We start from the raw sequence: 230,686 nt of genomic DNA on the forward strand, positions 1-230,686 counted from the left end.
CGGTGCCGGTTTTGCGATTTTGTCTGGATCAAAAGCCGAACCTGGCAAAGTTCAACTTGGGAAACCGCGTTTGGGGTCCAGCAAAGAGCCAACCTAATGCTTGTGGGCTTTGCGACCGTCAGGTTTGGTCACTCGCGTGAAAATATCACGCAAAATTTTCTGTTCCAGTGAAGTGTCCCGGCCCAGGGAAATCCATCCCAGCGTTTGGGGGCTGTCGTCGTAGCCGTTGTCCGTTCTCAGCATCGTGCCGTCGTGACGTCGTGACGCCGTCGTCTCGGTCGCGTACTGAGTCCGGTCCGTGTCTTCGATGTCTTTCTGCACGATGACTTCGACCGTATAGGCAGCACCGTTGGGACGCACGATCACGGTTGCCTTGCGACGAATCGATTGCAGTGTGCTTTGAATGCGTTCAAATCCCGCCGTGCTATCTTTGCGCCACGGCTCCATCACCGATGCACCGGTTCGGTATGCCGTCTCGACACGTCCATCGAGCAGCATGCCGTTGGAATTTTGCACCGGCTGTTCGCGAGAGATGCGAAAGTAGTCGTCGACCGTGTCGATGACTTGATGCCAAACGAATTGATCGCTGGCCGGTGGCAGTTCGATCGGATTGGGGACGAACTCATCGACTGGTCGATGGTCGAATCGATACAGCAACTGGCCGCATCCGATCGACAAACCGCACAGCAACATCAGGCACACCAAACACAACGACATGCGTTGGGTGGGAGCCAAGCGAGATGGATCGGCCGCAGCAACCGTGCGATTCATCGCAACAGACCTCGCAACAGTCCCTTGGATGCGGCGCGAGGGATTTCATCGGGGTTGACCGAATTGTCAGCGGTACTGGGCAGCGGTTGATCGCCCATCATGCTTTCGGGCAACGGCATCGAGCCGGGCATGTCGTCGGGAAAGCGTGTCCAGATCGGAACACGTTTTTCCATTTCGCGGATCATTTTTTGTTCCGCCTTGGCGATCTTTTGCTTCTTCAGCGTCTCGCGAATCTTGTCTTGAACGTCACCCAGCGGCGTCACGCCGGCCGGCTTGCGTTCCAAGACACGGACGATGTGCAGGCCGTCGTCGTCACGGATGACTTCGCTCATTTCGTTCAGTGGAATCGAAAAGACTTGATCTTCGATGGCTTGTGAGGCCAAGGCGCCACGATTGGTCCAGCCGTGCAGTCCGCCGTCGCTGGCAAAGGGCTCTTCGCTCTTTTGTTTCGCCACCGGCGCAAATGTTGGGCTGCCTCCATAAAACGCTTCACGCCCCATCTCAGTGATCGCTCCTTGCGTTTCATCCATTGACGGGTGTTTGGCAAACAGTGCCGACAACTGTTCCCACCGAGCTTGCGCGGCGTGCGAGAACTCTTCTTGGTGCGACAAGTAGTACTGATTGATCTCCGCAAGCGTGACTTCGGGGTCTTGGTCGATTTTGCTGCGCATGTACATGTGGCCCAGCATGGCGTCGGTAAAGTTTCGCTGCCGGGCGGCGATCGAAGAACCTTGTTTGCGGAGGATCGCATCGATTTTGGCAAGGTCCTCCGTTTCGTGGACCTCTTGCAACTTCTTCAGTTCCCCTTCGCGAAACATTTCGCGGGCGCGTTGATCCATCATCTTGGAGATCTCGCGTCGCTTTTCCGCCGTCTGCGTGGCGACTTGTTCCAGCAGGAAAAGCTCTCGCATGGTTTTCGATCGTATCAATTGCACGAGTTCTTGTCGCACCAAGCCGAGTCGGATTTCGCGCAACTGTTCTTCGGGGACCGTTGTGTTGGCTTGCTTGAGTCCCTCCTTGATCCTCGCGTCGACTTTCTCGATCACGTCGCCCAGCAGGATCCGAGACTGACCGACGACAGCGAGCACGGCTGCCGGGTCTTGGGGCAATTCTGTCGCGTTGTTTCCTTGATCGCCATTTCCTTGATCGCGGGTCGGCAGTTGGGCAATGCCTTGAGCCGAGCACGTGGACGAGTATTCGGACGTGGCCGGTGCGACAACGGTCACCGCGAACACCATGCTCAACAGCGCCACTGCGCTGGCAAAGCTTCGTCGCAAAGACGTTGAGTTACAGCTTGGGTTACAACTACTGAAGGGCATTTCGTTGCCTGTGCGTCGACATATCGGATCAGATGAAGCGTCAGAAGGCACGTGGGAGGAGCGGTTGCTCGAATGCTTGCTCGAATCTGCTTGCTCGGAGACCTTCGTATTGCGTACATAGCGGTCTGTTGCCGAGCGGGACAAGAGCAGAGCGGCGGTCGCAGGAAAATCTGGCGGTAATTTCTTTGCGAGAGAAAATCAGCGTTGACAGCCGTTTGGCTGGGTTGTTAATCCCGGCACCATCAAACACTCCTGGAGCTTTATCGATGGTAAACGTTTTGCGGGAATCGTTTACTGGCCAATGAGATTGGCCGGAGCATTCTCGGTTCGTGGCGACGGTTTCTGGGTCAATCGTCTCGACGAGCCGCTCCACGGTGAAGTCTCCACAGCGCATCGGGGTGTCGCTCACGCGGCACCCCGATGCTCGATACACTGGTGCAATGGGTCCTGCAGCACGCATCTCAAGGCTGCCGGCGCAGCTGGCCGCCCCAGTGAGCCTCAGGCGCTAGCCGTGGGCCTGAGGCGGATTGTGGTGCCGGCCCACGGCTAGCGCCTGAGGCTCACTTTGATTGCGATGCATGGAACGAAAACATGGACTGAAAAAACAATGCCAACCCCAAATTTTGAGACGTGATTGTCTCACCCTGTCAGGGTGAAATAGAGACTACAACCATTCACCCCAGGGCGTCGCTTCGCTTTGCCCTGGGCTTTCATGTTCAGGCCCTTTCAGGGCGTAGCACGATCCGCGCCTTGTCATTTTCCCCAGCTACGTTGAGGGAGGTGACAGAAACCGGCGGAGTGAGCTCCTGTCGCAAACCCCAATTCTTGGCAACCCAAGTCCAGGCTCATCAAGAACGCCTCCCAGACGTCTATGATTGACTTGTCTAGGCTAGCGTCCGCCGAGAAAGGCTGACGTACAGGTGTTCTTTTGTTACAGTAGTCTCATGTCTCGCCCCGCCACACATTCGTCTCGCTATTTGCTGTATCTGTTCATCGGAGTCGGCTTGGGCGCCGCCATTGGCATGCTGCGGATCTGGAGTAGCCCCAATGAATCGGGTACTGACAACACTCCGTCGGCCGACGTCCGCACGGAGAGCGAGCCGGTGGAGGTCACTTGGCAGGCGGTCTTGAATCGCGTTGCCGACGAGTCCGCGGAAACGTTGCAGGTGTCAAACTTTGCGATCGACGACACGTCGGTCCAGTCGCTGCGTGATGGGTTTGGGTTTGTCGAGACAGTGATCATCGACGAAGGCGTCATTACCGATGACGGTGTCGATGCGATCGCGGACCTGCCGGCTTTGCGGCATCTGCGGTTGAGAAAATCGCCGATCTCCGATGTGGGATTCAAGCGGCTTGCCGAGTGTTCTTCCCTGATGATCCTGAACTTGCCCGATGCGGTGTGCACGCCGGAGGGAGTCGCGACGCTTGCGGCATTGCCCGATTTGCGGCAACTGCGACTCGGTTCGGACGCTTTGACGCGAGAAACGGCCGCTGCGGTCGCGTCGATTGGATCACTTCGCAGCGTGCATTTGATCGGCGTGCCGATCGACGACGAGGGGCTCAAACAGATCGCAGCGTTGCCGAAGCTGCAGTCGCTGTATTTGGACGACAGCGATGTGACGCCAGACGGCTGGGAGTGGTTGTTTCAGAATCATGCCGACTTGCACGTCCACGTCGACCAACATCATCATGATCGTGATCCATCGCCTCATCCCCATTAACGCTTTTTGAAAGCCAGTTTGTGACTGAACGAATCAATCGCCTGCGTGACCGTTTTCAGGATTTGAAGATCGATGCGATGTTGGTTTCCAATGAAATCAACGTGGGCTACTTGAGCGGCTTTACCGGCGATAGCTCATGGTTGTTGATCACGGAGGGCTCCGCCACGATTTTCAGTGACGGTCGCTATCGCACTCAGATTGCCAGCGAGTGCCCCACGTTGAAATGCGTGATCCGCACGCCCAGCCAGCAAATGGTTGAGATGGTGCGAGAGGGTGTTGGCGAGTTGCCCGACGCTCGGATCGGAATCGAATCTCAGCACATCAGTGTTGCGATGATGTCTTCGCTGACAGAGAAATGCCCTGAAACGAATTGGCAGCCTGTCGAGTCGGCGGTCGAAGGCTTGCGGATGATCAAGGACGCGAGGGAGATCGAGACCTTGCGGCGGGCGGTGGACATCAACCAGCGTGCCTACCAGTCCGTGGTGGCAAAATTTCGACCGGAGTGGACCGAGCGCGAGATCGCGTTTGAGTTGGAAGCGACCATGCGGTTCTTGGGAGGGCAGGGAGTTAGCTTTCAGCCGATCGTGGGCGCAGGTCCCAACGGAGCCCTCCCTCACTACCGTCCCGGAAACGTGGCCATCGGCGATTACCCGACCCTGCTGGTCGACTGGGGGACTTTTTATGGCGGGTACGCCAGCGACATGACTCGGACGCTGCATCGCCCTGACGCGTCGGAAAAATTTCGGTCGGCCTATTTGGCGGTTCTGGACGCTCAACTGGCGGCGATCGACAAAATCAGGCCCGGTGTCGCTGCACAAGACGTCGACACGGCGGCCCGCGATGTGCTGAAGAACGCGGGCTTGGGCGACTATTTTGTCCACGGGCTTGGGCACGGAGTGGGGCTGCAAATCCACGAGGCGCCCCGCATGTCGGCCGTCAGCACGGAGAATTTGGCGGTCGGGATGGTCATCACGGTTGAGCCCGGTGTTTACTTTGAAGGCGATTTTGGGATTCGCATCGAAGACGACGTGCTGGTGACCGAAACAGGGCACGAGGTTTTGAGCACCTTGCCAAAGGGCCTCGATGATTGTCAGCTAATTCTGTAAAACCTCCACATTCTGAATCCGCACCGTAGGCTTGCAGCAGAACAAACCGCCCATCCGGGTGGCGTCTCGGCAAGGGTCACGATTCCGAATAACCTGAGACATTCACCACCAATTTGCGTCAACACGGACGCGACGGCGGTTTGGGCGACCATTGCTGGATGATCGCGGTGGCCAACGCACGACCGTCAGACACAAAATATTTTCGATGAGCAGTCAAGCATGAGCAAAGGCAAGCACGCGGGCGAAAGCGTATTCGACATTGAACGCATTCGTGAAATCGTACGGCTGATGGAACAGCACGAGTTGGTGGAAGTCGACCTGCAGCAGGGTGACGATCGAATCAAGCTCAATCGCGGCGGCGTGGCCCCGGTCTATGCCGCAGCACCGGCCGCGGCGCAACCAGCCTTCGCCCCCGCAGCGGCACCCGCGGCCGCGCCGGCTGTTCCCGACAACACGATCACGATCAACGCGCCGATGATCGGAACGTTTTATTCTCGAGCCAATCCCGATGCCGAGCCGTTCGTGCAAGTCGGCCAGACGGTGACGCCGGACACGATCGTCTGCATCGTCGAGGCGATGAAGGTGTTCAATGAGATTCCCGCCGAGTGCAGCGGCAAAGTCGTCGAAGTCTTGATCCAGGACCAGCAGGCCGTTGACTTTGGCAAGCCCATGTTCCGCATTGCACCCAACGCGTGAACCCACTCGACCCGATTGACGAAGCGAATCTGTGTTCCAAAAAATCTTGATCGCCAATCGTGGCGAAATCGCACTGCGGATCATCCGCGCCGCCCGAGAGATGGGCATCGGCACCGTCGCGGTGTACAGCACCGCCGACGCGGGCTCGATGCACGTCCAATTGGCCGACGAAGCCTACTGTGTGGGCGGCCCCAAGAGTTCGGAGAGTTACCTGAAGATCGATCAGATCATCGCGGCTGCGGAAGTCGGCGATGTCGACGCGATCCACCCCGGCTACGGCTTCTTGGCCGAGAACGCTCATTTCAACGAAGTCTGTCGGTCCAGTGGCTTTGAGTTCATCGGTCCCAGCCCCACGGCGATGGAACAGTTGGGCGACAAGAATACGGCCCGATCGATGGCGATCGCCAACAACGTTCCAGTCGTGCCCGGCAGCGATGGCTTGATCGAAGACGACGCGACGGCGTTGGCAACGGCTCGTCAGATCGGTTATCCGGTTTTGATCAAAGCGACCGCGGGTGGCGGTGGCAAAGGCATGCGGGTGGCTGAAGACGAGGAGTCGCTGCTTACTTCGGTGCAGCAAGCACGCACGGAGGCCGAAGCCGCATTTGGCAATGGCGGGGTGTACTTGGAACGTTACGTCACCTCACCGCGGCATATCGAAGTCCAAGTGATCGCGGACACACACGGCAATGTTTGCCATTTGTTCGAACGCGATTGCAGCGTTCAACGTCGGCATCAGAAACTGATCGAAGAAGCCCCCAGTCCGAACTTGCCCGAAGAACGTCGGCAGGCGATCTGCGATGCGGCGGTCAGGATGATCCGCGGCGCGAATTACTCCAACGCCGGTACGGTCGAGTTCATCGTTGATGCAAACAATGATTTCTTTTTCATCGAAGTCAACGCGCGGATTCAGGTGGAACACCCGGTCACCGAAATGATCACCGGTGTGGACTTGATCAAAGAACAGATTCGGGTCGCCTCGGGGCTGCCCTTGTCGTTCAGCCAGTCGGACTTGCAATGCACCGGCCACGCGATTGAGTGCCGGATCAACGCCGAGAACCCGGATCGAAATTTCATGCCGTGCCCGGGCAAGATCCAAGAGTTCTACGCTCCAGGCGGATTCGGCGTCCGGTTCGATTCGCACGTTTATGGCGGCTACACGGTGCCACCGTACTACGACTCGATGATCGGCAAGCTAATCGTTCACTGCAAAACGCGGGACGAGGCGATCGCGACGATGCGACGGGCGTTGAAAGAGATCCGCAGCACCGGCGTCACCACCACGGCGTCGTTTCATGACCAAGTCCTGCAGCATCCGGAGTTTGTCGCCGGCACGCACGACACCAAATTCGTCGAACGCGAATTCACTCGTTGAACCAATTTGACGCTCGTGGCGTAATCGGACTGGCTTTTCTACGCTCTACGAGGAATGGGATCTTTTGAATCCGTCGTTTATCGGATGGTTGATTGCGGTGACCGTGTTGCCGCCGATGCTGATCAGTTGGATCAGCCTGTATCCGGTACGACGGTTCGCGTTTCGGCTGGGACTGGTGGCCAACGAAGGCGGCCATAGCACACACTCCGGCAGCACTCCCGTCGGCGGAGGCATCGGAATTTGGCTGGGGATCATCGGGACCTTCGCCGCTGGAACCATCGCATTGATGGTGGTCAGGCAGTCGCCAGACCTGCAGTCTCATATGCCGGAAACGATCACGCCTTATCTGGATGGCATTTGGCAGCGATGTGGCACGCTGTGGGGGCTGATGGGCGCGGCCACTGTGTTGTTCGCGTTGGGGATTTGGGACGACAGACGCGGCGCCCCCGTGATGATTCGCTTGGTGGTCGAGTTTGCGGTGGCAGCGTTCGTGGTCTTGGTCCTCGGTTTTAGCCTGACCGCATACATCGGGTTGCCGTGGTTGACACACGTGATGTCCGTGTTGTGGATCGTTGCGGTGATCAATTCGTTCAACATGCTGGATAACATGGACGGGCTGAGCGGCGGTGTGGCCGCAATCATCGCCACATCGATGGCGGCCGTGATGTTGACGACACCGAGTCCGGGCACCGCGCAGCCACAGTTCTTGGTCGCGTCACTGTTGTTGGTGGTGTGTGGCGCGTTGCTGGGATTTCTTTGGCACAATCGACCACCGGCCAAGATCTTCATGGGGGATGGTGGCAGCTATCTGGTTGGCTTTTTGATCGCCGTTGCGATGTTGATGGCAACCTTTGCCAGTACACCCAGGCCGCATGCTGTTCTGGCACCGGTCTGTGCGATGGCCATTCCGCTGTACGATATGACCACCGTGTTGTGGATCCGGATCCGCGAAGGACGCAGTATCTTTGTGGGTGACCGCAGCCACTTTTCGCATCGCTTGGTCGACCTGGGGCTCAGTCGCGCCCAAGCCGTGATGACGATCCATCTGGTGACCGGCACGTGTGGTTTGGCAGCCGTCTTGCTCGCGCATGTGTCGGTGTTGCAAGCGGTCGCGGTCCTGGGGATTGTCGCTTGCATGTTGATGCTGGTCGTCATTTTGGAGTCGACCGGATGGCGAAAAAACGAAAACTGAAACCACGAGCCGATCGAGCCGCAAGCGTTCAACATGAACCCGTTTCCAACGAAGCGTCCGCCGTGTCAGATTCGCCGCGATCACTGTTGAGTTTGCCAAACGTCGCGATCGCTTTGCTCGCCGGGATCGTGGTCTATGGTTGGTACTCACCCAGCGACAGCACCGAAGTCGAAACGGGGGCGGCGTTGTGGTTCGGCGTTTTGTCGCTGGCCCTATTGACGCTGACTTGGGGCATTCGCGGTTGGAATGGTGAACTCGTTGATCCAAGCAATCGCAGATCAACGCATTGGATTGATGGAGCGACTTGGGCGTTAGCGATCTGGATGGCCGTTGCGGCTTGGGCGACTTGTCCCCCGGGGAACCTGAGGGCGGCAACCAACGAAGCGTGGCTTTGGGTTTCCGCGGCTGCCGTTTTTACATCGGCTCGCTACTGGCTGGCCGATATCGGCATCCGTCGCGCAGCGTGGAGCCTGATGATTTCGATCGCTGTCGCGACAGCGATCTTGGCTTTGTATCAGCAGGTGATCAGTTTGCCGCAAAGCCGAGCAGATTACCTCGCGGATCCCGATGGCACGCTCAGGATGCTGGGCTTGTCAGCACCGCTGGGTTCCGCCGAACGAATGATCTTTGAAAATCGATTGTTCGATGGCGGGCCGACCGCGACCTACGCGTTGGCCAATTCGATGGCGTGCGTCGTGCTGATCGGTTGCGTGCTGTCGTTGGGTTGGATGGTCAATCGGTGGCGACACAATTGTGTTTTGCAGAAAAGTTTCTCAGTCGCAGTTTTCGCATCGTGCTTTTTGGGGCTGCTGCTCTCCAGCAGTCGATCCGCATTTCTTGCGTTTGCAGTGGGCGCGGTTGCAGTGCTGCTGCTGTGCCGCGATCCATCACGGCAGGAATCCACCGAGCGAACAGCGAGACGATCGTTGCGACGATCATTTGCACTTGCGGGAGTTGGGGCTGGCGTGATGAGTCTGATCACCGTCGCGGTACTGTTATTCGGGCGCAAGGAATGGGTCGAACAAGCACCAGCGTCGCTCGCCTTTCGGCTGCAATACTGGCGAGCAACCTTGGCGATGGCGTGGCAACATCCGGTCTTCGGCGCGGGACCGGGTGGATTTCAGTCTCTGTATCAGCGGTATCGGACGCCGGGATTCAGTGAGCAGCCTGCCGATCCGCACAACTTTGTTTTCGAAACACTGGCATCGGGCGGTTTCGTTGCGGTCGGAATCTTGATCGTCTTGTCGGTTAGCATTGCTGTTGCCGTAGTCAAACGCCCCCCCAGTCCCCGTGGTGGACGAGGTCACGAGTCCCATCCACCCGCGATCGCCCCCCCGTACGTGAAAACCGACGCGTTTTGGTTGGGCGCAGGATTGTCACTCTCCATGATCTGGATCTTGGGAGCGTTGATCAATCGAATGCCTGATGGTGCGTCTCACATGATCGCTGTTCCCATCGCCATCGCAGTCGCGTGGGCATTGAATCGACGAGCAAGCGAGATGAATGACGCGACGTTGGACATTCTCAACGCCGTTGCCGGGCTCTGCGCTTTGATTCATCTGTCGGCCGCCGGTGGATGGACCGTGCCCGGCGTCGCCATGTTCGTGTGGTTGTTGGCGGCATCCGTGACGGCTGATTCACAGACAATCGCCGAAGTTGGAACCGATGATGAGTTGCCGCCGGATTCGCGGTCGCGGATGACCAGGGCGGCGATCGGCGTGGCCTCCGGACTGGCATTGCTGGTACTGATGCGGTTCATTTCACTCGGACCTGTGATGGACGCGGAGTTGGCGATGATGAAAGCCGAGCGGGTCGTCGAGTCCTCGCGTTCGGATTCCTCGGAGTCCGCAGTCCTGGACGCGATCCAGGATGCCATCGACGCGGACCCGTGGGCTGTTCGGGCACCGATGTGGCTGGCCAGCCAAACGAGCTGGCAAGTGATCCAGAGTGACACTGCGTCAAACCGCCAACAGTGGCTAGCCGCTATACGAAGTGTTCGTGATCGCGCGGGGCGGGACATCTCCGTCTATCGGACTTTGGGTGGCCAAACGTTGCACGTGTATCAGCGTTGGGGGCGGAACGAGGATCTGGAGCTTGCCCAGCAATTCTTTGAGCAGGCAATCGAGCATTCACCGTCCGACCAGGGACTACTGGCCCAATTGGCGGCCATCGAGGCGGCGACGGGAAACCTGGATCGGTCTCGTGAATTGGCCCGTCGGGCCCAAGAATTAGCGGATTTGTCGGGTGACGTGGTGCGTGACCTGCAGCGCCAATTCATTTTTGTCGTGCAGCACTTGGGGGGCCCTGCCGGTCAGGAGGCAGTTCGACGGCCAGCAAGCGAAGTCTTGGCGAACCAACTGTCGGGAATGGCCGTAAAGTAGGGATCGGAACCGGTCCCCGCGATTCCGTTGCCGCTCTGAAGGGGCCAACCGTCCATTCATCCTTTCCACTCGTTTGCTCTAATTCGGTGTCGATAGTGAAGTTTTACTGGTTACTAATCGGACTGGCGGTGGTCACGGGCTCCGTTTCCGCCTGGGCGTACAACTACAACCGCTACGGTTCCCGCGAAGGGCGTCTCGGTGCCATCACGATGGACGGAACCATCAACGGCAAGAATGTGATGGCGGAAGTGGCCAAGGGCTACTCCACGTCGCTCGCCAAAGTCGAAATGCTTAATGACCCGACATTTGATTTCGGTGCGATGGCTCCGGGTACCAAGGGAAATCACACCTTCACGGTCAAGAATGTCGGCGGAGAGCCGCTGACACTGGAGCTGGGAGCGACGACCTGCAAATGCACGCTGGGAAAACTTGCCAACAGTTCTCTGGCCCCCGGCGAGACGACCGACATCGAGCTGGAATGGAACGTCAGTGCAGGGAAAACGACGTTTGAGCAGTCCGCTCAGGTGCGGACCAACGACCCGATGCGGCCCGCGATCGACTTCAAAATCAGTGGCCTTGTCCTGCGTGAAATGGAAATCGAACCTCGCGAACTGACCTTTGGTTCGGTGGCCTCGGGCGATCCGTTTGAGTTTGATTTCAAGATTTACAGCTACATGGATGAGAAAATCGTCCCGGATTCGCAGGCGTTTGCCAGCGAAGAGCTAACGAAATTGACGCAGTTCGAAGTCACGGAGTTTGAACCCAGCGAAGCCGACGGGGTCCACAAGTCGGCGAAACAAGGTTTTGCCATCAAAGCAAAGGTGGGATCGGGCATGCGGCAGGGTGCCGTCAGCACCAATTTCTTGTTCGGATTCCAGAAGCTTGACGAAAACGGCGACGTCATCTCAACCGAGGAATCGACCAAGGAAAAAGGTGACAAGTACTACTTTACCGCGTCCGCTGCCGGACGGGTCATTGGCTCCCTCAGTATGCTGGAAGGCCAGAAGGTCAAGTCCGTCAGCGGTGGCGGTTATGTCTTCGACTTCGGCAAGCTCGGCCCAGAAGACTCCACGATTGGCAAATCGTTTGTGGTGTTAAAGGGTAGCGAGAAGGACGCCACTAACCTTACCATTGGGGAAAGTTATCCCGATGACGTGATCCAGGCAAAATTGGGCGATCCGATCGGCAGGGGGTCTATGAAGATGTACCCGCTGACGCTGGAAGTTATCGTGGGTGAAAAGCCGATTGAGCTTTCAGGGAAAAACAAGGACGAGTACGGTTGGGTCTGGATCGAGTCCGATAATCCCAAAGTTAGCCGAATGAAGCTGGCGGTAAAGGTTGCCGCCCAGCCGAGGCCATAGCCTAGCCACCCGCGAGCTGACCAGCGTGCGGTGGCACTCAACGGATCGCGGTGTGATTTTGAACCAGTTCGTCCACAACACTGAACCACGAGCGCCTGGAGCGCCTGAATTTTCGATGTCGGCTCTGCAAAACGCTTGCGTGTTGTGTGGACGTGTTGTCATCGCATGGGCGGGACTATTGCTGACCCTGACAGGTTGCACATCGCAGTCGGACCAACCAAGCGATTCCGATGTGACGGCCGCGCGTTTGCTATCGCCCCACGTCGTGGCGAGGCCAAGTCTCTCCAGTCCGCTGCCCGATGGATTTGTCGCTCCGAGCGATTTCGGCAGCACACACGATGCTGCAGGTTCATTTTCGGCAAAGGTCGATCCGTCGCAGATCACCGCTCCGACCGTGGTCAAACGCATCGGGTTGGACAATTCGTTTGATCGTCACAGGGCTTGGAGCCTGGAGCGACTCCACGCCGAGTTCGCATCGGACCGCTCCGACCAACTCGTTCAGGCGATTGAGTTGATCCAAAAAAACGGCCTGCCGCCATTGCCCGAGGGCGCGGACGAAGATGAAGCGGCAGAGGATGCGGGGGTCGGTGGACCTGCCGCTGCAGAGGACGCAGGCGTTGGGCCATCGTCGTCCGATCTGGGTCCCGTTGAGATCATCCCCACGCCACGTGCGCAGCCGGAGGTCAAAGCGGAAGTGATCCCGACGCCTCTGGGGATCCCAGAACGCAAGATGAATGGGCCGATCACTCGCATCGCCTCCGAGCCCGAGCCCGCCAAGGGCGCGCCGTCTCAACCAGCCAACACGCCGCCCAACCCAAAGATGACTCCGGGGACAGTCCCTGTGGATGATGTCGACAATGAATTCGGCATCGCAGGGCTCGCCGGCGTCAAGAAGGAACCAGACGACTACCAGACTTGGGAAAAACCCGATGTGGCCTTGTTCGTCACCGGCAACCAACACGGGTACATCGAGCCGTGCGGCTGCACCGGATTGGACAAACAAAAGGGTGGCGTTGCCAGACGCCATACCTTCATGACCCAGTTGAGAACCAAAGAATGGGATCTCGTGCCCATTGATGCCGGCAATCAGATCCGCCGAATCGGACAACAGGCTGCGATCAAGTTCTCGTGGTCAAGCAAAGCCTTGCAGGTGATGAAGTACGAAGCGGTCGGCTTTGGTCCAGACGACATGCGAATCAACCCGGGTGATTTGATCGCCAGCGCCCTTGATTCCCCTGAACCGATCTATGTTGCTGGTAATTTGGTCCTGCTGGATCCCTCGCTGATCCCCAGTCACAAGGTTGTCGAGAAAGGCAAGTGGAAAATCGGCATCACGACGATCCTGGATGCGGACGAATTGACCGCGCCACTGAGTCCTGAGGTCGTGCTCAATGACGCAGAGAAATCGGCCAAGGAAGTCTTGGGCAAGCTGCAGAGTGAGGGCGCGAATTTCAAAGTCATGACGTTCTTTGGCTCTGAAGAAAAGGCAAAGAAGCTGGCGCAGCAGGTTCCCGGTTATGACCTGATCATCGTTTCGGGCGGCTACGGCGAACCGACGTATCAGCCACAGCCGATCGAGAACTCAACGACGCAAATCATCCTGACGGGCAATAAAGGCATGTACGTCGGGCTGGTTTCTTTGCGAGAAAACAAACCGTTTCAGTACGCTCGCGTTGCCTTGACCAGCGAGTTCGAAGATTCTCCCGAGATGCGTGGCATCATGAAAGACTATCAGCGTCAATTGCAAGACGTTGGTTTTGCCGATCTCGGCTTGAAACCCATCCCGCATCCTTCGGGTGAGAAGTTTGTCGGCTCGGAGGCGTGTGGGAAGTGTCACACGGAAGCCATGGCGGTATGGAGTGGCTCGGCGCACTTCGACGCCACGGCGCACATCGTCAAGCCACCGGAAGGACGCGGCGATGTCCCGCGTCACTTTGACCCCGAATGCGTCAGTTGCCACGTCACAGGCTGGAATCCGGAAAACTACTACCCCTACGAAACCGGATACTTGAGCCTCGAGAATTCCAAGCATCTGTTGGGGAACGGCTGCGAGAATTGCCATGGCCCAGGCGGCAGCCACTCGGCAGCCGAAGCCGAGGGCTCGGACGTTTCTTTGGAACGCAAGAAAGAATTGAGGATGGCGATGCAGTTGCCCTTGGACAAGGCGAAGGAGCACTGCATGAAATGCCACGATCTGGACAACAGCCCTGACTTTCACGACGAAGGTGCATTCGAAGACGAGTACTGGCCCGAAGTCGAACACTACGGCGTGAAGTAAATTTTTCAAGTGACGCCCCCCTGTTTGACCCGCAGCCGAAGGCGCAGGAGACGCTATCAACCGGCTTGCCCCGCAGAGTCAAACGCCGCTTCCGCCTGCGCCTGCGGCTACGGGTCAAACGAAGGTGTGCGAAACCCGTTTCCGCCGTAGCCAACCGCAATTCCTTCAGAATTCGTAGGTCATCCTTGTCGCTACCGGTTGAATCTGCACCTTGGTATTGACAATGCTATCTGGCGATTCCCACCTCTGCCCTGTTCTCCATCGCACTCTCGGCCACCCATGCATAATGAACTCGACATCTTGGTGGTAGAAGACGACATGGACGAGCGGATGAACATGGTGGACATCCTGGAGTTAGATGGGCATCGAGTCATGGCGGTGGGCACGGCCGAGGAAGCTTGCGAGCTGGCACGGTCCCAGAAGGTTGGCGTGATCATTTTGGATCGCAACCTGCCCGACGGTACGGCAGACGAGGTCTTGCCGCGGCTCAAGAGCTTACTGCCCAGTTCACATGTGGTGGTGGTTACCGGCTACGCGGACCTCGACAGTACGATCGCGGCGTTTCGACATGGAGCGGCCGACTACATCTTAAAGCCGATCAACCCGGACGCATTGCGTCACAGTCTGGAACGGATCGCTCAAGTCGCCCGAGTGGAGTACGAGTTGAGTCAGGAGCAACAGTTCGCAGATCAGATCTTGAGCACCGCCGAAGCCGTCGTGTTGGTATTGGACTTGCAGGGAAAGATCATCCGATTCAACCCCTACTACGAACGCATCGCCGACTGGAGCTTGGACGAGTTACAGGGTAAAGATTGGTTTGACGCATGCATTCCCGTGCGCGATCACGATCGGATTCGCGAAGTGTTTTTGCTGACAGCGGATGGCTTGGAGCGAAGCGGGATCATCAATCCCATCATCACCCGCTCGGGTCAGGAACGTCAGATTCGATGGTCCAACACGACGCTCAAGGACAAGCTGGGTGTCACCATTGCGGTCTTGGCGGTCGGTGTCGATGTGACGGATTTCCTGGAAGCACAAGAGCGGGCGTCCCGTTCCGAGCGACTGGCTGCGATCGGGCAAACGATGGCCGCGCTTGCGCACGAAAGCCGCAATGCGTTGCAAAGGATCCATGCCGGGCTGGACCTGTTGCAGCTCGAGCTGCCGGGCGAATCGGAAGCACAAGGGGACCTGGACACCGTGCGTCGTGCGGCAACGGACTTGAATTCTTTGTTGGAAGAAGTCCGTTCGTATGCGGCCCCGATCCGTTTGCATCTGGAACCCTGCGACGTTCGCCAGTTGGCCATGCGTGCGTGGCGGCACCTGGAGTCGGCCTGGTCGCAGCGGCAGGTCGAGTTACACATTGATGAGACTTTCGAAGACGTGGTTTGCCGTGCCGATCCCACACGCATTGAACAGGTGTATCGAAACCTTTTCGAGAATGCCTTGGCTGCGTGCTCCGACCCGGTCCAAATTTCGGTTTGTTGCGAACGATTGCCGCACGATTTGATCCAGATTTCGGTTACCGACAATGGGCCAGGGCTGAACGATGAACAGTGCGAAAAGATCTTTGAGCCGTTCTTTACGACCAAGAGCACTGGCACGGGACTTGGAATGTCGATCGTGCATCGCATCATCGACGCTCACCAAGGTTGCATCAGCCTTGCCGGATCCGCCACCAACGAAGATCATGCCGGAGCCTGCTTCATCATCCGATTACCCCTCGATCCGCAATGCGACGAAGCGGACAGCGTTTGATGCCGCCACCATCGCCGCCGCCGTCATCACAGGGATCTAGAGCCGAGAGCAGTGACATGAAGCATGCAGGTGAAGCCGTGCTGACGGCAATTCTTGAGACCGCAGTGGACGCGATCATTCTGATCGACCAGCAAGGGATCATCCGATCCGTGAATCCGGCGACCGTGACGATGTTCGGATTTAGCAAGGAAGAAATGGTCGGAAACAACGTAAAAATGTTGATGCCGTCTCCTGACCGCGAGAGACACGACCAGTACTTGCAGAACTACTGCCAAACGGGGGTCGCCAAGATCATTGGCATTGGACGCGAGGTAGCCGGGCAACGAAAAGACGGGACGGCCTTTCCGATGCATCTCGCTGTCAGTGAGATTCCCGTCCAGGATGGCCGGTTGTTCGCAGGGATCATACGCGACATCACCGCCCTGAAAGCGGCTCAAGATGAACTCACGATGCTCAACGAGGACCTGGAACGCATGGTGCGGCAACGGACCGATGAGCTGCGGGCGGCTCAGGCAGAGTTGCTGCAGCAAGAACGGTTGGCGACACTTGGCCAGGTTTCAGGCGGCATCGCGCATGAAATCCGAAATCCACTCAACGCGGTGAAAACTTCCGCGTACTACTTGCTCAATGCAAACTCACCGGCCCCAGAAAAGGTCCGAGAGCACCTGGAGCGAATCGATCGACAGGTGACCTTGATCGATAACGTGATCACCGCGCTGACGGACGTGGCCAGGATGCCCGAGCCTACCGTGGGGCGATGCGATGTGCATGCGTTGGTGGCATCGATCGCAGCTACCATTTCGATGGATGTGAACATCAAACTGATCGACAGAATTCCCAGCAATCTGCCTACGGTTCACGTCGACGCCAACCAGCTTTCGATCGTGTTTCGAAACCTCATCCGAAACGCCAGGGACGCGATGCCAAAGGGCGGTACGATCTTTCTGGATGCGACCAGCGACGAGCGAACGGTCTCGATGCGGGTCTCGGACACGGGGCCGGGGATACCGCCGGAGCTGTTGAGTCGGGTGATGGAGCCGCTTTTCACCACCAAAGCTCGCGGAATGGGGCTCGGATTGGCGATTTCCAAAGCCATCTTGCAGCGAAATGGCGGTACAATCAGCGCCGACAATCAATCCGGTAGCGGTGCCGTTTTCACCGTAACGTTACCCATTGGAGTGATAGGCGATGGTGTTGCAGGATAAAGGGCGGGTTTTGGTCGTCGATGATGACCGTGACATCTGTGCGAACATCAAAGACATCTTGGATGATCTGGGATACCTCACGGACACCGCCCACGACGGGCCCTCTGCATTGAATCTGATTCAGCAGGGGGCATACGATGTCGCGCTGCTGGATTTTAAGATGCCCGGCATGAACGGCGTTGAGCTGTATCGCGAAATCAAGAAACTGAGACCGGACGTGCCAGCGATCATGATCACCGCTCATGCGGAGAGCGCAGGTTTGCAGCAGGCGATCGATGCGGGCACGAGGCACATTCTGAGAAAACCCGTCGACTTTGCCTGCCTGCTGCCGATGATCGATCGCTGTGCGACGCCGGGTATTTAGTGGTCTGGGACAACTTATCTTTAGGGTAGTGGATCTTGTTAAAGATCCTGGACTGCTCAAAGTTTGGTGTTGTGTCTTTTTGGGTTTGCGCAAGTTTATGTCCCTACTGCCGGCGCAGTGGTGGCCTCAGTGAGCCTCAGGCGCTAGCCGTGGGCCTGTGGCGGATTGTGGTGCCCGGCCCACGGCTAGCGCCTGAGGCTCACTTTGATTGCGATGCATGGAACGAAAACATGGACTGCCGGCGCAGCTGGTGGCCCCAGTGAGCCTCAGGCGCTAGCCGTGGGCCTGTGGCGGATTGTGGTGCCCGGCCCACGGCTAGCGCCTGAGGCTCACTTTGATTGCGATGCATGGAACGAAAACATGGACTGCCGGCGCAGCTGGTGGCCCCAGTGAGCCTCAGGCGCTAGCCGTGGGCCTGTGGCGGATTGTGGTGCCGGCCCACGGCTAGCGCCTGAGGCTCACTTTGATTGCGATGCATGGAACGAAAACATGGACTGCCGGCGCAGCTGGTGGCCTCAGTGAGCCTCAGGCGCTAGCCGTGGGCCTGTGGCGGATTGTGGTGCCCGGCCCACGGCTAGCGCCTGAGGCTCACTTTGATTGCGATGCATGGAACGAAAACATGGACTGAAAAAACAATGTCAACGCCAAATTTTGATCAGCCCACCACTAGCCTGGACTGTTCATCAGCCGTCTGCCTTGGCACTAGATACCCATCTGAGCGAGCATGTCGGCGAGTCGGCCGACCGTTTGTGTCAGCACGGGATGCGACTCCTGAAATGCATCGGCCTGTTGCTGCAAACGCTCCGCCAAGGTGGCTGAATTGACTTCGTGGTGATCCAAAGTCGAGGAGATGCCCTCCAGCGATTGCCGCAGCTCCTCGGCTTCGGCTGCATCCATGTCATCGGCGGCTGCCAACTGCTGGCGAAGCAGTTCGATGGTTTCGTCTAGTTCTTCTCGCACCGATGGGGCTCCAAGGAAATGGGGTGGGGGTGACGACTGCGGTTGCAATTTCAATCGTCCAAGGTTCAGTGTCTGTGATCGGACAGGAACGCTCAAGTGACGTCTCAGCCGGAATCACCAAGGATACAACCGCAGTTGCCCCATCAAGAACCCGTCATGGACCTGACATGAACCCGTCCTCCTGAATCCAAGCGTCAGCTTGAACGTTCATGTCACACTCGCCGTTTCAACCGCTGCCATCGAGTGTTAGGATAACACGCCTGAGACACTGTGGCCCACGCTCAAATGCTCATCAGTGCGTTATCGCACGGAGGAGAGTTTGTCACGTGCGGCAAAGCGTCACGTCAACGGCGAACATCGTCATAATTAGCGCACAATCGGTAGCTGACAAGACGAATTTGGAGGTGTCGTTGCGTTTGGCACTGCATTTGTTCTCAGGCACCAGGAATCGAGCCCGAATCGAGCCAAACGGGTGCAGTACGCAACCAGATGTAAAGCGCAGACGGCCCACCGGGTGGCCGACAGGCGATCAGCGTCTTGTCAATTCGATCGTTTTTCTTTCTCAACTTGAATCGTAAACAGAAAACAAGCCATGGAAACGCATGCCGCGAATGATCCGTCGCAGCCAAGGGACATATCGGAACCGTCCCAATCCTCGTTGGAGCTTGAGAGATTTAGCTATGACGATGGAATCGTCCGCCTGTTTGCCACCGCAACAATCATCTGGGGTTTGGTCGCGACGCTCGTGGGTTTGATCGTTGCGGTGATCTTGGTGATGCCCGAGCTGACCAACGGACTGCCTTGGATTTCGTTCGGTCGCCTGCGTCCGCTACACACCAATGCTGCGATCTTTGCTTTCGCGGGCAACGGGATCTTTGCGGCGATCTATTACAGCACCCAGCGGTTGTGCAAAGCCCGGATGTGGAGTGACGTGCTCAGCCGGGCACACTTCTGGGGCTGGCAATTGATCATCGTCCTGGCCGCGATCACTTTGCCCTTGGGGTATTCTCAAGGACGTGAGTACGCCGAACTGGAGTGGCCGATCGATATCTTGATCGCCGTCGTGTGGCTGGTGATCTTCGGTGGCAATTTCTTGATGACATTGATCAACCGACGAGAGCGGCACATGTACGTCGCTTTGTGGTTTTACATCGCAACGATCGTGACGGTCGCTGTGCTGCACGTCTTCAATAACTTGGTAATCCCCGCAGGACTGCTCAAGGGATACAGCGTCTACGCGGGTGTGCAAGACGCGTTCATGCAATGGTGGTACGGTCACAACGCGGTCGCGTTCTTTTTGACGACGCCGTTCCTCGGGTTGATGTACTACTTTTTGCCCAAGGCCGCTGACCGGCCGGTGTTCAGTTACAAACTCAGCATCATTCACTTTTGGTCGCTGGTCTTTATCTACATTTGGGCTGGCCCTCACCACTTGCACTACACCGCGCTGCCCGAGTGGGCCAGCACGCTGGGCATGTTGTTCAGTTTGATGTTATGGATGCCCAGTTGGGGCGGAATGATCAACGGTCTATTGACGCTGCGTGGTGCATGGCACAAGGTCGCGGCGGACCCGGTCCTGAAGTTCTTCGTCGTCGGCGTGACGTTCTACGGGATGTCGACTTTTGAAGGGCCGATGCTGTCGATCAAATCGGTTAACGCATTGAGCCACTACACGGACTGGACGATCGCACACGTTCACTCCGGTGCGTTGGGTTGGAACGGGTTCATGACCTTTGGCATGCTGTACTGGCTGCTGCCGCGAATCTTTCAGACCAAGATGTGGAACGACAAGCTTGTCAGTTGGCACTTTTGGGTCGGAACGATCGGCATCCTGGCATACATCATTCCGATCTACGCAGCAGGTCTGATGCAAGGCCTGATGTGGCGTGCCATGGACGACACGGGCAACCTCAAATACCCCGAATTCATCGAGATCACGCAATCGATCGTGCCGTTGTGGTGGTTCCGGGTATTGGGCGGTTTGCTGTACGTCGCCGGAGTGGTCATGATGTGCGTCAACGCGCTGATGACTTGGATGGGTCGACCGGCGAAGTACGAAGTGCCGGTCCACACCGCGCCTCGATTGTCCAAGACATACAAAGACGAGCCCGCTCCCAAAAGCGATCTGGACGATGTCCCCGTGCTGGACTTGGCCAAAAAAGTCAGTGTGTTTGCCAAGATGGGCTGGCACCGTCGTTGGGAACGCTTGCCCGTGACATTCACTGTCCTGACGACGTTGGCCGTGATCGTCGCGACGCTGTTCGAAGTCATTCCGACGTTCCTGATTCGCTCGAACATCCCAACGATCGCGACGGTCAAGCCCTACACGCCGCTGGAACTGGCAGGGCGACACATTTTCGTCTCCGAAGGATGCTTCAATTGCCACTCGCAAATGATCCGGCCGATGGTGGCCGAGACCAAGCGTTACGGCGAATACAGCAAGCCGGGGGAGTTCATTTACGACCGACCGTTCCAGTGGGGCAGCCGTCGTATCGGTCCCGACTTGGCACGCGAAGGTGGGCGTCAGAGCAGCTACTGGCACTGGCAACACTTTGAGTACCCCGATGTCGTCTCGCCGGGGTCGGTGATGCCCAGCTATCGCCACCTCCTGGAAGACGATCTGGTGTTCGAAAAAATATTCCCGCACGTGGAGGCCGCCCATTTCTTGGGTGCCCCTTACACGGAAGAAGAACTGACCCAGACCAAGGAGGTCGCGTTCCGTCAAGCAGAACAAATTGCCGCCGAGATCGTCGGTCAAGGCGGGCCGCCCAACACCTTCAACAAACAGGCGATCGCCCTGATCGCTTACTTGCAGCGAGTCGGCGTCGACCTCAATCGCACCGAAACACCGGCAGCAGAAACACCGGCGACGGATGCTCCTGCTGGTGATAGCCCGCCTGCGGAAACGTCCACTGACGAGCAACCCACCCCCGAAACACCAGACGCTGAAACACAAGAGGCCGGAGCATGATTCGCGACATCGTCAGTTTCCTGGACTACTCGATCTGCGCCGAAGTGGCGTTGGCCTTGTTCGTCGGAACGTTCTTTTTGATTTTCTACGGTGCCTTGCGACTGAGCCGCAACGCAACCGACAAATTTGCCGCGATTCCCCTGAGTGATGAGGTGGAGGAACCACGATGAGCGATACACCGAAAACAGATCATGCATACGATGGCATCGAAGAATTCGACAATCCGTTGCCGGGTTGGTGGAAGTGGTTGTTTGTCGCAAGCATTGTCTTCAGCCCGTTCTATTGGATGTTCTATCACGGCGGTGCCAGTGGACGATCGGTCGAAGATCTCTACAACGTCGCCTTGGCCGAGAACACGCGAAAGCAGTTTGAGGAAATCGGGGAATTAAAACCCGACGAAGCGACCTTGGCCAGTTACATGAACAAAGGCAGTTGGGTCAAAGTCGGCCAAGCCGTCTTTCGCGCCAATTGCGTGTCGTGCCACGGTCGCGAAGGTGAAGGCAAGGTGGGGCCGAACCTGACGGATGAAGCGTACAAGAACGTGGCCAACCTGGAAGACATCGCCAAGGTGCTGATCAATGGTGCTGGCAACGGTGCGATGCCCAAGTGGTCAAACCGATTGCATCCCAACGAGATCGTCCTCGTGTCGGCCTACGTCGCAACTTTGCGTGGCACCAATGTTGATGGCGGGCGACCTCCAGAGGGTCGAACCATCGCTCCTTGGCCTGCGGCTCCCGCAGAATCCGATGCAGATGCAGAGTCGGACGCAGATCCGGCTGGTGATAACACCGATGATGGCAAGTGACCATCTCCGAATGAGTCCTTGAGGGACATGATGAGTATCTTTGAATCGTTGCCGCTGCTTGCCGCCTCAGGCGGCTGCCGAAACGCGGGCAAGTGCCAGTTGGCCGGAGCCTGTGAGGGTGCCGGCGGCGTGTCGCCAGCGGGTGCAATTCCTGCTGGCCGAGAACCAGCGGCTGTCGGTATGGGGACGTTGGTCTTTGCGACCGCCAGCAATCAAGAGACGGAGGAGCCAGAATCCGGCACCACGGGTGGAAAACATTCCGCTTTGTTGGAATCACCGGAACACGTGTTGAGCACCTTGGAAAGCGACGGCAGCCGACGTTGGTTGCGTCCCAAGCTTTCGCCAGGCAAATGGTGGCAGCGCCGACGGATCGTCGCCTACCTGCTGATGATCGTGTTTGTGGTGATCCCGCACTTGCGACTGGCTGGCAAGCCGTTGATTTTGCTGGATATCGCCGAACGTGAGTTTACGATCTTGGGCAGGACGTTCTTGCCGACGGACACACTGTTGCTGGCTCTGTTGATGCTGTCGGTTTTTGTCTCGATCGTGTTGATCACCGCAGTGGCAGGACGGGCGTGGTGCGGTTGGGCGTGCCCGCAAACGGTCTACATGGAGTTTCTGTTCCGTCCAGTTGATCGATTGTTTGACAACACGGTCGGCAAAGGGGGCAAGCCACGGCGGGACAAAGGTGCCTTGTTGCACATCGCTCGATTTGTCGTGTACGCATTGTTGTGCATGTTTCTGGCGCACACCTTCCTGGCTTACTTCGTCGGCACGGAAAAGCTCGCGATGTGGGTCCGCAGCACACCTGCGGCGCATCCAGTAGCGTTCCTGGTGATGTCTGCAACGCTCGGCTTGATGCTCTTTGACTTCATGTTCTTTCGAGAACAGTTGTGCCTGATCGCTTGCCCCTATGGTCGGTTTCAATCGGTCATGTTGGACCAGCAGTCGACCATCGTGGCCTACGACTATGTTCGTGGCGAACCCCGGAAAAAGGGCAAGCGGGAGCCGTTGCCTGTGGTCTCGGCGGATGGGCGGGCAAGCGTCACCGAAAATCGCAGCGTCGGCGATTGCGTGGATTGCAATCAGTGTGTCGTCGTCTGCCCCACCGGAATCGACATTCGCGACGGATTGCAGATGGAATGCATCAACTGCACTCAGTGCATCGACGCGTGTGATGAGGTGATGGACCGAGTGGGTCTGCCCAAAGGATTGATCCGGTATGGTTCACAGGATTCCATTGCCGGCAAGGCAAAGCGGTTGCTGAGAGCACGTACGATGATCTATCCGGTCATCTTGCTCGCACTCTTTGGCGCTTTGTTGACGGCGTTGGTGATCAAGTCCGGTTTCGATGCTCGTGTGATCCGTGGCAAGGGAGCGCCGTACACGATTTACCCGGATCGCACCGCGTCCAACGAATTCCAGCTTCGTTTGGTCAATCGCACCGATGAACCGCAGCACTATGAGATCATTCCCCCGGCAGATGAATCGATCAAAATCGAAGTCCTCGATCAGGGCAAAATGACGCTTGAGGGTGGCGGGACCGAACTGGTACCGCTGCATGTGACCTTCCCGAGCAACTTGACGCGGGGCATCGGGCGATCCAATCTGAAGATGACGATTCGCGACGGCGAGCAGCGGACTCGCGAGGTTCAGTTCTTTCTCTTGGGACCCAGGTAATCGATCATGGCGATGAAAAGTGTGTCATACGACCAGTCGGATCGCAGCTTGAGCGAGCGAGATTCGGATGAACGCAGTGCCAAGCGTTTTTGGATCTCGCTGGTACTGGTGCTGTTTGTCATTCAGTCGACCGTGATGGGAATCGCGATCAATCTGGCCATCTCGGATCCATCCGCGGTCGTGACGCCCGACTATCATGCCGCGGCGTTGAATTGGGATGAAACACGACGATCGCGAAGTGCCCCTCAGAGAATGGGTTGGACGGTCAAGTTGTACGTGTCCGACGTGGCCGATCAACGTGGCCAGCGTGCCGTCGAGTGGACGGCAGCGGATCGCGAAGGAAATCCGCTAGACGGATTGACGATCGACGCGCGGGTGTACCATCACGCGCGAGCGGGCGACGTCCAAGAACTGCAACTCAAATCCGCCGGCGACGGTCGCTACATTGCTTTGGCCGACATGCCACGCAATGGATTGTGGCAGATCGATCTGTCGGTGGCCGGAGCAGAGGAGCCCGTCGAACAAACTGAGACGGTGGAGGTGCATTCGTCATGACCGCCAACGTACTGATTTTGCTATCCGCCGTCGTGACGTCCAGCCTGATGGGCAGCCTGCACTGCGTCGGCATGTGTGGGCCGCTGGCGTTGTGGGCCAGCGGTGCCGGCGACAAAGAGAACTCGCGATCATTGATGATGCCGACGTCGCTGTACCATGTCGGTCGCTTGATCACGTACACGATCGTCGGTTTGATCGCGGGGCTGATCGGAGCGGCCGTCGATTTCGGCGGCGGAGTTTTGGGGCTGCAGGTGGCTGCCGCTCGCGTCGTCGGCGGCCTGATGGTGGCGATCGGGCTGATCAAGTTGTGGAGCATGTTGGGCAAGCGTTCAGCGTCGAAAGAGCTCAAGCCGTCTCGAATCGGCGGACTGTTGGCCAAAGTCCGGCCGTATGTCTTTCGTCTGCCAATTTCCGCTCGCGCACTGGCCACGGGCATGCTGACCACGTTGCTGCCCTGTGGTTGGTTGTACCTGTTTGCTCTGATCGCCGCCGGCACGGGCAGTCCGTGGACCGGTGCCTTGCTGATGATCGCGTTTTGGGTCGGCACCGTTCCGGCTTTGGTCGCCTTGGTCGCGGGGACTCGTGTGTTGTCCCGCAAATTCACTCGCGCGATTCCCGCGGTCGCAGCGGTGCTGCTGATCTGCGCAGGATGCTTTACCGCATCGGGGCGTGGCTTGGCGGGAATGAGTTCCTTTGGTCAGTCAATGATTCCCGAAGGCGATTCGCTGGAGCAAGTACAAAACGTCGATCAGGAAACGCTTCCCTGTTGCAGGACGCATTGAGTTGTCAGCCTCGGCATCTCGCATCGATGCTCGGCAAACCGTTGCCGACCAGAACGTCGCATGCTCGCACTGCGGCTTGCCGACCAATCACTACGGCACGCCAATCAGCCGTGATCGTCAGGACGCACCGCCACTGTCCTTCTGTTGCAGCGGATGCCGTCAAGCCTATGAGCTGATCCACGACTGGGGACTCGATGACTTTTATGCTTTGCGTGACCAAAGCAAATGGGACAGCGACGGCGTGTCGGCCGGTGGAGCTCGCTACAGTGATTTCGACGACGATGAGTTTTTGGGTTGTTCGAAACCGCAACAGATGTCCGACGGCCGACTTTCCACGTCGCTGTCCATCAGCGGCATCCACTGCGCCGCGTGCGCGTGGTTGATCGAAAACGCAGCGGCACGAATCCCCGGCTGGACGATCGCGCGTGTCAAAATGAGCGATCGCACGCTGCAGGTGATCTACTCTCCTGAAAAAATACAACTCAGTGAAATCGCGTCCGTGGTCGGTCGGCTCGGGTATCGACTCGCACCGCTGACCTCTGATCACGAACAACGTTTTGCGTTGGAAAGTCGTCAACTGTTGATGCAGATCGCGGTAGCTGGATTCCTGGCCGCCAATGCGATGTGGATTGCGATCGCGCTGTATGCCGGTGATGCTTCTGGCGTGGAAGCACAGCATCGTACGTTTCTGCGTTGGGCAGGCACTTTCTTGGGCGTCGGCTCCGTGCTGATCCCTGGACGAATATTTTTTGTCAGCGCGTGGGCTGCGATCAAATATCGCACTCCGCACATGGACCTGCCCGTCGCACTCGGCTTGTCCGTCGGGACGGTGGTAGGCGTATTCAATGCGATCATGGGATCGGGGCACGTCTATTTTGATTCGCTGGCGATGCTGGTGTTTCTGTTGTTGATCGGTCGTTGGATTCAGTTTCGTCAACAGCACCGCGCGGCGCAAGCCCTGGACTTGATGATGCGGATCACGCCGCAGCATGCGACACGAATCGACGAGGATGGCTCGGAACGTCGAGTGCCCGTCGATTCGTTGAGAACCGGTGAACGGATTCGCGTGCACGCTGGTGAGAGCGTGCCCGCAGATGGAAACGTGATCGCCGGAGAATCGTTGCTCAACACGTCTTTGCTGACGGGTGAAAGCCGCCCGGTTCACGTCCGTGTCGGCGACGAAGTGACTGCGGGAACCGTGAATCTGACAGCGCCGGTCACATTGAGTGTTTCCGCGACGGGAGCGGCCAGTCGAATCGGTCAGGTCATGGCGAGTGTCGAGAACGCCGCAAGCAAACGAATCCCGATCGTTCAAATGGCTGATCGGATCGGAGGCGTGTTTGTGGTCGCGGTCACGATTCTGGCGATCGGTACGTTTCTGTTTTGGATGCCGCGTGGCATTGATCTTGCGGTCTCCAACGCGACTTCGTTGTTGATCGTTGCCTGCCCATGCGCGTTGGCCTTGGCCACTCCGCTGGCCATCGCGGTCTCGATCGGCCGCGCCGCGACTCGTAAAATCTTGATTCGTGACGGCAGCGTGTTTCAGCGGCTGTCCAAACGCGGCGTCATCTGGTTTGACAAAACGGGGACTTTGACCGAGGGACAGCCACATGCGACGCTGGTCTACGGTGACAACGAAGTGTTCGGCACCGCTGCGGCGTTGGAACGACACTGCTGCCATCCGATTGCGGATGCGATCGTGCGTGCCGCGGATTCCCTGCGTCTGGAGATTGCCCACGATGCCACCAATATCGAAATCGGTGTCGGCGGAATCTCTGGACAATGGTGTGGCCAACAGATCCTGGTGGGGAACCGCGAGTTTCTAGCTCGAAACCGCGTTCGACTGAGCGATTCAGTTCAGCTCGCCGGGGACACCTGCTCGCGGCAACAATCCACACCGATTTACATCGCCCAAGACGGTGTCGTTACGGGCGTGTTGTCGATCAATGATCCAATCAAATCCGATGCGAAACACTCAATCGAGAGGCTTCATCGCGCGGGCTGGAAACTTGGGATCCTGTCCGGCGATCATCCCGATGTGGTTCACTCTGTCGCCAAGCAATTGGGAATCCGCGAAGCCCGCGGCGGGCTGTCGCCTGAGCAGAAACTCGCCAGAATGACGGATGATCCCGGTCAAACCGTTGTCATGATCGGTGATGGAGCCAACGACGCGGCCGCGTTGGCTGCTGCCGGTGTGGGGATCGCTGTTCGAGGGGGAGCGGAAGCCAGCATGCGAGCGGCCCCGGTATTCATCGCGACCGGGCAACTGGAGAGCGTCGCCGATTTGGTGGATGCGTCACGTCGCACGACGAGACTGATTCATGCAACGTTTGCCGTCTCGTTAACCTACAATCTCGTAGCCGTTGTGCTGGCCCTGACCGGACACATCAGTCCGCTGTTGGCAGCTATTCTGATGCCCATCAGCAGCGTCAGCGTTTTGACTCTCACCCTGCTGTGGCCGACCTTTAAGACGCAATCATGAGTGTCCTGTACATTGCTCTACCGATCGCTCTGCTGTTGGGCTCCGCCGGTCTAATGGCATGTCTCTACTGCATCCGCGATGGTCAGTATGACGATATGGACACGCCGTCGATCCGCATGCTGATCGACGACCGCGACGAGATCGATGATGCCGGCGACTCCGCTAGTGCCGACATCGCGAATTGACCTTTTAGTGCAAACGGATTCTTGACAATGAGTTGTGACATCGTTGGGAAATGCAGATTGTTTTTCATAACCCGACGCGTAAGCGAGGGATTTACCGAGTATCCCTCGCTTACGCGTCGGGTTATGAATCATCCGGGCTAGTGCATCGTCCAGTCTTAGAACGTGGGTTCGGTAGATGAGCCGTTTTGGCGTTAGCCACGGTTTTCGTGACACAACCGTGGCTATCGCCAAAACGGCTAACCTCAAAATCAAGACCGGACGATGCACTAGCACTCAAGCTCAAATCGCAGTTTTGGCACTAGTGGACCATCGGTTTGATCCGTTGATTCCAGGTACCCATCATCCATGAATAGCGTAGTGGATTTCGCGACACTTATTTTCCGCACGGCCCTAGTAATCCTTTGTGAAAGCGTGCGTCTACGGACGGGGGAGTGCGATTCTGCTACACTCTAAACAGCGTGTTCCCCTGTGAGATTTCGTCGACGCGTGATTTGTCGATTTGAACCGGCTTCATTTGATCCACTCGCATGTACTCCGTGCAGAAAGCGTCGTGTTTTTTGGTCGCGATGTGCAAAGGCGGATGGATCCACAATCTCATTGGTATGAAATCTGCCTGTGATGGGCGTGATTGACACACCATTCCGCTAGTCCAATTGGAGATGCACCACAATGAAGGTATTACTGGCGACCGACGGTTCGGAGACAGCAAAGCATGCGGCGGAGTTTCTGGCCAAGATGGAGTTGGCCGCTGAGTTGGACGTGACGCTGGCGACGGTTTCGCATGACCCTGCTGATTTCGCCAACGCCTACGTTCCAGTGGCGGAAGACTGGAAAACGCAAGAGCGTGAACGAGTTGCCACGCACCAAGCGGAACTGGAATCGATTTTGTCTGGGGTCACCCGTAGCGTGACGCTACACCAACAGTTTGGCACTGTCGCACATGACATCGTTGAGTTGTCGCAGAGGATGCAAGCCGATTTGGTTGTCCTGGGGGCCGTCGGTCACTCGATGATTCGACGGATGCTGCTGGGCAGCGTGTCGGACTACGTTGCCAATCACGCATCGTGCTCGGTCTTGATTGTCCGACCGACGGCCGAGCTCAATCACGGACAGGTCAACGTCTTGATCGCGTACGATGGCTCTTTAGCGTCCAAACAAGCTGCGGAGGAACTAGTTGGCCTGCCGTGGAAAGCCGAGCCCGCCATTTCAGTGCTCAGTGTCGTTCAAGAATACGACGTTTTGCTCGGTGATGGCATCTCTGCGGTTGCATTGAGCGACCAGACGGAGTGGTTCGAACGCATGCGTGGCGAGAACCAGTCGATGACGGACCAAATTGCTCATCAGATGAAGGGTGCAGAAGCCCACGTGACCAAGGGATATCACGTCGGAGATGCGATCGTCGACTATGCGGAAAAGCACAAGTCGGACTTGATCGTTGTTGGTGATTCAGGGCATAGCGTGATCGAAGACTTGCTGCTGGGCAGCACGTCGAAGTTCATCATGCGACATGCGCCGTGCAGCGTTTGGATCTCACGACACCACCGCAACACCAACAACACGACGAGCGAACTCGCGGACAATCTTTCGACTTGATCGCCAAAGATGTCATCACCAACACCCAACCGTCACGTTGTACTGGGGCTCTGGCCGATCGCAGGCATCACGACGCTCGGAGTGACCGAGTCCGACGCGTTGCAGACGATCCGGTGCGCCATCGATGCCGGGATCACCCGATTCGATACCGCATTCGCCTATGGGTATGACGGACGAAGCGATCGCATGCTGGGGGATGCGATCGCAAGCCGACGCGATGAGTTTGACGTGATCGGTAAAGTCGGTCAGCGTTGGACGTCAGACCACCAGCGTGTGCTCGACGGCCGACCGGAAACTCTGATCGCGGACGCCGAAACATCCCTCCGACGTATTGGAATCGAGCAATTTGACACACTGATGTTGCATGCTCCAGACCCAAAGGTACCAATCCAAATCTCTGCGAATGCAATCGCGGAGTTGACGCGCCGTGGATTGTCTCGACGCATCGGTGTTTGCAATGTCGACGTAGAGCATTACCAGCGGTTTCGCGATGCAGTTGGCTGTGATGCCGTGCAGTGCCCATTGAACATGTTGCAGTCGGATGCCTCAGCAAGTTTGATCCGACAGTGCGAGCAGGACCGATGCGATGTGTTTACGTTTTGGACGTTGATGAAAGGATTGTTGGCGGGCAAGATCTCGCGCGAACATACGTTTGCCGACGGAGATTCTCGTCCGGGTTACGCGGTATTCCAAGGACAGCAGCGGGAGAATGCGCACAAGGTCTTGGACGAGTTGGCACCGCTGGCATGCAAGCGGGGACGAACAATCGCCCAATTGGCGATCGGTTGGGTGTTGTCGCAACCGGGTGTTACCGCCGCACTGGTGGGTGCACACAAACCCGAGCAGATCGCCGAGACCGCTGCGGCAACGCCGCTCGATGAGGACTTATTGAGCGAAGTCGATTCGATTGTTTATAGAAACACGTAAAAAATGTGATTTACCCGAATTGTTGGTCGAACTCGCTGAAGTCGTCTCCGACGGGTTGGACCTCGCCTTCGGGGAAACCGGAATCGACCATCATCGGCTGCTCCTCAGCCATCCCTGCTTCGTCGTAACTTTCCTCCGACTCGTAGGATGGGGGCAATGGCCGATTTTTCTTTTCCTTCATAGCGGCAACCGCCAATCCAACCAGGGCGAGCACAATCAGGGCAACCCAGGGAGCGAAAAAAAACAGCATTGACATTTCGGAGGCTCGTGGGGAGCGAGTGAGATAAAGCTGGTGAGGGTGGATAAGCCTTTAGTTTACTTGCAATCCGCCGGAAGGCCAAATCGACGTCCCAATCGCTGTCAGCCGTGACGCGCGCTGTCACCTCCCCCAAGGAACTTGGGGGAGGTCGAGCAGAGCCCTTTAGGCGAATGCGAGGGAGGGGGTGGCTGTCCGAGCGAGTCAACGTTTGGGGACTGGCAAGACGTTTCGCGGGGCACGCTATCGACTTGGAAAGTCGAGCGACTCTCTCTCAAGTAGCCGGATCGGCGAGAGAAACCGAATCCACCACAGGACGGTCTTCTTCTGGAACCACGCGTCGGAACCATTCGATGACGGGGCTGTTGCTCGATTCCAGTTCCTGGTACATCGCGACGAACTCGCGTTTGACTGCTGCGAGCCGCATCGGATCGGAGAGTTTCCCCAGGACGCCGACGTGTTTTGCAAGTGCAACCAAACGGTACCTGCGATCGACTTGGGCATCTGAATGGATCCGTTGCAGAATCCGATCGGCCGCCGCAAAGTCCTCTTGGGTTGCGTAAAGAGCAGCCAACTGCAAGCTCGCTTTGGTGGCGTATTCGCGATGGACGGGGTTCTCGTCAGGGGGAAAGTACTCGCTCACAGCCAACCAGCCTGCTTCGTCATCACGCTCGACCGCGATCACAAACTGCCGCTCAACGGTCTCGCCCCGAGTGACCTTGGCCGGTCGCAGCATGTTGGCAACCTTGTCGCCGCCTTGCGGCCATGAGATCGCGATGCCAGCGATCAGAGCTAACAAAGGAGCCAGCACCGCAGTTGCACGTCGAGCCAGCTTGCGTCGCTCCCGTTTTCTTGCCTCCTCGGCAGCTCGTTGCAGGTGAACAGTCGCGCTGGAAGTGCCGACGTTGTAACTCACCGACTGGGTGTCCCCACGCAAGGTGTTGAGCAACTCGGTGGGCGACTGAAAACGTTTGTTCGGATCTTTGAGTATCAATCTCGCGACGATCGCGACCAGCCATTCCGGCACGTCATCGTTGCCGCGGGCGCGGTCCAGCGGTTTGGGGGTTTCGTTCAAATGCGCGTAGGCGAGTGCCATCGGGTCGTCTGAATCGAACGGGGGCCGTCCGGCCAGCAAGTGATACATCGTCACACCGAGCGAATACAAATCGCTGCGAGAATCGACTGGCATTCCTTGCACTTGCTCCGGGCTCATGTACCGTGGCGTTCCCAACGCAAAACCGGCTTGTGTCAGTCCCGCGTTGCTGGTGTCGGAGTCCATGTTCAAACGGGCCAAGCCAAAATCGGCGACCTTGATGGCACCACGTTGGCTGATCATCACGTTCTCGGGTTTGATGTCACGGTGCGTGATTCCGACTTCCGTGGCAACCTCCAATGCCGACGCGACGGCGAGCAAGATCTCAACGGCTTGCGCCGGATCGATCTGCCCGACAGATTGCAAGTGTTCGCGGAGGTTGCGTCCTTCGATCAACTCTTGGGCGATGTAATGCGTCTTGTCGACGTTACCGACTTCATAGACCTGGACGATATTGGAATGGTTCAAGCGTGCGGCGGCGCGGGCTTCGCGGCGAAATCGCTCGATGTAGCTCTTGTCGTTCGCCAAGTCGCTCCGCAAGACTTTCAACGCCACATCGCGATCCAGCGTCAGATCGCGGGCCGCGTAGACTTCCGACATACCACCGCTGCCAAGTTGCCTGAGCACTTGGTAGCCACCCAATCGCGTTCCCACCAACGATCCACCGGGCCTAGCTCCGCTGATCGGTATCGGGGTTGTCGGTTCCGGTTCATTTGCTGAAGTCAATCCGCCGCTCCCGAAATCGATACCAATGGCAAATTCATGCTGCCGCTGTGCAGTCCACACAGGTCGATCGTCACGTACAGAAATCCAAGCTCTCTGAAGCAGACATCGATTTGGCGCCGCACGCCTGATTGTAGCAGCTTTTGCATTTCCTCCACGGGGACTTCGATGCGTGCTAAATCATTCTCGTGCAGTCGAACCCGCAGGTCAGAGAACCCCAAGTCACGCAAAATGGACTCCGCTTTTTCGACCATTCCTAGTCGCTCCGGAGTGACCGACACGCCATAGGCAATCCGGCTGGCCAAACACGGAGAGGCAGGCAATTCCGCATTGCTCAATCCGAAATACTTTGCCAACTGACGCACCTCGGCTTTGCCAAGCCCCAGGTCTGCCAGCGGAGTGAGCACGTCGGCCTGACGCCCCGCTTGGATGCCCGGCCGATAGTCCCCCAAGTCATCGGCGTTGGTCCCAGAGACGAGTGCGACCGTATCTTCGGCAGTGGGGGAACCGTGCTGTGCCGCGATCGTCGTCAGCGTCGCATACAAGGTTTGTTTGCAATAAAAGCATCGCTGGGAATCATTGGTCACATACTCCGGTCGCAATGTTTCCTGGGTGTCCACGATACGATGCTCCACCCCGATCTCTTTGGCAACCCGGATGGCCAAGTCCAACTGCCAACGAGGAACGCTGGGCGACCGTGCGGTGACCGCGATCACGCTTTGCAAACGCGTCCCAGACGCATGACAACGGGCCGCAGCGGCGACAACCACGCTACTGTCAACGCCACCGGAGAACGCCACGACGAGTCGGCGATGGCCAGCCAGTGCGTCCATCAGTCGGTTTGCGTTTTGTGCGGGATCGTTCATGTGATATCAACCAATCATTCACTGACGCGGCCGTTCACACGAACGTAAAACCCTGCGTCAAGTTTGCGGCCGACGGTATCCGTCAATTCTGACCGTCCAGATTGTAGACGCAATTGCAGTCCCCCTCGCCGAAATTGCTTTTCCTCAAAAAACGCGGTGATCTGCTCTTGATCCACACCCGTTGAGTGCCCGGTGACCAAAATTCGAAAATCGGGTTTCGTCTTGATTCGCCAGACATCATCCAGCAATGGCCAGAGGTCGCGTTCCAGTCGCCAGGTTTTACCCTTGGGCGAATGTCCAAAAGCGGGCGGATCCAAGACGATGGTGTGGTATCGGTTGCCACGGCGAACCTCTCGTGCGCAAAACTTTGCAGCATCGTCCACGAGGTAGCGTACCGGTGCGTCTTGCCAACCATTGGCTTCGGCCGCACGCCGCGCGGCCATCACATTGGCCTTGGCCGCATCGACATGCGCGACGGCAAAGCCTGCTGAGAGCAGTGCCATCGAGCTGGCACCGGTGTACGCAAACAGATTCAACGCCTTGGCCGGTTCGGAATCGCTCGACGCTGGAACCCCGTCGGAGCGCAACCAACGCCAATTCTCTGCTTGCTCTGGAAACAGTCCGATATGCCCGAACGGCGTCGGCTGCACGGGCATGACAAATCCATCACAGTCCACCCGCAAATCGTCCGGCCACGGTGACCGATGCGCCCAAGCCTTGTGACTTGCATCAAAAATGCTCGCCGCGTCACGCCAAACCGCCGGAGTCGTGGGGATGTCGTCGTTTGCGGCGGGCGACGGTCGAGAGACAAGGTGCCCGCCCAACGATTCCAGCTTGCGCCCACGGCCGAAGTCGATCAGTTGATAGCGGCGGTCAGACAAGTGATCAGTCGGGGTTGGAGAGGCGGGCAGCAGGAAACGATACGCCGCCGGGCATTTGTATTCTAGCGGGCTCGGTGAGGAATTCCGCGATCGACACTGAATCGCGTCATAAGACCGCCTTTCTGATGTAACGTCTCGACTCCCTGCTCGCTTGGACTGTCAGTCAACAAGCCCATCAGGCCCGGTTATACAAGGGTCGCCCCACAACCCATCCAACGCACAGGGATTGAATCATGAATCGCCGCACTCCGCTCTTGGCCATCGCCGTCCTGACAAGCCTTTTTTACATCATCGGCCCTGGGACGGCCAAAGCAGACAACGGGCTGTCACGGTATTTGAAAGTTTATGTGGTCGAAGTCCAGTATGAGCACGTCACCAGTGGATCAACGTTCTGGGCAACGGAGTTCGAATCAACGAAATTCGAAGACGCGATGCTCGTCCTGGATCTGATCGAAACGGCATTCGAGACCGGCAACGCGAGAGTAATCCTGGGGTTGGACAGCCATAGTTTGTTGGTGCCCTTGCAGGCTCAATGGCGTATTCGCTACGAGTATGTTCGTGTCGAAGCGGCCCCCACGAAGCCTAAAGTTGGCTCCAGCGTCATTCAACGCCGGTAGCCTCGGATTGTTCACGCGACGTACTACTGCTGGGACAACTTATTTTTAGGGTAGTGGATCTTGTTAAAGATCCTGTAGCTTTTTTTAGGGTAGTGGATCTTGTTAAAGATCCTGTAGCGGTGGGATCTTTGGCAAGATCCACTACGGCAAACCCTAACTTCTAGCTGTCCCAGACCACTACTGTCTTCGCAACACGTTTGGTCGAAACGGCTTGCACGGCTTGGAAGGAAAACAGGCCGCGCAGATCAGCCGCCACGCGATAGCGTCCGGTCCTTACCCCTATACTCGGGAACCGGACGCGATAGAGAGCGTCCCGCTTAGAACGCATGGATTCACGTTGAATTTCAAGCAAAATACCAGCACGACGCGCAAGCGAGTGAATAGAAGCACAAAAAGACGATTTACTCGCTTGCGCTTCGTGCTAGTAAAGACGAGAAAAATGGCTGGTGCGATCAACTTTCTAAGCGGGACGCTCTCTATCGCGCTGCGGCTGATGAATATTCCGGGCTACCGTTTCCCTAGACCTATTGGACCATCGCTACTCGGCGAGAGCGCTCTTGGCTCCCTCAGCACCGGGGGCCCGTTCGACATCCGATTCACTTTGTCCCACGCCTCGCAGAACGCGTTTTCCTCTGTCGTCGCCAAGGGGATAATGCTGTACGTCGCGTGGAGAAACGACCGGATCGTAAGGAGCGACCTTGGTGACCCCCGGTCGATCCGCAGCGTTCCTAGCGTCCATCGCAGTGGAGATCCTGGATGCCGAGACCCTCGCACCGATCTCCTCTGTCTCGAAGATTGGCGCCGACTCTGAACTCAAAAGCGTATCCGCTGCAGCAAGTGACTTGATGCCGCTGTTCGCAATCTCAATGGATCGGATCGATGACGCGATCTGATTCGCAACCGCTCGGCTGGCCGTTGTATGGTACACGTCTCTTGTTTCGACAAGAAACTTTGCCAACCGCGTCAAACGATCTACCCGAGCACCACTTTCTTCAGACAATTTTTCTGTCGCCTTCGTGACGTTCTTTTCTAGCTTGGGTAGCTGTGATTCCAATTGTGCGATCTGCAGAACGGTCGCCGTCAACTGGTCAGAGAGGAGAATGATCTTTGCCGTTGCCTCATTCTGGTCTGATTTCACCTTCTTTCGCTGTGCCTTGAGTTGTAGCAGGATTGCGTATTCGTCAGCCAATTGTTTTTCGATCACAGGCGTTTGTGGCTTCACCATTTCCAACGCTTTGATCTTATCGACTTGCTCATTAATATTGATATCGAGTCGTTTTTCCGTCCCGACGAAAATCGTGAGCATTGCCTGCAGCTCGTCTCTTTGACGAGTCGCTGCCTCCTTGCTTTCGTTCAGATCTTTGATCACCCCCTTGGCGGCCTTCAATTCATCCTTAGCCGCCTTAAGTTTTCCGTCAAGCGATTCCGCATTCGATTCGAGCTTCTCTACCATCTTTTGGATCGAAGACAGAACGACCAACTGCAGCAAGTCATCGGAGGTGCTGGGATGCCGAAGTGTTGTCGTCAACGAATCCAGCAGCAAGTCGATGTCACTACTCTTCTCAAGGTGTCTTTCGATTTCTTGGATCGCGGTCACCCGCTTGCTTGACGTGAGAGCACTCGCCAGCAGTATCTTTTCAGTTTTTTGTATCAGCGGCGCGAGTGCCGACGCCCTGTCCAAGCGAAACCCACTGGACAGAGTTTCTGCGCCAGGATTCTCCAACGACAGCAATGAAAGCTTGGTCATTGCACTGTTCGCGGAGTTGAAATCATCGCTGTACAGGTCTTTCTCAAGGCCCGATACGATGGAGTGGATCAGCAATGTCTTTTGCGAAACCGTCGGTTCCGTGATATTCCACGGTTCCCCAAACGCTTCGCCGACGACGGTCGCGCCGGACCACATTTTCTCGTCGCTGGACACTTGTGACTCTGCATTGGTGCCGGTTCCGTAGACACGTCCGTCAATGACCATCACCAAGTTGGCGATGATGCCGGCCGGTCCACCTCGATTGATCGCTTGGATCAGTATCTCGTTGGGGCGATCAGAAAACAGCAGTGTTGCGACTTGTGACGGGTAAACCGTGATCGGTTTCCAGCCATGCCCAGAACCCATAGCCTGTCCATTGATAAAGACGTTGAAATCATCATCGGCGGCAATCTCCAGTTTGGCATCTTGCACATGCCCGGGAACCGCAAACCGTTGGCGAATCCAAAGGTGCTCCTCTGTCGCATCACCCCAAACCCAAGATGGCGTATGGTTCTGCGTTGCCGTCTGAATCGGAGTCGGTTTGGCGACGTCAATCTTCGCTGAGACATCAGGAACACGCCCATCGGGAAAGATCGACGGTGACTTGAGGGCGACCGGCGGGGGTAACGTTTTCTGTGCGGACGCTGTCAATGCGGACACCGATAGCGAGAACGCGACAAGACCCGCGCAAACAGAGAACGCAGCAAGTTTCGAGATCATTGTTTTCATGACGGAACCTTATCGTTCAATAAGACCATTTACTTGTTGCACAAGCGGACGGGTGTAGTAGCTGACGTTCGCCTTTGCTTTTTGCCAATAGCGACCGCCCGTTGGTGTGTTTGCAACTGCCTGCGCCCGCTCCAAACGCCGACGGTTGGCTTGCTGCAATCGTGCTGCTGCAGGCAAGAGAATCCGGTCGCGAACGATCGGTGCTCGTGAAGCGAATGTAAAGAACAGCGAATCACCTGGACGCAACAGACCGAGATCCTTGCTGAGGTCATCCTCGGGACTTCCCACGCCCGGCAGCGGCAGATAAAAATTCTCCGTCCGTTGCGTGCCTGACGAGGTCCGGCTGAGGATCGCGATGTTCTCTAGTGACGCGACGAGTTTTTCGTTGGCGATCGCCCTTCGATGGGTCTCCAGAGCTTTCTCGATCTGCGGATTCTCTTTCGGGTTGATCGCGTTGAATTTCTTTGACATTCCCACGGCGGGAATCTTTGTCTCATGCTGAAATTGCAGCATGGACGTGATCGATGTTTCTCTGGCAAGCACCGCGAAAACAAAATCACCATCTTGCAATTCGATATCGCCGATTGATGTGGAATGGATCAGGTCCGGATGGAAATAGACGATCCCGGCGTGGTCGGAACTGTTCTCCAGACCAATCAGGATGGGCTCAGGACTGGTCACCGTCTGGACCATCGTCGGCTGAGTGTTCACGACTGGCTGATCGGAAACAGTCTCAGCATCGTCGAAATTCGCTTTCAATTCCTGGAAAACCACAATCGCGTTGTCTGCGAAGTCTTCGTTGTTTTCTCGATACGCTTGGAAGACCTGTTCGATGGTCGAGAGTAAGACCGTGATGTCGGAACTTTCAAGTGTTTTCTCATCCGTCTCAACCAGATTCAGTTGATTGAACTTGTTCAAGGTGACCAGCAAATCGATCGCAGATCGCAGATAGGCTAAGAGGTTAGAGCCTGCTGGGCGATCGTAGCGAAGGAAACTGCCATTGCCAAAAAGCTTCAGGATTTCTGCTTCGTCGGAAAACATAGCGTCCAATGAGGCAATCGCCTCGGTCTCTCGATCTGATAGTTCAGAGGAGCCCGAAGCCTGAACTGCAGACGGTGATGTGTCCACCGAAGAGACAGGCACAGCAGGCCGTGACACCTGCATGATTTGACTGGTGCCAGCGACGAGATCCCGATTCACACCGCCGGATTGCAGAATCGCATGCCGCAGTGTCATTCGCTGCTGTCCCGACAAAGTGATCGTGGTGGGTGATCGCAGCAACCCTCCGGTGCGAATCCATGCGCAGTCGAACTCGCTTTGGCAACCATGCAAGTGGCTCGCCAAGTCACATGACTGCAACGTCGCTTTGCAATCACCGCGTTGGCAGGATCCAGGTGCTGCAACATCCGCGGTGGTCTTGCAGGCATGATTGCCGGTCAGGGAGCATCCCACGGATGCAGCAAGACAGATCGACATCAAAGCTGTTGTTATTGCTCGCATGAATTCGTCCTTGAATTGTATTTATCCGTCGTTCCCTCGGAATGCCCCATTGGGTTAAACGCGTATGGGCATGGATGCAAGAATATTGACCATGCGTGTGACAACGACTCGATCATTTTCGTTGTCATCGTTGTCGTCGAGCACGGCACGGACCAAGCCCAAGATGCGACCGTCACCCGTAAACACGACAGCCCCGCTATCACCCCGCTTTGCAAATCCTTTTCCCGGAGCCGCAGGCGTCCCAGATGAATCCGATGATCGCACGATAAAGTGATCGATCGCGCTGAAGGGTTGGCCATCAATGGGGATCGGGCTTGGGTTCACGGAGTCGATGAAGCCGACCGTTAATCGCGGACTGTTGGCCCCGATCTTGTACACCAATCGATTGAGATCATCGTCGCGAACGTCATCCACCCGATCCGGCGGATCAACGCCTGGAGGCATGTTGGATCGAAAATCGCCCAGCTCACTATCTGGAATGGAATTCTCTGGCGACAAAATCGCGGCATCGATGAAACCATCCATGCGAAAGAAACGCTGCGTGTCCGTGGCGGCCAACGCAACGGCACGCCCGCCCGGTGCACGCACAATGTAATTGTCATCCGGCGGAGACGCAGTGTTGCTGATCACGTGCGCACAGGTCAAGAAAAACGGAATGTTGCTCAAGCGTGCCTTCACGCCCATCCCGAGCGTGCCGAAATCATTTGGTGGCGGTCCGTCCGACTCGATCCGTGATCCCGCATCGGTATCGCTTGCGTAACAAAAATTGGAAACAATGACATCCGTCGGAACCATGCCTGCATAGACCATGGGCTCGACAGATTTTGCTCCATCAACCTTCTTTTTGACGTGGATACGCAGAGCCAAGTCATCGGTGCGCCGCTGGTTCGTGAACTTGTAGCCGACATCAGCGAAGAGAAACTCTGGCTGCTTGGTCAACTCTTGCTGCATCTGCAGGAAAGCCATGCGTGCGCGTGCGTAACTCACTTCAATCGGCTCGGGCAAGAATCGGACGTGCGCCGATTCCAGTTCCGACGGAAACTCGCCGAACTGAGGCTTCTTAGCTGCCTTCTTCTTGACCGCCTTCTTTTTAGCGGCCTTTTTCTTTGTAGCCTTCTTGGATGCTGTCGTCTTCTTGGATGCTGTCGTCCTTGATGCCTTGGACACACGCGCAGACCGCGACCTCGAGGACTTCTTTGCTCTCGATGACGATTTCGATGATTTCGACGATTTCGCCTTCTTCTTAGCCACAATTCTCACCTGGTTGGGGGGACAGCAATATTCATACTGTAGTTCGCACCAAGCGGGATTACGGATTGAGGGTACTAAAATCGACGTAGGGCTCGATCGTGCCGACATCCGACGAATCAGCTTGAATCACCTGATCGGTCGGGCATCCCGTTGGGGCGCAATGTGGTCCGCGGCAGTTGAGGTGACGTTCGACAAACTCACTCACGTTGACTTCGAAATTGGGGTCGTCGATTTCGAACACATTCGCCGCCAGAACGCTTTTGACTTCTTTGAGTGTCTCAGCACCGTTATCTCCACCGGCCAATGCGGCGCCGCCTGGTGCGGCGAACAACGCAGGGATCTTGCTCACCAGGTTTCCGATTTCCTTGAGCGTTTCATCCGTGATGTCTTGCTGAACACGCTCGATATACTGATCTTCCGTATAGTTCACATCCAAATTGAAAGCGCCGGCTGCCGGGCGAATGAAATCGGTGGTGAAGATCTTGTCGTTGTAGAGGGTCTCAGAGCCGAAGTCGTAGATCGGGGGCATGTCGACTTTTTGCCAACGCTTGATGCCCGCGACATCGATTTGTTCCATGTAATGCGTTTGATACACGTAAACACGGAGGTGCGTGGGAACTCGCAGCGTGATGGGCGTTCCGTGCAGATGGCCGATCTTGTTCCAACCGGTGTTACATTCGTTACGAGCCAGCATCGTGGACCGACTGGACGAGCATCCCGCGTGCATCACAACGGAGAATGCGACGATACCAACTTTAATGGAAGTTCTCATTGACACATCCCTTTTGCATTTTTCGAAGGCGAATACTTTCCATTCGCTCAAGATCAGCGAGCCGGGTTCGGCCGCGTCCTTACCGATGTCATCGGTGGTGTCAGCAAACCCTCTTCATCGAAAGGGGGGTGTGGAATGTGCGTTTCTGTACCAATGTTGGGGTGGTGCGGTCTGGTATGAGTGTGAGCGGAGCGCGGACTTTGCGGGTTGTAACGCGGGCTGTCAGGCCGTTTGACTCGCAGCCGAAGGCGCCGGAGATACTACCAAACGGATTACATCTCAGATGTCAATCGCCGCTGCCGCCTGCGCCTTCGGCTACGGGTCAAACAAGACGGAGGTGAACAGCTCGTGCTAAGGGGTTTTGTCCCGGTAGGCGGCTCGCTCGGTGGCGTAGGTTTCGGGGTTGGGCAACGATTCCGTCTCTGGTTGTTCCGACTCCCAAAGTCGACGCAAGAAGGGGCGGCACCATCCGCAACCGGTGCCCGCTCCAAAACATTCCGAAAGTTGCGATGCGGATTTCGGTCGTTGCGTCTTGAGGAACTGGATGACTTTGCGGCGCGAGACGTGAAAGCACAAGCAGAGTTCGTCGTCGTCTTTCATGAGTGCATTCTCACTCGGTGATCAAATGCGTTGCGACTTGGCATGCACCGTAGAAGTCCGGTAGTTCCAAACGCTCATCCGCCGTGTGAATGTTCTTTTGGCCGCAACCCATCGTGACCGCCGCAATGCCGTGTCGGAACAACCAGTTGGCATCCAATCCGCCGTTGGCGATTGCACGATACGGCGAGCGTCCGATTCTCAGCAGTGCTTTCTCGGCCGCCTGAATGGACGGGTGATCCTCTGGCAACGCGAATGCTTCGTAGTCGACTTGGGATTGAAACTCGCACGTGCCAGAATGGCCTGCAGCGTTCGTGACTTCCGCTGCCGCGGTTTCGAACGCGGAGCGGATCTCGCCAACGATCCGAGTGCGCATTTCGCTGTCGTGGCTGCGTGCTTCTGCTCTCAACGAGACCTCGGGAGTCACCACATTGGTGGCATCACCACCGTGGATCACACCGACGTTGGCCGTGCCGACACCGAACTCGTTTTCGACTTTGCCCAACCAGCCGCGTCGATCCAGCGACTCGATCGCGCGGGCCGCCATCACGATCGCGCTGGCACCGTTCTCGGGGGCGACTCCTGCGTGCGCCGGAATTCCGCTCAGACGAATGTCCATCCGCTCTCCGCCGATCGCACCCGTGGTAACTTTGTCGAGCGATCCTCCGTCAAAGTTGAACGCGCGGTCGACGGTGCCGACCATTTCGGTCGACAGGTGACGTGCACCGTGAAGTCCGATTTCCTCTTGGATGATGAAGACGATGACGGCGGGAGCAAACTGTTCTTCACCGACTGCTAAACGTTCCAGGGCCGCGGTCAAGATCGCAGCGCAACCGCTGCGGTCGTCCGCCCCCAGTCCCGTCGGCGCACTGCTGTGAACTTCATCGCCTCGAACCTCCGGTTGGCTGCCCAGGCAGATAGGCACGGTGTCCATGTGCGCGGACAACATCGTGATGGGACCGCTGCCGCGACCGGGGAGCTTGACGATCAAATTACCCGTATTGCCCTTGAGCTTGGTGCGTGTGTTTGCGTCGTCGGTTTGGATCCACGACGGATCGCAGTCGCCTGCGATCAATAACCCCGCGATCGCTTCCGCAACAGCTTTTTCGTCTCCGCTGCCGCCCCGAATGGCGGTCAAACTCAAAAAACGCTCCAACGCAGCCGTTTTGTTGACTTCGATCTCAGACATGGACTCGCTACACTCCTGGATAGGATTGGGCGGCAGAAGGTGCGAACCGTTCTTCCGCTCATTACTTTGTTTTCAGTTCCGACCACCATTTTTGATCGACTGCATTCCCCTTGAGTCTACCTGTTCTGGGCAACAACGACGATTCGCCTGACGGCCATTTGCCTGACCGCCAATCGAAAACACTCCCACCCTCTCACGATCTTCGTCCCGACAACATCAAACGGCACCTGCTGGATTTGTCGTTGGATGATTTGCGCCAATGGCTTGCGGACCGAGGACACAAGGCTTTTCGAGCCAAGCAGATCTTTCACTGGGTGTTCCAACGTCGCGCGGATCACTTTGACCTTATGAGCGATTTGCCGAAATCGCTCCGGGAGCAGTTGTCGCGGGAATTCGACATCTTCCGCGCCAGCGAGTCGGCAAGACAGCAGTCGGTTGACGGTACCGAGAAACTTCTGATCCGGTTGGCCGATGGTGGTGAAGTCGAATGTGTGCTGTTGCGTGACGGTGTCCGACGCAGCATCTGCGTCAGCAGCCAAGTCGGTTGCGCGATGGGCTGCGTGTTTTGCGCCAGCGGCCTGGACGGCGTGGATCGTAATCTGACTCGCGGCGAGATCCTGGAGCAGATGCTGCGATTGCAATCTCGATTGCCGCAGCAGGAACGACTGAGTCATATCGTGATGATGGGAATGGGCGAACCGCTTGCCAACCTGGACAACGTGCTCGCGTCATTGGACGTAGCCAAAGATCCAGAGGGATTGGGGATCAGTCCACGACGGATCACGATCAGCACGGTGGGTCTGCCACCGGCGATCGATCGGCTGGCCAAGAAAGGCATCCCATACAACTTGGCCGTCAGTCTGCATGCCCCCAACGAAGAACTGCGCAGCCAACTGGTGCCGGTCAATCGCAAGATCGGTATCGATGCCGTGCTGGAATCCGCGCGGCGATATTTTGAGTCGAGCGGTCGTCGATTGACGTTTGAGTACGTGTTGCTGGGCGGAATCAATGATGCGCCTGAGCACGCCAGGCAATTGGCGAGCATATTGCGTGGTCCTGCGGTGATGTTGAATGTGATTCCCTACAATCCCGTTGCCGGTTTGCCCTACGAAACGCCCAGCAGTCGCGCGATCGCGGATTTCCGACAAGTACTGGAATCGGCCGGCATCAACGTCAAGTTCCGCCAGCGCAAAGGCGGCGAGATCGATGCGGCGTGTGGCCAATTGCGTCGCAACCGTGGTGGTAAGGTCGGCGCGTAGCGGACGAATCGTGCCGCAAGCGATCGGCTTGCGGGACGTGAAAAGGATTGGTGATGAACGTGGCGATCACTTCTTGGTGGCGCGAACTTGCATCCAGATCGCGTATTCGTCCAAAGTGATCTTGCCGTCGCGATTCGTGTCTGCATCGGCGGGGCTCATCAACATCGGCTTCCACTCACTGGCGGTCAGCTCACCATTCTTGTTGGTGTCGTAACGCGAGATCAGTCGTTCCGCGTACTTCTTGTACTTTTCATCAATGGGGCCAGATGGAGCAGCAGCAGATGATGAAGAGGATCGTTCAGAGTCTGATGAGCGGGAAGCGTCTGAGCTGGATGTCATGGACGAGCCAGAGTCGGCAGGTTGGTCCAATGCCAAGATCACTTCCGATGCCGTGATGATGCCATCAGAGTTCAAGTCGGACTTGGAGAACTCCGCGACGAGTTCCGCATTCCACTCGGTTGCAAATTCAGCCATTTCTATTTGGCCATCTTTGTTGACATCTTTGTCGATAAAGAAACCAGGCAGGCCTTCGATTTCTTTTTCGGCGCTCATCACGCGATAACTCTGCCTGCCGTTGTACACATCGGGCATTTCTGTTTCGACCGAGTCACCTCGATCTCGGGTCCGTCTGCGATCATCTTGCCTTGCTGTTTCGGCAGTTTCGCGACGACGAGCGTACCGGATCGCCAGTTCATTGACCGACAGTCGTCCGTCTTTGTTGCGGTCAAAGTCCATTGGATTTCCAGCCAAGCGGCTCGACAATTCGTCTTTGCTCAAGAATCCGTCGCGATTCCGATCGTAACGTGCCATTCGCTCGCTGGCTTCTTTGCGATCCTCGTCCGTGATCTCCACAGCCATCATCTCTGCGGCAGGGCCGAAACCCATCAGCGGAGTCGTTTCCGTGGGCACGCCAAATCCGGGTACCAGCAGTTCCACTTCGAGGCCTTCATCGCCATTGCTCGATGGGGACGATGGGCCTCCGCGGTCACCACGCATCTTTTCGAATGACTCGGTCATCTTTTTCAGCGAGATCGGCTTTCCGGGCACGATCGAAGGATCGCTTTGCTGCATCCGGGTGATCATGAACTGTGCCGGCCCCTGTTGTTCGTCGGGGTCCAAGATGCCGTTGCCGTTGGTGTCCAAGCGACTGAGAAATCCGCTGGGGTCGAATCCGCCGCCGCCCCGACTGCCTCGGTCACCGCCTGGAGGGCCGCCGCGGCTGCCACGATCGCCACCTCCGCCGAACTGGGGGGGGCCTCCGCCAAAAGGTGATCCTCCACGGCCACCACGGTCTCCTCCGCCACCGAACGAAGGCCCGCCGCCGCCAAAAGGCGGTCCGCCACGACTCCCCCGATCACCGCCAGGGGGGCCACCAAACTGTGCGTCGGCTGGCACGCACAGACAGGCGAGCAGGATGCTCAGGATGGAGAATCGCAGGGAGTGTTGTGATTTGGTCATATTGATTGAACCACGCAGGGAGATGAAGGTTCCGCAGCGCAGCTATTGAATCATACGGTCTAGTGTTGCGGGAGATGAAAAACGTGGCTTGGCACGAAAGCAGTCTGTGCATATCAGCCGCCACGCGATAGCGTCCGGTTCTTCCGCCCGTAATCGGGAACCGGACGCTATCGCGTGCCGGCTGATGAATAATCCGCGCCTAGCGGGTTTTGGGTGGACTTACTCCGCTGGCGATTTTTTCCAGGGCGAGGACTGCAACGATCGCGCCAATGCAAAGGGCGACCGGGGTGATCAGACTGCCGTTCCAATCGCCCGGAGCCACATATTGCATGACTCGGTATTTTAGGTCCAGATCGGCGGTTTCTGGCGTGGGAACTTGCAACGGCCAAAGTTTGGCGATGCTGCCGAGCATCAATCCGACCAGTGCGGCCATGGTGACGTCTTGGTGGTGGCTGAGCAGGTGTCGCAGAACTCGCGAGAATGCCAGCAGTCCAAACAAGCAGCCGACGGAAAATACGCCCATCTGGACCAACTCGGTCGGCCCGACATTTCCCTTCGCTGCGTCCTTGATCATGCCCGTGATCGGCCCATACACCCCGAGCAACAGCAAGACAAACGCCCCGCTGATTCCTGGCAAAATCATCGCGCAGATGGCGATCGAGCCGGACAGAAACAGGTAGACCAACGAGGTGCTGCCGGCGGCGGGGGCCAGGAAGCTGATTCCGGCCGCGGCGGCAATGCCAAGTGTACATGCGACGATGCGAGAAGTCGTCCATTGGTGCACATGTCGCATGACGATCCAGGCGCTGGCCAGGACCAAACCAAAGAAGACTGCGAATGTTTCGGGCAATCGGTTGTCCAGCAGCCAGTGCATCGCGCCGGCCAAGCAGACGATCCCTGTCCCAATGCCCGCTCCCAGCGCAAACAGGAATCGTCCATCGATGTGGTTCCAGGCGTCCCGCCAACGGCGGTTCCGCAGCATCGCGATCGCATCCCCGTCGACGTGGCTGATCGCATTGATCAAGCGACGGTAGTGCCCCAGAATCAGCGCGACCGTTCCGCCGCTGACTCCGGGGACCGTATCGGCGGCTCCCATGCAAAAACCACGAGCGACGTTCAGCAGATCGCCGCGAATTCCGGCACTTCGGTCGGAGGCAATGGCAGCGTCATTCTGCGGCGTATCCGACGCATCCGGAATAACCGGAACGGAACTCGGGTGAGCAGGGGAGTCGTGTTCAGTTGTCTGCATCAGGGCTTCCTAGGAACCTTTTCGCGTCGAATACTCATTGGAGCTGATCATGTCGTTCTTCACATCCACCGGATAAATCTCGCGTGTTGCATCCTATCCTTATCGTTTTGATTCTCGCCGTCATCCAAGGAATTGCCGAGTTCCTGCCCATCAGCTCATCGGGGCACTTGGTGATCTTTGGCAGATTCCTGGGCAAGGCGACTGAGTCTCCCACGATGGAGATCATCCTACACGCCGGAACGCTGGGGTCCATCTTGGTTGTTTTCTGGCGTCGCATTTTGAACTTGCTGACAAGCGATCGCCGCGTGATCCCACTTTTGATCGTGGGCACGATCCCTGCGGCGGTGGTGGGACTGACATTGAAATCTCAATGTGAATGGTTGCTCAAGAATCCCTTGTTGGCGGGCTGTATGCTGCTGGTCACCGGTGGAATCTTGATCGTACTGGGCAGGTTGAAACCTCGTGAAGGCGAATATCAATCGATGTCGTGGTGGTCGGCCATTGCGGTCGGTGCATTCCAAGCCGTCGCGGTCTTGCCGGGTGTCAGCCGAAGTGGTTCAACGATTCTCGGCGGTCGGATGCTAGGCTTGAAAAATGACGACTCGGTCACGTTTTCCTTCTTGCTGGCGATTCCCGCCATCGGTGGAGCAACCGTGTTGGCGCTCAAGGACGTGGTGGAAACCATTCAAGCCGGGGAGGCTCTCGACTACTCGCTCACCGAGATGGCGTTGGGCGCGGTCGTCTCGTTCATCGTCGGCATCGTTGCGTTGAAATGGTTGATCGGCTGGAGCAAACAAGATCGCTTGCACTGGTTTGCTTGGTGGTGCATCCCGTTCGGCATCGTCGTGATCGTGCTCGCGTTGACGCACGTGATCTGAGTGCCCCTTTGGAGACTGATGATTTTGTGAGCCGCAATGCGCTCGCCTGGGCTGATGATTTAGTCGAAAATGGGAACGAAAGTGTGAGCCGTGGGCCGTAAGGCACCGCCCTGTTCAAGATCTGGGGTTGTGGCGCTGCGGCGCTCCGCAAGTTTCTGTCACGTCCCTACGGGGCGTATGGTTTGAGTTTGGGCGGTTAGTAGCGTTCGTTCTCGACTTGGAAAGTCGAACGACAATCGTCGCTCACAATACGCGTTTGAGATCGAACCTCATGTCTAACTGCAACCTCTCCCTCAACTTGTTGGGGGAGAGGTCGGACGAGGCGTTGAGCCTTCGTCCGGGTGAGGGGGCGATACACGCCGGAAATGTGCGCAGACGGGGTCCTCACCCGAGCATCGCCTGGACGGCTAAGCTTGGACTGCTCAAAGTTTGGTGTTGTGTCTTTCTGGGTTTGCGCAAGAAAGTTTATGTCCCTACTGCCGGCCCCAGTGAGCCTCAGGCGCTAGCCGTGGGCCTGAGGCGGATTGTGGTGCCGGCCCACGGCTAGCGCCTGAGGCTTACTTTGATTGCGATGCATGGAACGAAAACATGGACTGCCGGCGCAGCTGGTGGCCCCAGTGAGCCTCAGGCGCTAGCCGTGGGCCTGTGGCGGATTGTGGTGCCGGCCCACGGCTAGCGCCTGAGACTTACTTTGATTGCGATGCATGGAACGAAAACATGGACTGAAAAAAATGCCAACCCCAAACTTTGAGCAGTCCAGTGCCGTGCGCGTCACCATTGCGTCTAGTCTTCGGTCCCGACGTTATCTGCGTTGTCCGCCTCGGCGTCGTTGACGTCTCTTCTCTTATCGCTCTCATTCTCAGCCGCATTGACTTCCTCTGAGAGATCAATGGTGCTGGGGCTGGGCATGTCGCTTACCGGCAACGAAGAGATCACCATCGCTTGATCCAGCGGATCCAACCCGAGTGCGACTTGCATCTGAACGAGTGCATCGAAATAGTCTCGCTGAGCTTCCACCAACTTGATTTCCGTCTCGTTGACCTTTGTTTCCAAGAGGTTCAGATAGATCAAATCGATCTTGCCTTGACGAAACGCAAAGCGATAGCGTTGCAAGACATCCAGGGACGCCTTCAAACTGGCTTCGGTTTGTTCCACGATCAACGCAGACTGTTCCAACGCGTTTCGAGCGGTCTGCAGCTCAATCGAGATCTTGTCTCGTGCGAGTCGGAGCTTCTCGGAAAGTTCGTTGATTTTGCCGGACGTCGACCGTACCTTGCCGCGTGCCTTGCTCCGTTGAATCGGCACTTCGCTGGTGAACCCGAGCAGCAACTCAAACTCGCCCTTGTCATCCGATTTGGTTGCCGGTTCGCCCATGTCCTGGGACGCTTCCATGACAAAATCGAGTCGCGGCAACATTTCGTTACAAGCCAACTGCTGGTCCAATTGCGTTTGTCGGATTTGCAATCGAATCAATTGCGGTTCGGGACGACGAGCCAGCGAGGAAAGCAAGGCCTCCTGGAGATCCTGCAATTCCAGCGGAGTGATCAACGGGAAACTTGTCGGCAACCACTGATCGTCGGGAACCAGACTTTGCCCAATTTCATTTCGGAGGTAGAGACTCAGCTTAAAACCCGTGGCGCGAAATTTCTGTTCGGTCTCGAATAGTTTTGCGCGGCGTTCGGCAATCAATTGTTCATTGAAGATCAAGTTGACTTCGGGAAACTTGTCTGCCTTGACGCCGATCTCGAACTGCTTGGCTCGTTTCTCCGCCAAATCCAGCAACTCACGTTGCGCGCGTAAAATGGCTCCAGCAGCGACCCATTGCCAATAGGCCGAGGCTGCTTCACGAGACGCATCGAGAATCGATTGCTGGATGGTGGGGATCGCCATCTGTTGGGAGAGCGATGCACGAAAAACGGCCACACGTTCGGCGTCGATCGCACGACCCTGCAGCAGCGGTTGAGTCAACTTGACTTTGAACTCGCCCGCGTCATCCGTTTGGCGTTCCTTGTACCAAGGCTGATAGAAACCACGTCCGATGCGATATCCTGCGGCGACGTAACCGCCCCACCAAGTTTGCCGGGCAAGCCCCAGTCCGTTTCGATAGTTGCGATAAAAACCGGTCGGCTCGGAAAGCGAAAAGGCGTCGAATTTGGTGTCGTAGGCTCCGCGAGCGCTCAACAGTTCACCGCTCGCGATGCGAGGTTGCTGACGCGCAGCAGCGATCTCCGGATAGCCTCGATAGGTGCTGGCGATCACGTCTGCCAAAGTCAACCCTTCGCGGATTTCCTCGGCCACGGCGTCGCCATCGATCAAATCGCTCAGCGGATCGTTGGCCAGCAGATCGGGCAGCATGGTCCGAGAGTCGAGTGCCTGCTGATCCGATCGGTCTCCAGAAGTTCTCTCGGAACCATCGACTCCGTTGAGCTCGACATCGCTATCGTCGTCAGCGCCGTCCAGACCGTCATCGCTCCAAGCAGCCAGAAACTGCTTAAAGGTTTTCTCTTGTTCCTTGCCTCTGAACGGCCCCGTATCGGTGGGTGACTGAGCTTGGCAGATGGCAGCCGCCGTCCACGCGACCCCGAACGCTATCAACGAGGCTACGGTTTTGGCAGCTTGACCTTGACGCCTTTGTCCTTGTCTTTGTCTTTGCCGGTTGCCGGCTCGTCGTCGGCAACAATGGCCGGGAAACCATTGAGCTGTCGCCATATTTCGTATCCGAGTGGAACTTGTTTTAGTAGCACCCAACCGTTGGCGCGAACTCCTTGTCGTAAATATCGGCCATCAGGCCATCCGTCCTCGCGAGGAAAATGATTATCGGGTGTGACGACCACTCGAAAGTTGCCTTTGCCATCATCGGTTGGGAAGACTCGGTTGACTTTACCGCCAAAAGTCCCGACGGCGACCGAGGGCCAGCCGACGAACTGCACCGCCGGCCAGCCTTCGAATTGCAAGCGAACCCGGTCACCTTCTTTGATCAGAGGCATATCGTTCCCGCTGACTTTCATCTCCACCGCCAGCTCATCGGTATCGGGCACGATCACAAACAGTTGGTCGCCTTCCTTGACCGTGTCGCTGCCTGCGACGCCGAACCATTGTTGGATGTAGCCGGAACGCGGCGCGCGAACTTCCAACCGATCCATTTCGTTGCGTTTGGTCCGTAAGTCGACGATCTCTTTTTCGACCGTATTGAGCTTTTGGAGTGCTTCGAGAACCTTTTGGTTGGCCATCTGATTCTTCAAATCGATCTCATGCAGTTTGGATTGGATTTCTTCTTCTTTGGACAACAGTGTCGCCCACAATTCCTCCACCGCATTCTCGGCCTTGCTGACTTTGGCGAACTGGGATTCCACCGCCTGTTGTTTGGAAAACAACTCTTCCCGGGAGATCAGTCCCTGGCTGACCACGCGTTCAGCAATCCGCAACTGATTTCGTTTGTCTTGCAACTCGGCTTGCGCAGCGGCGACCTCGTCCTTTGCTTGGTCCCATTTACGCTTGGCGGCTTCGTAATCTTGCTTGAGCGACAGCGCCATTGCTGCGCCGCTGTTTTCCTGCAAGGTAACGCCCTGCTCGGCAACTTCCAAACTGGACTTGGCCGCAGCTTCCTTGGACTCCATCGCAACGATTTGCGTATCGATTTGCGAGACACCTTCCGAGGCGAACGGCGTCAACCGCAGCAACAAGTCGTTTTCTTCCACATAGCTGCCTTCGCGAAGTCCCGGCTTGACGTAACTGACCACGCCTTTGGAGGGACTCATCACAGGTTGCGGGCGTTTTTGAGGGTCCAAGGCGACCACTGCTCCGATTCCCGGAGCTGTTTGTCGCCAAGGCACGAACACCAGCCCGATGATCGCGAAGAACAATGTGATGAATGTCAGCCGAGCGCACTTGCGGATCAGTCCGCCGGTGCGAACCAATTGCATCGCAGGAAAGTCGGTCGGATTGGATCGGGTGAACATGATGCGTAATTGTGGAGTTGTTTGGTGATGGATCGAGGATCGCGTTTGGCTGCGTCCCCTCACGATGTGAAATGTCGCTTGATCTTCCAGATCGATAGCGGCTGATGAATAATCCGGGCTAATGCTGGGCTGATCAAAGTTTGGGGTTGACATTGTTTTTTCAGTCCATGTTTTCGTTCCATGCATCGCAATCAAAGTGAGCCTCAGGCGCTAGCCGTGGGCCGGCACCACAATCCGCCTCAGGCGCTAGCCGTGGGCCGGCACCACAATCCGCCTCAGGCGCTAGCCGTGGGCCGGCACCACAATCCGCCTCAGGCGCACGGCTAGCGCCTGAGGCTCACTGGGACCACCAGCTGCGCCGGCAGTAGGGACATAAACTTGCGCAAACCCAAAATGCCACAACCCCAAACTTTGAGCAGTCCGGGCTAATGCCCGAACGACGTCAGTCGGCAACTCCTTCTAGCTAGTCAGTCTCAAGTAAATCTTTTGGTCACACCACGCGGCAACGTCTGCGCATTGTGTGTTGACGATCAGCGTCCAAGGACAATCTTTGGCGGTCAGATTCTGCATGATCTCACTGCGTTTTTCTTCAGCCAAATAGTCCAACACTCCGTCGACGATCAACACCTTGGGCAACGTCACGACGGCCCGTGCCAGGGTCAATTGGCGTGCTTGGATGTGCGTCAACGGATATCCGTCTGTTTGCAATTGCGTTTGTAATCCGTCTCGCAATCGGACCACGTCATCGGAGAGTCCCGCTGTCTTGAGAGCTTGTTGAATCCGGGCCCGCGCCGACCCACTGCGTCCCAGGTCAATGTTTTCTTGCAGCGTGCCATGGAACACATCTCCGCGTCCCGAATAAGCGATCAACTCGCCATGGCTGTTGGCGGCGGCCACCGAAGCGTCGATTCCGGCGATCTGTATCAGACCGCTGGTGGGTGAACAAAGTCCGGCCAACGCGCGCGTCAGCAACGCCCTGGCATTGGTGTCGTCACCCAACAGTGCCACATGGCTGCCGGCCTGGATGGATTGTTTCTCGATGTTCACTTTGGGAGTCACGAATCCGAACGACAATTGGCTCCACTTGACTTCCGCAGGTCGATTATCCACGACACCAAAATCTTGACGCGGATCGACTGGCAGATCGATCAAGTGACCGACTTTGTCGATGCCCGCCATCAAGTCATAGAATTTCTCCAGCGACTTGCCTCCCTTGGCGAACGCACCCACGACGGTGGTCACCACCAGTTCGCTGGCGACCAACTGCCCCAGCGTCAATTGACCGATGATGACCAGCCAGCCGCCCAGTCCGAGCAACGCGGTCGACGCGATGGTTTGCAGACCGATGGCGAAGATCACTTGGCGAATGACGACACGGAACTGACTCTTGCGAGCTTGCAAGTAATCGGCGGTCAATTGGTTGGCTTTGGTGATCGCCAAGGATTCCCCGCCGCCGACTTTGAATACCGATGGCATCGCTAGAACATCTTGCAACCAATGGGCAACACGGTACTTGGTGATCGATTCGTCGATCGCGGTTCGGATCCCGCCGAACCCCAGCATCCAAGTGATAAACACCATCGAGATGAGCAAGATGATGTCGAACCCGAGCAGGAACGGGTGATAGAACGCCAACAAGATCATGCCGATCATGGTCGTCAAGACGATCGAAACACCGTCCAGCAACAACACCGCGATCGCTTTTTGGATCGTCATGATGTCGAACACACGATTGGCCAACTCGCGTGGATACTCGCCTTCCAGGGCATGCTGATTGACGCGAGGAAACCGGTGTGCCAAGTCACCTACGATCCGCACGAACTGACGACGTTGCATGATTTCGACGACGATCGTCTGCAGAACCTTCAGCACCCCCGACAGTCCCAGGCATACCAGCAGGATCAAACCGAGCACGATCAGAGGCTGAATGAAAATGCCCCAACTGACGACGTTGACCAGCGACTCGATCGCCAGCGGCGTTGCCAAACCAAGGATGCCTGCCACAAACGCAAACAAGACGACCGTCCATACGTCTCGGCGGTCCAATGCGATCAGCATCAGAAACCGCTTGAGCGGTTTCATGTGTTCGTGATGATCGTGATGATCATGCGAATGACCGCCAGAGGTGATGCTGTCGCAGGAGAGCTCTCGTCGGCAGAGAATCGCTGCGATTGTGTTCTTGGGACGTATCAGGCGATGGACCTGTCGCGCGGTCAGTTTCCGGATCCGAGTCTGTTCGCCGATCGTGCATGCTTCAAAGCGTCTGCCGCTTCCCTCGGTCAGCACGGTCCACTGTTCATTGGGAGACAGCAGCACCACGGGAAATCCGTTTCTCAGGAACTCTGTGATATCTTGGGTGTCGTCTTCGGTCAGGACCGTGGTGGCAATTCCGGCATTGCTCGCACTGAGATTCAGACCCGCAATCGCTTGTGCCCCTGGCCTGGAGAGATCCGTTTCGGCTGCGTCGTCGCGGCCACGAACGTCCGCCCTGTCGACCGAGACATGGAGCGCCAGCCCGACTTGAGTCAAAACCTTGAATAAAACGTCTTCGTCGCCCTGACGGCGTTCAGAGATCGGAACCGATGCCTCAGCATCCGATTTGCTTTGATTGCTATCCATGGGAGAGTCAGACATCGGTTTCCAAGAGATTCATTCAAACGGAGTATTAAGCAAGTGGCAGGCAGATCTCACCATGTGTCACGTCACACCTATTTTCATCGGCAAGACAAGTCTCGGCATCGAGCAAAGTCGTCTTCTGGGGCTGAATCACTATCGAGGCTGGCTAGGCAAATTACTCGCCTGGATCTTTTCGTTCGCGTAATTGTCCACTTCGTGAACGTTCAGATCGTCGCTGTACTGATCCGTCCGAACGATGATGATTTCCCCGTGAGAGTCCTGTTCAATGGCGGCCCCGTGGTGTCGAGAAAGCTCCAGAGTCGCAAGAAACCAACCAATCAGTGCCGATTTGTGGATTCCGCCCTCGATCAAATCCAGCAAAGGTACGGAATTCCGATCGGCCAATCGTTTGTGAATCCGCTGCATGTAAACGTGGATCGGCGTGTCGTCGTAGATGACTTCGGTTTGCGGCGGCCCTTTGGATTCCCGCATGATCCGGCCAAAAGCGCTGACGAGGTCCCAAATCTCCAAATCCGCGATCGGCTGATCGCCTGGATCGATGCGGCGAGACGGCAAATCGTCGCTCATCCGCTCGTATCGCTGTTGCCATCGGCCAGCCATCTCGTCCAGCACAGCCGCCGCGTCTCGAATCTCCTTGTATTGCAGCAAACGCTCGACCAATTCGGACTGCGGGTCCTCGATTTCCTCCACCGCCTCCTCTTCGTCTGCCGGTCTGGGCAGCACCGCTTGGCTTTTCAGCTCCACCAGGGTGCTGGCCAAGTCGACGAAATCACCCACGTCGGTCAAATCGAGTTCTTGCAGGATTTCCAGGTATTCACCGTACTGGTCGATCACTTTGGCCAACGAAACCTCCATCAAGCTGACTTCCTGGCGACGGGCCAAGTAGAGCAGCAAGTCCATGGGACCTCGGTAAATCGGCAATTCGACGCGAAATGTCATGAATGGGTGTACGGCGAACGGTGGTAAATTGTGCGGCTGAATCGAGACCAAGGTACACCAACCCAGGCCGCAGGGACGAGGTCGCCAGGCGGCAAAAACTTGGTAAAGTCGGCAAAAGGGGCTGACTTTCTCGGGATTTTCTCACAAGGCTGTGACCGGGACACACAAGTTGGCCCTTGTTGGTTGGGGCCACCAAAATTATCATTTTCGATTCGTTTCCAGTCCCTGGTCCCAATCTTACAGTCCCTATCACACACGGTCCCATTCTCTGATGTCCAACCCCATCCAGCGACACGTTCTCTCCGCACTGGTGCAGAACGTTCCCGGGGTGCTCGCCCATATTTCTGGGATGCTTGCCTCACGCGGATTCAACATCGACTCCCTCGCGGTCGGTGAAACCGAAGACACCCGTTTGTCCCGAATGACGTTCGTCGTCGTCGGTGACGATCGAGTCCTGGAACAAGTACGCAAGCAGTTGGAGAAAATCGTCACGGTCGTACGAGTGATCGATGTCAGTGCCCAAGACCACGTCGAACGCGACCTGTTACTGGTCCGTGTGAAATGCAGCCAAGGCGGAACCCGCGCCGAACTCCGTGAACTGGCTGATATTTTCCGCGGAAAAATCGTCGATGTCGGTCCAGAAGAATTGATGATCGAAATGAGCGGTCGTGAAAACAAAGTCCAGGCGTTCATCGAACGTATTCGACCCTACGGGATCACGGAACTGGTTCGCACCGGTCGGATCGCGATGGTGCGAAGCGACTGTTTGTCGGCCGAAAAATCCGATTCCAAGGCACAGCCCAGTAGGGCAACCGTCTGAGCCCGATCATCGCTTTCTTGCTGAATACGCGCGGAGCTTTCGTTCACTTCAGGTCTGAGCGTTCCGCTGATCACCTCATCCGGCGCACATCCAGGCCTGCCTTGGCAATCCGGGTAAGCGTTAAGGGAAAAGCCCAAAAAGCGAACATCGAATTCAACCGGTTTCGCTTTCCAACCTTTCAATACATTCATTGCTTCCTCTCTCGAAAAGACACTCTCCATGGCTGCCACCATCTACTACGAAAACGACGCTGACCTCTCGCACCTCAAGGGCAAGACCATCGCGATTCTCGGCTACGGTTCACAAGGACACGCGCAAGCCCAGAACCTTCGCGATAGCGGTTGCAACGTTGTGATCGGACAACGCCCCGGTTCCAAGAACTACGACCTCGCTGTCTCCCACGATTTCAAGCCGATGTCGATCGCCGAAGCCACCAAGGCGGCCGATGTCGTCAACGTGTTGTTGCCCGACGAAGTGCAAGCGGACATCTTCAAGTCGGAGATACGTGACAACCTGTCCAAGGGCAACATCCTGATGTGCTCACACGGATTCAACATCCACTTTGAACAAATCACGCCTCCCGAAGGTATCGATACCCTGCTGGTTGCCCCCAAAGGCCCCGGGCACTTGGTACGTAGCGAGTACGAAAAAGGTGGCGGGGTTCCCTGCTTGATCGCCCTGGGCGAAGGAGCAGCCGAGTCGACCAAGAACATCGGTTTGGCGTACGCGAAAGGCATCGGGGGAACCCGCGGTGGTGTGATTCAAACGTCGTTCGCCGAAGAAACCGAGACGGACCTGTTCGGCGAACAAGTCGTTTTGTGCGGCGGCGTGAGCGAGTTGGTCAAAGCCGGTTTTGAAACGCTGGTGGAAGCCGGCTATCAGCCCGAAATGGCGTACTTTGAGTGCATGCACGAACTGAAGCTCATCGTCGACTTGCTCTATCAAGGCGGCTTGAGCTACATGCGTTACAGCATCAGCAACACCGCCGAGTACGGTGACTACGTCAGCGGTCCGCGAATCATCACGCCCGAAACCAAGCTTGAGATGAAGCGGATCCTGACCGAGATCCAAAACGGAACCTTCGCCCGCAATTGGATCCTCGAAAACCGTGGCGGCGCCGCGTTCTTCAAAGCCACCCGTCGTCGCGAGCGTGACCACGGCGTCGAGCAAATCGGCCGCGGCCTCCGCAAGATGATGACTTGGATCGAAGAAAAAGAAGTTTGATCCAAGGGTGTTAGCCATATGTACGTCAGCCTTATGTACGTCAGCCTTTCTAGGCTGACATACCCCCAGCATGTCAGCCTGGAAAGGCTGACGTACCCCCGCATGTCAGCCTGGAAAGGCTGACGTACACCAAGAGTCACTGTTCGGTGACGACCTCATGGTCGTTGCGATGGGTCAACCGCCCCAAGACATCCGTTGAGATGTTCACGTCAAACGTGCGCACACTGCCGTCTGCGAAAACAAAGTTCACACCGCCCACGTGGTAGCTGCCAAAGTTGTTTTGGAACTGATCGTTGGGAAACCGCGCCAGCGGATAACCCGGTCCGCCACATCGCGAAAAATTCGCCGGGTGGTCCCCGTTGTAAATCGCACCATCCTCGGGCGAGATTCCTTGACGCAGCGGCCGGACATGTTTCTCGCCGACCAGAATGGTGTTGCTGGCTCCGTCTTCTAAGCTTGCGTAGTTGGTTCGGCTGCTCCAACTGACCAACTCGGCGTTGGGCGGCGCGTAATAGCCTTCCGGCACTGTCGGCGGCTCAGTCGCTCCGCGGCCCATGATCATCGCACCGTTGGACGTGATCCAGTTCCAAACGCCTGCCGGCCCGTGCCCGGCGCTGCACGCGTAATCTGAAACCGTCCCGGGCACATGTCCGCTGATCTCAAAGGGCGACAGAATGTCATCGCCCGCGACGCTGATCACCTTCGCGTCCCGGCGACTGGGGCAATAGTACATCGGTATCTGTGTCAAACGTGCTTCGTCACTCTGATAGTAATACTTCAGCCGATCGTTCCACTCTGCTCTCAACGCCGACTGCTCCATGAACGGCAAGATCAAGAATGCCCAGCTTGTGTAATGGTCGTAGTTTCGGCTGGGCGGCAATTCCTTTCGTTGACTTTCAAAATTCTGAACCGCCAGTCCGACCTGTTTCAGATTGTTCTGGCAACTGGTCATCCGAGCCGCTTCTCGAGACGCCTGCACGGCGGGCAACAACAACCCGACCAAGATGGAGATGATGGCAATGGAAACCAACAACTCGATCAGCGTAAACCCTCGTTGGCGCCGTCTCCGTAATGGTGTGCTAGGCATCGGCAATACTCCGTTGACCATTGGCAACATATCGTTGAATGATGAATTTGATTCCCGGGGACGAGACCCATACGTTATAAAGGATCTCAGTCGCCGGTTCCTCAATGTCGTTCGCGATTTTTTGAAATGTCCGTGTTCTTTATCGTTGCTGACCACAAGGTCCTCGGTCCCTTTACGGGTATCGAGCTTCGGGAAGCCGCACTGGCGGGCGTGCTGTCATCAGATTGCATGATCGGCGGAACACCCCGCGGACCTTGGCATTCGGCCGGCACGGTTGGACTTTTTAATGACCAAAAGGTTCCCCAGCCGCATCCCCCAGGTGTGGTCGTGCCGTTGTTTGACGTTCAGGGTTTGCCGGGTGCCTTTCAAGGTCCTTTTAAGTTGCGTGAGTTGATCGGATTCGCGTCACGTGGCTTGCTGCCATTGGACAGCCAGTATCGAGCAGTGGGCACCGAATCCTGGGGTTTGGTTAGCAATCTGCGGATCATCGCCGTGTGTGTTTCGGGTGATCTGGTGCTGGTGGATCCCGATGGCAGGATCTGCTTGCGCACCCGCGGCGTTGCTGCGGGTGCCGATGCGAACCGCTGGAGTGTCGAGCATCGACCACCTGGTGCGCTTGCCAAGCCCGTTGAACGTTCGGGAGCGACTCCCGTCAGGGAACGCAATGAAATTGCGCAGTACGGTGACGTCGGCGAGAGCGAGCAAGCCGTTTCCGAAAACAACGAGGTAGAAACGGAGCTGACACGATCGCTTCGGCAATCCTTGGTGCTTGATCCGAAAGTTCGCAAGCAATCGCAGGATCGACCGGCCAATTGTGCGTTTCCCTACGGGGTCAGCATGAGACGTGCGGCGATCGTCACCGGCGTCGTCACAAGCCTGCTGCTCTTGGCGTTCGTCGTTCCCACGCTGTTGCGTCAATGGAACGATCGCACCATGGATCACGATGCGTTAATCGGACAATGGATCCACGCGACGGACCCGGATCAGCCACGCTTCGGCATTTCTTTCGATGCCGGCGGGCATTGCGTCATTTTCAATGCCAACGGTGCATCCTGGACGGGCAGCTTTGATTGGCCCCAGCGTGGCGGTCAATGGATGAGCGGAGCGGGCATCCCGGGGCTGAAAACAAAGATCGATGAATCGGAACCTGAACATCAGCTCGCATTGATCCAGCCGTCGGACGGTTACATCAAGTTGTCCGGGTTTGTCAAAGATCCTCCGATGATCGATGGGCATCATGTACGTGACCTCTTTGTGCGACGGATCGGTGATCAGTTGATGCTCGGCTACTTGACCTCCGTTGAAATCACGGACTCCGAAAAACGCATGACGGCGGCATGGGTTTCGACCCGTCGTTTTGCAACGGCTCAGCCGACTGATATTTTGGCTCAGTTGAAATCCATTCCGGAACGTTCAACCGCGTCGAATTCTCCCGAACCTTACCGCTCAGCACCCGTATTGGCGGATGCGATCGCAGCGGTTTCAAACCAGTCTGCAAGCCTATCTGAAAATGACGCCGACGGCAGTCCCGCTTATTCGGCAACGGTCAACGGATCGTTCTTGTTGAAACTGTTGGGCGTGCCCGATGAAGCCCGCCGGTTGTATCCGTTCGAAGCCCCCAAGGTACCGCTCGGCGAATCATTCGAAGGATCGCAGTTGGTGCGATACCGAGACGTCACGCTCATGCTCAGCCCCAGCGGTGAAATCCAATACGTCCGCGTCGGCGGTCTGCCGGCGAACAAGAACGTATCAGGGTAAGAACCGTGGCCTGAGCTGCGACGCGTCAGTGGCCGGGTCGTTGTAACATCGAGCATTGGTTCCACTGTGCAATACCCGTGGCCTAGACGGCCAGCGGCTCAGGGCGTTTGACATTACCAAACGCTGTGCGACGCGACGCTTTCTATCGCAATCCGGATGACTCGTAGGCAGTGTCGATGATTTGCGTGGTCGTCATTCCTTCCACGCCCGAGATCTTGGGCTCTCTGCCTTCCTGGATCGCAGTTGTGAAATCTGCGATCAAGGGTGCGTGCAAATTGTAATGTGGTGGATGCTGTTCGATTTGTGATCCTGCTGCTGTGATCACTTGCAAGTTACCGTCGTTGAGTGATTCGGTCAGCACTCGGCCTTCGGTACCGATGAGTTCTAAACGATCAGACACGTTGGCGGCGCCAAAATAGCACTGCAGCACACCGGTGGTTCCACCAGCGAAACGCATCAGCAACGTCGCCGCTTGCTCGGCTTCATAGTCCTCCGATGCCGTCACAGCGGCTTGCACTTCCAAGGGTGCTCCCAGCAGCATGTTGAAGACATCAAGCCGGTGGCTACCAATGTCCATCAGCGGACCGCCGCCACCTTGCGACAGAACCACACGCCAGTTGTCTCGGTCGAATCTTGTTTCGAGTCCCGTGGTGGCAAGGATCGATAGCGGTCGGCCGAGTGCTCCCGTGGTCAGAAGCTCCGCGATGCGTGACACGACGGGATAGAACCGTCGGTAGTAGGCTACGCCAAGAGTCACTCCATAGCTGCGGCAGACATCGATCATCTGCTGGCATTCATTGGCCGACATCGCCATCGGTTTTTCAACCAAAACGTGCTTGCCAGCGTTTGCCGATGCAATGGTGTGCGGGCAGTGCAAGTAAACGGGCGTTGCCACGTAGATCGCATCGATGTCTCCGTCGGCGATCAGCTCGTCGGCAGTGGAGTACAAACGCGAGACACCGAAGTGGTTACCGAATTGGGCCAGTCCCGCGGAATCCCTTCGGCAAGCGGCAACCAGCTCGCTCTGTGTATCACGCAAAATAGCGTCGGCGACTCGCTTGGTCGCAATGTCGCCGCATCCCAAGATTCCCCAACGAACAGGTCGGTTCACTTCACCGGATCCTGACGCAGGAATCCGATCGGGGTGGCCGGAGTCTTTTCTTCTTCCGCTGGTTTCATGAACGAGCTGAAGAAACCACCTTCCTTTTTCTCGGCCGGCGCGGGTGTGCTATCCCCGCGGAAACCCGCCGGAATGATCCGCATCGGATTGAGTGTTTCTTTGGTCCGTTTCCAGCTACGTTTGGCGGTGTTGGAGACTTCGGTGACCAAAGAATCCTTCTGCTTCACCACGCGTTCTTTTTCGTCTTTGCTGGGCAGCAATTTGCCAAAACTAGGCATTTTCCAGTTCATCGGGTTCAGCCCGCTGGCCAATTGGGACAGGGGGCCGGGACCTGTGTCCTCGGTCTGCATCGTGTCGCTCGTATCCGCAGAGTCCCCGCCAAATCCGAACGGATTGGGGAGTTGTGCTTGAGCGTTGGAGGCGGAAAACACGAACAGGAAAGCGAGTCCGGCGGCCAAGAGTGGCGTGCCGACCCGCAACGTTGGGGCAGGTTTCATGGTGGGATCGCTCCTGGACTGGATTCGTATGGATCTCATTCCGATCGGGCGGTGCCCGATCCATTGAAATGGGTTTCTCTGCGTCGTATCCCATTTCAGACGAAACCGACACAAGAGCAATTTCGTGCACGGGGGAGTGTTCGGCGAGCGGCGAATGCTTGCCAGATCCCACTGCTAAAAGCACGTGAATTGGGATATCATTCCCGGCGAGCGTCGAAGGCCGCCTGTGACGCGGGGGGCCGGACGACATTACGAAAATGACCAAACGCTGAAAAAAACACGATGAAGACCGACGAGCTGAGAGAAAAGTACCTCGAGTTCTTTGAGAGCAAGGGCTGCGTGCGACGCCCCAGTGACGTGCTCGTACCGACTTGGGACCCCTCCGTTCTGTTCACCCCCGCTGGGATGAACCAGTTCAAGGATCACTTTCTGGGCAAAGTCAAACTGGACTTCACCCGCGCGACGACTTGCCAAAAATGCTTGCGAACCGGGGACATCGACAACGTCGGCCGTACAGCGTATCACCACACGTTCTTTGAAATGCTCGGCAATTTCAGCTTCGGCGACTATTTCAAACATGATGCGATCGCCTGGGCTTGGGAATTCCTGACCTCCAAAAAGTGGCTTGCCATCCCAGCGGACAAGCTCACCGTCACGGTCTACAAGGACGACGACGAAGCGTACGGGATATGGAAAGAATCGATCGGGTTGCCCGATGCGGCGATTTCGCGAATGGACGAAGACGAAAACTTTTGGCCAGCGTCCGCGCCCAGCCAAGGTCCCGACGGCGTCTGCGGTCCTTGCAGTGAAATCTACTACCACTTGCCCGATGGCAGCGATGTCGAAATCTGGAACCTCGTGTTCACCCAGTTCAACCGCGTCGGAGAACCACCGAACAACCTGCAGCCGCTGCCGAGCAAAAACATTGACACGGGGATGGGACTGGAACGAACCGCCAGCGTCTTGCAGGGCGTCCCGACGAACTTCCACATCGATTCACTGTTCCCGATCGTTCAAGCCGCCGCGGAGGTGGTCAGCCGCAAGTACGCGTTGGACAGCGACGACGGGCGACGTTTGCGACGCATCACCGACCACGCACGCGCCTGCACATTCGCGATTCACGAGAACGTGTACCCCGGTCGCGACAAAGCCAAGTACGTGGTGCGACGGCTGATTCGCCGCGCGGTGTTGGACGGTTACCAAATGGACTTGCGGGAGCCTTTCCTGCACAAGCTGGTGCCGGCGGTCGCAGAAGCGAGCAAGTCGGTGTATCCCGAGCTGAGCGAAACCATCCAACGTGTCACGGAAGTCATCCAAGCGGAGGAGAACGCGTTCTTTGGGACGATCGACGGCGGTATGACTCGCATCGGACGACTGTTCGAACAAATGCGTGACGAAGCCACGGTGATGGTTCCCGGTGACGAAGCCGCTGATTTGAACAAGACCTATGGCGTGCCACCGGAGTTGCTGCAAACGATCGCTGCCGAACAGAACTTTACGTTCGACTGGGACGGGTACCGCGAAGCAATGGACCAGCACGCGATCGATAGCGGTGCCGGCCAAAAAGAATTGTTCCAAACCGGACCCCTGGAAACGCTGAAAGAATCCCTCCGCGAAACGCCCTTCGTCGGTTACGACGCGACCGAGGCCGAGTGCGTGGTCAAAGGAATCATCACCGGGGACGGTAAAAGCACTCCGGATGATGACGGGCAATTGCTCAGTCACGTCGATCGCCCTGGCGACAACCCAATGCGAATCGTGCTGAATCATTCGCCGTTTTACGGTGAATCGGGCGGCCAAATAGGCGATGTGGGCACGATCAAGGGCAAGTCGTTCGTATTCGAAGTCACCGATACGCAGAAACACGGCGGATTGATCGTCCATCACGGAGTGCTCAAAAGTGGTGAACTGCATGAAGGCGTGGAGTGCACCGCCACTGTCGACACGACGCGACGTGACGCGTTGGCTCGCGCCCACTCCGCGACTCACATCCTCCACTATGCGTTGCACCAAAATGTCGGCGATCACGCCCAGCAACAGGGCAGCAAGGTGGAGGCCGACCGGCTGCGGTTTGACTTCACGAACCAAAAACCGATCGACGACGACGTGCTGCAGAAGATCGAACGTGAGGTCTGTGAACGTATCGCAACGCCGGCCGAGGTGACTTGGAAAACCGTACCACTGACTGAAGCACGCGCCGCGGGCGCGATGATGCTGTTCGGCGAAAAGTACCCCGATCCAGTGCGCATGGTTTCCATCGGCGACTACAGCAAAGAACTCTGCGCGGGAACCCACGTGACGAACACCCAACAAGTCGAGACGTTTGAGTTGCTCGTCGAAGAAAGCGTTTCAGCAGGCACACGACGCATCCAAGCCTTGACCGGCCCGCGTGCTCAATCGCACCGACAGCAGACTCGCCAACTGTTGACAACGATCGCCAAACTGCTCTGCACCACGGATGCGTTGGCCGCCAGTGGCGCCGCGCAGTTGATCGCGGATGTTCGTCAGATCAAGAAAGATCTCAGCGCGGGCAAGTCCTCCGATCACGCCGATTCGTTCTCGGTGGCCAAGGATGCAGTGTCGACGGATGTCGATGATTACATGGCGGTTCGCAACAGTGTTCGCGAAATCACCCGAATGCTGAACGTCTCCCAGGACGACGTTGCAGGCCGCATCGAGAGCCTACTGGCGGATCGTGAGAGTCTGATCGGGCAACTCAAACAAGCCAGTGCGGGTGGCAAGATCACCGCCGAAGACTTGATCGCGCAAGGCGAAACCGTCGGCGACGTCGCATTGGTGGTGGCCGAAGTTCCAGGGGCCAACCCGAACGTCATGCGAGGTTGGATCGATCAAATCCGCAAGAAGAGCGAGGGCGGTTCGGCAGTACTGCTGGCAACCGTCACGGGCGACAAAGTGCTGCTGGTCGGCGGCTTGAGCCACTCGTTGGTCTCAGCCGGTTTGAAAGCCGGCGAGTGGGTGGGAGCTGCAGCATCGATGGTCGGCGGCGGCGGCGGCGGACGTCCAGACTTGGCGCAAGCCGGCGGAAAGGACCCCGCAAAACTGCCCGAAGCACTCGCAGCGGCCAAAGCATCGATGCGAGAGCAACTGGAAAGCCTCTAACGCTCCAAGAGCTGCCGGCCCCAGTGAGCCTCAGGCGCTAGCCGTGGGCCTGAGGCGGATTATGGTGCCGGCCCACGGCTAGCGCCTGAGGCTCACTTTGATTGCGATGTATGGAACGAAAACATGGACTGAAAAACAATGCCAACACCACGTTTTGAACAGCACAGTTTGTGTCCCAACTGCCGGCCCCAGTGAGCCTCAGGCGCTAGCCGTGGGCCTGAGGCGGATTATGGTGCCGGCCCGTGGCTAGCGCCATCGGCTCACAGTGATAACGCAACACGACTCAATCTGCTGTCTCGGATTTGGGGGGAGGTCGAGCTTAGCCGTTCAGGCGAATACGAGGGAGGCGACCTGTCTGCGCAAGTCAATGATTGGGAATGGCAAAACGTTTGGCGGGGCACGCTATCGACTTGGAAAGTCGAGCGACGATTGTCGTTCGACTTTCCAAGTCGAAAACGAACACGACCATCCGCCCAAGCGCAAACCATCCGCCTTGCACCGTATGCCCAATGGCTGCGTCCCCTGCTGCGGAAGCACGCAATAAACCAGCACGAATCGCAAGCGAGTGAGTTGCGAAATTCACTCGCTTGCGCTTCGTGCTCGTATTTTGGACTGCCGGAATGCTTCCCAGCGATGTCTTGCAGAGGGAATTCTGGCGAATCCCATTACGAAGAGTGGCTTACTTTTTGAGCAACTGCTGCACCGATGACTGCAGTTGCAGCCCTGAGAAATCCAATGCCGCCACGCGGCCTTCCTGGTCCAGGATCACCACAAACGGAAACGACACGGCACCGAATTGAACGGCCACCGGGTTGGCCACACGTTGCTGTGCCGAGGAGATGCTACGGAAATTCCGGAAACCGAGTTCCGACTTCTGTGCAAATTCTTCCACCGGAGCCTCTTGGGGATCCAAGTTGATTCCCACGATCGCGATGTTGTCCGGGTCGGCATCACGCATCAGTTTTAGTTGTGGGATCACTTGCAAGGATTCCTCCAGTGTGACCGCCCACAACGGCATCAAGACGACTTTGCCGCGGTAGTCGGCCAGAGATAGTGGTGCCCCATCGACGGCGGGCAAGCTCGGTTGATAAAGCGTCCCGAGCACGTCCTCTCGACGCTTCTGTGCATCCATCGCGATGTTGACTTCTGTCCGCGTTTCCGAATCAGCGTCGGGAAATCGATCCGTCAGGACGCGAAAGGTCTCGTCGACCAACTCGCTCAACCCCAACGCTTCGAATTGCAACGCGGCGCCGGCGAGCTGTTGAACGCTGCTCAAGTCAGGTGCGGCGTCGATCAAGCGATTCGCGGCAGCCGACCATTGGCCCACCGGTACGTCACCTCCTTGGATCGTCGTATTGATCATCCGTGTCGTCTCATCGAACCGAGCGTTCCCGGCCAATTGAGCAGCCATGTTGGCGATCATCGGATCCGACGAATCGCCAAACACGTTGGAGATGGTTTCACCGACACTCTGGGCTTCTGTCGCGTGTCCGTACATCGCCAGCGTATTGCGAGCTTGGCCCATCACCATCAGGGCTGCCACGTCCACGTTCTTGGATTTGGCAAGTTGATTGATCAGTTCAACCATTTGGGTTTCCGCGTTGGCTTTGCCGTTGCGTAGCGATTCGATGGCAAATCCGACCAAAACGATTTGACTGTCCGAGGCGATCCGTTGGTCGCTCGAGTTGACTTGTTCTTTTGCGAGTGTTTCCAGTTTCTGGGCGGCTTGGACATCACCGCCGCCGGCCATGTGTGACAGCGCTTGCATTTGGCCGCGGATGCCGGTGACCTTGTCCTCGGGTGTCGCCTGGGGATGCTCCGCAAGTTGCCTCGCGGCTTCCAACTTTTGCTCGACGATTTGCATCATGGTCGTCATCGCTTTGCTTTGATCCGAGATGCCTGCGCGTCCCGTTGCGATCAGTTCCATATCGCGATCGGTAGCCGATAAGTAGCCTGTCAGTTCTTGGGGAGTCAGATCATCACGCAAGGGGCGAGCGTTTGTGCTGCCATCGTCTGTGGAGCTGGACGGATCAGCCAGCGTCAGACCGCCTTCTGGGATCAAGGATGCCGGATTGTTTGGCGGATCTCCCGGTTTCATTCCGGTCAGATCGGCACCGGCGGGTTGTGACCGCGACACATCATCGGCGCGTTCGGAGGCATTCGCATAGGTGTGACCAAACGTATCATCGCCGACGTCTGGCGAAACACCTCTTGCAGCGAGTTCGGCCGCGCTCTGAACACCGCCATCAGCCGATGGGACGCCGGCGGCAGATGCGTTACTGGAATCACTGTCGGTTGACTTGGAGCAACCGAAGCAGAGCAGGCTGAGCAAGCAGAGCGAAGCGGAAAGACGAAGAGAGAGGGTCATTGTTCGTGCATCACAAAGTCGGTTGAATTTCGTGCGTCAGGCACTAGTACGTCAGGCTTTCCAGCCTGACATCAGTGCTCATGTCAGCCTAGAAAGGCTGACGTACATAAGGCCAATCACCAAATGCGGACGCGGTCTTCGGGGGCCAAATACAGTTTATCTTCCGGTTTGATTCCGAACGCTTCGTACCATGCGTCCATGTTGCGAACGATGCCGTTGACGCGATATTCGCTGGGGCTGTGGGGGTCGACGATCAACCGTCGCAGCAACTCGGGCTTGCGATACAAGCGTCGCCAAATCTGGGACCAACCTAGGAAAAAGCGTTGATCTCCGGTCAAGCCATCGATCACAGGTGCTTCTTTGCCGTCGAGTGACAACCGATAAGCTTCGTAGGCAACACTCAGGCCACCGAGATCGCCGATATTTTCTCCCAAGGTCAACTCGCCGTTGACGAAGTTTCCTTTCTCCGGCTCGAACTTGTTGAACTGACCGACCAGTCCTTCAGCTCGACGCTCAAACTCCTTGCGGTCGTCTTCCGTCCACCACATTCGCAGGTTTCCATTACCGTCGTACTCACTGCCTTTGTCGTCAAATCCGTGGCTGATCTCGTGACCGATCACCGCGCCGATTCCGCCGTAGTTGACGGCGTCATCGGCAGCCATATTGAAAAAGGGAGGCTGCAGGATCGCCGCCGGAAACACGATCTCGTTCATCGTCGGGCTGTAGTATGCGTTGATCGTTTGTGGCGTCATGTGCCATTCATTGCGATCCACGGGTTCACCCAATCGATCGACGTCGCGTTGGTATTCAAACTCGGCGGATGCGATCAAGTGATCGGCCAGAGTGCCATCGTCGATCTGCAGCTTGCTGTAATCCTTCCACTCATCCGGATAGCCGATCTTGGTATTGAACTTGGAGAGTTTCTCCAGGGCTTGCATCTTCGTCCCATCGCCCATCCAGTCACGGGTGCGAATGCGATCAGCAAATGCACGTTTCAGGTTGTCCACCAGCTCCGTCATTCGCTGCTTGGCTTCGGGCTTGAAATGTTTTTCGACGTAGAGTTGCCCCACCAGTTCACCCAAAACTTCGCCGGTGACATCGACGCCACGTTTCCACATCGGCTGCTGTTCTGCGATACCACTGATTGCGGTCTCGTGAAAATCAAAGTGTCGTTTCTCGATGGTTTCTGTCAGCCCCGAGGCGTAGTCGTCCAAGACATGAAACGTCAGATAGTCCTTCCACGTTTGCAGCGGTGTTTCCTCAAAGATCTTCGCCATGTCGGTGAAGAACGACGGTTGGCGGACCACGTACTTGTCACGCCCACCGACGTTTGATTGTTCCGCCAGTCGCAGCCAGTTGAGTGAGCCGAGCATCTGGTCGACTTCGGCGGCCGTGTGTGGATTGTAGGTCGCTTTGGGGTCTCGATTCTGAGTCTTGGTCCACTGGATCTGCGCGATCTGTGTTTCAAGCTCCAAGATCGCCTTGGCAGCCTTGGCAGGGGCGGGGTGATCTGCGAACGCCAACATGTCGGTGGCGTATTGGACCATTTGATCGCGCAACACCTTGTAGCGATCTTCGTCGACGATGTAGTAATCTCGATCGGGCATCGTCAATCCGGACTGAGTGACGTAGACCGTGTACGAATCACTGTCCTTGGCATCGACGGAAATGTACGGGACGACCGGGCCACCGATTCCACGTGTCCGGAGTTGCCCCATCGTTGATGACAAATCCTCCTTCGACTCGATCTTGGAAACCGCCTCGAGCATCGGTCGAATCGGTTCGATCCCTGCTTGATTTCTTGCTTCGACGTTCAGAACGCTTTCGTACAGATCACCGACTTTCTGAGCGGCGCTGCCTTGTTCCGCATCGGATGCGGCGGCAGACTCGATCAACTCACGAACTTGCTGGCGAGTCTCGTCGTCCAGGACGGTGAAGATCCCGTAGTTGGATTTGTCGCCGGGGATCTTGGTTTCCTCCAACCACTTTTCATTGCCGTAGAGGTAGAAATTCTCTCCCGGGGAAATGGCTTGACTGAACAAGGCTCGGTCAATCCCCGAAACCTTGTTCGTCGCCGATTCCTGGGCGTTGGCACTGATGACGGTGATACCTGAGACTGCGATGAAGAAAGCGGCCAATGCGAAAGGGATTCTCATGGTCAACTGGGATCGTCCGTGGGTAGAAATGGAGTGCGTTTGGAAACGGAAACGGGATTGCGCCGGCTCGGTGCAACCCCGTTCAATCTAACGCGTTTCAACCTCATCGCCCATGGCAATTGCCGATGCTCCTGGCATCAGGGTTTCTTTTTCACGCCCTTCTTTTTGGCCGTTTTCTTCTTGGTCGCCTTCTTTTTGGCGGTTTTCTTTTTCGTGGTTGCTTTTTTGGCAGCCTTCTTTTTGGTCGCCTTTTTCTTCTTTTTCGTTCCGACTTTGGCCAAGCGTTCGGCCAGCAAGTCCAACGCGGAGTTGAACGACAGGTCTTTGGGGTCCACTCCCTTGGGCAGCGATGCGTTGACGTCACCGTCGGTCACGTAAGGACCGAAGCGACCGTCCAAGATCTTCACTTCGCCTTCGTTCACCGGCGACTTTTCTTCGTACACTCGCAACGGCTCTTTCGGAGTCGCTCGGCCGCGAGTCTTGGGTTGACGCAGCAACGTGATCGCTTCGTCCAAGGTCACCTCCAACGGTGAAACACCGGCTGGCAACGAACGCGTGTCTTTCTCACATTTGATGTACGGTCCATAGCGACCATCGAACGCTTGGATCGGTTGATCGTTGTCCGGAAAATTGCCCAAGGTCCGCGGCAATTCCAGCAGCTTGCACGCCATCTCCAACGTCAAGTCTTCGATCGCCATTCCCTTGAGCAGCGACTGATTACGTTTCTCATCGTCGTCGGGTGCACCGAGTTGAATGTACGGACCAAACCGGCCGACCTTCACATAAATCGGTTTGCCTGTTTCGGGATGGGTTCCGATCGGCTCCTCTTCGACTTGCGCGCTTGCCAATAGCTCCATCGCCTTGACCAAATCCATCTCGTCGGGCGGCAAGCCGTCGGGAATCGGAGCCTTGCGTTCGCCTTGCTCAAGGAACGGACCGAACTTGCCCACACGAACAAAGACTTCTTCGCGAAACTCGGGATCGTCTTCGGGTGTCCCCAAGGAAAACTTTGCGGTCACGCGTGGATCGATCTCGTCGAGCTTCTTTTCCAAACGCGGCTTCAAGCCGATATTGTTTTTCGCATCGGAATCATCGCCGAAGTAAAACCGTTTCAGGTACTCCAGGAAACCCGTCTCGTCGCGGCTGATCGAGTCGAGGAAATCTTCCATGTCGGCGGTGAACTCGTAATCGACCAGCGGGCCGAAGTGTTCTTCCATCAATCGCGTGACGCTGAATGCACGCCATGAGGGAACGAGTGCGTTGCCCTTTTTGTAAATGTAGTTCCGTCGCTCATCCGTGATCGTGCCAATGATCGACGCAAACGTACTGGGGCGGCCGATGCCTTTTTCCTCCAGCGTTCGAGTCAACGAGGCTTCCGTGAATCTCGCGGGCGGTTGAGTCGTGTGGCTCTTGGCCTCCATCTCTTTTGCGTCCAACGGATCCTTTTCGGAAACATTGGGCAACAAACGCTCCTTGTCCGCCAACTCGGCTTCCGGGTTATCACTGCCCTCGACGTAGGCTCGCAAGAATCCTTCGAACAGAATGCTCGTGCCTGTCGCGGTGAAAACGGCGCCGCCGCCCGAGATGGAAATGCTGCTGCGTTGCTTCGTCGCATCCGCCATCTGGCACGCAACGGTGCGTTTCCAAATCAAATCGTAAAGACGGAATTGATCCGGGTCCAACTCGCCACGGATCGATTCGGGCGTGCGGAAATTGGTGCCCGCCGGTCGGATCGCTTCGTGAGCCTCTTGCGCGTTTTTCACCTTGCCCGCGTAAACGCGAACATCGGGGTGCAAGAATTTTTCGCCATAAACCGTCCGCACCAAATTGCGTGCCGCCGAGATCGCTTCTTTGCTGAGCGTCGTGCTATCGGTACGCATGTAAGTGATGTAGCCGTTCTCGTACAGCTTTTGCGCCGCGCCCATCGCACGTTTGGCCGTGAACCCGAGTTTTCGGTTGGCCTCTTGCTGCAGGGTGCTGGTGGTAAAGGGGGCACGGGGACGTTCGGTAAACGGTTTGACCTCGACTTTGGAAACGGTGAAATCCGTCGACTTCAGACGCGTCGCCAACTCGCTGGCCCCTTTTTCGTCCAACAGCAACAAGTCCTCACGGGTGGGCTTGCCGGTGTCTGGATCGAAATCCTTTCCGCTGGGAGCACGTTTTCCGTCCAAGCTGGACAGGGTCGCTGAGAGTGGTTCCTTGCTCCTGGTCTCAAACAGGGCTTCGATGTCCCAATACGTCGCCCGAACGAACGCGATTCGCTCACGTTCACGTTGGACGACGAGACGAACCGCAACGCTTTGGACCCGGCCGGCGGACGTGCCACTGCCGACTTTGCGCCACAGCAACTGGGACATGTCATAGCCGTACAAACGATCCAAGATTCGTCGTGTTTCTTGGGCCCGCACCATGCCCTGGTCGATCTCGCGGGTGGTCTCCAACGCCTCCGTGATCGCTTCCTTGGTGATTTCGTGAAAAACCAAGCGGTGGACCGGCACCTTGGGCTTGAGCAGTTCATGCAGGTGCCAACTGATGGCTTCCCCCTCGCGGTCTTCGTCGGTCGCCAGATAGAGGCTGGAGGCGTCTTTGAGGGCGGCTTTCAGCTTCGCCACCTGTTTTTTCTTGTCCGTCGGGACGATGTACAACGGCTGAAACTCGTCGTCGACGTTGACGCCGAGGTACGCCCACGGCTCGTCGCGATATTTATCGGGGACGTCTTTTTTTCCCTCGGGCAAGTCACGGACGTGCCCGATGCTGGCCTCGACTTGGTAGTCCTTGCCCAAGAATTTCGAAATCGTTCGCGCTTTGGCAGGTGATTCCACGATCACCAAGCTTTTGCCCGTCGTCTTAGCCATCAAATACGCTGTTGATTTAGAGAAATGTAAATTTAGGGGGACCGCGTCGGCTTGGTTGGATAACGAACCAGCCAAAAGTTAGCAACGCGTATTTTTGCGTCGCGGCATTTCGTCTGGTTCCTCCGAGATGAACTCCGATGGGATCAGAACCGTAAAAACTATCGGTCTGATGACGGATCTCACCTTGACCCTTGAATTCTGGCGGCGATACGCTTTCCGTTTCGTTTTCAGAGAGTTGGTCGCGACGCTCGGGTTGTCAAGACGACTGGTGCGAATTCGTCTTCCTTGGCGAGTCCCGTATCGGCCCGGCGATGCTTGTCGCGTATGCTTTCCCATCCAGCTAACATTCCCGTCCCGGATTTAACGCCGAAAGTTCGCCCGTTATGAGCCCTTTGGAATTATTTCGACGCAATCAGAAGGTCATGATGACCGGCCTCATTTTGCTGTCGATGTTTGCGTTTGTCGTGCTGCCCGCGATGACCAGCTACCTGCAAAAAGCCGGTCCTGGCGTCTCAGACCCTGTCCTGGCAAGCTTCAACGGCGTCGATCTGAAACGCAGCCGGATCGAAACTTTTACGCGGATGCACAACCAAACCGTGCGTTTCCTGGAGGCTTTGGCTGAAAAAACCATGGAATTGGGCGGCTCGCCGCAAGTTCCCGGATTCATGTTTGATCCCCGCAGCCAACAGATTCGCTCGCTGGGAATCAACCAACAACCAAGCGAACTGGCCAGCATTCGCACCCTGCAATTTGCCGCGCAAGCCGAAAAGCAAGGGTTCGAACTGGACGACACGGCGATCGAAAACTGGCTGATGGCCTTCACATCCGAGAAGATGACCCGCCAGCAGATCATGGGCATGTTGGCCAAAGAAACTCAAAATGGGATGGGCGAATTCCACCTCTACGACATGCTGCGAAACCAGCTGCTGGCCCGCGTTTACGAAAACGGTGCCTCCGCGGCCCTGTCGTACGGCCAAATGCCAATCATGACGCCCGCGGAAGAATGGCAGAATTTCCTCAAATTGAACCAGCAAGCCAGCGGAGACGCCTACGGAATTCTGGTCTCGGAATATGTCGACAAAACGGACGCGAATCCGCCAGAAAGCCGGATCGTCGAAGTTTACGAGGCTGGAAAAGATTTTTATTCCAGCACCCAGTCGCCTGAGCCCGGTTTCCGAACCAGAGACAAAGCGACGATCGAATACTTGGTCGGCAACCTGCAGAAATTTGTGGATGCCGAAGTGGCCAAGTTGCCCGAGGAAGAGATTCGCGCCGAGTACGACCGCCAAGTCGCCCGGGGCGCGTTCCGTGTGCGAAAAGAAGAACCAGAGACGTCCCAACCGTCGACTGACTCGATGCCAGCAGACGCCGCTCCCGAGACGCCAGCACCGGCTAGCAACGCACCGGCTAGCAACGCACCGGCTAGCAACGCACCAGCTGAAATGAAAGAAGAGTCGGCGACGACCGAGACACCCGCTCCAGAGCCAGCGACTCCAGCTCCGGAAACACCAGCTCCGGCGCAGCCAAAGCAAGAAAAAACGGTGGAGCAGGATTCGCCGGAGGACATCGCGAAACACAAACAGCAGGTTGAGGATCTTCAGAAAATCCTTGACGATGCAGGCGATCTGGAAATGCCCGCTGAGGAAATGCCCGCTGAGGAAAAGCCCGCTCCGGAGAAACCCGCATCAGAGCCCAAGCCAGAGACACCGGAAAAACTCGACGCACCGGAAACAAAACCAGAGTCCAAGCCTGAGACTCCTGCGGAAACGGAACCGACGAGCGAGCCAGCTACCGAGCCAGAGCCTACCACCGAGCCAGAGCCCGCTTCGGAACCAGAGCCTGCGGATCAGCCGAAGCCAGAGGGCGGTGAGCAATCCAGTTTGCAGCTCGATGACGCGGTTCAACTGGTGATGTTCCAAGACGACGTGACTCCCGCATCAGAGACGCCCGCTGCGGACGAACCCGCCGCTGAAAACCCAGCGACAGAAAACCCAGCGACAGAAACACCCGCTGCTGATGACGCAGCGGCTGAGTCGCCTGCTGCCGAAGAAGCAAAGCCGGAGATTCAACCGTACGAGGAAGTTCGCTTGAACGTTGCCGAAGCGCTGGTGCAAGACGACGCCCGCGTGGCTTTGGATCGCGCCCTGACGAAGGCCAAGAAGGTGATGCGGGTCTACTTTGCCATGCAATCTCGTTACGTGATGTCCGAAGACGAGTCGATCAAGCCTGAACGGCCCGACCTCAAGAAACTCGCTGGTGAACTCGGCCTCGAGTACGCTCCGATCGGACCTCACGATGCGGTTTCGATCGCCGACGAACCGATCTCTGATTCGTACGAAGCCGGAACTTCGTTCAATCAGCGTGGCTACCCCTACGCGGTGATGGTGTTCGGTGCCGGAAACCAGATTCCAAAATTGGAGTTGTTCAAGGCGCTTTCGACCGTCGACATTCCTCGCGGACTGAGTTACTTGAGCTGGAAAGTCGAAGAAACGGAGTCCAAGGTCCCCACGTTGGACGAAGTCCGCGACGAAGTCGTCCAGGCCGTTCGCATGGAAGACGCTCGTGAGTTGGCACGCAAGGACGCCGAAGCGTTGGCCAAACAGATCAATGAAGGCAAGTCACTTGTCGACGTCGTTCCGGAGGACAAGAAAGACAACCTCAAGCAAAACGTGGCCCCATTCAGTTGGATGAATTCCTTCGGATTCGGACAAGCGACCCTGGGCAATGTGCCTGAACTTGATTCCGTCGGCGAAGAGTTCATGTCGGCCGTGTTCAACGCGGAGGGTGACGAAGCCGTCGTGGCTGGCAATCTGCCTCAAAACGTCGTCTACGTCTTCCGTCGAACGGAGTTGCAGCCAGCAATACAAGACTTGCGTTCAATCTTCAAACAACCAACCGAACGCATGAAAGCGTTGTCGTTGGGAATGGAAGATCGTTACGAGTTGCGACAAGGCTTCGTCGAAATGGTCGACGAGAAGACCGGTCTCGTGATGGGCAACGAAGCCGAGTAGACGTACGCTAGACCGATCATTCATCAGCCGGCACGCGATAGCGTCCCGCTGGGTTCTTGGTTTCGAGTAAATCAGCAGTCTCCGCAGTTGGGGGAGGTCGGATCGAGCGAAGCAAGATCCGGAAGGGGGCCTACGCTGGACTGCTCAAAGACGCACCTAGTGGCCCCCAGTGAGCCTCAGGCGCTAGCCGTGGGCCTGAGGCGGATGGTGGTGCCGGCCCACGGCTAGCGCCTGAGGCTCACTTTGATTGCGATGCATGGAACGAAAACATGGACTGAAGAAACAATGTCAACGCCAAATTTTGAACAGCCCATCGCAAGCCACGGTTCGGAATTGGCATGACGTATGACTGGGCACGCTATCGACTTGGAAAGTCGAGCGACGATTGTTGTTCGACTTTCCAAGTCGAAAACGAACACCACCATCCGCCCAAACACAAGTCATCTGCCCTGTGCCGTGCCCCGTTTCTGACACCTCCCCAATGACGCATGCGGAAGGTCGAGGCAGAGCCCTTTCCACGGCGCTACAATCATCGGCTGATTCCGGAAATGAATGATTCATCACTCCTGCCCGCCGAGAACTCGCCATGGTTCGCCGCCCTCTCCCATCTCTTGCCGCCGTCGTTGCTGCATTGATCCTTTGCCCATTGATGCCCACCAGCGCGGAATCTCCGGACTGGAATCAATGGCGTGGCCCCAACCGTGACGCTCAACTCACCGGCGCGGCTTGGCCTGAAAAACTCAGCGGCAAGCTGGAGCTGGTTTGGGAGCAACCGCACTCGCCGAGCTACAGCGGCCCGATAATCTGTGGTGATCTGGTTTTTACGACTGAGACCGTCGACAAAAAGCTAGAACGCGTCACCGCCTACCGGCTCACTTCTGGTGAAAAGGTCTGGTCGGTCCAGTGGGAAGGAGCCATGGCGGTTCCGTTTTTCGCGGCAAAGAACGGTGATTGGATTCGCTCGACCCCGATTTGTGATGGCTCAAACCTCCTGGTGCTCGGCATGCGGGACGTGCTGGTTTCGCTCGATCCTCCAACGGGCAACGAACATTGGCGAGTTGATTTTCATAAAGAAATCGGCACTCCCATTCCATCATTTGGTGCCGTCTGCTCGCCGATCATCGATGGCGATTTTGCGTTCGTTCAGACCGGTGGTGCATTGGTCAAGGTCCGTCTATCGGATGGCGAGGTGATTTGGCAATCGTTGGAGCAGGGCGGCGGAATGTCGACCAATGGTGCGTTTTCCAGTCCCGTGATCGCAACGCTCTCGGGTGTCCGTCAGTTGGTGGTTCAAACCCGAACCGACCTGTGTGGCGTTTCGATCGACGATGGTTCGGTGCTCTGGAAGGAACCGATCGAAGCATTCAGGGGAATGAACATTCTGACCCCGCTCGTGCTCGGTGACCGCATCTTCACCGCGGCCCACAGCGGTCGCTCCCAGATGTTTTCCGTGTCGCGTTCCGATGATGGTACCTGGTCGATTCGAGAATTGTGGCAACAGAAAACACAAGGCTATATGTCGTCGCCGGTCGTGATCGGTGACACCATTTACCTGCACCAAAAAAGTGAGCGGTTCAGCGCTCTGTCGGTTTCTGATGGCTCGATTCTGTGGACGACTCCGCCCACGGGCAGCTATTGGAGTATGGTCGCCGCGGGCGACAAAATTCTGGCGCTGACCAACGACGGCGATCTAGTGCTGATCCAAGCCGACGAAGGAAAGTACAACGAGATCGATCGCCAAAAGGTTGCTAACGACTCGTGGGCGCACTTGGCGATCCAAGACGAAATGGTCATCGTCCGTGACCTCGCATCGCTCAAGGTATTTCGCTGGTCGAAATAGTTGTCGCGGGTAGCGAATCAGTCCCGGCGAAGCTGGGCGAAGTCGGATCGAGCGAAGCAAGATCCGGAAGGGAGCCTACACTGGGCTGTTCAAAATTTGGGGTTGTGTCTTTTTGGGTTTGCGCAAGTTTATTTCCCTACTGCCGGCGCAGCCGGTGGCCCCCAGTGAGCCTCAGACGCTAGCCGTGGGCCTGAGGCGGATTGTGGTGCCGGCCCACGGCTAGCGCCTGAGGCGGATTGTGGTGCCGGCCCACGGCTAGCGCCTGAGGCTCACTTTGATTGCGATGCATGGGACAAAAACATGGACTGAAAAAACAATGTCAACCCCAAGCTTTGAGCAGTCCAGTTTATTTCCCTACTGCCGGCGCAGCCGGTGGCCCCAGTGAGCCTCAGGCGCTAGCCGTGGGCCTGAGGCGGATTGTGGTGCCGGCCCACGGCTAACGCCTGAGGCTCACTTTGATTGCGATGCATGGGACAAAAACATGGACTGAAAAAACAATGTCAACCCCAAGCTTTGAGCAGTCCAGCTTCGCCGAACAAAACATGCAAAACCAAAATCCGAGTCGACAGCAAATCTTGGCAGCCCAGCATTACCTCTCAGCCGGCGTCTTCGATGCAGCCTCAGCATCCGACGCGGCTTCCTCTGGGAAGTAGATCCGGGACAGTTCCAGCATGATCGGCAGGATCTTGGCTTGATAATCCGACTCGGACTGTCCATCGTTTGCGACGCGGATGATTTCCAGTTGTGACTCAAGTTCGTCGCGACGCTTGGATTGTTCGGGTGTCAAACGAGGTGTCTCGCCGGTTGGTGACAATGTGGTCTTGGCGGCGCGTTTGCCATCGACCGTCTTGGGGCCTTTCACGACTGCCAAGCCTGCGAGAATCTTGGATGACGATCCGGCGCCGTCGCCGTTGTCATCCAACAATGCATGCTCTGTGCTGATCCGGCCTTCGGTTTGATAGAAATCATCAACCTCACGCGTGGCCATCACGAACGCTTCCAACACGGAGACTTCGTCATCATGATCCAAGTCCGCGGCAGTGGACGACATGGCCTGGGCAAAATACTTGCCGAAGCGAGTGTAGTTCTGCTCCGAACCGCTCTTGGTCGCCGTCACGATGATTCGATGGTCCGCCGACAAGCGATTGATAAACGGGCCGCTGGAAGACGCGTTGTTGATGACGACGATGGTTCGTTGTGAGTCCGCAAGCCAGTCGGACATTTCAGATGCGGAAAAGTCGGTTCCACGCAAATTGAATTTCGCGAGGCTGTCGGCGAACGTGCCGTGGCCGATCAGAACCAGCCAAAGCGGCGTTTCGGATTTCTCTCGCTTGGATTTTTGGATCGTGGCACTCAATTGATCCCGATCGCTATTCTCCTCGCCCGAACCTGACAGGCCGATCGTGACGCATTGCAGCTCGTTGAGCTTGGCGAGTTGCTGCCAAGTGGCCGCGGCAAGTTTGAAATCATCCGCGTACTCAGGCGTCCCCGCTGCTCCGACCACGACGATCATGTCGTCGGAGGTTGCCGTTGGGGCAACGCTGAAGGCGAATATCAGCAGGAGAGCGGCAATGGGCCACCAAGCAGGGTTGTTGAATAACGTTCTCATCATCAAAGCTGTACCACTCATGCAAGTCCTCGCCAACGTCTCAGTCCCCATTCGGTGCACAGACACGCGATGGCGAGCATCATGATCCAGGGACGGTGCCAGATCGGATAGACCCAGTATTCGGTTTGTGGGATCTTGTCACTGGGCAATCGGCTGATGAAACTTTCCACGGAGTCGGCGTCGATGACTTTACCACCGCTCTGCTGGGCAATCTGGTTCAGTAGTTCTCGATTGATCGCCAAACGGTCGTACTCGGCACCGCCTTTCTGTTTGGTCCAGCCGCTTTCGGCTCGTCCGATCAGCGAACCGTCCGGCGCATCGACTGACGCGTTCACACGATAAGCACCTGGGTCACGCGGCCAGTAATCACACGCGTAGACACCCGCGGCGTCGCCACTGGCATCCGCACGTAACAGCAACGGTTCACCGGACGGCGGCGTAATGGTCAACGAAACCGTGGCGTTGTCGACACCAAGAAACGAGTCGTCCAAGACGTTGACCGAGATGGCCACACTGCCGTTGGTGTCTTGTTGATCTTTGCACTCCATCTGAACGCGACGAGGCACTTCACTGACCAGCCAGCGAACGATCTGTCGCCAGGCTTGTTCGGGATCATCGGCACTTTTTTCCGATCGTCGCATCGACCAACGCCAAAAGTCCGCGATGGGCATCGCCGCACTACGTCCTTTGCCGAAACGCTGGGCCGCCAACGCAGGCAGGGTGTCACTTTCCGGCGTCGTGACGGTGGCCAGTTGCATCGCACCGGGTTTCAGGGAGCCGACGGAATTGACCGACTGAAAAGCCGGCATTTCTCTTAGCCGCTCCGTTTCGGCGACTTCCGTTTCACGCAAACGCATCCAGGGTTGCAGTAATCCCTCACGGGAAATCGACAAACCGAACTCGGACGGTTTGTGCTGTGGCGATGTCGCTTCATAGAAGGGGGACAGCGCACCCAGCGGTGTGTCGGCAAAACGTTTTCCATCAAAGGATTCTTGTCCGCCAAGCATCAGCAAGCCGCCGCCGCGGGCGGAAACAAACTGGCGGATCAACAGCATTTGATCTTGGGTAAAAAAATCCGGCTCGATGTCATCCAGAATGATCGCGTGATAGGCAAACAATTCGTCGGCTGTTTTGGGGAACCCTTTGCTGAGTTCCTCGGACTCTTTGACTCCCAACCGGATGATGACCGGCTCGTCGTACTGTTCAGCCGCATCCGGATCGTCCGCGACTCCTTGGAAGAGCGGATTGGTGTCGGAAACGCCTCGATCACGGAAACTGAACTTGGCTTCTTTCTTTGCAATCCGCAACAGCCCGACCAGTTGGACTTCCGCATCCGACGCCAAGGCACGATTGAGAAACTTGTACTCCCAGTTGGCACGTCCGGACAAGTACAGGACACGATAGGGACCGGAGTCACGGTGGACGGCAACGATCTTGCTGTTGTTCAACAGCGTCGATTCGCTGGAAATACCGGCACCGCTCTCCACCTGGCCGCTGGCTGAAATCGCGCCGCTGACGACATCGCGATCCGCTTCGGAAAAAGCGACCACACGATAGAACTGCAGTCCGGACTCGTCCGGGCGAAACTGGAACGAGACTGTTTGATTTTCGTCGTCCTCGCCCAATACATGAGTCTTTTCCGCGACGACTCGTCCGGTCAAATCCTCACGTAATTGAATCGTGGCGACGCGTTGAGACATGCCGACCGCAGCGAGCGTTGCATTGAGCGTGATCGGGGAAGTTTCGAAATTCGTTTGCCGAACGCTGGTGTCGACGATTCGCAAGTCGTGAATCGCGGGCGACTCCGCAGGCAAGATCGGATACACGGGAAAGCCCAGTGAACTCCAGTCGTTCACCTCAGAAATCTTCTGCGTGTCGTTGCCGTCGGACATCAAGATCACACCGGCAACAGGTCGCTCGGCCAAACGCTGCGACAGTTCGCTCAGGCTTTGAGACAATCGCGAATCGTCACCCGTGGCGACCAAGTCGTCCGCAGAATCCAGTTCTCGCAGTCGCGAGTCGAACGCGTACGTGCGGACATCAAACGTCTGCCCAAGTTGGGTAGGCCATCGCTGAGGATCCCCGATCAATGTCTTGATCTGTCCGTGCCACGTTTCGGATTTGCCCGGGTTGGCCAGATTCATGCTGCGGCTGTCATCGATGACGATCGGCAGCAAGTTCGCGCGGGGGCGAGGGCGTTGACCACGCCGCATGGGTTGCAACATGCAAACGGCCAACAACGCGATGGCGGCCAGTTTCAACACCGCGCCCAAAATCGACCAACGATCGCGGCGACTACTAGCGTAATTCCAAACGACCAACAACGTGCAACCGACGCCGACGACCAGCGTCGGCAAGATCCAATCGGGCGCACCGATCACGATGTCGCCGGGCAGCTCATAGGTCTGCTGCGCGAACAGGGGATTCATTGCAAGGTGGGGAAGGGCGATGTGTGCCCACAGCGACATCATCGACCACTCCCAAGGTTCTCGTAGTACTGACGAACCGCCTCGGTATACCGATCGGGGACAGGATCACGATCGATCGGCACCAACGCGTTCTTCTTTGCACTGCGTCGGATGTATTCCTGTTGCACGTCACGTTGCAATTCTCGCAGCGGAGCGGCAACCATTTCTTCTACCATCTCCCACTCGGGCAGCTTGGAATGTCGCTGTGTCTCGGTTCGGATCTGACGCGCGCGGTCGCGGATGCGAGCGGCACGACTGCGCAGCTCCGGGTCACCGACCATTTCTTCGACATCACGCAGAGCATCGGACCATTCGCGGAAGTCTCCTGACATCGGAGAGTTGCCGGGTGAATCGGCTGCAAAGGGACTGCCTGATGCAGCACCCTCGCTGGGCTGGCCCTGTGGTGATTGGCCCTGTGGTGATTGGCCCTGTGGTGATTGGCCTGGCGACGGTCGCAACCCAGGTCGCTGCCTTGGCTGTCCGTCACCCGGTTCTCCTTGTCCAGGCTGCTGTCCTTGTCCCGGTTGCTGGCCCTCACCCGGCTGCTGTCCTTGTCCCGGTTGCTGGCCCTCACCAGGTTGTTGACCTTGTCCAGGCTGTTGACCTTCACCGGGTTGACCTTCATTGGGACGCTGACCCTCTCGCGGTTCGCCCTCTTGTGGTTCGCCCTGCCCCGGTTGCTGTTGCCCAGCTTGTCCTTCACCGGGTTGGTCTTCACCGGGTTGGTCTTCACCGGGTTGGTCTTCACCGGGTTGGCCTTCACCCGGTTGGCCTTCCGTTTCTGCTTGTCCTTCTTCACCAGGTTGCCCTGGCTGGCCGGGTTGCCCTGGCTGGCTTGGACGACCGTCGCCGGATTGCTCCTGAGGTTCGCCATCACCACGAGTCCCAGGAGCCTCCCGATCCAGCTCGGCATCGAGTTGTTCGGAAAGCCGTTCCAGTTGCTCGGCGGCCCTGCGGATGCCTTCCGTTTCATCGCCCAAGACCGATTCTGCGGCTTCCTCCAGGTTCTCTCTTAGCTCGCTGATTCCCTGAGCGGCTTCGCGTTGAAACTCCTTGGCCTGTTCCTCGTAACCTTGGTCCAGCAATTCAGCAGACGTATCCAGGCGGCGGTCAACTTGCTGTTGCTGAGTCCGACGATAGGAATCGTAAAGCTTCTGTGCGAGCAGCGGCTCGGACGTTTCCGCTTGTTCGACCGTCTTTTGCATTTGCTCGAGCAGGTTGCCCAGCTTTTCGCCTTCAGTTTTCAACTGTTCGGCAAGTTTCGTTTCCTCTTTGTTTTGCCTCAGCCCTGGCGTCGGGGTTCCTTCTTCTGCCTTTTCGGCCAGTTTCTCCGTCAGCTCTTTTTGTTTCTCATCCAGAGCTTGAGCCTCGCTGCGCATTTCACGCATGGCGTCGTTGAACTGCCCCGCCGTACGGCGGCGGAACTCATCCCGCAGCTCTTCCAAGTCTCGTTCGGCGCGTTTGCCCGATGCGAGTGCTTTCGATGCGTCCTCTTGTTCCAAAGCTTCTGCGGTCTTTCTCAAGTTCTCGCGGGTTTCCTCCAGCTGATCGGCTTGCTCGGCCATCGTCTCCTGATTCTCAGGTGACATCATCCGTTCATTCAGCTCGTCGGTTTGTCGCAACAAATCTTGTTGCTGCTCACGCAAACGTTTCAGTTGGCGTCGGATCTCTTCCTCTTCTTCCGTCGTCTCTGCTTGGTCCAACGCCGATTGCAACTTGGCCAGCTCCTTGTTCAAATCTTCTGCGCGACGAGCGAGTTCACGCAGTCGGCTCAGGACTTGGCGTTCCTCGGCTTGCTGCGGATCTTGCTCGGCATTCTGTTGTGCTTGCTGTTGTGTTTCGTAGCGATTCTCGTCTTGTTCCAGCTCCAACTCGTCGACTTGTTGTTGCCGTTGTTGTGAAGCCGCACCGCCGCTGGGTTGTTGTTGCTGGCGTTGTTGCTTGGAAACCTGGAACTCACGCGCGCGGAGTTTCAGCAATCCACTATACGCATCGCGTTGGCTGGACATCGCGTCGACCAATGCTGAGCGATCGGATCCCTGAACGGCAGCGTCCAACCGTTTGGCGGACTCGTTCATCGCGGTCAACGCATCGTTGGCGAATTCGACGGATGCGGGGTCTTCCAAGTTTTCGATCAACTCCTGCAACATTCCCACGGCTTCTTGTTGAGAATCGCGAATCACTGCGGCATCGCCTGTGAACAGATCCGTCAATCGATCGGGTTTCTCTCGCCGCAGCAGATTCCACGAGGCGCTGATGATTTCCTTCTGCAACTCGGCCAGCTTTTGAGCCTGTTGTGCGGCTCCAGGAGGCGGTTGCTGCCCGGGCGGGCCCGGTGGCGGCGAATCACCTGGACGAAAGATCTCTTCAAACGGTCGAACTTCGGCAAAGAACAGGTCGCTTTGAACGCGTCGGGGTTGCCCGTCCGGTCCGACGTCTTCCGCCCAAAAATGGTATGCCAACAATTGATCGGGTTCGGCCTGGAGGTCTTCGAAAGCGACCATGTGGGCCAATTCTTCCGTGGCACCTCGCGTGATCTTTTCCGCGAGCACGATCTCTTGTTCTTCGTTGTCCTCAAACGTGTACGCGACGCCGACTTGTTGAATCCCGAAATCGTCGCGAGCCGTCGCGGTCAGCAACAGTTCCTCCAACGGCGAGACGCTGAAATCACGTGCCTTGGTGAGTTTCAACTTTGGCGGTTGATTGGGCAACACTCTTGCGATCAGCTCCGGCGGAAATTTGTTCTTGCGCCCCGCGTCGTCCGTCAATTGCAATATGAAGCGTTTTGTCTCCGTCAAGTCCAATGTCGTCTCCAACGCGCCCGGCCGATCGGCACTGGGTTGCATCTTGATTGTTTCACCGTCTTTGGATACCAATTCACACGATTGCACGTCTTTGTTCAGAAAACATTGCCAAGTGACCTTGCTGCCCTCGACTGCGGAAACACGCACGGTGTCCTCGATCAGTTTGTCCTCCAGCGAGGTGTATTCCGGATAATCCAGTTTCGCATCGCTGCGGACCAGGTTGGGGAACTCGAACACGGACACGTTGTAATCGCGGCTGGTCCAGTTGTCGGTTTCCACGCGATACCGCATCGCCGAATCGATCGGCGGGACGAAGCCACCCATGACGGGATCACTCAAGTTCTGACGCATGTTGATCCGTCGCTCGTTTCCTTCGCCATCGACACAGACCAAGGTTGCCGACGAGGGTAAATCGGAACTGAATCTCGCGGTCACAACGAGGCTCGTTCCTCGCTCGATCTCGGTGTCCCCAGGCGTGACTTCGATTTCCAGTTCGGGCTGCTCGATCGTGGATTGGTCCGCAAGAGATTGAGGACTGGGCATCTGGACGGATGCCATCTGCATGCCCAACCATCCCAAGGCAACGATCACGGCGCATCCCAAGATCCTCGCCAATACGACGCTGCCTCCGGGAACGGTGCGTTGCCAATCGTTGGCGTGGTCGTGGTCGCGTGCTTTGCGAATGACTTGCTGCTGCAAGTATCCGATGGGACGTTTGGGATCGATGCTCAGTGCGGTCAACAGACCTTGTTTCAAGTCCGGGAAACGCTCCTCAATCGATTTCGCAATGCCTCGCGTATCCGACGCGAGTGACGATGCAATGCGATAGGCAGTCAACAGGGACAGCGCACCGGCGATAGTCAAACCGATGATGCCCACCGCGGGTGAAAACGTGCCATCGCGGACTGCCATCAGCAACAGATAACCGATGCATAGCGTGGCGACCCCGAGTACGACGACCAACCACCAAAACTGGCGAGCAAAAACACGACGGGCGACGTTGCGGAGACTGCGGTTCAATGGCAGCAGGCCGGTGGTCAATGTGGTTTTCATGGCAGTTTCCGTGTCGGTTCCGAAGGATTCGGTTTGTTTCGCAATGATTGATTGACTGATTCGTCCGTGGTCGATCATCCGTCCGCCGCGACGATGGTGGGCCTCTGGCGACTCCACCAAGTTTCGATGGCAATGGCGGCGAACGCAAACATCAGTAGCCACTGCCACACACGCTGTTGATCTTCCATTTCAACATCTCTCAACTGGCGTTGGGCTGCCGCATCGACGATTTCCGCTGACGGTTTACCAAGACGAACGCCCAAACGCTCCAGCGTGTCCGATCCCATCGGACTGGTCAAGCTTTCGGACTCGCTGAGGTTCACCGCAAACGTCTTATCGCCTTCGTCGTCGGAGTATTGGTACAGTCCCGGACCGTCAATGACAGCGAAATCGGAAGGGTTTTCAATGCTAACTTCCTCACCGCTGGGCATTGTCAGTTTTCCGATGCCGACGATCGACAAGTCGACCGGTTCACCCGCGATAAACGATTGCCCCGATGCGATCGGGCTGGGTTGGAAAAGTCCGCTGATCATCGGGATGAATTTGGTCGACAACGCCAGTTGGCTTTCGCTGGGCTGCCACCCTGCAGTCATCAAAACGACGCTGCCACGACCTAGCGGCCGACGTACAACGGCGGGTGATTCGTCATCGAATTCTGCAAGCGTTTGGCAATCGTCCGCCAGTCCGCTCACGTTGCGATGATGCCAAAATCTGACTTTGGTGAAATCATTGAACTGTGGGTCCGCCATCGCGGAAAACACCGGATCACTAAAGCGAATGCTCGTCAGCATCACATAGTCGTCGATTTCCGCTTCCGTCACGGTCAGCTCCGGACTGTCCAACAGTGTCTGCAAACCAATCGCTTCGGAACCCGTGGATGGCTGCCCGAGTACGACACACACTTGACCACCCTGTTCGGCATACTGCTTCAGTCGCTGAGCGGTCTCCAGATCCAACGCTTCGCTCACCACCACCAGCGGAGTTTGCTTGGGATCGGTGTCGCCGTTGAATTGCTCCGCACGCAAGGGAACGACTCGCACGGAGACGCGAGCATCGCTCAGCGGGACTCGGTCCAGGTAATACAGCAAGCTCTCGCGTGCCGACTCTGCCGTCAAGTTTTCCGCCGGAGGCTGGCCCAGATAGATGATCTCCGCGGCCGACTGGGGTGTGATCGCATAGTAACAGACGTTGTCAAAATCTTGAGCGTCACCCGATAGCACGAGGCGATTGTGCGAATCCGATTTCGGCAACGGGATCGTCGCAACACGCGTCTGCCCCGGTGGAACTTGGATGGGCAAACCCAGCTCAGACGATCTGTCCGCTGCGGTTTGCGATCGGCGTGCGTCGTCATCTTTTCTGTCAAATTCCTTGCCGCGCCACTGCAACTGAAACTGAGAGGTCGTTGAGTCCGCCGAGTTGGAGACACGAACACGCAGCGAATTGTCATCGACCGCGTCATTCTCTGTCGATGCCAGAATCTGTAGCGACGCGTTGGTTGGTGATGTGTCGGCAACGTTGATCACTTGCAGCGACAGATCTTTTGGCCAATCAAACGTCTGCAGTGCCTGCGTCGCCGCGCCCGACTGCATGTCAGAGATCAAAACGACGCGCGATGTCGATAACGCTTCATCAGGTCGCTCGGCAAAGTTGGATGAGACGGCCATCTCCGCGGCGGTGCTGATCGCCGACGCCAAATCGGTGGCATTCCAAGTCGGCTGCAACGCACGAATCTGTTCCTTGGCGGCGGACGCCCGTTGCAGCGACGGCAACTCCGCGGAATCGGCCAGTGTGATCACGGGACGTGGTTGACGATCGAAGGCAATGACCGCGATTTGATCGGCGGCGTCCAACGAGTCGATCGTTTCCGTCGCGCGATCCATCGCGTTCTGCCAGACTCCCGCACGCCGCATGCTGGCACTGGTGTCAACCAACACCACGATGCGTTTGCCGACACGATCGGTTTCCGTCGATGTGGTTTGTCGAAAGAACGGTCGTGAGAAAGCCGCCGCCAGCAACAGCAACGCAAGTGCCCGTGCGATCAACAACGGCAAATTCTCCAGCCGACTACGGCGGGTCAAACGCGGAGGTGTTGGTTGCAAGAACATCAGCGAGCTGAAGACGACTTCGCCCTTGGGCCGACGACGAATCAAGTGGAACAGAATCGGCAAGCCGATCGCCAGTGCACCGAGCAGATAGAGTGGCGTCAGCAGACTCATTTGCTCCCTCGCATTCGTGCCGCTCCGGCCAACATGCCGCCTCGCGCCGCTGATTTGCCCAACCGATTCTGTGTATCGACGATGCTCAGCAACGCATTGTCGAGTGCTTCGTCGGTAACCAAGCGAAACATTTGAACGCCCAACGCGTCGCAGGTTTGTTGGACCTGCGTGTGGTGTTCGTCAAACTGTTTTCGATATTGCGCCCGAGCGACTTCGGGATACAAGTAGATCTCGCGGTTGGTCTCCACATCGACGACCATGCTGGGCGCTTTGAGATGCAACTCGATTTCAGCCGGGTCGAGCGTCCGCAACACGACGACTTCATGGCCACGCGACCGCAGTGCGGCGAGGTTCTGTTGCAGCGAGTCGACAGGAGCCAACAAATCCGAGATCAGGATCACGAGGCCGCGTCGCGGGATGAGCGCCGCGATCTGCTGAAGCGGCAAATTGAGATCGGTGCCGGTGCCACGCACGGGTTTGGACAGACCAACCAGGATCTGATGAAACTGTCCGGGACGAGTTCGCGCAGGAATGAACTCTCCGATGCCTTCGTCGAACGTCAACAAGCCGATCGCATCACGTTGCAGCGTCAAAAAATACCCCAGCGTCGCCGCCACCGTGCGAGCGTACTCGGCTTTGGTGTATTCCAGCGATTGATAGCCCATCGATTTGCTTTGATCGACGACCAAGTAGCATCGTCGGTTCGTTTCGTCCTCGAATTTCTTGATGAAATATCGATCGCTGCGGGCGTACAGTTTCCAGTCAAGATTACGCAGGTCGTCGCCCGGCGAGTACGGCCGATACTCGTTGAACTCGACCGAGCTGCCGTGCATGGGGCTGCGATGCAATCCGCTCATGAACCCATCAACGACCAACTTCGCTCGCAACTGCAAGCTCTTGATGCGCATCAATGCGGCAGGATCGATCGCGGAACGAGAATTCGGATCGGGGTTCGACAGGTTCTGGGCATCAGCCATCAGTTCGTCGGCACCTCGGCGAGCAATCGATCCACAACGTCTTCGATTGTCACCCCTTCTGCTTCCGCTTTGTAAGTCAATAACACACGATGCCGAAGCGTCGGATGTGCCAACGCGGCGATGTCATCGATTTGAACGTGCGTGTTCCCTCTCAGCAACGCACGAGCCTTGCCGCCCAAGACAAGCGTCTGCGCGGCCCGCGTTCCCGCACCCCAACTGACCCATTCATTGATGAAATCCGCCGTGCCTTCGCGGCCGGGGCGTGTCGACGAAGCCAAGCGAACCGCGTACTGCGCGACTTCGGGCGCGATCGGGACGTTTCGAACCGCGTGGTGGAAGTTCAAGATGTCCTCGCCCGTGAACAACGGCTCGATCGACTGTTTCTCCGACGAAGTCGTCCGCAAGACCACCGCCAACTCGTCTTCGGGTGGCAAGTAGTCGATCAGGACGTTGAACATAAATCGGTCCAACTGTGCCTCGGGCAGCGGATAGGTGCCTTCCATCTCGATCGGGTTTTGTGTCGCCAGGACAAAGAACGGCTCGGACAACTCATGCCGCACACCGGCCGCGGTGACCTGATGCTCCTGCATGGCTTCCAACAAAGCCGCTTGAGTCTTCGGTGGCGTCCGATTGATTTCGTCGGCCAAGATCACGTTGGCAAAGATCGGGCCTTTGACGAATGTCATCCTGCGATGCCCGTCACCTTGGTCTTCCAAGATTTCCGTGCCCACGATGTCCACCGGCATCAGGTCGGGGGTGAACTGAATGCGATTGAAATTCAGGTGAAAGACCTTCGCGACGCTGCTGACCAACAACGTCTTCGCCAATCCAGGTGCCCCCGTGATCAAACAGTGCCCGCCTGCAAATAGACTGACCAGCAGTTGTTCGATCACGTCGTGTTGGCCAATGATGACCTTGGCCAATTCGGCTGCGATCTTGTCACGACCTTCACGTATTTGCTGGACGATTTCGGCTTCTTGTTCGACAGTCATGGGCAGCGGATCGATGCTTTGGAAAAATGAAAGTGATGGAAAACGGTGGCGACGCTATCAGTGCGTCATGGCGTATGTGACAATGTTGATGCCCATCGGATAGGCTTTCTTGACGGAGAATTCATCGAAGTAATACTTGTCCTCGCCTTCGCGTTCCCAGCCGTCACCCAGGTCGGTGTTGTGGCAGATGAACACCATGATGCGATCGTTGTCATCGGTGATCGCGCGATAGTCTGGATTTCGAGTATCGCTACCGTCGCGGGCGTATTCCCAAGTCTGTCCGCGTTGAACCGATCGCAGCGCTGGAACTTGGGGCTTTTCTTTCAAGTCGTAAACGATGTGAAAGATTTCATGCGACAAAGGCACCTCGAACGGCTTGCGATCAGGGAAAACTTTCTCTAGCTCATAGCGTACGTTTTCGTACTGGTCGTCTCCCCAGAAATCGTCGATCATCAAGAAGCCTCCGTTGAGGCAATACTTTCGCAACGCAGCGACTTCCTCGTCCGACAATACCATCCCGCCCGGTTCGATCATGTACAAGAACGGATAGTCGAACAACTCGTCATCGGTCAGCCGCATCGTCTTGGGATCCGGATTGACTTTCAGGCTTGTCAGCTGCTGTAGACGCAGAGAGAAATTGAGATCGCTATCGGGGTAGTCGGTCAGCCAGCCACCACCTCCGGCACGACCGAAGTATGAGTCGAATTCGACGCGGACGAAGGTGAAGGAATCGCTGGGAAAATTCTGATCGTAGTCCCACGTGGGGACACCTTTGCGGTCCACCGAAATGTCGTGCATGCCACGCCAACCGCGTTGGGCAAGCGTGACGCCGGCGGCCATGCACAACAGGGTCACGATCATGAAGACTTTTCTACCACTCACTTCGTCTGCTCCGTCGGCTCGTCTTTTTCCGTCTCGTCTGACTGCGTCTCGCCTGACTGCGTCTCGCCTGACTGCGTCTTGCCCAATTCGGACTCCCCGCCGGCATCGCTGTTCGTCTCTGCCGTTTCCTGCCGAGCGGTTTCTTGCTTTGTTGTGGCAAGGTCCAGCAACAACCGATGCGCGTCCCGATAGCGAGGCGCCCGATCGAGCGCCATCAGGACAAACCGCTGGGCTTGCTGAACGTCACCGATCTCGGCGTGTGTTTTCGCCATTTGGTAATCCAATCCCGCGGGATCCACCGGCTCCATGTTTCTCAGTGCTTCCAGCGACGGCAGTGCGTTCTCGGGTTCTCCCATCGCCAACGAAGCGTCAATATTGGCTTGATGCAGGTCCTCCGCCAGCGGTTGGATTGCCAACGCCGCGTCGGCATGTTCTCTCACCGATTGCCAGTCCTCAGCATCCCTCCCCAGTTCGATTAAACGCCTGTGAGTGGGTAATGCATCGCTGGAAATCGCCGAAATCTTGTTTAATGCATCAATTTCAGCGGCTTGATCACCCAACTTACGGTGGATCGCCGCCAACATTTCTAGCGGTCCATCCTCTTCCGATGAAACCGCGCCGAGTTCGACCAGTTTCTCCAAATGGACTCTCGCCGCCTCCATCTGTCCTTTGGCCGTCAAAAGGCTGGCAAGATCACGGTGCGCCGCGTAGCTGTTGGGATGCTCTTTGAGCCAATCCTGTAACGATTCCTCGCTCGGTTTCTCCGGATAATCCTCCACCGACCAGTCCGCCTGGGGTGCAAACTCACGGGCTTTCTGCTGCGCGTACTCGGCAAACTGCACATCCAGTTTGTCGATCGATCCAACGCTCATTGCCAACGCGTCGTTGATGGGCACTCCGGTCGCCAGCGAGTCGAGAATCTGCAACAGAGCATCCATCCCGTACTGTTCGACGAGGTACTCCACCACCAAAGATGATTCGTAGTAGGCAAACTGCAGATGCATTCCGGATGGCGGGCTGAGGAACGCGCCGCTGAGCTCGCTGACTTTGGTCAAATCATCGCCCAAGATCATCCTGCGATAACCTGCCGACATGGACTGCCCCCAGGATGGATCGCGCAAGCGTTCTTCGTATACCGAGATGCCTTCGCTGAGCCAGCGCGGCATACGGTTTTTCGTTTTCTCCAACGTCACCACGTGACAGAATTCGTGCCAGAGCACACTCTGCCAATTGGCCGGACGTGCACCCTGGGAGGCGGGGCTGTTGGCCGTGATCACACGTCCGAAGCAAACCCCCAAGAATCCTTGGCCGCCGGGCAAGCCGAATGTACGAATCGCAAAATCACTTTGCTCAGGAAAGATTTCCACAACGATCGTCTTGTCTGGCTGTACGTCGTACTTGTCGCACAAAACCTGACGAGCCTGTTTGAGCAACTCCATCACCGCGTCGCCGTAAATGGCTGCCTCACGAGGCTCCATCCGGATCAAGATTCCATCGGCACTGAGCTCCGTGAATCCTTTGATTCGATCTCGCAGTGTCATCAAGTTGTACGCGACGACGTTGTACTCGTCCTGCGTTGAGACGTCTTCGGCAAGTTTCCATCCGATGTCATCTTCGCCTAAACGCAGCAGGTCTTGCGCGAGTTGAAAACTCGCACCCACGTGGTCGGGATCCAGCAGCAACGCGGAACGTTGATAATCGGCGCCTTCGGCAAAGCGATACTTCTGTGACAATTTGCGTCCGATCAAATGGTCCACCTCGGGGTTTTGCGGCCAAGCCTCCATCGCTTTGTCACGAAGCTTTTTCTCCGCCTCGTAGTCACCCGACAGGTGAGCCAAGACGGCTTGCAAGGCGATCGCCTCGGGGTGCGATGGATTGATCGCCAGAACCTCATCAATCACCTCTTCGGCGGATTCGTATTGCTCACGATCGATCAGCATGTCCGCTTGCAAGATCAAACTCGGCGTGTGCTTTGGGTTGATCTCCAAGGCTTTCATCAACGCTTCGGCGGTTGCTTTGGAGTCACTGGACTCAAACGCCTTGGCGGTCCAGTAGTGAACACGCGGATCCCCAGCGTGGTCCCGTTTGGCTTGATTGAGCGTCTCCGCCGCGACGCCAAAGTCTCCTTTGTTGATCGCCAGTTCCGCGGTGGCCAAGTACGCGTCCAGGAAGGTCGGGTTGGATTCGCGGACGCGATCGTAAAAGAGTTCGAGGATCTTGCGAGCGTCCAGGTCCCGCATCGCCAAAAAACGTCCGGCGGCGATCAGCGTGTCGCGGCTGGCGAATTGCAATTGCCCGCTCTGCAGGACTTGTTGAAACCTCGCGACTTCTTGACCGGCTCGGTCGGGCAAGTTGTTGTAGCGGACGGCTTCGATCCCCAGCAATCGCAGGGACAAACTGGTGGGGAACCGCTGCAACGCCGCATCGTACTGCACGAGTGCTTCGGCGTACTGTCCGCGAACCAGCATGCACTCGATCAACAGTTCGGGCCAGCGGCGATTCCACACCCCCCGTTCCACCTCAGCAGCGGCAACTGCTTGTGCTTCGTCGTATTTCCCCGCCAAGAAAAGCTGGTAGGTCTCATCAAAACTGGCCGCGTGGAGCGACTCGGTGCCAACGGGCCCCAAGCTGAGCAGCAAAGTTACCGGCACCAAAAGGGCGAGCCAGCCGAAGGTGAACGGTAATCGTGACGTGAACAACGTGCGAACTCCCTACACGATGAGCCTGAGATCGAGTGAAGCGGCCATGGTTGCAACCGGCTCTCGAAGCGTGACGATTCATTTTAACCGCTCGACAATCGCCAATGTGAAAGCATTGCAGAATGTAACCCCGACCCCTAACCCGGATAATTCATCAGCCGGCACGCGATAGCGTCCGGTTCCCGATTACAGGCGTGAGAACCGGACGCTAGCGGCTTGTTGCTTGAGTCCGTGTTGGGATTGAATGACTGTAGGATGGGGCACTCTTGCCCGTCTGTGTATTGAATGTCGGCCAAGAGTGGCCAACCTACGGCTAGATCAACTCGCTGCTCACCATTGCGGTACACAATACGATTAAGTCAGCAGTCTCCGCAGCTGGGGGAGGTCGGATCGAGCGAAGCAAGATCCGGGAGGGGACTACGCTGGGCAAAACGCGTTCAATTGGCTAGCCGGTGCGCATTGCCCTGGGCTGTCAAAACGTTGGGGTTGTGTCTTTTTGGGTTTGCGCAGGTTCATGTCCCTACTGCCGGCGCAGCTGGTGGTCCCCAGTGAGCCTCAGGCGCTAGCCGTGGGCCTGAGGCGGATTGTGGTGCCGGCCCACGGCTAGCGCCTGAGGCTCACTGCCGGCGCAGCTGGTGTCCCCCAGTGAGCCTCAGGCGCTAGCCGTGGGCCTGAGGCGGATTGTGGTGCCCGGCCCACGGCTAGCGCCTGAGGCTCACTGCCGGCGCAGCTGGTGTCCCCCAGTGAGCCTCAGGCGCTAGCCGTGGGCCTGAGGCGGATTGTGGTGCCCGGCCCACGGCTAGCGCCAGAGGCTCACTGCCGGCGCAGCTGGTGTCCCCCAGTGAGCCTCAGGCGCTAGCCGTGGGCCTGAGGCGGATTGTGGTGCCTGGCCCACGGCTAGCGCCTGAGGCTCACTGCCGGCGCAGCTGGTGGTCCCCAGTGAGCCTCAGACGCTAGCCGTGGGCCTGAGGCGGATGGTGGTGCCGGCCCGCGGCTAGCGCCTGAGGCTCACTTTGATTGCGATGCATGGAACAAAAACATGGACTGAAAAAACAATGTCAACACCAAACTTTGAGCAGCCCAGCATTACCCCCTCCCTCGCATTCGCCTGAACGGCTCTTCTCGACCTCCCGCAAGTTCTTTGGGGGAGGTGTCAGAAACGGTGCACGGCACAAGGCGTATGATTTGTGTTTGAGCGGAGGGTGGTGTTCGTTTTCGACTTGGAAAGTCGAACGACAATCGTTACTCGTCAACGCCGTAGACAATGCCAGGCGGTTCGGTAACGCTTGGCGTACGCTGCCATTGCCGAAACCGGGATCGATCAACGGCGCTGCGTATGTCAGTGGAGATCCCGCATGCAATCGCCAGAAGCATGATCAGTACCGCAGAGATAACCCACAGGCGGATGACGAATTGAACCCCCGGTCTCATCGAGATATCGAGCTCCGTTCCTTTCGCCGGGGCAGTCAGTCCATAGCCGATAGCGATCATCAGCAGCAACAACATGATGCCGGCAGCGATGTGCGGAAGGTTGACATACAGGTAGAGAACAGCGAACGACGCAGTAGCCGCGAGCAGTGTTGAGATCCGAAAGTTGACCAAGCGTGAGCCCCTTCGTTCACCGGAGGAAACATGATCCAGCCGAAATTCTACCCGAAAATGAAATGCGATCTTTGTGGGCGCAGAAAGCCGCTGTGAACGCGGTCAAGAGTCCCTGCAATCGGACTGGTTCCCTCTTCCTCGACAGATTGAGGAACCGTCAGGAGACATGTGCGGCCATGACAACCTGTGCCGCTTCGCACGTTTGGCTCGCGGACGAGGCATCCAAAGATTGATCCGCTATCAACTTATTTCGTCAATTGGAGTGAGGCCGATGCGTCGCGAAATCCACGTTGCAATCATCGCTCCGCATGATTCTTGCGAAGAGCCAGGACACACAGTTTCCGCACATCCCAAGACACGCTTGGCACACGATCTGCACTTCATTCGAAATGCGGGCTGGCAAACGATGCACAGCCGACCATCTGGACAACATGGAAACAGGAGTGAAGGGAAATGACTCGTGCAAAATCAGTCGCGATCTACGAACGCCAAATCAAAGACATCATGAGCCGCGATGTCGTCGCACTCAGTGCCAGTGACACCGTGCACGAAGCTCTCGGGATGATGGGCGAGAACCGCGTCTCAGCGTTGCCCGTCGTGGACAACCAAAACCATTGCATTGGAATCCTTTCCACATCTGACTTGGTCGACATGACTCGCGATGTGGATGACGACCTGTATCATTTGGATCTGGTCGATCCCACCAGTCGGCGGTTCTTGTTGGAGAAGCTTTCGCACAGCTTAGGAACGGAACCGGTGCAGTCGTACATGAGCGAAACGGTGACCACCGTGACGGCAGACACGACCATCGGCAAAGCAACGCGAGAGATGTTGCGCAACCGAGTCCACCATTTACCCGTCGTCGACCACAAGGATCATTTGATCGGAATCGTATCGACACTCGACATCTTGAGCGAATTTGCCGACGCGTCTCCGGATTGAAGGGTTGTCCGCTCGCGCGGACGATACAACCCTGTCAACTCGTTCCATCGGATTTCTTTGCCTGGAACAAACAGTGGCGCATAATTGATCGAGTTTGCGCACACGCAATGGCTAGAACATCGCGTGAACTGTTTGTCCCCCGCACGGGAAATCTGTCGTGAAAAAGTCTGCTGCTGCCGTTTCGTTGCTCCTGCCCGCGTTGGGTGGAGTGGCCGCGTTGTCTTGGGAAGTCATCTGGCAATTGCGAACTTCGCTCGCCTTCGGTGTCAGTGCTTCGGGGGCCGCGATCACCTTGGCCACGATGATGGCCGGAATGACATTGGGGGCAGCGTTATGCGGACGTTTCTTGAAATCATCCGACCAAAGCAATCCGTTGCGATTGTACGGGGTGCTGGAGATCGTGATCGGGATCTGCGGATTGGCCCTGGGGATGATGTTCGGTTGGCTGGATGACTTTGACCGGATGCTGTACCAAACTCAACCGGCGCTCGCCCCCGTGGCGCATTTGGTCGGCGTCGTCTCGGTGATCTTTCTGCCTGCAGCGTGCATGGGAGCCAGCATTCCGATCTTCGGTCAAATCGGCAGGCGTGTCGGTGTTCCCCTGTCGACGCTGTACGGAGTCAACACACTGGGCGCTGCCGCTGGGACACTGTTGGTTGCGTTCCTGCTGATCCCACAACTGGGACTTCAGGGAACCGCAATCTGCACGGCGTTGATCAATTGTATCGTCGGAATCGCTGCCTGCGTCACGCCGCTACCGCGAGTGGATTCGGCAACAAATGGTGCAACCAAGAAATCCAATCCAGCCTTCAGTGCCGCTGCGCAGATGCCGGCCTGGGATGTGTTGGCCGTGGTATTCATGTCGGGGTTTGTCACGTTCCTGTTGGAAGTGGCCTGGTTCCGCGCGTTGCGCGCCGCGTTTGAAACGACGACAACGGGCTTTTCGATCATGCTGGCAGTGGTCTTGTTGACACTGGGTGTTTCCGCCCGCTGTGTCGCGTCGATCAAGGCTCGCGGGATCCGCTTGGAGACCTACCTGTGTGTCGCAGCCATCGCGATCTTTCTGGGGACGCCGCTGATCGAACGATTGGATTTGATCCTGCTGCAGTTTGGAAATCACAACACGCCGCTCAATTGGTTTGCCATCACTGCGTTACTCGTGGGGCCCGCCGTCTTTTTGTTGGGACTCGCCCTGCCGTGGCATCTGTCGAATGATTACTCCGCTCGCGGTGTGGGCAAGACCTACGCGGTCAACACTATCGGTGCCGTCCTGGGTGCCATCAGCGCGGCATGGTTTTTCTTGCCGTCCTTTGGATTCGTTCACACGGCTTGGATCGCCGGCGCCGTTGTGCTGGGAACCGCACTGGTGCTGTACGGCAAACAAGTGCCGGCTTGGTGCCCCGCCGTGGGCGTCGTCGCATTTGCGCTCGCCGTGTACTTGGATTCCGGAGTCGGTCGCACCCGCATCCTGTTCTCCTTTCCCTATGGCGCACACACGGTCGTTGCGCATCACGAAGGCCCCGATGCGGCGACATCCGCCATCGAATTCGAAAACGGCAGCCGAGGCGTATTCATCGACGGATTTGCCGCTGCTGCTTTCTGGCCGACGTCACACTACATGTCGTGGATGGGCTCACTGCCCGCACTGCTACACCCAGAGCCCCAAGACGCCTTGGTGATTTGCTTCGGAACCGGACAAACCGCCAACGCGGTTCGCAACGAAGGGCTGGCCAACACCACGATCGTCGACATCAACCCGGCAGTGTTCGAAATCGCGAAGCACTTTCCCAAAAACGATGACGTGCTCGCTGATCCGACCGTGCACAGCGTGTTGATGGACGGCCGCGCGTTCCTGCGTCGAACCGACCAGATGTTCGACATCATCACTTTGGAACCCATGCCACCGAATCACGCCGGCGTCAACGCATTGTATTCTCGCGAGTTCTACGAGCTGGCTCGGGCACGACTGCGCCCCGGCGGTGTGATCGCTCAATGGTTGCCGGCCCACTTGGTCTCGGCCGACCATGCACGGTCGGTCGCGGGCACCTTTCAAGACGTTTTCCCCAACGCAGCCTTGTGGGCCGATCCTGCCGACATCAACGGCATCTTGATCGGCTGTGTCGACGACGACGGCGACATCGGCAGCCGCTGGCCGGGGCTGGATCACCCAAGAGCCGGGGCACCGATTCCGCAACGAAGCTTGGCAGCGGACGCGATCCGAAAAGCGTTGCTGCTGGACCGTCACACGTTACGAGTCTACGCGGCAAACGCAGCGGTGATCACGGACGACAATCAACTGCTCGCCTACGGCGATCGATTGTCGATCAAGGAAAGCGGCCCCCGAAGCACGAAATTGGTGCACCGGGAATTCCTGCTAGGCCAGGAGCCCCCACCGAGCGAGGCGACCGATCTACGCTTGGAGCCAACGAGCTACTGACGAGCTACTGACGAGCTACTGACGAGCTACTGACGAGCTACTGATCGGCGGGATACGATTTCCGCATTCAAAGCCAGCGATTGCCAAGGTTTCGCGTGACGCGATCGCGAAATGGCCTTGGGAAAGGCCTAGCCCGGATTATTCACGCGACTCACTACGGTCTTCGCAACACGTTTGCGCGAAGCGGCTTGCGCGGATTGGCACGAAAGCAGTCTGCGCATATCAGCCGCTACGCGATAGCGTCCCGCTTAGAAAGTTGATCGCATCAGCCATTTTTCTCGTCTTTATTAGCACGAAGCGCAAGCGAGTGAATCGTCTTTTTGGGTTTGCGCAAATTTATGTCCCTACTGCCGGCGCAGCTGGTGGCCCCAGTGAGCCTCAGGCGCTAGCCGTGGGCCTGAGGCGGATTGTGGTGCCGGCCCACGGCTAGCGCCTGAGGCTCACTTTGATTGCCATGCATGGAACGAAAACATGCACTGAAAAAACAATGTCAATCCCAAGCTTTGAGCAGTCCAGTTACGCCCACTCACACAAGTGAACAACTGACCATGTGGACGGTTGCCCCACCGCGTTGCCTGTTGCCGTCAAATTCTCAGGACGTCAAATTCTCCGGACATTACGGGTGTGTCATACGGATGACTTGTTAATATGGGGGCGGATCGAACCTTGAGTTCTTTCTCCGTCGATCACTGAATCGACATTGCTGAAATGGGGCAACATCACGAATTCGCAACCTCCAGCTTGAGTAACAAGAGGCAATCCGTTGACCCAATTCCAAGACAACCCATCTCAGGAACAGCATCGTCCAGCCCCATTCGAGGAGCAATCCGGCGGCGCCAAAGCCACCTCGCGTCGCGGCTTCCTCGGTTGCGCAACCGCCGTGGGCGCAGTCGCTGCTTTGGATCACACCGCATCAGGTGCAGTGATGCCCGTCAGCCCAGAGCAGATCAGTGCGGAGAATTTCGGCAGTTATGTCGGGGAGACGTTTTACGCGAGCAGCGACTGCACGCCGACCCATCAACTGAAACTGGTCAGTGTCAAGAAACACGAGCGAAAGAATTTGCCGCAGCAGTTTCGCGACCCGTTTGCATTGTTGTTCCGTGCCGACTCAAGTACTCCACTGCCGCAGCAGGCCTGCATGCTGTCCAAACCGGGATTCGGACACGTCAGTGCGTTGCTCGTTCCGGTCGGCGTGGAAGACGGCAGTGTCCTGATGGAAGTCTGCGTCAACTAGCGGACACTTCACGTAGCCGCGTCTCTGACGACTTCGTTGTGCCGCGCTTCGCATTGGCGGGCGAAACGGACCCGCCTGCCATTGATGTTGCAGGATTGTCGCTCGACGTTCCACGTCGATGGCGTGCAGTGGCAAGCGTAAGACCATCGCTGTAGGCTTCCCCCGCCCAAAAAAGCGACGCCCAAATGTGTTGGCGAAGGTCTTGTGGGAAAACTCCAACGCTTCGCTTACGTTTTCGACTCGGAGAGTCGAACGACAATCGATCATGCGTCCAATTTGGTCGCGCCCAAATTCTTGGCGTGAAATTGCATGATCTCCGTGCACTGCTGTTGGTAGATCTGCAGACCAGAGTGTGGGACATCAGGGACGATGATCTTTTGGAACGGAATCCCCAGCGATTTCAAAAACTCCATGTAGGCCAAGTTGTTCTCGTAGTTGAATCCTTGGGTTCCCACGTAGATCAACCACTTGACCGCTGGCGATTTGCGCCGGGCATAGGCCTTTGCTAAGTCCCACGTGTTGTCACCTTTGGCAAAAACAAGCGTCTCGGATTCTTGCCCGCCCGACTCGCTGATCTTGCGTTCCGTCTCGTAACCGCCGCCCCCCGCCGCTGCGCTGCTGAACAAGTCCGGGTGTCTCAGCGAAAGACGCATCGTGCCGCGTCCTCCCTGCGAGAATCCTTCGATGCCCCTGTGGTCCCGGTCTGCAATCGTTCGGTAGGTCGCATCGATGTGAGGGATCAATTCCTTGATGAAAACATCAGCACCTTGCTTCGTCGGTTCATCCGGCATGTTGTAGTGACTGACGGGGCCACCATTGACAAAGACGTAAATCAGCTCGCCGACATTTCCTGATTCCATCTCCGAATAAATCATCGGCGCCAGTGCAACCGACTTCGCTTCGCTCCCAGGTCGTCCTCCGTGCAAGTAATACACGACAGGATATCGTTTCGACGCCTGCGTGCTTTGGTAACTTGGTGGCAGCAAAATCGCGTAGCCGACATCAACGCCGAGAGACGGGCTCTGGAACGTGCTGTGTTTCAACGCCGGATGCTGATGTTTCGACGGGAGTGGGTTCACCCAGGCAAACGGGGCCGGTGGTTTCTTCTTGTCGAGCTTCGCTTTGTCAGTCGCCTCAGGTTTCGCGGACACCGGCGGTTCCGCAGCGACGAGAACTCCGGTCAGCGAAGCAGTGATCACGGCGAGAAAGAGGAAACGAATCATGGTTGACGATGCTTGGTGAACGGTGCAGCCAGTGGTCTGGGACAACTTATCTTTAGTGTGGTGGATCTTGTCAAAGACCCTACAGCAGTAGGATCTTTGACAAGATCCACTACGGCAAACCCCTACTTCTAGCTGTCCCAGACCGCTAGTGCCAAAACCGGAGGATGCGGCATGTCAGGCTCTGACATCCTGTGGCTCCAATTCTACTTCGATTGTCCACAGTTTTTCCGGTGTCTGGTATTCGGCGGTCAGACGGTACTTGGCGGTCTCCCAAAACAGGTCGAACGGTCCGTCGGCTTCCTCGTCATCATCTTCGTACAGCACTGCGTCTTTGGGTTTCCCGAATCGAGCCATCAACTCCTCCGCGGTGACCGAGCCGGTGATGTCCGTTCGCGAGCCATCTTTGACGACTGTCAAGCGTGAACAAGGCGACATCGCTTCGCCTGTATCGCTGGTAACGTACGCCGTCAAGTTCGCAACGCGTCCGTTGATGCAGAAAACCACCAGCCCAGAGGACTGGTAGGAAAGAATCCACAAGTGATCTTCGACCGTCTCGAATCGCGACGCTTTCCCGAACACCTCCAACGATTCAAACGGTTCGCCCAACGCAACCGAATTGATTTTCAGTGCATCCACGTCCAACACGAGATCGCCGATACGCTGCTCCGGCCAATGGCGAGTCGGGTTCAGCATGTCCGTGCCGGGGATCATGCCGAACAACTCTGCCAGCTTGGTAAAAAATCCGATCATGGGGTTTCCTGTTTCGATTCGGTGGGCGAAGACACTGTCGGTGGCGCGTTTTGATGAGAGCGAACGAGTCTCCAGCCGTTGTACCTCAAAGACCAAAACACGAGTGAGAATATAACGCAGGTCGACGCGGCGCCCACGAGTGAAACGAGAGCAATCCAGTGCAGGTTTCGCAACAGGTCCTGGGTGCCGAACTCAAACCCGCTGACCAAAGAAACCATTGTGCCAGACAAAAGCCAGGCGATCAGTCCAGTGACCAACAGCGAAAAACGCCAACGAATGGTTTCGGAGAGATAAGCGTAGCAACACAGGTAGGCAAACAGCCAGGCGAGACTCCCGACGCCGATCACAACGATCGTGCCTTCAAGAGGGATCAAATCTTTGTTCGCCATTGCCACGACCATGAACAAACTGACCAGGACGGTCAGTTCCATGAGAGACAGAATTCCAAGCGGCCGACTGGGCTCCGTCCAACTCTTATGAACCAAACTTCGACGCATCCAAAACTGAGCACACAGACTTGCGATGCTGACCGTCGCCATGAAGCCTCCGATGACAAGATAAAACTCGACCGGTGGCCAACCATCGGTCACCGCAAAGCAGACGCTACAGAGCAGCAATCCCGGCGCCACGATGATGTTGGCCATCAGGAATCGAAGCGTCACGGACCGGTTCACTAGCATGGGGATCGCCACCGCAAACGAACCGGAAATCAGCGACGGCAGAAAGAACGCTTGGCTGATCGCCATGACAAACCAAAACTCGAATCTTCCTGAGAGGATCTCAGTCAAGAATTCATTCACAAACCAGATGGTCAACGGCATCAAGACCGCAACCACGGCAAAGATGCAACCAAGCCAAATCATCCCGATGGCCGGCGATGCGAGGTCGGCTTGGCGTTGAAGCAGCGACCGGGGGATCGTACTGCGGGAAAGTTCGTGCCGGATGACGTCCTCGGAAACGGGCTGATTCCACGCGTTGTGAACGTTGCTGGTGTCGCTTATTTGTTCCGTCATTTGGCCGAAGTCGCCCATTTGGTTGTCAATCCAGTCTCTGGTACATCTGCAGAGTCTAATCGATCGCGACGCGAAAAACGCTCTCCCAAGGCAGCGGCTGGCAACCGACACGTCTCAATGCAATAATCCTGGCATTGATTGAGCCCCGAAAAAGCGAAAACAACCATCACACCCACCCAGCAAAAGTACACATGAGCATCGGAATCGGAATCGTCGGCTGCGGGATGATCTCTAACTTTCACGCCAAAGCCATCGCGGACGCACAGGGTGCGCACTTGGTCGGCTGCACCGCTCGTCGTGGAGACGCGGCCAAGGAGTTTGCGGAAAAGTACAACTGCGCCGCTTTCGATTCCTTGGACGACATGTTGGCAAGCAGTGACGTTCAAGCAGTCTCGATTTGCACGCCCAGCGGTGCTCATTTGGATCCCGCCGTCGCCGCGGCCAAAGCGGGAAAGCACGTGATTGTCGAAAAACCACTCGAAATCACCACCCAGCGTTGCGACCAAATCATCCAAGCATGCGACGACGCTGGCGTCCGGCTGGCGGTCACCTTTCAAAGCCGGTTTCATCAGTCAGCGAAACTGATGAAGCAAGCCGTGGATTCAGGACGCTTCGGCACGATCACCTTGGGCGACGCGTATGTGAAGTGGTACCGTAGCCAAGAGTACTACGACAGTGGCGCCTGGCGCGGCACCTGGGCGTTGGATGGCGGTGGCGCATTGATGAATCAAGCGATTCACTCGGTGGATTTACTGCTCTGGCTGATGGGACCTGTCAAGCAAATCAGTGCGATGACCGCTACAATGACCCACGAACGGATCGAAGTTGAAGACGTGGCCGTGGCGACCCTAAAGTTTGCCAATGGTGCCCTCGGCGTGATTGAAGCCACCACGACTGCCTTTCCCGGATCGCTCAAACGAATCGAGATCAGCGGCAGCAACGGCACCGCGATCTTGGAGGAAGAAGACATCAAGATGTGGGAGTTCGCGGACTCCTCCGATGCCGACGAAAAACTCAAGGCAGAGATGGCGGGCAAAACCAAAACAGGTGGCGGTGCCGCCGACCCCGCTGCCATCGGACACCACGGCCACACACAATTGTTCGAAGAAGCCGTCGCGGCGATCCAGGAAGGCCGACCCTCCGCCCTGGACGGTCACCAGGGACGCCGAAGTGTGGAAGTGATCCAGGCGATCTACGAAAGCGCTAAAACGGGACAAGTGGTTCACCTCTAGTGCTCTGGGACAGCTTATCTTTAGGGTAGTGGATCTTGTTAAAGATCCTGTAGCGGTGGGATCTTCGGCAAGATCCACTACGGCAAACCCTAGCTTCTAGCTGCCCCCGACCGCTAGTGACGAAGTCGCTAACGGACCTTGATTGGAAAAGACGCAAATAACAGCACGAAACGCGATCGAGTGAATAAAACGCATGATTCACTCGCTTGCGCTTCGTGCTGGTATTTTCGATCAAACCGCGGCATTCGCACTAGGGACTCACCGGCAACATGAACCAATCAGACACCTCCGATACCTCGGCAGATCTCTCCCTGAGAGATGCCCAAAATCAAATCGACCGATGGATCCAAACCATCGGCGTGCGTTATTTCGACGAAATGACGAACCTGGCGCAGCTGATGGAAGAAGTAGGTGAGGTGGCCAGAATTCTGTCACGCACCAAGGGCGAACAGTCTTTTAAGCCCGACGACGAACCAGGCGACTTGGCCGACGAACTTGCCGACGTACTCTTTGTCACGCTTTGCCTAGCCAATCAAAGCGGCATCGATCTGACCGCAGCACTGCAACGCAACCTGGAAAAGAAAACGCGTCGCGATGCAGATCGCCACAAGAACAACCCAAAACTCAGCTCGTAAAGGCAAGCTGCTCAGGAGCCACAATCCATTACCTAGTAATGGGATTCGCCAGAATCCCCTTCGCACCGACACACCTGGATTGGGATTCGCCAGAATCCCCACCTGACCGGATTTCTGGCGAAATCCACTACGCCAACTAATGATCAGGCGTCCCTCACCGCTCACCTTCGCATCGGCACACTACTGCTTTGAGATCTTTCCGACCATCTTGGTCACCACGGGCACTCCGTCGATCTCCCGCGAGATTTTCTGCTCCCCGTCAAGCTCCGTCTCGAGATTGATTTTGATCGCGTAGTCACCGTTGGAGCTAGAGATTCCGATCCCGTTGACCGCCTTCCAGCCGCCGTACAGTTCCACCGCTTTTTTCTTCGCTTCACGAGCCTTCTGTAGCTTCTGTGGTGCTGTCATGATTCACTGTCCGCTGGACGGCAATGGGGAATGGAACGACGTTTCCATTGTCGCCGTTGCGTCTCAAAAGACAAGGTCGACCTTCAACGCCGACAAGACATTGTTGATGTCATTGGCGTACGTGGCATCGATATCGTTTCCGGCAAACAATAGCCCCACGGCTTTGCGCTTGCTGTCGACGATCAAGGATCCGCTATCGCCGCCGAGGCTAAAAGGAGCAGAGCCGACCGGTTCTATTTCAATCTGACTATCGAACTCCAAGTCCCCCATGTCAAAACCGACCACCAAGCGATCCAGCTCGATCGCGGAAACACGACCTTTCGTCACCCCGGTTGTTCGTCCGACCTTGAATACCGGTTCGCCGTCTTCCAAGGGATCCGTCCGCACGCCAGTGATTGGACCGAGTGACTCCAGTTCGTTGTAGTAATATTCCATTCCTTCGTCGATCGTCGCCATCGCACAATCAACCAGGTTCCCGCGTTTCTTTAATCGAACAAACTTCGCCAAGTCGCCGACCTTGTCGCGAGGATTTCGGCCACCATCAGCGTCACCTGGCTGCAGGATGTTTGCGCCGACGCGACCGAGATTCTCGTTCGCCAGCACGTGATTATTGGACAGGATAAAGTCCTCGCTACCGTCCTTGGTGACAAAACAACCGAGCGTTCCAGCCGTGATTTGATAGTGACCCACAGAGCCGCCGATGCGTAGCGGGCGATTGAGCGACTGATGCCAGGGAGCTTGCTTGACCACGTTGCCGACGATCTTGACCGACATCTCGCCTTTGCAACGCCGATAGATGTCGTCCAGCACGACTTTGATGCCTTGCGATCGCTCGTGAACGCGGACCGCGAGTTTGAAGTTTCCGTTCTTGCCCGTGATCCCCAAGGCGATCGGAGCCTTGGGCACCGAGACGATCGCCGACGCCGTCACGCCTGCCATCAGGCCTTTTTGCCGCGCGCCCGACAAAGCACTCGCGGCGACCTTGCGCTCGCCGAACAACTGCTCCTTTAACGACACCACCGATGCGTATTTCATGTTTGCCCCTTTTGGTCAATGGTCACCACGTCGATCTAGCCCGGATTATCGACGCGACTCACTATTTTCTGCGCAATACGTTTGCATAAAACAGCTTACGCTGATTGGCACGAAAACAGTCTGCGCATATCAGCCGCCACGCGATAGCGTCCGGTTCTCACGCCTATACTCGGGAACCGGACGCTATCGCGCTGCGGCTGATGAATCATCCGGTCTAGGTAGTAGATTCGCTCCACCCGAAAAGACAATCCTATAGGCTGTGCCACAGGATTGCAAACATTTCTCAACCATTCTCGGCAGATGCGTGTTCTTTCTGCTTTTTGAGGAAACCCAGGACCCCCAAGACCAGCATCACGGCGAGAACACCCAGGGCGATGTTGCCGATTGGGAAGCTTTCGCCCATCGTTTTGCCCATCAGCCCCCATGCGGAACCGAACAGGGCGACGAAGGTTGCGGGGATCATCAACGCATTCCACACCACTCGTGAGGTACCCGTCGGAGCAGCGTTTCCGATGGCACGTTTTGAGTTCATCAGCAACAAGAAGGACAGATAGGCGATCGGCAACATGGCTCCCCCGATCACGGATGTCGGGGTGGCCAACGCCGGTGCAGCTTTGCTCCAAAAGAATGGGCCCAACACACCGACCGCTGGAATGAAGCATCCGATACGGTGCCACATTCCGTCGGCGGGTTTGTCGATCAACTCACAGAATGCAAATCCGTTGATCAGCATCAGGATAATGATGGTCGAAAGCCCCATTCCGAGCACGCCGATTCCGAAAAGTGTTTGTGCGACCGTGGAGCCCACGAGCGGTTCGAGCGTTTCTGCCAAGGCAAAGTTATCACGACCGGTGATCAACGCGGCGACTTCCTTGTCGGCTTGAGGCAACGCGGCGCGGGCGGCGTTGATTTCGTTCATCGCCTCGACGACTTCAGGGGCATCGGCCGGTCCATCCTTGACCGTTTTCAACAACGCTTTGAACGAGTCTCCTTTCTCGTGTGACAGCCGTCTATCGACGTGATCGTAGTAGTCCTTGACGGTCTTGTCGGTCTTGCCCGCTTCCACCAATACCAAGACGTCGCTCGACTTACCATGGAATTGGCTTGCCGCTGCGATCACGACGCAACTGGTGGCCAAGACGAATGGCACGATGAGTCCGATGGACAAGTCATAGATTGCCAAACCACGGTGCTTGGTTCCCCAGCCCTTGCGTAACATCGAGTAGGGCAGCAGGAACGTCATGTTGATGCCGACAGCCGTGGCAAATGCCGTGATGATCCGGTCCTTTTGCAAATTGGCGACGGTCGATGTCCACCAGCCCGCTTGTTCACCCGTTGCGGCGATGGACTCGGTCATCGCAGGCACGGGCTCGAACAAATAGCGAGGGTTGGGAATCAGCCCGGCAAAGATTTTGCCCCAGTCCAATGCGCCTTCCCAAGTCATGGCAAAGACGACGCCAAAGAACGAAAGCACGACGACCCCGACCATTGCTTTGAGGATCAACTCAAACAACTTGATCCCTTTGCTGCCCGAGTTGTAAAACCAGATGACGATCGAAGCGATGACCAGCAAAGATCCAGCGATGATGTGTTTGCCGTACGCCATCTGCTCCATCGACGGAATCAGGTTTTGCTCCACTGCGGCGGTGCCCAATGCGAACTGAGGCAAACACCAGACGATGTTGGCCATCATGGTCGCGATCAGCCATCCCCAGGCCAAAACAGGGCTGATGTGGTTTTTCAGCGTTTGAAAAGGACGCTCGCCCGTCGACAGGGCGACGTAGCTGATGGCGCTGAGCATGATCACGCCCAAGATCATCGCAACGGGTTGCAACCACATCAGTTCGTAACCGCAGAGTACGCCCAGGTACAAAGCACCCGCGAGCGAACCGCCCCCCAACGTGATTGCCCCTTGCAGCCATCCAGGCCCGGAAAGTCGCGTGTATATCGCCGCTTTGCCGAAAAAACCTTTCGACTGTGCGGTTTCCAAAAGCGCGTCTTCGGTCGTTTGCGTGTTCTCGTCGGCCATCAAAGATTCATCCGCTGGGGAAGCGTACGAGGAAGGAAGGAGGTTCGGGAGGCAAATGTTAACCCGAAGCGGCTGTCCGGTGGAGCGTCCTACCGGTATTTCGTGTGAACTGAGGTAGAAGTCATGAAAAAAGCCAGCGATGCCCTTGTGCAGCCCACCGCCGTGGATGAGGTCACGAGTCGCTGCAACGAAAAACATCACGAGGACTCGTGAAGTCACCCACGACAGGCAAACTCATCGCAACATGTTTGCGTGAAACGGCTTGCGAGGATTGGTGCGAAAACAGTCTGCGCATATCAGCCGCCACGCGATAGCGTCCGGTTCTTGCACCTATGCTCGGGAACCGGACGCTATCGCGCCAGCCGCTCATGAACAATCCGGTCTGGTGGTCTGGGACAGCAAGAAGATTAGGGTTTGCCGTAGTGGATCTTGCCAAAGATCCCATCGCTACAGGATCTTTAACAAGATCCACTACCCTAAAGATAAGCTACAGGATCTTTAACAAGATCCACTACCCTAAAGATAAGCTGACCCAGACCACTAGCGTGTCACTCGGATTTCAACAGTTTGACGATTTCCTCGTGGCCCGCATTCTCAGCGAAAACCAGTGCGGATTCCCCGTCATCTTTGTCCACCAATGACCTGTCCGCGCCGGCAGCCAACAAAACCTTGACCACCTCGATGTTGCCCAACGCGGCTGCGGTCATCAACGGTGTGAATCCTTCGCCGCTGTCGATCGCGTTGATATCAGCTCCGGCATCGATCAGAACTTGGACCGTCTCAGGAAACTCGCCACTGGATGCATGGATCAACGGAGTCTTGCCGTCTCGATCTCGTGAATCCACTGTAGCACCCGCCGCCAGCAGTTTCTTGACGATCACGGTGTGGCCGTTGTACGCCGCCATGGCCAGCGCTGTCAGTCCACTGACGTCCGCTTCGTCGACATCCATGTTGCTCTTAAGCACCGACTCGACGACGGACATCTTGCCGTCATGGGCTGCGCTGCGAAATGCGTCCGGGCTGTACATCGAACTGGGTTTCTCTGCAGCGACCGTCTGGGCATCCGCATCAGGAGTTGCCCCGTCGCCGCCCGATACAGGTGTGCTTTGTTTCTCATTCTCTGGCGAACATCCCGACAGCAGCAGAACCAACGAAAGACAGAACGCAGAGCAGAGAGAACGATAGGGAAACACGGCTGGATCTCGATGGTGAGGAAAAAGTGCATGCCGCTGCTCTCTCCGCAGCGCCGCTTTCATCCTACCTCGATTCGGTCGAGCTCAAACCGGGCAAAACTGCCGCCACACCGATTTATGTCGTTTTCCCGACTGCCAAAGTTTTCCTAATGGGCACAACCATTTCCCTTCCCCGCGACCCGGCTCGCCGTTCCGATCCCATGGCTGTTATCGAACCCTCGGCACCGCTAATATTTGCGTCATGACACCGATGATGAAACAGTATCACGAAGCGAAAAAGGCTTGCGGCGACGCACTGCTGTTCTTTCGCATGGGTGATTTCTACGAATTGTTCTTGGATGACGCCAAAAAGGCGGCGGGATTGCTGGGACTGACCCTGACCAGTCGCGACAAAGACAGCGATAACCCCACCGCCATGGCGGGCTTTCCACATCACCAACTGGACGGCTATTTGCGAAAGCTGATCCAGGCGGGCTATCGGGCCGCCGTCTGTGAACAGGTGGAGGATCCAAAAACCGCCAAAGGACTGGTTCGCCGCGAGATCACTCGCATCGTCAGCGCCGGCACTTTGACCGACGACGTGATGCTGGACCCACGCGAAGCCAACTATGTGGCCGCGGTGGTTCTGCAACACAAGAAAGGAGCGGGCAAGAACGCAGGCGAGCCGATGGCCGGGATCGCCTGGGCGGAACTTTCCAGCGGCCGTTTCTACGCGGGCACCTTCCCCCAAACACGCATCGATGACGAACTGGCACGGATCGGGCCTGCCGAAGTCCTGTACCGCGAGGACGACGCACGGTTTTCGATCGATACCACCGCCCCCTGGTCATGGACTTCGCGACCCGCGTGGAGCTTTGCAGAAGACACCGCGCGAGAAACGCTCTGCAAGCAGTTTGCCGTCAACGGTTTGGAAGGCTTTGGGTTTCACGACGAAGACGACGCACCAGCCATCCGCGCCGCCGGTGCCGTGTTGACTTACCTCCAAGACACCCAACCGAGCGGCCTGGACCACTTTCGATCCCTCGCCGCGCACCAACAGTCCGGTGTGCTGCAAATCGATGCTTCGACGCGCCGCAGTCTTGAAATCACCCGAACACTACGCACGGGTTCTCGTTCAGGCTCGCTGTTGGACGCGATTGATCTGACATGCACGCCGATGGGCTCGCGGTTGCTTGCCGACTGGATCGCCGCGCCGTCGATTTCCATCCATTGCATCGAATCACGTCATGAGTCGGTGGCAGAGTTGCTGCGTGATCATGCGTTGCGCACTGACATACGCAACACGCTGAAACAGACGTTCGACATCACACGCTTACTTGCTCGAATCGCAACCGGCCGCACCGGCCCACGTGACTTGCAACAAGTCGCACGGACGCTGGCGGGACTGCCGCAACTCAAAGCTCGACTGGCTGACCGAGCGCCCGAGCGTCTGCAGTTTGTCGAAGCTCACTTGCACCTGTGCCCCAACCTTCGACAACGACTCGAATCCGGATTGGCCGACGAATGCCCCTTGTCAGCCTCAGACGGCAACTTCATTCGACCTGGGTTTGACGAAGAACTCGACGCACTGCGTGAACTGGCCAAGGGCGGCAAACAATGGATCGCCGCCTACCAACAAAAACAGATGGACGAAACCGGCATCTCAAATTTGAAGGTCGGTTACAACAAAGTCTTCGGTTATTACCTCGAAGTCATCAACTCACAAAAGGGCAAGATTCCAGCCGATTTCATTCGCAAACAAACGCTGAAAAATTGCGAACGTTACATCACGCCGGAATTGAAAGAGTACGAAGAAAAGGTGCTGGCGGCAGACGACAAAGCATCTTCACGCGAGCAACTCCTGTTCGGCGAACTGCGCAACGAAACCCACCGACACCTGTCGACGCTGCAGGAAGTCGCCATGGCGATGGCGGAACTGGACGTGCTGACCGCGCTGGCGGAGATTGCCGCACAACGCAATTGGATTCGCCCAGAGATGACGGACGATTCCATTCTGCGAATCGAGGCGGGCCGTCACCCGGTCTTGGATGTGACGCTGCCGCAAGGAGAATTTGTCCCCAATGATTGCGTCCACTCACCCGAGTCCGGGATGATCCTGTTGATCACCGGTCCCAACATGGCGGGAAAGAGCACCTACATTCGCCAAGTCGCACTGATCACGTTGCTCGCCCAAGCCGGATCGTTCGTGCCGGCGGAAAAAGCCACCATCGGAATCGCCGATAGAATCTTTGCCCGCGTCGGAGCAAGCGATGAACTCAGTCGCGGACAAAGTACCTTCATGGTGGAAATGGTCGAGACCGCCAGGATTCTGAACACGGCGACCCCACGTAGTTTGGTCATCTTGGACGAAATCGGTCGAGGCACCAGCACGTATGACGGCCTCTCGCTGGCGTGGGCCATCACGGAACACTTGCACGAACAGATCGGTTGCCGCACGCTGTTTGCAACGCATTACCACGAACTGACTCAGTTGGAGGAATCCTTGCCGCGTGTGGCAAACCTGAACGTGGCAGTCAAAGAGTGGAATGATGAAGTCGTCTTCTTGCACCGAATCGTTGCCGGCGGTGCGGACAAGAGCTACGGGATTCACGTGGCGAGACTCGCCGGCATCCCACGCGTGGTCAACGAACGCGCGAAAGACGTCCTGGCTCAACTCGAAGCCGACCATCGCGACGCGCTTGACCGCCCCACCATTCCGCCCCCAGGCGGCTCAAATTCCAACGGCGGTTCAGGTGGCAGCTATCAACTGACGCTCTTCGGTTTCGCCGATCACCCGGTCCTGACCCAGTTGCAAGATCTGCAACTGGATTCAATGACCCCCTTGGACGCGATGACGTTCTTGCAAAACGCGAAGAACGAACTGAAGCGAAACCCCGCAGTGAAGTAGGAGCATTATCAATCAATGGCGTAGTGGACTTCGACAGAAATCCCACCACCACGTAGCAGCGTCTCTCCGAGACGCTAACCCGGTGAGCGCAGCAAGGAGTCCCCCCATGCGTCCTCGGCAAGCAAACAAAACCTAGCCCGGATCATTCACGCTGGCTCACGCCAGTCATCGCAACACGTTTGCGTAAAACAGCTTGCGCAGATTGGCAGGAAAACACCCTTTTTATTCCCCGCACCGTTGTTGCCATTGGATCGCGTGTGACGGTCCGGATTCGGCATTCGACTTCGGCGATGTCTTCGCTGGGGCAAAATCAGAAGTGAAATCAGGGCTCGAATTGCCGTGCGCTCCGGGCATGCGATACAATCCAAAGGTCGCATCCAGGCGGTACGGTACCGCCATCGGAAGACGACAGAACAAACGGATGCACGGCAGGACTCAAGGCGCCGTCACTCAATGGTCAACTTTCCCGTTCGTCCGCCGTGATCCTGGACGTTCGCCTGGTGAGACGCATATGAATAGCTGGTCACTGTCTTTCTTTGTTTTCGTCGCGGTACTAAATCCAGTTGTAACGACAGCAATATGCCGGGAACCATTACTTAGCGAATCATTCCGCCAAGTTCCCAATCTGCCTTCTGGCTACACTCGCTACACATTGACCATGGCGGACCGTGCAGATGAGGATGAGCTTACTGTCGAAATCTACTGTGGGATCCGCGCAAAGGTAGGCTCCGGTGCCGTTGTGTACGGTGGTGAGTTTCGCGCGAACTTCTTCCGTCCCGTTAAGTATTACCGCGTAACGAAAGTTACCGATTGGGATTCTGCTCCTCTACTTCCGCGAGAGCAATTCGTCCAATCTGATTCGATATTTGTCGCATACGACAGCGATCGAACGGTGGTTATTGATGTTCCGAAGATGACAAACGCAGACGCCACATTCGAGTTGAAATCGCGTGTCCTGAGATTGCAACCTGATCTTGCTGAATCGTGCGACTTGGAACGAAGTGAGGCGGAGGCAATTGCTGAACAGAACAGCAGTGAAATAGGTGAGCAATGACATCTACTCGTTCGCGCATCTACTTTTCGAACCACGTCTTGAGCGTATGAACAGTGGCCGCTCGTCCGGCTCGTGCGATGGAGGTCGTCAGCGGGATTTCTTTGGGGCAAACGGCGACGCAGTTCTGTGCGTTCCCGCAAGCTTGAATTCCGCCGGGGCCGGTTAGTGCGTCCAGTCGTTCCGATGCCAATGCCTTGCCCGTTGGGTGATTGTTGAACAACATCGCTTGCGAGATCGCATGGGGTCCCACGAACGCTTGGTCAAACTCGGCTTGCTCACGTTTGGCGAACTCTTCGGCGCTCTCGCCTTCCTTTTTCTTCAGCTCGATCTTGTTGTACTGTGGGCAAGCATCCAGGCAGCAGCCGCAGCTCATGCACTGGCTGAGTGGATAGTTTTGTTCTTGCGTGGCACGCAACTGACGTTCGCCGGGGCCCATGTTGTAGTAGCTGTCCACGGGCACCCAAGCCTTGACGCGTTGCAAACCGCGGAACAGACGTTTGCGATCGACGATCAAGTCACGGACGACAGGAAATTTGCTCATCGGCTCCAACAACAGTTCGTCCGGGTTGACTTCCAGCAGACGATCCACCAGCGCGCTACAGCTTTGACGCACGCGGCCGTTGATCAGCATGGTGCATGACCCGCAGACTTCCTCCAGGCATCCGCAGTCCCAAGCAACCGGCGCGACTTTATTGCCGTCAGAGGTTCTGCTCAGTGCGGCGATTCGTTGCAGAACGCTGATGACATTCAATTCGGGTTCGTACTTGATTTTGAACAGTTGCCAATAGGGTTCTTGTCCGGGGCCGTCTTGGCGGCGGACGCGAACGTTGATGAACTCAGGACGATTCTTGAGGGAGGGTTCGAGGGCGATCATCCGTCGATCCTTTGCGGGGTTGGGTTACAGTGGGTGTTTTTGAGTTCTGGAGAAATTGTACCACCCGGGCCAGGGGCGGTTTTGTTGTGCGTGAACGCTATCGAGTTGGAGAGTCGAGCGACGATATTCAGGTCGCGGCGTCTGCGTGCTGTTTGGCGTGTTTTTGGGCATCGACTTTGGCCTTGGCACGTTCGTTCCAAACCTCCTCAATTACTTCGGCTCCGACGAGGCCGTACAGTCGAGGTCGAGGCGGAATCAGCGACGTATCGACGTCTTCGTAGGAAAGCTCGGGCTGTTGTGTCTTGGGGTTCCAAGTCGCGATCGTGCTCTTGAGGTATTTTTCGTTGTTGGCCTCAAACGCATCGCACCATTCTTCGGCTTGGCGTCGTCTTTCCACCGGGTCGGTCGCGGTCAGAGAGGGTTTGGTGAACGCGGGTTTGAAGTGAGCACCACGGCATTCGTCGCGAGCCAGGGCGCCTTTGAGAAGGGCTTTGGCGATCGGGAACATGTCCTGGAGAGCTTTGGCAAAGATCACGTTTTGGTTGGACCAACTGCCGGTGTCGGACAAGCTGACTTTCATCGCCCGCTCGTGCAACTCGTTGACTTTCACGATCGCGTCCTCGAGTTGATCGTTTCGGCGGACCACGGTGGCCGCGCGGGTCATGATGTCACCGAGTTCCTGGTGAATCAGGTACGGATTCTCGTCGCTGTCGGGGTTTCCGTTGAGCAAGTGATCATGTCGAGCTTGCTGACATTCCAACGCTCCCTTGAGAACCGACTGGGGAACGTCGGCATGTCCGCTGGATTGGTTTTCGGCGTAGTTGAGGATGCAGGGGCCTGTGAACAGCCCGGAGAAGATGCATGAGAGCAGGGAGTTTGCGCCCAAACGATTGGCACCGTGATAGTGATAGTCGCACTCGCCGATCGCGTAGAGGCCTTCGATATTGGTCATGTGGTTACGAGGCGCGCCGGCTTCCAATCCGCCGTCGTCGCTCTTGACATAGTCTGCCCACAGACCGCCCATGCTGTAGTGCACCGCTGGGAAAATTTTCATCGGCTCAACGCGTGGATCGACGCCTTGGAACTTTTCATAAATTTCCAGGATGCCGCCGAGTTTACGATCCAATTCGGCTTTGGGAATGTGCGTCAGGTCCAAGTAAACGCACATGCGATCGGATTCGACGCTAAGGTTGTCGTTGACACAGATGTCAAAGATCTCGCGGGTAGCGATGTCACGCGGGACCAGGTTGCCGTATTCGGGATAGCGTTCCTCGAGGAAGTAGTAACGCTCGGAATCTGGAATGGTTTTCGGTGCTCGCGGGTCTTGCGGTTTGCGAGGCACCCACACGCGACCGCCTTCGCCTCGCGCCGACTCGCTCATCAAACGCAGTTTATCGCTGCCAGGGATCGCGGTCGGGTGGACTTGGATGAACTCCCCGTTGGCGTAATTCGCACCGGCTTGGAAACATCGGCTGGCGGCGCTGCCGGTGCAGAACACGCTCATCGTGCTGCGACCGTAGATCAGACCGCATCCGCCGGTGGCGACGACGACGGCGTCGGCGGGGAAGGTTCGGATTTCCATCGTCACCATGTCTTGGGCGACGGCACCGCGACAGCGTCCGGTCTCATCTTGGATGGGACCAAGGAAATCCCAAAACTCGAACTTGCGTACCAGGCCCTCGGACTCACGCCGGCGGACTTGTTCGTCCAAGGCATAGAGCAACTGTTGTCCCGTCGTGGCGCCGGCGAACGCGGTTCGTTTGTAAAGGGTTCCGCCGAAGCGACGTCGGTCAATGAATCCTTCTCCGGTTCGGTTGAAGGGAACCCCCAAGCGGTCCATCAACTCGATGACTTTGGGGGCCCAGTACGCCATTTCTTTGACCGGCGGCTGGTGGTTCAAGAAGTCGCCGCCGTAGACCGTGTCGTCCAAGTGTTTCCACTCGTTGTCGCCGAGTTGGCGAGTTTGATCGTTGCAGCTATTAATGCCACCTTGGGCGCACACACTGTGCGAGCGTTTGACGGGGGTCAGACTGATCAGATCGACTTCGACTCCCAGTTCGGCCAATTTCATGGTGGAGGAGAGTCCTGCGAGTCCACCTCCGATGACGACGACGCGATGATTTGCCATGACAACGATCTTGGGTTTTGGAAACGTGTGAGAGCTGCCGGGTATTTTGTCAGCAGATCAATTGGTTGAAGGATGACGAGATTGCGATCAAGACTGACTGGCCGGTTCGCCTGCGTCGGCAGTCACATCGACGGCGGGTTCCGGCTCGGGGCGTGGGCTTCGTTTTTCGGGCATTTCTGGCACCGTGCCTGCTTCCACACCGGCGTCGTACATGCGGTCCTCCACCTCACGCATCTCGATCGCGTCGGCAGCAGTGGGTGAAACCGCAGCCCACCACGCCGATACGGAGATAACCGCCAAGACCAAGCCGAACGCCACACAAACTTTTGTGGCTCGTTGCTGAGCGGCCGGCGAGATCCACAAGCCCCAAGTGATCCCCGAGGTCCAGAGGCCGTTGGCCAAGTGATAGACGCAAGCCAGGACGCCGACCAGATAAATCGGCGGCCAAATGTAGTTGTTCATCGCCAAAACGAGTGAGCTGCCCGCGTTGTAGGGGCTGAAAACGCCCAGACCCAGCGGAGCGATCGCACTGCGCCAAAACTCCGCGTGGAACCAACCGTGCAGGTGCAGCACGTGGAGGAAAAGGTAGAACAATGCGATGACGCCCGTCCAACGCTGCCACTTGTACCGGCGGTTACTAACGAAACCATACCGCCCGGTATTGGACTTGCCCGTTTTAGCAATCCAAACGCCGATCGCCGCATGAAAAATCAGCGGCAATAGGATCGCAAACCACTCGATCAGCGGCAGCAACATCCCGGGGCTGTGAATCAGAAAGACGGCTCGCTGAAACGTTTCCGAGCCGTTGAGCAAGCTGGCGTTGGTGGTCAAGTGAACCACCATATAAAGCCCCAGCGGGATGATGCCGGTGAGCGAGTGCAAGCGTCGGATTGCGAACTCGTGACGCAAAAAGAACGAAGTCTCGGGGGTGGAATCGGTCACTCGATTGATCTTTGATCTGATTGGGTTCGATCTGGTGGGCTGCGGCGTGACGTCAAATGAAGGCGGCCCCGGCCAAACATGCTGCCAGGGCGAATAAAACATTCACGTCACAGATTGTGGTACTTTACGATCGATTGAGGCACGCGACTAGGTCGGCAAATTGACGCTTTTGCCCAAAGAATGGGCTTCGGAGACGGGATGAGTTCTTTGCGGTACACGTTTGGCACCTTCTTGGCCCAGGCACCCCCGTCCGTGTCCGATGCCGTCGCAGAGACGGAGGCTGGCGTCGGGATCGGGATTTGGTGGATCGTTGCCCTGTCGGTCGCCGTGGTTTTGGTCAGCATTCTCGTGTTTCGCTTGCACGCGTTCCTGACGCTGTTGCTGGCCGGATTGCTGGTCGCTTGGCTTTCCAGCCCCACCGCACTGGGCGAATACGCGCAGGCAGAGTTCCAAAAGGGAAACCTTTCGCAAAAACAAGTCGACGCGTTGCCGACCACGTCGGCCGCCACGCGTTTGGCCACCGCCTTTGGCGACACCGCTGGCAAGATCGGCATTTTGATCGCTTTGGCCAGCATCATCGGGCAGTGTTTGCTCGAATCGGGCGCCGCGGCCACCATCGTTGACAGGATGCTCTCGCTGACCGGCCCCCGCAGAGCTCCGGAAGCCTTGGCGGCGAGTTCGTTTCTGCTGGGGATCCCGGTATTCTTTGACACCGTTTTTTACTTGATGGTGCCGCTTGCTCGGTCACTGCGGCAGCGGTTGGGTAAAGACTACGTCCTGTTCATCTTGGCCATTCTCGCGGGCGGCTCCCTGGCACACTCGCTGATCCCGCCGACACCAGGACCGCTGCAGGTTGCGGAGATCATCGGCGTCGACATCGGCGTGATGCTCGGGGTCGGCTTACTGGTGGGCGGATGCAGCAGCGTCATTTCGCTTTTTGCCGCACGCGTGATCAACCGATTGGTCGATGTGCCGCTCCGGTTTTCCGATGACGAATTATCGGATAGTGGCCTATCGGGCAGTGACGCACAGAATGGCGACGAAGACAGTCAATCCCTGGTTTCGCTGGAGACACTGCCAGCGTCCGTACCTGGCTCCGCAAACGGCCCCTCCCTGCTGGCTTCGCTGCTGCCCATCGCCGTTCCCGTTGTACTGATCACGGTCGGTTCGGTGTTGGCCTATCTGATCAAATCCGACCGGGTCATCGCGAGCGGTTGGACGGACTTGTTCAAGTTCACTGGGGACAAGAACATCGCCATCGGTATCGGTGTCCTGCTGGCGTTCGGATTGATGCGTTACGTTCCTGCAGAGAAACGCAAGACTTTGGTGACTCGATCGCTCGGGGCTGCTGGCAGCATTATCTTGATCACCGCCGCGGGCGGCGCCTTTGGGGCGATGTTGCGGCAAGCCGGGATCGCGGGCGCGGTCCAAGACTTGGCGCAAGATGTCCCAGGGTTGTTGCTGTTGCCGGTGGCTTTTGCGGTAACCGCCGCAGTCCGCACGCTGCAAGGCTCGGCGACGGTGGCGATGATCACAGCCGCCGGCGTCCTGCAAGGATTCGTGGCGGGCGAAGGGTTCCCGTTTCATCCGGTCTACCTCGCGATGGCGATCGGCGCGGGCAGCAAGCCGATTTCGTGGATGACCGACAGCGCGTTTTGGGTCATCACGCGAATGAGCGGGATGACGGAAGCAGAGGGATTGAAGGTGATTTCACCCATGAGCACCGCCATGGGTTTTTCCGCGTTAGCGGTCACCATGCTGTTTGCCTGGTTAGTCCCCGGCGTCAACCACTGAATCAAACCAACAGACCTTGTTTTGTACAACGCAATCCGGTGCCCCACGTCCATTGGCGATCGCCCGCGATGTTGAAGGCGTCCGTAATCAGGTTTCCACCCCCGCGAGCGAAAACACATTGATTTCGGCGCGAAAAGGGGAAGGGGGGTTTTTAACGCGACGAAAAGGGGAAGGGGGGTTTTTCAACGCGATCGATCGATGAATGTGTATGCGGGAGTGGTGGGGATTCTGGCGAATCCCATGACGGGGTGTGAGGCTATCGGAGGAAACTTAATAGTCCCAGTGACAACAGGTCGGCGGTTGCTGCGTAGGTGTATTGCAGCAGTGCTTGAGCGTTTTCCATCCTCAGGACCGCGTCGGGGAGATCGGTGGCTTGCACCTCGCTGATCTCGATCTCGACCGACAGCATCAGTGAGTCCACTCGTCCGCCCAGTGTGTCCATCGTTTTGAGCGAGGATGCTTGTTCACCGAGAGCTTCAAAGGCGTTCTCGGCAATGTTGCTCAGTTCACCCAATCGTCGGTCGATCGCCAGGGCGAGGTCCTGGTTCTGCAAACCGCGAGAGTTGCGAAGATCCGATGCTAGTTGTGATAGGATTTGAAAGGCGTTGTCGGTTCCTGGGAACTCGAGGTGATCGACTCCCGTCTTGGTGATCGCTTGAGAGTCGATCGTAACGGCGCCGCCTGACACCGAGTCCACGACGACTTGATTGGAGCTATGATCAATCGCAATCTGCGTGACTCCGTCATCAACACTTAGAAAACCGGTGGACGTGATATCCACCGAGCCATTGAAACCGGCCGTGATGTTGGTGGTGTCGACATAGATGGATTGCCCCAGGCTGCCGGTCACGAGCAGGTTGGTATCGGCTGACGTGAAGGGGACGGCGGGGGCACCGTTCAAGCTGATGGTTCCCGCACTGCCATCGCCGGCGGTTTCGACAATCGTCAGAGTATGCTGGCCAGATGGTCCGATGATGGTATCGCCCGAGGCTGAGTCCGTGCCCGCTGCGATCCCTGATCCGGCGGCATAGGTGGTGATTCCGTGCAAGACGGTCAAGTCCGCTCGACCAACCATTGTGTCGGTTCCTGCCCCCGGCTTTGCACCCGTCAGTCCAAACAATTCAGTGGGTTGTCTGCCGCGACCGCCGAAGATCTCCAGTCCGGTGTAGTAGGTGTCCACGGTGATCGAATCGCCGACACTCGCGCGACTTCGTTCGTTTGATCCATTGTAAATCGCTTGGATTTCACCGCTGGCACCGTCGGGCTCGACAAACGTAAAGGGCGGTGTTTCCGATCGGGTACCGCTGAACAAATACTTGTCGTTGAATCGAGTCAGCGCGATTCCTTTGAGTTGATCCAACAGTCCATCGACTTCTAACGCCAGGGCGGTTCTTTCGTCGTCGTCGTTGGCTTGAACGCCTTGCTGCGCCAGCACCTTTGCCCCGTTGATGACTTGGACAAAGTCCTGCATCTGGCTGACGGACGCATTGAGCAACGAGTTGGCTCGATTGATGGAGCTACGGTCGGCAGACAATTCTTCGTAACGAGACTTGAGCGAAGACACCTGCCTGAATCGGATCGGTTCCTCCGAGGGTCTCTGAAAGCTCAAGCCCGACGAGATCTGTTCTTGATACTTCAGGACATCCAGATTGTGCTTCTGAGAAAAGTGGATGGCGCGAGTGGAGAAGGAGCCTGCTGTGACTCGAAACGTCATATTGGTTACCTTAGGATGCTGAAGAGATCATCGAGGATTTGGTCAGCCGCCTGAATCACGCGTGTTGCTGCTTCGTATGATTTTTGGAACTGTTGTAGATAGACGATTTCTTCGTTCAGATCGACTCCGGAATAGGAATCGCGGTCTTGTTCCAGCCTCAGTTTTAGCGACGAGAGACTGGTGCTCAAGGAAACGTTGGTATTGATCTCAAATCCGATCTCGACGTTGATTTCGTTGATGTATTGAGTGAAGGTGAGGTTTCCGGGCATGCCCTTGTACTGTTCCAGGTCAATGACGTTGAACAGGTTGTTTGTGTCTGCGGGATCTCCCGTTTTGCCCATGGCCAAGCGAGCGGAATTCGATTGCACTTCGTTGCTGACATCGATGGTCGTAGCGTTGACGCCTTGAAAGAACGAGTTAAGCCCCAGGGCGGCGAGGATTCCGGTTTCGTCGGGGTTGGCGGTCACTCGCGAACTAAAGGCATCGCCGTCTGCGACGGTCCCCCGAGACAGTTGAATTTCGATACCGTCGCCGATATCAAGCGGCGTGCCGGCTTCGTATCCTTGCCCGATGTTGATCTGCTGCTTCAGCGTCCCGCTTTCGGAATAGACATTGAGAAAGAGATCGTCGGAGATGCCGACATCACCGGTGCCTTCGATTTCAAATGAGAGTGTTTCGTTGACGGGTCCCGTGTACTGTCCGGCAAACGTCGGCACGCTTGTGCCGGAAAAAGCGGTCAGGTCGGGTTCGGTCTGTACGTTGCCGGTGAAATCAAACTTGTATCCTGCCTCGGCAAAGATTCGGAGTTGCGAGTATTCCGCTTCGACTTCCGCACGCAGATTCGGGATGGCGGATAGTCTTGCCGCGACATCGTCCAAGCTGTCGACGGTGGGGTCGATCGTGATGATCTCTGTGCGTCGCTTGCCGTCGGGTTGCACGATGGAGATGGTCAATTCTCCGGATGCGATAGGAAACACGGGACCAGCATCGTCCAACGGGATATCCGATTGATCGACCACGCGGCTACCCAGAAGGGATTGAAACGAGCCCGCTGTACCGATCCCTGTCGCGTGCACCTGATCGACGTTGCGGATCAGCTCACCTGCGATGGTATCCAGTTTCTCTTGATACTTGGGAATCGTCGAGTTGTAAACTTCCAACAACGCCGCCAGTCGGCCGCTGCCGAGATCTGTGGCACGATCCGAGTCATCGAGCAGGACGACCAGTTCGCCCGTCTCCGTTTCCGACAAGTGAAACTCACTTGCATGGTTGGCCTGTTGAATCGATGCGTTGCCGATCATCAGATTCAATTCGCCGCCGACGTGGTCGTTTCGGGTGATACCGACTGACTCGGCGATCCGGTTCAGCAAGGCGTCACGTTGATCCAGCTCGGTATTGGGGTCCGCCCGCCGTGCTGTGAATGATCGAATCTCAATGTTGATTTCATTGAGCGTCGCCATGTCTTGGTTGAGTGCCGTGATTTCTTCTTGGATCTGAAATTGGACGGCGTTTCGAAGTTGATCGAGTTGCGTCGCTGCGGTACGAATCACGCCTGCCAGACGTTGGCCGGTTTCAATCACCGCGGTCCGCTGTGCTGGCTCATCGGGCGAGGAAGTCAGCCGGCTGACTTCACCAAAGAACTGATCCAACTCAGAATTGATCGAATTGTTCCCGCTGAGCAAGGTGACTTCCACTTGCCGCTCCACTTGCAGCAGTTGATCCACGTTGCTGAGGTCCGAGATCACGTTCGTCAGCGATGCCTCGGTGACTTGGTCGCGCACCCGCTCGATGTAATTGATCGAAACGCCGGTCCCGATTCGGAACTCGCCGTACTCGTTTGCTCGCAACTGTTGAAAGTGAACGTTGCGACGGTGGTAGCCTTCCGTTCCGGCGTTGGCGATGTTGTTCGCAACAACATTGAGCGCGAACTGATTGGCACGTAGGCTCGAGAGTCCGAGGGCAAAGTTGGGCATGATTAACAGGTCCGCTTGTACAAATTGCCGGGGTGCGGTTCGACGGATGTGCCAGTGGGTCCGTACTGGTTTCCGTTAGAATCCGACTGCAGGATTCCGCTGAGATAGCGTCGATGAAAATCGTACGTGTAGAACAAAGACGCCTGAATCTGAATCATTTCGGACTGTGATGCCGATGTGATTTTGATCAGGTTCTGGCGAGACTCGTCCAGGCGGTCTCGGTCGTCAGGCGGCAGGGTTTCGATGAATTCTCGCAAGCTTGTGGTGTCGTCACCTGTTTCTTGCCGGATTTGAGCGAGGACTCTTTTTCGAGACTCGCCGACCTCTGCAGAAATCGTGCGGAGGTTATTAAAAAGTGGCTCCAGTGCATGTATCTCGGACTCTGTTGGTCCGTGCAGGCCGCATCGGCCAAGTAGTTCGCGGGTTCGCGTGTTCAGCTCATTGAGTGACGTGGCCAGATCCGCTTCTCGCGAGAGATGCCGCTGGATCAGCACGATCATTTTTCGGTTGGTGGCCGTTTGCATTGGGATTCCTTGTGGTCGGAGCCGTGGTTCCGATGGCATGGGGATCAAATCGTTTTGGAGACGGTTTCAGCATTGAGAGGCGACTGGGGGCTGGATTCGGACGCCGTCGGCGAGGATCGATCCTGGTTCTTGCTGTATTGCTCCAGCATCATTTCTGCGATGCCGAGCGGTCGCGATTGGGCAAGGTGTTTGCCGATGAACAAGTCGAACATACCGCCGTACGTGTCGCTCGATTCCTCGCCAAAGAATCCCGTTTCGAGGGAGTTTCTCATTTCCTTGACCATCATCGACAAAAAGACGCCTTCGAACTCGGTGCCAACGGATTCCATTCGACTCGCGATCGCGTCCGAAGGGAGATTCGTAACGGTGGCGGAATCAAGCAGTCCTGATGTGAGTCCTCCAGAGATCGGATTCATATTGCTTCCTTGCTGAATAGGTTCTCAAAGTCACTCGATCACGAGCTCTGCTTGTAAGGCGCCTTGGTTTCGCAGAGATGTCATCACACCGATCAGCGTGTTGGGGGATACGGCGAGGGTGTTCAGGGCATTCGCGAGATCACCGACCGTCAGTCCGCCACGCCAGACGTTGTAGGTCCCTCCGCTTTCAAAGATCCCGACATCGCTACGAGGCAGGATCGCGGTCTCACCTCCGGAAAAGGGTGCAGGCTGTGATGCGATGGGTGACTCGCTCGTCGCGATTACGATGTTTTCACTTGCAAAGAGAACGCGAGAGATCTTGACGTTGTGACCCATCACGATAGTTCCAGTTTTTTGGTTGATCACCACGCGGGCAGGTTGGTCGGGCTGTACGCGCACGGATCCGACCATGGAAATGAACGCGGGCAGCGACTGCGAGAATTGCCGAGGCACGACGATTTCCACCGTCCCGGAGTTCAACGCCACCGCGTGATCAGGAAACGCAGCGTTGATCGCGTTCATGATTTGGGTCGCGGTGGAATACGCTTTGTTCCGCAGCACCAGTCGGATGCGTCCTTGTCGAACGATCTGTTCGCAACCGATTTCACGTTCGACGATGGCTTCACAAACGCCGACTGTCGGATGATTCTTTTGCAACGATGCCGCATTACCGCCTGCGGAGACTCCACCGCCGATGATTGGACCTTGGGCTATCGCATAGATCTCGTCATCGATACCACGCAATGCGGTTTGATTGAGTGTTCCGCCACGAAGGCTCGACGCATCGTCAACCACTGAAACCGTGACCAAGATGGTTTCGCCTTTGCGAGCGTAGGCGGGGATTTTTCCAGAGACCACCACGGCGGACATGTTCTTGGTGTTGACCGTACCGACTTGCATGCCGCGACGTAGAAAGTAGTTGGTCGCCATCACTCGCGTCTGCTCAGCTTTGCCGCCTGTGCCACTGAGTCCAAAAACGAGTCCTTCGCCGGAAACGTGGTTGACCCGCTCGCCTTCTAGAAACGTGATGTCCTTGACACGAACCGTATCATCGACTTGCAAGTTTCTCGCTTCGCTGTATTCGGGCAGCGGTGTTTGACCGTGCGCTGGTTGACCATTGATCAACAGTCCGTACACCACTGCGCAGCACAACACTGTAGACAGTGCTGATGTTCCGAGAGCGGATCTGCTGGCGAAGAAATGCATGGGACTCTTGAAATTGTGAAGGAGAAGAATCAGAAAGGCCAGAACTTGTTGACCTTTTTGCTGAACCAACCTTGCCCGGTGTAGGCCTGTTCGGGACCCTGTGGAGTCAACTCGATGCGGAGGTTGGCCACCAAATGCGACGGCACCGCGTTGTTGGGCAAGATGTCGTACTGGCGCACGATGCCTGAAAGTTGCAACTCGCGTACGTCGCCTTGGACAGCAATTCGCCGCTGGCCAGAGATGACCAAGTTGCCGTTGGGCAGTACGTCCATGACCGTGACGGTGAAGCGATCTGAAAATTGACGTGCGCTTCGAAACTCAGCATCCCCGCTAAACTCACGAGCGCTGGCGCTGCTTTTGCCGAGCGAACCGTCGCCCGCTGTGCTGCCCAAGCTGCCGCCGAATCCATAATCAAGCGATCCGCTGACCGACGAGCTGCCAGACTTGTCCATGGATCGTTCATCACGATTGGCGACATCCGTGCTTTCATTGATCAAGATCGATAGCAGGTCGCCACGGTTGTGTGCCGCATAGTTTCGATACTGATCAACTTGATTCGAGGATCGGCGTTCGAAGAGGCTTTGTGCGCGCGCGTTTTGCAGTTGCGTTGCAAGGACGATTGCGGCGAAAGCAAGCATTCCGGCCAGATGCGTGCGGTTCAACGTTGTCATCGGATCATTCCTCGGGGGATTTCGACGCGAGCCAAATTTTTGTCAATCACCACGGCGCTGAACTGCTTGTTCGAGTTGGTGTTCAGCACCGCAATCGAGTCTCCTTTGCTGCCAGCACTCATTGCCTTTGCGTTGCGGAGTCTGATTTCATTGCCGTCAAGATCAATGACCACGTCCAGTAGATCATTTCGTTTGACCAGTGGCTCGCGCACCACCGGGCGATTGGATAAGTAGGTTGACAGCAGGACTTCGTTTTCCCCGATGTCGCGAGTTGCCGTTTGCCCGATCAACGCATCCGGCGATGCAAACGACTCGCGTCTCGCGATCGGACGCCGAATCACTTGGAACATCGATTCATCGATAGCGGTACCGCGAGTGATCGATTGAGTCGAGATCGCGACAGGCAGCGAAACGATGACTTGGGTGTCCAGAACGATTGAGAATCGTTGGCCTGTCTGCTGTGTGAACTCGACTTGGATCTGTGTTTTTCCGAACGGCAGTTGGGGCTGAACAACGACGGTGACGCCAAACTCGTCTGAAGTCAGCTTGCCAGAAAGCGTCTCAATTTGAGATTCGTTCTGCAGTCTCACTGCGATCGATTGGGGCTGCATCGCAAACTGTCTGGCGATTTCTTTTGCGATGGATTCCTGAACGCGTGACGTGAAGCTTGGCGCACCGAGCGGTACACACCGGATCGATGACTGTTGTGCTCCCGAGACTGTGAATTGATCTCTGCGAAAGCCTTCCAGCAAGATTCGTGTTCTGACTTGCCCCATCGAGATGACGCACTGATCGGCTTGGTGGTCGACTCGATCGAGATCCAGTTGAGCGATCTGTTGGCGCTGGATCGGTGCTCCGCCAATCACGTCGGCGACATCGCCGATCACGATCCATTCCTGCTGCGGGCAGGCAACGTTCTCTTTGAGAACGATCTGTAGATCCGCACAGTGAACGGTTCTTGCGCCAGCCATCAGCAGGGCGATGGCGATCACCAGTGCAGAGAAGATTCGAGTGAGTTGGATCATCATCGTACCAAGTCCGAAGCCGAGGAGAGCATCTCGTCGCCGGCGCGAATAGCACGCGAGTTCACTTCGTAGGCACGTTGTGCCGTGATCAGAGAAACGAGTTCCGAGACCACCTCCACATTGGAGCCTTCTACGAATCGTTGACGCAGCTGTCCAAATCCGGCGGTTCCTGGGATGCCAAGTGTTTCGGGGCCCGAGGCCGCCGTTTCGGCGTATAGATTGCTGCCGAGGTTTTGCAAGCCGGCGGGATTTGCGAATCGCGCTAGTTGAATGCTTGGGCCAGTCGTGGACACGCCCGCAATGCGGTAGCTGATGACGCCTGAGCTTGAGATGGAGATATCGGTTGCATCCACTGGGATAGCGACTTGCGGGTCCAGCAAGTAGCCATCCGAGTTCACGATCTGACCTTGTTCGTTGGTGACAAAGGAGCCGTCGCGAGTGTAAGCCGGTAAATCATCCTTTGTGACTTTAAAGAATCCATCGCCCTCAATCGCCATGTGGGTATCGATCCCGGTTTCTTGTGGCGAACCTTGGGAAAAGATGCTCGTTGTTCCAACCGCTCGGACGCCGCTGCCGATTTGAAGTCCGATCGGTTTGAGCTGACCGTTGGCCGCAGCGGCACCTGGTGCTTTGCTTGTGTCGTAGATCAAGTCGGCAAAGTTGATGTGTTTCTTCTTGAATCCGGTCGTGTTGACGTTGGCCAGATTGTTAGCGGTGTTGTCAATCAGCAGTTCCTGCGCACGCATCCCCGTGGCGCTGGAGTAGAAGGCTTTGAGCATTTGATATTCCAGGTTAGCGAGATGAACTAGGCGCGGATGTACTCTTGCAGCGAGTCCGACAGAGCGCGGGTCGCCTTTTGGACCGCTTCGTATTGACGGCTGTTGACAATCAACGCAATGAGCTCGGTCACCGGCTGAACGTTGGACAACTCATGATTGAACTGCGACAACTGAACGAGGGCGTCGGATTTGACTGAGTTCTCGCCCGCGATGAAGCTTGCGATACCGACGGGAATCAAAGACTGGTTGTCTTCGAATGCTGCGGTCTGGATTCTGCCAAGCTCGACTCCGTTTGCAGAGATCGTTCCATCGGTTGCAATCGCTATATCCCGATCCGAGATACTCGGGTCTATCGTGATGGGACCGTTCTCTCCTTGAATAGGAAAACCCTCTTCATTTATCAGCAGATTGGTTTCAGGATTGCGAAACAGGCGTCCATTTCGTGAGTAGTGTTCGGTGCCATCGACGTCGAACACCAGAAACCCGTCCCCGGAGATGGCGACGTCCAGGGGTCTGCCCGTCTCCAAGTGACGTCCTGGCTCAAAGCTTCTCTGTAGCGTGCCCACCTCCGGCCCGAGGTCGATGCTGGCGTCCAGATTTTCTGCCTCAAATCGTTGCTGAATCCCCGCTTGAGTGCGTCGGTGGCCGCTTGAATTGACGTGCATCAAGTTGGCAGAAATCATCTCCTGCTGCTTGGCGAGTGTCTCCATCGCGGCAGCACCGCTGTACAAGCCGTTGATCATGAGTTGGCTGCCTCCTAGCACCTGTAACGATTATTCAGACGATGCTGCATAGAGTTCCATGTCGGCTCAGAGGCACGCGTCGGACATGCCCAGGATGACAGTCGAGGGTTAACCCTCAATCAGTTCAGATGGCGAGAGGGCTGATCAAGTCATTCCAATGTGACGTCGATAAACCCTAATAATCCGCATAATCGGTCTATTTTGATGCCATGGTGATGCGGAGAAACGTTGACGAGGAACCCCCAGGAATTTGGCAATGGCTGACGAGGCAACAGAACAACCGAGCGAAGAAAAGTCGTCCGGCGGGATGATGTCCAAGCTAATCGTATGGGGGTTGGTGTTCCTGCTGGGGATCGGAACGGGGGTTTCCGTGGCGATGTTCGTATTGCCCTCGGATAGCGCTGCTGCAGGGAATTCGCTGCCGCCCCAGCCCGACAAGATGGACATTCCGGAGCCAGACGAGAAGATAGCATTCATCGATTTTGATGAGGTCGTCGTGAACTTGAACGACGCAAGATACTCCCGGTACGTGACCTGTAACTTTGCAATTCAGGTGGCCGATTCCCAGAAGGTCGCCATTGAACTGTTGCTCGAAGACAAGAGCGCCGTCCTGACAAACTGGCTGATCGCACACCTCAGGGAAAAGACGCTGGAAGACGTACGTGGAAAGCTAGGGCACAACACGCTGCGGAGAGAGATACACAGCAAATTCAATGAGCTGTTGTTCACAGATGGAATCGAGCGTATTCAAGACGTGTTGTTCAAGGACTTCAAAGTTCAATGACAAAAGGTGAGCCCCGTCCGTTTGACTTTCGCGAGATTGCTGCGCTGGATGATACAGCGATATTGCTTCGCGACTGGGTTGCTAAGTCGTCGTCGTTCTTCTCAGAATTTTGGGATGAAATGACTGGCTTTTCGGCACAGTTGTCCATGGGAATCGTCAGTACGGAGTCCTATGGCAAAGCACTTGAGGCGGTGTCGAAGGAAAGCCTCTATACCGTTGCCGATTTTGAAGGCCAAATGAGCATGCTTTTGTATGCGGACGCGAGCGAGTACCAAGTCATTGTTTCGGAAGTGCTGGGGATCGATCGGCCCGAAGGGGACCGAGACCTATCGCCCGTCGAACAATCGCTCGCAGAAATGTTCATCACCGAGCTTGGCGACGCGTTGTGCGAAGGATGGATGGGGGCTCAGAAAATCAATATCGAAACGAGCCCGATTGCCAAGGACCCTCGAAAGACGAGATTGTATCGCAGCAAGGACCTGATGACACAAACAATGATCGAAGTGACGCTCAAGGAAGGCAAAGCAAAGCTGAATCTGCTCATGCCGAAACAACCAACCTGTGATCTGCTGGACACGTTGGTCGATTCACGCAGCGCGGTGGAGTCGGCGAAACCTTCGGAGCGGTTGATCGCCAGCTTGCCCATTGATGTCACCGCAGTGGTCGGTACGGCAAAGATTCCGATGCTGGACCTGACTTCTCTGCAACCCGGTCAACTGATCAAGCTGGATCAGCGAATCGATCAGCCGATCATCGCCTATGTCGACGATCGTCCATTCTATAAATGCTGGCCCGGCAGATCGGGCAACACACAGTCCATTGAGATCAGTTGTTGTCTCGACGAAAGAGCAAACGGAGAAGTGCAATGAGTGAAGAAGTCGGAACAGAAGATGATGCAGCGGCCGTTGCCCAATCCGAGAACCAGGACGCACGCGGCGCCGGGGCGCCCAGCGGGGACCAAGGCAGCGCCGAGAAAGTACCGGATTTTCAGCAGCAGACGTCACGTCCTACGACACAGCCTGGCAAATTTCAGTCGAAGCGATTTGGCGGAGTTCAAGTGTCACTGACGGCGCATCTGGGACGCGCCAAAGTCACCATCCAGGAACTCGCCGCCTTGACCGAAGGTGCCGTGATCGAACTGGATCGCGAAATCGGAGAGCCCGTCGAACTGGTCGCTCAAGGTGTGCCACTGGGCAATGGTGAAGTTGTCGTGGTCGATGATCGCTTTGCCGTTCGCATCAAAGAGATCTATCAAACCTAGTGTTTTACCCTCGCGAATTCGCCACCGGCGAACCCTCAGCAAACTCGGCGTTGTCCGCCAAGCCACTTCGTCTCCAGCCGCAGAATCTGACATGATTGCAGCATCCAACCAAATCTTGACCCGATTGATCGTCACCCTTGGTGTGTCGCTGGCGTGCACGTCAATCTATGCACAATCAACGAATGCCACGACCGGCTACCAGGGCGATCTGGCGGACGACGCGTACGGTCGTTATGCCGAGACAGATTCGTCTCCGGTCAGTATCGTCGATACGTTGATGACGCCGAATCGGGAGTACGAGAATCCACCCGCATCCATTGTTCAGCGACACAGCGTTCAGGTCGTTGCCCCGTCTGTCAACCGTCCGGAATCTCAACACGCTCGATCCGAAAGCTCTCGTCGATTCGAAGCCGGCCGCCCGGATGTCGTCAATCGAATGCGAAATTCAGGCGACGTTTTTCAAGATCAACGAGTCGTCCATGCGTCCGCAGAGATGCGTCGCCAAGACAGTCGTCAGATCCAGTCCGTCGGTTTTGAAATGGCTCAGGAGTACTCGGGCAACAACTCGTCGCCAAAAGACGCCCAGTGGCTACAAGATCTGAACTCACGGATGGCAGCAGCGGATTCTGTTGAGAATTCGCATTTGTTGGATCAATCCTCGCCAGCGTACTCCGAGTCATTCATTGATCGCGAGCGAGCCGCCGAGTCGGAGCAGCCAAACGCGACACGTGACCTGATGACTAAGATCGGCATCAACCTGATGTTTGTGCTTGCAATTGCGTTTGGGGCATTGTTGATGATCAAGAATTGGCAAAAGTCGCGGTTTCCAAAACTCGCGAGCAAGTCCGAGTCGCAGGAATTGAACGTCAGTCAAATATTGCCGCTGAGCAACGGGGCAACGCTGCACGTTGTGGATGGCATGCAGAATCGGTTTGTCGTTGCAATTGACTCCACGGGGATCAAGTCCGTCAATGTACTGAACCCGTCATTTGACGATGTCATGCAGTTCGCCGAGGAACGGGAAACGAGATCTCAGCGATCACAGCGTCGCCAGTCCGCGAGTGCTCGCGGAAACGCGATTGAGGCGGAGTCATCGAGCGACATCGATCAGAATCTGATCAACCTGCTGCTTCGCAGTGCCAAGCAAGCAGCCTGAGAGCGAGACAAAACGAAAAAGGGACCCGGCAAATGGATTTGCTGATGCTAGGAGACGCTGTCACCGCGAGCGAACAAGGATCGGAATTCTTTTCGAACTTGACGCCACCGGTCCAGATTGCGCTGCTGGTCGGGGCCCTGAGTTTTGCAACCGCTGTGCTGGTCAGCGTGACCGCCTTCACTCGGATCATCATCGTTTTATCCTTCGTGCGTCGAGCGCTCTCGACCCAAGAGATACCGCCGAACCAAGTCCTGATGGGCTTGAGTCTATTCATGACGATGTTTGTGATGGCGCCCACCTTTGAGGCGATCCATTCCAATGCCATCGTGCCATTCATGGAATCGGCCAAGCCCGTGGAGGATGGTGGCGAGCCTGCGGCGGAGTTTGGGTTGGACGATGCCGTCAGCGCATCGGTTGTCGAACTGAAATCCTTCATGATTTTGAACACCCGCACCGACGACTTGGCGTTGTTTTTCGATCTTTCCAACACGCCGCCGCCGTCAGAACGACTCGATACTCCGCTCAAGATCATGGTCCCAGCGTTCATCATCAGTGAACTCAAGACAGCATTCATCATGGGATTCTGCATTTACATACCGTTTCTGCTGATCGACTTGGTCGTCTCAACCATCCTGATGGCGTTGGGCATGATGATGATGCCGCCGGTTGTGGTCTCAACTCCTTGCAAATTGCTGTTGTTTGTCCTGGTGGATGGATGGCAGTTGATTGCCAAAGCCCTTGTCTCCAGCTTTGCGTCCGCGTAGGAAAATCAGTTCGTGGCAAATAATAGCGACTCGAATTTCGGATTTCTGCAACGTAGCGAGCTTTGGCTTTCCGCGACGTTTCTCGCTACTCTAGTTGTCTTGATCATCCCCCTGCCGACGTTCTTGTTGGACATGTTCCTGGCCTGCAATATCGCCGCAGCGATCATGCTCTTGTTAGTGACGTTGGGAGCCAAGAAGCCGCTGGATGTCGCCGTCTTTCCATCGATGTTGTTGCTGTTGACGTTGTTTCGATTGTCACTCAACGTCGCAACGACTCGATTGATCTTGCTGGACGGTCATGCCGGAAAGATCGTTTTGACCTTCGGTGACTTTGTCGTCGGTGGCAATCTGATCGTCGGCGTCGTGATCTTTTTGATCCTCGTGATCATCCAGTTTATCGTGATCACCAAAGGTGCGACACGGATCTCGGAAGTCAATGCGAGATTCACTTTGGACGCGATGCCGGGGAAGCAGATGGCAATCGATGCCGAGCTGAACACCGGTGCGATCGACGACAAGGAAGCGAAGGTGCGGCGAGCGAACTTGACCCGCGAGGCAGAGTTCCACGGTGCGATGGACGGTGCCAGCAAGTACGTTCGTGGCGATGCCATCGCCGGGTTGATCATCATGGTGGTCAATATCCTCGGCGGAGTGATGATCGGAATCGGGCAGGGTCAATCGTTCGGCGATGCCATTCAGGTCTACTCGATTCTGACGATCGGCGACGGTTTGGTGTCTCAGATTCCGGCGTTAATCATCGCTACCAGTGCAGGTATCCTGGTCACAAAATCCGCATCGGAGATGAGCCTTGGCGACGAAATCACAGATCAGATCACCAGCGGATACCGATCGTTGTATGTGGCGCCAGCGATCCTATTTCTCGTGGCCCTGACCCCCGGGTTTCCAAAGATTCCCTTCATGCTGATCGCAATCGGAGTCCTCGGGTTTGTGATCAGAGCCAAACGCAATGCGGTCGCAGACGAAGCTTCGAATGACCGCAAAGAACGAGAGGCTGCCAAGCCGGATGAGCTGACTCCAGAAGAAAAGGGTTTACAGTCATTCCTGCAATCCGAACGAGTTGTGGTGGAGATCGGCGCCGGTTTGATCTCGTTGGTCGAGCCGAAGAAAGGAAAGGGAATCGCGGAGAGGATTTCCACTCTTCGACATGATGTTGCTCAAGAACACGGGTTCTGGATTCCGAAAGCGAGAATTCGAGACAATCTGCAGATCAACGTCAACGAGTATCGTTTTCTGATCTGCGGTCGAGAGATTGGACGGGGGACTGTGATCGTGAATCATCATCTGGCTATCAATCCAGGCAATATCACTGCTGATCTGGAAGGGCAAGAAACGCGAGACCCGGCATTCGACTTGCCGGCCAAATGGATCCCCGAAACGCTTCGTCGACGCGCGGAGATGTTGGGGTATACCGTCGTCGATGCACCGACCGTCTTGATCACACACTTGAGCGAAGTCCTGAGGAAGCATGCGCATGAATTGCTCAGTCGCCAGGACTTGCAAATGATGTTGGACAAACTCAAGGAAATCGCCCCGACGACGGTGGAGGAGATCAAACCCGACACGGTGCGACCGTCCACGCTCCATCAGGTCTTGGTTTACTTGCTACGTGAAGGAATCCCGATCACGGCATTGGAAAAGATCATCGAGTCCGCTGTCCAGCATGGGCCGCAAGTCAAGGACCCGGTGCAATTGACCGAACGCATCCGTGGCTCGATCGGGCACCTCATCTGCGACCGTTTCCGTGGCGATGACGGACGCGTTCGCGTGATCATCCTGGAGCCAAGACTGGAGCATCGATTCCGTCAAAGCGTCAACCCGGAATCGATCGTCATGCAGCCGCACGAACTGGAACGCTTGGTACAGACGCTGCAGGCCAAGTGGGAGAAGTCTCGATTGAAGAATGAAACCGCAGCGGTGCTGGTCGATTCATCGATTCGCTATCCCTTGTACCGAACCATCTTTCGATCGCTGCCGGAGATTTCAGTCATTTCCTACAGTGAAATCCCACCCGATCTGTTGATCAACACCATGGGCATCGTCAGCTACGACGAAGTCATTTCAGCGGGCACGCCGGAGACTGAGTTCAATTTGAAAACGCTGCATGAAGGTAGCGATTCCACGACCTAGGACGAGACACCGTGGCAGAGAAAAAGCTGACAAGACGACAGCGATTGCGCATCAAACAGTCATTCCCGATGGGGATGTATGTCGGGCTACTGACAGGGACGTTTGTCACTCTGGTGGGAGTGGCGCTGCGTCTGGAGCCCTTTGTGATTTTCGTTCGTTCCTTCAGCTCATCAGTCTTGCTTGGCAGTGTTGTTTCGATCGGTCTGAGCATCGTCAAGATGGCGGACACTGAATACAAACAACGCCACACCGTCGTCCAGCGACGCTAGGAAGACGGATCGAATGAATCACGCACTGACCGAGAAATATAGACGAGCGTCACAGGAGAGTCTGGATCAATTGATCCTAGACAACGTGCCGTTCGTTGCGCGGATTCTCAGTACGATGGATTTCACCATCACAGATCCTGATGAAAGAGAGAATCTGCATTCGGCCGGCATCCTGGGGCTGGTCAAAGCCGCCAATCAGTATGATCCCTCGCGTGGCGTTTCGTTCCGAACCTTTGCCTACCCAGCCATCCGCGGCGCTATCGTCGATGAACTCCGTGCCCTGCAGCCCGTCTCACAAATGGTGCTCAAGCACATCGGCATGGTGCGACGCGTTTACGAGTCATTGGAGCCGCCGGTCACGCCGGAGCAATTGGCTGAGCATTCGGGATTGAAACTGAAACAAGTCATCGATTGCTTGGAGGCGTTGCGGTTCATCAAGCCGGATGACTGGAACGATCTGTCCGATGTCGTACACGACAGTTGGCGGCACAACGTTGATAGTCCCGAGCATGCACTCGAAATGGCTGAATTGAATGAGTTGGTGGCCAGCGAAATCGAAAGTCTCGGTGAGCAAGAACGCATGGTCGTGACCATGTACCACCGGGACGAACTCAATATGCCCGAGATCGGAGAGGTGTTGGGGCTTTCCGTGCCCCGTATCTCTCGAATCATGGCGACCGCGTTATTCAGAATCAAAGAGGCGATCCGATGCAAGACAATGTAAGCCCCGTGAACGTCACTGACGTCGCCTGCCACTCCCCATCGACGATGCGATCTACGGCGATGGTTGGCCGACGCGCGAGCGATTCGGCTCAGCCAAAGATCGAGATTCGAAAACAGGGAGACAAGATCGAGTCGATCGTCGTGACTTGCGCGTGCGGTCAAGTCATCACATTGGACTGCGCCTACGGCGAGGTTTCAGCATGAACGGATCATTTGAGAAACATCGCTTGTGGATCTTCGCCGCGCTGGGGATCTTGAGTGTCTGCAACGTCTTGATGAACAAATCGTTGCAGGCTCAGGAAGCTGACAGCGTCGCTCGAAAAAGAGGGCTGCTGGAGAAGATTGAGCAGTTTCAGCACTCCCTGAAAGCGAAGCTCGATCGCTCACTGTGTCGCCAATGCGCCGCTGGGGAGGCACCCGGGCAAACGGATCTAAACTATTCCCCAGGGAAAAACGATCAAGGCTACGTTCGGCAAAGCTATGGCGCCAATCCGGCTGGTGATCCCGATGCAACACAGGGTGATGTACGCTACGGTTCTCAGCAGATAACGCAAGATCGAGGCGTCGCGCGACTGGCGTCTGATTCTGGTGTAGCCAACCAACATCCCGCTGCAAGCGGCTCGCAACGATATCCGCAACCGGGGAACGCAACGGCCTCCGGTGATTCCATGTTGCCTGAGTTGCCCGGCAACGTGGACGGGATTCCCATGGTTCCGCGTTCCACTCCGCCACCGTCGTCAGGACAATTGCCGCCCGAGCCTATCTTGGCGTCCGATCATGAAGCCCTCTCGATCGAATTGGGGGATCGTTTTCACGGCACTCAACTGGGGCAACGCCAAATCACGGCGACCGAGCACGCCATTCGACTGACGAGAGAAAATGAAGCACTGAGGGCATCAAGGCAATCCGTCTTGGGGGACAACCAGAGGCTAAAGCAAGAGCTTGCAGCGACCCAAGCGTTGCTGGAGCGGACGAAGTTGGCGATGGTACAAGCCAAAGTGCAGCTCGATGCGGCCGATGCCAGAAACGTCGAGCTGGAACGTCAGGTCGCAGAGATGGATCGAGAAAACAAACGCTACGTTCGTGAGACCGATCAAGTCTTGAACGCGATCCGCGAGGAACTCGATGATGTTTTGGTTCGAGAACTCAATGCGCAATAGTGAATCCATGACAAAGATTGAAAAGCCCGGGGGCTTGCGACACCGGCGGCCAGCGCAATGCGGCTTGCAAGGACAACAGCTTAGCAACGCATCATCAATAGGTGGCGTGGTGGATTTCGCCAGGAATCCTGTTCGAAAGGAATTCTGGCGAATCCCACTACCAGATGCGTTAACAAATGGATTGTCGTTCCTAAAGTCTCTCGGCTCCAATATCGGCGTGACCCTGGGTTGCCGTGCCATGCTGGTTCTTGCGACTGCGATGACGCTGTTTTCAAGTGGCTTCGCAGAGGAACACAAGTGCTGCCGACCGAAATCAGATGGCATCGTCGTCAGTCAAGCCGTGTCACGATTCGCTGCCACGAACATACCGGAGCGAATCGTCATCGTTCGGCCAAGGAATCGTCAGGATCGAGTTCAAGAACAAGACGGGTTTGCGGAGGCGATCGCAAGTGAATTGAGGGCTACCCGATTGTTCGACGTCGTGATCACCGATCGCTACCAATGCAACATCAGCCTACCGATGCGTCGTGGTGTGTTCGACGAACACCAACTCGTCGCGTTGTCGATCGAGCACCAGGCGGATGCGGTATTGTACTGCGACGTGGAACGCTTCTCGGGTTATGATCCGATGCGACTGGAGTTCTCGATGCTGTTGGTGAACATCAATGACGCTGTCGCATTGGTTTCTACTTCGGCCACCGTGGATCTGCAAAACCCAGTCACCGGTTTCGCCTACAAATACTTTGCCGCCACGGGTAATCCGCATGAGGCAATGGACATCCATCGGCATACCCCGAGCCGTTTCATTGACTTTGCCGCCGCGCGAGCAGCAAAATCGATCGCATCGGTGTGGGGTGTTGATTCGTCATCAGCCAGCATGCTTCGCTGACCCGGTCAAGCGTGTTCGAAAAGATGCCGAGCGGCGCGACCGCTGATGGTCGTCTTTTGCATCAACTCCAAGGCAATGGATTCGATGGCGCGAACGAGCGTTTCGTCGAACAGCAGATGCTCGGTTTTTTCCAGCATACGCCGCTGGAGCTTTTCCAGTTGACGTTCGTTGCTGGCACGGTTCGCGAGTAAATTTCTGATTTCTCGCAAGTCTTGTGCGGCACCGGCCTGGCAGTACTCGCCCGTAAAACGAGCTTCTGCGACCATGCCGGCAAAGAGGATCAACACTTGATCGTCCAACAGTGTCTTTGATGCTTTGGATCGGCCCTTGCGAAACTCGCATAGCCCGAGTCGCGAGATGCCCGTCGCAGTCTTGCTCGGTTCGATGGTGATTTTCTGAATCAAACGTCCCAGCGACAACGCCATCACCGCATGGCCGGCTTCGTGATAGGCGGTCGCCAACCGATGTCGGATTGCATCGTCGCTCAAATTCTGTGCACCGGTCTCGTCATTCATGGGGTGGGATTGTAGTCCGTGTCGCGATGCTCAGACAGCCAGCCGTCGTCGGATGTTGGGTGAAGAATCAGGTTCGCACCCATTGCGATCGGGGGTGGCGATCGGGCGTTGCGATCGGCCATTGCCGGAGAGCGATTCACGACGCTAAGATCGCGATCACTAGCTTCCCCACTGTATTGAAAATAGGAAACGAGATGGATGCGCTGACGCTGCGAGTGGTTTGTTGTGGTGACTCCCCAGAAAAGTACACACAGATCGTGGACCTGACCGTGGATCGAGCCGAGATCGATCAACGAGTGATCGACACGGTGGAGCAGAATCTGGACGCAGGATTGACACGTGACTTGCATAATGCGGCCCACCATGATCAGCACGGTCCGGTCACTTATTTGCAAGAAGTCCACGAAGGTGGGTTCTTCGTGACGGTCGGTCAGCCGGGACAGTTGCAGGAAACCTTTTTTGGACCAGGCGACTGGGTCGCGTTCACTGATGACGAAGGCCCTGGGCACGGCTCACGCGTCGGCCCCGATGGCGTTCGTCGAACGATGAGAATCCTCAAGGGATTGCTGGGGCAGTGGTGAAGAAAGATCCGGCCCGTTTTTGGTAGTGCCGAGAAAGGTGCCGGTAGATGGCGATTGGGGACGTGATCGGGCGTTAACACGCTGCATTGATTTTGCGATGACACGTCGGGCATCTTGGGACTAGAACATAGATGATCGACTGGCGATTCTCGCAATACGTTCTCTCACTGAGCAATCAGATTCATGCAGCAACTCAGCCCCGAAGGCGAACAACTCGCTGAAAACCTTTCTCGCCGATACGGATTCAGCCTGGATGCGATCCGGCACATGATGGTCGCCGTGTACAACGGCAATGGATCGATGGCTCAGTTCAATCATCCGGAGTTCGGCGGTTCCGGTCAGTGGATGCAGGGCGGGATGACGATGGTGGGGGACATGTTCAACAACAGTCTCAAGGGCAGCGTCAGCTCGATCTGTGGCGAGATCTCAAGTGACATGAGAAGCCAGCCGGGCATGATGCAATCAGGGAGCTTTCAATCCCAGAGCCAAGGCGGCAGTGGACATCAGGCACAGTCGACCGGTGGTCAGCAAGGACAATCCAGTCTCTTCGTCCCTGATCCGGAATCCCAGTGGTGGCCTTCAGAGCTTGGATCGCCCAACTCCTTGGGTTCGCAAAACAACGTCCGCTACGCTTACTTTGCCGGATTGTGTCGCTTGGCGGTCAAGACGGGAAACGAAGTTTGGGTATACGACACGCTGGATCACCATATTGGCGGGTTTTCGCAGCAGCAGGGAATGGGCAGCTCGATCACGTTCACCAGTCAATACGGCGTCGTGAATCTGTCAGCGTTGCCCGTTGTTTCTCGAAACGGACAAAGCGTGCAGACGCCGCCGATTCCTGCGCCGATGGAGATGTCGACGGCCACAAAAACGACAACTCCAGAATACAGCGAGCCTGCAAGTGGCGCATCACAGCCGCCCTCCGCATCGTCATGTCTGGCTCAGTCATCCGATGAAATCCTGCATGCACTGTCGAAACTCGGCGATCTGAAATCGCAAGGCATTTTGACGGAAGACGAGTTCAACGCAAAGAAAGCGGATTTGCTGAGCCGGCTGTAACGGGCGGGGCTTGCCGTGGACTGCTCAACGTTTGGGGTTGACATTGTTTTTTCAGTCCATGTTTTCGTTCCATGCATCGCAATCAAAGTGAGCCTCAGGCGCTAGCCGTGGGCCGGCACCACAATCCGCCTCAGGCGCTAGCCGTGGGCCGGCACCACAATCCGCCTCAGGCCCACGGCTAGCGCCTGAGGCTCACTGGGCAACCAGTTGCGCCGGCAGTAGGGACATAAACTTGCGTAAACCCAAAAAGACACAACACCAAACTTTGAGCAGTCCAGGCTTTCCGAAGTAGTGGGTTTCGCCAGAAAACCCTTGGGAAGGGAATTCTGGCGAATCCCATTACCGGTTGCTTTTCACGACACGTGGCCGGGTTCGCTACTCGCCGACGATGAAGACTTGGAGTTTGCGGCAACCGTGGGCACCGAGGACGAGCGACTGTTCGATGTCCGCAGTCTTGCTCGGGCCGGAGACAAAGATGCCGAACGCCGCGTTGACTTTGCCCACTCGCTCGTACGCTTGATGCATGTTGCAAACGATCTGGCCGCGGGGCACGACGATCGCCAAGTATTGAGCGATGAAGATCATCACGCGATGGGGCAGCGTTTCGCCGTCGACCCAAATCGCACCGTTCTCGGCCACCATGAACTCGCCACGGGCGATCGTCCAATCCAGCCCCGATAACGCGTGAGGGTCCTCGAAACTCGCCGCATCCACGTTTCCCTGGACCGCTTCGGGGACAACAGATGCAATCTGCTTGGCATTGCTGAAAGCGGGAATGCCGCTGAGGATCTCATAGGCCTTTTCCGGACGATCGATCACGTGTGCTTCCCCGCCTACGAACGCCAGCGATTGGATGAACTGGCCCAGCGGATCGTCAAAGGTGGTGAGTTGCTGCACGTCCAGTTCGGGCAGCGGCGGGACCGTCGTGGGGCTGGAGTCCAACGCGTCTAGGATGGCTTGGCGGCTACGCGTGTGCGCTTTCATGACAGGAGTTTTCATCGCCGGGTCTCCATCGTCGGGTTGCCGGAATCCGATCGCGAATCAAGTTTCGACTCGCCACCTCGGTTGCGTTGGTACCACTGAGAAAACGATTCACGCGGCGGCTTGGGTAACTCGCGAGCAATCGTCCAAGTGTTCAGCCGGTTATGCGTCATCCAGTGCGGCAGGATCCGTAGTGCGGTTCGCCCGATTCGACCCGAGAGTGCAAACAGACGAGGATGTTGAAAGAGTGCTGATGCAAATTTCATCGAAACTCGTTTGCTCCACGGCAAGAGTCCTTTCCCGACAAGTTCACCACGCCAAGCCAGCAGTTGATGATGCAAAGGAATCTTGACCGGGCAGACGTCGGTGCAAGAACCACACAGGCTGCAAGCGTAGGGCAAGCTTTTGTATTGGGAGGCATCGCGGGCGGGAGACAGGACCGAGCCGATCGGTCCGGGGACCGTGGCGCGATAGCTGTGACCGCCGCTGCGACGAAAGACGGGACACGTATTCATGCACGCGCCGCAGCGGATGCAGTGAAGCGCGCTACGAAAGGTATCGCTCTCGCGCAGTTTGGTGCGTCCGTTGTCGACCAAGATGATGTGCAGTTCGCTATTCTCGTCGCGTGGTCCGAAAAAGTGTGAAGTGTAACTGGTGATCGGTTGACCGGTCGCCGAGCGTGCCAGCAAGCGTGTGAAAACGCCGAGGTCGCGTTGCCTGGGAATCAGCTTTTCCATTCCCATGCAAGCGATATGGACACGCGGCAGCGAGACGCCCAAGTCCGCGTTGCCTTCGTTAGTGCAGACGACAAAGCCGCCGGTTTCCGCGATGGCAAAATTGACACCGGTGATGCCGATTTCGCCGGAGAGAAATTTGCCACGCAGGTGGCCGCGAGCGGCTTCGGTCAAGTACTGCGGGTCAGAGGCACCTTGGTCCGTGCCCAGGTGATCGTGAAACGTCTCACCGACTTCTTCCTTCTTGATATGAATCGCTGGCAACACGATGTGGCTGGGGGTTTCGCCACGCAGTTGAACGATGCGTTCGCCCAAATCGGTGTCGACCACATCGATGCCGTTGTCCTCCAGGAAATGGTTCAAGCCACATTCCTCGGTCAACATCGACTTGCTCTTGACGATCCGTTGTGTCTTGTTGGCTCGCAAGATACTGAGCACGATTTCGTTGTGCTCAGCGGCATCTTTGGCCCAGTGCACCACGGCGCCACGTGCGGTCGCGTTCTTTTCGAACTCGCGTAGATAGAACGGTAAGTGGGCAATGGTGTGCGTCTTGATGCCGGACGCAACGCTGCGGAGATATTCCCATTCGGGAACCGATGCGGCTTGCTTGTCGCGTTTGCTGCGGACGAACCAGAGGGCGGAGTCATGCCACGGTGACCGGTTTTCGTCGGTGACGAAGGGGCGGGCGGCTTCGGGATGTTGGACGATCGGCAGCATACGCAAATAGTGTAGTTTTGAGGGAAGTGAAATTCGCGAATCAAATTCAACCCAACCGCTCAAAAATCAAAAGTCTTGCCGATTCAGTTCAACCCCAGTCGATATCCCAGCAGGGTCTCGCGTAGCACCTCGGCTTGCTTGTCCGTCAGCGGTGTCATCGGCAATCGTAACTCGCCGGTGTCTCGTCCGAGCATTTTCATCGCGGTTTTGACCGGAATCGGATTCGTCGACAGGCCGAGCATTCGGTTGCAGAGCGAGAAAAGCTGATGGTGCATCGATTTGGCCGTCGCGAAGTCACCACTGGCGGCGGCGTTGACCAAGCGAATCATATCGGCGGGGACAAGGTTTCCGACCACCGACACCACACCTTCCGCACCGACGCTCATCATGGGCAACGTCAGCGAATCGTCGCCCGAGAGGACGGTCAGATTGGTCGTGCCGACGATTTCAGAGCACTGATCCAGCTTGCCCGTCGCTTCCTTGACCATCGTGATTCCTGGCAATTCGGCCAGACGCTGAATCGTCGCTACCTCAATTTCCTTTCCACATCGGCCGGGGATGTTGTAGACGCAAACCGGAATATCGACCGATTCGGCGACCGCTTTGAAGTGTTGATAGAAACCTTCCTGGGTCGGTTTGTTGTAATACGGTGCGACTTGCAGGGTCGCATCGGCGCCTGCTGCTGCTGCACGCTTGGTCAGCCTCAACGCCTCGGCGGTGCTGTTGCTGCCCGTCCCCGCCATGACTTTGGCACGCCCAGCGACGTGCTGAATCACCTCCTCGATCACTTTCTCATGTTCAGCATGTGTCAGTGTCGGCGATTCCCCCGTCGTTCCGACCGGGACAATGCATTTCGTACCGGCATCGAGCTGAAAATCAATCTGTTCCCGCAGGCGACCATAGTCGACATCGCCGTGAGAGAATGGCGTGATGATCGCCACGGAAACGCCTGCAAAATCAGAACCTTTTCGACCAGCCATATCGGTCCAACACCTGGAATTAGAAAGAATACAAAGGGTAATGAGCATGAAGGATGCGGATTAGAAGCAGTTGGCCGACCTTCGTAAAGTCTCGCCAGGGCAGACACCGCTGAGTCGGCAAAGTTCGACAGCAAATGGTGCAAAGATGCGGACCATTCGTTGCCGTTTTACATTCTGATTGTTCACGGGAGGCTCTGAAGGGGGGCTTGCATGCCACGGCGGCCAAAGGTGATCGAGCGATTCGTCGTGCCATAGACAGCAAATATTCCTGCGAAGCAAATATTTTTGCGTTTTTTGGGGCATTCGGCTGCTGTCTCAGCGTTCCTGGATCGGTATCATGACGATGTCCGATTGCAATTGAGATTCACTCTCATTAAGATTTCGGGCTCCTGAGAATTACCAGCCGTGGCGAGATTGATCTCAAGCCACGATTGCCAGACTCGCCCTGCGATCAAAGCTCCCGCGTCAATCCCTCCCCATCTTCGAGCGTGATAGATGATCAAACCCTTGGAACCTGAGTTTCACGAGTTCAAGCTCTCCGAAGCCAGTGTGGGCGAGCTATTGTGTTGCGGCATCACTGCGAACGAGGCGTGTCACATTCGCATGAAGAGCTTGGGGATTTGCGAAGGTCGACGGCTGGAATTGCTATCCAATGGCGATCCGATGATCGTCCGAGTGGCCGGCTCGCGGATCGGGCTTTCACGCTCTCTTGCTGCATCGGTCTCTGTCAGTGAAGCCGCCGGTGCACAAAAAAACAACAACTAAGAATTCTTTGCCGGTGATTGCCGGGGCAGATGCGGCTGGGCCGAATGTTGCGGGTCCGAATTTTACTGGGCCGAATTTTACTGGGCCGGTGAAAACGGCACGCTCAGGTTCAGCCGCCGGATCGGTTGAGCAGCCGATCGTTTTGTTGGCCGGCAACCCGAACACGGGCAAGACATCGCTGTTCAATGCCCTCTCGGGCTTGCGAGCCAAAACGGCGAATTACGCCGGAGTCACCGTGGACATTCGCAAGGCGACGGTCCCTCTGACGGTTGACTGTGCGCAGGGCACGGCGCAATTGAGCATGCAGCTCATCGATTTGCCGGGTCTCTATGGATTGGTGCCCACCAGTCCCGAAGAAACGATTGCGTCGGAAGCGTTGTGTGATCAGCGGCTTGGTGACCCCGCAGCGGTCGTCATCGTCGTGGACTCGACGAACATGACGCGTGGTCTGACGTTGGTGCATTCGATCTTGGAATTGCAACTGCCTGCCGTGGTCGCACTCAACTTGATCGACGCGGCGGATTCCTCTGGTATCCGCATCGACGTCGCAAAGTTGTCGGAGAAACTCGGATGTCCCGTCGTGGCGGTGAGCTCCAAGACGGGTCGCGGCCTGGATGACTTGAAAACACTGTTGTCTGACTTGCTCTCACCGGAAACCGTCATCACTCCGGCTTATGAAACCTCGTGTGCGGTCGGTTGCTCAGGGTGTGCGTATGCAGAGCGTTTTGCGCGCAGCGAGTCGATGGTGGCCGACACGGTGTCCGGGCCAGCGTTGTCGCCGGCGTACACGGAGAAGCTCGATCGGTTCTTGACGGCACCTTGGGTCGGCACGATTGCGTTGGTGCTGATCATGCTGTCGGTGTTCTTGATGATCTTTTCGCTCGCCGACATACCGATGTCGTTGATCGAAGGCGCGTTTGCATGGATCGCCGGCAAGCTGGATGGGATTTTGCCCACTGAGCGGGTATCACCGTGGATTTGGTATCCCGCCGTCGCTGCGTCAACCGCAGTCGTCTTTGCGGCCGCGTATCGGCTGGCGTCGGTCCGTTGGACTTGGCAAACCGGTTTGGCCGCTGCGATCGCGACGGTGTTGATTGCTCTTTTGCCCCAAGCAGACTTTCGCAGCCTGTTGCTCAACGGCGTGGTGGGCGGGATTGCGGGTGTCGTGGTCTTCTTGCCACAGATTTGCATCTTGTTTTTCTTGATCACGATCTTGGAGGACTCCGGTTACATGGCTCGCGCCGCATTTGTGGCGGAGCGATGGATGCGTCGGGTGGGTTTGCCTGGCAAAGCGTTTGTGCCGATGTTGTCGGCACACGCGTGTGCGATCCCCGGCATCATGGCCACGCGAACGATTGAAAACTGGCGTGACCGTTTGGTCACCATCGCGGTATTGCCTTTGTTGACGTGTTCGGCACGTCTGCCCGTTTATGCCATGTTGGCCGCGTTGCTGTTCGGCGGCCAGCCGGTTTATGCAGCCCTCATGTTTGCCGGCGCGTATGTTCTCGGGATCACATCGGCATTGTTGACCGCGTTGGTGCTGCGTCGGACGGTGATCAAAGGCGAAACGGAACCGTTGGTGATCGAGTTGCCGCCCTATCGAAGACCCAGTTTGCGCAACGCGTTTTTGACGACTTGGGATCGCGGCTCGGTGTTTTTACGCAAAGCGGGCAGTGTGATCCTGTTGATCGCGGTCGTCTTGTGGGCCATGGCGACTTACCCCAAGCCACCGCAGGACGCTGATTCGACGGTGTTGGCAAGCAACGTCAGTGAGGCATTGAGCGAAGCTGAAATCGCAGCGGCCGAACATGCACAGGCTCAACTCGAGATGGAATATTCGATCGCTGGCAGGGCTGGCAAATTGATCGAGCCGATTTTTCGACCGCTCGGATTTGATTGGAAAATCAACATCGGCGTGATTTCCTCGTTCGCGGCCCGCGAGGTTCTCGTGTCAACGTTGTCCGTGGTCTATGGGATCGGCGAAGAAGGAGCCGAAGACGAGACGGGCTTGGTGGAGACGCTACGTCGTCAGCGGCGTCCCGACGGAACACTGGTTTTTACCACCGCGACTTGCTTTAGCCTGCTGGTGTTCTTTGTGTTGGCCATGCAATGTTTGCCGACCCAAGCCGTGACGCGACGTGAAACGGGATCGTGGCGTTGGGCGATCTTTCAGCTCGTCTACATGTCGGCGTTGGCTTATGTCGCCGCATTGATCGTGTTTCAAACACTGTCGGCGTTTGGGTTTCACCACACCGCTTGAGATCAACAAAAAAACGCACGGCCTCCCCCCGAAGGCCGTGCGTTTTACGTTTCCGCTGTTCGTCGATCGATTGGGCAGTCCGCTGCAAACGCGGGTCACGACCGAGCGATTTCCACCGGCTCCCAGAGAGAGCTGGTCGGACGGGCATGAGCGAACGTCGATCAGGACGAAGCGAGGAAACGTCTTTTTGAGAGAGGCTCTTGAAGTTCTCCGAAGTTAAAATCGACCGCCGGAGTGTTGATCCCCAGTCCAAGTTGCGTGAATGCGTTATCAATTGCGGTTGCCGTGGCTCCGGTACCCACCGTTTCTTGGCCGTCGCGGAAACCGGACGGTTGAGTTTGGTCAACTCGGTAGGTTCCGGCTGGCAAGTTGGCAAAGAGATAGTCACCATTCGCGTCGGTCGTGGTTGATCGGCTGATCGCGTTGCCCAAGGTGTCGTTGCCCGTCAACGTCAAGGCAACTCCTGCGATTCCCGTCTCACCTGCGTCCTGAACTCCATCGTTGTCCAAGTCGAGGTAAACCGTACCTGCGATGCTGGACAGAACCGGATCGATCGTCGTTGTCGCGCTGGCGGTGTTGTTGTTCGTGTTGGTTTCGTTCGTGGTGGTCGAAACGCTCACGTTGTTGATCTGATCGGCGGTCACTCCGTTGTTCACACTTGCAACGATCGTGAACGAGAAACTGGCGTTGGGAGCAAGATTGCCACCGTTGACGGTGACCACACCATTGGTCGCCGTCAGGGCTCCGCCATTGGGGCCGGTTCCGCTGACGAAAGTCACACCCGATGGCAGCGTGTCCACGGCCGTTGCAGCGACGGCAGTCGAAACGCCGGCGTTGGTCACGGTGATCGTGTAAGTCAGGTTTTCGCCGACTTGTGTTGCCGCGACGTCAACAGACTTGGTCACGGTCAAGTCCGCAGTGGGAGTCGCCGTGATGTCTTCCGTTGCCGTGTTGTTGTTCGTGTTGGTCTCGCCCGCACTGGCTGCTACGGTCGCCGTGTTCGTGATCGTTCCCGTTGCATCGACGCCGACGGTGAATACGAGCGTAGCGTTCGCGGTTGCCCCATCATTCAACGTGATGCTGGGGAAGGTCACCGTGGTTCCGTTGCTCGTCGCGGCTTGTCCGTTGAGCGTTCCGCTGACAAAAGTCAAACCGGTCGGGATGTTGTCCGTCAGGATGACGCCGGTCGCGGTACTCGGGCCACTGTTTGTCAGTCCGATCGTGTAAGTGACGTTTTGTCCTGGTGCCGGAGTGGTGTCGTCGGCCAGCTTGGTGATCGTCACGTCGAATTCAGGCGTCAGGTTCGTCGACGCAGTATCGGAATTGTTCGTCGTATCCAACTCCGTTCCACTGATCACCACACTGCCGGTGTTGGTGATGGTTCCGGTTGCTGATTGGACAATGTCCGCCGTGATGGTGAAGGTACGAGTCTCGCCAACGGGGATGGACGCGTAAGTGACGGTCGCTGTCTGAGTGTTGGAGTCAAAGTTGGTTGTCGCACCGGTGGCACTGATCACCGCGCCGGTCAAGCCGGCTGGCAGGACATCCGTGAATGTCACTCCCGTTGCGTCACTGATGCTGTCGGTGTCGTGCGAGATGGTGAACGTGTAGACCAGTTGGTCTTGCCCCGGCACCGCGGTCGCCAAATCAACGTCTTTGGTCAAGATCACATCGGTCGCTTGACCAGGCGTGACGGTGACGGTATCCGTGTTGTTGGTCGTGTCGGTGTCAATGTCTGTTGTGGTGATGACAGCGGTGTTGGGAATGTCGGCAGTCGCATCGGATCCGACTCCAACGACAAACGTGAACACAACGGTCTCGTTCGGGTCCAGCGTTCCGACGTCAAACGTCAGGTCTTGACCGTTGACGGAATTGGTCACGGTGGTCGTCCCTGCGTCGAAGCTCACGAAGGTCAATGCCGCATCGAGTGTGTCGGTGATTTCCACGCCACGAGCCACGCCGGGGCCGTTGTTGGTCGCCGTGATCGTGTATGTCATGTTGGCACCGGCCGTCACTGTGCCCGTGACGGCTTTATCGATCGCCACATCAACGTTTCGCACGATCGGCGTGGTGACTTCCGCCGTATTGTTGTCCGGAGTGGGATCCATGTCTGGATCTCCCACCACCGTCACACTATTGACGATTGGGGTTGGCGAATCGGCGTCAACCAAAACAGTCACTTCGATGACCTCGGATGCACCGTTGGCGAGATCTCCAACGTCAATGACCAGGTTTCCACTGCCAGCAGGTGTTTCCGTGACCGTTCCCGCACCGGTACTGAACTGGGCGCTGACAAACGTGGTGGACGCGGGCAGTGTGTCGGTTGCGATGACATTGGTCGCGTCATCGGGGCCGTTGTTGGTCACGGTGATGGTGTACGTGAACTGCGTACCTGCCGGAACGGACGCGCCGGCTTGGTTGTCCGATTTTGTGACCGACAGATCGCTGTTGTTCAATGTCACCAAAGCGTCGTCGCTGTTATTCGTCAAATCCGTCTCGACTTCATCACCCGCGATCACGGCGGTGTTGGTCAAGTCAGCCGTTTGACCATTGGCGATGGTGGCCGCGATGCGAATCGTTCCAGTGCCGTTGAGAGCCAAAGCACCGATGGCGACGCTGATGTCTTGGCCGTTGATCGTTGGCGTGAATGTGCCAAAGTCCGAGTTGGCTTGATCAATCGTCAGACCCGCGGGCAACGTATCCGTGATCACGACATTGCTGGCGTCCAGCGGACCATTGTTTTGGAAATCGATGTCAAAGAAAACAGTACCGTTGCCGGTCAACGTCGACGCTGCGGCATCGACGGTCTTGGTAACGGCCAAGTCGATCGTCGGTGTGACGCCAAAGTCAACAGCAAAGTTGGTGTTGGGATCGGTGTCACCATCGTTGATCGGCTCTGCGCCCGCCGTTAAGGTGACCTCTCCGGTGACCAGGCCCACTCCGGCGAGCAACGCACCATTGTCGTCGCCGTCCGTGTCCGTGTCATCCGGATCGGGAGCCGGATCATTGCCCGTGCTCGTTGCGTACCCGAACAGGGGAGCCCCCGTCAGGAACTGCGATTCCGGAATCACCACCACATAGTTACCGGCTTCTAGTCCGGTGAAGGAGTAATCACCGTTGCCGTCGGTTGTCGTGGTGGCCACGGCAACTTGGTTGGCCGGGTCGATCGCGCCGCCGCCGTTGGGCTCGGCATAGAGGTCAACGGTAACGCCCGCGACTCCTGTTTCCCCGCCATCCAGCAGGCCGTTGTTGGTGTTCGCTCCACCGCCCAAGTCTTCGAATAACGTGCCGCCGAGGGTCAGCAACTGCTCGTTGGGCAAGTTCGCCGTCAGCAGGTTGGGGCCACGGACCGTGAACGCAGCGAATTGAATGTCGTTGTTGGCAGCAACCGTGACGAGGAATTCGATCGCGCCGATATTGTTAAAGTCCGGTGTGCCGGTCAGTGTGAAGTCAGACGTGTATCTCACAAAGACGTCTTCTTGGAATCCAACAACACCCGTGTCCATCGGAATGTTCACGTTGACTTCGGCAAAGTTGGCTGCGTCGGTGTAGACGCGGACGGTCACCGTGTCGCCGCCCAACTGATCCGATGTCTGAATCAGGATCCCCGCATCAGGATCGATCGCTTCGCCCGGCAGTCCACCACCAAGGCTGACGCCACCCAGACCCGTCGGCGAGAGGTTGGTCGAACCGTCGTTGCCGTCATATTGAATCAGAACGGTGCCTTCCGCGGCTGTTTGCGAGCCAATGGACAGAATGTCATCGTTTGCATCAGCGGCGACATTCAAGATCCCTACTCCGCTCGTCCGCGTGACCAGGATATCACGGAACCCACCGATCGCTTCGGGAGCAGCTGCTGAACTGGGGACCGTCGGGTTGGCTCCATCGGCCGTGACGACCTGACCGGTTTGCGTGAAGTCGTCGATCACGGTCATGACGTCTCCGCTATCGTCGGTCACCGTGACCACGATCGGATCGGGTGCCAGCAACTCAGCGCTGGCGGGTTGTTGGCGGACGATGAACGTGTCCTGATTCAAACCGCGAAAGAAATACATCCCGTTAACGTCGGTCAACTGAGTTTGAATCGCGGCACCGTCAGCACCGTTGATCGTTCCGCTGGCATCGACATCTCGGAAAATCTCCACGGTGACGTTCTCAAGCCGTGGGTCATCGCCGCTGAGTCCGTTTCCGGTCAAATCGGCAAACGAGATCCCCGAGATCGCGCCCAAGTCGCTGGCGAGCAACTCACGCTTGGCAAGCGTTTCCATGCCGAGACGACGATTCTTCTTCCTCGCACCTGCTGAGGGTGCAAGATCGTTGCCTCGGAAACGCCGCGCGATGCGTTGAACGATTTGATGCCAGGCCATGTGACAATCCTGTGGTGTTTTTTGCTGCCAGCATGGGAACGTTCACTGATGTTCCCCGCCGTCGATTTCCCCGTAAGCTTGAACTGCCACCTTATTCTTGCGTCCTGTCACGACGCTCTCAACTTTCAATCCGACTCATCGAGGGCGATCCCAGGTGAGTCCATATTGCTAGCTGTGAAGTTGGCAAAAGCTGCTTTTCTTCTCAATCGGCCCGATAGACCGCTGAGACAGAGAAATTCACCACGAGTGGAGTTTTAACGATTACCACCGATACTCCAGGCCATAGTTGATGCCGTGAGCCCAGTAGTCGACCGTGTCAAAGGCGAATACGGGTCGGGGGTCACCCGCCGGATTGGCACCCACGGGGGGCAGGAAGTTCGGGTTGATGTCGGTAGGGATGTGCTGGCCAGGTCGAACCACGTTGGACCAGTAGATGCCGCTGTACCCAAAGGTTGCTTTCAAGTGGTCGGTCAATTGATAGCCAAGCGTCAGGTTCAACTCCGGCACCACACTGAACTGGTTTTGCTCGAACACGCCGCTGTTTGACGCGAGTGCCAAGAATCCAGCATCGAACGTTTGCGCGGGTGGATCGTTGGGATCGTTGATGATCGTCTGACCGCTGATCGTGACCGATTGTTTGGTATTGCCGATCGCCAGTTTCACCAAACTTTCCCAAGTCCAGTAGCCACGCGTCAGGCGATAGCTCCAGCCCAGGTCCACACCGTTGAACTGGTTGAGCGTACGAAAGTTGTCGGTGATGTCGAATGTTCCCGGATTTGCAGTGTCCGTGCTCACCAAGTCTTCCGTGATACGAACGCCTTCGTCCAGTTCCAAGTAGCGATATCCGAGACGGAAATCCATCCGCGTGCAGTAGTGTTGCGGGCAACCACAGAACAACCAGCTTTCACATCCCTGATCGCAGCATCGCAGGTGACGGAAGTGGAAGCTGCCGCCGCTGAGTTGACTGTCGATCCGTGCGGTGCCGGTGCCCGACACGATACCGGGGAATGCCACGAGTTCCGAATCGGCCAAGCCGGTTGCCGTGTTAAAAAACGGTCGGGCAACGATGGGCGAGCCGGCACTGGTGGTAGCAAAGCTGTGACTGTTACGCCCCAAGTCGATGAACTCGGCTCCGACACCCAATGTGTGACAACGATCCAACCAAATGCCGAATCGCAAACGGCTGCCTTCCAAGCCATCGTCGATGTACTGACGATCGCCGAACAAAGTGCTGGTGCCAGGGCGAGTCAAAACACCGGCGTCGGCTCGCGCCGTTCCCGTCGGTGAAGTGGTGAACAGAGCAGGCACGTACACGCCGTCTTGCCACCAACTGAGCCCTTCGTATGAAATCCAGCCGTCCTGCGGCAGACTCAATGTCAGCGCGGGACGCCAAGCGCGTCCGCTAGGCAGCTCGCCACACATGCTGCAACCACAGTTCTGGCCACAAGTTCCGATGGAGTCGCAACCGTCACATGCTAGGCTGCCGCATCCGCAGGCTGGTCCCATCGCATCGCACGCTCCGCCGACCACACTGCTGCCCATGGGTTCGTAGTAAACCTCTCCTTCCATCGGCATGCTGACCGTCGGAGACGGTATGACGCCCGAATGCATCGGAGAGGTCTCGATATGTTGTGCTTGCTGGACACCGCTTGAACGTGACGCGACAGGCTTGGTCGCACTGGCTTGCCGAACGGGCGAGGGCAGCGAAGCCGTGGTTGCGACCGGCTGCTCCTGTTGGAACGATGCGTCATGGTCAGTGCGTTTGGCCGCCACACTCTTGCTGCCCCCTCGACTGGGTGACCATTGGGCGCGGGCCACACGCTCGCTGTTGCGAACGGAAGGCGATGGAGTTTGAGCGGCTGCCGTCGCAGCGATTGCGCCGGAGAGGAACAAGGCCCAAACAAAGCGAAATTGAGTTGTACGCACTGTCGTCACCATGGAAGACGGGAACGATGATCAGCCGCGACCGTGCCGTCGCCTCAGACCGTCATCAAAACACGAACGAACCCCCGTAAAATCTCGCCGGTTGGGATCACTCACCGGGTTTCCGGGGAGCCTCTCTGGGCCGGCAGACCGGCATGAACCGGTTCGAACATGAGCGATATCGTCCAGCCCGCTCTGAAACCCTTAGGCAATCCCCGGAAAATCAGAAAAATGATCAAAGTCACCCCAATCGTCAAAACCTACCGTATTGATAGCAACGCTGGTTTTAGTGCTCGTATGACGCCGCACAACGCGTCTACTGCCTGTTTGACCCGCAGCCAAAGGCGCAGGCGGCAGCGGCGATCGACTCTGCGGGGCAAACCGGTTGATAGCGTCTCCTACGCCTTCGGCTGCGGGTCAAACACGCAGGGCCCGGTCGCTCTCGAGAGCCACAGACGCCAATGCCGACAACGATCGGAACCCCAGGCCCGAATTCGGGTTCCAACGGATAGACTGTAAGGAGAATGCGTACTCATTAACCTGCCATTCGCTGTCCGAGCACCGGGGGTAACCTTCCCAGTTGCCTGTTCATGCGTTGACCTTTGCCCCACAGTCCCACTTGTCCGTCAGCGATTCCACCGCTCTGAGATACCAGCAATCCGACCCGGATGTCCGGTTGATGCTGCGCGTCAGCGACGACGATGCCGGTGCCTTTGAAGAGTTGGTTCGCAAATACCACCCCCGTTTGGTTCGCTTGATGCGTGCGATTGGCCCCAGCCCAGAACTCGCCGAGGATCTCGCCCAGGAGACCTTTCTCCGCGTGTTTCGTGCCAGAGAACGGTACCAGGCCGGCGCCAAGTTTTCGACTTGGCTGTTCACCATTGCTGGCAATGTGGCTCGAAATGCCAGTCGAACCATGCGTCGGCGTCACGAAGTCAACGAGGTCGACGCGCCGCAGAGCCCTGATGACAATCCCGGTGCCGGTATCTTGGCCGGCACGGCGTTAGACGCCAGCGGATTGATGCCGACCCGACAGGTGGAGGGTGACGAGCGTGCAGAGATCGTCCGCCAAGCCATTCGTTCACTGGGGGAGCGTCAGCGAACCGCCCTGATGCTATCGCGGTTCGAAAACATGAGCTATGCGGAGATCGCGGAGTCGATGGAGTTGACTCCCAAGGCGGTCAAGTCGCTGCTCAGTCGCGCACGCGTGAATTTGCGTGAGATCTTGCAGGCCTACATGGACAACGGCTCCAGCCCGGTCGAGGAGCAGGAATGAGAAACATCGAAACCTTGACGGACGAACAACCCGTCCATCCCGACGACGAAACACTCTCGGCCTACTTGGACGGCGAACTCTCCAACTCCGAACGTACCGAAGTTGAGAATCGACTGATCAAGGACGAATCGTTTCGCAAGCGATTGCAACAACTGCAATCCAGTTGGGACTGGCTCAGTCAACTGCCGTCGGAGGCCCCCAGTGAAAAGCTGATGCAGTCGACGATCGAATTGGTGATCAGCGACATCGAACCGCCCAAGAAAGAAACCCGCAGCTGGTGGGGTGACTATCGCGCTTTGGTTCTGGGACTACTGTTGTGCTTGGTCTGTTTCGTTGCGGCCGTCGGTGTCACACGGGAACTGGAACGTCAACGGTTACGAGCACAGGTATCTGATCTGACGCTTGCCGAAAACCTCGACGCATTGTTGCTGGGCAATGATTTCGAATTGATGCGAGAACTGGATGCCAGCGTTTCTTGGAAGATGATGGTGTCGACTTACCAGGACATCAGCGGCCAAAAACTGCTGCCCGATGTTCTGGTTGCCAGCACCCCCGTCGATCAACGCGAAACAGCAATCGCCGACATGACGCCGCTGGAACGCGCGTCGCTGGAAAGTCACTGGAAAGCGTTTCGATCACTCGACGAAACGACGGAAGCGAAAGTGCGTGAGACGGCACGTACTCTGAGTCAACAGCCCGACGCGGAAACGTTGACTCAAACAATGAAAACGTACGCACGCTGGCGTGAGTCGCTGCCTGCCGAGATGCGTCAAACCCTGGAATCGTCCGAAGGCGTCGCGCGTCGCCAAGCCATCGAAGCCGCCGTCGCCTACTCACTCGGCAAACTCTCTGATGACTCAGGCAGCATCATCAGTGATGAAACCGCCGACCGCATCTGGTTTCAACTGCAGCGATTGTTGCAGGAGCGACTCGCCAGTGATGATGAGCTGACTGAGTTCTACGAGCGGATGAAACAAGTCACCGGCGACGACCGCGCCGAAATGGCTTTGATCAGCATGATGGTTTTTCGGCGCATGGATGGCCGTCGTGGACGCAGTTGGAATCGTCCGCCATCAGGTGGAAACTTTGTCATGCCGCGCACACTGTCCGATGACGACCTCAACGACATGACCGTCATCCTGGATGACAATGCACTGCAAAATCTCAACGCTTTGACCAACTGGAACCCGTACAGCGGACGTGATCCGCATTTGGTTTCGATCGCCATGCAAGCTTGGGTGGAAGAGACCGTCCGCCGTAACGCGCCGCAACGAGAAAACACGGAAACAGAAAGCTGGATCCAGCGCTACGAGAAAAGCGAAGACCGCGACGTGTTAGACTTGCTGACGCCCGCAGAAATCAAACGCCGCTTGCTGCCTCAGCAAAACTGGTTCCGCCGCGGTGAATCCTCCAGCACCCAGCGATAACACAAGGTACTTCAGCCTCCAGTACGTCAGCCTCTCTAGTGCATCGTCCAGTCTTAGAACGTGGGTTCGGTAGATGAGCCGTTTTGGCGTTAGCCACGGTTTTCGTGACACAACCGTGGCTAACGCCAAAACGGCTAACCCCAAAATCAAGACCGGATGATGCACTAGGCTGACATCAAGCACGACATCCGTATCCAAAATCAGCACAGAAACCCCGCTACCCCAACGCCAGCTACCCCGCATCCATGAAAGCCGCCTTCATCGAGCAAACCGGCTCCCCAGATGTCATTCGATTCGATGACTTGCCCGAGCCCAAGCCTGGGGCCGATCAAGTCGTGATTCGCAATCACGCCGTCTGTGTCAATCCGATCGACACGTACGTCCGAGGCGGATTGGTCGCGGGCGAGTTACCGATGCCGTACATCTTGGGTTGCGATGCCGCTGGTGTTGTGGAGTCGGTCGGAGCGAACGTCACTGAGTTTCGTACTGGCGATCGAGTTTGGTGTTCCAACCAAGGACTGCTGGGGCGTCAGGGCACCTTTGCCGAAAAGATTGCCGTGGATGCCCATTGGTGCTATCCGATTCCCAACAACGTGGAGTTCACCACGGCAGCCGCTTGCGCTCTGGTCGGCATCACCGCTCACCTCGGTTTGTTTCAATTTGCCAAACTGGTCGCCAATGAAACCTTGCTGGTGATCGGTGGCACCGGCGGCGTCGGATCGATGGTGGTTCAGATGGCCAAGGCCGCTGGCGCAACGGTGATCACGACCGCTGGCAGCGATGAGAAATGTGCGCTGGCGACCAAGTTGGGTGCTGACACGGTGATTCATTACCGCAATCAATCCATCGCCGACGCCGCATCTCAAGCTGCCCCCGATGGCGTGAACGTGTTTTGGGAGACACGACGATCACCGGATTTTGACATGGCGGTCCAGTTGCTGGCACCGCGAGGACGCATGATCGTGATGGCAGGACGTGATGCCCGGCCAGAGTTTCCCGTCGGGCCGTTTTATGTCAAAGAATGCTCGCTGCACGGTTTCGTCATGTTCAAAGCCAGCCCCGATGAAATGCGCGTCGCGGCCGATGACATCAACCGCTGGCTTTCTGATGGCAAGCTGGTCGCGAACATCGACCGAGTCATGCCCCTGTCGGAAGCCGCCGCCGCACATCGGATTCAACAAGCCGCCACCGTGGAAGGAACCGAGACGCTGCAAGGAAAGATCGTCCTCACCGTCGACTAGTCACCTGTGATGTCGGAATCCCTCAACCCCTACGCCGCACCCTCGGACCTCGCTTCAACTGCTGCGTATTCAGGCGATATGCCACGTCGGATTGATGTCGATGTCACAGAGCGACATCTTCGCTACGCCGAAAAACACTATCTGCTGCACTGGCACTCCGGACGCCTGACGCTGCTTTCGATCTTGGCGATCGTTGGCGGTTCAGGGCTCAGTATCTGGCTGCAAGTCAAAAACATCGTGCCACTGCCCATCACGCAGTCGGGCCTGGCCCTGGTGACGGCACTCGCCTACTGGAGTGTCGTCAGACACTCCAAGGTCAAGACCCGACAACAACTCACAGAGCACGGGATTCTGCCTGGTGCGAACTGTGAGTTGATTTTCAATACCGACCGCGGAACCATTTCGATGGTGAACTCATCCGGTCGATACGAATGGCGAGCAGGCGAAGTCGATTTGTGCAACACACTGGACGGACTGATGGTCTGCCCCGAACCGTACTTGTACGTGTTCGTTCCAAAGCAGACAGATTTTGTCACCTGTGACGCACGCGGGTTTCGCAAACAACTGACGCAGTTCATCGCGTCAGTAAAAGCCAAGTGAGAAACAGGAATCCGTAGCGGACGAGGTCACGAGTCCATCACCACTTGAAAGCCCATGGCAAAGCCAAACACCACGTCGAGGTCAATTGCACAGGGCTTCACACCGTTTGACCCGCAGCCGAAGGCGTAGGAGACACCACCAACCGGATTGCACCGCAGGGCAAAACGCCGCTTCCGCCTACGCCTTCGGCTGCGGGTCAAACGCCGCAGCACCTGCTGCTCCTCACTTCCAACAGACCAACTCATCTCCAACTCGGACCAGCAGGCGGCCATCAGCAAACGCGGGTGATGAACCAACAGGGCCTCCCAAGTCAACCTCGGCCAACTTCTCGAACTTATCAGCAGCGCGAATCACGGTCGCTTTGCCGTCCAAACTGATCATGAGCACTTTGTCACCGACCAAAATCGGGGACGAACCAAAGTTTCCGCCGATACGTTGCGTCCAGATGGGTTTTCCTGACTTCACATCGGCGCACGATGCAATGCCTTTGTCGTCGATCATAAAAAGTCGTCCTTGGTGAACGACCGATGTGGGCACGTAAGGTGCTCCCCGATCGATTCGGTAAACTTGCTCAGCCGACTGCGTCTTGGTTGACGGAATTCGCACGGCGACCAAATGATTGCCTCCTCCGCCGCTGCCGCTGCTGCCGATCGCCAAATCATCCACGACGATCGGTGAGCTGCAGCATCGCATTTCGAACACGGGCGTCTTCCACAGCATCTCTCCAGTCTCGATCGAGACACCGAACAAACCGTCGCCTGTGTTGGCACCGATCAATTGATCACCGTGAACGGCGGGCACTCCGTAGCAACTGCGAGTCGTCGTCAGTGGAGTCTCCCAAATCGTTTCGCCTGTTTGTTTGTTGATCGCCATCAATCGACTCTTGCCGGGCGTTTGCCCAGGTTTGAGTTGCTCGGCTTGTTGAGAATTCAGCAAGATGACTTTGTCGCCCACGATGCGTGGTGAGGTTCCAAAGCCGTGCTGGCTTTGCCATGTCCCAAAGTCGCGTGTCCAGACTTCGTTTCCCTCATGGTCCAAACATTTCATGATCGTATGCAGCGGTTCGCTCCAGCACACGATCACGTGCTCGGAATCGACCGCCGGTGTGCTGGAGGCGAAAGTGTTTCGTTTGTGGACGTCGTGAGAGGTGTAGGGGAACGAACGCTGCCAAATGGATTCGCCGCTGGTCAAGCCGACGGCACGAACCAGAATCTCACTGCCATCGGGTTTTGCATCGAGCAAGTAAACCTTGCCATCGAGCACGGTCGGCGAGCCGACTTCCGTGGACGAAAGTTTGAACCTCCAGGCAACCGACGACTGCGAATCGATCGCGGGCATTTCCGCATCGGCATCAACACCCCCGATATCGCTGCCATGAAAATGCGTCCAATCCCAAGCGTGCGAAGGCGAGCAGATCGATACACTGAGCAGCAACGCAACGGCTCCAACACGAGCCAAAAAACGATGCACCATGATGATTTCCTGAAAGGTTTATGAGTCGGCTTTTTAGACGGCAAATCCTGTAGACTGGCAGCTTTAGGCCAGCGGCTTTCGACCGGCAAATTGTAAACCAAACTCTGTCGATGCGGCAATTTGCCACGAATTTACTTTCACAGCCCGAGTCAACAAACGCGAGGTGAGTGCGGTGCATCACAAAAACGCCTGCTGGATCGCTGCCTGTGTGGCATTTTTGTTGTGCCTGGACGGCTGTGTCATTTTTCGCCCGACTGCGATGGTCCGGTACGAAACAGAAAGGGATCGATTCGAAGTTCTCTGTGTGATGGAGCAGATTCGGTTCGAACACGATGCCGAAGCTGCCGGAATGAAGTCGCTCTGGGACCAGCGAGAAAACTGGCTCCCCCTCGTCCTGGATACAGGTTTTTTGGGCGACCTGTCGTTCTTGCGGCTCAGCGACCGCCGCATCGCCTCCATGCAGCTCGGGGCGAGCCCCGGTGCAGAAGTAGACCTGCCCATGGATTTGAGCGTCATCGAAATCCACCCTGGCGAGTTCTTTGTCAACGAGGATTCCGGGATCGCGTTTCATCAATCCGTTGGTGTGCCTGGGAAATGCATCGACGCGATCTTGGACTATCTGGCTGTGGAATTGTCTGTCGAAATGAACGCTAACGCACAACGGGAGTTGCTCTCCGATCGCCCCCGGAAATCTTGGGAAACCGTCAGATCAAATATGAACGACGCCTTCGACAAAAAATCGCCTGCCACGAAAAACGAAGACATACAATCCGCCCCAGACTCGCGATCACCGTTTCGCGACGAGTCTCTGCAACTACTTGCCAACGGAAAACTCAAATACTCTCGCGATGGCAGCACGATCCAGGTCTCGATTCCGATGAGCGTTACCGATCAATTCGAAGTCATCGAGACGTTCAACCACTACGTCAAGCTGCAGGAAAACTACCTCACCAACTCGCACTCCTTGGCCGCTCATGTCATCCGGACCGCCCGGTTGTCCAAAGCCGGCGGTGAGCTACAGGTTGAGATCAAACTGGATCAACAGAGCGATTCACCGAATTTCTCCCAAGCGACGAGCAACACCTGGATTGGGCCTGCTCCCAAGGGCAGGCCTTATCTTTCTCAACGGGAGTGCCTGTCGCTGCTGCAGAAGCGTGGAGTGCCGGTTCGCACCGACCTCACTCGCCAACAGGTTGTCTCACGCTGGAACGAAGGTCGCTGATCGCGGGCAGTCCGTTGACACCGGCTCCGTTGACACCGGCTCCCTTTGAACTGGCAGCCGAAAGGAGGTGACAGTGAACTGTGAGGGCTTCACATTGTTTATCCTGCGATTCGATGAAAGTGAACTTCATCCGGTCCAAGACAGTCTTGTGCCAGTTGCACCAAGTGTTCGTGGTGAGTGAACAGGATCACCTGAGTCCGCAACGAAAGCGACGAAAACCGACGCAAGGCGGCGGAGGTTCGTTCGTCATCCAACTGAATCAGGCAGTCGTCGATCACAACCGGGACGGTCTTTCCACCGGAAAGCTGATGTTCCAACGAAGCCAGCCGCATGGCCAAATACAATGCGTCGGCGGTTCCCAGACTCATGTGTTCTACGGCCACCAAAGTTTCCGAGTCGTCGCCTGCTGCTTGACTGGCTTGAACTCCGTGCAGTTGCGACTTGCCGCTGTTGTCATACTCGGCGCGTAAACTGGAGTAACGGCCGCATGTCAAATCACGGAACGCTTCGCACGCGATTTTTAGCACCGGGCTCTCATTCTCGCTTCGGTAGTGATCGATCGCCCGTTGCAAAATCATCGCTGCAATCTTCAGCCTTGCGTACTTCTGCGCCTCTCGATCGAAACGCCCACTCAAGAACTGGATCGTTTGATTCAGTTCCGCTGCCGTATCGCCACCGTCTACAAGCGCGATCTCTCGTTTGATGACTCCCAATTCCTGCTGAACCGACTCCATCTCCGGGACCAGTTGGGCAAGTTTTGCATCAAGCTCGACCAGTTCTTGATCCAAAGATTCCAAATCCTGTGATTCAACTTCAACGGCAAACGCGGTTAGCGATTCGCTTCCCGCGACCATCATCAACTGTTTTTCAGCGGTCGCCAGTTCGCTCGCCGCTCTTTGCTTGTCCCGAGATCGTTCCTCCATCGCAGGCAACTCGTCGATCTCTGTCACCCCGGCTTCTTTGCACAGTTCACGCAACTGCACATTGGCGCGATCCAGACCCGTGATCACTTCTTCAAGCTTTTTCGTCAGTCCGTCACGTTGTCCGACCAAACGAAGGTGTTCAGCGGCGGCCAGTTTTGCGTCTTGGAGCCTTCGATGCAATTGATTTGCCAAGTCAGCAACGGGAACACCAGTGGCGGTATCGAGGGACAGTAGGCGATGGATACTGTTCACGCGAGCGGTGAACGCGTCCGCGTCGGAGTCGATGGAATGGATCCGTCCGATGACGATGTCGCGTTCCCGCTTCTCCTCTCGAATCTTGGCAATCTTTTGCAATCGAGCGCTGATGGCACTCGGACTCTGATCACGCTGTCCGGAAAAAGACTCGGTGGCTTGATTCCAGTCGGCATCCCATTGCTCGCGTTGCTTTTCGCTCGCAGCCAACGCGGACTCGGCGTTGGGCAATTCCTCGACGGTTTCTTTACGTCTGCGTTTCAGATCGTCCAAGCGGCGTGCGGAGTCCATCAACTCAGACTTGATCTGTTGTGCGACATCGTGCAACGCTTCCAAATTCATCTCGCCCAGTGCATCGTTTGATTCGGCACCGACGACTGACGTGACGGGCATCGCGGACATCGCGATCTCCAGGATCGATGCCAAACGACGAGCCGTTCGCTTGATCTTGGACTGAGCCGCGTCTTGCTTGGACCGACATTGGTTCAACGAATCATACTTGTCGCACAACGCCTGATGCGTTGCGATCCACTTTCTCATCTGTCGCGGCGATTCGGCACGGATTCCGCATGCTTTCCACAGCTCTTGCCATCGCCCGTGTGTCTCTCGAACCACTGACTCGGATTCCTCGACGGCTTGCGCGGCCGATGTCAGTTTCCCCTCCAACAACACCAGTTCGCGTTGCACTGTCGCACGCTGGGCGACTTGTTGGTGATGCGCCCTGATGGTATCGACGGTCAAATCAGCTTCCCGCGTCTGGACCTTCAGAGATCGAGCTCGCTGACGCACTTCCTGAGCATTTTCAGCGACCGACTCCATTGCGTCGATAGATTCATCTCTCAGTCGCCGTTGTTCGGCTAACTCCGCCTCTGTCGGCAGCGTTTGCTCGGAATGCAATTGCGCCAGCGTGGAAAGTGCATCGCGCTGTTGATCGAGTAACCGCTGGCGTTCAGCGATCGCCGCATCTCGATTCCGTTCGCAGTGGGCGATCGCCGTGTCATGATCATCGACTTCTGCCAGTGACGCGATGCGTCGCTCGACTGCGTCCTGCAATTCAATGTCGGCGAGCCCCAATTCGACCATCAGCCGTCGGCACTCCGACTGCAGCTCATCACACTCCAATTTCCATTGTTCGGCGGCGGCGAGCATTGCGTCGGGTGCTCCGATATCGCTCAAGACGGAATCGATCATTTGCGGATCGCCGGCCATTGGCGTCCGTTCCAGTTCGTCGTCCAGATCAGCCAGTCGCTTACGCAGCATTTCAACTCGCTGACGCTCGTCTTTCTCTTTCTCTCTCAGCCGTTTGTACTCACCGGCCAGTTCGTTGATGCTGGCCTGGGTGGCATCACTGACATGCACCTTTGCGATTGCCTCGTCAATCTCCTGCTGAGTCGCTTTGTCGTCCAGTTGAATGTCCAAATCTTTCAAGTGCTCTCGCAGGTGGCGATTGAGAGTATGCACCCGTTTTTTGAGCACGGATTGGTCAGTGGATGCCGCCTGACGAGCAGCGATCTCTTGGAACAGCGAAACAATTTCCTTTTCGTGGTCGATGATCTCGGGGTGAACATGTGTCAATTCAAGCTGCCGTTCCAACTCCGCCAGATCAGCTTTCATGCCCGCGACACGCTGTTCAAAATCTTCGCGATCACGCAATGCTTCGCGACGCCGTGCGGCAAAGTCCTCGTCCAACGCGGCAACGTCGCCCAACTCAGCCAATCGCTGTGATTGACGTCGCCAGATCGGGACCACACCTGCCGCGCTGCGGAAACCCTGCAACTGTTCTCTACGTCGTTGGCAGCGAACGTGCTCTACGGCAAGCCGCTTGGCCTTGCCTTCGAAATCGACTCGACGCTGAACCAATTGTTTGTATTCAGCCGGCATGACTTGCGATTCACGCAACTTTTTTCGTTTCTCGTCCAGCTCACTCAGCAAAACATTCAATACCGGTTTACGGGCATTGGACGCAAACAATTCTTTGCACTCATTTTCGAGCTGCGATTGAATCGCCTTGAGCTGGCCAACGCCGGCACCGGCGCTGAACAGGATCTCGCCCAGCTCCCCCTTGCTATCCAAGATCGCTTTTCCGCCGGCGACAAGCTGATCATGCGAAAGCCCGAATCGGTGATGAAACGCTTCTTCGTCGATTCCCCCGAGCATTTGTTGCAGGAGCGTTTCATCGACCGGTGACTTGTCGTCCGCGGCGTGCAGTTTCTGCTTTCCGCGTTTTCGTCGGACGACAGACAATTCCGTCCCATCAACATCGATCAGCTTGCCACCCACACGCATGCGTACGGAGTCGTGAAGGTAGTCATCCGTGCTGCGGCTCGGGATGCCGAACAGCAGTGAGCTGATCGCCCGCATGCATGTGGACTTTCCGGATTCGTTGGGTCCGTAGATGAGATGAAACCGTCGCGGGCCAGCAGACAGATCCAAGGAAACGTCGGTGAACTGCCCAAACGCCTTCAAGTCCAATCGTTCAATGATCATCGTTTTGCCTCACTGGTGTGTCCGTCCGCTGCTGCGTCCATTCTCGCCATGACATCCGCCGTGGCGGACTCCAATAGCTGGCTCATCCACTGCTTGTCGTCCACGGGAAAAGCCGCGTCGTCGTCACTGCCGCGAAGCTCCTTGGGCAGTTTCTTCATCAGCCCCTCCAGTTCACTCGTGATGATTTCCGGCAAGTCCTCATCGTCGCCGAGCGACCGTAGAACATGATTCAAGCTTTCCATGGGTCCCTCCAGATCCACGCTGACCGAGCGATTGGTCGGTGCTGTCGTTCGGACACGCAAATCCTCCAGCCAGACTTCGCCAGCACCATGCGCCACACTGATGGCTTGCAGATCTGCGACCAAGTTCGCCTGATTTTGATGCAACTTCATGTGCAACGGTGACTCACCGATCAGGCGAACACGCGGAATCAGCAAACGCCCATCGGCGGTCTCCAATCGCTCCGTGATCCAGTCTTGATAGGAATCCAACACTTCGTCCTGCTGAGTCATGGCGGTGACATCAATTTGGCATTCAAACCAACGCAACACGTCCAGTGAATGAAACTGGTATTCGCATTGGTTCTTTGAGTCGACATCGATGATGACGCAGCCTTTCTCGCCCTGCTCGCGAATGTGTCGGCCTTGGATGTTGCCACTAAAGACGATCGGTGGTCCGTCACCGATTTTCAAATCCGCTCGGGTGTGAATGTGGCCCAAGGCCCAGTAGTCGTATCCTTTGTCTGTCAATTGAGCGGCCGTGCAAGGCGCGTAGTTGCCGTGCACCGAATCGCCTTCGAGTCCGGTGTGCAGCAATCCCAAATTGAATAGTCCAGAAACTGGATCGGGATACTTGGCCGCCAAATTGCGTTTCTCCGCCCGAGAACGAAACGACATTCCGTGAACGACAATTCCCAGTGGCTCAAAGAATCGAGACTCGGCGGCATCATGTGATAGAAAGATCTCGCTGCCATCGGGGTTGCTTGGCAGAGGCAAGGAGCTGGTCATCAGATTTGCCGCATCGTGATTGCCTCGAATCACCAACATAGGAATCCCGGCACGAACCAAAGTTGAAGCTTGTTCGACGAATGCGAGTCCCGTGTTCTGGTCAGTCCAGTCGCCGTCGTACAAGTCGCCTGCGATGACGACCAAGTCGACGTTTTCGGAGATCGCCAGTTCGGTCAAATTACGTAGTGCCGCGCGAGTCGCACTGCGAATGCGCTGCACAGGTGCATGATCGTAGCGATCCAGTTTCTGAAGCGGGCTGTCCAAATGAATGTCCGCGGCATGCAAGATCTTGCGAGTCACCAAAACGTTTTTCCAAAAATCTGGGGTCTAAGAGTGTTTGTCACGAGAAAGCATCCAACCGACGTTACCAACGGGAACTGTTGCGGGGGGGAGGCTGGTGAACTATCTTTCATGCGGCGTCTGAATGCGGAGCGGAGCGTGTTGTCGTCAGACCTTTCATTTTCAGTTCCAATTCAATACGGAGATCTGACATGAGCTTGATGGCTCGCATCTGTTTTTGCATCGTAGTTTCTACGGCTTCTCTTTGTTCCGCCCAGCAAATCGCAGTCAAGAATCAGATTATTGTCATCAAAGACGAAGCAAAACTCTATCTCGACGATGAGGTTCAAAGCAAAGTCAGACGTGGGGACATTTTTGAGGTTCTGGAAGTTCAAGGGAATCGGGTAAAGATCAACACCAGCACTCCAAAATGGATCGATCGTGATGACGTTGCAACTGCGGCGTCACTGCGACTAGAGACTCAAAAAGCGATCGGAGCTGAAGACTATCTTAGCGCTATTGAATCAATCAGCAATGTGTTGCGGCTGGAAAAAGATCGCACATGGTTTGACTACGTCACGCGAGCCAACATCATTCCAAAAATCGTCCTCAAAGAAAAGGACGCGACGATTGATAAATTGCCGGTTGCCATTAACGCAATGACGCTGGTGATCGAGGATTGGAAAGAGGCATCGAAACTCGGAGCCCCCGCGCGCAAGTATCTCTCTGACTACATCCTAGCGAATACGGAACGTGGCAACGTTCGCCGCCAGCTCGCCACCCTTCACGTCAAGCCCTTCACCGTAGCCGATTTGTGTCAAGTTGTGCGTGGCACTCAGGCTACCGGCAAACGTGACTTTGCCAAAGCCGCAGGACTTTACTCCGAAGCCGCAGAAGACTACGAGGCGATCATCAAGCTGCTCGACGAAAACTCACTGTACATGGGGGCTAGCAACGTCCGAGATCGCTACAAGATTCTAACGATGCTTTATCGTCAAGCCGGTGACTGCTATCTCGTTTCCGGTGAACTCGAGAAAGCGGACAGCCATTATCAGCGCTCAATTGAGAGTTCAAAGTCAGATAAAGGCATCACCGGACACATGGACAACGCCGCGCTCGCCGCATTTGGTCTCGGATTGATCGCGCAGAAAACGAACGATGCAGCAGCCGAGAAAAAATGGTTTGCTCGAAGCGATGACTTTTCCAAAAACGGCTCTCCCGGACTCTTAGAGGAATTGACCCACTGGAAAAACCCCAAGGCGAAACCGCTACCGGATCCCGCTTTGCGAAACGATGGTACACGCCAAACGCTGACCGAACAAATCATCAGCGTGCTTGCCGAAGTCAAAGGAATAAACGAAGAAAGAATCAAACCAGACACAGTGTTGGATGAACTTGGTTTCAAAGGATTTGAGGTGATGAGGGCCGTCTCGATCATCGGCAAACGTGAAGGCGTCTTGATTGGATTGGATGAAATGAAACGACACACCGGCTACGACGCGTTTGACGACTTGCCGATCCGGGGCACTCCGAACACGATGACGAAAATGTTTGAGATCGCAAAGGACGAAAAGCCTGAGTACGGGAGATGAGGAATTCTCGCTCCTCGATATTTTGAGCAACCGACAGCTCATTTTGTCGTCCATTCCGGATCGCCCGATTCGTACAGCAACTCGTCGCCTTCACGCATCGAGGTCTCACAGCCCAGTGACTGATGGATCAGTCCCGCCGGCGACTTGGTGTCGTCTTTCGCCGGGGGCGTGATCAAGTACAACGCTTGCTTGGCACGAGTCATCGCCACGTACAACAAACACAAGGCTTCGGTGATTTCACCCGCGACATGGCCTCCAAAAGCACGTTGCCACTGGCCGCTCAAAAAATGCCACGACTTGTTCGAGATATAGCGTGACATCGCGACCGGCGGTTGTCCCAAATGGGGAACGTCGGCAACACACATCGGCGACTGCTTTGCCAATGATCCATCGATCTCCGGCAAAAACACTGCGTCAAACTCCAGGCCTTTGGATTTGTGGACCGTCATCACGCGGACCGGAGCCGCTTGTGGACGCTCGACACGTTTTTCACCGACCATTCGGACAAAGTCTCGCAAACGCGAGGTCGCATTGGGCTCGTACTGCAACGCCAGTTGCGTCAACTGACGCAGCCTCAGTGTGTCACGGGCATCACAGATGGGTGCCAAAACGCCTGCCAAACACTGGACACATTGCGCAAGTCCGGACTCTTGGATGTATTCACGCACCCAAGTCGGTGACATGCCGTCGATCTGGCCCAGGGGTGACTGATGCAGATGAAACCACCACCGCCGATCCCCCGGATGCTCCGCCAGCATCAATGCGGACAACACGAGTTCCACCGCGGGCGAATCCGTCAGCGGGTTGCCTCCTTCTTGACTGACATCTACTCCCAATTGTTCCAGCTCAAAGATCATCCGACCCACGGTCGCATTGACGCGAGTCAAGACCGCGATCTTTGCGTGGGGCATGCGTTGGTTCAGCTCCGCGATCCGCTGAGCTGCCAACTGAAAACATGCTCTGCTACGTTCTTGTTTGTCCCCTTCGACTTTCGGTGATGTCTCAAACCGGACGTAGCCGCTCAAGTCAGGACGCATCGAAACGTGGCTGGGGAATGATTTAGAAAACCGCACAATCGCCTTCGCTTCATGCATCGACTTCTCAGCCGGATCCGAAAGCCCCGCGTCGTCGGTCAGTGAGTGTCGATGCAAGTTTTGAAAAACATCGTTGACGGTATTCAGAACCACTTGGCTGCTACGGAAGCTCGCGTTCTGCTCACTTTGGCGCACATTGGGGATCTCGTCAGCGACCGCCTCAAAGATCTCCGCAACACCACCACGCCAACCATAGATCGCTTGTTTGGTATCACCGACGCAGAAGAATGATTTGGCGACAGGTTCATCCTCGGAGACAGACGCATCGCTCTCTGTCGACTCGTCCGTCTCCGTCACCCGCAACGCCAGAGGCCGAAGCACTTGCCACTGTGCAGGCGATGTGTCTTGAAACTCGTCCAGCAACACATGGTCGATCGCTCCGTCCATGCGACGCGACAACGTTGAGCGATCCAGAGACGAAAAAGTGCTCGCCAAACGGATCGCGACATCGTCAAAGCTCAGGACGCGTAAGCTTTCCTTCAATTGACTGATTTGGTAGTCGTACGCAGACAAGATGTCTGAGGTCGCAACGTTCTGTGATGCCAGCTTGGCCAGCGTGACACTGCGGACAGCGTCGTACAAAACGTCCAAGTACGGATCGACTCCTTCGGGCATCTTGGCTTGACCGAATTTGACCACCTGTTTCGTACGACGAGCCTTAGCGATATTGTGAATCAGAGTGTCGTCACTCAACAAATCAAACTCGCCACGCTCGATGATGCCCGCGACCGATTCCAGCTTCTGTGGAATTTGCTTGCCCTTTGCCTGGGCGGTTCGCAGCATCCCGGCTGCTTGAGTCAACGCGGCTTGCTCGGGCAACTTGGGCGCGACCAGTTTGCTCCAAACATCTGGTTTGCACTGTCGTTGAACCGTGTACGCATTTCCGACCACGTTGAGCAACTCGCGGGCGATCGAGCGTTTGATGTCACCTTTGCCCAGCATCGACAAAACGGTCGTCAGTTCGCCGGGGTCCAAATGGGCGATCACGGCATCGACCGCACGCTCCTTCAGCCATTCTTCTTCGATCTCATCGGTCAACCGCCAAGCCGGAGGCAATGCCAACTCAAAGGGAAACGAGCGCGCCAGTTGCGTGAACAGGCTGTCCAGGGTGCAAATCCGCAAGCGGTGAATGTTAGCCACCAAGCGGTGCAGCAACTGCAGGCAAATGCTGTGTGGCAGCGTTTCGATGCCGACCTGCTGACGTAGTTTTGCCAATTCGCCGGCGTCCGTTGATGCTTTGGCGAGCGTGACGAGCACACGATCCAGGATCTCGCCCGCCGCTTTGCGAGTGAACGTGGTGGCAAGGATGGTTTCGGGAGCACCTCCTTGGATCAAGATCTGCAGCAGCCGTGCAGTCAATCGATAAGTCTTTCCCGTTCCAGCAGATGCACGCACCAGGATCGGTGGCAACGTTCCGTCTCGGAATAATTCGCCGGTGTCGGATTTCATATCGCACTCGTCGGACGCCCCGATTCGGGGGCGGTTGGTTTTGGTACTGGTCACAGCGCTGGCATTCATCAGCCCACCTCCACGATCGAATCGGAGTCGGCATGATTGAGCATGCGAGAGGTTGCCTTGGTTTGCAAGATCATCTCGTAGTCATCGTATTGAACGCGATCGCTTGTGGGCTCGAACTTGCACGCCCGGATGCCGCGAATGCATTCATGAATCAACGCTTCGGCTTGCTGCATTTGTTCCTCCGTGAACTTTGCGATGTTGATGCCCGTCTCGTTGGCATTGTCACCGACATTAAAATACCCCAGGTCAATCTCTTGGGGAGGGACCGTGATGCCCAGGAATGGAGCCAACATCCGGTACAGGGGCAACTGCAAATCCAACCAAACGGTCTGTCCGTCGATCGTCTTGAAATGCTTTTTCTCTGGTTTGTGTCCGTGAGTCTTGTAATCCAAGATCGCCCAACGATCGGTTGCGGGATGGTGGTCGATTCGATCAAACCGGCCACGCACAACCATGCGTTGTCCGTCCACGTCGATTCCAGACCCGTCGGCTTCACCGATCGCCAACTCGGTGCCATGGATGATCCATCCTGCGGCAATCCGCTCGGCCTGTCGCTGAGCGACGATCTTCAGTCGACGTTGAGCTTGTCTAATTTGCAACCGCACTGCGCTGGTCACATGGTCACCATAGTGCTCCGCGACATATTTGTCCAAGTGCTCCAGCATCAAGGCTTCGATTCGTTTAGGATCGGTTTCGTCTTTCTCGAGCGACATCCCAAATGTCTCTAGCGATCCGTGAACGAGATCACCGAACTGATTGGCGGCCAATTCGCTGAGTGAATCGTCCAACGGCTTCATCTTCAGGACGTGCCGGAGGTAAAAGCGATAGGGACAGGAGAGATAATCGCGAAACGCCGTGACGCTCATGGCTTTGACGGGACACTGATCAACCTGCAGCGAGGGAACGTGCAGTTTGGACGTTTCGTTCTCCGCGTCCCAACTGTGCAGCACGTCCACTCGATGTCGTTGATCTTCCAGCAAGAACGTGACACGGCGAGCCAAGTCCTCAGGGGACGCTGCGGCCAGCAAACGACTGGGAGGCGTCGGTGTCCCGTCGGCCGCGGTGCGTCCCACGATGAATCGAATGTGCTCTCTGGAGGACAGCATCAACTGCATCGCATACGCATCGCGTGCGTATCGACGTTCATTGTCGGGCAAGTTCAATCGTGATCGCAGCGTTCCTGGTAAGAAAGGATCACTTGTCACGGACGATGGCACGAAAGGATGATTGAACCCCAAAACGACCAGCGCCGGAGCGTCTTCCAATGCCAAATCCAGCCAACCCAAGATTGGTGTTTCGTCTTCATTGGGCACTTCACTGATTCGCAAGTCCGTCAGCCTGGCGGTCAACAGTTCCAGTGCAACGGGGCCGGACACGGGCACGTCCAGCGTTTCACTCATCGTCGAAAAACGTTCCAGCATTCGCTGCGCTGCGTCCAAGGCCAAGCCCGTTCGGTTGCGATGCACCGGCGGCGTCGACTTGCCACTGTCTCGCGGCCACGCGTAGACTTCACCGAGCCAATTCGAAAGCAAACGGCTCCATTGACCGATCGGCCGCTGAGTCGTTGATTGAGACGCTGTGCGATCAGAAACACTGCCAAAGTGCTCCGACAGCCATTGGGTGATCCACATCGCAATGGCTTCGGCGCGACCATGACGCTGCTTTGCGACGCCGGGCAAGACATCGTCGATTGACACCGGATGGTGATCGGACAGCAAACGATCAAAATCGGTGATCCAATCATCGTCGAACCAATCGATGGAGTTTTTATCGGGCACACCTTTCTTGCTATTCTCTGTTGGGGCCAGCGCAGGGCAGTGATGGCTGACGTAAGCATGAACATCGGCGTGCCTGACCAGTGCTGCGAGTGACCGCCAAGTGCGACGCTGGACAAACGCCGTGGTTAAATCCAGCAGTCGACCGATCGCAGTTTGTGATAATGTCCAGCCGATATGCCGATGCGTCGTGATGCCAACGCCTGAAAGTTGTAGTTCAACCGGAGCGACATGCGACGTGTCCGTGACTCCGACGGCAATCCGGTCGGATTGAGAATCGACGGTTGGGTCGGCGGCAAAAGACGCCAGGACTTCGGCAACCGCCGCAGACTGATCGCCGATGTCGTCTGCGGCGATCAAGTGCTCGTCTCGCAACGGTAGTTGATAGTCCAACCAATCGGCGGTGTTCACGCAGCCGAGTTCGTCGAAATGCCCCTGCTTTGTCGAGGGAGCGGCAACCACGGCGATCAGCTCGCTGCTCATCGCACGCAGCATGGCTCGGAGGGATTCGTTCAAGTCCGTGGTGCCGATCAGCATCACCGTGCTATCCGAATGGACTTGGCCTTTCAAAGCCGCTTGCAATCGGCTGTGATAAGGATCCGCTCGTTCACCACTGTTAAGCCTTTCCAAATAAGCGTGCCAAAGTTGGTCCAGCAGCTTCCAGCGATCTCGTTCTCCGTCGGTCTCCGCCGCCGCCATCACTTCCTGGAAACCCACGTTGCTGCTGGCCAGGTCTTCGTAAAGTCGACGAATGGTTCCGGCCAACTCCAGCCATGGCCCTAGCGGTTCGGGAGCGGGCAGCACCGATAACAGCTTTTGCAGCTCATCCGTATGAGTGGCTTGCAGCACGTGCGCCCAAGCGAGTGTCTGCTCAAAGTCCAACGCGAGTGTTTGCGGCGGCGTGTAGAGCAACTCCGGCACTTCGCCCACCGTCACCATCTGCGGCCAAACAAGGTTCCATCCGGCCTCACTGGCTCGCTCACGAATCAGCTCCCCCAACCGTTTAGCGCTTTGGGTTGACGGCAGGACGCAGATCAGACCGCCAAGATCCCAGTTTGCCCCGTTTGCGTATCGTTCGCTCAACAAGTCTGTCACGCGAGGCAACAGGGGCGCATCCCAGCCGAGAAAGAGGGTTTCGCACGTGGTCGAAAAGAATTTCATGATGTTTGCAGTTTCTTTGCAGTGTCTGTACGGCGAGTTGGCGGCGTTCTTGCAACGGCGTCCGTGGTACTGCGGTCGGTTGGTCTGGCGATGTCAGGGGATTTATCAACGATCCCCGTGACACCTCTGGTCAACGCTGAGGGGATTATCAGCCAAAGCACCCTTCAGCGCCAATCACGAGGGAAATTTGCACCGCAGCGAGTGGGCCGCTTTCTTCGGCTGAGAAAACATTAGAATCGCCGTTTTACCAGAATCGCGGAGTATCGACCTTGAGCCAAGTCACCCGAATTGAGCACCCGCTGATCGAACATCACTTGTGCCGTGTACGTGACCAAGCGACCCGTCCAAGTGAGTTTCGTGCCGCCGTTCATCGACTTTCGATGCTGCTGGGTGTCTATGCCACACAGGATTTGACGACGGAGCCTGTCGGATTGACGACGCCGATTTGCGAAACGGTCGGTCAGCAGCTTGCCGTCCGAATCGGCCTCGTCCCGATCTTGAGGGCCGGATTGGGAATGGTCGAACCGATGCTGCAACTCCTGCCCGACGCAGCTGTGTGGCACTTGGGTTTGTACCGCAACGAGGAAACCGCCGAGCCGGTCGGCTATTACGACAAGTTGCCTCTGCAAAACGCACCCAACGTCGCATTGGTGCTGGACCCGATGCTGGCAACCGGAGGCAGCGTGGACTTGGTCATCCGTCGACTGATGCAATGGGGCGTGGACGAGATCCGCGTGCTCAGCGTGATCGCTTCTCAAGCCGGTGTGGACCGTGTCGGCAGAGACTTTCCGGATGTCAAAGTCTACGTGGCCGCGATCGACCCGACGCTGAACGATCAGTCGTACATCGTCCCCGGCCTCGGCGACGCCGGCGATCGAATCTTTGATACGCCCACGTGAGGTTTGCCGTACGTCAGCCTTTCTAGGCTGACCAATACGTATTGATGTCAGGCTGGAAAGCCTGACGTACATGAGTGTCAGGCTGGAAAGCCTGACGTGCTTTTACTCCTGCAGGAATGTCTCACGATGATGCCACGACTGATTTGCGTGCTCGGCTTGGTTGTGTTCATTGCGCTGGCTTGGTGCATCAGTAGTGATCGCAAGCGTATGCCGTGGCGTATCGTTATCGGCGGGCTGCTGCTGCAATTCGTCTTGGCATTCTTGGTTCTGAGGACGGATCCTGGTCGCAAACTGTTTGTGATGATCGGCGACGGGTTCAAAGCCGTCATGGACACGGTGACCGCCGGCAGCGGGTTTCTGTTTAACTCGCCGCCGGAACATCCTTTGGGTGATTCGTTGCTGACCACATTTGCGTTCGGCGTGCTGCCCACCGTGATCTTCTTTTCCTCCCTGATGAGCATCCTGTATCACCTCGGTGTCATGCAACGCATCGTCTGGGCCATGGCTTGGGTGATGCAGTTCACGCTCAAGACAAGTGGGCCGGAAACACTCGCTGCGGCGGCGAACGTGTTTGTGGGACACACGGAAGCACCGTTGGTGGTTCGCCCCTATTTGGCAACGATGACTCGCAGCGAACTCAACGCGATGATGACGGGCGGTTTTGCGACGGTGACGGGCGGGTTGCTGGGCGTTTATGCCGGGATGGGAATCGACATTTCGCACTTGTTGACCGCTTCGATCATCAGCGCACCGGCGGCCCTGTTGATCGCGAAAGTCATGCTGCCGGAGTCCGCTGACATCACCGTTTCCGAATCGCTGAAAATGTCCGACGAGTCATCGCACGTCAACGTCATTGGTGCGGCCGTCGAAGGGGCTGGCGAAGGCATGCGGTTGGCGTTGAACGTGGGCGCGGTGCTGATCGCTTTCCTGGCAATCCTGGCCTTGATTGATGTCTTGCTCGGATTCGGCTGCACCAGCATCGGATGGCTTCACGACGACAACACGCCGATGATTTCTCTGGGCGTCATTCTCGGTTACGCTTGCTGGCCCATCGCTTGGCTGCTGGGAATCCCCGCGACCGAATGTCTTGAGGCCGGGCGATTGATCGGATTGAAAACGGTTGCCAACGAATTCATCGCATTCAAAGAGATGGAGAAAATCATCGGTGCAGACGAACCCGTGCTGAGCCAACGGACGATCACTATTTTGACGTACGCGCTGGCCGGATTCAGTAATTTTGGCGCGATCGGGATTCAAGTCGGTGGGATCGGTGGCCTGGAGGAATCACGCAAACGCGACCTGGCGCAGCTGGGACTTCGAGCCATGTTCGGTGGCTTCCTGGCATGTTGCATGACCGGCGCCGTCGCTGGCATCATGCTCTTGCCGCCGTCGGCGGATGAGACGCCACTACCGAGGGACTCAAAAACGTCCGAAGAAGCAAGAGCTTTCGATCTGCGATCAAGCTCTGACGGACGACATCCCGCCATCGACACCGATGACTTGGCCCGTGATCCAGCTCGCCTTGTCACTCAACAGAAAAAAGGCTGCTTCGGCGATGTCGTCGACGGTTCCTATTCGTTTCAACGGGTACATCTCTGCCATCGCGGCGCGCTTCTGGTCGTTTGACAAGAGCCGCGCCGCCAGCGGAGTATCGGTCAACGCAGGGGCAACACAGTTGACGCGGATTTTGGGTGCCAGCTCGGCCGCGAGCGATTTGGCGATCCCCTCCACGGCTCCCTTGGCCGCCGCCACCGCGACGTGCATCGGCAAACCTTGTGTGACAGCTACTGTGCTAAACAAAACGATCGACGCTGTCTCAACGGATTTCAACGCCGGTAAAGCGGCTTGGATGCATTTGACGGCGCCCAACGCATTGAGCTTGAAATCCTCCAGCATCGCGTCTGCTTTGACGCCTCGCAGCGGAGTGAGGTGAATCGATCCAGGGCAGTAGGCCATGGCATCAATCGTATCGGGCAAGTCCGCGGAGGAGATTTCGTCATTCACAACATCTGCGGCAATGTGCATGACACCTGAAAGTCCAACCAATTCCCCTTCGGTGCGTGAGATCACGGTGACCTGATCGCCCTGCTCGACGCAGCGTCTGACGATCCCCAAGCCGATCCCGTGGCTGCCACCGATGATCAAGACGTTTCGTTGACTCATTTGATTTGACTTTCGACTTTTCCAACCGATCTGAGATCGCTCACCCAACGCGATATAGGAATGTTATCGATCCGGCTAGTGGTCCCTCACACGGACGCCCTCAGACAGATTTCGGCCGAAAATCGCTGGCTCGTGTGCCCTCATTTCGGTTAGACTGGGGTTCCCGCCACAACGTCCTGCTTTGCTCAGCCTCGGTGTTTGCCGACCTGACCCCACCTCGATTGATGGACTCCCGCACGTGATTGCAGCTGCTCGCATCACCGCTCGCTATTGGATCGCGATCTCGCTGCCGAGATGGATCGCGGTTTGTCTCGTCGTGCTGACCGCAGTGCTGACGAAAATGCCAGCGAGTGCCAACGACGACGCGGATTTCTTTGAACGCAAGATTCGTCCGGTGCTGATCGAACATTGTTACGAGTGTCACTCCGAGTCGGCCGATGTGGTTCAAGCAGGGCTGAGACTGGACACTCCCGATGCCATGCTTTCCGGAGGCGATTCCGGTGCCGCGTTGCTGCCGGGAGATCCCGATGGCAGTCTGCTGATTCGCGCGTTGCGATATGAAGACTCCGAGATGCCGCCATCGGGTAGATTGGACGAACGGATCGTCAGCGATTTTGAATCATGGGTTCGGCGAGGTGCCATCGATCCTCGGCCACATGCCCCATCGGTGAACAAAGCTACCGAGCCAACCATTGATTGGGATCGGGCGAGAGAGTTCTGGTCTTTTCAAAGGCCAACGTTTGAGTTGCCAAAGAGTGTTCCCTCATCCCGCGCCAAAGGATGGATCGATCGCTTTGTCAATGAAAAACTGTTGGCGGTAGGCATCGCGCCGAGTCCGCTTGCGGATCGTAACACGCTCTTGCGACGTCTTTGCTTTGACCTCACCGGGTTACCGCCCACGAGCGATCAAGCCCAAGAGTTTCTCGGCGACGATCGTCCAGATGCCATCGAGCGTCTGGTGGATCGATTGTTGGCTTCGCCGGAAAATGGCGAGCACTGGACGCGAACGTGGCTGGACGTCGCACGCTATGCGGAAGATCAAGCACACAAGGTGGGCAACAATGACGCGTTGACCTATCCCAACGCGTATCTGTATCGCGATTGGGTGGTCAATGCCCTGGCAGCCGATACGCCATACGACGAGTTCATTCGCCTGCAACTCGCGGCCGATCATTTTCTACCTGATGACAAATCAAGTCACATCGCGCTCGGATTCATCGGTCTGGGACCCAAGTACTATCGCCGCGGTGCCCCAGAAGTCATGGCGGATGAATGGGAAGACCGTGTGGACACGGTCTCACGTGGTCTGCTGGGTCTGACCGTTGCCTGCGCCCGCTGTCATGATCACAAATACGACCCGATACCGACCTCGGATTACTACGCCCTGGCCGGAGTCTTTGCCAGCACCAAGATGCTGAATCGTCCGTTGAATGATTCGGTTGAAGTAAAAAATGGTGAAGCGGCCAAGCCGCAGGATGCCGTTCACATCGTACGCGATGGTGACGCTCGCGATTTGAACGTGATGCTGCGTGGCGACGTCAATCGCAAAGGAGACGTGGCGCCGCGAGGATTCCTGACGGTGCTGTCTTCGGACCGGCCAAAAGAATTCAAGACGGGCAGCGGCCGCGCTGATCTGGCCGATGCCATCGTCGATCCCCAGAATCCACTCACCGCCCGCGTGATCGTCAATCGCGTCTGGCGACAAATGATGGGCCGCGGATTGGTCGAATCGCCCAGCAATTTTGGGATGCTGGGAGAACGCCCCACGCACCCAGAACTCTTGGACGCACTAGCCGTTCGTTTTGTGGAGAACGGGTGGTCGCTCAAATGGCTGCAGCGAGAAATTGTGCTATCGGAAACCTATCAACGTGGTGGAAACGCAGACGAGCACGCGATTCATACCGATCCGGCGAATCAATGGCTGGGGCGTCGTAGCCCGAAACGGCTGAGCATCGAGGCGTATCGCGACGCCGTATTGTGGGCCGCCGGACGATTGGACACTCAAGTCGGCGGGCGTTCCATTGAGCCACAGGACCCCGGCGAAACTCGACGCACTCTGTATAGCGAGATCAGTCGCATGGATCTCAATCCGTTGCTGGCCCGATTTGATTTCCCAGATCCCAATGCCCACAGCGCCAAACGCGTCGAAACGACGACTCCATTGCAAAAGCTGTTTTTGATGAACAGCCCTTTCATGATCCAACAAGCCCAGTCGCTGAGCGAGCTGACTCAAAACTCGACTCGTGATCCCGGTGGACGAATCAATTGGATCTACCAGCGATTGTTCGCCCGCTCACCGACCATGAACGAACGTCAATTAGGAATCGAGTTTGTCGCCACAGATCAACCGGACCAGTGGACGCAATACGCGTTGGTGTTGTTGATCAGCAACGAAATGATGTTCATCGATTGACCCGCTCACTTCACACGGCCTCTTCTGCATCCCAAAACATGAACCCTATGCAACCACTTTCACGTCGACGATGGCTTTGCCGTAGCGGAGCCGGATTCGGGACCATTGGCATGTTGGGCGCCCTGCAATCGACAGGGCAATTGCATGCCAGCGAGCAGGATGGGCCGGGTGCGATCGGTCCGATCTTGCATCATCCCGCTCGCGCCAAACGTGTGATCTTTCTGTTCATGAACGGCGCGCCATCGCACGTCGACACGTTCGATCCCAAACCGGCGTTAGCGAAACATGAGGGCGAAGCTCCACCGGACGACGTTTCCGGACGCAATCGTGCGGGCGGCTTCATGCCGTCGCCGTTCAAGTTCGCCAAGCACGGGCAAAGTGGTGTTGAGATGAGCGAGTTGTTTCCTCATCTGGCCAAGCACGCCGACGACCTGTGCGTCATCCGGTCGATGCACACCGACGTGCCCAACCACGAGCCTGGATTGCTGCTGATGCAATCGGGACACCAGCAACCGACTCGTCCCAGCATGGGATCATGGCTTTCCTATGGATTGGGGACCGAGAACCAAAATCTGCCGTCGTTCGTCGCCATCTCGCCAGGGTTGCCCGTTGTCGGACCCCAACTCTGGTCCAGTGCGTTTCTGCCAGGACGCCACCAGGGCATGGAAGTCGACACGAACCACACCGAGATCGAAAAACTGATCGCCAACATTCACAATCCCATGTTCGATCGCCCGACGCAGCGCCGCGGCTTGGACTTGCTGAGCCGTATCAACGAAATGCATCGCGAGACACGCGCCGACGATGCGGCTCTGGAAACTTCCATTCGCAGCATGGAGCTGGCGTTTCAAATGCAATCGGTCGCATCGGAAGCGTTTGACATCGGTCGAGAGACACAATCCACACGCGAAGCCTATGGTGATTCGGTGTTCGGTCGCAGTTGCCTGCTCGGACGCCGTTTGCTGGAACGCGGCGTCCGTGTGGTCCAAGTCTTCTACGTGACCAAGAGCGGCAAGCAACCTTGGGACACGCACAGCAATAACAATAAATCCCACCAGTCACTGTGTGCCGACAGCGATCGCGCCTCCGCCGCTCTACTGAGTGACCTCAAGCAACGCGGATTGCTGGAGGACACATTGGTGATCTGGGGCGGTGAGTTCGGACGCACGCCGTACTCGCAAGTCGACAAGTCCAAGGACATGAGCAAAGCAGGACGCGACCACCACAACACCGGGTTTTCGATGTGGATGGCCGGCGGCGGCATCCAAGGAGGGATGATGTACGGCAAAACCGATGAGCTGGGCATGCACGCTATCGAAAACCGTGTGCACGTTCACGATTTACACGCGACCGTATTGCATCAAATGGGGATTGATCATCGCAAACTGACTTATCGCTACTCGGGACGCGACTACCGACTGACTGATGTTCACGGGAAAGTCGTCCACGATATCCTCGCCTGAATCCAGATCCTCCCCTGAAACTAGTGGTCTGGGACAACTTATCGTTAGGGTAGTGGATCTTGTTAAAGATCCTGTAGCGGTGGGATCTTTAACAAGATCCACTACGGCAAACCCTAACTTCTAGCTGTCCCTGACCACTAGGATGTGAACTCGCTCGGTCGCTGGCCTTGGTAACGCGCGTCGGCGAATGCTCTGTACCATTGTGCTGCTTGCTTCAACATCGCGGGGGCTTCCGGATTTTCATCCGCCGCCTGGTCCACTCGTGTAGCGAATTGATGCAGCGTCTCGTGAGGCGCTCGGATCATCCTCTGCTTCTTGAGCTTTCGATCCACCGAGGACAGCAGTTTCCTGGAAACGATCTCGTCGGGGTCGGTTTCGTCCCCCGACCGCCGTCGATACTTGTACCAGAGCAGAAACAGAACGATGCAAAACAACGGTGCTTGGGCAAACCGAAACAGGATGATCAAGGGGTCTGTCGCTCGCACCGCAAGAATCCAGCCGAGTGCCCGCGCGAAGAACGAATCGCTATCGGCATCGGCATCCGACGAGTCGCCGGACACGCCCTGCAGAAGCTGTTGAGCATTCTCCGATGGGAGCGACGTGTATTTTCGCCCCACGGTCGATTCCACCGGAAACCACTCCTCCGTGATCGAGTCGTAAGCCTCGACCCACGCGTGAGCATCTCGATTTCGGCCCACCCATCGCTCCAACTCGTCGTCGTATTCCGTGACGACGTATCCGGTGACATAGCGAGATGGAATATCGACGCTGCGCAACATGAGAGCCGTTGCGGTTGCAAAGTACTCGCAATCAGCAGCATGCTGGACGTTCAAAAAGTGGACGACCGGATCAACCCCCGGAGGCGATTTTGTACCTTGGTCCGAGTACGAATAGTTTTGTTGGAAATAGTCCGCGATCGCCTTTGCCTTCGCACGAGGCGTCGCTTTGCGTTCCGCGATCCGATTCGCAATGGATCGCACGGTCGACTGAAGCTCATCGGGCACAGAAACCAGGATCTGTTCTTGGATTGGCAACAACTTCTGTGGTTCAGGGCGTACGCCTACATCCACAACATAGGGGTTGCCAACATCCACTCCGCTTTCAATCACCCCGTACTGATTACGATAGATCGTCGAACTGGATGCTTCCAACCACTGGGCGGTCAGTGGCGTGAATACCATCGGTCCCTTCTCCGGCCGATTGTGGATCTCAATCCGTCCCAGTGATGGCGACCGCTGGTCAACCAAGGGAAATCGTGCAAGCCGATTTCGAGATAACGATTCTACTAAAGACGTTTGACCGAACTCCGTTGGTTTGATTCTCTGCGAACGAATCTCGTCGACGTTTCTATACGCCTCCAATCTGCCGTCGTGCGTGGCATACCAGCGACTTTTGTAGTACAGATCGAATACGGTCCCACGCAGATACCCCGGCTGAGTACCTGCGTAGGCGTGCAATGAAATCTCGTACGATCCAGACAATCTGTGATTGCGGATGGAGCCCAATTTACTGCCACGAACGTATCGCCCTCCGCCCAGCATGCTGCGTTCACTGATGCTCTCAAGCTGTGACTGCAGATTTCGATACAGCACACCTTGCGCGTCCGGCAACCACTTTCCAGTGAACTGAGCGACGGCGCTGGTCGCCATCAAGATCGCTGAAAGCGTCAAAATGGAGTAGAGCAATCCCATTCGGCTGCCATCTGCCTCGGCGCGGATCATCGACGCTCCCATGGGCGGAAATCGCATCGCTCGATCTGCCCCGCCTATGGCCGCGTGAACAGAATCGGTCTCGTCCCATTGCTCCGAATGCCATCGTAATCCAATCCATCGCGAGCCAAACGCAAACACGGCGAACGCCGAAAGGGCCACCGCAATTTGCGCTGCCAGCCCTTGACTGACACCGCCGGCGGCGACGGCGAGCATGACGACGGCGACTCCGCAACCAAGCATCACCGGGTGCCCCCGCCGAGGATACGCTGCCCACAAAACCAGCGAAACCAGCAATGCTGTGTGCGCTGCGCTGTCCACAAACAACGCGACCGGGTTGAACTGGTTTCCCAAGTAGTCCGACACCCGCCAAATCAGCGAAGCAATGAAAGCCAAAAAGAGCAGTGCAGTGACCAGCAGCCAACGCCGTTTCATCGAGTCGGGACTCCGTCTCGTTGACGCTTGGCCTTTCGCCGCTTCCTTTGCCTCCCTTTGTCGTGATCGAGATCGGTCGTTTAGCCAAGCAGCTAACCCGCTGATCACCGACAACACCATGAGTGGAACCATGGTCGCAAACGTGTTGCCGACAAACGCGGACTGGATCAGCATCAGGATCGGTAGGAACCAATTCGCAGCGTGCTGCTGCGAACGAGTCCAAACAAGCTGACTTTCGGGACGAGCGTGAGCCAAACCGTTCATGGGTAACTCTCCTCGCTGGAAACACTCAATCCCTCACCCCGCAAAGGTTCGACCGTGGCGGTGGAGTTCGACATGGGCACATGAGGAATCTCGGCTTTTGGGTCCACTCTCCAATCATGCCGGTCCGATGTCATCGTTGCTTCAATTCCACTCACCGAATTTTCGTTTGGCACAGAATGATCGGCATGGGCATGATCCATATCGATTCTGATCACGGTGACGTTCCCAGGAGCTTTGGATAACTCGCTCTGATTTCTCACGTCGGCAGAATCGCGGGGGTCAACACTTGTGGAACGATCGCCTGACGACCGCAAGCCTCGGGCGGTCAACAGCAACACGGGCTCACCGCGTGTCGCATCATAAATCTCCCGTAACCGCTCGTCAGACAGATCGCTCGAGCAGTATTCGGCGGCAGCCAACCGGATCATCAGCGGTTCGTTATCCATGACACGGCCTCTGCGAAATCCCTTTTCATTGCGAATCGATGTGGGCTCACACGTCAAGTACATCTGCAGCTCGATGCCGGCAGCCATCAGATCGACGACCGCAGTGGCAGCGAGTGAATACAGACGCTCCAGCGTCAGATCGCGTTGTTCTGCCTGTGTTTGCTTTTCTCGTTTGCTGAGGGTCTTTGTTGCCTCCATCGCGATCGCACAGTCCACCACCAGCGTCACGGTGCGAACCGTCGGTGCATGATACTCACGGACGATCGGTTTCCCCAATCTCGCCCACGATGCAAAATCCCATCGCCGGACAGGCATGCCGGTCTGGTATTCTCGACTGCCGATGTATTCGATCGCCGATCCCATGGTCAAACGCTTCGTCCAATCACCGACCGAACTCAACAACATCCTCGCCGCGGGATCTTCGTCACCCCTGAGCGGGATCGGGGTGATCGCAATCTGTGCATCCGATGGAACACTTTGATGATCTCGAAACAGAAAGAACGGAAACATCGAATCGATATGGAGCGGCGGGATTGAATGGAGTCCGCGTTTCATGAACGACATCGTTCCCGACATCTCGATGGATGTTGACGGTCGAATCAGCGCAACGTATTGCGATCCCGATGATACCCAGCGTTGCTGCCCTGCCTTGTCGTTACGTTTTCGATCGCAAGACCACCCAATTCGAACATCAATGGCAGGAACTCGACGACGATTCGTCAATCGTGCGGAAAGATGAAACGCTTGTCCCGCAATCGCACTCGCGGGGACTTTCAAGCTGACCGAAAGCCACGGTCGCATCCAGCGGTTGACCACCCAGCCGATGATCAACCCCGAAACACTGATCCCGAGCATCCCAACCCAAGGATAGCCCCAGATGATGTTCAAAGCGGTGATCGTCGTCAGCAACAGCGTGACCGATGCCGCTGTCAAACTTCGGCGAAATGTCAGATATGCCGTCAGAGGAAAAAGTACAACAGCGACGCTCCAGCGAAACGCGTACGTTAACACTCGCCCCATCCACGCAAGTGTCGCACGGACTCGCTTTGGCAAAACGGGACGATCATCGCTGTTGCTCTGCAATCTCACACGATCACCTCTGCTTGCGACAGCAATTCGTTCACGATCCCTGCCGCATCATCCCAACTCGCTGAAACGCTCCGCATGGAGACTCGGTGCGACAGCACCGCCGTGGCAACGGATTGCACATCGTCTGGCAAAACGAACTCTCGCCCCGACAGGATCGCTCGTGCTTGTGCGGCTCGCAACAACATCTTGGAGCCTCGCGGGCTGCAGCCGACACGCAACCGTGTGTCGTGCCGCGTCGCATCGACGATGGACACGAGATAACGGGCAACTTTGCGATCCACACTGACTCGGCGTACTCGTTGCTGTAACCGCAACAGGGCTTCACGTTGCATCACGCACGTCAACGATTCCGATGGCTCCGACTCCGCTTGATCGAGCAACAAATCGACTTCGCTGTCCATGTCTGGATAGTTCATCGACAACCGAAAAAGAAATCGGTCCAATTGTGATTCGGGCAGCGGAAAGGTGCCCTCGAATCCACTTGGGTTTTGCGTGGCGATGACGATAAACGGCTGCAGCAAGCGAAACCGTTGCGAGTCGATCGTCACCTGCGACTCGGCCATCGCTTCCAACAATGCACTCTGCGTACGTGGCGAGGCTCGGTTGATCTCGTCGGCGATCAGCAGATTGCAGAACACGGGACCTTTGCGAAAATGGAATTCGCCACTTCCCGGTTGAAAGATCATGCTGCCCAAAATGTCCGATGGCAACAGGTCGGGGGTGCACTGAACCCGCTGGAAATCCAAATTGATCAACGCAGCCAGTGATTTTGCCAACGTGGTTTTACCGACTCCGGGAACGTCCTCCAACAACACGGACCCACCCGCCAACACACAAGTCAACACGGCGTCGATCACATCGGACTTGCCGCGAATCACACGCTCCAATTCACTGCGGACTTTGGCAAGTTGCTCCAGAGGAGTGCCAAAGCTGGCATCAAACGCTTGGGCATTCCCGTCGTCCGAATCCGGTTCGCCTTGAATGTTCATGGAGGTTCCAACGCTTTGGTGCGCCGGCAGCGAAACGTGATTGGGCCGCTGAGACGTCGAATCAGACGTGGGGTGCTGCGATTCGTTCTCGTTCGTGAACATTCTTAGCCTCCGGGCAAGTCACCGAAACGTTAAAGCAGTTGCTACACGAATCAACGCCAAACTCTTCCTCGTGAAGTCATCGGCGGTGAATGTCGGCACTGAATCCTGCTCTTCGAACCGATGTTCTAGGTCATCTGATAGAATCAGTGAATAGGCACCGAGTCGATCTGCACCGAGAATACACTTTCGTTTTCGCGGAAGTTAAATTCTGGTGATCGAATGGAAAAGAATTGAATAGTTTGGCATCCTGCGAATCCCTTTCCCTCGTCTCAGTATACCCAATCGCCGACCCCGCAAGCAAACTTCATGTCAACAATCGCTCCCCAGATCCCCATTTTGAGCCTTTTGTCCTGGCTCACCTTCTTAACTTGGTCGCCGCAGCTACAAGCAGCCGACCCAGAATCCGCAAAGCCCAACGTCATTTACGTGATGGTGGATGACTTGGGATACGGCGATCTCGGCTGCTATGGGCAACAAGTCATCCAGACGCCTTCGCTGGATCAAATGGCCGCCGAAGGAATTCGGATGACCGATCATTATGCCGGACACACGGTTTGCCGCCCGTCTCGTTTGGTGCTCTGGACGGGCAAGCACGTCGGTCACACGGGTCTGACGGGCAATCGCGATAGAAGCCTCAGTGGGACCGAAGCCACTGTCGCCAAGCTGCTACAACAAGCGGGCTATGCGACCGGCGGCGTCGGCAAATGGGCATTGGGAAACGTGGACGATCCCTCACAGATCGACAACCCAGGTCATCCCAACGCAAACGGATTTGACTACTGGTTCGGATACATGAACCAAAGCAACGCCCACAATTACTATCCGACCCATCTGTGGGAAAACAAATCCCGCGTGACACAACCAGGCAACGTGATCAGTGACGACCCGGCCGCACGAGGGCGCGTCTCTACCGAACGTGTGACCTACTCTCATGACGAAATGACCAAAGCCGCGTTCGCGTTTGTTCGAGAACACCACAAGCAACCGTTTCTGTTGCATATCCATTGGACGATTCCGCACGCGAACAACGAAGGCGGTCGGGTGAATCGAGATGGCATGGAAATCCCCGAGTATGGGATCTACTCTGATCGCGACTGGCCGAATCCCGAGAAAGGATTCGCCGCCATGGTCACGCGAATGGACCGTGACATGGGTCGACTGTTTGACCTCTTGCGTGAATTGCAGATCGACGAAAACACCCTCGTGATCTTCACCTCCGACAACGGTCCGCACAACGAAGGAAACCATCAACACGAGTTCTTTGACTCCAACGGACCGTTGCAAGGATTCAAACGCTCGATGCACGAAGGCGGCATCCGGGTTCCCATGATCGCTCGATGGCCCGGACGCATCCAACCGGGCTCGCAATCCGATTTGCCAAGTGCATTCTGGGATTACTTGCCCACCGCGTGCCAAGTCGCCGGCGTCACTCCACCATCCGATATCGATGGGATCTCCTACTTACCGACTTTGCTCGGCAAGAGTGATCAACAGCCGCAGCATGAGTATTTGTACTGGGCGAGCCAAGAAGGGCAAACGTCCATCGGAGTGCGCAAAGGAAAATGGAAACTCGTCCGCTATCGAACCAAGAAGGGCAAAGCGAATGCAGATTGGCGTCTGTACGATTTGTCCAGTGACATTTCTGAATCCAACAACGTGATTGATCAGCATCCTGAGGTGAGGGAATCCATCATCGCCCTGCTGAAACGCGACATGCTGCCCATCGATGCGGAACGCTGAGGATGCCCATTCCCGTTCGCCCCACGTTTCCGACCGCATGGCCGGAATACAACATCCTGGTCACCGACGATGGCAGCCGAACTCTGATTCGAACCGACACCGGTGACTCTTTTCACAGCGGTTGCGGTGCATGGACAGAAACGCGTCACGTGTACTTGCACGGCAGCGGCGTCGTCGATCGCTTGCGAGAACACCGTCACGCCAGTGTGTTGGAATTGGGCCTCGGCACCGGCATGGCCATGCTGGCGACCGTCGATGCCGCCGTCGAGCACGACGCAGCGTTGAGATACGCCGCGGTGGAGACACAATGGCTGCCATCGGAATTGATTAAACAGTTGGAGCCAGAAACTTGGGTCAAGACGCCGCACTTGGTCAGTTCCTACAACGCATTCCGCGACAGCATTGCGTCGCCTCAGCAGGGACACCGCTACACATGGCATTTCGGAGAGCGAATCGAGGTCACGGTCTGCATCGATGACTTTACAAATTGGAACCCACCTGATGATGTCAAGTTCGACGCTATCTTTTTTGACGCGTTCGCTCCAGACAGTGTGCCCGAACTGTGGCAGGCAGAATGTTTTCAAACCGCCAGAGACTGTCTTGCTGAAAACGGGCGACTGGCGACCTACAGCTGCAGCCGTCCGGTTCGCGACGCGATGGCTGCCGCCGGTCTGCAGGTCAATCGTGTACCCGGACCGCCCGGGGGAAAACGCGAGGTCTTGGTTGCCCACCTACCAAACCCAACGTAACGGAATTCGCCACCATTCCCGCCAGAATTTAATTATTGCTCGGATTGCTCCGGATCGGGGCGAGCTACGGCCGAGTGATCCTCCCTTGCGTTCGATTCAAGGAAGATGCCTGCCCCATTGGGGCCTTTCTACTGCACTTTCCAAGATTGCCACCAGATCGAACGAATACCGCTAGCGGACGTCTATTTCTTGACGATCCCGCAGAATGATCGTGACGCTTGGCGGTCAGCGGTGTTTAACAAAATCGGCAGCGGCTTCGCACCCTGATGACTCCCGTTGCGATGTTGACCACTTGAGCTTCATTGGTCTCTGATCATGGATGCGATGAATGAGGCACTAGCTGACTTGTGATCTGTAACGTTGAGGAATGTGTTGAGTTTTCTTGAAAAGCGGCGGCTTTCCGCCATGCTGACCCCGCGGCGAATTTGGAGCACGCGTTCTGTACTGAAACAACTCACGATCATGTCAGCTTTGCTAGGTGCGTTTTCGACGGCAACGTTGGTTGGGGTAACCATCGACCGATCAAGAACGCTTCAGGACGGCCAGCGATTCGAACTGGTGCCGCCTACGCCAATGGAAATCGCTCAGGAAAAAGCGGAGGCAGAGCGGTTGGCGACCATTGCTGCGGGAGGCTCGACCCATTCACCGATGCAGTGTGTCATTGAGTTCTCAGGGATCAATGACCCCACGTTGCTCGATGCGAACGAAGTCGATCTCCCAGACGCGACGAAAGTCATCGGGGTGCTGCGAGGCGGGATGGCTTGTGCACTTGTGATTGACGACATGTGCAGCCCACGCACTCATGTCGTGAATATGTTGATGGGGAACAAACCCGTATCAGTTGCTTACTGTAACCTGTCCAACTGCATTCGGGTCATGACCGATGACAAGCCGCAGTGGATCCCCTTGACCGTCACCGGTTTGGACATTCACAACCAGTTGGTCGTGGGCCTACGCGGTACGCATTACACGCAGTCCAGCAAGCAATTGCCGCTTACCGATGTTCCATACGAACGCACGACGTGGGGGCGCTGGAAACAGGAACATGGTGCGACAAAGATCTGGCAGGACACGACGTCCCGCTAAACAAACATGGACTGAAACGTCAGCCAGCGTGCCGTCAACAAAGTCAACACCAAGCAGCTCCACCAGGTCGCCCTGCGTGCCAGCGGTTGATCGTGCAGCCTGTACAGCAAGACGATCGACATCGCAGTGACACTGATTTTGAAAATCATCAGATGCATCGGATTTTCGATCAATCCTCGGCCGAGCGGGTTGAGCTCTTTCATGGAGCCACTCTCGCTGGCCAGCAGCGTCCAGATGAGATCGATTGCTGAAAGCGACGCCACGATGAGCAACGTCTTGATCGAAATCTGCTTCATATTGCTCAGAGCCTCGCGATGATCGTTGCCCACCATCTGAGGCGCGTGAGTCATCAAGTGACCGATGGCAAACACGACCATCACGTACGCGAATAGGGTGATCGGGAATGCGAGCCTCTCTCGCCACACGGTGAAGCGATCGTGTCGATCGGATTGCACGACGGCCTGCTGAACTCGATCGGCCCACTCGGAAATGCGTTCCCGGAGCTGCGAGTCGCGGAAATAGGACTGGACGTAGCGGCCCCAGTCCTGCTCGTTGATCACCGCGCTCAATGCCTCTGGTAGGTCCGCTTCGGCATGCATGCCGTCGCCATGAGACGCCAAGGCAGCCAAGAAATCACTTCCAGAGTCCGACGTCCAAAGGGTTCGTGGAGACTTTCCTGGCTCCACCAGCACCACGGCATCACTATTGAGCGTCCGAATGTCCATTGCAAACCGCTCTGCCGGCGAGCGGCTATCGGGCATCTCGCCGCGGCCCCTGCGCTGCCAGCCTGGGAAAGATCCGTCGCGGAATCCACCGCCACCGGATGGACCGCCACCGGATCCCTGTTTGCCGAAATCCTGCCTGCCGAATCCCTGCCCTCCCATCGATTCGCCCCGATTAGCGACGGGGCGAAATCTAAAATCGCCCTCTCTCTGCATGGGGCGTTCATATTGGGACAGATCGTATTTCGTCAGATCCAGCTCTCGACCGTTGATGATCACTTGGTCGTCTTTGACAGCAATGGAGTACGGCATTGGGACATAGTCACCGTCCAAGAACAAGAATCCGGTTCTGATGTCGGAATACCGTGCCTGCGATGCTGTCTCGCTCGTCGAATCGGCAGCCCACGCGGCAGGACAGGGAAACAGCAGTCCCAAGGTTGAAATCAACGCCAACCGAACCGTCAGCACGCCACTCCGGAACTTCCATCGAAAAGACATTTGCGGGATTACCTTATGCAGCACGTCGCAAACAAGACGAAGCGTTCAAACGCTGAACGTTCTGTATCGTTGAACCCTGGCCGTCGAAAAGGTTTCGTAGATATCTCTCGGATTTGATCCCAATTGCCCTGTTGGGTAGCGTCTGGCCCCTTGGGTCCAGAGACCGCCGCTCACCTTTGCGTTCCCGATTCGACCAAATCAACAGACTCGTCCCGCGTTATAGGTCGTTGTCGCGTACCTCAAGCAACCGCTGACTCAGCTGGTCTCGGAAACGATCGACCGTGGCTTGGTGCTCTTTCGATGAGGCAAGATTCACGTACTGCTTGGGGTCGGTCGTCATGTCGAACAACTCTGCCCCGCCCGAGCCGTCTTCGTTGTACTGTATGTACGCCCAGTCTGGCTCGCGGAGCAGAAACGCCTTCCGCATCGGCGCGACGCTGAATGCCGCCTGACGTACCTGCTGACCTGGATCGTTCAGCAGGGCGGAGATATCTTTGCCTTGCAGGTGACCTGGAACGGGTAACCCGCACAGCCGAGAAAGTGTCGGATACAGATCGATCAATTCCACCAAGCTGTCGCAAACCGCAGCCGGCTTGCCCGGGACGCTGATGATCAATGGCACCGCGGCGGACTCGTCATGCAGCGAAACCTTGGCCCAAAAGTCGTGCTCGCCGAGGTGATAACCGTGATCGCTGGTGAAGATCACGATCGTCTTGTCGCGTAATCCGTTGTCGTCCAACGCTTTCAAGACCTTGCCGACTTGTGCGTCCATGAAGCGAACGGCGGCGTAGTAGCCTCCCAATGCTTTTCGCTGTCTTCGCAGATCCATCTGCATGTTCTTACTCGTTTTGTAGTTGATCCCAGGACTGGGAATGTCGTCCCAGTCGCCGGCGACCTTCTCGGGCAACGCCAGTTTGTCAAACGGTTTGAAGGGCTCAAAGAATCGTTCGGGGGCGACGAAGGGAACGTGTGGTCGAACGAATCCGACACCAAGCCAAAAGGGTTTGTCACGATGTTTTTGCAGCAGCTCGACCGCTTTTGCGGCACTCTTCCCATCCGCGTGAACTTCGTCATCACCTTCCGCCTCGACCACCACGAATGTGTTCCCGCCCATCACGGGTTTCTTTCCCTCCGGGTTGCGTTCGAGCGTTTCGCCGTCGCCGGGTGCTTTCCATTCCAGACCCGGCGTATTGAAACGCTCGGTCCATGAATGCTCATCGTCCGCCCCGTTCCAGTCGTTCGTTTTTTGGGGGTCGGCAAAGCTCTCCACGCCACCGGGAACTCCCATGTGAAAGATTTTGCTGACTCGCGCCGCGTAGTAGCCGTTGTTGCGGAAGTGTTGCGGCCAAGTCGGGCGATCGCCGATCTGAGGTCGCGGGTTGGTGTATCCCAGAACCCCGGTCGCATGCGGGTAATAGCCCGTCATGAACGACGCTCGCGATGGGCCACAGTAGGTGGCTTGGCAATAGGCTCGCGTGAACCTCGTTCCCAGCTCCGCCAAGGAGTCGATGTTCGGCGTCTGGCAACGTTGATTGCCGTAACAGGACAATGCGGTCGCCGTCAAATCGTCGGACACAATGAACAGCACATTCATCGGCTGCTCACACTGTGCAGATCCCGCCGCCATGATCGCCACCAAACCTACCAGCAAGCGAGTTGTAAGGTGTCTAAAAAATGGAGATGGTTTCATCGCTGTGGGCTCCATTGTCGAGACTGTTGGTGGCGAAATCCATTCAGTCGTATCGTTCCATTTGGATGGATGTCCATGAGCGAGTAGGCGTTGTTGTCGACGCCAGATCCTTCCACCATCGCGACCAGCGTGCAGTAGTGAATGCCTGCGATGTCTTGCAAATCGTTCTTATGACTGTGTCCTTGGAAAACGGCCAAGACTCGTCCCGATGATTCAAGCACCTTGCGAACTTCATCGCTGTTTCTGACGCTGTGGTGCCCGCTCACATCTAGCCTCTGGTGGGCAAACACAATCACCGGATGCTTGTTCTCGTTCAAATCCGCTTGCAGCCATTCCAATTCCATGGCCGGAACGTTCGCATCCGTCCACTTCGAATTCTTTCGTCCGTAGGCTTTGCCATCGCTGCGAAAGCAAGAGTCCAGCACGACGAAATGGATGCCACTGCGGTCGAATGAGTAAAACGATTCTTCCTGCCCGACGCCGCCCAAGAACTCGTCTTTATTCAATGTGTCCACGCAGTGGTTTCCCAGCACGTAATGCCGGTCCGGACAGATCTTGCTGAACCGGTCATTGATCGTCGAAAGGTAGCGCTGCTCCAACTGCACCGTGTCGGCGGCGTCGATCAAGTCGCCCAGCTCGACAACAAAGTCCGGCTTGGACGCTTCAAACTCTCCAGCGGCTTCATCGAGCTTGGCAAGTGTTTCGCGATAGTGACGCGATCCCGCAGGCGGTTTGTCGGCGTAGTGCAAGTCCGTGATCATGCCGACGCACAGGCGACCCGGCGACTGATCAGCGTAGAGCGGAGAAACAGTCGCCACCGCCCCAGCGGTCAGCAACAATGCCCCGTCCTGGACAAAGGCTCGTCTCCCCACACGAACCGGATCGTTATCGCTCATCGTCATTGGACTCCAAGGACCACACTGTCGGAGACGCCAGCCGCCTCACACAAATCAATCAGCATTCTAACCCGAAATGCCAAGGACCTGGTTAGGTCCAGTAGGTCATGCTCCGCATGACAAAATACGATTCGCCCCCATTGTCTCTGATCAGTCGCTTCACCACCGGCTCAAGCACCCTTTCGACTTAGTCGTAGATTGGCCACTATTGGCCAACATTCAATACACAGACGGGCAAGAGTGACCACCCGACAGTCATTCAATCCCCAACACGGACTAAAATCAACAAGCCGCTTTTCGGAAGCTCAATACCTGGAGGCGATTCTCAAAACCCGAGGCTATAGCAAACCGGACATCGCCGCCATCTTTCACGGCCACCTTCTACGGATCGTCGAAACGGCATTTCCATAGTCCGTTTCACGTTCGCCCAGATCAAAGATCACGCTCGACGCCAATTCACGCTGACTCAAAACAGTAACGTACGGATGACGTTGTGATCCGCACGAACAACCGGAATGGCGTTGCTGCAGAAAACAGACAGCGAGGAAAAAAAATGTTTGGGCAAAAAAATGTCGGATCGGTATCAACACGAGCATTTTCTGCAAATTCATTTTTTGGCCCTTTCTTGCCACACTGCTGAGCCCGAGTAGAACGTACAACCAAGGTGCAATCGGCCACGATGCATTCGATCGAGACAACGGCCCGGTGATACAATCCATTGAATCGCGTTGACAAACCCCCTTCCCCTTTTCGAAGAACTCAGTTGGCCAAGTGCGATTTGGTAGAAGATTACTGGTAGCGACTGCACGGGCGAGCCGTTTTCTGTGACATTTTCTACCAGTAATCTTCTACCATCTCCGGTCTGAACCATTGAGCGCCGGGCAAATATTCGAGAGTGGACTCTGACTCTGTTGCGGCAGAATCGCAGAAGTGTGCGTCTGCCACGAAACTCTAAAAAACCCCCTTCCGCTTTTCAAGTAAGCCGCACGCTGTGGAAGCAATCGCATCCCGAATCGGACGATCCGACGGAGTTGGAGTCCCGCTCGCCTTTGGAAGAATCAACAACCAAAGAACCTCACTACTATCGCTACAAGAAGTGCAACGGCTTGGTCGCCCCGGCCGGCCAGTTGGAAGGATCGCTGGCGGTCACGCTGTTGGCGGTCGCGCACTGGGTGGTGAAATGGCAGCAGACGCAAGCCGCATCGACTCAGGTCGTTCCGCCTTGGCGACGGGCACTGGCTGCGGTGATCAGGCAGCGGATATCGATGCCAAGCAAGAACGCATTCATCAATGGCATGCGATATGGACTGATTCAGCCTGATGCTCATTGGTTGAGCTTGATCGAACAGGCGATCGAATTGGTGAGCGAAGAAGTGGAGTGGCCCAAAGCAACCGCGAGACCACCGTGACATCGAGTCCAAGTTTTCAATCGCGTTGTTTCGCACCCATTGGTTTTCAATCACAAACCGATCAGGCTCATCAATCGTCGATGCAACCGCATCACGATGAATTTGGCACCAAACAGCAAGTTCAACCGCCAAGGCGTGACCGTTTCGCGTCATTCAGAGTGATCGCATCGACTGCAATCGAGCCAACCAAGAGCAAGAAACCGCGTTGCTCACCCAAGTCACACTGGGCAATCTTGACAACCAGCTAAACCAGCAAAATCTAGCTGGCAACACCCCAAAGAAAGAAACCCTCAATCAACGTCTGCACGCTCGCGAGAGGGTTCGGGAATTAAGAAGTGAACGCTCCCACAATGTAGAGCCGCGGAGGCGGCGGAAGCGTAAAGCCTGGGACGTGAGTCCCAGGTCTCGTTTCGAAAGCGGTCTCGATTGAGCCCCGAAGGTGGCGACAGACTGTGAGTGATACACTGCCGTCTCTGTCGCCGCTTCGCGGCTTATCAGACGCGGTGATGTGGTACCCCAAGGGGCTGACGCCCCATGCTTTGCCCTATCGCTGCTCCGCAGCTATCTGTTCAAGGCGAAGTAATCGTAGGTCATGCTGTGCATGACGAAATACGGCACGCGCATTAACACGTGGGGTGACCTGTACTCGGGAACAACGCTCGGTGACGTCCGGTGTGCTGGTTGTGATGTACCGATGGCGTCATGCACAGCATGACCTACTGGAACTGCGGAGCATGTCGTATTGATGACTCTATCTGTTCAGCGCAAGGAATCTGTCGTGTCTCGAATGTTTGCACGCGAAGACGCTAAGGCGCGAAGGACGAGCCTCTTTCTTCGCGTCTTAGCGCCTTCGCGTGAGAATCAAAAAAGGCACCCCATGGGGCTGACGCCCCATGCTTTACGCTGCCGTCGCATCCGCGACTGTGCACGGGCACCAGTGTTGATTGGCGCCATCAGTCACTTTGATCAGCTTTTAAAACCCCCTTCCCTTTATTGCTCGTTCAATTTAATCGCGTTAGAAACCCCGTTCCCCTTTTCGAAGAAGTACTCCGATTAGTGTTCGATCAGTGAAGATTAGTGGTTCTGCTTCTCTTGAAGTACGATCCGTTTTCACGTTTGCGATGCGTCGCTATTGATCAGCAAGCCGACCTGTATCTCACTGGTTTGAGTGTGGTTTGTTTTTGGGAACACCAATTTGCACTAATCGAACACTAATCAGCAGAACTGCAAGCAGGCTGGATGAAGGCGGCTGGCCAGCAGTTACCGGCAAGGCAGGATTTGGTTCGGTATTTGGGGGAGACAAGCTTCGCGAACATTCAGATCAGCGGAAGAAGCTAGCCGCCCCTTCCCCTTCTCGAAGAACTCAGTTGGCGAAGTGCGATTTGGTAGAAGATTACTGGTAGCGACCGCACGGGCGAGCCGTTTTCTGTGACATTTTCTACTAGTAATCTTCTACCATCTCCGGTCTGAACCATTGAGCGCCGCGCAAATATTCGAGAGTGGACTCTGGCTCTGTTGCGGCAGATTCGCAGGAGTGTGTGTCTGCCACGAAACTCCAAAAATCCCCCTTCGCTTTATTGCTCGTTCTATGGAAACACTGCAAATTCAACGTTCGTTGTAAGGTGAATCTTCGCCAATTCCCAGTCCAACCAGTTCATAAGACGATTGCAACGCATCGCCGTGACCTGTTACTGGGATTAGAAACTCCGGTTCGTCTTTGTCTTTTCTCAAAAAAACCAAATGAAAACTATCGATTGAGTCCACTTTTGAACTTTCGCCAAGCTTAAGACGCCGAATGGTTTCAAACGATGCCTTGCCGAAATACATACTTGAAGGCGCATTTCCTGGTGCTCCTTTCTCTGGGAGATCTTGAAAGTGCTTAATGCGAAGTATACGGACTTTTTCACCTTTCAGAACGGAAACCGCCTCAAGAAGTAACACGTACTCTCCGTAAAATTGCTGTTCAAACTCGTCGTTCGGTACACGCATCACCTGGAAGCACCTCACGATTGCGACAGTCTCGGCGTCTCCTGTCAGTTTCTCAAACGAGATCTTTAGCGGAGGTTTTGCATGCGCGCACGCGACGAGTCCAAGAACAAGAATGCCGAACAATGCAAAATGGGACAATAATCTCTTCATCGTTCTACCAAAAACGTGGGTCTGGCGGTCCGTCATCAAAAGTGCTCGTCTGTCCTTCGCCCGTAAATGCGTTAAACGCACCTCCATTGCTGTAGTGATCCTGAACTGGACCACAACAATTCCACGAAAAGTCTGCATGGGATCTAGCGTCAGATCCCTTGACGTGTTTGTTCCACCAAGTTGGATTCTCGTTTCCGCGTGCGTCAAATGCCCGTCGGAACCCGTTTTAAAACCCCCTTCCCCTTTTCGCGTTTTCCCCTTTTCGCGCACGTAGGTGATTCGCTTCTTGATCGTCGCTTCGCTGTAGTTGCGAATGCGAAGCCGATCGGTGTGCTCGACCAACAGGCGATAGAAGCCGCGTGGATCGTTGGTGTCACCGAACGCTAAAAACTCCCATGCCCTCTCCGGAGAGCCGGAGACCGGAGACTTATCAAGATTCCCTGTCGCGCAGTCGCTTCTGAAGGTCTGACATTCGCTTCGTAAGTGCATCGATGCCTTGCGGAAGCAGTTCCCCGTCACCAGTGGGGGCCTCTCCCAAGAGCTGCTCGAGAAGCTGGATTTGGCCTGCTAATTTGCCTTCCTCACGTCCTTCCTCACGTCCTTCCTCACGTCCTTCCTCACGGGCACCTGAAATGGCCCACTCATAGTCTCTTTGAGCCTTTTCGCGTTGATCGTACATTTGCTTGTCTTCCGTTTTAGCGGAGATGGTTTCTATCGTGGAAATCGCTGGCTCAAACTCGATCCCAGGGAGCAATCGGCGGAGAGCTTCCCCGTCGTAATCCTGGGCGTGTAGCAACAGGAATACCCATTGATTCAGTTTACTCGCCCTGGAGATCGTCTGCTCTGCCAAGGCATACTTCGTCAATTCTACCGTGTGTACTTCGATCCCGTTGGAAATTGAACGACCGCTGCGTTGGTCCAGGAGCTGAAAACGGTGGTAAGCTTGGAACCCGTTTCAAACCCCCCTTCCGCTTTTCTGATCCCCCACCGTGACATCGAGTTCAAATTATCAATCTCGTCGTCCCGCACCCATTGGTTTTCACACACAAACCGACCAGGCTCATCAATCGTCTATGCAATCGCATCACGATGAATTTGGCACAAAACATTATGTTCAACAGCCAAGACGAGACCGTTTCGAGTCACTCAGAGTGATCGCATCACCTGCAATCGAACCAACCAAGAGCAAGAGACCGCGTTGCTCACCCAAGTCACACTGGGCAATCTCGGCAACCAGGTAAACCAGCAAAATCTAGCTGGTAGCACCCCAAAGAAAGAAACCCTCAATCAACGTCCGCGCGCTCGCGGGAGGGTTCGGGAATTAAGAAGTGAACGCACAGACAATAGAAAGCCGCGGAGGCGGCGGAAGCGTAAAGCCTGGGACGTAAGTCCCAGGTCTCGTTCCGCAACGATCCCGATTGAGCCCCGAAGGTGGCGACAGATTGCGGGCGATATCGTGCCCTATCTGTCGCCGCTCCGCGGCTTTCGCAATCGGCAATGTGGCACCCCATGGGGCTGACGCCCCATGCTTTACGCTGCCGTCGCATCCGCGACTATCCACGACTCGGCTTTTAAAACCCCCTTCCCCTTAGTGCGATTAAAACCCCCTTCCCCTTATTGCGATTACAACCGTGCAAAACAAAGACTGGATCGCCGACATCCAGGGGACACCGCCTGAGTATCGTGGGCAGAGTGAGAACCAACACGTCTTCGGCTACTTGGCCAAGTACGTGGCGGGGGTGGCGATTGGTGACGGACGCTTGATTCGTGTCAACGATGATGAGTTGGTGTTCGACGCGAAGGACTATCGCGACATGTCGCGTGTGGAAGTATCGATGCCGCCAAAAGAGTTCTGCTACGCGTTCTCGCGGCACATTCTGCCGCATGGAATGCCACGCACCCGCTACGCAGGCTGCTTCGCCCCCAACGTACGTAAAAAGTACCTGGAGTTGTGCCGCACGCTGTGGAAGCAATCGCATCCCGAGTCGGACGACCCTTTGGAAGCGGAATCGCAATCGCCTTTGGAAGAATCAACAACCAAAGAACCTCACGACTATCGCTGCAAGAAGTGCAACGGCTTGGTCGACCCGGCCGGCCAGTTGGAAGGATCACTAACGGTCTCGCTGTTGGCGGTCGCCCACTGGGTGGTGAAATGGCAGCAGACGCAAGCCGCATCGACTCAGGTTGTTCCCCATTGGCGACGGGCACTGGCCGAAGTGCTTGCGCAGCGTTGCACGCTGCCGAGCAAGAACACGTTTATCAATGGCATCCGCTCTGGACTGATTCAGCCTGATGCTCATTGGTTGAGCTTGTTCGAGCAGGCGATCGAATTGGTGAGCGAAGAAGTGGAGTGGCCCGAAGCAACCGCGAGACCACCGTGACATCGCATTCAAATTATCAATCGCGTTGTTTCGCACTCGTTAGTTTTCGAACACAAACCGACCAGGCTCATCAATCGTCTATGCAATCGCATCACGATGAATTTGGCACAAAACAGCATGTTCAACCGCCAAGACGAGACCGTTTCGCGTCGCCAGGAGTGATCGCATCACCAGCAATCGAACCAACCAAGAGCGAGAAACCGCGTTGGTTACCCAAGTCACACTGGGCAATCTTGACAACCAGGTAAACCAGCAAAATCTAGCTGGCAGCACCCCAAAGAAAGAAACCCTCAATCAACGTCTGCGCGCTCGCGGGAGGGTTCGGGAATTAAGAAGTGAACTACCCCAGTAAAGTGCTCTGGCCCCATCAATCATGATAGCCTCAATTAAGACCGCACGTAAGACGCTAGGACGGAGAGAACGGCAACCATGGGGATCGATGACACTTCAGTGATCGCAAGCACCTTGCCGGCAAGCCCAAAATGAGTGAAGTTGCGATAAATGAAGTAGCCATGCATGGCAACGAATGGAACTGATATCGCCGAGAAAAACCAAATGCCAATCAGTATCTGATATGCGTTCTTGCGGTCATCACTTTGAAAGAAAAAAAGGAGTAGGTATGCGCAGTAACACGCAACTAGAAAAAGGAAAAAACCAAAAGTCAAAACCATCAGGCCATGTGCTACCTTACTTCGATCGTTGGTTCGTTGGGTCGAGGCCTCGTATGGGTTGCTTGAGTTACCATTGCTCATTCGGAATTGTTGCATCCCCACGAGTGGCAGTTAGTGCCACCCCACGGTACACAGAACAGGTTGTAGCGATCTTCAGTCCAGCCCGTCTTGCACATTCGCTTCGCGTCTTCTGGACAGACCTTTATGGTTTTGCAAACAGCCTTGCTTGGATCGCGATCAACTTCTTCATTGACATACCCTATACCAGAGCCACACATGTCTAAAAAGTCTGGAGGTCGACAGCCATCAAATGGAAGTGGATGTTTTCCGTACTGCTTCCCATCGGGGCAGATGATAAAGGTGTGGCTTAGCCAACCACAGACAGGTATTGAACTGCCGTCTCCTCCGAGTCGGCCGCGACAAACCTTTATTTCTACCTTTGAAACAACTTGCCCGTTCTCGCAGCAACTGGACAGTTTGCTGTAGATTTTCTTCCCCCCACAGCAGCCTTGAACGTTACTGCTGTACTTCGTGCCATTGCAGCACTTGTGATGCCCCTGCAGTCCCTTCGGATCAACCTTTACCAGAGGTTCTGAATCAACGTACTCATAAAGATTCCATTGGCTCCCTCCGAACCCAATGGGATCTCTGGAGCAAGACTCCACTTGAGTGACTGCGTTGAAGGTGCAGCGGCGTTTGGGGCGGTGGGGCGTTGATGAAGTATGCGGCCGGATGGGCTGATGGCAACTACGACTTGCCCCGCGCGCACGAGTGCGGCTTATGAGGTGGCGGCGGGGGAGTTTTTGTCGTAGTTGCATGGGGCTCATTGTACGGCATCAAGCGGTGATGCGGTTACTTTTCTTCTTGCTCCGCCGGGTGCGTTTTGTCGTGGATGTCGAGTAGCTTGCGGATCGACGTTCTGGCGTAGATCTGCGTCGTGTCGCTCTTGGCGTGACCCAAGATTTGCTGGATCAGCGTCAGGTCCGCTCCGTTCTCGTGCATCGCGGTTGCCATGCTGTGTCGGTAGACGTGACAGGCGCCCGGTTTGTCGATCCCGGCGGCTTGGATGTAGCGGCGACCGTACTCGGTCAACGTATCGGCTTCGATCGGCGTGCCGTGGATCGTCAGGAAGAGCGTGTTGTCGCTCGCGGGGGTTGCGAACTGGTCGCGGACTCCGTCCACGTAGCGGGCGATCCAGAGCAACGCCCGTGTACCGATCGGGATGTAGCGGTCCTTTTTCCCTTTGCCCTGATCGATGAACAACGCACGGCGTTCGACTTGGATCTCGTCCAGACGCAGCGAACAGAGTTCGAAGCGGCGGATGCCGGTGGAGTAGAACGTTTCCAGGATGGCGCGGTCGCGTAGACCGATGGGCGTCGTTACGTCGGGCTGTGCAAGCACTTGTTCGACTTCGTCGACCGTGAGGATCGCTTTGGGCAGCGTTTTGGGTTGCCGGGGCAGATCGAGTTCGGCCGCGGGACTGAAGGCGATGTGGTTGAGTTTGGCGAGCCAGGCGAAGTACGAGCGAATTTCTTTGAGTGCCAGGTGTTGTGAGCCCCAGCTCAACGGTTGCCCGTTGGCTTTGCGGTAGCGGAACAGGTGACGTTGGTAACTTTCTAAAATCGGTTTGGTGATGTGTGTTGGATAGGATAAGTCGCGGTCGTGACACCACTGGGCGAATTGGCGGACGTAGGTGATTCGCTTTTTGATCGTCGCTTCGCTGTAGTTGCGCATGCGAAGCCATTCGGTGTGCTCGACCAGCAGGCGATAGAAGCCTCTCGGGTCGGTCGTGTCGCCGAACGATTTGAAACGGGCGGGTTTGGATTTGGACATGGTCGTCTCCAGGGTTGTGTCCGCGCGCACCGTCAGCCCGGACGTTGTTGTGGGAGAGTTCGCTTGAGCCAGAGGGGATCAAGCGAGAGTGGCAGGACTGCCACGACGTACGACGATGCACGTACGTTTTTTGCGGTGGGGGTGTTGTCCTTGGGTTCAACCCGACAACTTTCTCGGTACTCATTGATGCACAATGAGTTGCGTCGATTTCACGGCCCCGACAACCACCCGATATTGGGGCGATAACTCGTAACTTGGGGGGCGATAACTTGGCCTCAGGGCCGATAACTACTTCGTCGTACTGTCAGTCAACTTTGCGGGATCGGCCAAGCCGCAGAGGGTCGGCTGGCCCTCGTATCCTTGGCCGTCGAAGAGCAGTTCGTACTGAGCCAGCTTGCCACGAGAGCCCGAGCTGTGCGGTACCACGTATTCCCAACGACACAGCCGCTCCAGGTGGGTGCGCAGTTGAGTCGCTCCCCAGCCGAGGTGCTCACGTAGCTCCCGGCGAGTGAATCGCACTTCACTATCGTGAGTCTCGTTCGTGTCTGCTGTTCGTCGCACGTAGCGGTACAGTTGCAGCAACAGCTTGCGGGTCTGTTGAGGCAGCTCGTCGATACTGCTGCCCAGCACCGAGTTGGCGATCAGGTTGGCGATCAGGTTGGCGATCGCGATGTCTTGCTTGGTGACTTCGATGTACGGGGCTTCCTTGCCGTCGTGATCCTTGGTCTTGATCTCTCGCTGGTGCTGATGCACGAAAGTGATCGCGCGAATCAACGTGAGGTATTTTGCTTGATCTCTCCGGTTGCGAGTTAGACCGGCTGTGAAGGTGAGCTGTTCGGCGTAGGGGTTGGAGATCTCGATCGGACGCAGGAGTCGCTGTGCGTTCTGATGAAGCGTATAGATGCGATCGAGCGTGCGACGTTCGATGATTGCGTCGATCGTTTCCGCCTCGCGTTGACGTTGCTGGATCGCAGCGGTTTGTTCGGGCGCTTCGTCCACCGAAAGCACGAAGCAGCGATTCAACAGTTCAGGGTCAACGTCGCTGGCCGTGGTGGTCATCAACATCGCCACGGGTCCTTCGACATTGTAGCGTTCCACTGCCGTGCGTCCCGTGCCGGATTCTTTGGCCGTGGTGACGATCGACAGTTTGCCTTCGCTTTGCAGGAGTTTCAAAGCGTAGCTGGCGTCACGCACGCCTTCTTCTTCGGCGATGGACAGGATCTTGTGGCGTAGGTCGAGGTTGCCCGCGTAGTAAAGACTCTTGCTGGTCATCGCCGAGCAAGCGAACACGGCTTCGTCAGGCATGAAGGCGAGGATGGCATCCAGCAGCGAGGTCTTGCCGGCCGCGGAGGAGGACTGGATGACGACACCGAGCGGCTTGGGTAGCAGTCGGCTGGTGGCCGCGAGGTAGCCGGTGAGTTTCCCGATCCGCTCGCCGACGATGCCGCAGGTTTCGAAATCGTCCAAGATGCGATCGAGCAACTTGGGCGACTGCAGCAGGTCCATCGCCTCGCTTCGCTCTGTGTCGGTCATTTCGTACGGCGGAGGCTCGTTGGACTTCGTTCCGGCGTCAGCTTGGAGTTGATCAAGCTTCAGCAGGATGCGGCCGATGTCACCGCGCAACGTGTTCTCGTCGATCGCGATCTCTTCGCCGCATTCTTTCAAGAACACGCGACGGGAACGCGCGTGGCACAAGTCCAGCGTGTCGACGTGGAACTGATCGTTGCGGTCATTGAATACCATCAAGTTGATCTTCATCGTGCCGGGCGTTGTGTTGCGCTGCAAGCCGCGGACACGGTAGCGCCGGTGCTCGATGCGGATGGTGATCTCGTTGTCGGTTTGGGCGATGTCCAGATCGTCAACCGGATTTGGTGCCGGTGATGCAACGGGTTGCTGGACCACTGCGTGCTGCGTCGGCTTGCCGGTGACCCAGGAGGCCGCGCGGATGCGTGATGCCAGTGGATCGGTTTCATTGAGGTGGGCTTTGGCGTACGTGTTGGCACTGTCGTGACCGGGGAAGGCGATTTGTAGGATTTCCAGATCGGGGAAGTGTTCCCGGTCGATGTCGGGCGACGCGATCAGGAGTCGCTTGATCCCTTTGAAATGCTCGTCGTTGAGCTGCTCCGCAACGACAGCGTTGCGGTGACCGGCGGCACAGAACGTCCAGGCGTCGAGGATGCAGCCGCACAGGATCAGTTCATCGAACGTTGTCAGTGCCGCAGCGTTGAAGATTCCCGTGCCGATCGTGATCGCCATCTCGTCTCCTTGGCTACGATCGACGCGACGACCGTGGATGCCGGTGATCTTGCCAGCAGTGTCGGTCAGTGGCACCGTGACGAACCCGCGAAAGGTTTCATGGCCGGTGGATTTAAGGACGCCGACGCTTTGCAGCATCTCGCGAAGATCGCGTCCCGCTTTGGAGCGATGGGGCGGCAGGAGCTTGCCGAACGTGCGATCGCTGAAGCCGATGTGGAGATCGTCGCAGTGCAACGCGTTGGCTTGCAGGTGCTCAAGGACTTTCGGGTTGTCCGATAATCGTGACGCGTAGTAGTCGGCGATGAATGCGATCGGGTCGTCGTGGATCGCGGCGTGGAGTTCGTGATCGTTCATGGCAAGTGAGACTCCGTTGGGTGCGCGCATAGCGGGAGCGCGGTTGGTGTTGGATGACTTTTTGGCGCTCCACATTCGGCAGCGTTTCGAAGATGGTCAGCGTTTGCGGGCGTCGAGCGATGAGGTGATGGAAGCGTCCACTGACCGATCAGCCGAATATGGATCGCCAAGCGGTGCTGATGATAGAGGGGCGTTGGCGATTTCTGTAAAAAGTTTTCGATTGGGTGTTAAGCTGTGCGGGCGTGTGTTCGTCGTAGGTGCGTGTGATGTAGGTACGATGATGCGAATGGGAACGTATAACGATCGTTGTTGGAGTCTAGCGTTCACGCGATTGAGTGTTGGTGTACCGGCTTCAGCCGGAATACGGCAGGGAGTGCATGGTAGATGGAAGTTGCGCTTGAGCGGCTGAAGCCTGGACTCCAACGCGCCTTCGACGGTCGTGGGTGGTTTCGTTGACCGTCAACGGTTGTTGTCATCCAACGGGCATCACTGGTTCTCGCCGGCCGTCAGCAAACGTTCCGAGTCGTCGCCGTGGTCCACTTTCAGTATCGCGACGAGAGACCTTTTAAAGAAAAAGTTGGTCATGCCGTGCATACCCACGGGAACTGATGCCCCCGTGAGCCTCAGGCGCTAGCCGTGGGCCTGAAGCGGATTGTGGTGCCGGCCCACGGCTAGCGCCTGAGGCTCACTTTGATTACGACGCGTGGAGCAATAACATTGGCTGAAGAGAAGGATTGCGTCATACACAGCATGACCCACGGGAACTGATGCCCCCGTGAGCCTCAGGCGCTAGCCGTGGGCCTGAAGCGGATTGTGGTGCCGGCCCACGGCTAGCGCCTGAGGCTCACTTTGATTGCGACTCTTGGAACAATAACATTGGCTGAAATAACAGCATGACCCACGGGACCTTTTACGGAAAAAGGATCGAGATGGACAATTGATCGCGTTTGATCGAAAGGCAGCGAATCGACAACGTGAGACTGCAGCAAGACGGCTGTCCATCGCGAAAGTCATCGCTGAATACGGTGGCGACGTCGACTACCGCGATGGCCTGCCGAGGCGTGCCGGTGACCGTACCGCCAAAGTGATGAGCCTGATCCCCAAGTGCCGCACCGGTGCCCTGGGTGGATGCACGTGGCAGTGCCGTGATTGTGACTCAAGCCAATTGGTCCTCAAATCCTGTGGCGATCGACACTGTCCGACCTGCTCGGCGACCAGTCGCTATCGCTGGCACGAACAACTGCTCTCCTGGGCGATCGGTTGCGACTACTTGCACCAAGTCGTCACCGTGCCGCATGAACTCAACGATCTGATCGCCGCCAACCCGGATCAACTGTTGCGGTTACTGGCAAGCGCGTCCCGCGAAGCGAACTTGAATCTGTTTCGTGATCGCTACCGCTGCATGCCCGGTCTGGTGCAAGTCATCCATACGTGGGGACAACGACTGAATCATCACTTTCATGTCCACACCGTGTTGACCGGCGGCGGCCTGTCCGTCAATGAAAAAGGCAAGGTCGATGCATCCTCCGCCCAGTGGGTCGATGTCGACTTGGACGACGCGGAGACTCGCACCGAAGAGCTGGCAGCGGGTTTCAAAACGCTGTTCTTAAAAGGGCTGCGAGGGCAATGGGAAAAAGGAGAATTGCGATTGCCGATAAACCTGGCGGACGAATCGGCTTTGCAGTCCGTTTTGGCAACCGTGCAAAACAAAGACTGGATCGCCGACATCCAAGGGACACCGCCCGAGTATCGTGGGCAGAGCGAGAATCAACACGTCTTCGGATACTTGGCCAAGTACGTGGCGGGGGTGGCGATTGGTGACGGACGTTTGATTCGTGTCAACGATGATGAAGTGGTGTTCGACGCGAAAGACTATCGCGATCAGTCGCGTGTGGAAGTATCGATGCCGCCAAAAGAGTTCTGTTATCAGTTCTCCAGACACATTCTGCCACATGGAATGCCACGCACTCGCTACGCAGGCTGCTTCGCCCCCAACGTGCGTAAAAAGTATCTGGAGTTGTGCCGCAAGTTGTGGAAACAATCGCATCCCGAATCCGAAGACCCGATGGAGTTGGATTCGCAATCGCCTTTGGAAGAATCAACAACCAAGGAACCTCACGACTATCGCTGCAAGAAGTGCAACGGCTTGGTCGACCCGGCCGGCCAGTTGGAAGGATCACTAACGGTCTCGCTGTTGGCGGTCGCGCACTGGGTGGTGAAATGGCAGCAGACGCAAGCCGCATCGACTCAGGTCGTTCCCCATTGGCGACGGGCACTCGCCGAAGTGCTTGCGCAGCGTTGCACGATGCCGAGCAAGAACACGTTTATCAATGGCATCCGCTCTGGACTGATACGTCCTGATGCTCATTGGTTGAGCCTGATCGAACAGGCGATCGAATTGGTGAGCGAAGAAGTGGAGTGGCCCGAAGCAACCGCGAGACCACCGTGACATCGAGTTCGAATTATCAATCGCATTGTTTCGCACTCATTGGTTTTCAAAAACAAACCGACCAGGCTCATCGATCGTCTATGCAATCGCATCACGATGAAATTGGCACCAAACAGCAAGTTCAACCGCCAAGGCGTGACCGTTTCGCGTCGCCAAGAGTGATCGCATCGTCTGCAATCCAACCAACCAAGAGCAAGAAACCGCGTTGCTCACCCAAGTCACACTGGGCAATCTTGGCAATCAGTTAAACCAGCAAAATCTAGCTGGCAGCCAACCAAAGAAAGAAACCCTCAATCAACGTCCGCGCGCTCGCGGGAGGGTTCGGGAATTAAGAAGTCAAGAATGGCGGGTGGCACGAATGGCACAGTCGTTTCTCTAACTATTTGGTTTCAAACGCGTTATCTCCGGCGGCGAGGCGTGCCTTCAGTTCTTCGCGTGGCTGCATCATCAGGTTGTAATTGCTGCCGCGTTTCTTTCTGACGCGAGGCTCAAACCGGCCGGGGCGATTGCCGACGATGCACTTGCCGATCTGCTCCAGGCGGCCCGTGCAGTATGTTCGATGTTCCATGCCGCGTTTCGTGCCGATTACATCCCAAGCCGCCAGCACAAACTGACAACAACTCACGAAACTGATTTCTCGGGGATGTACGCCACACACCCACGCTCCGCCTAACGCCGTCGTTCGGATCGCATTGTAGGCCAACATCGTCACCCAGAATTCTTTACGAACCATTGCCGGGCTTTTGCAACGAAGGTGATGCAGGTTGAGATGCGTTTTGATGCTGCGTATGTCCAATTCTGCATTCCAGCGAAAACCAAACAGCTCAGCGAGTTCGTCTGGCTGTACCGCATCGTCGCCGCTGACCTCGGTCATCGTGGTCACGATCACAAAGGGCTGTTGCTTGCGTCCTGGCTTGGTGATGACGTACTGAATTTCACGAAGCTCGATTGTCCTTGGCATCGAGTTGTACATCTCCTTGCTCATCCAAGCCGGACGCCCAGGCCGTTGCCAAGATACCAGATGATCTTTCTTGCCTAAGCGCTTGCCGCGACGAAAATCGGTGTGTCGTGCCTGATGTTTTCGGAAGCAAATATCCACACCTGCTTGCATCAAAAAAGCGATCATCCAGTAGTTGCCATAGAACCGATCGGCCACGGCTATATCGCCTTTGTTGAAGCAGCCGATCAGTTGCCGAAGCAACGCTGTCTCACCAGTCTCCTTGCCTTTGTACTTGGCGATCGCACAGTCGACGACGCAAGCAGTCGCTAGTGAAAGGACGACGACGAAGCGGGCGATCGGAAACCCGATTCCAGGCTTCTGGGCAGGGTTCTGAGGATACTCTGCTTGGTTCTTGGGTGTATCGGCCATCATGAACGTGGAGCCGTCAACGAGTTTGGCGTGACGATTTTTCCAGAGATGCTCTGGCTCGACCAGACGTTCGGCTTCGTCAGCGATCTCGGTTGTCAACTCATGCAACGCGTCTTCGGATAGCTTCGCCCGGGCACGACAATAGTCGCGGGTGTCGGGGGCAACATCACCCTCGTCATGACCGCTGAGATGACTACTGATTCGAGCGACAGCGCTTTGGCAAGAAGCTTCTTTGCCGTCGCGCAGAACTTGGCTCATAAAGGCCCACAAAACGATCGCTGTCGTGTAGGTTCGTCCGAAGAGATTGCGATGCCGGGAGAAGACCGAAGCGATGCGGTTCTCGCTGAGGATATCCACAAACGGCAATCCCGGAGCACCGAGGAATCCGGCGACGGTTTGGCCGAAAGTGAAGTTGCCACGGCGAGGCGATTGGGAACAAGATGGCATAAGAAAACCCTCCCTGGTCTCACTGATTGGCATCGGTGACCGGGGAGGGTTCGAAACAATGTGAAGCCTGGAAGGGTTTCACGGCAAGAAGAATCGCCCTGCGTCGGCAATTTTATGCGAAACAGCCGAGATGCAGATAGACGACTTCTGCGCGGAGCAAGCATGAATCGAAAACGACTGTGCCATTCGCGGGTGGCACCAACTGGCTCTAAACTCGCGTGTAGTGTCTGCCTTTGACTAGGATCATACCTTTTGCTGTTGAAACCTCAAACAATGTAGGTACACGCTGTCCTTCGGCAACAACATGGAAGTGAAGATGGGGGGCGTACGTCCAACCAGAATTCCCCGATATTGCGATCGGTGCTCCACGTTCCACCACATCTCCACACGCAACTCGCGCGCCTCGAAAATCAAGATGGCCGTAAGTTGCTACTGAAAAGTCGTCGTGTTCAATTTCGACAATGTTACAAAAGGGAAGATTTGACTTACATGGACCACCAGGAGAAAAAGTATCAATAACTCGTCTTACTGTTCCGGATCGAGTGTGACCGGCAACCCGCGAGGCTTCTGCGGAGCATTGCGGAATCTGGGTAAACAAAAAGCGGCCAACCTGCCATGATTTGGGTTCTAACTTCCAGGTATCAAAGGCAGGAGGCCGCTGAAATGAGCGTCGAACATTCAAGCGATATTGACAACCCCACTTCGTCTTCTTTTCCGCAGTCGCCCGAGCAAATCGCCGAGAAACTGCAGCAGTGCGGCGACACCATCCGAGAACACGTCGTCAATGCTTCTAAATGCGGCCAGTCTTTCGATGAAACAGAGCGTGCCGTGTGGAATCTTGTCTTGAAAACCGGCTTTCTGGCGATGGAGCTCTTCACCAAACTCCAAGGCAAGGGGGACCTTGGTGATCAAGCGGTCAGCGAATCAGGCAAAACACTGCGACGCAGCGAGAAACCGACCGACACGGTGGTTCGGTCGATTTTCGGTGAACACGCCTTTCAACAGTACACCTACAGCCCGGGAAAGAACAAGAGAATCGAACTGCATCCGATCAGCGCCCGCATGCAACTGCCGGAGCACCGCTGGTCGTACCTGCTCCAAGAGTTCTCCCAAATGTTCTGCGTCGAATCCGCATTCAACCAGGCCGCTGATAATCTCGAACTCGTTTTCGGAGCGAAATTCTCGATCGACACGCTCGAACAGACCAGCCAGAGAATGGGGGTCCAGGCCGATGCCTTTCTGGACGACTTGCCCACGCCCAAAAAGAAGGATGAAGCCGAGCTTCTCGTCGCTTCGGCCGACTGCAAGGGCGTTCCCTTGATCAAAGACGATGCCGCCAAAGTTGCTGCTTTTGAGACAGCAAAGAAACGGCCCGGAAACCGTCGCATGGCAACGGTCACGAGTGCTTACACCGTCGATCCCTATGTTCGCACAGCCGAGCAAATTGTCGCTGCCTTGTTCCGTGATGACAAAGAACCCGGCACGCAATCACGCAAGAGCAAAAAGAAACGACCGCGGCCAAAGCACAAGCACACATCGGCTCACTTTCCCGCGACCTTCGTGGACGACGATACGGAGGTTCCCATCAGCGGTATCCACGAGGGGATCGCATGGCTCGCAGATCAAGTCAGTGTCCGCCGAAAGAAACTCCAAGTGATCATTCTGTTAATGGACGGTCAGCAGAGCCTCTGGGAAGTCGCGCAGTTACACTTAGGCGACGATCCATTAGTGGTGCCAATCTTGGACATCATTCACGTAGCGACTTACGTGTGGGAGGCTTCGTCATTGTTCGAGAAATCCAGCGAAAAGCGAGCAGCGTTTACGCGGGAGCGATTGCTGAAAATCCTGCGTGGTGAGGTCAACGGGGTGATCCGAGGGCTACGTCGAATGGGTTCGCTTGGGAAACTCAAGGGCGATAAACTCAAAGACCTTCGACGCATCTGTGGTTACTTCGAGAAACACAAGGATCGGATGCGTTACGACGAATATCTTGCTGCAGGCTACCCGATTGCCTCGGGTGTGATCGAAGGCGCGTGCGGGCACTTGGTAAAGGACCGCATGGAACGAAGCGGGATGCGTTGGACGCTGGAAGCTGCACGGAGCATGCTCAACGTGCGGGCGGTATTTCAGAGTGACTACTGGGATAAATTCTGCAAACAGCGAGTCACGGAGTTGAGCGAGAGCACCCATCCAAACCGTAACATGGTCTGCCACTACACTCCGCTTACCATGGCATGTTAACCGGCGGGTTGCCGGTCACACTCTTCCGGATCTTGATGCACAGACAATTGTTCCTACTGGCATAGAAAAATCAATCGAATAGAACGAATTTCCACTGTGCGTCGAACCTCCGTAGGCTTGGTTAACCAAAAAACGTTCTCCGCACTGAAAGGGAAGCCCATAAATAAAATCCGATTTATGAGATTGAAGAACGAGTGAAATGGATTCTCTCAACAACTGACTTGAATGTGTACCTGCATCAGTTGGATTTGACATTGAACCAGCCGACGCGCCCGACACATTGCCTTCGAACAACTTGCGAATTGCGCTAAGGAAATTCGGCATTGTTACGTCGCTAAAACCGGTGGATAATACGGTTCTACTGGTGATTCTGGGGGTTTTCCCGGTGTCGGATTGCTCGGAACATCGCCAGGTCCGTCTGGATTTTCCCATGGATCAGTTGGATCAAAGTCGTCTTCAGGACACCCACAAAGATCTTTACACCTACCATTTGGGCCTCCAAATCTTGGCTGTTTAAACCCGCCTGCAAAGCCACAGCCAAGCAGCGTTTTTCCCCAACACCACAATTTGGCTTCGTCACATTGTTTATTCATGGGAGTATTATATCTGCGAGCACACCGCTCGCGCGCAGAACCATCGGGGAATCCATCGGGTGCACAATCTGCAGTCGCATTGGCTTCGGATGTCATTAGTGCATTGAATTCACAAGTTGCGAAGCCGGTAGTGCACCGACTGGCTGCACGGCGGGCACCTCGAATCAGGCACCAAGATCCGACAGTCACCAATCCTGCCGCAATCCAACCTGCTGCTGGATTGCCATCAAGGCGGCACGAAGAGCCGCTAATGCAGCGACTACAGTCTCGCCTCCTGCCGCGATTACTGCGATTAAAATCTCAATTTCAGTAACAATTGCGGGCTCCAACGCGAAGAATCCGTATGGATCTTGCATGGTCAAACCAAAGTAGTTGCAGTACACGGACATCCCATCGAGAAAACCGATCGGATCTCTGGAGCAGAAGCGGCCGACGACCGGGTCGTACATGCGGGCACGGTAGTGATACACATCCATCACTTCGTCGTACTCACGGCCGGTGTAGGTGTAGCGGTTGCCTTCGGCGGTCGATGTGCGTACCGTACCACTGCCGTCGAAGATCGAGAGCATTCCGTAGGCCGAATAGGCGTAGCGTTCCTGGATGGTTCCGCTTGTGTCCGTCAGTGCGGTGATGCTGTATTGCTGGTTTCGATGGAAATAGCGATTGCCGGATCCGCCGGTTCGCATCACCGGCTCGTCGATGTAACTGGCATAGAGATACGTGTAGGTCGGTGAACTTGCTGCCGTGCCGGACGTGTAGTCAGCGATCGTTTGCTGACCCGACTGCACGTAGACCATCGCCGTCGTGCCGTCGTCGCGACCGACTCGGCGGCCCAGGGCATCGAACTGGTACGTGATGTCGTCCGTGCTGTCGTTGTCGATGTCTGCTCCGATGAGTTTGTTCTCGAAGTCCCATTGCATCTTCAACGGATCAGTGCCGGGGCGAAGCACGGCTGGGATCTCCGTTTGATTACCTTTGGCATCGTGCTGAACTGCTTGACTGGCCACGGTCAGGATTTCGTGGGTTGGACCGTGGGTTCGTGACTGCGAACTGCCGTTCTCAGTGATGCTGTTCCAATCGCCCACCAGAGACAGACTCCAAGATTGATCCAGGTTGGTGTCATCTCTCTCCCAGTTCACCAAGCGGTCTTCGTCGTCATAGCCACTGGTTCCGACAGCGAATCCGTAGCCACTCATCGTGCCGCTGATCGCCTCGGACGTCTTATTCTTGTTGTCGTCTCAGCCGTAGGTGTAATTGCCGATCGAGGCACCGGAATACGAGATTCCGGCCAGGGTGTTGTCGACGTTGTAGGTTCGGGTTTCGCTCACCCCGTTATTGTACACACTCGTGAGCATCCTGCCCCCGTCGTCGTAAGTTCGCGTGTCGATCGTCGTGCTGCCCAGGGCCACGGTGGGCATTGATCGTAGGTCATGCTGTGCATGACGAATTACGGGCTGCCTTTCTTGGCGCTCGGGGTACTGGACTCGGTGGAAACTTTCGGTGATGTCCGAGGCGTCTATGTGGTGGTGTACGGATTGTGTCATGCGGAGCATGACTTACCGGCTACAACATCGTGGGGCAGGTTTTCAACCTGCCGTTCAGACAGGGAAATTTGGCAGGTTGAAAACCTGCCCCACGAAGGGACGTGCCTTGCCATTCACAGCGTGACGCACCGGAAGCGACTCACGCGGTTCGATTCAGCAATCCTGCCCTGAAACGCAAACCATCCGCCTGGGACTGCTATTTTGGAAAGGGGACTGACTGTCTAGGGCCTTGAACGGTCGGTACAAGATCGCCCCAGAGATTCAGACGTCTTTCGCGACGAGCAATCTGCTAGACGAAGTGGAGGGAGCGAGGACGGCGACACTGGGATGAAGAACGAACCGCCACTTCAACCAATAGCTCGGTTTTTCCTAACTGAGTGGAGTGAAGAATCGCATTGAGGGATTTCGGTCATGGATGACCGCCAAGATCCCAGGGGGCAGCAACGGACTCCCCGCAAATCCACATGATGTTGGGATACAATGCGAATCACTCATTCCCTTTCCTTGAGGATTCCTGATGCCCAATCGACGAGAAATCCTGGTTGCCGCCTTGGCCGGTTGCACCCTGCCGGCGTGCCATGTCGTCGGAGCCGAGTCCACCCATCGAATCCGAGTGGGGCAAGTCGGCACGATGCACGCCCATGCCTCGGGCAAGATGTCGACGATGCGAAAGCTCGACGACCTGTTCGAAGTCGTCGGTGTGGTCGAACCGGATCATGGTGCGCGTCAGCGCGCCGAAAAGAATGATGCGTATCGGGGTCTGCCGTTCGTCGAGCTGGATCAGCTTCTCGAAACCACCGGTCTCGCCGCCGTCGCTGTTGAGACATCCGTCAGTGATTTGGTCGAGAACGCGGTGCGTTGCTTACAAGCCGGCAAGCACATTCACTTGGACAAGCCTGCGGGGATCTCCATGTCTGCCTGTCGCGAGATGCATGCCGAAGCAAACCGGCGAGGATTGACGATTCAAATGGGCTACATGTTTCGCTACAACCCTGCGTTCACGCTGCTGTTTCAGATGGTGCGAGACGGTTGGCTGGGCGACGTCACGGAACTCAACGGGGCAATGGGAAAACTCGCGGGGGACTCGCTGCGACGCGATTTGGCTCAGTACAGCGGAGGCGGCATGTTCGAGCTTTCTTGTCACTTGATTGATGCGATGGTGACTGTCCTGGGCAAGCCGCAGAAGGTCCAGTCGTACAATCGACGGACACGGCCCGATGCCGATTCGTTTGCGGACAATCAATTGGCCGTGTTTGAATACCCCAACGCCGTGGCAACCATCCGCTGCAACCACATCGATCCGTTTGGGTTTGCGCGAAGGCAGTTTGGCGTCGCGGGAACAAAGGGTGTTTTCGATATCAACCCGCTGGAGCCGCCCGCAGCTCGACTGACACTTGATCAAGCCCGTGGCGATTACCAGAAAGGAGCACAGGACGTTGCCTTCGCCCGATCACCCGGTCGCTACGACGCCGAGTTCGTTGACTTGGCAAAAGTGATCCGAGGTGAGAAACAACTTGCGTGGAACTCCGACCATGACTTGGCCGTCCACGAAGCCGTCCTGGCTGGAAGCGGAATGGATGTCGACTGAACGATCAGAGTTGCGATCATGAATCAATTGCCGTTTCCTGCCTCTGACGGTGATGACGTGAGATCCATACGCTGCATGGGCAGTGCCTCAGGACGTGTCTTGAGGTACCACCCAAGAACCATTGGCCGATCAGACTGTGAGTGGTTTCACCGACGACCACCAAGTCGCTGCCGGATTCTTGAGCCGCATCCACGATCGCCTCACCCGGATGGCGAGCACGGCAGACCTGCGTCGTCGTGTTTGGAATCGAATCCGCGACAACGCTTGCCATGCGTTCGCCGCCACAACGCACTCGCTCCATCTCATCCGTCTCCCAAGATGGTTCCATCACGGCGAACGAATCTTGTTCAAATGGAAAGGGCGGTGACGCAACGCTTAGTAGAGTGACACTGCTGGACTCGCCCCATTGGATGCCGCATAGCTCATTGACCGCTTCCCTTGCCCCGATCGATTGGTCGTAGCCGACCATGATCCGAAGTCCATCAGCAGATGCACTGGCTGTGGATTCGGTCAAGGAATCGGCGGAGTCGAGATTCTGCGGCCTGTCCGGGCGGACCACCGCGACGCTGCAGTGTGCGTGAGTGGCCACGCTGTCCGAAACGCTGCCCAGCAACACGCGGTGCAACATCGAGTGGCCACGGGCACCCAGCACGATCAGATCCGCTTGGTACTCGTTGGCCTCTTCCAAAATATTCTTTACCGTGTGACCGCTTCGCCGTTTCATCACAACGGTCCGGCAATGCTGTGAGAGCATCATCATCAGCTCCGCGTGCAGTTCTTCCACGCGACGTGTTTCCTTCAAATCCCATTCGGCAGACCACGGCTGCACCGCAGTTCGACCGACTGAATCAGCGGCATAGGAAACCGTTAAAACGTGCACGTCCAGCTCATTGTGACGAGAAAGCCGTTGGATGAAGCGGGCCGCCTCCATGGAGTCGCCCGAACCATCGGATGCAAACAGCACTTTCATGATCGTGGATTTACCTGTGAGTAAACGTGGAACGAAGTGTTCCAAAAATTGGTTGCACTTGTCGTGCCAACATCGAACAGGCAATCGAACAGGCAATTGAACAGGGCAATCGAACAGGCAATTGAACAGGGCAATCAAACAGGCAGTGGGACCGTCAATCGTCCGGTCAACCGGCCCTTCCTCGATTTGAAACGCGACCTTCCTGTGACTGAGTCGCACACCCGGTGCGCGTATCTGCTCACACCAGTATGTTGAGTGGGGCCGAGAGAATCGTAGATTGCGAAATCTGGTGATTGGCCCGGCGATTGCATAAGCGATCCTTCGCACCGCAATGACACCAAAGGATCGGAAGATGGGATCGGCAAACATGGCCCGCAGTTCTGCGTCGGAACTCTTACAACAGAAGTACTTTCACGACGTCGAGGAAATGATCGCGTCCCGCCTGCATGCCGAGACAGAATCCGATGCAGGTCGCCGGGAGTTGGTGCGGTCGACGGGGATCAAGGACCAGAGACTGATCCAAGAACTGGTGGATCTGGGGATCACATCGGAGGGTTTGATCGCCTTGCGTCTGCTGCCGCTGGTGATGGTCGCTTGGGCGGAGAATCGCGTGGACCCCAAGGAGCACGCTTCGATCATGGAGATCGCAGGTCAAGTCGGCATCACGGACAGCAGCGTCGCCTACATCCTGTTGGAACGCTGGCTGCAGCACTTGCCTCCCGCGGAAACCGTCGACGCTTGGAAACGGCTGATGCACGAGACGACACAAACGATGAGCCCGCAAGCTTGCAAGAAATTGATTCATCGCATGGAGGTGCAAATGACACAGGTCGCAAAATCGACGGGAGGAATCTTCGGTTTGGGAAAGGTGTCCAAGAAGGAACAGCAGATGATTGATGGCCTGCTGGTTGCCTTGAAGAATCAACTGCCGCAGAAATGAACGTCAGAGAGAATTCACGAAAACTATAGCCAATCCATAGGAGCAAAGTCATGGACCAAATCGATGCCATTCACAAACGAGGTCGTGTGTTGGAAGACGAGTACTTTCAACGAGTGGACGCCGAACTACTGAGCAGGATGCGTGAGTCCAACGAGCATCGCACCGAGATCGAAAAGTTGATGAAGGCCACGGGGTTGCATGATGACGAGTTGTTTGAGCACATGATAGACATCGGGCTCAATTCCACCAACGTTGCCGCGCTGGCGTTGACACCGTTGGTGTTCGTGGCTTGGGCGGATGGCAGTGTTTCTCCCAACGAGCGTCAAACGGTCATCAGCGCAGCCCTACGACAGGGCGTCAATGATTGTCCCGATGCGTTTCATTTGCTGGAACAGTGGTTGCAGACGCGTCCGCGACGAGAGTTGTGGAATGTTTGGAAGGACTACGTCACGGATTTCTATGCCGCCTTGGCGCCCAGCACGGCGAACAAGTTCGCGACTCGACTGCTGAATCAGGCGACCGAGGTGGCACGTTCCAGTGGTGGCGTACTAGGTTTTGGAAAAATAAGCGAATCGGAGCAGCGACTGTTGGACGAAATCTGCGGGATGTTGCCACAACATCCAGAGTGATTTCAACCTACAAACGCCAATCTCGTAGAATCAGATACTGTGCAACCTGACACATGGAGCGTTCTGAGATGTCAGAGTTGCTCATTTCTCCGTACTCATTGCCGACTGAGGCACATCCATGAAACGCGTGGTCATCGCCACTGACGGGTCTCAAGTTTCACTCGACGCTGCGTGTCTGCTAGCGCACTTGCCCCACAACTCAAAGCTTGACATCACCGTCGTCTCAGTGATCCAAGGAGAGCAGTCGTACCATCGACACGCCTCTGACGAGTGGGTTCGTGGCTTCGTTGCCAAGAAGACGGCGGAGGCGGAGGAAAGCTTTGAAACAATTTTGAAAATGTTCGAAGGCTCCAACGCGACACTCCGGCACGAGATCCGAGACGGTCATGTCGGCCAAGCGATCGTGAGAATCGCCGAGGAACTCGATTCGGATTTGATTGTCATCGGGGCCACCGGACACTCGGAACTCAGTCGGATCTTGTTGGGCAGCACCAGCGACTACGTTGCGACGCACGCGCACTGCAGTGTGCTGCTGGTTCGCCCCACTGGATTGATCGGCGCCAACCGAGCGATCCGAGTCGCAGTCGCCTTCGATAGTACTCAGCCGTCGAGAAAATGCTTGACGGAGTTCAGTGAAGTCCCCTGGGGTATTGGGACGGATGTCATGATGGTGACAGCGCTCGCGAGGTTCTTTGGGATCATGGGCGAAATAGCGCCGAGCGCCGATGCCGTAGCAAACGCGGAGTCTCAAGTCCTGCAGGCAAGCCAGTCGGTTGCGAAGGTCGCACCCAAAGCATCTGCGCATGTGGTGCAAGACGAGAACTTTGGCGAAGGCCTCGTGCGTTTTGCTGAGAAGCACAAGTGCGACATCATGTTTATCGGTGAGACCAAACGCACTGCGTTGGGACGATCGCTCGTCGGCAGCGTTTCTCGCTATATTCTGCGGCACGCTCCGTGCAGCGTTTGGGTCACGCGACAGAGCGTTGCCGAGGCGGACACCAGTCCGCACAATAACGACTCAGAAACGACAGCTTCGTCTCGGTGAACTCCATAACATTCCACTAGATGCACTGCACTAAACAGAACCGTCATGAAGAGATTTAAAAAACTGCTGGTTTACACTGGAACGGATCAACCCGAGGACGCGATCAATCATGCCATCGCGTTGGCGATCGAGAACAACGCGACATTGACGTTCATGGAGGTGGTCAAAGCGATGCCCCGTGCGTTGGGGTTGATGAAAGAGATTGCGCAGCCGAAAGAGATCGAGGATTTGGTGGTCGAGGATCATCGACGCAAATTGCTTGATCGCATCAGTGCGTACTCTGACATCGCGATCCCCATCGATGTCGTTGTTTCGGTGGGCGACCCTGCGACGGAAATCATCCGAGAGGTACTCAGGAACGATCACGACCTAGTCGTCAAATCAGCCGACGGATTCACCGGCGCAGGGCGATTCTTTGGCAGCATCGCGCGCTCCTTGCTGCGACTGTGTCCGTGTGCCGTCTTGCTGCTGAAGCCTGCGTTGCATGGTGAATTTGACAATGTGCTGGCAGCGATCGATGTGGACGCGACAGACCAATCACACCAATCACTCAATGAGTCCATTGTTGAGCTGTCGACTCAGATCGCCAAGCAAGACAATGCAAAACTGCACTTGGTGGCGGCCTGGGAGTTCTTGATGGAAAAGCCGTTGCGGCGAAGAGCGGGAGACGCGGAAGTCGATGCGGCGTTGGAGGCGCACGACGCGAGTGTTCGTCAGGCCGCGAAAGAGTTGTTGAGCCACCATGGGGGAGAGGGGATCCAGGTCGATTTGCGGATCGAACGAGGTTCCGCTTCTACAGTCATTCGTGACAGTGTTGAAAAAACCGCAGCGGACCTGTTGGTGATGGGAACCGTTTGTCGAACCGGGGTGGCGGGATTCTTGATCGGCAACACGGCCGAGACCGTTCTGTCAAATGTGACCTGCTCCGTTCTAGCACTCAAGCCGCAGGGGTTTGTTTGCCCGATCGATTTGGACGATGAGTCTGAGCAGTGAGTTTCGATGGAGTGAAAGGGCTCGGATAGTACTCGCGTGGACTTGGCACTGTATCTCTGATTGGAGACTTTAAAATGACGAAACAAATCGCGTTGACATGTATTGCGTTGGTGATGTTCGGATGGACAGCGACATCCATTTCAAAGGCACAGCAACCGGACGACCCCAATGCCGCCGACAAAATCATTGCACCTCAGAAAGTGGTGCCGCTGATGCGAATGAAGCTGGATCGTGCCAAGGACATCTTGGAGGGATTGACGATCGAGGATTACGACAAGATCGCCAGCAACGCTCGTTCGCTGCGATTGCTGAGCATGGAGGCCGGTTGGAATGTGGTTCAGACCGAGGAGTACCGTCGCCAAAGCCAGGATTTTCGCCGGGCATGTGACGCCATCGAAAAGGCAGCGCAAGCAAAAGACATCAACCGGGCTGCTCTCAGCTATGTGGCTCTGACCGTTCGCTGCGTCGAATGCCACACCTACATGCGGGAAAACGATGTGGAACTGGTCAAATTGTCCAATGAATGAACTGGTATGACTATTGGGGGTTCATTCGGTACAATGTTCGGTTGAACTGACCCAACGTGACCAGGAGTGTTCGATGAGTGCTGACTTGACAACCCACTACGGCGGATTGACGTTGCGGTCACCCGTTGTCGTTGGCGCCTGCCCTCTGATGGCCAACGAACCATTGAGATCTGAGTGCATCGCAGCCGGCGCCGGTGCGATCGTTTTGCCGTCGTTGTTCGAGGAGCAAGTCAGTCGATTCAACGATCACAGAAACCTCGACAATCCGCCACCGATTTCTCCGATCAGCGAGGTGGATGAGCAATCGTTCGGACACGACGCTTGGACTTATCTTTCGTTTGTCAATCGATGCAGTGTCGTTTCGGCGGTCCCCGTGATCGCCAGCATCAATGGTTCCCATGCGGAAACCTGGGTCGGATTTGCAAGTGAGCTGGAGGAAGCGGGCGCGGCGGCGATCGAGCTGAACGTCTATCATTCCCCCCAAGAAGACTTTGCGGATCCGCGATTGATGGAGGACAAAGTCGTTGACGCGGTGACGGCGATTCGAAAGGCAGTGTTGATTCCTGTCTTTGTCAAACTCTGTCGCCAATACACCAGTGTCCCCTACTTGGTGAAACGTTTGGTCGGTCAGGCCAACGGAGTCGTGATGTTCGGCAGGCAACCCGACGTCGACATTTGTCTCGATGAAGTCCGGCTGAAATCGAAATGGGAGCTGACGCCGTCAGGAGTCATTTCACATTCGCTTGGCATGATCATGCAAACTCACAAGTTTTGTCCGGAGCTCTCGATCGCGGCCAGCGGCGGAGTCGGGGCGAGCGTGGATGTTGTCCGGGCGTTGCTGGCCGGTGCGGACGTTGCGATGGTGACGTCGGCAATCTATCGCGAAGGCCCCGCAGTGATTCATGCGTTTCTCAATGGACTGAAATCGTTCATGGAGACGCAGAAACTGGGATCGATGAGTGAGCTCTATTCGCATCGACCCCTTGATTTTGCAACCGACGATGATCGGGCACGCTATGCCGAGGCATTATCATCCCGCCATCCTCCCTCGGACGACTTGGCAAAGGCACAGCTTCGATGAGCCAGCCCGGCGAGAGGGATCAGCCAGGCAATTGCATCTTTCATGCGGAGGGTTTGACCAAAACCTACGAGATGGGCGAGGTCTCGGTCTCTGCGTTGAGAGGCGTTGATGTCGATCTGTTTGCCGGCGAATTCATCGTCATCCTCGGGGCCTCAGGCAGCGGAAAATCCACTTTGTTAAACATCCTGGGCGGACTGGATGTGCCCACGGCAGGCACGGTTCGATTTCGCGACCATGAGCTAACCGGTGCCGATGAGAACGAACTGACGTTGTATCGACGGCAACACATCGGATTTGTGTTTCAATTCTATAATCTGATTTCTAGCTTGACCGCGTTGGAAAATGTCGCCTTGGTGGCGGACATTGCGGAGAATCCCATGGAGCCTGCCGAAGCGCTGCGGTTGGTCGGTTTGTACGATCGACGCGACCACTTTCCCTCGCAACTCTCCGGTGGCGAACAACAACGAGTGGCCATCGCCCGAGCCATTGGCAAACGCCCCGATGTACTTTTGTGCGATGAACCGACCGGCGCGCTGGATGTGAAAACGGGCACGGTTGTCTTGGACGCCATCGCCAGAATCAATCAAGAACTGGGCACATTAACCGCCGTGATCACACACAATGCGGCGATCGCGGAGATGGCCGATCGAGTGATCAGCCTTTCGGATGGACGCATCGCGGACGTTCGCCGTGTTCAGACGCGAAAGCAGGCTCGCGAGTTGGTTTGGTGAGAGCATTTGGCATGAAATCGCTCGATCGAATGCTGCTGGCCGATGTTCGACGAATGTGGCGTCAGGGACTGGCAATCAGCACGCTGTTGGCATGCGGGATCGCCGTCTTTGTCATGTCCAACACCACCATGAAATCGCTTTCGTGGAGCCAACAAAGCTACTACCACGACGGACATTTCGCCGACCTTTTCGTCCAACTTGTTCGCGCACCCAACCACATCGCTGACCGAGTCGCCGCTATCGATGGCGTACAGCGGGTTCAGCCCCGTGTGGTTCGACGAGTCTTGTTGAACATTCCCGAAATGGTCGAACCCGCGTCGTGTCAATTGGTTTCCATCGAAGGCGACCAGTCCGACAGCATCAACCGTGTTTTTTTGCGCAAAGGGCGTTTGCCCAACGACTCCGAGCGTGCCGAAGTCGTGGTCAGTGAGTTGTTTGCCGAATCACACGGTTTTCAGCCTGGAGATCACGTCGAGGCAATCATCGGTCAACGCTATGAGCGACTGCGTATTGTCGGAATCGGGCTCTCGGCAGAGTATGTCTATGTCGTGCAGCCTGGAATGCTCGTCACCGATGACCGTCGCAGCGGAGTGCTCTGGATGTCGCGGCGACAGATGGAGGCGGCGTTCAGCATGGAGGGGGCGTTCAATGACTTGGCGATACAGCTCCGTTCGTTCGCATCGGTTCCCAAGGTAATCGAGCAGATCGATACATTGACGAAACCGTATGGCGGGACCGGCGCGTTCGATCGTGGCGATCAGCCTTCCCACCGCCGTGTCTCAGATGAACTGTACCAACTGCGAACGATGGCGTACGTGTTGCCGACGATTTTCTTGGCGGTATCAGCTTTCTTGTTCAACATCGTGTTTTCGAGGTTGGTGCAACAACAAAAGGAACAGATCGCAACGTTGCGAGCGTTCGGTTACCTGCCCCGCGAGATCGCCGGCCACTACATCAAGATGGTCACATTGCTCGTCGGCGTGGGCGCGATCGCCGGACTGGCAGGCGGACTGTGGCTGTCCGATTGGATGTTGACCCAGTATGCGAGGTTTTTTCGTTTTCCCACGATGACCAGCCTTTTTGCATCCGGCAGTACTGGCGTGGCGATCTTGATCGGCTTTGGGACGGCATTGCTGGGAACATTCTCGGCGATCCGTCAGGCCAGTCGATTGGTCCCCGCCGAAGCGATGCGACCGGAATCGCCCAAAGAGTTCCACGGCTTGTGGGCCGAGCGACTGGGATTGTCACGTTGGATGACTCCGATCACCCGCATGATCGTCCGGCGGATCGAAACCAACCGCGTACCAACCACTCTATCCGTGCTGGGAATGTCTTTGGGTTTGGCAATCTTGGTGCTCGGATCGTTCATGGAGGATACCGTCGACTACGTGATTGAACTGGAGTTTCAAAAGTCGCAGCGTCACGACGCGATGTTGACATTCAACGAAGCCCGATCGGAAAGTGCCATCGATGATGCCCGGCACTTGCCCGGCGTGACGAAGGTGGAACCGTTTCGATCTGTTCCTGTGAGAATGCGGTTTGGACGAAAGACCTATCGACTGGCAATCATGGGACTGGAGCCACAGCCGGAATTGTTTCGAGTGTTGGACGAAAACGAAATTCCGCTGGAATTACCCGAAGGCGGCGGACTGATCCTTTCCAAGAAGCTCGCTGAGATTCTCGGCGTGCAATTGGGGGATACCATTGCCGTTGAAATTCTGGAAGGCGATCGGCCGACCCGCCAAGTGAAAGGAGTGTGACCGGCAACCCGCCGGTTAACATGCCATGGTAAGCGGAGTGTAGTGGCAGACCATGTTACGGTTTGGATGGGTGCTCTCGCTCAACTCCGTGACTCGCTGTTTGCAGAATTTATCCCAGTAGTCACTCTGAAATACCGCCCGCACGTTGAGCATGCTCCGTGCAGCTTCCAGCGTCCAACGCATCCCGCTTCGTTCCATGCGGTCCTTTACCAAGTGCCCGCACGCGCCTTCGATCACACCCGAGGCAATCGGGTAGCCTGCAGCAAGATATTCGTCGTAACGCATCCGATCCTTGTGTTTCTCGAAGTAACCACAGATGCGTCGAAGGTCTTTGAGTTTATCGCCCTTGAGTTTCCCAAGCGAACCCATTCGACGTAGCCCTCGGATCACCCCGTTGACCTCACCACGCAGGATTTTCAGCAATCGCTCCCGCGTAAACGCTGCTCGCTTTTCGCTGGATTTCTCGAACAATGACGAAGCCTCCCACACGTAAGTCGCTACGTGAATGATGTCCAAGATTGGCACCACTAATGGATCGTCGCCTAAGTGTAACTGCGCGACTTCCCAGAGGCTCTGCTGACCGTCCATTAACAGAATGATCACTTGGAGTTTCTTTCGGCGGACACTGACTTGATCTGCGAGCCATGCGATCCCCTCGTGGATACCGCTGATGGGAACCTCCGTATCGTCGTCCACGAAGGTCGCGGGAAAGTGAGCCGATGTGTGCTTGTGCTTTGGCCGCGGTCGTTTCTTTTTGCTCTTGCGTGATTGCGTGCCGGGTTCTTTGTCATCACGGAACAAGGCAGCGACAATTTGCTCGGCTGTGCGAACATAGGGATCGACGGTGTAAGCACTCGTGACCGTTGCCATGCGACGGTTTCCGGGCCGTTTCTTTGCTGTCTCAAAAGCAGCAACTTTGGCGGCATCGTCTTTGATCAAGGGAACGCCCTTGCAGTCGGCCGAAGCGACGAGAAGCTCGGCTTCATCCTTCTTTTTGGGCGTGGGCAAGTCGTCCAGAAAGGCATCGGCCTGGACCCCCATTCTCTGGCTGGTCTGTTCGAGCGTGTCGATCGAGAATTTCGCTCCGAAAACGAGTTCGAGATTATCAGCGGCCTGGTTGAATGCGGATTCGACGCAGAACATTTGGGAGAACTCTTGGAGCAGGTACGACCAGCGGTGCTCCGGCAGTTGCATGCGGGCGCTGATCGGATGCAGTTCGATTCTCTTGTTCTTTCCCGGGCTGTAGGTGTACTGTTGAAAGGCGTGTTCACCGAAAATCGACCGAACCACCGTGTCGGTCGGTTTCTCGCTGCGTCGCAGTGTTTTGCCTGATTCGCTGACCGCTTGATCACCAAGGTCCCCCTTGCCTTGGAGTTTGGTGAAGAGCTCCATCGCCAGAAAGCCGGTTTTCAAGACAAGATTCCACACGGCACGCTCTGTTTCATCGAAAGACTGGCCGCATTTAGAAGCATTGACGACGTGTTCTCGGATGGTGTCGCCGCACTGCTGCAGTTTCTCGGCGATTTGCTCGGGCGACTGCGGAAAAGAAGACGAAGTGGGGTTGTCAATATCGCTTGAATGTTCGACGCTCATTTCAGCGGCCTCCTGCCTTTGATACCTGGAAGTTAGAACCCAAATCATGGCAGGTTGGCCGCTTTTTGTTTACCCAGATTCCGCAATGCTCCGCAGAAGCCTCGCGGGTTGCCGGTCACACTCAAGTGAAAGTACAGAGTGTGTTCCCCAATTTTACCGACCCCAGTGCCTATCTGAACCGACACGAACTGTGCCAGTTGCTGCGTGAAAGCGACCAGGTTTCAGGCGTGTTTCTGGCAGTCGATTCCGAACAAATCCCGGCCATGTACGCTGCCGTAAAACAGACGCCCGTCGTAGCCGGCGTGATCGACAAACGCTCTGCAATGAAACATTTCAGGGACATGATTTCAGAGAGCACCTACGTGATGCGAACAGTCAATGCGATGTTTGCCATGGTGATTGCATTCGGTGTCATCTACAACTGTGCCATGATCATCTTGTCTGAGCGTGCTCGGGATTTGGCAACCTTGCGAGTCATGGGATTCACACGCGGGGAAGCGTCACGAGTGTTGGTGGGCGAGATCGCCATCATTACTTTGATGTCCATTCCATTGGGCCTGGTGATCGGTTATTTGTTTTCCTACGGTACGGCGTTGTCGATGGATACCGAAACAAATCGCTTTCCTCTCGTCATCAACCGCTCCACCTATGCATACTCGACACTGGTCATCTTGTTCGCGGCGACCCTATCAGGATGGTACGTTCGGCGTTTGGTGAATGACCTGGATTTGATCTCCGTGTTGAAAGTAAAAGAGTGATGAAACGTGTCTTAGCAAAAGCAATTCGGATCATCCCGCTGGCCCTGTTGGCTGCGGCGATCGCCTATGCATTTATCCCTCAACCGGTTCCCGTGGATCTGGTCAAGCCCGTTCGGGGAAGTTTGCAGATCACGGTCAACGACGACGGTGAGACACGCATTCGTGAAAAATACATCGTGTCGGCTCCTGTCACCGGAAAACTGCTGCGTGTGCAACTGGATCCCGGAGATCCCGTGGAACGGGGAAAAACGGAACTCGCGCAGATTAAACCGAGTGATCCGACGTTGTTGGATGTCAGAACCAAAGCGGAAGCGCAGGCGAGGGTGAGGACAGCAGAAGCTGAGATTCTGCAAGCCAGCGCGGCAGTACAGCGAGCCGAGGAAACGCTGAAACTGGCTGTCCACGACAATGAGCGGGCCAAGAAACTGCAGAAGCAGAACGCCATCTCGAAGGCCGATCTGGATGCCGCCGAATCACGTGAAATGATCGCACGGGCTGAACTACGGTCGGCCGAGTTTGCCCAACGTGTCGCCACGTATGAAATGGATCAAGCCGAAGTTGCCTTGCGGTACACGGTTCCTCCTGTTGATGGTGAAGCAACTGATCGTCTCGATGAGGACACTTTTCGATTGATGTCGCCGATCGATGGAAAGGTCTTGCAGGTGTATAACGAGGACTCGGTTGTGGTCACACCCGGCATGCGACTCTTGCAATTGGGAGACACCAAAGACATGGAGATCAAAGTCGATGTGTTGTCCAGCGATGCGGTTCAAATCCGACCCGGCAACGCCGTTCGCATCGAGCACTGGGGCGGTGAGAAAACATTGGACGGCACCGTTCGACTGGTTGAGCCTGCTGCGTTTGAAAAGATCTCGGCTTTGGGTGTCGAGGAACGACGTGTGAACGTGATCGTCGATTTTACGAGTCCGTGGAAAGACCGAGAAACGCTGGGCGACGGATTTAGGATCGAAGCTGCGATCGTCGTTGATGAAACGGAACCCATTTCTCTCAAGATTGCCGACGGCACGATCTTTCGCGAAGCGGGGCAGCACTATGTTTTTGTCGTTCGAGAAGGACGCGCGGTCAAGACTCCGATTGCGATCGGGAAATCAAATGGCCTGGAGACGGAAGTCCTGGATGGATTGACGGAAAATGACTGGATCATCGAGCATCCATCGGACATCATCGTCGACAACACACGAGTGTTTGAACCGCAAGATCATTGAGAATCAGCAGGTCCCATTCTCTATCTTTCCGTGTAATGGGATTCGCCAGAATTCCTTTCGCAAGTGATTTCTGGCGAAATCCACTACACCAACCAATGATTCGGCGTTCCTATCCGGTGCCATTGTTTCTCGTGGCATACATCCGTCGCAGCCACTTTTCGAATCCAACGACGCTGTAGATCAGAACGCCGACGCCCAGAATCAAGAGCCATTTGTCCTGGCCGATCGGTGCGCTGTCGAACATCCGATTCATCGCGGGCACATAGGTGAATGCAAGCTGCAGTGCGATCATCAGCCCCGTACCGACGAGCAGCCAGCGGTTGCTGAAGAGTCCGACGGAGAACATCGACAATGTCAATGAGCGGCAGTTAAAGAGATAGAAGATTTCACCAAATACGATGACGTTCACCACGACCGTACGTGCCGCCGCTTCTGTTTCATCCTGAGCCAACTCCCAAGCCAGCAGGCCGAAAGACCCCATTACTAGGATCGCACTCACTATCAGGATTCGTACCACGAGTGCTCTGTCGAGCAATGGTTTGGCCGGATCACGGGACGGGCGATTCATGATGCCTGGTTCCTTAGGCTCGAAAGCGAGCATCAGCCCCAGCAGCACCGCGGTGGTCATGTTGATCCATAGTGCCTGTACCGGCAGGATGGGCAGCATCGTACCGGCGAATATCGCCAGCATGATCACCAAGCCCTCCGCGATACTCGTCGGCATCGTCCAGATGATGAACTTGACGAGATTGTCGAACACACCCCGTCCTTCTTCGATCGCTGCTTCGATGGATGAAAAGTTGTCATCCGTCAGCACCATATCAGCCGCTTCTTTAGCGACCTCGGTCCCCGTGACTCCCATGGCCACGCCAATATCGGCACGTCGTAGGGCGGGTGCATCGTTCACGCCGTCCCCGGTCATCGCGACGACATGATGCCGATGTTGCAACGCCCTGACCAAACGAAGCTTCTGTTCCGGCGCTACCCGTGCGAAAACCGCAGTCGTCTCGACCGCGTCATGTAGCTCTGTATCGGACAACTCCGCGATCATCCGTCCCGTCATCACGCCTTCGGCTGATCTGCTGGACTCAGGTCCGCTGAGCCCGATGGAAGCCGCAACCGCAGCGGCCGTTCCGGCGTGATCCCCCGTGATCATCTTGACCTGAATACCGGCTGCCTGACAAGCCTGAACCGCTTGGACCGCTTCGGGGCGTGGCGGATCAATCATTCCCTGCAGCCCGACAAAACTCAGGCCGTGGGCAACATCGTTGTGATCAATCGACTCCGCGCCAGAGGGCAGTTCGCAGCGAGCGAACGCGAGTACTCGCAAACCGTCGGCGGCCATCTCCTCGACGTGTCGATGAATGACGCCTGGGTCAAAAGCGATGTCATTTGCTTCACCGCCATGGATTCTGTCGCAGCGTTGCAGAATGCTTTCCACCGAACCCTTGAGATACGCAATGCGAGAGCCGTCGGAGCCGGCATCGTGCAAGGTCGCCATGTACTGATGCTGTGACTCAAACGGAATGGAGTCCAACTCGGGGCGTTCCTGTTTCACTTGCTTCGGCGACAATCCGGCTTTCCGAGCCGAGACAATCAAGGCCACCTCCGTTGGATCCCCCTCGGCATGCCAGTCGCCCATTGTTTTCACAAGAGTGGAGTCGTTGCACAGCATCCCGGCGGTCAGACATTCGACCAGCAGTTGGTGCTCGCGGACATCGACGGGCTGTCCCTCACACAAAATCTCTCCCTCTGGCGCGTAGCCGACGCCCGTGATGTGATAGCGTTGCCCTCCGGAAAGGACCTCACGAACCGTCATCTGATTCTGAGTCAGGGTACCTGTCTTGTCGCTGCAGATGACCGTTGTGCTGCCAAGCGTCTCGACCGCCGGCAGCTTTCGGATGATGGCGTTTCGTCTCGCCATCTTGCCCACACCAATCGCCAAAGTGATGGTGACGGCAGCCGGTAAGCCCTCTGGGATCGCTCCCACTGCCAACGCAACCGCGGCCATGAACATGTCCAGCGCCCGCTCGCCACGAATGACGCCCACAACGAACGTCGCCACAGCCATTGCGAGAATCACGTACAACATGATGCCGCTGAAATGAGCAATCTTGCGCGTCAGTGGCGTCGCGAGGACTTCGGCGGATGAAATCAATTCCGAAATGCGACCGATCTCGGTACGATCGCCAGTACTGACAACGACACCGACTGCTGTTCCGTAAGTGACAAGAGTTGACGAGTACGCCATATTGCGACGATCAGCCACGATCGTGTCTTGATCCATCGGCTCTGCATGCTTCTCGATCGGCACCGACTCGCCGGTCAGCGTGGACTCATCGGTCTGCAACTCTCGGCACACCAACAGACGTAGATCAGCCGGTACCTTGTCACCGGATTGCAGAAAGACGATATCCCCCGGAACGAGTTCTTGCGCCGAAAGTCGGCGTTTGACACCCTCGCGGAGAACCGTTGCCTCACTCGTCATCACTCTGGTAAGTGCATCGATCGCTTTGAGTGCCTTTGATTCCTGCACAAAACCAATGATGGCGTTCATCAGCACCACGGCAAAGATCACACCCGAGTCGACCCACTCTTGCAGAACCGCGGTGATCAAACCAGCGGCCAACAAGATGTAGACCAGCGGCTGGTGAAACTCCAACAGAAAGCGAATCAGCGGCCCTTGCCCCTTGCGCTGCGTGATCGCGTTTGGACCGAATCGTTCTCGCCGGCTCTCGACCGAAGCGTGATCCAGACCGGACTCCAATTCCGTTTCGAATCGATCGAGAATCTCGGACGGATGAAGTTGGTGCCAGTTGCTGCTCGGTAACGTTTCCATCTGCCCTTCGCATTGCGATGTTCTTGTCCTGGTTCGAATGTGACACTTGCTATCGCTAAACTCCAACTTGCGATTGATCACTCCCGTGAACCCACCACCGCAAGCTTTGCTGCTGATGCTGCTGAAACCCGCTGTACTGTTTCTCAGCGAGATCTTGCGGTTGCTTTTGCGAAAGCAATCGCTGTGCCCAAGCTATTCGTACCCTCCAACGCGATCAATAAACTCCTGCATTCACGCTCAGACACTGCGTTGCAAACGAAGCCCACATGATCGCGGGAGCACACCTGTGCGACTGCGTCACAAGGCTGGCAAGTTCGAGTGGCATGATTTCGGCAAAAAAACAAGTTCCATGAGTGTTCCGCAGTACGCATTTGGGGAACAGACCATCCTGTAATCGATTTCGTCTTCTCGCGTTCTGTTTTCGTTTAACCGGTAGCCATAGGCGACGTTTGATGCGGAACGGCCTACCCTTCGGGCACGGGTTAAACGACAAAATCAACGGACCGCTTGGACCGGTATCGGCGCAGGTTTTGCTATGCTTTGCAGCAGGGATGGCGAAAAGGAACGGCAAAGCCCCGGACGGATCGCGGGCCCACAGTTTGGCATTCGTGTGCCTGACCAAAATAATCTGCATGAGGAGTTCGAGATGATTCGATTGACACTGATCTTGCTGGCGACACTAACCTTTGGCGTTGCGTCAGGAGACGAGCCGGTGAAGCCACAGCAGACCGACACAGCATCCGAGGATTCATCCGACATCCCTGATGCGAGTGTTTGGATGAAGAAAAAGATGGAATATTCTCAGGCCATCCTGCAAGGTTTGGCAATGTCGGACTTCGAAGCCATCCGAGCCAATGCAGCGAGGATGAACAAATTGAATCAAGTCGAGTCCTTCGTCAGACGCAAACATCCCGAGTATCGTACGCAGCTGCACACCTTCCATCGTGTCACGACCGAAATCGCAAGGCAGGCGGAGAAGAAAAACATCGAGGGCGCGGCCCTGGCATTCAATCAACTGACCGTTAGCTGCGTCCAGTGCCACGTTGCGATGCGAAATATCGACGACGAGTAAAGCCTCGCCGGCACGCCACGTCAAACGTAGGTGATTCGCGTGAATCATCCGGCCTGAGACGTTCCACGATTGAGGGCCGGACTAACGGACGTCGGCGATGGCGGACAGAACCTTTTCCAGTTCCGATTCGATTTCTTTCATGAGGTCGGGAGCGTTTTCCAGTTCGCTTGCTCTCGCTTGACTTTCCAATTCGGCACATAGCTCAGACAGCTCCGGTGCTGCGATTGCCGCCGATGCTCCCTTGAGCGTGTGGGCGGCGGCACGGATTGCATTGGCATCATCCGACTGGAACCCCTCCTGCAATGCCGCTTTCAAGCTCGCACTCTCCTGGACAAATGCATCAAGCAACTGCTTCAAGAGATCGGAGTTGTTGCTCGACATATCGGAAAGTTCATCCCAATGTATCGGGCACTCGTCTGCACATGACTCAGCGATTTCACCGCTGATATCTTCGCCCAAGTCTTCTTCGTCGACCATCGGAGACTCCATGGTATCGTGAACCGCCGTTTCTGACTGCGAAGTCGATTCTAGCGTTTGCTCCAGTGAGATTGTTGGGGAATCTGCTTGCGTTTGACGTTTGATGACTTCGGCCAAACACGAGAACAACGTGGCTTTACGAATCGGTTTGGGAACATATTCATCCATGCCGGCGGCCAAACACTGCTCTCGGTCACCTTTCATGGCATTGGCTGTCATTGCAATGATGGGAATGTGTTTACCCTGCGGTTTCTCCCACTCGCGAATCGCTTTGGTAGCCGTCAATCCGTCCATCACTGGCATTTGTACATCCATCAGCACAAGATCAAACGGTTCTCGCTGAAGCGCATCGATGGCTTCCTGGCCGTTGCTGGCGATGACGACCTGATGGCCGTTTTCGCCCAAGACACCGATCGCCAGCTTTTGATTCACGATGTTGTCTTCGGCGACCAAGATCCTCAGGTCACGAATGCCAAAGTCAGCGGCGGACGTCTTCTCGTGTTGGTCTTCGGCGCAGGAGACGCCCAAGACACGGACGATTGAGTTGAACAGTTCAGACTGTTTGACAGGTTTCATCAACCGTTCAGAAATATCCAACGCACTTCGCCTCTCGGCGTCACCCGCTCGGCCGGCCGATGTCAGCATGATGAAGGGAACTTTCGCATAGCTTTCCTCTTGTCGCAAGAGACTGGCGAAATCAAATCCGTCTTGCTCTGGCATGTTCACGTCACTGACGATCAATCCAAAGGGCTGGCCATGTTCCCTTGCAATCTCGATCGCCTGCATCGCGGACGCAGTGCCGTCGGCAAGCGTCGGGTTCATTCCCCAACTTGTCAAAATCTCGTGCAGAATCGTTCGATTGGTTTTGTTATCGTCGACGACCAACACACGTGTACCGCCCAAGACCACCGTGCCGCGTCGTTGTTCGGCAAGCATCTCAGGCGGCGCGAATCCAAGCCGAACAGTGAAATAAAACTGGCTGCCGACGTTCTCTTGGCTTTCAACCCAAATCGAACCATTCATCATCTCGACCAAGCGTGTGGAGATTGCCAAACCAAGACCTGTGCCGCCGAAACGTCTCGTGGTGGAACTGTCGGATTGCTCGAATGCTCGAAACACGGACTCCCGCTTTGCTTCTGGGATTCCCATCCCGGTGTCGCGAACACAGACGCAGATTTCATTGAACTGATCCGTGTTGCGACTCTCGGTGACCTCCACGACCACCTCACCCTTTTGCGTGAACTTGATCGCATTACCCACGAGATTGACTAGCACTTGACGAATCCGACCGGCATCACCGACAACGAATTGGGGGATTTCTGGTGAAACGCGGAAGGCGAGTTCGAGATGCTTTTCGTGAGCGCGCACGGCCAGCGTCTTGACGGTGTCTCCGATCAGCTCACGCAATTCGAAGGGGTGCGTGTCGATATCCAACATGCCTGCTTCGATCTTGGAAAAATCAAGCACGTCGTTGATGATCGCCAACAACGCGTCCCCCGATCCTCGCACCATTTCCAAATACTCTCGCTGCGTATCCGTCAATCGCGTGTCCAGCAGCAGTTCCGTCATCCCCGTGATGGCATTCATCGGGGTGCGGATTTCGTGACTCATGTTGGCGAGGAAATCGCTCTTGGCCTTGCTGGCTGCATCGGCGGCTTGCTTTGCGGCACGCAGTTGCTCGTGGACTCGTTTTTGATTGGTGATGTCGTGCCCGATGCCCACGATCCCACGGACTTGTCCGCTGTCGTCGTGCAGCGGGACCTTCGTCGTCGACATCCACACCCGCGTTCCGTCGGCCAGTTGGCATGATTCCTCTTGATTGGTGATCGGTTCACCGGTCCTCATCACCACTTGGTCGTCCGTCACGTACTCACAGGCAAGCTCGGGTGGTGAAAAATCGTAGTCGTTCTTGCTGACCAACGCGTCTTCGGCATCCACACCCAGCATGTGCATCAGGGCTTGATTGCCCAAGACAAATCGACCATGACGATCTTTGACGTAAATGAAGGACGGGATGTTATCAATGATCGTCCTGAGCAATTTTCGTTCTTCATTGCGTTCATTCTCAGCGCGGCGTTCTCGTGTGACGTCTCGTGAAATCCCAAAGGTGCCCAGGATTTCTCCGTCGGACGTTCTCAACGGCACTTTTGTCGTCGACCTCCAAACTTCTTCTCCGTCGGCGTTGGTCTCGCATTCCAATTTGGCAATGATGGGTTCGCCGGTATCCATGATCGCTCGCTCCTCGGCAAGCGTTCGATTGGCCCGTTCGGCCAAGAAGAAGTCCGCGTCCGTTTTGCCAATCGCGTCCGCCGGATCATCCAACTGCAATGCTTTGGCAACACTGCGACTGATTCGAATGAACTGACTCTTTTGGTTTTTGAAGTAAACCGAGTCGGGAACATTCTCCAGCAAAGTATTCATCAAGAAACGAGCTTGTTCCAAGTCAGACTCTACGGCCTTCTGATAGCTGACATCCCAAAACAACACCTGGATTCCGACCACGTCACCTTTGGAGTCATAGGTCGGCAGCTTCAGCACCTCCACATAGGTGACTTTGCCATCGTGCCCAATGTTTTGCTCCACCACATGCTCAGGCTGACCGCTGCGAATGACTTCTTGATCATTCGCCAAATACATCTTCGCCAATTCGGCCGGGAACAAGTCAAAATCGGTCTTACCGATCAAGTCAAAGCTCGAACGACCGACAAGTTCACAAAACCGATCGTTCGCGTACAAAATTCGACCGTTTCGATCCTTTCGAAGCACGGATAGCTCCACGTGCTCACGCAGCGTTTGATGCTCTGCGTCGGAGGTCAATTGCGAGGGTGAGGGCGACAGTTCTCTCGCCGCGATCACTTGAGCAACCGCGTCGATTCGAACAACTTGGCTTTGCGAATCATTCACCACTGTCAGACGCTGATCAAGCCACTCAGTGTTTCCATCGTTATCGGTCACGCGGAACTTGTGACGTA

At 56.3% G+C, this 230,686-nt stretch carries 164 protein-coding genes and 2 pseudogenes (1 of these 166 only partly in view); 82 read left to right on the top strand and 84 right to left on the bottom strand.

Annotated features, from left to right (window positions below; genetic code table 11):
* Nucleotides 1-93: 93 nt before the first annotated feature.
* Both Pla52nx_RS21120 and Pla52nx_RS21125 read right to left on the bottom strand, forming a co-directional pair.
* Nucleotides 94-771, bottom strand: a complete 678-nt coding sequence (locus Pla52nx_RS21120) for a hypothetical protein (protein ID WP_231742058.1) — start codon at nt 769-771, stop codon at nt 94-96.
* Complete coding sequence (locus Pla52nx_RS21125) at nt 768-2,024, bottom strand: peptidylprolyl isomerase (RefSeq protein ID WP_231742057.1); 1,257 nt, start codon at nt 2,022-2,024, stop codon at nt 768-770. Before Pla52nx_RS21125 ends, Pla52nx_RS21120 begins: the two co-directional genes overlap by 4 nt.
* Nucleotides 2,025-3,034: 1,010 nt before the next feature.
* Between Pla52nx_RS21125 and Pla52nx_RS21130 the strand changes: the two genes are divergently transcribed.
* The 11 genes from Pla52nx_RS21130 (at nt 3,035) to Pla52nx_RS21180 (ending at nt 17,524) form a co-directional block, all read left to right on the top strand.
* Nucleotides 3,035-3,811 (top strand): hypothetical protein, encoded by a 777-nt coding sequence (locus tag Pla52nx_RS21130; protein ID WP_146520792.1) that lies wholly within the window; start codon nt 3,035-3,037, stop codon nt 3,809-3,811.
* A 20-nt stretch (nt 3,812-3,831) separates the two neighbouring features.
* Nucleotides 3,832-4,917, top strand: a complete 1,086-nt coding sequence (locus Pla52nx_RS21135) for a M24 family metallopeptidase (protein WP_146520791.1) — start codon at nt 3,832-3,834, stop codon at nt 4,915-4,917.
* A gap of 219 nt (nt 4,918-5,136) precedes the next feature.
* Nucleotides 5,137-5,613: an acetyl-CoA carboxylase biotin carboxyl carrier protein gene (gene accB / locus Pla52nx_RS21140; protein WP_146520790.1), complete on the top strand. Its 477-nt coding sequence runs from the start codon at nt 5,137-5,139 to the stop codon at nt 5,611-5,613.
* A gap of 31 nt (nt 5,614-5,644) precedes the next feature.
* Entirely contained in the window at nt 5,645-6,988 is a 1,344-nt protein-coding gene (accC, locus tag Pla52nx_RS21145; protein WP_146520789.1) for an acetyl-CoA carboxylase biotin carboxylase subunit, read from the top strand.
* 115 nt (nt 6,989-7,103) lie between these two features.
* Nucleotides 7,104-8,180 (top strand): MraY family glycosyltransferase, encoded by a 1,077-nt coding sequence (locus tag Pla52nx_RS21150; protein ID WP_146521264.1) that lies wholly within the window; start codon nt 7,104-7,106, stop codon nt 8,178-8,180.
* Nucleotides 8,159-10,561, top strand: coding sequence for an O-antigen ligase family protein (locus Pla52nx_RS21155; RefSeq protein ID WP_146520788.1), 2,403 nt, complete (start codon nt 8,159-8,161; stop codon nt 10,559-10,561). The genes Pla52nx_RS21150 and Pla52nx_RS21155 overlap by 22 nt, the downstream gene beginning before the upstream one ends.
* Nucleotides 10,562-10,656: 95 nt before the next feature.
* Entirely contained in the window at nt 10,657-11,922 is a 1,266-nt protein-coding gene (locus Pla52nx_RS21160) for a DUF1573 domain-containing protein (RefSeq protein WP_146520787.1), read from the top strand.
* A gap of 115 nt (nt 11,923-12,037) precedes the next feature.
* Complete coding sequence (locus tag Pla52nx_RS21165) at nt 12,038-14,200, top strand: multiheme c-type cytochrome (RefSeq protein ID WP_146520786.1); 2,163 nt, start codon at nt 12,038-12,040, stop codon at nt 14,198-14,200.
* Nucleotides 14,201-14,479: 279 nt separating this feature from the next.
* Nucleotides 14,480-15,955 carry an ATP-binding protein gene (locus Pla52nx_RS21170; protein WP_146520785.1) on the top strand — a complete coding sequence of 492 codons (1,476 nt, stop codon included), beginning with the start codon at nt 14,480-14,482 and terminating at the stop codon, nt 15,953-15,955.
* A 56-nt stretch (nt 15,956-16,011) separates the two neighbouring features.
* Nucleotides 16,012-17,160, top strand: coding sequence for a two-component system sensor histidine kinase NtrB (locus tag Pla52nx_RS21175; RefSeq protein ID WP_146521263.1), 1,149 nt, complete (start codon nt 16,012-16,014; stop codon nt 17,158-17,160).
* Nucleotides 17,144-17,524 (top strand): response regulator, encoded by a 381-nt coding sequence (locus Pla52nx_RS21180; RefSeq protein ID WP_146520784.1) that lies wholly within the window; start codon nt 17,144-17,146, stop codon nt 17,522-17,524. The genes Pla52nx_RS21175 and Pla52nx_RS21180 overlap by 17 nt, the downstream gene beginning before the upstream one ends.
* Nucleotides 17,525-18,226: 702 nt before the next feature.
* Here the strand turns inward: Pla52nx_RS21180 and Pla52nx_RS21185 are convergent.
* Nucleotides 18,227-18,484, bottom strand: coding sequence for a DUF4404 family protein (locus tag Pla52nx_RS21185; protein WP_146520783.1), 258 nt, complete (start codon nt 18,482-18,484; stop codon nt 18,227-18,229).
* Nucleotides 18,485-19,076: 592 nt separating this feature from the next.
* Between Pla52nx_RS21185 and ccoN the strand changes: the two genes are divergently transcribed.
* Genes ccoN through ccoS form a run of 8 tightly spaced genes read left to right on the top strand, consistent with a single transcriptional unit; the run spans nt 19,077 to nt 27,944 of the window.
* Nucleotides 19,077-21,455, top strand: a complete 2,379-nt coding sequence (gene ccoN / locus Pla52nx_RS21190; RefSeq protein WP_146520782.1) for a cytochrome-c oxidase, cbb3-type subunit I — start codon at nt 19,077-19,079, stop codon at nt 21,453-21,455.
* Nucleotides 21,452-21,625 carry a hypothetical protein gene (locus Pla52nx_RS21195; protein ID WP_197454692.1) on the top strand — a complete coding sequence of 58 codons (174 nt, stop codon included), beginning with the start codon at nt 21,452-21,454 and terminating at the stop codon, nt 21,623-21,625. Before ccoN ends, Pla52nx_RS21195 begins: the two co-directional genes overlap by 4 nt.
* Entirely contained in the window at nt 21,622-22,260 is a 639-nt protein-coding gene (locus Pla52nx_RS21200; RefSeq protein ID WP_146520781.1) for a cbb3-type cytochrome c oxidase N-terminal domain-containing protein, read from the top strand. Before Pla52nx_RS21195 ends, Pla52nx_RS21200 begins: the two co-directional genes overlap by 4 nt.
* 30 nt (nt 22,261-22,290) lie before the next feature.
* Nucleotides 22,291-23,940: a cytochrome c oxidase accessory protein CcoG gene (gene ccoG / locus Pla52nx_RS21205; protein WP_231742054.1), complete on the top strand. Its 1,650-nt coding sequence runs from the start codon at nt 22,291-22,293 to the stop codon at nt 23,938-23,940.
* A gap of 6 nt (nt 23,941-23,946) precedes the next feature.
* Nucleotides 23,947-24,495 carry a FixH family protein gene (locus tag Pla52nx_RS21210; protein ID WP_231742053.1) on the top strand — a complete coding sequence of 183 codons (549 nt, stop codon included), beginning with the start codon at nt 23,947-23,949 and terminating at the stop codon, nt 24,493-24,495.
* Nucleotides 24,492-25,277 (top strand): sulfite exporter TauE/SafE family protein, encoded by a 786-nt coding sequence (locus Pla52nx_RS21215; protein ID WP_146520780.1) that lies wholly within the window; start codon nt 24,492-24,494, stop codon nt 25,275-25,277. The genes Pla52nx_RS21210 and Pla52nx_RS21215 overlap by 4 nt, the downstream gene beginning before the upstream one ends.
* A 1-nt stretch (nt 25,278) precedes the next feature.
* Entirely contained in the window at nt 25,279-27,759 is a 2,481-nt protein-coding gene (locus Pla52nx_RS21220) for a heavy metal translocating P-type ATPase (protein WP_231742052.1), read from the top strand.
* A complete protein-coding gene (ccoS, locus tag Pla52nx_RS21225; protein ID WP_146520778.1) occupies nt 27,756-27,944 on the top strand; it encodes a cbb3-type cytochrome oxidase assembly protein CcoS in 189 nt (62 codons plus the stop codon). Before Pla52nx_RS21220 ends, ccoS begins: the two co-directional genes overlap by 4 nt.
* A gap of 442 nt (nt 27,945-28,386) precedes the next feature.
* Here ccoS and Pla52nx_RS21230 read toward each other — a convergent pair whose 3' ends face one another.
* The gene (locus tag Pla52nx_RS21230; protein WP_197454691.1) at nt 28,387-28,542 is read right to left on the bottom strand and encodes a hypothetical protein; all 156 of its coding nucleotides are present in this window, start codon (nt 28,540-28,542) and stop codon (nt 28,387-28,389) included.
* A 71-nt stretch (nt 28,543-28,613) separates the two neighbouring features.
* Here Pla52nx_RS21230 and Pla52nx_RS21235 point away from each other — a divergent pair, with 71 nt between their 5' ends.
* Nucleotides 28,614-29,537, top strand: coding sequence for a universal stress protein (locus tag Pla52nx_RS21235; protein WP_146520777.1), 924 nt, complete (start codon nt 28,614-28,616; stop codon nt 29,535-29,537).
* 9 nt (nt 29,538-29,546) lie between these two features.
* A complete protein-coding gene (locus tag Pla52nx_RS21240) occupies nt 29,547-30,464 on the top strand; it encodes an aldo/keto reductase (RefSeq protein WP_146520776.1) in 918 nt (305 codons plus the stop codon).
* A 10-nt stretch (nt 30,465-30,474) separates the two neighbouring features.
* Here Pla52nx_RS21240 and Pla52nx_RS21245 read toward each other — a convergent pair whose 3' ends face one another.
* From Pla52nx_RS21245 to Pla52nx_RS21260, 4 genes are all read right to left on the bottom strand, one after another.
* A complete protein-coding gene (locus Pla52nx_RS21245) occupies nt 30,475-30,720 on the bottom strand; it encodes a hypothetical protein (protein ID WP_146520775.1) in 246 nt (81 codons plus the stop codon).
* Nucleotides 30,721-30,994: 274 nt separating this feature from the next.
* Nucleotides 30,995-32,539 (bottom strand): protein kinase domain-containing protein, encoded by a 1,545-nt coding sequence (locus Pla52nx_RS21250; RefSeq protein WP_146520774.1) that lies wholly within the window; start codon nt 32,537-32,539, stop codon nt 30,995-30,997.
* Nucleotides 32,536-33,402 (bottom strand): ATP-dependent sacrificial sulfur transferase LarE, encoded by an 867-nt coding sequence (larE, locus tag Pla52nx_RS21255; RefSeq protein WP_146520773.1) that lies wholly within the window; start codon nt 33,400-33,402, stop codon nt 32,536-32,538. The genes Pla52nx_RS21250 and larE overlap by 4 nt, the downstream gene beginning before the upstream one ends.
* Nucleotides 33,403-33,416: 14 nt before the next feature.
* The gene (locus tag Pla52nx_RS21260; protein WP_146520772.1) at nt 33,417-34,283 is read right to left on the bottom strand and encodes a class I SAM-dependent methyltransferase; all 867 of its coding nucleotides are present in this window, start codon (nt 34,281-34,283) and stop codon (nt 33,417-33,419) included.
* 233 nt (nt 34,284-34,516) lie between these two features.
* Here Pla52nx_RS21260 and Pla52nx_RS21265 point away from each other — a divergent pair, with 233 nt between their 5' ends.
* Complete coding sequence (locus Pla52nx_RS21265) at nt 34,517-34,900, top strand: hypothetical protein (protein ID WP_146520771.1); 384 nt, start codon at nt 34,517-34,519, stop codon at nt 34,898-34,900.
* Nucleotides 34,901-35,438: 538 nt separating this feature from the next.
* Here Pla52nx_RS21265 and Pla52nx_RS21270 read toward each other — a convergent pair.
* From Pla52nx_RS21270 to Pla52nx_RS21295, 6 genes are all read right to left on the bottom strand, one after another.
* Nucleotides 35,439-37,376, bottom strand: coding sequence for a hypothetical protein (locus tag Pla52nx_RS21270; protein ID WP_146520770.1), 1,938 nt, complete (start codon nt 37,374-37,376; stop codon nt 35,439-35,441).
* A 9-nt stretch (nt 37,377-37,385) separates the two neighbouring features.
* On the bottom strand, nt 37,386-38,876 hold the full coding sequence (locus tag Pla52nx_RS21275) for a hypothetical protein (RefSeq protein WP_146520769.1): 1,491 nt from the start codon (nt 38,874-38,876) through the stop codon (nt 37,386-37,388).
* 54 nt (nt 38,877-38,930) lie between these two features.
* The gene (locus Pla52nx_RS21280) at nt 38,931-40,043 is read right to left on the bottom strand and encodes a hypothetical protein (protein WP_197454690.1); all 1,113 of its coding nucleotides are present in this window, start codon (nt 40,041-40,043) and stop codon (nt 38,931-38,933) included.
* A 142-nt stretch (nt 40,044-40,185) separates the two neighbouring features.
* Nucleotides 40,186-40,899, bottom strand: a complete 714-nt coding sequence (locus tag Pla52nx_RS21285; RefSeq protein WP_146520768.1) for a hypothetical protein — start codon at nt 40,897-40,899, stop codon at nt 40,186-40,188.
* A gap of 351 nt (nt 40,900-41,250) precedes the next feature.
* Nucleotides 41,251-41,499: a (2Fe-2S)-binding protein gene (locus Pla52nx_RS21290; protein WP_146520767.1), complete on the bottom strand. Its 249-nt coding sequence runs from the start codon at nt 41,497-41,499 to the stop codon at nt 41,251-41,253.
* 10 nt (nt 41,500-41,509) lie between these two features.
* On the bottom strand, nt 41,510-42,685 hold the full coding sequence (locus Pla52nx_RS21295; protein ID WP_146520766.1) for a M20/M25/M40 family metallo-hydrolase: 1,176 nt from the start codon (nt 42,683-42,685) through the stop codon (nt 41,510-41,512).
* A gap of 215 nt (nt 42,686-42,900) precedes the next feature.
* On the opposite strand from Pla52nx_RS21295, the gene rlmN reads away from it, so the two are divergent.
* Complete coding sequence (gene rlmN / locus Pla52nx_RS21300; RefSeq protein WP_146521260.1) at nt 42,901-43,944, top strand: 23S rRNA (adenine(2503)-C(2))-methyltransferase RlmN; 1,044 nt, start codon at nt 42,901-42,903, stop codon at nt 43,942-43,944.
* Between the two features lie 66 nt (nt 43,945-44,010).
* Here rlmN and Pla52nx_RS21305 read toward each other — a convergent pair whose 3' ends face one another.
* The gene (locus tag Pla52nx_RS21305) at nt 44,011-45,402 is read right to left on the bottom strand and encodes an EF-hand domain-containing protein (protein ID WP_146520765.1); all 1,392 of its coding nucleotides are present in this window, start codon (nt 45,400-45,402) and stop codon (nt 44,011-44,013) included.
* Between the two features lie 199 nt (nt 45,403-45,601).
* On the bottom strand, nt 45,602-46,651 hold the full coding sequence (locus Pla52nx_RS21310; protein ID WP_146520764.1) for a DUF368 domain-containing protein: 1,050 nt from the start codon (nt 46,649-46,651) through the stop codon (nt 45,602-45,604).
* An 86-nt stretch (nt 46,652-46,737) separates the two neighbouring features.
* Between Pla52nx_RS21310 and Pla52nx_RS21315 the strand changes: the two genes are divergently transcribed.
* Entirely contained in the window at nt 46,738-47,529 is a 792-nt protein-coding gene (locus tag Pla52nx_RS21315; protein WP_146521259.1) for an undecaprenyl-diphosphate phosphatase, read from the top strand.
* Between the two features lie 783 nt (nt 47,530-48,312).
* Here Pla52nx_RS21315 and Pla52nx_RS21320 read toward each other — a convergent pair.
* The 4 genes from Pla52nx_RS21320 to Pla52nx_RS21335 all read right to left on the bottom strand — a co-directional run bounded on the left by Pla52nx_RS21320 (nt 48,313) and on the right by Pla52nx_RS21335 (nt 55,064).
* Complete coding sequence (locus Pla52nx_RS21320) at nt 48,313-50,124, bottom strand: TolC family protein (RefSeq protein ID WP_231742050.1); 1,812 nt, start codon at nt 50,122-50,124, stop codon at nt 48,313-48,315.
* 5 nt (nt 50,125-50,129) lie between these two features.
* A complete protein-coding gene (locus Pla52nx_RS21325; RefSeq protein WP_231742049.1) occupies nt 50,130-51,488 on the bottom strand; it encodes an HlyD family secretion protein in 1,359 nt (452 codons plus the stop codon).
* A 459-nt stretch (nt 51,489-51,947) separates the two neighbouring features.
* Nucleotides 51,948-54,122, bottom strand: a complete 2,175-nt coding sequence (locus Pla52nx_RS21330; protein WP_231742048.1) for an ATP-binding cassette domain-containing protein — start codon at nt 54,120-54,122, stop codon at nt 51,948-51,950.
* A 135-nt stretch (nt 54,123-54,257) separates the two neighbouring features.
* Nucleotides 54,258-55,064, bottom strand: a complete 807-nt coding sequence (locus Pla52nx_RS21335; protein WP_146520762.1) for a segregation and condensation protein A — start codon at nt 55,062-55,064, stop codon at nt 54,258-54,260.
* 271 nt (nt 55,065-55,335) lie between these two features.
* Here Pla52nx_RS21335 and ilvN point away from each other — a divergent pair, with 271 nt between their 5' ends.
* Both ilvN and ilvC read left to right on the top strand, forming a co-directional pair.
* Nucleotides 55,336-55,884 (top strand): acetolactate synthase small subunit, encoded by a 549-nt coding sequence (gene ilvN / locus Pla52nx_RS21340; protein ID WP_146520761.1) that lies wholly within the window; start codon nt 55,336-55,338, stop codon nt 55,882-55,884.
* Nucleotides 55,885-56,103: 219 nt separating this feature from the next.
* Nucleotides 56,104-57,108: a ketol-acid reductoisomerase gene (gene ilvC / locus Pla52nx_RS21345; protein WP_146520760.1), complete on the top strand. Its 1,005-nt coding sequence runs from the start codon at nt 56,104-56,106 to the stop codon at nt 57,106-57,108.
* A 136-nt stretch (nt 57,109-57,244) separates the two neighbouring features.
* On the opposite strand, the gene Pla52nx_RS21350 is transcribed toward ilvC, so the two are convergent.
* Nucleotides 57,245-58,195, bottom strand: a complete 951-nt coding sequence (locus tag Pla52nx_RS21350; RefSeq protein WP_146520759.1) for a DUF1559 domain-containing protein — start codon at nt 58,193-58,195, stop codon at nt 57,245-57,247.
* Nucleotides 58,196-58,321: 126 nt separating this feature from the next.
* Between Pla52nx_RS21350 and Pla52nx_RS21355 the strand changes: the two genes are divergently transcribed.
* Nucleotides 58,322-59,953, top strand: a complete 1,632-nt coding sequence (locus Pla52nx_RS21355; protein ID WP_146520758.1) for a hypothetical protein — start codon at nt 58,322-58,324, stop codon at nt 59,951-59,953.
* A gap of 142 nt (nt 59,954-60,095) precedes the next feature.
* Here Pla52nx_RS21355 and Pla52nx_RS21360 read toward each other — a convergent pair whose 3' ends face one another.
* Together Pla52nx_RS21360 and Pla52nx_RS21365 are read right to left on the bottom strand one after the other, a co-directional pair.
* Nucleotides 60,096-61,064: a Gfo/Idh/MocA family protein gene (locus Pla52nx_RS21360; RefSeq protein ID WP_146520757.1), complete on the bottom strand. Its 969-nt coding sequence runs from the start codon at nt 61,062-61,064 to the stop codon at nt 60,096-60,098.
* Nucleotides 61,061-61,570, bottom strand: a complete 510-nt coding sequence (locus Pla52nx_RS21365) for a hypothetical protein (protein ID WP_146520756.1) — start codon at nt 61,568-61,570, stop codon at nt 61,061-61,063. The genes Pla52nx_RS21360 and Pla52nx_RS21365 overlap by 4 nt, the downstream gene beginning before the upstream one ends.
* A 282-nt stretch (nt 61,571-61,852) precedes the next feature.
* Here Pla52nx_RS21365 and alaS point away from each other — a divergent pair, with 282 nt between their 5' ends.
* The gene (gene alaS / locus Pla52nx_RS21370; protein WP_146520755.1) at nt 61,853-64,690 is read left to right on the top strand and encodes an alanine--tRNA ligase; all 2,838 of its coding nucleotides are present in this window, start codon (nt 61,853-61,855) and stop codon (nt 64,688-64,690) included.
* Between the two features lie 679 nt (nt 64,691-65,369).
* Here the strand turns inward: alaS and Pla52nx_RS21375 are convergent.
* The 3 genes from Pla52nx_RS21375 to topA form a co-directional block, all read right to left on the bottom strand.
* The gene (locus Pla52nx_RS21375; RefSeq protein WP_146520754.1) at nt 65,370-67,058 is read right to left on the bottom strand and encodes a peroxiredoxin family protein; all 1,689 of its coding nucleotides are present in this window, start codon (nt 67,056-67,058) and stop codon (nt 65,370-65,372) included.
* Between the two features lie 116 nt (nt 67,059-67,174).
* A complete protein-coding gene (locus Pla52nx_RS21380; protein WP_146520753.1) occupies nt 67,175-69,214 on the bottom strand; it encodes a M13 family metallopeptidase in 2,040 nt (679 codons plus the stop codon).
* Nucleotides 69,215-69,351: 137 nt separating this feature from the next.
* Nucleotides 69,352-72,069: a type I DNA topoisomerase gene (gene topA, locus Pla52nx_RS21385; RefSeq protein ID WP_146520752.1), complete on the bottom strand. Its 2,718-nt coding sequence runs from the start codon at nt 72,067-72,069 to the stop codon at nt 69,352-69,354.
* A gap of 422 nt (nt 72,070-72,491) precedes the next feature.
* On the opposite strand from topA, the gene Pla52nx_RS21390 reads away from it, so the two are divergent.
* Both Pla52nx_RS21390 and Pla52nx_RS21395 read left to right on the top strand, forming a co-directional pair.
* Nucleotides 72,492-75,080, top strand: coding sequence for a hypothetical protein (locus Pla52nx_RS21390; RefSeq protein ID WP_197454689.1), 2,589 nt, complete (start codon nt 72,492-72,494; stop codon nt 75,078-75,080).
* A gap of 586 nt (nt 75,081-75,666) precedes the next feature.
* The gene (locus tag Pla52nx_RS21395) at nt 75,667-76,920 is read left to right on the top strand and encodes a PQQ-binding-like beta-propeller repeat protein (protein WP_146520750.1); all 1,254 of its coding nucleotides are present in this window, start codon (nt 75,667-75,669) and stop codon (nt 76,918-76,920) included.
* 589 nt (nt 76,921-77,509) lie between these two features.
* Here the strand turns inward: Pla52nx_RS21395 and Pla52nx_RS21400 are convergent.
* The 9 genes from Pla52nx_RS21400 to Pla52nx_RS21440 all read right to left on the bottom strand — a co-directional run bounded on the left by Pla52nx_RS21400 (nt 77,510) and on the right by Pla52nx_RS21440 (nt 94,222).
* Nucleotides 77,510-78,550, bottom strand: coding sequence for a hypothetical protein (locus tag Pla52nx_RS21400; protein WP_146520749.1), 1,041 nt, complete (start codon nt 78,548-78,550; stop codon nt 77,510-77,512).
* A complete protein-coding gene (locus Pla52nx_RS21405) occupies nt 78,547-80,958 on the bottom strand; it encodes a glutamine amidotransferase (RefSeq protein ID WP_146520748.1) in 2,412 nt (803 codons plus the stop codon). Before Pla52nx_RS21405 ends, Pla52nx_RS21400 begins: the two co-directional genes overlap by 4 nt.
* Nucleotides 80,959-80,996: 38 nt before the next feature.
* Entirely contained in the window at nt 80,997-84,854 is a 3,858-nt protein-coding gene (locus Pla52nx_RS21410; RefSeq protein WP_146520747.1) for a hypothetical protein, read from the bottom strand.
* 74 nt (nt 84,855-84,928) lie between these two features.
* Entirely contained in the window at nt 84,929-87,070 is a 2,142-nt protein-coding gene (locus Pla52nx_RS21415; protein ID WP_146520746.1) for a BatA domain-containing protein, read from the bottom strand.
* Nucleotides 87,067-88,047, bottom strand: a complete 981-nt coding sequence (locus Pla52nx_RS21420; RefSeq protein ID WP_146520745.1) for a DUF58 domain-containing protein — start codon at nt 88,045-88,047, stop codon at nt 87,067-87,069. Before Pla52nx_RS21420 ends, Pla52nx_RS21415 begins: the two co-directional genes overlap by 4 nt.
* Nucleotides 88,047-89,039, bottom strand: a complete 993-nt coding sequence (locus Pla52nx_RS21425; RefSeq protein WP_146520744.1) for an AAA family ATPase — start codon at nt 89,037-89,039, stop codon at nt 88,047-88,049. Before Pla52nx_RS21425 ends, Pla52nx_RS21420 begins: the two co-directional genes overlap by 1 nt.
* A gap of 57 nt (nt 89,040-89,096) precedes the next feature.
* Nucleotides 89,097-89,900, bottom strand: coding sequence for a DUF4159 domain-containing protein (locus Pla52nx_RS21430; RefSeq protein WP_146521256.1), 804 nt, complete (start codon nt 89,898-89,900; stop codon nt 89,097-89,099).
* A 17-nt stretch (nt 89,901-89,917) separates the two neighbouring features.
* Nucleotides 89,918-92,620 (bottom strand): tetratricopeptide repeat protein, encoded by a 2,703-nt coding sequence (locus Pla52nx_RS21435; RefSeq protein WP_231742047.1) that lies wholly within the window; start codon nt 92,618-92,620, stop codon nt 89,918-89,920.
* Nucleotides 92,621-93,862: 1,242 nt separating this feature from the next.
* Nucleotides 93,863-94,222, bottom strand: coding sequence for a hypothetical protein (locus Pla52nx_RS21440; RefSeq protein WP_146520743.1), 360 nt, complete (start codon nt 94,220-94,222; stop codon nt 93,863-93,865).
* Between the two features lie 453 nt (nt 94,223-94,675).
* Here Pla52nx_RS21440 and Pla52nx_RS21445 point away from each other — a divergent pair, with 453 nt between their 5' ends.
* The 3 genes from Pla52nx_RS21445 to Pla52nx_RS21455 all read left to right on the top strand — a co-directional run bounded on the left by Pla52nx_RS21445 (nt 94,676) and on the right by Pla52nx_RS21455 (nt 98,835).
* Complete coding sequence (locus Pla52nx_RS21445; protein WP_146520742.1) at nt 94,676-95,164, top strand: CBS domain-containing protein; 489 nt, start codon at nt 94,676-94,678, stop codon at nt 95,162-95,164.
* A gap of 157 nt (nt 95,165-95,321) precedes the next feature.
* A complete protein-coding gene (locus Pla52nx_RS21450; RefSeq protein ID WP_146520741.1) occupies nt 95,322-97,601 on the top strand; it encodes a fused MFS/spermidine synthase in 2,280 nt (759 codons plus the stop codon).
* 763 nt (nt 97,602-98,364) lie between these two features.
* Nucleotides 98,365-98,835: a DUF6916 family protein gene (locus Pla52nx_RS21455; protein WP_146520740.1), complete on the top strand. Its 471-nt coding sequence runs from the start codon at nt 98,365-98,367 to the stop codon at nt 98,833-98,835.
* Between the two features lie 263 nt (nt 98,836-99,098).
* Here Pla52nx_RS21455 and Pla52nx_RS21460 read toward each other — a convergent pair whose 3' ends face one another.
* From Pla52nx_RS21460 to Pla52nx_RS21470, 3 genes are all read right to left on the bottom strand, one after another.
* Nucleotides 99,099-100,055 (bottom strand): alpha/beta hydrolase, encoded by a 957-nt coding sequence (locus Pla52nx_RS21460; RefSeq protein ID WP_390620394.1) that lies wholly within the window; start codon nt 100,053-100,055, stop codon nt 99,099-99,101.
* A gap of 177 nt (nt 100,056-100,232) precedes the next feature.
* Nucleotides 100,233-100,808 carry a hypothetical protein gene (locus tag Pla52nx_RS21465; RefSeq protein WP_146520738.1) on the bottom strand — a complete coding sequence of 192 codons (576 nt, stop codon included), beginning with the start codon at nt 100,806-100,808 and terminating at the stop codon, nt 100,233-100,235.
* Nucleotides 100,805-101,821, bottom strand: coding sequence for a hypothetical protein (locus tag Pla52nx_RS21470; protein WP_146520737.1), 1,017 nt, complete (start codon nt 101,819-101,821; stop codon nt 100,805-100,807). Before Pla52nx_RS21470 ends, Pla52nx_RS21465 begins: the two co-directional genes overlap by 4 nt.
* A 191-nt stretch (nt 101,822-102,012) precedes the next feature.
* Between Pla52nx_RS21470 and Pla52nx_RS21475 the strand changes: the two genes are divergently transcribed.
* On the top strand, nt 102,013-103,053 hold the full coding sequence (locus Pla52nx_RS21475; protein WP_146520736.1) for a Gfo/Idh/MocA family protein: 1,041 nt from the start codon (nt 102,013-102,015) through the stop codon (nt 103,051-103,053).
* Between the two features lie 269 nt (nt 103,054-103,322).
* Entirely contained in the window at nt 103,323-103,688 is a 366-nt protein-coding gene (locus Pla52nx_RS21480) for a nucleotide pyrophosphohydrolase (RefSeq protein WP_146520735.1), read from the top strand.
* 180 nt (nt 103,689-103,868) lie between these two features.
* Here the strand turns inward: Pla52nx_RS21480 and Pla52nx_RS21485 are convergent, their stop codons facing one another.
* The 4 genes from Pla52nx_RS21485 to Pla52nx_RS21500 all read right to left on the bottom strand — a co-directional run bounded on the left by Pla52nx_RS21485 (nt 103,869) and on the right by Pla52nx_RS21500 (nt 108,353).
* Entirely contained in the window at nt 103,869-104,096 is a 228-nt protein-coding gene (locus Pla52nx_RS21485; RefSeq protein WP_146520734.1) for a hypothetical protein, read from the bottom strand.
* 63 nt (nt 104,097-104,159) lie between these two features.
* A complete protein-coding gene (locus Pla52nx_RS21490) occupies nt 104,160-105,131 on the bottom strand; it encodes a trypsin-like peptidase domain-containing protein (RefSeq protein WP_146520733.1) in 972 nt (323 codons plus the stop codon).
* 283 nt (nt 105,132-105,414) lie between these two features.
* Nucleotides 105,415-107,160: a divalent metal cation transporter gene (locus Pla52nx_RS21495; RefSeq protein WP_146520732.1), complete on the bottom strand. Its 1,746-nt coding sequence runs from the start codon at nt 107,158-107,160 to the stop codon at nt 105,415-105,417.
* 548 nt (nt 107,161-107,708) lie between these two features.
* Nucleotides 107,709-108,353 carry an ankyrin repeat domain-containing protein gene (locus Pla52nx_RS21500; RefSeq protein ID WP_197454688.1) on the bottom strand — a complete coding sequence of 215 codons (645 nt, stop codon included), beginning with the start codon at nt 108,351-108,353 and terminating at the stop codon, nt 107,709-107,711.
* A gap of 241 nt (nt 108,354-108,594) precedes the next feature.
* On the opposite strand from Pla52nx_RS21500, the gene mutS reads away from it, so the two are divergent.
* The gene (mutS, locus tag Pla52nx_RS21505; RefSeq protein ID WP_146520730.1) at nt 108,595-111,240 is read left to right on the top strand and encodes a DNA mismatch repair protein MutS; all 2,646 of its coding nucleotides are present in this window, start codon (nt 108,595-108,597) and stop codon (nt 111,238-111,240) included.
* A gap of 511 nt (nt 111,241-111,751) precedes the next feature.
* A complete protein-coding gene (locus tag Pla52nx_RS21510) occupies nt 111,752-112,294 on the top strand; it encodes an ecotin family protein (protein ID WP_146520729.1) in 543 nt (180 codons plus the stop codon).
* Between the two features lie 19 nt (nt 112,295-112,313).
* On the opposite strand, the gene sdhB is transcribed toward Pla52nx_RS21510, so the two are convergent.
* The 3 genes from sdhB to Pla52nx_RS21525 all read right to left on the bottom strand — a co-directional run bounded on the left by sdhB (nt 112,314) and on the right by Pla52nx_RS21525 (nt 116,238).
* Nucleotides 112,314-113,168 (bottom strand): succinate dehydrogenase iron-sulfur subunit, encoded by an 855-nt coding sequence (gene sdhB / locus Pla52nx_RS21515; protein WP_146520728.1) that lies wholly within the window; start codon nt 113,166-113,168, stop codon nt 112,314-112,316.
* 127 nt (nt 113,169-113,295) lie between these two features.
* A complete protein-coding gene (gene sdhA / locus Pla52nx_RS21520; RefSeq protein WP_146520727.1) occupies nt 113,296-115,296 on the bottom strand; it encodes a succinate dehydrogenase flavoprotein subunit in 2,001 nt (666 codons plus the stop codon).
* An 87-nt stretch (nt 115,297-115,383) separates the two neighbouring features.
* A complete protein-coding gene (locus tag Pla52nx_RS21525; protein ID WP_146520726.1) occupies nt 115,384-116,238 on the bottom strand; it encodes a succinate dehydrogenase cytochrome b558 subunit in 855 nt (284 codons plus the stop codon).
* 198 nt (nt 116,239-116,436) lie between these two features.
* Between Pla52nx_RS21525 and Pla52nx_RS21530 the strand changes: the two genes are divergently transcribed.
* Nucleotides 116,437-118,032 carry a GntP family permease gene (locus Pla52nx_RS21530; RefSeq protein ID WP_231742046.1) on the top strand — a complete coding sequence of 532 codons (1,596 nt, stop codon included), beginning with the start codon at nt 116,437-116,439 and terminating at the stop codon, nt 118,030-118,032.
* Between the two features lie 256 nt (nt 118,033-118,288).
* Here the strand turns inward: Pla52nx_RS21530 and flgL are convergent, their stop codons facing one another.
* From flgL to Pla52nx_RS21575, 9 genes are all read right to left on the bottom strand, one after another.
* Complete coding sequence (gene flgL / locus Pla52nx_RS21535; RefSeq protein WP_146520725.1) at nt 118,289-119,746, bottom strand: flagellar hook-associated protein FlgL; 1,458 nt, start codon at nt 119,744-119,746, stop codon at nt 118,289-118,291.
* 5 nt (nt 119,747-119,751) lie between these two features.
* Entirely contained in the window at nt 119,752-121,719 is a 1,968-nt protein-coding gene (gene flgK, locus Pla52nx_RS21540; protein ID WP_146520724.1) for a flagellar hook-associated protein FlgK, read from the bottom strand.
* A 2-nt stretch (nt 121,720-121,721) separates the two neighbouring features.
* The gene (locus Pla52nx_RS21545; protein WP_146520723.1) at nt 121,722-122,243 is read right to left on the bottom strand and encodes a hypothetical protein; all 522 of its coding nucleotides are present in this window, start codon (nt 122,241-122,243) and stop codon (nt 121,722-121,724) included.
* Nucleotides 122,244-122,287: 44 nt separating this feature from the next.
* Nucleotides 122,288-122,659: a rod-binding protein gene (locus tag Pla52nx_RS21550; RefSeq protein WP_146520722.1), complete on the bottom strand. Its 372-nt coding sequence runs from the start codon at nt 122,657-122,659 to the stop codon at nt 122,288-122,290.
* A 30-nt stretch (nt 122,660-122,689) separates the two neighbouring features.
* Entirely contained in the window at nt 122,690-123,814 is a 1,125-nt protein-coding gene (locus Pla52nx_RS21555; protein WP_197454687.1) for a flagellar basal body P-ring protein FlgI, read from the bottom strand.
* Between the two features lie 80 nt (nt 123,815-123,894).
* Entirely contained in the window at nt 123,895-124,536 is a 642-nt protein-coding gene (locus Pla52nx_RS21560) for a flagellar basal body L-ring protein FlgH (RefSeq protein ID WP_146520720.1), read from the bottom strand.
* Nucleotides 124,533-125,564: a flagellar basal body P-ring formation chaperone FlgA gene (gene flgA / locus Pla52nx_RS21565; protein WP_146520719.1), complete on the bottom strand. Its 1,032-nt coding sequence runs from the start codon at nt 125,562-125,564 to the stop codon at nt 124,533-124,535. Before flgA ends, Pla52nx_RS21560 begins: the two co-directional genes overlap by 4 nt.
* Nucleotides 125,561-126,340, bottom strand: coding sequence for a flagellar basal-body rod protein FlgG (flgG, locus tag Pla52nx_RS21570; protein ID WP_146520718.1), 780 nt, complete (start codon nt 126,338-126,340; stop codon nt 125,561-125,563). Before flgG ends, flgA begins: the two co-directional genes overlap by 4 nt.
* Nucleotides 126,341-126,366: 26 nt before the next feature.
* Entirely contained in the window at nt 126,367-127,083 is a 717-nt protein-coding gene (locus Pla52nx_RS21575; protein ID WP_146520717.1) for a flagellar hook-basal body protein, read from the bottom strand.
* Between the two features lie 256 nt (nt 127,084-127,339).
* Between Pla52nx_RS21575 and Pla52nx_RS21580 the strand changes: the two genes are divergently transcribed.
* From Pla52nx_RS21580 to Pla52nx_RS21630, 11 genes are all read left to right on the top strand, one after another.
* Complete coding sequence (locus Pla52nx_RS21580; protein WP_146520716.1) at nt 127,340-127,867, top strand: flagellar basal body-associated FliL family protein; 528 nt, start codon at nt 127,340-127,342, stop codon at nt 127,865-127,867.
* A gap of 119 nt (nt 127,868-127,986) precedes the next feature.
* Nucleotides 127,987-128,736: a FliM/FliN family flagellar motor switch protein gene (locus tag Pla52nx_RS21585; protein ID WP_197454686.1), complete on the top strand. Its 750-nt coding sequence runs from the start codon at nt 127,987-127,989 to the stop codon at nt 128,734-128,736.
* The gene (locus Pla52nx_RS21590; RefSeq protein WP_146520714.1) at nt 128,733-129,128 is read left to right on the top strand and encodes a FliM/FliN family flagellar motor switch protein; all 396 of its coding nucleotides are present in this window, start codon (nt 128,733-128,735) and stop codon (nt 129,126-129,128) included. Before Pla52nx_RS21585 ends, Pla52nx_RS21590 begins: the two co-directional genes overlap by 4 nt.
* Nucleotides 129,129-129,219: 91 nt before the next feature.
* Nucleotides 129,220-130,284 (top strand): hypothetical protein, encoded by a 1,065-nt coding sequence (locus Pla52nx_RS21595; RefSeq protein WP_146520713.1) that lies wholly within the window; start codon nt 129,220-129,222, stop codon nt 130,282-130,284.
* A 44-nt stretch (nt 130,285-130,328) separates the two neighbouring features.
* Complete coding sequence (gene fliP, locus Pla52nx_RS21600; RefSeq protein WP_146520712.1) at nt 130,329-131,048, top strand: flagellar type III secretion system pore protein FliP; 720 nt, start codon at nt 130,329-130,331, stop codon at nt 131,046-131,048.
* 12 nt (nt 131,049-131,060) lie between these two features.
* Nucleotides 131,061-133,196 (top strand): flagellar biosynthesis protein FlhA, encoded by a 2,136-nt coding sequence (gene flhA / locus Pla52nx_RS21605; protein ID WP_146520711.1) that lies wholly within the window; start codon nt 131,061-131,063, stop codon nt 133,194-133,196.
* A gap of 11 nt (nt 133,197-133,207) precedes the next feature.
* Entirely contained in the window at nt 133,208-133,465 is a 258-nt protein-coding gene (locus Pla52nx_RS21610) for a hypothetical protein (protein WP_146520710.1), read from the top strand.
* Between the two features lie 13 nt (nt 133,466-133,478).
* The gene (locus tag Pla52nx_RS21615; protein ID WP_146520709.1) at nt 133,479-134,189 is read left to right on the top strand and encodes a sigma-70 family RNA polymerase sigma factor; all 711 of its coding nucleotides are present in this window, start codon (nt 133,479-133,481) and stop codon (nt 134,187-134,189) included.
* Nucleotides 134,174-134,392 carry a hypothetical protein gene (locus Pla52nx_RS21620; RefSeq protein ID WP_146520708.1) on the top strand — a complete coding sequence of 73 codons (219 nt, stop codon included), beginning with the start codon at nt 134,174-134,176 and terminating at the stop codon, nt 134,390-134,392. Before Pla52nx_RS21615 ends, Pla52nx_RS21620 begins: the two co-directional genes overlap by 16 nt.
* Nucleotides 134,389-135,348, top strand: a complete 960-nt coding sequence (locus tag Pla52nx_RS21625) for a hypothetical protein (RefSeq protein WP_146520707.1) — start codon at nt 134,389-134,391, stop codon at nt 135,346-135,348. The genes Pla52nx_RS21620 and Pla52nx_RS21625 overlap by 4 nt, the downstream gene beginning before the upstream one ends.
* A gap of 7 nt (nt 135,349-135,355) precedes the next feature.
* Nucleotides 135,356-136,237: a hypothetical protein gene (locus tag Pla52nx_RS21630; RefSeq protein ID WP_146520706.1), complete on the top strand. Its 882-nt coding sequence runs from the start codon at nt 135,356-135,358 to the stop codon at nt 136,235-136,237.
* 5 nt (nt 136,238-136,242) lie between these two features.
* On the opposite strand, the gene Pla52nx_RS21635 is transcribed toward Pla52nx_RS21630, so the two are convergent.
* Nucleotides 136,243-136,752, bottom strand: a complete 510-nt coding sequence (locus tag Pla52nx_RS21635) for a cell division protein FtsH (RefSeq protein ID WP_146520705.1) — start codon at nt 136,750-136,752, stop codon at nt 136,243-136,245.
* A gap of 176 nt (nt 136,753-136,928) precedes the next feature.
* Here Pla52nx_RS21635 and Pla52nx_RS21640 point away from each other — a divergent pair, with 176 nt between their 5' ends.
* Together Pla52nx_RS21640 and Pla52nx_RS21645 are read left to right on the top strand one after the other, a co-directional pair.
* Nucleotides 136,929-137,333 carry a hypothetical protein gene (locus Pla52nx_RS21640; protein WP_146520704.1) on the top strand — a complete coding sequence of 135 codons (405 nt, stop codon included), beginning with the start codon at nt 136,929-136,931 and terminating at the stop codon, nt 137,331-137,333.
* 183 nt (nt 137,334-137,516) lie between these two features.
* Complete coding sequence (locus Pla52nx_RS21645; protein ID WP_146520703.1) at nt 137,517-138,392, top strand: SHOCT domain-containing protein; 876 nt, start codon at nt 137,517-137,519, stop codon at nt 138,390-138,392.
* A 375-nt stretch (nt 138,393-138,767) separates the two neighbouring features.
* On the opposite strand, the gene Pla52nx_RS21650 is transcribed toward Pla52nx_RS21645, so the two are convergent.
* From Pla52nx_RS21650 to dapA, 3 genes are all read right to left on the bottom strand, one after another.
* Complete coding sequence (locus Pla52nx_RS21650) at nt 138,768-139,391, bottom strand: LutC/YkgG family protein (RefSeq protein WP_231742045.1); 624 nt, start codon at nt 139,389-139,391, stop codon at nt 138,768-138,770.
* A complete protein-coding gene (locus tag Pla52nx_RS21655) occupies nt 139,388-140,824 on the bottom strand; it encodes a lactate utilization protein B (RefSeq protein WP_146520702.1) in 1,437 nt (478 codons plus the stop codon). The genes Pla52nx_RS21650 and Pla52nx_RS21655 overlap by 4 nt, the downstream gene beginning before the upstream one ends.
* 83 nt (nt 140,825-140,907) lie before the next feature.
* Complete coding sequence (gene dapA / locus Pla52nx_RS21660) at nt 140,908-141,804, bottom strand: 4-hydroxy-tetrahydrodipicolinate synthase (protein ID WP_146520701.1); 897 nt, start codon at nt 141,802-141,804, stop codon at nt 140,908-140,910.
* 495 nt (nt 141,805-142,299) lie between these two features.
* Between dapA and Pla52nx_RS21665 the strand changes: the two genes are divergently transcribed.
* Entirely contained in the window at nt 142,300-142,569 is a 270-nt protein-coding gene (locus Pla52nx_RS21665; protein WP_146520700.1) for a FeoA family protein, read from the top strand.
* 88 nt (nt 142,570-142,657) lie between these two features.
* The gene (gene feoB, locus Pla52nx_RS21670) at nt 142,658-144,829 is read left to right on the top strand and encodes a ferrous iron transporter B (RefSeq protein ID WP_197454684.1); all 2,172 of its coding nucleotides are present in this window, start codon (nt 142,658-142,660) and stop codon (nt 144,827-144,829) included.
* 161 nt (nt 144,830-144,990) lie between these two features.
* Here feoB and Pla52nx_RS21675 read toward each other — a convergent pair whose 3' ends face one another.
* The gene (locus Pla52nx_RS21675; RefSeq protein WP_146520698.1) at nt 144,991-149,196 is read right to left on the bottom strand and encodes a beta strand repeat-containing protein; all 4,206 of its coding nucleotides are present in this window, start codon (nt 149,194-149,196) and stop codon (nt 144,991-144,993) included.
* 261 nt (nt 149,197-149,457) lie between these two features.
* Complete coding sequence (locus Pla52nx_RS21680; protein ID WP_197454683.1) at nt 149,458-151,122, bottom strand: BBP7 family outer membrane beta-barrel protein; 1,665 nt, start codon at nt 151,120-151,122, stop codon at nt 149,458-149,460.
* Between the two features lie 640 nt (nt 151,123-151,762).
* Here Pla52nx_RS21680 and Pla52nx_RS21685 point away from each other — a divergent pair.
* From Pla52nx_RS21685 to Pla52nx_RS21700, 4 genes are all read left to right on the top strand, one after another.
* Nucleotides 151,763-152,395, top strand: coding sequence for an RNA polymerase sigma factor (locus Pla52nx_RS21685; protein ID WP_146521252.1), 633 nt, complete (start codon nt 151,763-151,765; stop codon nt 152,393-152,395).
* Entirely contained in the window at nt 152,392-153,822 is a 1,431-nt protein-coding gene (locus Pla52nx_RS21690) for an anti-sigma factor family protein (RefSeq protein WP_146520696.1), read from the top strand. The genes Pla52nx_RS21685 and Pla52nx_RS21690 overlap by 4 nt, the downstream gene beginning before the upstream one ends.
* Nucleotides 153,823-154,067: 245 nt before the next feature.
* Nucleotides 154,068-155,063 carry an NADPH:quinone reductase gene (locus Pla52nx_RS21695; protein WP_146520695.1) on the top strand — a complete coding sequence of 332 codons (996 nt, stop codon included), beginning with the start codon at nt 154,068-154,070 and terminating at the stop codon, nt 155,061-155,063.
* Nucleotides 155,064-155,072: 9 nt separating this feature from the next.
* Complete coding sequence (locus Pla52nx_RS21700) at nt 155,073-155,663, top strand: hypothetical protein (RefSeq protein ID WP_146520694.1); 591 nt, start codon at nt 155,073-155,075, stop codon at nt 155,661-155,663.
* A 222-nt stretch (nt 155,664-155,885) separates the two neighbouring features.
* Here Pla52nx_RS21700 and Pla52nx_RS21705 read toward each other — a convergent pair whose 3' ends face one another.
* Entirely contained in the window at nt 155,886-157,136 is a 1,251-nt protein-coding gene (locus Pla52nx_RS21705) for a PQQ-binding-like beta-propeller repeat protein (protein ID WP_146520693.1), read from the bottom strand.
* Between the two features lie 172 nt (nt 157,137-157,308).
* On the opposite strand from Pla52nx_RS21705, the gene Pla52nx_RS21710 reads away from it, so the two are divergent.
* Nucleotides 157,309-158,358: a hypothetical protein gene (locus Pla52nx_RS21710; RefSeq protein WP_146520692.1), complete on the top strand. Its 1,050-nt coding sequence runs from the start codon at nt 157,309-157,311 to the stop codon at nt 158,356-158,358.
* Between the two features lie 98 nt (nt 158,359-158,456).
* On the opposite strand, the gene Pla52nx_RS21715 is transcribed toward Pla52nx_RS21710, so the two are convergent.
* Complete coding sequence (locus tag Pla52nx_RS21715) at nt 158,457-162,020, bottom strand: YhaN family protein (RefSeq protein WP_146520691.1); 3,564 nt, start codon at nt 162,018-162,020, stop codon at nt 158,457-158,459.
* Nucleotides 162,017-163,327 carry a metallophosphoesterase family protein gene (locus tag Pla52nx_RS21720; protein WP_231742043.1) on the bottom strand — a complete coding sequence of 437 codons (1,311 nt, stop codon included), beginning with the start codon at nt 163,325-163,327 and terminating at the stop codon, nt 162,017-162,019. Before Pla52nx_RS21720 ends, Pla52nx_RS21715 begins: the two co-directional genes overlap by 4 nt.
* A gap of 191 nt (nt 163,328-163,518) precedes the next feature.
* Between Pla52nx_RS21720 and Pla52nx_RS21725 the strand changes: the two genes are divergently transcribed.
* Entirely contained in the window at nt 163,519-164,898 is a 1,380-nt protein-coding gene (locus tag Pla52nx_RS21725; RefSeq protein ID WP_146520689.1) for a hypothetical protein, read from the top strand.
* Nucleotides 164,899-164,936: 38 nt separating this feature from the next.
* Here the strand turns inward: Pla52nx_RS21725 and Pla52nx_RS21730 are convergent, their stop codons facing one another.
* Both Pla52nx_RS21730 and Pla52nx_RS21735 read right to left on the bottom strand, forming a co-directional pair.
* Nucleotides 164,937-167,510 carry a UvrD-helicase domain-containing protein gene (locus Pla52nx_RS21730; RefSeq protein ID WP_146520688.1) on the bottom strand — a complete coding sequence of 858 codons (2,574 nt, stop codon included), beginning with the start codon at nt 167,508-167,510 and terminating at the stop codon, nt 164,937-164,939.
* Entirely contained in the window at nt 167,510-170,446 is a 2,937-nt protein-coding gene (locus Pla52nx_RS21735; RefSeq protein ID WP_146520687.1) for a PD-(D/E)XK nuclease family protein, read from the bottom strand. The genes Pla52nx_RS21730 and Pla52nx_RS21735 overlap by 1 nt, the downstream gene beginning before the upstream one ends.
* Before the next feature lie 269 nt (nt 170,447-170,715).
* On the opposite strand from Pla52nx_RS21735, the gene upp reads away from it, so the two are divergent.
* A complete protein-coding gene (gene upp, locus Pla52nx_RS21740; RefSeq protein ID WP_146520686.1) occupies nt 170,716-171,345 on the top strand; it encodes a uracil phosphoribosyltransferase in 630 nt (209 codons plus the stop codon).
* A 126-nt stretch (nt 171,346-171,471) separates the two neighbouring features.
* Nucleotides 171,472-172,971: a NupC/NupG family nucleoside CNT transporter gene (locus tag Pla52nx_RS21745; RefSeq protein ID WP_390620389.1), complete on the top strand. Its 1,500-nt coding sequence runs from the start codon at nt 171,472-171,474 to the stop codon at nt 172,969-172,971.
* On the opposite strand, the pseudogene Pla52nx_RS21750 reads toward Pla52nx_RS21745, so the two are convergent.
* Nucleotides 172,879-173,508 (bottom strand): annotated as a pseudogene (locus Pla52nx_RS21750) (SDR family NAD(P)-dependent oxidoreductase); the annotation flags it as partial. The gene Pla52nx_RS21745 and the pseudogene Pla52nx_RS21750 sit on opposite strands and share 93 nt — an antisense overlap.
* Before the next feature lie 238 nt (nt 173,509-173,746).
* On the opposite strand from Pla52nx_RS21750, the gene Pla52nx_RS21755 reads away from it, so the two are divergent.
* A complete protein-coding gene (locus tag Pla52nx_RS21755) occupies nt 173,747-175,921 on the top strand; it encodes a PSD1 and planctomycete cytochrome C domain-containing protein (protein WP_146520684.1) in 2,175 nt (724 codons plus the stop codon).
* 47 nt (nt 175,922-175,968) lie between these two features.
* A complete protein-coding gene (locus Pla52nx_RS21760; protein ID WP_231742042.1) occupies nt 175,969-177,384 on the top strand; it encodes a DUF1501 domain-containing protein in 1,416 nt (471 codons plus the stop codon).
* Between the two features lie 137 nt (nt 177,385-177,521).
* On the opposite strand, the gene Pla52nx_RS21765 is transcribed toward Pla52nx_RS21760, so the two are convergent.
* The 3 genes from Pla52nx_RS21765 to Pla52nx_RS21775 are packed head-to-tail and all read right to left on the bottom strand — an operon-like array spanning nt 177,522 to nt 182,418.
* Nucleotides 177,522-179,792, bottom strand: a complete 2,271-nt coding sequence (locus Pla52nx_RS21765; protein WP_146520682.1) for a transglutaminase-like domain-containing protein — start codon at nt 179,790-179,792, stop codon at nt 177,522-177,524.
* Complete coding sequence (locus tag Pla52nx_RS21770) at nt 179,789-181,327, bottom strand: DUF58 domain-containing protein (protein WP_146520681.1); 1,539 nt, start codon at nt 181,325-181,327, stop codon at nt 179,789-179,791. Before Pla52nx_RS21770 ends, Pla52nx_RS21765 begins: the two co-directional genes overlap by 4 nt.
* On the bottom strand, nt 181,324-182,418 hold the full coding sequence (locus Pla52nx_RS21775) for an AAA family ATPase (RefSeq protein WP_231742041.1): 1,095 nt from the start codon (nt 182,416-182,418) through the stop codon (nt 181,324-181,326). The genes Pla52nx_RS21770 and Pla52nx_RS21775 overlap by 4 nt, the downstream gene beginning before the upstream one ends.
* Nucleotides 182,419-182,724: 306 nt before the next feature.
* Here Pla52nx_RS21775 and Pla52nx_RS21780 point away from each other — a divergent pair, with 306 nt between their 5' ends.
* The 3 genes from Pla52nx_RS21780 to Pla52nx_RS21790 all read left to right on the top strand — a co-directional run bounded on the left by Pla52nx_RS21780 (nt 182,725) and on the right by Pla52nx_RS21790 (nt 185,993).
* Nucleotides 182,725-184,158 carry an arylsulfatase gene (locus Pla52nx_RS21780; RefSeq protein ID WP_146520680.1) on the top strand — a complete coding sequence of 478 codons (1,434 nt, stop codon included), beginning with the start codon at nt 182,725-182,727 and terminating at the stop codon, nt 184,156-184,158.
* A gap of 2 nt (nt 184,159-184,160) precedes the next feature.
* Entirely contained in the window at nt 184,161-184,907 is a 747-nt protein-coding gene (gene mnmD, locus Pla52nx_RS21785; protein ID WP_146520679.1) for a tRNA (5-methylaminomethyl-2-thiouridine)(34)-methyltransferase MnmD, read from the top strand.
* Between the two features lie 462 nt (nt 184,908-185,369).
* Nucleotides 185,370-185,993, top strand: a complete 624-nt coding sequence (locus Pla52nx_RS21790) for a DUF3179 domain-containing (seleno)protein (RefSeq protein ID WP_197454681.1) — start codon at nt 185,370-185,372, stop codon at nt 185,991-185,993.
* Here the strand turns inward: Pla52nx_RS21790 and Pla52nx_RS21795 are convergent.
* From Pla52nx_RS21795 to Pla52nx_RS21805, 3 genes are all read right to left on the bottom strand, one after another.
* On the bottom strand, nt 185,990-187,213 hold the full coding sequence (locus Pla52nx_RS21795) for a DUF5658 family protein (protein WP_146520677.1): 1,224 nt from the start codon (nt 187,211-187,213) through the stop codon (nt 185,990-185,992). The two genes, Pla52nx_RS21790 and Pla52nx_RS21795, sit on opposite strands and share 4 nt — an antisense overlap.
* 217 nt (nt 187,214-187,430) lie before the next feature.
* Entirely contained in the window at nt 187,431-188,840 is a 1,410-nt protein-coding gene (locus tag Pla52nx_RS21800; RefSeq protein WP_390620393.1) for a sulfatase, read from the bottom strand.
* 59 nt (nt 188,841-188,899) lie between these two features.
* Complete coding sequence (locus tag Pla52nx_RS21805; protein ID WP_197454680.1) at nt 188,900-189,799, bottom strand: metallophosphoesterase; 900 nt, start codon at nt 189,797-189,799, stop codon at nt 188,900-188,902.
* Nucleotides 189,800-190,731: 932 nt separating this feature from the next.
* Between Pla52nx_RS21805 and Pla52nx_RS21810 the strand changes: the two genes are divergently transcribed.
* Entirely contained in the window at nt 190,732-191,208 is a 477-nt protein-coding gene (locus Pla52nx_RS21810; RefSeq protein ID WP_197454679.1) for a hypothetical protein, read from the top strand.
* A gap of 1,605 nt (nt 191,209-192,813) precedes the next feature.
* Here the strand turns inward: Pla52nx_RS21810 and Pla52nx_RS21815 are convergent.
* On the bottom strand, nt 192,814-193,836 hold the full coding sequence (locus tag Pla52nx_RS21815) for a hypothetical protein (protein ID WP_146520673.1): 1,023 nt from the start codon (nt 193,834-193,836) through the stop codon (nt 192,814-192,816).
* Nucleotides 193,778-194,275 (bottom strand): annotated as a pseudogene (locus Pla52nx_RS21820) (PD-(D/E)XK nuclease family transposase); the annotation flags it as partial. The gene Pla52nx_RS21815 and the pseudogene Pla52nx_RS21820, both read right to left, overlap by 59 nt.
* A gap of 703 nt (nt 194,276-194,978) precedes the next feature.
* Between Pla52nx_RS21820 and Pla52nx_RS21825 the strand changes: the two are divergent.
* Nucleotides 194,979-195,728 carry a transposase gene (locus tag Pla52nx_RS21825; protein WP_197454678.1) on the top strand — a complete coding sequence of 250 codons (750 nt, stop codon included), beginning with the start codon at nt 194,979-194,981 and terminating at the stop codon, nt 195,726-195,728.
* A 1,523-nt stretch (nt 195,729-197,251) separates the two neighbouring features.
* Here the strand turns inward: Pla52nx_RS21825 and xerC are convergent.
* A complete protein-coding gene (xerC, locus tag Pla52nx_RS21830; RefSeq protein ID WP_146520670.1) occupies nt 197,252-198,232 on the bottom strand; it encodes a site-specific tyrosine recombinase XerC in 981 nt (326 codons plus the stop codon).
* Nucleotides 198,233-198,520: 288 nt separating this feature from the next.
* A complete protein-coding gene (locus Pla52nx_RS21835) occupies nt 198,521-200,842 on the bottom strand; it encodes a DNA primase (protein WP_146520669.1) in 2,322 nt (773 codons plus the stop codon).
* 937 nt (nt 200,843-201,779) lie between these two features.
* Between Pla52nx_RS21835 and Pla52nx_RS21840 the strand changes: the two genes are divergently transcribed.
* Entirely contained in the window at nt 201,780-203,291 is a 1,512-nt protein-coding gene (locus Pla52nx_RS21840) for an IS91 family transposase (RefSeq protein ID WP_146520668.1), read from the top strand.
* Between the two features lie 379 nt (nt 203,292-203,670).
* On the opposite strand, the gene Pla52nx_RS21845 is transcribed toward Pla52nx_RS21840, so the two are convergent.
* Both Pla52nx_RS21845 and Pla52nx_RS33005 read right to left on the bottom strand, forming a co-directional pair.
* Complete coding sequence (locus tag Pla52nx_RS21845) at nt 203,671-205,107, bottom strand: IS4 family transposase (protein ID WP_197454677.1); 1,437 nt, start codon at nt 205,105-205,107, stop codon at nt 203,671-203,673.
* A gap of 208 nt (nt 205,108-205,315) precedes the next feature.
* Nucleotides 205,316-205,789, bottom strand: coding sequence for a M23 family metallopeptidase (locus Pla52nx_RS33005; protein WP_425289832.1), 474 nt, complete (start codon nt 205,787-205,789; stop codon nt 205,316-205,318).
* Here Pla52nx_RS33005 and Pla52nx_RS21850 point away from each other — a divergent pair.
* Nucleotides 205,771-207,348 carry an ISKra4 family transposase gene (locus Pla52nx_RS21850; protein WP_197455184.1) on the top strand — a complete coding sequence of 526 codons (1,578 nt, stop codon included), beginning with the start codon at nt 205,771-205,773 and terminating at the stop codon, nt 207,346-207,348. The two genes, Pla52nx_RS33005 and Pla52nx_RS21850, sit on opposite strands and share 19 nt — an antisense overlap.
* A gap of 778 nt (nt 207,349-208,126) precedes the next feature.
* Here the strand turns inward: Pla52nx_RS21850 and Pla52nx_RS21855 are convergent.
* Together Pla52nx_RS21855 and Pla52nx_RS21860 are read right to left on the bottom strand one after the other, a co-directional pair.
* A complete protein-coding gene (locus tag Pla52nx_RS21855) occupies nt 208,127-209,137 on the bottom strand; it encodes an RHS repeat-associated core domain-containing protein (RefSeq protein ID WP_146523823.1) in 1,011 nt (336 codons plus the stop codon).
* 42 nt (nt 209,138-209,179) lie between these two features.
* Entirely contained in the window at nt 209,180-209,359 is a 180-nt protein-coding gene (locus Pla52nx_RS21860; RefSeq protein WP_146523824.1) for a hypothetical protein, read from the bottom strand.
* A gap of 643 nt (nt 209,360-210,002) precedes the next feature.
* On the opposite strand from Pla52nx_RS21860, the gene Pla52nx_RS21865 reads away from it, so the two are divergent.
* Nucleotides 210,003-211,073, top strand: coding sequence for a Gfo/Idh/MocA family protein (locus Pla52nx_RS21865; RefSeq protein ID WP_146523825.1), 1,071 nt, complete (start codon nt 210,003-210,005; stop codon nt 211,071-211,073).
* 16 nt (nt 211,074-211,089) lie between these two features.
* Here Pla52nx_RS21865 and Pla52nx_RS21870 read toward each other — a convergent pair whose 3' ends face one another.
* Complete coding sequence (locus tag Pla52nx_RS21870; protein ID WP_197455173.1) at nt 211,090-212,043, bottom strand: universal stress protein; 954 nt, start codon at nt 212,041-212,043, stop codon at nt 211,090-211,092.
* 367 nt (nt 212,044-212,410) lie between these two features.
* Between Pla52nx_RS21870 and Pla52nx_RS21875 the strand changes: the two genes are divergently transcribed.
* The 8 genes from Pla52nx_RS21875 to Pla52nx_RS21910 all read left to right on the top strand — a co-directional run bounded on the left by Pla52nx_RS21875 (nt 212,411) and on the right by Pla52nx_RS21910 (nt 219,749).
* Nucleotides 212,411-212,983, top strand: a complete 573-nt coding sequence (locus Pla52nx_RS21875; protein WP_146523827.1) for a hypothetical protein — start codon at nt 212,411-212,413, stop codon at nt 212,981-212,983.
* Nucleotides 212,984-213,033: 50 nt separating this feature from the next.
* Complete coding sequence (locus tag Pla52nx_RS21880) at nt 213,034-213,612, top strand: TerB family tellurite resistance protein (RefSeq protein WP_146523828.1); 579 nt, start codon at nt 213,034-213,036, stop codon at nt 213,610-213,612.
* 118 nt (nt 213,613-213,730) lie between these two features.
* Nucleotides 213,731-214,657, top strand: a complete 927-nt coding sequence (locus Pla52nx_RS21885; RefSeq protein ID WP_146523829.1) for a universal stress protein — start codon at nt 213,731-213,733, stop codon at nt 214,655-214,657.
* Between the two features lie 45 nt (nt 214,658-214,702).
* Nucleotides 214,703-215,650, top strand: a complete 948-nt coding sequence (locus Pla52nx_RS21890) for a universal stress protein (RefSeq protein ID WP_146523830.1) — start codon at nt 214,703-214,705, stop codon at nt 215,648-215,650.
* A gap of 74 nt (nt 215,651-215,724) precedes the next feature.
* A complete protein-coding gene (locus Pla52nx_RS21895; RefSeq protein ID WP_146523831.1) occupies nt 215,725-216,177 on the top strand; it encodes a hypothetical protein in 453 nt (150 codons plus the stop codon).
* Between the two features lie 73 nt (nt 216,178-216,250).
* Entirely contained in the window at nt 216,251-217,258 is a 1,008-nt protein-coding gene (locus Pla52nx_RS21900; RefSeq protein WP_146523832.1) for a dihydroorotate dehydrogenase, read from the top strand.
* The gene (locus Pla52nx_RS21905) at nt 217,255-217,989 is read left to right on the top strand and encodes an ABC transporter ATP-binding protein (protein WP_146523833.1); all 735 of its coding nucleotides are present in this window, start codon (nt 217,255-217,257) and stop codon (nt 217,987-217,989) included. The genes Pla52nx_RS21900 and Pla52nx_RS21905 overlap by 4 nt, the downstream gene beginning before the upstream one ends.
* Before the next feature lie 11 nt (nt 217,990-218,000).
* Nucleotides 218,001-219,749 carry an ABC transporter permease gene (locus Pla52nx_RS21910; RefSeq protein ID WP_146523834.1) on the top strand — a complete coding sequence of 583 codons (1,749 nt, stop codon included), beginning with the start codon at nt 218,001-218,003 and terminating at the stop codon, nt 219,747-219,749.
* 15 nt (nt 219,750-219,764) lie between these two features.
* Here Pla52nx_RS21910 and Pla52nx_RS21915 read toward each other — a convergent pair whose 3' ends face one another.
* Nucleotides 219,765-221,342, bottom strand: a complete 1,578-nt coding sequence (locus tag Pla52nx_RS21915) for an ISKra4 family transposase (RefSeq protein ID WP_197455184.1) — start codon at nt 221,340-221,342, stop codon at nt 219,765-219,767.
* A 125-nt stretch (nt 221,343-221,467) separates the two neighbouring features.
* Here Pla52nx_RS21915 and Pla52nx_RS21920 point away from each other — a divergent pair, with 125 nt between their 5' ends.
* Both Pla52nx_RS21920 and Pla52nx_RS21925 read left to right on the top strand, forming a co-directional pair.
* The gene (locus Pla52nx_RS21920; protein ID WP_146523477.1) at nt 221,468-222,100 is read left to right on the top strand and encodes an FtsX-like permease family protein; all 633 of its coding nucleotides are present in this window, start codon (nt 221,468-221,470) and stop codon (nt 222,098-222,100) included.
* Nucleotides 222,100-223,326: an efflux RND transporter periplasmic adaptor subunit gene (locus Pla52nx_RS21925; protein WP_146523478.1), complete on the top strand. Its 1,227-nt coding sequence runs from the start codon at nt 222,100-222,102 to the stop codon at nt 223,324-223,326. The genes Pla52nx_RS21920 and Pla52nx_RS21925 overlap by 1 nt, the downstream gene beginning before the upstream one ends.
* A 109-nt stretch (nt 223,327-223,435) precedes the next feature.
* On the opposite strand, the gene Pla52nx_RS21930 is transcribed toward Pla52nx_RS21925, so the two are convergent.
* Nucleotides 223,436-226,165, bottom strand: coding sequence for a cation-transporting P-type ATPase (locus Pla52nx_RS21930; protein ID WP_146523479.1), 2,730 nt, complete (start codon nt 226,163-226,165; stop codon nt 223,436-223,438).
* 646 nt (nt 226,166-226,811) lie between these two features.
* Here Pla52nx_RS21930 and Pla52nx_RS21935 point away from each other — a divergent pair.
* Entirely contained in the window at nt 226,812-227,237 is a 426-nt protein-coding gene (locus tag Pla52nx_RS21935) for a hypothetical protein (RefSeq protein ID WP_146523480.1), read from the top strand.
* A gap of 81 nt (nt 227,238-227,318) precedes the next feature.
* On the opposite strand, the gene Pla52nx_RS21940 is transcribed toward Pla52nx_RS21935, so the two are convergent.
* Nucleotides 227,319-230,686: the 3' portion of a PAS domain-containing protein gene (locus Pla52nx_RS21940; protein ID WP_197455108.1), read on the bottom strand. The gene runs 265 nt beyond the window's last position; 3,368 of the gene's 3,633 nt are visible here — the last part of the coding sequence; its start codon lies beyond the right edge, outside the window; the stop codon is at nt 227,319-227,321.

The sequence above is a fragment of the Stieleria varia genome, from assembly GCF_038443385.1.
In the GTDB taxonomy this organism is placed as follows: Bacteria; Planctomycetota; Planctomycetia; order Pirellulales; family Pirellulaceae; genus Stieleria; species Stieleria varia.

Excerpts from the sequence above, each read along its gene's own strand:
- flgA (WP_146520719.1), bottom strand. The coding sequence starts at position 125,564 with ATGATGATCCAACTCACTCGAATCTTCTCTGCACTGGTGATCGCCATC.
- Pla52nx_RS21200 (WP_146520781.1), top strand. The coding sequence starts at position 21,622 with ATGAGCGATACACCGAAAACAGATCATGCATACGATGGCATCGAAGAA.
- mutS (WP_146520730.1), top strand. The coding sequence starts at position 108,595 with ATGACACCGATGATGAAACAGTATCACGAAGCGAAAAAGGCTTGCGGC.
- Pla52nx_RS21805 (WP_197454680.1), bottom strand. The coding sequence starts at position 189,799 with ATGAGCGATAACGATCCGGTTCGTGTGGGGAGACGAGCCTTTGTCCAG.
- Pla52nx_RS21275 (WP_146520769.1), bottom strand. The coding sequence starts at position 38,876 with ATGCGAGCAATAACAACAGCTTTGATGTCGATCTGTCTTGCTGCATCC.
- xerC (WP_146520670.1), bottom strand. The coding sequence starts at position 198,232 with ATGTCCAAATCCAAACCCGCCCGTTTCAAATCGTTCGGCGACACGACC.
- Pla52nx_RS21215 (WP_146520780.1), top strand. The coding sequence starts at position 24,492 with ATGACCGCCAACGTACTGATTTTGCTATCCGCCGTCGTGACGTCCAGC.
- Pla52nx_RS21235 (WP_146520777.1), top strand. The coding sequence starts at position 28,614 with ATGAAGGTATTACTGGCGACCGACGGTTCGGAGACAGCAAAGCATGCG.
- Pla52nx_RS21620 (WP_146520708.1), top strand. The coding sequence starts at position 134,174 with ATGCAAGACAATGTAAGCCCCGTGAACGTCACTGACGTCGCCTGCCAC.
- dapA (WP_146520701.1), bottom strand. The coding sequence starts at position 141,804 with ATGGCTGGTCGAAAAGGTTCTGATTTTGCAGGCGTTTCCGTGGCGATC.
- Pla52nx_RS21130 (WP_146520792.1), top strand. The coding sequence starts at position 3,035 with ATGTCTCGCCCCGCCACACATTCGTCTCGCTATTTGCTGTATCTGTTC.
- Pla52nx_RS21170 (WP_146520785.1), top strand. The coding sequence starts at position 14,480 with ATGCATAATGAACTCGACATCTTGGTGGTAGAAGACGACATGGACGAG.
- Pla52nx_RS21155 (WP_146520788.1), top strand. The coding sequence starts at position 8,159 with ATGGCGAAAAAACGAAAACTGAAACCACGAGCCGATCGAGCCGCAAGC.
- Pla52nx_RS21530 (WP_231742046.1), top strand. The coding sequence starts at position 116,437 with ATGAGTTCTTTGCGGTACACGTTTGGCACCTTCTTGGCCCAGGCACCC.
- sdhB (WP_146520728.1), bottom strand. The coding sequence starts at position 113,168 with ATGATCGCCCTCGAACCCTCCCTCAAGAATCGTCCTGAGTTCATCAAC.
- Pla52nx_RS21400 (WP_146520749.1), bottom strand. The coding sequence starts at position 78,550 with ATGAGTGGTACAGCTTTGATGATGAGAACGTTATTCAACAACCCTGCT.
- fliP (WP_146520712.1), top strand. The coding sequence starts at position 130,329 with ATGCTAGGAGACGCTGTCACCGCGAGCGAACAAGGATCGGAATTCTTT.
- Pla52nx_RS21380 (WP_146520753.1), bottom strand. The coding sequence starts at position 69,214 with ATGAGAATCCCTTTCGCATTGGCCGCTTTCTTCATCGCAGTCTCAGGT.
- Pla52nx_RS21480 (WP_146520735.1), top strand. The coding sequence starts at position 103,323 with ATGAACCAATCAGACACCTCCGATACCTCGGCAGATCTCTCCCTGAGA.
- Pla52nx_RS21580 (WP_146520716.1), top strand. The coding sequence starts at position 127,340 with ATGGCTGACGAGGCAACAGAACAACCGAGCGAAGAAAAGTCGTCCGGC.
- Pla52nx_RS21835 (WP_146520669.1), bottom strand. The coding sequence starts at position 200,842 with ATGAACGATCACGAACTCCACGCCGCGATCCACGACGACCCGATCGCA.
- Pla52nx_RS21295 (WP_146520766.1), bottom strand. The coding sequence starts at position 42,685 with ATGTCTGAGATCGAAGTCAACAAAACGGCTGCGTTGGAGCGTTTTTTG.
- Pla52nx_RS21850 (WP_197455184.1), top strand. The coding sequence starts at position 205,771 with ATGAGCGTCGAACATTCAAGCGATATTGACAACCCCACTTCGTCTTCT.
- Pla52nx_RS21430 (WP_146521256.1), bottom strand. The coding sequence starts at position 89,900 with ATGATCGTGACCCTGTTGTGCATGGCCGCCGGCGTCACGCTTGCCCAA.
- Pla52nx_RS21935 (WP_146523480.1), top strand. The coding sequence starts at position 226,812 with ATGATTCGATTGACACTGATCTTGCTGGCGACACTAACCTTTGGCGTT.
- Pla52nx_RS21420 (WP_146520745.1), bottom strand. The coding sequence starts at position 88,047 with ATGGCTGATGCCCAGAACCTGTCGAACCCCGATCCGAATTCTCGTTCC.
- Pla52nx_RS21305 (WP_146520765.1), bottom strand. The coding sequence starts at position 45,402 with ATGACCAAATCACAACACTCCCTGCGATTCTCCATCCTGAGCATCCTG.
- Pla52nx_RS21780 (WP_146520680.1), top strand. The coding sequence starts at position 182,725 with ATGTCAACAATCGCTCCCCAGATCCCCATTTTGAGCCTTTTGTCCTGG.
- Pla52nx_RS21925 (WP_146523478.1), top strand. The coding sequence starts at position 222,100 with ATGAAACGTGTCTTAGCAAAAGCAATTCGGATCATCCCGCTGGCCCTG.
- Pla52nx_RS21405 (WP_146520748.1), bottom strand. The coding sequence starts at position 80,958 with ATGAATCCCCTGTTCGCGCAGCAGACCTATGAGCTGCCCGGCGACATC.
- Pla52nx_RS21735 (WP_146520687.1), bottom strand. The coding sequence starts at position 170,446 with ATGAAATTCTTTTCGACCACGTGCGAAACCCTCTTTCTCGGCTGGGAT.
- Pla52nx_RS21615 (WP_146520709.1), top strand. The coding sequence starts at position 133,479 with ATGAATCACGCACTGACCGAGAAATATAGACGAGCGTCACAGGAGAGT.
- Pla52nx_RS21905 (WP_146523833.1), top strand. The coding sequence starts at position 217,255 with ATGAGCCAGCCCGGCGAGAGGGATCAGCCAGGCAATTGCATCTTTCAT.
- Pla52nx_RS21425 (WP_146520744.1), bottom strand. The coding sequence starts at position 89,039 with ATGACTGTCGAACAAGAAGCCGAAATCGTCCAGCAAATACGTGAAGGT.
- Pla52nx_RS21410 (WP_146520747.1), bottom strand. The coding sequence starts at position 84,854 with ATGAAAACCACATTGACCACCGGCCTGCTGCCATTGAACCGCAGTCTC.
- Pla52nx_RS21725 (WP_146520689.1), top strand. The coding sequence starts at position 163,519 with ATGAGCTTGATGGCTCGCATCTGTTTTTGCATCGTAGTTTCTACGGCT.
- Pla52nx_RS21120 (WP_231742058.1), bottom strand. The coding sequence starts at position 771 with ATGAATCGCACGGTTGCTGCGGCCGATCCATCTCGCTTGGCTCCCACC.
- Pla52nx_RS21690 (WP_146520696.1), top strand. The coding sequence starts at position 152,392 with ATGAGAAACATCGAAACCTTGACGGACGAACAACCCGTCCATCCCGAC.
- Pla52nx_RS21845 (WP_197454677.1), bottom strand. The coding sequence starts at position 205,107 with ATGCCATCTTGTTCCCAATCGCCTCGCCGTGGCAACTTCACTTTCGGC.
- Pla52nx_RS21675 (WP_146520698.1), bottom strand. The coding sequence starts at position 149,196 with ATGGCCTGGCATCAAATCGTTCAACGCATCGCGCGGCGTTTCCGAGGC.
- Pla52nx_RS21240 (WP_146520776.1), top strand. The coding sequence starts at position 29,547 with ATGTCATCACCAACACCCAACCGTCACGTTGTACTGGGGCTCTGGCCG.
- accB (WP_146520790.1), top strand. The coding sequence starts at position 5,137 with ATGAGCAAAGGCAAGCACGCGGGCGAAAGCGTATTCGACATTGAACGC.
- Pla52nx_RS21595 (WP_146520713.1), top strand. The coding sequence starts at position 129,220 with ATGATTGCAGCATCCAACCAAATCTTGACCCGATTGATCGTCACCCTT.
- Pla52nx_RS21590 (WP_146520714.1), top strand. The coding sequence starts at position 128,733 with ATGAGTGAAGAAGTCGGAACAGAAGATGATGCAGCGGCCGTTGCCCAA.
- ilvN (WP_146520761.1), top strand. The coding sequence starts at position 55,336 with ATGTCCAACCCCATCCAGCGACACGTTCTCTCCGCACTGGTGCAGAAC.
- Pla52nx_RS21510 (WP_146520729.1), top strand. The coding sequence starts at position 111,752 with ATGAATAGCTGGTCACTGTCTTTCTTTGTTTTCGTCGCGGTACTAAAT.
- topA (WP_146520752.1), bottom strand. The coding sequence starts at position 72,069 with ATGGCTAAGACGACGGGCAAAAGCTTGGTGATCGTGGAATCACCTGCC.
- sdhA (WP_146520727.1), bottom strand. The coding sequence starts at position 115,296 with ATGGCAAATCATCGCGTCGTCGTCATCGGAGGTGGACTCGCAGGACTC.
- Pla52nx_RS21815 (WP_146520673.1), bottom strand. The coding sequence starts at position 193,836 with ATGCACTTACGAAGCGAATGTCAGACCTTCAGAAGCGACTGCGCGACA.
- Pla52nx_RS21705 (WP_146520693.1), bottom strand. The coding sequence starts at position 157,136 with ATGGTGCATCGTTTTTTGGCTCGTGTTGGAGCCGTTGCGTTGCTGCTC.
- Pla52nx_RS21650 (WP_231742045.1), bottom strand. The coding sequence starts at position 139,391 with ATGAAAACTCCTGTCATGAAAGCGCACACGCGTAGCCGCCAAGCCATC.
- Pla52nx_RS21715 (WP_146520691.1), bottom strand. The coding sequence starts at position 162,020 with ATGATCATTGAACGATTGGACTTGAAGGCGTTTGGGCAGTTCACCGAC.
- ilvC (WP_146520760.1), top strand. The coding sequence starts at position 56,104 with ATGGCTGCCACCATCTACTACGAAAACGACGCTGACCTCTCGCACCTC.
- Pla52nx_RS21655 (WP_146520702.1), bottom strand. The coding sequence starts at position 140,824 with ATGCTGCCGATCGTCCAACATCCCGAAGCCGCCCGCCCCTTCGTCACC.
- Pla52nx_RS21775 (WP_231742041.1), bottom strand. The coding sequence starts at position 182,418 with ATGTTCACGAACGAGAACGAATCGCAGCACCCCACGTCTGATTCGACG.
- Pla52nx_RS21335 (WP_146520762.1), bottom strand. The coding sequence starts at position 55,064 with ATGACATTTCGCGTCGAATTGCCGATTTACCGAGGTCCCATGGACTTG.
- ccoS (WP_146520778.1), top strand. The coding sequence starts at position 27,756 with ATGAGTGTCCTGTACATTGCTCTACCGATCGCTCTGCTGTTGGGCTCC.
- Pla52nx_RS21470 (WP_146520737.1), bottom strand. The coding sequence starts at position 101,821 with ATGACGGAACAAATAAGCGACACCAGCAACGTTCACAACGCGTGGAAT.
- Pla52nx_RS21490 (WP_146520733.1), bottom strand. The coding sequence starts at position 105,131 with ATGAAATACGCATCGGTGGTGTCGTTAAAGGAGCAGTTGTTCGGCGAG.
- Pla52nx_RS21875 (WP_146523827.1), top strand. The coding sequence starts at position 212,411 with ATGGCCCGCAGTTCTGCGTCGGAACTCTTACAACAGAAGTACTTTCAC.
- Pla52nx_RS21665 (WP_146520700.1), top strand. The coding sequence starts at position 142,300 with ATGATCAAACCCTTGGAACCTGAGTTTCACGAGTTCAAGCTCTCCGAA.
- Pla52nx_RS21575 (WP_146520717.1), bottom strand. The coding sequence starts at position 127,083 with ATGATCAACGGCTTGTACAGCGGTGCTGCCGCGATGGAGACACTCGCC.
- Pla52nx_RS21330 (WP_231742048.1), bottom strand. The coding sequence starts at position 54,122 with ATGTCTGACTCTCCCATGGATAGCAATCAAAGCAAATCGGATGCTGAG.
- mnmD (WP_146520679.1), top strand. The coding sequence starts at position 184,161 with ATGCCCATTCCCGTTCGCCCCACGTTTCCGACCGCATGGCCGGAATAC.
- Pla52nx_RS21245 (WP_146520775.1), bottom strand. The coding sequence starts at position 30,720 with ATGTCAATGCTGTTTTTTTTCGCTCCCTGGGTTGCCCTGATTGTGCTC.
- Pla52nx_RS21485 (WP_146520734.1), bottom strand. The coding sequence starts at position 104,096 with ATGACAGCACCACAGAAGCTACAGAAGGCTCGTGAAGCGAAGAAAAAA.
- Pla52nx_RS21760 (WP_231742042.1), top strand. The coding sequence starts at position 175,969 with ATGCAACCACTTTCACGTCGACGATGGCTTTGCCGTAGCGGAGCCGGA.
- Pla52nx_RS21325 (WP_231742049.1), bottom strand. The coding sequence starts at position 51,488 with ATGTTCACCCGATCCAATCCGACCGACTTTCCTGCGATGCAATTGGTT.
- Pla52nx_RS21265 (WP_146520771.1), top strand. The coding sequence starts at position 34,517 with ATGAATCGCCGCACTCCGCTCTTGGCCATCGCCGTCCTGACAAGCCTT.
- Pla52nx_RS21365 (WP_146520756.1), bottom strand. The coding sequence starts at position 61,570 with ATGAAACCTGCCCCAACGTTGCGGGTCGGCACGCCACTCTTGGCCGCC.
- Pla52nx_RS21390 (WP_197454689.1), top strand. The coding sequence starts at position 72,492 with ATGATGACCGGCCTCATTTTGCTGTCGATGTTTGCGTTTGTCGTGCTG.
- flgK (WP_146520724.1), bottom strand. The coding sequence starts at position 121,719 with ATGCCCAACTTTGCCCTCGGACTCTCGAGCCTACGTGCCAATCAGTTC.
- Pla52nx_RS21700 (WP_146520694.1), top strand. The coding sequence starts at position 155,073 with ATGTCGGAATCCCTCAACCCCTACGCCGCACCCTCGGACCTCGCTTCA.
- Pla52nx_RS21800 (WP_390620393.1), bottom strand. The coding sequence starts at position 188,840 with ATGGCGGCGGGATCTGCACAGTGTGAGCAGCCGATGAATGTGCTGTTC.
- Pla52nx_RS21175 (WP_146521263.1), top strand. The coding sequence starts at position 16,012 with ATGAAGCATGCAGGTGAAGCCGTGCTGACGGCAATTCTTGAGACCGCA.
- Pla52nx_RS21930 (WP_146523479.1), bottom strand. The coding sequence starts at position 226,165 with ATGGAAACGTTACCGAGCAGCAACTGGCACCAACTTCATCCGTCCGAG.
- Pla52nx_RS21150 (WP_146521264.1), top strand. The coding sequence starts at position 7,104 with ATGCTGATCAGTTGGATCAGCCTGTATCCGGTACGACGGTTCGCGTTT.
- Pla52nx_RS21445 (WP_146520742.1), top strand. The coding sequence starts at position 94,676 with ATGACTCGTGCAAAATCAGTCGCGATCTACGAACGCCAAATCAAAGAC.
- Pla52nx_RS21880 (WP_146523828.1), top strand. The coding sequence starts at position 213,034 with ATGGACCAAATCGATGCCATTCACAAACGAGGTCGTGTGTTGGAAGAC.
- Pla52nx_RS21795 (WP_146520677.1), bottom strand. The coding sequence starts at position 187,213 with ATGTCTTTTCGATGGAAGTTCCGGAGTGGCGTGCTGACGGTTCGGTTG.
- Pla52nx_RS21630 (WP_146520706.1), top strand. The coding sequence starts at position 135,356 with ATGACAAAGATTGAAAAGCCCGGGGGCTTGCGACACCGGCGGCCAGCG.
- Pla52nx_RS21745 (WP_390620389.1), top strand. The coding sequence starts at position 171,472 with ATGATGCCACGACTGATTTGCGTGCTCGGCTTGGTTGTGTTCATTGCG.
- Pla52nx_RS21915 (WP_197455184.1), bottom strand. The coding sequence starts at position 221,342 with ATGAGCGTCGAACATTCAAGCGATATTGACAACCCCACTTCGTCTTCT.
- ccoG (WP_231742054.1), top strand. The coding sequence starts at position 22,291 with ATGAGTATCTTTGAATCGTTGCCGCTGCTTGCCGCCTCAGGCGGCTGC.
- Pla52nx_RS21355 (WP_146520758.1), top strand. The coding sequence starts at position 58,322 with ATGTCCGTGTTCTTTATCGTTGCTGACCACAAGGTCCTCGGTCCCTTT.
- Pla52nx_RS21465 (WP_146520738.1), bottom strand. The coding sequence starts at position 100,808 with ATGATCGGATTTTTTACCAAGCTGGCAGAGTTGTTCGGCATGATCCCC.
- Pla52nx_RS21765 (WP_146520682.1), bottom strand. The coding sequence starts at position 179,792 with ATGAACGGTTTGGCTCACGCTCGTCCCGAAAGTCAGCTTGTTTGGACT.
- Pla52nx_RS21495 (WP_146520732.1), bottom strand. The coding sequence starts at position 107,160 with ATGGCCGACGAGAACACGCAAACGACCGAAGACGCGCTTTTGGAAACC.
- Pla52nx_RS21195 (WP_197454692.1), top strand. The coding sequence starts at position 21,452 with ATGATTCGCGACATCGTCAGTTTCCTGGACTACTCGATCTGCGCCGAA.
- larE (WP_146520773.1), bottom strand. The coding sequence starts at position 33,402 with ATGAACGATCCCGCACAAAACGCAAACCGACTGATGGACGCACTGGCT.
- Pla52nx_RS21635 (WP_146520705.1), bottom strand. The coding sequence starts at position 136,752 with ATGAATGACGAGACCGGTGCACAGAATTTGAGCGACGATGCAATCCGA.
- Pla52nx_RS21695 (WP_146520695.1), top strand. The coding sequence starts at position 154,068 with ATGAAAGCCGCCTTCATCGAGCAAACCGGCTCCCCAGATGTCATTCGA.
- Pla52nx_RS21560 (WP_146520720.1), bottom strand. The coding sequence starts at position 124,536 with ATGACAACGTTGAACCGCACGCATCTGGCCGGAATGCTTGCTTTCGCC.
- Pla52nx_RS21645 (WP_146520703.1), top strand. The coding sequence starts at position 137,517 with ATGCAGCAACTCAGCCCCGAAGGCGAACAACTCGCTGAAAACCTTTCT.
- Pla52nx_RS21550 (WP_146520722.1), bottom strand. The coding sequence starts at position 122,659 with ATGAATCCGATCTCTGGAGGACTCACATCAGGACTGCTTGATTCCGCC.
- Pla52nx_RS21545 (WP_146520723.1), bottom strand. The coding sequence starts at position 122,243 with ATGCAAACGGCCACCAACCGAAAAATGATCGTGCTGATCCAGCGGCAT.
- Pla52nx_RS21350 (WP_146520759.1), bottom strand. The coding sequence starts at position 58,195 with ATGCCTAGCACACCATTACGGAGACGGCGCCAACGAGGGTTTACGCTG.
- Pla52nx_RS21890 (WP_146523830.1), top strand. The coding sequence starts at position 214,703 with ATGAAGAGATTTAAAAAACTGCTGGTTTACACTGGAACGGATCAACCC.
- Pla52nx_RS21475 (WP_146520736.1), top strand. The coding sequence starts at position 102,013 with ATGAGCATCGGAATCGGAATCGTCGGCTGCGGGATGATCTCTAACTTT.
- Pla52nx_RS21855 (WP_146523823.1), bottom strand. The coding sequence starts at position 209,137 with ATGAGTGGCTACGGATTCGCTGTCGGAACCAGTGGCTATGACGACGAA.
- ccoN (WP_146520782.1), top strand. The coding sequence starts at position 19,077 with ATGGAAACGCATGCCGCGAATGATCCGTCGCAGCCAAGGGACATATCG.
- Pla52nx_RS21310 (WP_146520764.1), bottom strand. The coding sequence starts at position 46,651 with ATGCAGACAACTGAACACGACTCCCCTGCTCACCCGAGTTCCGTTCCG.
- Pla52nx_RS21790 (WP_197454681.1), top strand. The coding sequence starts at position 185,370 with ATGTCAGCTTTGCTAGGTGCGTTTTCGACGGCAACGTTGGTTGGGGTA.
- Pla52nx_RS21165 (WP_146520786.1), top strand. The coding sequence starts at position 12,038 with ATGTCGGCTCTGCAAAACGCTTGCGTGTTGTGTGGACGTGTTGTCATC.
- Pla52nx_RS21395 (WP_146520750.1), top strand. The coding sequence starts at position 75,667 with ATGGTTCGCCGCCCTCTCCCATCTCTTGCCGCCGTCGTTGCTGCATTG.
- Pla52nx_RS21865 (WP_146523825.1), top strand. The coding sequence starts at position 210,003 with ATGCCCAATCGACGAGAAATCCTGGTTGCCGCCTTGGCCGGTTGCACC.
- Pla52nx_RS21210 (WP_231742053.1), top strand. The coding sequence starts at position 23,947 with ATGGCGATGAAAAGTGTGTCATACGACCAGTCGGATCGCAGCTTGAGC.
- Pla52nx_RS21585 (WP_197454686.1), top strand. The coding sequence starts at position 127,987 with ATGACTGGCTTTTCGGCACAGTTGTCCATGGGAATCGTCAGTACGGAG.
- flgL (WP_146520725.1), bottom strand. The coding sequence starts at position 119,746 with ATGACGTTTCGAGTCACAGCAGGCTCCTTCTCCACTCGCGCCATCCAC.
- Pla52nx_RS21180 (WP_146520784.1), top strand. The coding sequence starts at position 17,144 with ATGGTGTTGCAGGATAAAGGGCGGGTTTTGGTCGTCGATGATGACCGT.
- Pla52nx_RS21900 (WP_146523832.1), top strand. The coding sequence starts at position 216,251 with ATGAGTGCTGACTTGACAACCCACTACGGCGGATTGACGTTGCGGTCA.
- Pla52nx_RS21285 (WP_146520768.1), bottom strand. The coding sequence starts at position 40,899 with ATGAGAACTTCCATTAAAGTTGGTATCGTCGCATTCTCCGTTGTGATG.
- Pla52nx_RS21290 (WP_146520767.1), bottom strand. The coding sequence starts at position 41,499 with ATGAAAGACGACGACGAACTCTGCTTGTGCTTTCACGTCTCGCGCCGC.
- Pla52nx_RS21870 (WP_197455173.1), bottom strand. The coding sequence starts at position 212,043 with ATGAAAGTGCTGTTTGCATCCGATGGTTCGGGCGACTCCATGGAGGCG.
- flgG (WP_146520718.1), bottom strand. The coding sequence starts at position 126,340 with ATGCTCAAAGCCTTCTACTCCAGCGCCACGGGGATGCGTGCGCAGGAA.
- Pla52nx_RS21625 (WP_146520707.1), top strand. The coding sequence starts at position 134,389 with ATGAACGGATCATTTGAGAAACATCGCTTGTGGATCTTCGCCGCGCTG.
- Pla52nx_RS21885 (WP_146523829.1), top strand. The coding sequence starts at position 213,731 with ATGAAACGCGTGGTCATCGCCACTGACGGGTCTCAAGTTTCACTCGAC.
- Pla52nx_RS21230 (WP_197454691.1), bottom strand. The coding sequence starts at position 28,542 with ATGAGATTGTGGATCCATCCGCCTTTGCACATCGCGACCAAAAAACAC.
- Pla52nx_RS21910 (WP_146523834.1), top strand. The coding sequence starts at position 218,001 with ATGAAATCGCTCGATCGAATGCTGCTGGCCGATGTTCGACGAATGTGG.
- Pla52nx_RS21730 (WP_146520688.1), bottom strand. The coding sequence starts at position 167,510 with ATGAATGCCAGCGCTGTGACCAGTACCAAAACCAACCGCCCCCGAATC.
- Pla52nx_RS21415 (WP_146520746.1), bottom strand. The coding sequence starts at position 87,070 with ATGAGTCTGCTGACGCCACTCTATCTGCTCGGTGCACTGGCGATCGGC.
- alaS (WP_146520755.1), top strand. The coding sequence starts at position 61,853 with ATGAAGACCGACGAGCTGAGAGAAAAGTACCTCGAGTTCTTTGAGAGC.
- Pla52nx_RS21270 (WP_146520770.1), bottom strand. The coding sequence starts at position 37,376 with ATGAAAACAATGATCTCGAAACTTGCTGCGTTCTCTGTTTGCGCGGGT.
- Pla52nx_RS21860 (WP_146523824.1), bottom strand. The coding sequence starts at position 209,359 with ATGCCCACCGTGGCCCTGGGCAGCACGACGATCGACACGCGAACTTAC.
- Pla52nx_RS21895 (WP_146523831.1), top strand. The coding sequence starts at position 215,725 with ATGACGAAACAAATCGCGTTGACATGTATTGCGTTGGTGATGTTCGGA.
- Pla52nx_RS21375 (WP_146520754.1), bottom strand. The coding sequence starts at position 67,058 with ATGACCCTCTCTCTTCGTCTTTCCGCTTCGCTCTGCTTGCTCAGCCTG.